Genomic DNA, 230,686 nt, shown 5'->3' with positions numbered 1-230,686 from the left:
AGAAAATTGGGAGAGGTTGAAATGTCCAGAAATGAAGAAATCAGTATCTTAAAGGAAATTGCTGAGTTATTGAATGAAGGGACAGATTCCAAGACCGTTTTAGCAGGGGTTTTAAGAAAACTTTTAAACCTGACTGGACTGCAAACCGGCTGGATTTTTTTAATCGATGAAAAAGGGGCACATCAGCTGGCTGTCAAAGAGTCACTCCCGGAAGTTTTAGCAGATAACGATTACCAAAGAATGTGTCAGGGCGATTGCTGGTGTGTGGGGCGATATAATAGCGGTAAATTGAATAAGGCGGTCAACATTATCGAATGTCAGCGAATTGAAAATGTAATTCTTGAAAAAGCCGGTGACACAGGCGGTTTGACTCATCATGCCACCGTCCCCTTAAGGGCTGGAAATGAGCGATTTGGATTATTAAATGTCGGATCTCCTAATAAAACTCACTTTCAAAGAGATGAACTTGCCTTACTTGAGGCTGTTGCCTTTCAAATCGGAACTGCACTAAAAAGAATAAAATTAACCCAAAGGGAACAAGCGACTGCATTGATCTCCGAGCGGAATCGACTTGCCAGAGATTTGCATGATTCCGTTAATCAATTACTTTTTTCGCTAAGCCTAACTGCTAGAGCGGGCAGAGAAATGACAGAAAACGAAGAGGTTAAACAAACCTTTTCCTATATTCAGGACCTCGCACAGGACGCGCTCGGGGAAATGAGGGCACTGATTTGGCAGTTAAAACCTCAAGGACTTGAAAATGGAATCGTTAGTGCATTAAGCAGCTATGCAGAGATGTTGGGTTTAACGATAGAAGCAAAATTAAGTGGAATCTCTAGTTTTCCTGAGAAAGTGGAAGAAGCACTGTGGAGAATTGGACAGGAAGCACTTGGCAATTGTAAAAAGCATTCTCAAACAACACATGTGTCGTTATTGTTAAATAGAAGCAGTGATTCTGTAACAATGAAAATTCAAGATCAGGGCTGTGGGTTCTATTATGATGAGAGTTTTGAACTGGCATCGTTCGGATTGAAAAATATGAAAGCACGAACAGAGGGCTTAAACGGGACGTTCCACATAAACAGTGAACCAGGAAAAGGTACAGAGATTCAAATACAAATTCCAATTTAGGGGGAGAACAATGGGGATTCGTATATTAATCACAGATGATCATCATGTTGTAAGACGTGGACTGGCTTTTTTTCTAAAAACACAAAAAGATATTGAAATTATCGGAGAAGCGGGAAATGGCAGAGAGGCGGTGGAACTAACACGAACGTTGAAACCTGACCTTGTTCTGATGGATCTCGTAATGCCGGAGATGGACGGTATACAGGCCACAAAAATAATAAAAACGGAAATGCCTGAAATAAAAATCTTGATGTTGACAAGTTTTTCTGATCAAGATCATGTCATTCCAGCGTTAGAAGCTGGTGCTTCAGGCTATCAGTTAAAAGACATTGAGCCTGATGAATTAATTGATTGTATTAGAAAAATCATGAGTGGTGAAAATCAGCTTCATCCCAAAGCCACCTCTCATCTGCTTGCAAACCTATCAAATAAAGAAAATAAAGAGAGAAATTTATTAGAACAGCTAACAAAAAGAGAGCTAGATGTTCTTAAGGAAATTGCCAAAGGAAAAAGTAATAAGGAAATCGCATCTACACTATTTATAACTGAAAAAACGGTGAAAACGCATGTATCCAATCTCCTGGCTAAACTAGAAGTAGCCGACCGTACGCAAGCAGCTCTTTTTGCAGTTAAGAATCAACTTGTCGAGTAACCAGCGACCAAATAAGGTCGCTATTTTAATTTAACAGAAAACTTTTTCTCTTTATCTTCACAACCTTCTTTTTCAAATCCTTTATATTTATATGTTAGAATGGAATACATGAAACACTGGGGGAGAGAAAGCGATTGTACGAATTTATTAAAGGCTCGCTTGAGTTTGTGTGTCCTGAATATATTGTGATTGAGAATAATGGGATTGGCTATCAAATTTCAACACCTAATCCGTTTATTTATTCTAGTAAAATGAATACTAATGTTACTGTCTTTACATATCATTATGTTCGTGAAGATTTAATCGCGTTATATGGCTTTGAAACAAGAGAAGAAAAAAAACTGTTTACGAAATTGTTGAATGTTTCAGGAATCGGACCTAAAGGTGCATTAGCGATTTTAGCATCTGGTGAGGTGCAGCAGGTTGTTTCAGCGATTGAAAATGAGGATGAAAGCTACCTAATCAAGTTCCCAGGGGTGGGCAAAAAAACGGCTAGACAAATGATTCTTGATTTAAAAGGAAAATTACAGGATATTGTTCCTGATTATTTTCCGAATTTATTTAACGCTGATACATTACCAATTACAGCACTGTCTACCAATCATGCTTTTGAAGAGGCAATTCTTGCATTAAAAGCTCTTGGCTATTCAGACAAAGAAGTGAAAAAGATTTCACCAGAGTTACGAAAAGAACAGCTGTCAACCGACCAATATATTAAAAAAGCCCTGCAGCGGCTTTTAAAATAAGGTGATTATTCATGGATGAGAGAATTATTTCTAGTGAAGCAGACCAGAGCGAAATCTCCTTAGAGCAAAGCCTCAGACCGCAAACGCTAAAACAATACATTGGTCAGGATCAAGTGAAAAAAAGTCTTGAGATTTTCATTGAAGCGGCAAGACTTCGCAAGGAAACATTGGACCATGTTCTTTTATATGGACCACCTGGGTTAGGAAAGACCACACTTGCTGTCATTATTGCCAATGAAATGGGTGTAAACATCCGTACCACCTCTGGTCCTGCTATTGAAAGACCGGGTGATTTAGCGGCAATTCTTACTGCACTTGAACCTGGTGACGTTTTATTTATTGATGAAATCCACCGGCTGCCTAGACAGATTGAAGAGGTTCTTTATCCGGCGATGGAGGATTTTTGTCTGGATATTGTTATTGGCAAAGGACCGAGTGCGCGTTCCGTGCGTCTGGACCTCCCGCCGTTTACGCTTGTTGGGGCAACGACGAGGGCAGGCTCTTTATCCGCTCCGCTTCGTGACAGATTTGGAGTTTTGAGTAGACTCGAGTATTATAAAGAAGACCAATTGAAAAATATCGTCCTCCGAACGGCAGATTTATTTGAAACAAAGATAGACGACCAATCTGCTGCTGAAATTGCCAGACGTGCTAGGGGAACCCCAAGGATCGCCAACCGTTTACTTCGCAGGGTAAGAGATTTTGCACAGGTAAAAGGTAATGGTGAAATTGATATAACTTTGGCTAGGGAGTCTTTGGAGCTCCTGCAGGTAGATAAACTTGGACTTGATCATATTGACCATAAGCTGTTAAAAGGAATTATTGAAAGATTCCGTGGCGGACCGGTGGGACTTGATACTATTGCGGCATCTATAGGAGAAGAATCAGAAACAATCGAAGATGTTTATGAACCGTATTTACTGCAAATTGGCTTTTTACAAAGAACACCAAGAGGAAGAGTGGTCACAGATTTAGTCTATCGCCACTTTGGCATGGAGCCGCCAAAACAGTAATTTATTGATAAGTAGGGATGTATTTTATGAAGGTAGATTTATTTGATTTTCATTTGCCTGAAGAGCTGATTGCTCAAGTTCCGCTTCAAAACCGGACGGATAGCAGATTAATGGTTGTGAATAAGGAAACAGGCGAATTAAAGCATGATATTTTTAAAAATATTAGTGAATACCTGCGTGAAGGGGATTGCCTTGTCTTAAACGATACAAAGGTACTTCCGGCACGCCTTTTTGGTGTGAAAAAGGATACAGGTGCGAAAATTGAAGTTTTACTATTGAAACAGCTGGAAGGCGATAAGTGGGAAACGCTTGTGAAGCCTGCAAAGCGTGTTAAAGAGGGAACTGAACTTGATTTTGGTGATGGACTGTTAACTGCAGTATGTACTGGAACCTCTGAGCATGGTGGAAGAGTATTGGAATTCAACTATGAGGGTATTTTTTATGAGCTGCTTGATCGATTAGGAGAAATGCCATTACCTCCTTATATTAAAGAGCAGCTTGACGACAGAGACAGGTATCAAACTGTATATGCCCGGGAGCCAGGATCAGCTGCAGCCCCAACCGCTGGGCTCCATTTTACGGAAGAGCTGCTGAATGAAGTTAGAGAAAAGGGTGTCCACGTAACGTTTATTACCCTTCATGTTGGGCTAGGAACGTTCAGGCCGGTTAGTGTGGATGATGTGTTAGAGCATGATATGCACGCGGAATTTTATATGATTACAGAAGGGACAGCCCGATTATTAAATGAAGTCCGACGTAATGGCGGCAGAATTATTACCGTTGGTACTACCTCAACTCGGACGCTTGAAACCATTGCTTCAGAGAACAATGGTACCTTCATTGAAAGCAGCGGCTGGACCAACATTTTCATTTATCCGGGTTACCAATTTAAGGCAATAGATGGAATGATTACGAACTTCCACCTGCCAAAATCCACTTTAATAATGCTTGTAAGTGCGTTAGCCGGAAGAGATAATATTTTGCATGCCTATAATACAGCTGTAAATGAGCGATATCGCTTTTTCAGCTTTGGGGACGCCATGCTCATCATCTAGGTTAATGTAACGGAAGGAGAAAGAGAATTTGACTGCGATTCGCTATGAATTTATAAAAACATGCAAACAAACAGGTGCCCGTTTAGGAAGAGTACATACGCCGCATGGCTCCTTTGACACACCTGCATTTATGCCGGTAGGAACTCTTGCTACTGTTAAAACGATGTCTCCTGAGGATTTAAAAGAGATGGGTGCTGGTATTATTTTAAGTAATACCTATCACTTATGGCTCCGTCCTGGAAATGAAATTATACGGGAGGCTGGCGGCCTGCATAAATTTATGAACTGGGACCGTGCTATTTTAACTGATTCTGGCGGGTTCCAGGTTTTCAGTTTGAGTGAGTTCCGTAAAATTGAGGAAGAGGGCGTTCATTTCCGTAACCATATGAGCGGTGAGAGATTATTTTTATCACCTGAAAAAGCAATGGAAATTCAAAATGACCTTGGCTCTGATATTATGATGGCATTTGATGAATGTCCACCATTCCCAGCAACATATGAATACATGCAAAAATCAGTAGAGAGAACTTCTCGTTGGGCAGAGCGTTGTTTAAATGCTCATCAAAGACCGAATGATCAAGGACTCTTTGGAATTGTTCAAGGTGGAGAGTATGAGGAGCTTCGGAAGCAGAGCGCCAAAGACTTAGTATCCCTTGATTTCCCTGGATATGCAGTGGGCGGACTTTCTGTGGGTGAGCCAAAGGACGTGATGAATCGCGTACTTGAATTCACCACACCATTATTACCGACAAACAAACCACGTTACCTGATGGGCGTTGGGTCACCGGATTCCTTAATTGATGGAGCGATTCGTGGGATTGATATGTTTGACTGCGTTCTGCCAACTCGAATTGCCAGAAATGGTACCTTGATGACCAGTACTGGTCGTCTCGTTGTGAAAAATGCGCAATTTGCTAAGGATTTCGGCCCGCTCGACCCAGATTGTGATTGCTACACATGCCGAAACTATAGCAGGGCATACATTCGTCACTTAATTAAATGTGATGAAACTTTTGGAATTAGATTAACTAGTTACCATAATCTCTATTTTCTGTTAAGATTAATGGAGAAGGTCAGACAAGCTATCCGTGAGGACCGGCTTGGTGATTTCCGAGAAGAGTTTTTTGAACGTTATGGTTTTAACAAACCGAACGCGAAAAATTTCTAATAGATGATTATTGAAAGGAGGGAAACAAATGCAAGGACTAGGTTCAATCATTCCATTAATATTAATGTTTGTATTATTTTATTTCCTACTAATTCGTCCGCAGCAAAAACGTACTAAAGCAGTTGCTCAAATGCAGAACGAATTGAAAAAAGGTGATAAAATTGTCACGATTGGCGGTTTACATGGATTTATCGATTCTATCGATGAAAACAAAGTCGTGATTAAATGTGGAGACGGCAGCCGTCTAACATATGACCGAAATGCAATTCGTGAAGTAACGGAATCTGCAAAAACTTCTACATCAGCTGAAGTTTCATTAGAAAAGTAAGAAAAAAGAAGGAAGCCAAAATACTCTGGCTTCCTTTTTCTATGCTGTTCTCGAATTGCTTGTTGCTATATTTACCCCTAGAATTCCACCCATCATGGCAATTAATGTATAGCAAACATGGTAAATGACTTGTTCAACGTCAAATAGACGATCGTAACCTAAATATTGCGATAAAAAGACAATCAGGCTATAAATTAAGCCAGTTAATCCCCCAATCAGCCAGCCCTTTTGTTTTCGCTTTCCACCGGATAAAAATCCTCCTCCAAACAGCCCAATAAAGGACACCGCTGTAATAACGTATTGAAGTGAGACTTCCCGTACAGAAGTGAATCTAAGAATTAATGCAAAAATCAAGCTGCTGACAATCGCAAATAAGAAGATGAAAATTAACCCGTACAAAATAGCTGTACCAAAGCTTTTTGATTCGATTTTACTCGCCCCCTTCAGTTTCACCCTAAGATAAACAGTTTCTTACCTAGTACAAGCATATTCCCCGTACGCCAAAAGTAGAATTAAATTTTTTACAGTTTTATTCTAAATTGGAATACAATTCCGTAATGATTTTGCCTTGTTTGCAAATAATAAATAGGGAAGAAAAAGGGGCGGAATGAAGTGGAAGTATATTTAACTATTGCCGTGCGTACAATACTTTTTTATGCATTAATCCTCTTAATATTTCGAGTAATGGGTAAAAGAGAAATTGGTGAATTAAGTATTCTTGACCTGGTAGTTTTTATCATGATTGGTGAATTGGCCGTTGCTTCCATCATCGAAATCACTAAACCTTGGATTTATACAGCACTTCCAATGGTATTTTTAATGATCATTCAATATTCTTTAGCTGTTGTATCATTAAAAAGTAAAAGATTCCGCGATCTTGTCGACGGGAAACCAACCATTATCATCAACAAGGGAAAAATTGATGAATCTGCAATGAGGAAGCAAAGATACAATTTTGATGATTTACTTACACAATTAAGGGAAAAGGATATCCGCAGTATTGCTGATGTTGAGTTTGCTATTTTGGAATCTTCGGGAAGCCTATCTGTCATTGAAAAAATGAGTAATCCTAATGGTGAACCGAAGGAAGGGGATATTACGATTCCATTAATTATTGATGGATCGATTGAGGAAGAAAATCTTAAGCGTATAAATAAAACCAATTTTTGGCTTCGTCAGGAATTAAAAAAATTAGGATACCGTGATTTACGGAAGATTTCATTTTGCAGTTATGAGAATGGTAAGTTTTTTGTCGACATAATGGATGAACAATAAGAAGACATGCAGGGCAAAACATGCGTGTCTTCTTATTGCTGTTAAACCGGGATTAGATTACGAATAATCGGTATCCTCTTGAGATCGTCTTTTTTAATTAAACCGCCGATTATTAGAAGAATAATGTAAGCAAGTGACATACCGCTGGCAGCGGACAAAACTCTAACCACTAAATGTTCACCTAGGAGAATATGCTCAAACAGCCAATAACCTAGGTAGGCAGAGATTGTCATGATGATGGCTCCTTTGACGTAATCCCGTATATAAAAACTAAACGATATTTTCTTCAATACGGTAGCAAAATGAAGTATGGTTACTAATACAAAACCAACGATGATTCCTAAGGCCACACCTGTAATACCAAAAGAAGGCTGTGAAGCAAGTAAGAAGATGACAGTTGTTTTTACAACGGCCCCAATTAAACTGTTTATCATGGCTGCTCTAGCCAAATTCAATGCCTGCAAAACAGCTTGGAGCGGACCTTGATAATAATAAAATAAAAAAAACGGAGCCATAAGACGAATAAAGTAGGCGCCTTTTGTGGAACCATACATGAGCTCCATTAGTGGATCTGCTAGAACATATAGAACAATAACGGATAAGCCTCCTGTTAAAAAGGCAAATCTTAATGCCTGCTGCAGCCGATGTTCTATCAATTTATGGTTCTTTTTTGAATTGGCTTCACTAATGGCAGGTACAAGAGATGTTGCTAGAGAATAAGTGATAAACGAAGGGAGCATTAATAAAGGCATCGCAAATCCTGTTAATGAACCGTATTGCTTCGTGGCTGCAACGGCGGCAACACCGGCAAGTGCTAAACTATGAGCAACTACAATAGGTTCGAAAAACCAGGATACCGACCCTATCATTCTGCTGCCCATTGTTGGTAAGGCGATTTCCATTAACTCTTTGAATGTCTTTTTCCCAGCATGAACAGATTTGAAAAAATTCTTCCTAACTCTAAAGCGTTTCTTTAATTTAAAGGTAGTCATTAAATAAAGTAAAGAAACAATTTCACCTATGATGGCCGCTACCATGGCCGCAGCTGCAGCATATTCAATACCATAAGGCAGGAAAGCTCTCGTCATAACGGCAATTAAAGTAATCCTCACCAGCTGTTCTAAAATTTGCGAAACAGCAGAAGGGCGCATGTTTTGTCTGCCCTGAAAATAACCTCTCAACACGGAAGAAACTGCAATAATAGGTACCACAGGTGCTATTGCGACTAAAGGATAATACGTTCTTGGATCGGTAAAGAGAGTGGTAGATAAAATAGGCGCTAACAAAATTAAAGCTGGGGTAAAAATCAATGATAACGAAATCGTTATTGCCAGAGAAACGACTAGAATTTTTTTAACTTCCTGATGGTTACCTTTTGCTTCAGCCTCGGCAATATTTTTTGATATGGCGACAGGCAGTCCCATTTGAGTTAAGGTCACAACAAGGATAAAGGTGGGATACGCCATCATATAGAGGCCGACACCTTCTTCACCAATACTTCTAGCTATGACAATTCTGTTAATAAATCCGAGTACCCTCGTAATTAATCCCGCTATTAATAGGATAAAGGTCCCTTTTAAAAACTTCGACATACTACTTCCCACCTTCTCAAAAAAGAAGAATTCATATACAATTAATCTATATGCATAAGGGTGGACAAAGCATGACAAGGTGTTTTGATTTTAAAGATAATGAAGAGGGATTTAGGGAGGCTACTCAGGTGGAGAAGAGTCATGCGTACAATCATTTTTTTAACGATGTAAAACCAGCATTAATCAGCAAATTGGAGGAATTTCGCTTACTTGGTTATCACGATGTATCAGATAGTGGACTTTGGGGATTTTTAACGAAAAAGAAATGGAAGAAGATCAAAGAGGATATAAGAATCTACGAGATTATTGATGATATCCTATCTGTAAAGGTCAGTGATTACATAAGCTTTACTACGATTGAGATTTATAAAAATAATGATTTTAATTTAGAAGATGAAGATGAATGGAAGGAATTACTAAAATAAATTGTTCTATTGTTTCTTTAGATAAAATTGACAGTATTTCTAAACTATCTCATAATAAAAGCATGATTTTTTTATATACAGGCTTTATGATTCAGTGCTTTGGCTAAGCCCTAAGGAGGACACAATACATAATGGTTAAGCGCAGTAGAATTATCGCCTTTCTGCTAGTAGTAATACTATTAGGAAGCACAATGGGAATTACCACTTCAGGTATTTTAAAGAACATTAAACTAGGTTTGGACCTTCAAGGCGGTTTCGAGGTTTTGTATGAGGTTTCTCCGGCGAAAAAGGGTCAAAAAATTGACAAAGACACCTTAGCCAGTACCGCTGAAGCCCTTGACAAGCGGATAAACGTTCTGGGGGTAAGCGAACCCAATATTCAAATTGAGGGAGAAAATCGGATTCGTGTTCAACTTGCAGGCGTAACCGATCAAAATGAAGCCCGGGAAATTTTGTCTACCCAAGCGAATCTTACTTTCCGTGACGCCAATGACCGCGTTATGATGGATGGTACCGATTTAGCTGAAGGCGGAGCAAAGCAGACTTTTGATGAAAATGGAGCGCCGAGTGTTTCATTAAAATTAAAGAGCGCTGAGAAGTTCAAAAATGTAACCGAAGAAATTGTCAAAATGGCTCCCAATAATGTGTTAGTCATTTGGCTTGATTTTGAGGAAGGAAAAGATTCCTTTAAGAATGAAATTACGAAAGAAAATCCGAAATTTTTATCAGCACCAACGGTTAAAGAGATTTTTAATCAAGATACAGTATCCATTGTAGGAAGTTTCACTGCAGAAGAAGCGCAAGAACTTTCTTCACTATTAAATGCCGGTGCACTTCCTGTAAAACTAAAAGAGGTATACTCTACTTCAGTTGGAGCTAAATTCGGTGAACAGGCATTAAATGAAACAATATTAGCAGGAATAATCGGGATTGCTATCATTTATTTATTCATGCTTGTTTACTATCGTTTTCCAGGGTTTATCGCTACCATTACTTTAACCGTTTATATCTATCTTGTTTTATTAATATTTGATTGGATGAATGGTGTTTTAACCTTACCGGGAATTGCCGCCCTTATTCTTGGGGTAGGTATGGCCGTTGATGCAAATATCATCACCTACGAACGAATTAGAGAAGAAATTAAGGTTGGTAAATCCATCAAATCAGCCTTCCAAGCTGGTAGTAAAGGTGCTTTTACCTCCATTCTTGACTCAAACTTAACAACGATTTTAACAGCAGCAGTTCTATTCTTCTATGGGACAAGCTCTATTAAAGGTTTTGCCACCATGCTATTGGTGAGTATTTTGTTAAGCTTTGTTACTGCTGTTTTTGGTTCGCGCCTATTATTAAGCTTATGGGTTAATAGCGGCTTCTTAAACAAAAAAGCCGGCTGGTTTGGTGTTAAAAAATCTGCTATTAAGGATATTGCTGAAAATTACGATACACTAGATTTGCCAACTAGATGGGATCGATTTGATTTTGTAAAGGTTAGAAAATTGTTCTTCATCCTTTCCGGGGTACTTATCACTCTAGGCTTGGTTCTAATCCTTATTTTCCGTCTAAATCTGTCCATCGATTTTTCAAATGGTACACGGGTTGAGGTATTATCTGACAAACCGTTGACTACAGAACGGGTTGAAGCTGCCTTTGACAAGCTTAATCTCGAAACAGATGACATTACGCTTTCGGGTGATAACAATGAAGTTGCTTCTGCTCGATTGAAAGACGTATTATCGAAGGATGAAATTGCTAATCTGAAATCATCATTCCATGATGAATTTGGCACTGACCCAAGTGTAAGCACTGTTTCTCCAACGGTCGGTAAAGAACTGGCAAAAAATGGAGTTATCGCTCTCGTTATTGCGTCAATCGGAATTATTATCTATGTAACAGTCCGTTTTGAATTTGCAATGGCAGTGGCGGCAATTGCTTCATTGCTTCACGATGCCTTCTTCATGGTTGCCTTTTTCAGTATTACACGCTTAGAAGTTGACCTAACCTTTATTGCTGCAGTCCTAACCATTGTAGGTTACTCAATCAATGATACGATTGTTACCTTCGATAGAATGCGTGAAAACTTGACGAAGAAGAAACGACTTAGAACTTTTGAAGATATTGCGGATGTAGTAAATGTAAGTGTTCGCCAAACATTAACTCGTTCTGTTAATACAGTCTTAACAGTACTAATAACCGTTGTTGCGATGATATTCTTTGGAAGTGAATCAATCCGAAACTTCAATATCGCATTACTAGTTGGATTAATCACAGGGGTATACTCATCTATCTTTATTGCAACCAACGTTTGGGTAGTTCTTAAAGCGAGAGAACTTAAGAAGAAGGGTACTATAAAGACAGTAAAAGAAAAAAGAAAATACTCTGATGAGCCTCAAGTATAAACAAATGTTAAAACCGCAGTCACTCTGCGGTTTTTTCTATTCCAGATTTACGTTGAAAGGACATGTTTACTCCTGTATAATAGATTAGTCTGAGGGGTGAACGCATGTTAAAGTCGAAAACTAGATGGGTTGTTCGTAAATCTGATCAACAACTAGTAGAAACTCTCGTAAACGAATTGAAAATTACACCACTTGTTGCGTCGCTGCTTATCAACCGCGGATTAAATACCGTTGATTCTGCACGGTATTTTTTATTTGGAAAAGAGCAATTTCATGATCCCTTTTTATTAAAAGGAATGGATATTGCTGTAAACAGAATTCGGGAAGCTATTGAACGCCAAGAACCTATATTAATATTTGGTGATTATGATGCAGATGGTGTGAGCAGTACAACCGTATTAATGCTCACCCTTAGAGATTTGGGGGCAAATGTCCAATTCTATATTCCGAATCGTTTTACGGAAGGTTACGGACCGAATGAAACAGCCTTTCGTCGTGCATCTGAAAATGGAATCAAGTTAATTATTACTGTAGATACAGGCATCTCGGCAATACACGAAGCAGCAGTTGCGAAAGAACTCGGTCTTGATTTAATTATTACAGACCACCATGAGCCTGGTCCCGTTTTACCTGAGGCATTGGCTATTATTCATCCAAAACTTCCGGATAGTGTCTACCCTTTTCGTGAGCTCGCTGGAGTAGGTGTGGCCTTTAAAGTAGCCCATGCGCTCTATGGTGAAGTTCCAGAGCAATTGCTAGAAATTGCTGTTATTGGCACCATTGCGGATTTAGTTTCGTTAAAAGATGAAAATCGCCTCATTGCCAAAAAAGGTTTGGAAAAACTTAAAGTTACCAAGAATAAAGGTCTAAAAGCGATATTAAAAGTTGCAGGTGCAGACCAGCAAAACATTAACGAGGAAACCATCGGCTTTTTACTGGCGCCAAGAATTAATGCTGTCGGCAGACTGGAAAATGCCGATATGGCTGTGGAACTTTTGCTTACGGATGATCCATTCGAAGCGGAAGCTTTAGCACAAGAAATGGATGAATTAAATAAGACGAGACAATCTATTGTCAATTCTATTACGACAGAAGCGATTGAAGAGGTTGAGAGAAATTATCCTATTGATTCAAATTCAGTACTTGTTATTGGTAAAGAAGGCTGGAATGCTGGTGTAATTGGCATCGTTGCGTCTAGATTAGTGGAAAAGTTTTACCGGCCGACAATCGTTTTAAGTTTTGACAAGGAAAAGGGCTTGGCAAAGGGGTCTGCTCGAAGTATTGCAGGTTTTGATTTGTTTAAAAATCTATCGGAATGCCGGGATATTTTGCCGCATTTTGGCGGCCATCCAATGGCAGCTGGAATGACATTAAAGCTAGAAGATGTTTCTGATCTCCGTCAAAGGTTAAATAATCTGGCGAATGAGCTGTTAACCAAAGATGATTTTATCCCCATTACAACACTTGACCATCAAATTAAGGTGGATGAAATCAATTTATCCGCACTGGGTGAACTAAATCTTCTTGCTCCATTTGGAATGGACAACCCTAAGCCAAAGGTGTTAATCAGTAATGTTCAAATATCGACAATGAGAAAAATTGGTTCAGAACAAAATCACTTGAAAGTAATGGTGCATGATAACGGTACGAATTTAGATGGAATCGGCTTTGGATTAGGACCGTTAGTTGACCATATTTCACCAGCTTCAAAAATTTCGATAATTGGTGAATTAGCAGTCAATGAGTGGAATAATATCCGTAAACCACAAATTTTTATCCAGGATGTTTCGGTTGAAACATGGCAATTATTTGATCATCGTGGGGTAAAGCGGATAAACTCAATGGTTAAAACGATTCCCAATGAAAAGCGAAACTATATTATCTTTAACAAAGAACAGCTTGATAAAATGGACCCTGCTTTGACGAGTGAGGTAATCTTTATTAAAGATGAAGCTGAGGCTAAAGGCTTCGACTCTCATCAGGCTAATGTGGTACTCGTTGACCTGCCGCCATCAAAGGAACTACTTCATCATCTATTTAAAGGGAAACGTCCTGCTCGAATCTATGCGTATTTTCATAAAGAAAACAGTGATTTTTTTAGTACCATTCCTACGAGAGACCACTTTAAATGGTTCTATGGATTTTTATTAAAAAAAGGTCCAATTGATATCGGTCGTTATGGGGATGATATTGCGAAGCACCGTGGCTGGTCAACGGAAACGATAACTTTCATGTCAAAAGTGTTTTCTGAATTAGATTTTGTTACAATAAACAATGGATTTATTACTTTGAATAAACAATCACAAAAGCGTGACCTTACTGATTCCATCACCTATCAAACGAAACAGGCTCAATATGAACTTGAAAGAGATTTATTATTTTCATCCTTTCAGCAATTAAAGAGCTGGTTTGACCAGGTTATAGAGGAATCAGTTACAATTGAGGAGGCAATTACCTAATGGATTTAAAGCAATTTATCGCAATCGTACCAGATTACCCAAAACCAGGAATTACATTTAAGGATATCACTCCATTAATGAACAACGGAGAAGCGTATAAGTATGCAACGGATCAAATTGTTTCTTATGCGAAAGATAAACAAATTGATTTAATTGTTGGTCCTGAGGCAAGAGGATTTATTATTGGCTGCCCAGTAGCCTATTCTCTTGGAATTGGCTTTGCTCCTGTTCGTAAGGAAGGTAAACTACCGCGTGAGACGGTTAAAGTAAGCTATGGATTAGAATATGGAAGTGATGTCCTTACGATTCATAAGGATGCCATACAACCAGGACAACGAGTTCTGATAACAGATGACTTATTAGCCACTGGCGGAACAATTGATGCAACGATTCAATTAGTTGAACAGCTTGGCGGAGTGGTTGCTGGAATTGCTTTTCTAGTTGAATTAACGTACCTTGAAGGACGTAAGAAACTCGAAGGCTACGACATCATGACATTGATGAATTATTAATAGTATTGAGGGCACTCGTAATTGAGTGCTCTCTTGTTATAAGAAGAGAGCTATTTTTTGAAAATGAATTAGCTATATTTCGACACTTTTTTCGCAAAAAACAGTATAATAATATCTATCCCTTTACATCTGAGCTTTTTTTTTCGATAATAGTAACATTCATTAGTAACTAGTTTAGATATAGATACATTTAATAATAAAAAAAATGAGACGAAAAATAAGGTGATCTTTTATGGCGAACGATCAAGTGTTAACCGCCGAACAAGTCATCGACAAGACGAGGGCCTATTTAAACGAAGAGCATTGTGAATTTGTAAAAAGAGCCTACGAATTCGCAAAACATTCTCATCGTGAACAATATAGAAAATCAGGAGAGCCTTACATTATTCATCCGATTCAAGTTGCTGGAATTCTGGCGGATTTGGAGATGGATCCTGCAACGGTTGCCGCTGGTTTTCTCCATGATGTCGTTGAAGACACGGATGTTACATTAAAGGACATCGAGACGGAATTTAATGACGAAGTGGCCATGCTTGTCGACGGGGTTACGAAATTAGGAAAAATTAAATATAAATCACACGAGGAACAGCAGGCAGAGAACCACAGAAAAATGTTCGTTGCTATGGCTCAGGATATCCGCGTTATTTTGATTAAGCTTGCCGATCGTTTGCATAATATGAGGACGCTTAAGCATCTTCCTGTTGAGAAGCAGCGCCGGATTTCAAACGAAACACTTGAAATCTTTGCACCTTTGGCCCATCGTCTTGGTATTTCTAAGATTAAGTGGGAGCTGGAAGATACTGCATTAAGATACTTAAACCCACAGCAATATTATCGTATTGTGAACCTGATGAAAAAGAAGCGTGCAGAACGGGAGCAATACTTAGTCGATGTAATGGACGAGGTTCGTGACAGAATGAAAGAAGTGTCCATTAATGCGGAACTTAATGGAAGACCTAAACATATCTATAGCATTTACCGAAAAATGGTGCAGCAAAATAAACAGTTTAGTGAAATCTATGATTTACTTGCCGTTCGAATAGTAGTAAATAGTATTAAGGATTGCTACGCTGTTCTAGGAATCATCCATACGTGCTGGAAGCCTATGCCAGGGCGTTTTAAGGACTATATTGCGATGCCTAAGCCGAATATGTATCAATCTCTTCATACAACGGTCATTGGTCCTAAGGGTGACCCGCTGGAGGTTCAAATTCGGACATCAGAAATGCACCGGATTGCAGAATTTGGTATTGCGGCCCATTGGGCGTATAAAGAAGGGAAAGCACTCGCTGATACAACTTCTTACGAACAAAAATTAACCTGGTTTAGAGAAATCCTGGAATTCCAAAATGATACTGCGAATGCAGAGGAGTTTATGGAATCACTAAAAATCGATTTATTCTCTGATATGGTTTTTGTGTTTACACCAAAAGGCGATGTTATTGAATTGCCGTCCGGTTCTGTTCCAATTGATTTTGCTTACCGAATTCATTCTGAAATCGGGAATAAAACAATTGGCGCGAAAGTAAACGGTAAAATGGTTACGCTGGATTATCGACTGAAGACTGGTGACATCATTGAAATTCTTACATCAAAGCATTCTTATGGTCCTAGTCAAGACTGGTTGAAGCTAGCCCAAACCTCACAGGCTAAGAACAAAATACGTGCCTTTTTTAAGAAACAGCGCCGTGATGAAAATGTCGATAAAGGCAGAGAGCTCGTAGAAAAAGAAATCCGTGCAATGGAATTTGATTTAAAAGAGATCTTAACGGCTGATAATTTGAAAAAGGTAGCTGAAAAGTTTAATTTTGCCAATGAAGACGATATGTATGCAGCGGTAGGCTATAATGGGGTAACGGCACTGCAGGTAGCCAATCGGTTAACCGAGAAATGGCGTAAAAAACGGGATCAAGAGCAATCCGCTACGATCACAAATGCTATTTCTGATATGAAGGCATTCCCTTCTACGAAAAAACGAGAGTCTGGTGTTCGTGTTGCCGGTATCGATAATTTATTAATCCGCTTATCTCGATGCTGTAATCCTGTCCCAGGTGATGAAATTGTTGGTTTTATTACAAAAGGACGCGGTGTTTCGGTTCACCGTGCTGATTGTACAAATATTGACTCAAATGATGCACAAACCAGGTTAATTCCTGTTGAGTGGGAATCCTCTTTAAATGACCGGAAAGAATATAATGTAGACATTGAGATTAGTGGTTACGACCGCCGTGGTTTACTAAATGAGGTTCTGCAGGCAGTAAATGAAACAAAAACCAATATTTCGGCTGTTTCTGGTCGATCTGATCGTAATAAAATGGCGACAATCATTATGTCTATTGCTATTCACAATGTGAGCCATTTACACAAAGTGGTTGATCGGATTAAACAGATACCAGATATTTATTCGGTTCGCCGGATTATGAATTAGGGAGTTTACTAAAAATGCGAGTTGTTGTACAGCGCAGTAAAAAGGCAAAGGTGACCGTTAACGAAGAAGTAACGGGACAAATTTCAAAAGGTCTGGTCCTTCTTGTAGGGGTAACACATCAGGATACAGAAGAAGACGCAGCTTTTTTAGCAGATAAAATAGCAAATCTACGGATATTTGAAGATGATGCTGGGAAGATGAATTTATCCTTATTAGATGTTGGCGGTGAAATTCTTTCTGTCTCTCAATTTACCTTGTATGGTGATTGCCGTAAAGGAAGAAGACCTAATTTTATGGAAGCTGCTAGACCAGAACAGGCAAACCAGCTTTATGAAGGATTCAATGGATTATTACGCGAAAAAGGTATCAAGGTTGAAACAGGTATCTTTGGGGCGATGATGGACGTCGAATTAATTAATGATGGTCCTGTTACACTAATTGTAGAGAGCAAAAGTTAAAAAATGCTTGGCACTTTTATAGCTGCCAAGCATTTTTTTGATCTAGCGCAAGCAGCCTAGGAAAAATTGAACTGCATTTTTCACTAGGGCTGAAGCTACTCTATTGTTCCTTAAAATAGCGGGCAAGTCCGTTATACAAACCTGTTGCTGCATTTTCTTGGAATTGCCCTGAAGTTAGGGTCATTTCCTCTGCTGAATTACTTAGGTACCCCAATTCCATGAGTACTGCTTGCCTTGTATTCTCGCGAATGACATGGTAGTCACCAGAACGGACACCGCGGCCTTTTAACCTGGTTTCTGCATTGGTTGAATTATAAACATATTCGGCGAGTCTCTTTTGATAATCATGATAGTAATAGCCTGTTGTCCCCCGGACGGATCGATCTAGATTACTATCATAATGCAGGCTAATAAACGCATCTGATTGATGAACACTTGCCATTCTTACTCGCGATGGCAGTGGAAGGTATGAATCGTTGCTTCTTGTAAGAAAAACATTGGCTCCAGCAGCTTTTAACTTATCCGATAGTAGCTTCGCAGTACGCAGTGTTAATTGTTTTTCAAGTGTTCCTCCTGCGCCAGTAGCCCCAGTATCAATTCCACCATGCCCAGGGTCAATCACAATGGTTCTGGAACTTAAATAAGCCTCTGCCCCTTGTTTATCAATTCCAGGTCCAGTTCCATTGGTTGTTACGAGCCAGCCTGCAATATATCCATTTGTTCCGTTCGGTAATGTAATTTCGTACCAATCATTTTCAACACTGCTTATTGGAAAGGACTCTCCTTCATTGGCACGTTGAAGCACATTTGATTGGACAGTAGGGTCTTTCCTAATATTTGTTCCATTATGTAGTATGGTAACTTTGCTGTCTTTAGCAAGTTGGGTAGTGTTTGCTTTATCCTTGTTGAAATACCAGCCTGCTGCCCAGCCTGTTTTTCCAGGTTTAAATTCAATTTTGTACCAATTATTTTTTTCTTCCAGAATGGTAAATTTCTGTCCCTGTGTAATGGATCCAATAATGTCCGAGTTTAAGGAAGAATCGCTGCGGACACTAAGTGTGCTAGCAGTTACTGTCCCCATTGTTTCATTAGTAGGATTGGTTTGCTTATTGTCGTTTCCGAATTGAACGTAATCAGCACTAACCCATGCCCTTTGGTTTTCGTACTTTATTTCTATCCAATTATTCTTTTTTGAATAAATCGTAATAGAAGTCCCTTTTGATAGTTTCCCGATCACCCGACCTGTAGAAGAAGGTTCATTTCGGACATTCAATGTATCTGTTACCTTACCTGCACCAATTGATTTATTATTATTTTCTTCTTTGGAAGTATTAGTAGACCTATTGTTGAAATCAAGATATTCTCGCGCAACCCAGCCTTCCCCGAAGCTTGCAGAGATTTTTACCCAGTTTTCATTATCATCTATAACGCTAACAGCTTGTCCTTTATTTAAATATCCGATGATACGGAAACTAGTTCCCGGTCCGGAACGGACACGTAATTGATTGGTGTTTGCTTCAGCAGTCGACTTATTTGAGTTGCTAGAACCAGTTGTCGTTGTTCCGTTTGTAGTTTTGGAGACAACCCAATTGGCTACCCAGCCTGTTTTCGTAGTGGAAATCTGAATTTGAATCCAATCGCCTTGCTCTTTTATAATAGTGAATTTTTCTCCCTTTTTTGCTTGTTTCACAAGCTGGTAGCTTAAGCCTGGGCCATTGCGGACATTAACCGTATTTTCTGCTATAGTGACCGTACCGTTTGCTGCCAAACTTATATCTAACGGAAGGAAAACTCCGAAGAAGACTGTGAAACATACTAACGAACGTATAAATCTCTTTAACATTCTCTCTCTCCCTTCACAATATCTTTCATTTTATCGTAAAAGGGCATGGAATTCATTCCTTAATTGTTAAATATCTACTATTTTGAAATTTTCTATCACATGTAAGTTTTTAGGATGGTTGGAAATAATAAGAACTATAGTGAGGATACGAGGTGATAGGTGATGAGATCGAGCGATAAAGCAAATAGCATCCAATCAATGGACAGCAGGCTGTTTGGTGTGGATTTTCATGATTTTATTCAAAGTGAGCAGCATAATACTACGTTTGAGCTTGCCTCCGAATTTGGACTTACGATCGGCGATGTTAGAAAGTTGAAAAAACATTTGGAAAGATCCTAAATCCTTCTTGACATTGGATTCAATGCTCCGTAATATTATATAAATAAAAACACATGGAAATAACCAATGATGGAGCATAGTAGTTAAGCTAAAACATGAAAAGAGAGGAAATGCCCTGGCTGAAAGCATTTCTACATGATTCTTAATGAATGAACACTCCGAAGGCTTCTCTCTGAAAAAGGTATTTCACCTTTAGTAGGAGAAGAACGTGAGCAGGCGTTAACTGTAAAAGAGGAAGTGCATGATCGTTTATGCCTTCAACTAGGGTGGCACCGCGGGATTATAACTCTCGTCCCTTGTATTTATACAAGGGACGGGAGTTTTTTTGTTTTTTATAGAAATTTTTTACATAAAACAGTAATGGTAAGGAGGAATTCTGCTATGTCGATTAGCATTCCAAGAGGCACGCAGGACATTCTGCCTGGAGAGGTAGAAAAATGGCAGCTGATTGAAGCAAAAGCGAGAGAGCTTTGTGAAAAATATCAATATCAAGAAATCCGCACTCCAATCTTCGAACAAACAGATTTATTTGCTCGTGGTGTCGGCGATACCACTGATATTGTCCAGAAGGAAATGTACACATTCGATGATCGTGGCGGCCGCAGCCTCACACTAAGACCAGAAGGTACGGCAGCCGTAGTAAGGTCGTTTGTTGAGAAAAAGATGTTTGGTTATCCAAATCAACCGGTTAAGCTTTATTATATGGGACCGATGTTCCGCTACGAACGTCCGCAAGCAGGACGTTTCCGTCAATTTGTTCAATTTGGCATCGAAGCATTGGGAAGTAACGACCCAGCAATTGATGCAGAGGTTATTTCTCTTGCAATGAACCTATACAAGGAAATGGGCTTGAAAAAGCTAAAGCTTGTAATCAATAGTCTTGGAGATAAGGAGTCTAGAACCGCTCACCGCAACGCTTTAGTCAATCATTTTCAGCCAAGAATCGGAGAGTTTTGTCAAGACTGCCAAAACCGTCTTGAAAAAAATCCATTGAGAATTCTCGATTGTAAGCAGGATCACAATCACGAATTAATGAAAACTGCGCCATCGATTATCGATTATCTAAATGATGATTCTAAGGCTTATTTTGAAAAATTACAGCAGTATTTAACACAGTTAGAAATTGAGTTTGTGGTCGATCCGAATCTAGTACGCGGGTTGGATTATTATAATCACACGGCTTTTGAAATTATGAGCGATGCCGAGGGCTTTGGAGCGATTACTACATTATGCGGCGGCGGTCGTTATAACGGTTTAGCCGAAGAAATGGGCGGCCCAGAAACTCCGGGAATTGGTTTTGCGATGAGTATTGAACGCTTTATTGCCGCACTCAAGGCTGAAGGAATTGAGCTCGAAATCAATCAAGGCATTGATTGTTATCTAGCTGCGTTAGGTGAGGAAGCAAAGGACTATACAGTAGGACTGCTTCAGAAACTTCGACTTGCTGGTGTTTCTTGTGAGCGAGACTATTTAAACCGAAAAATTAAAGCACAATTTAAAGCCGCTGACCGTCTAAACGCAAAATATGTTGCCGTTCTAGGTGACGAAGAGCTTGCGAATAATAAAATTAATCTAAAGAATATGGCTACTGGTGAGCAAGTGGAAATAGATTTAACACAGTTTGTAAAATATTTTCAAGAATTAAAGAGATAAAAGGAGAGGATCTTCATGTATGGGAGAACGTATTTTTGTGGCGATGTGCCAGAATCAGCCATTGGTGAAAAAGTAACACTGAAAGGCTGGGTTTCAAAACGCCGCGACCTAGGTGGATTAATTTTTATCGATCTCCGCGATCGTTCAGGTATTGTTCAAGTTGTTTTCAATCCGGATGTATCAAAAGAAGCATTGGAAATTGCTGAGAAGATTCGCAGTGAGTATGTACTGGATATTCAAGGAACGGTCATTAGCCGTGAGGCTGGAACGATCAATCCTAATTTAAAAACTGGGAAAATTGAAGTTCAAGCTGAAATGGTAACCATCATTAACGAAGCAAAAACGCCGCCATTTACGATAGCAGATAAAACCGACGTATCTGAAGATGTGCGCCTGAAATACCGTTATTTAGACTTCCGTCGTCCTGTGATTTTGGAAACATTAAAAATGCGGCACCAAGTAACGAAGCACATCAGAGATTTCCTTGATACTGAAGGATTTTTAGATATTGAAACACCAATCTTAACAAAAAGCACTCCAGAGGGAGCCCGTGACTATCTCGTACCTAGCCGTGTTCATCCTGGTGAGTTTTATGCCTTACCACAATCACCACAGTTGTTCAAGCAGCTGCTAATGCTTGGCGGGATTGAGCGTTACTATCAAATTGCCCGCTGTTTCCGTGATGAAGATTTACGGGCAGACCGTCAGCCTGAGTTTACACAGATCGATATTGAAACAAGCTTCCTTGGTCAAGAGGATATCCTGGGCTTAATGGAAAAAATGATGACTGGTTTGATGAAGGAAGTTAAAGGGGTAGATATTCCTGCACCATTTCCACGAATGACTTATGATGAGGCTATAAGCCGCTTTGGCTCGGATAAACCTGATACTCGTTTTGGACTTGAGCTGGTAGACCTTTCCGAAGTTGTTAAGGATTCAGGCTTTAAAGTCTTTGCTGCTGCAGTTGCGAATGGCGGTCAAGTAAAGGGTATTAACGTAAAAGGTGTTGCTGAAAAATATTCTCGTAAGGATATTGATGCGCTGACTGAATTTGTGGGAGTATATGGGGCAAAAGGTCTAGCGTGGCTGAAGGTAGACGCAGAGGGATTAAAAGGGCCGATTGCTAAATTCTTTGCAGACGCAGATGCTAATGCTTTAAGAACGGTATTAGATGCAAACGAAGGAGACCTTCTCCTATTTGTAGCCGACAAGAAAAATGTCGTTGCTGATGCCTTGGGAGCACTGCGTTTAAAGCTGGGTAAAGAATTAGGGCTAATCGATCAAAGTAAGTTTAATTTCCTATGGATTACCGATTGGCCATTGCTTGAATATGGTGAGGAAGAAGGCCGTTATTATGCGGCGCACCATCCGTTCACTATGCCGTTTAGAGAAGACCTGCCATACTTAGATACAGATCCTGCTAGAGTACGTGCACAGGCCTATGACCTTGTTCTAAATGGATATGAGCTCGGAGGAGGTTCATTAAGAATTTTTGAACGTTCTGTTCAAGAAAAAATGTTTAACGTGCTTGGATTCACACCTGAAGAAGCGCAAGAGCAATTTGGTTTCTTATTGAACGCTTTCGAATATGGTACACCGCCTCATGGTGGAATTGCTCTTGGTTTGGACCGTTTGGTCATGCTGCTTGCAGGAAGTTCCAATCTGCGTGATACCATTGCTTTTCCAAAAACGGCTAGTGCCAGCGATTTGTTGACAGACGCACCAGGTGCTGTTTCCGAAGCTCAATTAAAAGAACTTCATTTGTCACTAAATGTTAATAATAAAAGTTAGTAAAACGTTTTCATGAAACCTTGAATGGTCTATTACTTTATGGTATTATAAAATCAATCAAATAAGTGTCCTGAAATGTACGTTGTATTACCTAACTTTTGACCAACATTATTTCTTCGGGAGTCTGCGTTTTCAAGTTGCGTAAAAGCCTCAACCTATACGGTTAAAGGGACTTACATAAACTTGGAATAAGACACCCACCTGCTGATATGCGGGATCAAAAGAAGGAACTAAGCGCGACGGCACCATTGGGACCCTTATAAAAATAGTCTCCTGCATAAGCAGGGGGCTATTTTTATTTTGTGATACGAGGAATTCAACCTCACCTTTATTTGTTCAAGAAAAAAGGGCATTCAAAAACATTCATGAAGCCCAAAAAACAGTGCCATCAGAAAAGATGCGTCTCATAAAGCGATCATGAAGCCCAAAAAACAGTGCCATCAGAAAAGATGCGTCTCATAAAGCGATCATGAAGCCCAAAAATAATGTCATCAGGAAAAAATGGGTCTCATAAAGCGATCATGAAGCCCAAAAATAATGTCATCAGGAAAAAATGGATCTCATAAAGCAATCATGAAGCCCAAAAATAATGTCATCAGGAAAAAATGGATCTCATAAAGCAATCATGAAGCCTAAAAATAAGTGTTCTTAAGAAAAATGGGTCTCATAGAGCGATCATGAAGTCCAAAAATAATTGTAATCAAGAGAAATGGGCCTCATAAAACTTTCATGAAGCAAAATAGTCCCACATTAGCTCGATATTAATCCCTATAGAAATGCTTGAATTTATAGGGGAGTATGTTATATTTTTTTAGGGTAAATGATATTAGTAAGTCGAATTTATATATCTGGAGGATCCACATGCTGCATCAATTTTCTCGTAATGAACTTGCCATTGGCAAAGAAGGTCTAGATATTATGAAAAACAGTACCGTCGCTGTATTGGGAATTGGCGGTGTCGGCTCTTTTGCTGCTGAAGCACTTGCACGCTCTGGGGTTGGCCGGCTGATACTAGTCGATAAAGATACTGTTGATATTACAAATGTAAATCGTCAGCTCATCGCACTTCTTTCCACAGTAGGACAACCAAAAGCTGAACTCATGAAAGAACGAATTAAAGACATTAATCCGGATTGTGAAGTTATCGCTTTGAAGATGTTTTATACAGAAGAAACGTATGAACAATTCTTCAGCCATGGCTTGGATTTTGTCGTTGACGCTTCGGATACGATTATTTATAAAATTCATCTCATGAAAGAATGTCTAAAACGAAATATCCCGATTATCTCCAGCATGGGTGCGGCTAATAAAATGGACCCAACTCGCTTTAAGATTGCGGATATCTCAAAAACGCATACGGATCCAATTGCTAAAGTAATTCGTACGAAGCTGCGTAAAGAACGAATCCACAAGGGCATACCGGTGGTCTTTTCTGATGAAAGTCCGATTGTTATTCGTGAAGATGTCAAGAAAGAGGTTGGGAATGCGAACGCGCCAATTCGTAAAGCACAAATGCCTCCATCCTCTAATGCCTTTGTACCATCTGCTTGTGGAATAATCATGGCAAGTTATGTCGTAAGGCAATTGCTAGCAGATATCAAAATTACACGTGTAGCAGATGAAAAATAAGACTAAGCCCCGTACCTAAAGGTCGGGGTTTATTTTTTTGATAATAATGGGAAATTTTATCTATTATACGGTAAACTTGAAGGAGAGAGGGGGAAGTTTATTGGAATCCATTGTAGCCATAAAAGATGTTACCAAAGTGATTAAAGGAAGAACGATAATAGATAATATCAGCTTTGAGGTTAATAAAGGTGAAGTATTTGGTTTCCTAGGACCAAATGGGGCCGGTAAAACAACCACTATTCGAATGATTGTTGGTCTGATAGATATTACATCAGGGGATATCATGATAGGTGGGAAAAGTATAAAAACGAACTTTGAAGATGCGGTAAGACATGTGGGAGCCATCGTTGAGAATCCGGAAATGTACAAATTTCTAAGCGGCTATCAAAACCTCATCCACTATGCTCGCATGGTAAAAGGAGTTACAAAGGAAAAGATTGATGAGACAGTTAAACTTGTCGGATTATCAGACAGAATTCATGATAAAGTTAAAACTTACTCACTTGGGATGCGCCAGAGATTGGGATTGGCACAGTGCCTTTTACATGATCCTAGTGTATTGATCTTGGATGAACCGACAAACGGACTGGATCCTGCAGGAATAAGAGAGATTCGTGATTATATTCGGCTGCTGGCGAGGGAAAAAAATATGGCTGTCATTGTTTCAAGCCATATCCTTTCTGAAATGGAAATGATGTGTGACAGAATCGGAATCATTCAAAATGGACAGCTTATTGACGTCCAACTGGTACAAGAGTTTGTACACAGCAGCAGTGCTAGTTTTGAATTTGAGGTTATTCCCAGTGAAAAGGCAGTAACCCTTGTGAAGTCAAACTTTCCCGATATCCCTGTTACTTCTTCACGAAACGGCATAACGCTGGAGCTGACAAAAGAAGTTGTACCAGAATTGGTAAAAATGTTCGTTGAAGAGGATATCCAAGTGTTTGGAATTAAAGAAGTATCGAAAACTTTAGAAGACCGCTTCCTTGAAGTAACGGCAGATAAGGGGGGCAAAAGACCATGATTAATTTAATTCGTAATGAATGGATGAAAATTTTTAGAAGACCTGGAACTTATGTGATGATTGCTATTTTATTAGTCATTATCTCGGTCACGGGAATCTTTATGAAATATAATCTAATCGAAGAGGAACCAAATGTTACGGAAGAATGGAAACCGGTATTACAACAGGAAAATGAGGCATTGAAAAAGCAGCTAGAATCCAGTTCTATTAAAATGGAGCAGGAGTACTACAAAAAACAAATTGCGATTAATGAATACAGAATTGAGCATGATATCCCTTTTCGGGAAAAGTATAATGTCTGGTCATTTGTAAAAGACAATTCGGAGCTTATCTTATTAGCAGGATTGTTTACGATTGTGATTTCTGCAGGAATCGTAGCAAGTGAATTTAATTGGGGCACGATTAAGCTGCTGTTAATCCGTCCGATAAATCGAAGTAAGATATTATTGTCAAAGTATATTACTGTTTTGTTGTATGCTTTCTTAATGGTTGGAATTTTATTTGGATTTTCAGTCCTGCTTGGCGCAATCCTTTTTGGATTCCCTGAACAAGCACTTCCTTATTTAAATTATTTTAATGGCAAAGTAACGGAACAGCATATTGTTGTTCATTTAATTGTTTACTATGGATTAGGTTCAATTGAGATGATTATGCTTACAACAATGGCGTTCATGATTTCATCCGTCTTCCGAAACAGCTCTTTGGCAATCGGGTTATCTTTATTTCTAATGTTCACGGGTAGCCAATTCACGGCACTTCTGTCAATGAAGTTTGATTGGGCAAAATACATTTTATTTGCGAATACTAATTTAATGCAGTACATCGAGGGAACACCGCTCCTTGAAGGGATGACGATGACTTTCTCAATCATCATGCTGATTATCTATTTTGTGATTTTTCAATTTCTGGCATTCTATGTCTTTAAAAAGAGAGATGTTGCAGCATAAAAAGAAGACCTCTGGCGTCTTTACCAGAGGTTATTTTTTACGAATTAATTTTTCATAAACGGTTGCAAGTGCCTGCTCAAACTTTCCTGTTTTCTTAGGTTGATAATATTTCTTGTTCTTTAGTTTGTTAGGCAGATATTGCTGAGGCACCCAGCCGGATTCATAATCATGTGGATATAAGTATCCAATTCCTCTGCCTAGCTCTTGTGCTCCTTTATAATGAGCGTCACGCAAATGATCCGGTACTTCACCAATATTTCCTTTTTGAATATCTGAAATGGCTTCACTGATGGCTATTACTGCTGAGTTAGATTTCGGTGATAGACATAACTCAATGACTGCATTAGCTAAGGGAATTCTAGCTTCAGGAAACCCAATTCTCTCTGAAGTTTCTATAGCTGCTAGTGTACGTGCCCCAGCCTGTGGACTGGCTAGACCAACATCTTCATAGGCGATTACAAGCAGCCTTCTGCTAATACTTTGAAGATCACCTGCTTCAATTAATCTTCCAAGATAATGCAGGGCCGCATTCACGTCACTTCCACGAATTGACTTTTGAAACGCAGAAAGAACATCATAATGACCATCACCATCTTTATCCGAGCCATAACTTTTCTTTTGCATGCATTCTTCTGCCGTTTTAAGGTCGATATGGATAACTTCCTCTTCATCCGTGTCGGTTGAAAGGACGGCAAGCTCTAATGCGTTTAACGAGCTGCGGACATCTCCATTCGAGGCGCTTGCAAAATGAGTTAATGCGTCTTCAGTTATATCAATCTTTAGCTTTCCGAAACCACGTTCTTCGTCCTTAAGGGCTCGGAGTAATGCAAGTTTGATTTCTTCAGGAGTTAATGGTTTGAGCTCGAAAATTTGGCAGCGGCTGCGAATGGCAGGATTAATTGCGTGATATGGGTTACTCGTTGTGGCACCAATAAGGGTGATCATGCCATTTTCTAAAAAAGGTAATAGGAAATCCTGTTTTCCTTTATCTAGCCGATGGACTTCATCCAGGAGCAGAATTACTTTTCCGGACATTTTTGCTTCTGCTGCTACGATTTCCATGTCTTTTTTATTGTTAGTGACCGCGTTTAGTGTCCGGAAGGCATATTTGGTGCTGCCAGCGATGGCACTTGCAATCGAGGTTTTGCCTATACCTGGGGGTCCATATAAAATCATTGATGTCAGCTGTTTCGCTTTCACCATACGGGCAATAATATTATCATCGGCAACAAGGTGCTGCTGTCCAACGATCTCTTCAATTGTTCTAGGTCGCATTCGAAATGCCAGCGGCTTTTGCTGCATACTTCATCTCTCCAACTAAAATATAAAGTTCCATTTAACTCTACCATTTTCTCAGCAAAAAGCATATTAAAGTACAATATGATATAATTGCTAATGCCTATCAAATTACTTTGTATTTAAAAAGAAATTAAAATAATAGAGGTGTAAAATATGAGGATTTCAACAAAAGGCCGTTACGGATTAACAATAATGATTGAACTTGCTAAAAACCAAGGCGAAGGACCAACATCATTAAAAACAATTGCCCAAGCCAATAACTTATCTGAACATTATCTGGAACAGCTTATCGCTCCTTTAAGAAATGCTGGCTTAGTGAAAAGTATTCGTGGTGCATACGGTGGTTATATCTTAGCTGATGCTCCAACGAAAATTACTGCTGGTGACGTCATCCGCGTACTCGAAGGGCCGATTACACTTGTGGAAGGAATTGAAGAAGAAGAGCCAGCACAGCGCGAGCTTTGGATTCGTATTCGTGACGCAATTAAAAGTGTTCTCGACCATACTACCCTCGAAGATCTAGCAAGTCATAGCAACGATACAGAAACAGATGGTTATATGTTTTATATTTAATGTTAACAGTAGAATAGAGAATTTATTTTGATTGAAGGTGGAACGATGGAAAGAATCTATCTTGACCATGCTGCTACAACTCCTATGCACCCTCGGGTGATTGAAAAAATGATGGAAGTAATGAATAACAATTATGGTAACCCATCCAGCATACATTCGTTTGGACGGGAAGCACGGCACTATATTGATTTGGCACGAGAAACGTTGGCTCGGAGTATTGGCGCTAAGGAAAATGAAATTATTTTTACAAGCGGTGGTACAGAAGCTGATAATATGGCCTTATTTGGTGTTGCCGAAAGCTACCAGCATAAAGGTAAGCACATTATCACCACTCAAGTTGAACACCATGCTGTACTTCATGCCTGCCAACGTTTAGAAAAAATGGGCTTTGAGGTAACCTATCTACCTGTTGATGAAACAGGGGAAATATCACTTGATGACCTTATTTCGGCCTTAAGAGATGATACCATCCTTGTATCCGTTATGTATGGGAATAATGAAGTGGGAACACTTCAGCCGATAAAAGAAATTGGCGAGATACTTAAAGCTTATCAAGCGTTGTTTCATACAGATGCCGTCCAGGCATATGGAATGGAAGACATCAATGTCAATGAACTGAATGTTGACTTATTAGCTGTTTCCGCTCATAAAATAAACGGACCTAAAGGGACTGGTTTTCTTTATGTGCATGACAAGGTTAAATTGGTCCCTCGTGCTTTTGGTGGTGAGCAGGAACGGAAAAGACGGGCAGGTACGGAAAATGTTGCGGCCATTGTTGGGTTTCAAGAAGCTGTAAAAATAGCCTCTGAAGAACGTTTAGTGAAACGGGAAAAGTATCAAGGATTTAAGAAAATATTGATAGAAAAATTGGCTGCACATCCTATTGAGTTTTCCATAAACGGATTGCTTGATAAATCAATGCCTCATGTATTAAACTTAAGCTTTCCGGGAATAAACGTGGAAGCGATGTTAGTGAACCTTGATTTAGCTGGTATAGCTGTTTCAAGTGGTTCTGCCTGCACAGCGGGTTCGATTGAACCTTCACATGTCCTGGTTGCCATGTTTGGTAAAGAATCAGATCGGTTGATTAATTCTATCCGTTTCAGCTTTGGTTTTAACACGACAGAAGACCAAATCATCAAAACAGCTCAAGAAACGGCAAGAATTGTTTCTCGTCTGACAAAATAAATGCACGACATTTTTAAAGTAAAGAGAGGTGAGAACAATGGAAAAAAGAGAACCAAAGGATATTCGTGTCGTTGTTGGTATGTCAGGTGGCGTCGATTCCTCTGTCGCGGCGTTGTTGTTAAAACAGCAAGGCTATGATGTCATCGGTATCTTTATGAAAAACTGGGATGATACTGACGATACTGGATTTTGCACTGCGACTGAGGATTACAATGATGTCATACGTGTGTGTAATCAAATTGGTATTCCTTATTACGCTGTTAATTTTGAAAAGCAATATTGGGACAAGGTATTTACTTATTTTCTTGATGAATACAAGGCAGGCAGGACACCAAACCCTGATGTCATGTGTAATAAAGAAATTAAGTTTAAAGCTTTTCTTGAGCACGCAGTCAACTTAGGTGCAGATTACCTTGCAACAGGTCATTATGCGCAAGTGGAATATCGTGACGGAGAATACAAAATGCTGCGCGGTAAAGATGAAAATAAGGATCAGACCTATTTCTTAAATCAATTGTCCCAAGAACAGTTAAGTAAAGTTATGTTCCCAATTGGTAATTTAGAGAAACCGAAAGTACGTGAAATTGCTAAGGAAGCAAATCTAGCCACGGCTACAAAAAAAGATAGCACTGGGATTTGTTTTATCGGTGAACGTAACTTTAAAGAGTTCCTTGGTCAATACCTTCCAGCTCAGCCAGGAAACATGGAAACAATGGATGGAGAGGTAAAAGGAAGGCACGAGGGCTTGATGTACCATACTATCGGGCAGCGTCATGGTTTAGGAATTGGCGGCTCAGGTGAGCCATGGTTTGCGATTGGCAAGGATTTAAAGAGAAATATCCTTTATGTCGGACAAGGCTTTCATAATGAAAAGCTCTATTCGGACTCCATTATTGCTGATAACGTAAGCTGGGTATCCGATCGGGAAAAGCCTTCTGAGTTTACATGTACGGCAAAATTCAGGTACCGTCAAGAAGACAGCAAAGTGACGGTTCAGCTTATGGACGACAATAAAGTTAGAGTAATCTTTGATGAACCAATTCGTGCGGTAACCCCTGGTCAGGCAGTTGTATTTTACAATGGTGATGAATGCCTTGGCGGTGGTACGATCCATGAAGTTTATAAAGATGGCCAACGTTTGACATATGTTGGTTAAAATAACCCTGATTCCATCTGGAATCGGGGATTTTTTCTCAATTTATGATATTATTTATGACTGTTCCAAAGGTTTTGAACAATTTTAATGGGTTTTGTACATTTTTTGAGGTGTTTTGAACAAATTTTAAATGGTTTTGTACATTTTTTTATACCTTTTTTACATTTAGACAAATATTACCAAAAATTACGCAGGGATATGAGGCGTATTCACCACCAATAGTCACGAAAAATTTTCTAATATGATATACTCTCAAGTAGAACGGAGTGATAGTAACATGGATAAAAACCAATTAGGTGTTCAATACATGCAAGAAGGTAAATGGGAAGAGGCGGCGAAGATCTTTAATGAGATTATAGAAGAAAACCCGAATGATCCCATTGCATACATAAATTTTGGTAATGTGCTTTCCGCTGTCGGTGATGATGAGAAGGCATTGAAATTTTACCAAAAGGCAATTGAATTAGATGAAAACACTGCAGCTGCTTATTATAGTGCTGGTACGATTTATTTCAGCCTTGACCAATTTGATAAAGCTAAAAATATGTTTGAACAAGCAATGAAAAAAGGTCTACACACAAGTGATAATTATTTCATGCTAGGTTTAACCCTTGTACAGCTTGATCAAGGTAAATTTGCTCTGCCTTATTTACAAAGAAGTGTTGAACTCAATGAGGAAGATGCGGAAGCACGTTTTCAGTATGGATTATGTCTTGCACAGCTTGAATTAATTGATGAAGCGATTGTTCAATTTGAAAAATGTATCGAATTAGATGAGGAGCATACAGACGCCATGTATAATTTAGGCGTTTCATATGCATTTAAAGAAAAAGCAGATAAAGCATTAGAAATGTTCGATAAAGTACTTGAGATACAACCGGATCATTTGTTAGCAGGCCATGCAAAAAAATTGATTGAATCAGCAAAATAACCCCATCACAACAAATAGGAAGGAGGAAGCACCCGTGGACAAGCAAAGCTCGCTTGATTTATTTGCTGAGCAAGGGAAGTTCGTCAAAGGAAAACACCTAGTTACGATTTTTCATAATGAGCAGAATCTTTACACGGTATTAAGAATTCGTGTTGAAGAAACTAACCATGAATATGAAGACAAGGAAGCGGTGATCACAGGCTATTTTCCTAAAATTCATGAACATGAAACCTACATTTTCTTTGGTGATTTTAAGGACCACCCTAAGTTTGGCATGCAATTTCAAACCAAGCATTTTCGGAAAGACATACCTCAAACCAAGCAAGGTGTCGCTGCTTATTTATCTAGCGAGATGTTTAAAGGAATTGGAAAGAAAACAGCAGAAAAAATTGTAGAAACATTAGGAGAAAACGCGATTTCAAAAATTCTAAATCAACCCTCCTTACTTGATTCTGTCCCAAAGCTTCCTCCTGATAAAGCAAAAATGCTTTATGATACGTTGATGGAGCACCAGGGCCTTGAGCAGGTAATGGTCGCTTTAAATCAATATGGTTTTGGGCCGCAGCTATCAATGAGAATGTATCAAACCTATAAGGACGAAACCCTGGATATTATTCAAAAAAATCCCTATAAACTCGTAGAGGATATTGAGGGGATTGGTTTTGGCCGTGCCGATGAGCTGGGTTATCAACTTGGAATCCAAGGTAATCATCCGGATAGGATAAAAGCAGCCTGTCTTTATTCACTGGAAAATGAGAGCATGCAGACAGGGCATGTTTATGTACACGTAGAGGATATGCTAATACAGGTTAAAAACTTGTTAGAAGAAAATAAACGTGATCAAATTGAATTCACCGATATTTCCACAGAGATATTGAAACTAGAAGAAGAGGGAAAACTAGTTGGTGAGGAAAAGCGTGTCTATTTACCTTCTTTGTATTTTGCTGAAAAAGGCTTAGTCACAAGTATAAAAAAAATACTGGCACAAACCGAATATAAGGATCAATTTCCTGAATCGGAATTTTTGCTGGCATTAGGGAATCTTGAGGAGAGACTAAACGTACAATATGCTCCAACACAAAGGGAAGCGATACAAACAGCGTTGATGTCACCGATGTTAATTCTTACAGGTGGACCTGGAACAGGTAAAACAACGGTTATCAAAGGGATAGTTGAGCTCTATGCAGAATTGCATGGCTGTTCATTGGAGCCTAAGGATTATCATGCAAAGGGAGAACCTTTTCCTTTTTTACTAGCTGCCCCAACAGGGAGAGCCGCAAAAAGGATGAGTGAATCAACAGGCCTGCCGGCTGTAACGATACATCGCTTACTGGGCTATAATGGAACAGAAGCCTTTGATCATGATGATGCAAGTCCTCTAGAAGGAAAAATTCTTATTGTTGATGAAACATCCATGCTTGATATTTGGTTAGCAAATCAATTATTCAAAGCACTGCCAGAGAATATTCAAGTCATACTTGTAGGTGACGAGGATCAGCTGCCTTCTGTTGGACCTGGTCAGGTGCTGAAGGATTTACTGAAATCAGAGGTTGTTCCGACTGTTAGATTAACAGATATTTATCGCCAGGCTGAAGGATCATCTATTATTGAACTCGCACATGACATTAAAAAAGGGTTCTTACCTCCCAATGTTACCTTAAAGCAGCCTGACCGTTCATTTATCAAATGTTCGACACCTCAGATTCCTCAGGTGATTGAAAAAGTTGCGCTTAATGCGAAAAGTAAAGGGTATTCAGCAAAGGATATTCAAGTGCTGGCACCGATGTACAGAGGTCCTGCAGGTATTGATCGCTTAAACGTATTGTTACAGGAAATATTTAATCCTAACCCAGATGCTACTCGTAAGGAAATTACTTTTGGGGAAGTAAAATATCGTATTGGTGATAAAGTGCTCCAGCTTGTAAATCAGCCAGAAAGCAATGTTTTCAACGGCGATATTGGAGAAATTATTTCAATCATCTATGCAAAGGAAAATACAGAAAAACAGGATATGGTATACATTTCTTTTGAAGGCAATGAAGTCGAATATACACGGCAGGATTTGAATCAAATTACTCATGCCTATTGCTGTTCGGTACATAAATCGCAAGGCAGTGAGTTCCCAATCGTCATTCTCCCCATTACAAGAAGCTATTTTCGAATGTTAAGAAGAAACCTCATTTATACCGCTATCACAAGAAGTAAGCAATCGCTAATCTTGTGTGGAGAAGAGGAAGCACTAAGGATGGGTGTCGAAAGAGCGGATGAACAAAGTAGACAAACCACATTATCCCAAAAACTCCAAGAAATGATAACAGTCAAAGAACTTGCTGAAGAACCAGATCAGGAAGAAACAACATTATCAGCAGAGGAACTATTAATGCAAGTCAATCCAATGATTGGCATGGAAAACGTTTCACCTTATGATTTCATGGTAAATGACTAAAACTATAAATGTTCACAGGAGGTGGGGCACTCTGCGAACATTTGGTTTATTAAAAGGACAGCCGGTGTTTGAATCGAAAACGGGTTCGAAGATTGGCGAGGTTACAGACTTATGTATCTCAAATGATGGGATAGTTAAGGGCCTTTTGGTTAAAAAAGGCGTTTTCTTTAAACGATCCTATTTTCTTGACATTCAGGATGTACTATCGTTTGGCTGGGATGGGGTCATGATTGAAGAGAATGAATCTCTTGAAAGACTCAAAACAAATCCAGAATATACCCTTTTCCATCAGCACTCTCTAAATGGAAAAATGCTTATTTCAAATAGCGGAGAGTCACTCGGATTGTTAGAGGATGTATATTTTCATGAGGAATTGGGCACAATCGTAGGGTACGAAATTACGGATGGTTTCTTTTCAGATATAACGGAAGGGAAACAAATTATACAATCCGAGAAGCCCCCTGCGATCGGAAAGGATGCCATCATCGTAGACGTTAATCATACGTGAGGTGTTCTTTTTATGCTCAAGTGTCCCAATTGTCAGAGCAAGGATATCGGCAAAATCGGAATAAACCAATATTATTGCTGGAATTGTTTTATTGAATTGTCTCTCGCCAAAGGCATCATCAATACCCATCAAGTCGAAGAAGATGGTACACTCAGTTCCTTAGATGACTTGTTTGAAGAAGAAGAGCGTCGTTACACCATTTAAAGTGGCAACACTTAGTTACTGAAGGAAGACAGTTATCATGTTCGAAGCACTGTCAAACTACAGAAGAGGTGAGACGTATGAATAAAGTAATGACTTCCGTTGTTGCATTTGGAGTTGGAATGGCAGCCTATAATCTTGCACAAAGAAACAACATGATGTCTGGCCGTCAAATGAAACGAATGCAAAGAAAAGTAAAACGTGCTTTATTCTAATAGTAATCCCCCTCGTGATGAGGGGGATTTTTGCTTTATGTATAAATCCGGTATCTGACTCCAAAAATATAGTAGATAAGGGGGCATGCATCGGTGGACATTCGCGTTAAATGGTTTTATCGAATCGGTTTTTTGCTTCTTTTACTCATTGCTATTTATGTATTTTTAAAAATCCGTTTTTTCTGGCTGCCTATCGTTAGAGTGGTTTTTGTTATTATACTCCCTTTCTTTATAGGTGGTTTTATTACTTATTTGCTCCATCCTATCGTGGAAAAGCTGCATGAAAAGGGCCTGCACCGCGGGATAGCTATTTTCTTTATTTATTTTCTGTTTTTTGGCGGTATTGGTCTAGCTATATATAAAGGAATTCCCGCCTTTATTTCTCAAGTACGGGACCTGGCAGAAAGTGCTCCCATTTTAGCAGAGCAATACCGAAGCTGGATTAAGGACCTACAATCACATACACGTGAGTGGCCAGACGGACTTCAAGAGCGGATCAACGACGGTATCATCGGTTTTGAAAAGAAATTAGATTCTCTCCTAACTGTAATCGTTGATTCCTTATTAAACATTTTGAACTTTGCATTTGCGTTGATGATTATCCCTTTTATTGCTTTTTATATGTTGAAGGATTTCACCACCATAAAAAGAGCCGTTTGGTATATCACACCTAAACAATGGCGGAGAAAAGGAACGCATTTTCTTAAAGATATCGATGAATCGCTCGGGAGCTATATTAGGGGTCAGCTCCTCGTCTGTCTCATTATCGGAAGTCTTTCAACGATATTCTTTTGGATATTTCACTTAAAGTATCCCTTGCTTTTAGGATTGATTATTGGAGTCACAAATGTCATCCCTTATTTTGGTCCAATAATAGGTGCAGTTCCAGCTGTGTTTATTGCTGCAACAAGCTCGGTAAAGTTAGTGATTATTACAATTGCAATCGTTTTTGTATTGCAATTTTTGGAAGGCAATATCCTCTCCCCTTATATTGTTGGAAAGAGTCTTCATATGCACCCGCTAATGATTATGTTAGCGTTAACCTCAGGAGGGGAAATAGGGGGAATAATTGGAATGATTGTAGCAGTGCCCGTTCTAGTTGTCCTTAAAGTTAGCGTTCTTCACGCTAAAAACCATTTCGCACGCGGAAAACTGAAGGAACCTGCATCATAAAATAGGTATTAGATTGACAAACGTTTTTTGTGTAGCTATAATCCGGTTATAGAATATTTTGGATTAACATGTTGAAGGACCCTAGTATGTTGTAGTCCATCTCTAAGAGAGGAGCTTCCTTGGCTGCGAGAAGCTTTAGATGAAGGATAACAGAAGCTAGTCCGGAGTGCAGCTAACCACTGCCGTCATTGCCGCGTTAAGGCGTTATTTGAGAGGTGAACACGTGTTTTTTGTGTTCATAATCAGGGTGGTACCGCGAGTTAGCTCTCGTCCCTGTTAGGGATGAGGGCTTTTTTGTGTTCTTTTTTAATTTAAAAGGAGGGTAAAAATAATATGAAATACTTGACTGGTTCAGAAATTCGAAAAATGTATTTAGACTTTTTTCAGGAGAAGGGGCATGCTGTTGAACCAAGTGCGTCACTTGTTCCTCACGACGATCCATCATTATTGTGGATTAATAGTGGTGTTGCCACATTAAAAAAATACTTCGATGGACGCGTAATTCCTGATAATCCTAGAATTACAAATGCTCAAAAATCAATCCGTACCAACGATATTGAAAATGTTGGAAAAACAGCACGTCATCATACTTTTTTCGAAATGCTTGGGAACTTTTCGATTGGTGAGTATTTTAAAGAGGAAGCAATTGAATGGGCATGGGAATTTTTAACCGATAAAAAATGGATAGGCTGGGACCCAGAATTACTTTCTGTTACGATTCATCCTGAGGACCATGAAGCATTTGAGCTTTGGAATAAAAAGATTGGTATTCCAGAGGAAAGAATTATCCGCCTTGAAGGGAACTTCTGGGATATTGGTGAAGGACCAAGTGGACCAAATACTGAAATCTTCTATGATCGAGGTCCAGAGTATGGTGATGATCCGACAGATCCTGAATTATATCCAGGCGGTGAAAACGAACGTTATCTAGAAGTTTGGAATCTTGTTTTTTCACAGTTTAATCATAACCCGGACAATACCTACACTCCACTGCCAAAGAAGAATATTGATACAGGTATGGGATTAGAAAGAATGGCTTCCGTCGTTCAAAACGTACCAACTAACTTTGATACAGACTTGTTTATCCCAATTATCAGAGCTACAGAAGAAATTTCGGGTGTGAAATATGGTGTAGAAAAAGAAAAGGATACTGCATTTAAGGTCATTGCAGACCATATTCGTACGGTGGCATTTGCTGTTGGTGATGGTGCACTGCCTTCTAATGAAGGACGCGGGTATGTATTACGCCGTTTACTGCGCCGTGCGGTTCGGTACGCTAAGCAAATTAATATCAACCGCCCATTTATGTATGAACTAGTTCCTGTGGTGGGAGAAATCATGCATGATTTTTACCCAGAGGTAAAGGACAAAACTGAGTTTATTCAAAAAGTTATAAAAAATGAAGAGGAACGCTTCCACGAAACTTTACATGAAGGCTTATCCATACTAGGAAATGTCATCAAGAAAGAGAAGGAAAAAGGCAGTGATACAATTCCAGGAAGTGATGTTTTCCGTCTTTATGATACCTATGGTTTTCCTGTTGAACTAACAGAAGAATATGCAGAAGAAGAAGGCATGAAGGTTGATCATGCTGGGTTTGAAACAGAAATGGAATTACAGCGTGAGCGTGCTCGTTCTGCGCGTCAGGAAGTTGGCAGTATGCAGGTTCAAGGCGGTGTACTAGGCGATATTGTTGTAGAAAGTCAATTTGTTGGTTATGACCAGCTTGAAACAAGCTCGACAGTTGTTGCAATTGTTAAACATGGAGAATTAGTTGACGAAGCATTCAGTGGTGATGAAGTGCAGCTAATACTTGATGTCACTCCTTTCTACGCAGAAAGCGGCGGTCAAATTGCGGATCGCGGAATCATTCAAGCAGAAGGTGTTACCGTAAGCGTAAAGGATGTACAAAAGGCGCCAAACGGGCAAAATCTTCATAGAGCTATAGTGGAGTCAGGAATTCTTAAAACAGACGCAAAAGTGACTGCAAGTGTGCATCAAGATAATCGAGTACAAATTATCAAAAACCATACTGCTACACACCTGCTTCATCAAGCATTAAAGGATGTGCTTGGAACGCATGTAAACCAGGCAGGTTCACTGGTAGAACCAGATCGTCTTCGTTTTGACTTTTCACATTTTGGCCAAGTAAAGCCAGAGGAATTAGAGGAAATTGAAAAGATCGTGAACGAAAAAATCTGGAAGAATATCGAAGTGGATATTAGCTTAAAGCCAATTGCTGAGGCAAAATCAATGGGTGCAATGGCGCTTTTTGGTGAAAAATATGGCGATATCGTTCGAGTGGTTAAAGTAGGAGATTATAGCTTAGAACTATGCGGAGGTTGTCACGTACCAAATACATCTGTTATTGGGCTATTTAAAATAGTTTCTGAAGGCGGTATTGGTGCAGGTACAAGGAGAATTGAAGCAGTTACCGGCGAATCTGCTTATCAATTAATGAATGACCAGGTTACTTTATTAAAGGATGCAGCGGACAAGCTGAAAACTAACCCTAAAGAGGTAGTTAACCGGATAGAAGTCTTAATGACTGAAATTAAACAACTTCAGCGGGAAAACGAATCACTTGCAGCCAAGTTAGGAAATATTGAGGCGGGTAACCTTGTATCAAAAGCAAAGCAAATTGACGGTGTCACCGTATTAGCTGCAAAAGTTCAAGCTTCTGATATGAATAACTTACGAAATATGGCCGATGATCTGAAACAAAAAATCGGTTCGGCTATAATCCTGCTAGGAAGTGTAAATGAAGGGAAAGTTAATTTAATCGCAGCGGTGACGAAGGATTTAATTGACAAGGGATACCATGCTGGAAAATTAATCAAAGAAGTCGCAACAAGATGCGGTGGAGGAGGCGGAGGCCGTCCAGATATGGCCCAGGCTGGTGGTAAAGATCCTGAAAAACTCGACTCTGCCCTGCAATTCGTTGACGAATGGGTAAAATCAATTTGATAATGAGACAAAGTAGTGTAATATAAAGGTAACTAAACTAAAAAGTGGTATCAACTAGAAAATTTCAGTTATCTCCTCTATAAAAAAGCGAGGTGCATGTAATGAGCTCATTTGATAAAACGATGAGGTTTAATTTTCCTGAAGAGCCTTTTGAACATGACGTAAATGATGTTCTTTTTCAAGTTCATGAAGCCCTGCAAGAAAAAGGATATAATCCAATTAATCAAATCGTCGGATATTTACTTTCGGGTGACCCTGCTTATATTCCCCGTCATCGTGACGCACGGAATATCATTCGTAAACTCGAGCGGGATGAAATTATTGAGGAATTGGTTAAATCCTATTTAAAACAACGACGTGAGGGTTAAGAAATGCGAATTATGGGATTAGATGTTGGCTCTAAGACAGTCGGTATTGCCATCAGTGATGAACTTGGCTGGACTGCACAGGGCCTCAAAACCCTAAAAATTGACGAAGAAAAAAATAAGTTTGGTTTTGACGAAATTGGTCAATTAATAAAAGAGTATGGAATTAGTCAAGTTGTCATCGGTTTGCCAAAGAATATGAATGGCACGATTGGACCTCGAGGTGAAGCCAGCAAGCGGTACGCAGAGGAAATTGAAAACCAGTTTTCAGTTTCAACCATTTTATGGGACGAGCGTTTAACGACAATGGCAGCAGAGAGAGTCTTGCTTGAAGCGGATGTCAGCCGTAAAAAGCGAAAAAAGGTTATTGATAAAATGGCAGCTTCGATGATTCTACAAGGCTATCTGGATAGTAAAAATTAATGAGGTGACGTTATGGAACACGGAGAAAATCAAATTACAATTGTAGACGAAAAAGGTAACGAACAATTATGTGAAGTACTTTTTACATTTGAATCAGAGGATTTTGGCAAGTCCTATGTTTTGTTTCAACAAGTAGGCGGCGTAGAAGACGATGAAGAGGGTCCTGAGATTCATGCATATGCCTTCAATCCTAATGATGAAGACGGTGAAGGGGAATTAATTCCTATCGAAACCGAAGAAGAATGGGATATGGTAGAAGAAATGCTTAACACTTTTTTTGACGAACAAGAAGACGAAGAATAATTTCCAAAAAAGGCGATCCTACGAAGGGTCGCTTTTTTTGTCATATTGTGAATGCGCTTTCGCAGAAAAATTGACATTTTTCGCTATATATGCTGAAATAATATCTGATATGCTTTTTTAAAATACCGTAAAAAAAGAGTTTGAAAGATATATGTTTAACCGGCAAATGGGAGGGGCAATAAAATGTCATCAGAAGAGACACACTCGAAAAAAGAAGTCATTCGTAAGAAAATGCTTGAACACCAAAGCGAGGCAAGAATTGTTCGCAGAATCGTTTTAACCATTACGATTGTAACCCTTTTAGTATTGATCTTTATTGGCGGAGGGGGTTACCTCTACATCAAGTCTGCCCTTGAACCAGTTGACAAGGACAGTAAAGTTCAAAAAAAGGTAGAAATACCGATTGGCTCATCGGTTACGGGGATATCTGAAAAATTAGCAGAGAGTGGAATTATTAAAAATGCTAAAGTCTTTAAATATTATGTAAAGTTTAAAAATGAAGCAGGTTTTATGGCTGGGGAATATGAACTGAGTCCCTCAATGGAGATTCCCGAAATTATTAATCGGTTAAAAACAGGGAAAGTACTCCAACAGGCAGCGTTCCAGTTAACGATTCCAGAAGGTAAACAATTAAGAGAAATCGCCCAAATTATGGCGAAGGCTGTAAATAAACCTGAGGATGAAGTTTTTAATCAATTAAATGATCGTACATTCATCCAAACATTAATGGCAAAATATCCGGATCTACTAACAACAGATATCTTGAATCCAAATATAAAATATCCACTAGAGGGTTATTTGTTCCCAGCAACCTATCCTTTCTACAAACAGAATCCAACCATTGAAGAAATGGTTGTAACCATGCTGGATCAGACTCGAAAAGTGATAACACCATATTTGGCAGAATCTAGTGATGAAAAGATCACTGCACACCAGCTGCTAACCATGTCCTCGCTAATCGAGGAAGAAGCAACGGAAAAGGCTGACCGCAAAAAAATCTCAAGTGTTTTCTATAACCGGATCGAGCAAGGGATGCCTTTACAAACAGATCCAACTGTACTTTATGCACAAGGCAAACACAAAGAGAGAGTATTATACGAGGACTTAGAAGTAGATTCACCATATAATACCTACAAACATAAAGGACTCCCTCCAGGGCCAATAGCAAATGCAGGTAAAGATTCTCTTGATGCAGCAGTGAATCCAGCAGACACAAAACATTTATATTTCCTAGCCACAGCGGAAGGGGAAGTAATTTTTACAAATACTCTAGATGAACACAACGCAGCTAAAGCGGAGCATATTACCAACCAATAATTAACCAAATAACAAGGAGGAATAGTTTTCTTTCCTCCTTGTTTATGGTAAAATAGTTCAAGTGTTTTATGAGCAGATAATAGCGTTTCTATTGAACGCTATTTTTTCATGTCTAAAGAGCAGTCTTGTTGGCAAACAATGCTTTTTAAAGTATAGAGGCAGGTGATGGCAGTTTGTTGAATGATAAACTGCATTCTTATATTGAGGAACTAATTCCAGAGCGTGATCCATTGTTTATCGAAATGGAAGGCTACGCTAAAGAAAACAAAGTACCGATTATGGAGCTCGTGGGAATCGAAGCATTGCTGCAGCTTTTAAGAATTCAAGATTCAAAAAAAATTCTAGAGGTAGGTACTGCAATAGGATATTCGGCTTTGCGTATGGCTGAGGCACTGCCAAATGCGTCGATTGTTACGATAGAACGAGATTTAGAAAGAATTCAGGCAGCTGAAGAATATATGAGTCGTTCGAAGCATGGCGAACAGATTTTATTGATTAAAGGTGACGCCCTTGAAGTGGAGGAACTGGTAAAGGGACAAGCACCATACGATACCATTTTTGTAGATGCTGCAAAAGGTCAATATAAAAAATTCTTTGAAATGTATTCGAAATACTTAAGTGTTGATGGAGTCATCATTACGGATAATGTTTTATTTAAAGGTCTTGTAACAGAGGCAGAAATCGAATCAAAACGGATTCGGAATCTCGTTAGAAAAATTGATGATTTCAACCAATGGCTGATGAATCACCCTGATTATCACACTGTTATTCTTCCTGTTGGCGATGGAATCGCAATTAGTAAAAAGAAGAGGTGAAGCAAGTTGAAAAAAACGGAATTACTAGTAACGCCATTATCAGTGGATGATATTTTACCATTAGCTGAAGCTGGTGCTGATGCATTTGTGGTCGGTGAACAAAGATATGGATTGCGTTTAGCAGGTGAATTTAATCGCGAACAGGTAAAACAAGCAATAGACTTAGCACATGAACAAGGTAAAAAAGTATATGTCGCGGTTAATGCTATCTTTCATAATGAAAAGGTTGCTGAATTAGATGACTATATAAAATTTGTTGCTGAAGCAAATGCAGATGCGATTATTTTTGGTGACCCTGCTGTTCTAATGACCGCCCGTGAAGTGGCACCAAATATGAAACTTCATTGGAGTACGGAAACGCTTGGGACAAATTGGTTCTCATGTAACTATTGGGGCAAAAAGGGTGCGAAGAGAGCTGTTCTTGCCCGAGAGATTAATATGGATGCAATTGTCGAAATCAAAGAAAATGCTGAGGTTGAAATCGAAGTACAGGTTCATGGCATGAGCTGTATGTTTCAATCAAAGCGATCCCTGCTTGGTAACTATTATGAGTACCAAGGAAAAGTAATGGAAATTGAAAATCGTAGAATGGAAAAGAATATGTTCCTTCACGATAAAGAAAGAGAAAACAAGTATCCAATCTTTGAAGATGAGAATGGAACCCATATTATGAGCCCAAATGATATATGTATCATTGACGAGCTTCAAGAAATGTTAGAAGCTGGAGTAGATTGTTTTAAAATCGACGGTATCTTAAAGACATCTGATTATGTTATTGCGGTAACAAAGGCGTACCGCGAAGCTATTGACTTGTACTTCCAAGAACCAGATTTATACGAGGACAAAAAAGATGAGCTGTTAGAAGAGATTGAAGAAATTCAGCCAGCTAACCGCAAATTGGATACAGGATTCTTTTTTAAGGAAACAGTATATTAAAAGAAAAGCTGCAGCGCCTAGGCGCTGCAGCTAGACAAAAAGTAGGAGGAGTTCAATCGTGAATACAGTTACAAATAAAATTTCTGAAATCATCGATGGAAAACGTGTGATTGTGAAAAAGCCAGAACTCCTTGCGCCGGCAGGAAATCTTGAAAAATTAAAGATTGCTGTACAATACGGAGCTGATGCCGTGTTTATTGGCGGTCAGGAATATGGTTTACGTTCAAACGCTGATAACTTTACATTTGAGGAAATGAAAGAAGGCGTAGAATTCGCTAAAAAATATGGTGCGAAAATCTACGTAACAACAAATATCTTTGCTCATAATGAGAATATTGATGGATTAGAAAACTATATCCTTGGACTAAAAGGAACAGGAATTGCTGGGATTATCGTGGCAGATCCATTGATTATTGAAACTTGCCGCAGACTTGCTCCAGAAATTGAAATTCATATTAGCACGCAGCAATCAATTACAAACTGGAAAACAGCTCAGTTTTGGAAGGAAAGCGGTGCCGAACGTGTCGTGTTAGCACGTGAGGCAAGTGCAGAAGAAATTAGAGAAATGAAGGAAAAGGTCGATATTGAAATTGAGACCTTTATTCATGGTGCCATGTGTATCGCTTATTCTGGACGTTGTACATTAAGCAATCACATGACTGCAAGAGATTCTAACCGAGGCGGATGCTGTCAGTCGTGCCGCTGGGATTATGATTTATTTCAGCTGGAGGGCAGCACAACGGAAGTACCTCTTTTTAGTGAAAATGACGCTCCATTTGCAATGAGCCCGAAAGACCTTAATCTTATCCAAGCCATTCCTCAAATGATTGAGCTCGGAATCGATAGCTTGAAAATTGAAGGCCGTATGAAGTCGATTCACTATATTGCAACGGTTGTAAGTGTCTATCGCAAAGTAATTGAAGCTTATTGTGCAGACCCTGATAACTTCGTCATTAAACGTGAGTGGTTAGAAGAGCTAGATAAATGTGCGAACCGTGAAACGGCACCAGCATTTTTTGAAGGCATTCCGGGGTATAAAGAGCAAATGTTTGGTAATCATAGCAACAAGACAAAGTTTGAATTTGTCGGTCTTGTGTTGGATTACAATGAAGAAACACAAATGGTCACCCTTCAACAACGAAACCACTTTAAACCGGGTCAGGAAGTTGAGTTCTTCGGTCCGGAAATTCAAAACTTTAAACATGTGATTGATAAAATCTGGGATGAAAAAGGTAACGAACTGGATGCTGCTAGACATCCGCTTCAGATTGTACAATTCAAATTGGACAAACCGGTTTACCCTAACAACATGATGCGAAAGGAGAACTAGGTTGATGCGCAAACCGGTTGTTATTGGTGTTGCCGGAGGTTCCGGCTCAGGAAAAACGAGTGTTACTAAAGCTATATATGAAAGCTTTAAAGGTCACTCTATTACGATGATTCAACAAGACTTTTATTATAAAGACCAAAGTGATTTACCATTTGAGGAACGATTAAAAACGAATTATGATCATCCACTGGCATTTGACAATGATTTGCTCATCAAACATATTGAAAAACTATTACGATACGAGCCAATTGAAAAACCAGTGTATGATTATTCCATTCATACTCGTTCAAAAGAAGTTATTGCAGTTGAACCTAAAGATGTTATTATTTTAGAAGGTATACTTGTTCTTGAAGATGAGCGGCTGAGAAATTTGATGGACATCAAGTTATATGTTGATACTGATGCAGATATTCGAATTATCAGAAGGTTATCACGCGATATTAAAGAGCGTGGACGTACCTTGGACTCTGTTATTGAACAATATACAAATGTTGTCCGTCCTATGCACAACCAATTTATTGAGCCGACTAAGAGATATGCAGATGTGATTATCCCTGAAGGCGGGCAAAATCATGTGGCGATTGATTTAATGGTGACAAAAATTCAAACAATTCTTGAACAAAAGTCATTTTTATGAAACAATAGCGTAAAGATTAGTTTGAAATGAATCCATATTGGATGAATACAAGTTGCGCGCCCTTTTAAGAGGACACGCTCCTATGTATTTGTGTGATACCTACATATCATTAATAAACACAATCTATGGGGGATTGTGAAGACTAGAAGGAGTGAGAAGTTTTGGCAATAGAAAAAGTATTTCCAATGACACAGGCAGGTAAAGACAAACTAATTCAGGAGCTTGAACATTTAAAATCGGTTAAACGTAAGGAAGTTGTTGAAAGAATTAAAATTGCTAGAAGTTTCGGGGATTTATCTGAAAACTCCGAATATGATTCTGCAAAGGAAGAACAAGCATTTGTGGAAGGTCGTATTACAACGTTAGAAAATATGATCCGCAACGCTAAAATTATCGAAGAAGCCGACATGGCTAGTGATTCTGTTACTTTAGGAAGATCTGTAACATTTATAGAACTTCCTGATGGTGACGAAGAAACGTATACAATCGTTGGCAGTGCAGAGGCTGATCCGTTTGAAGGGAAAATTTCTAACGATTCTCCAATTGCAAGAAGCTTAATTGGTAAAAAGGTTGGCGATCAAGTATCTGTCCAAACACCAGGCGGCGAAATGAGCGTCAGAATTACTTCTATCAAGTAATCAAATTTTTATGAATATGTTTGAAATGGAAACACCTCGTCAAAACTTTTGACGAGGTGTTTTTTTATGATACGTAAACGGATTAAAGGTTTACTCATCTTGTGCATTGCAGGGCTGCTGGTTCTTTTAGCTCGATTAATTCAGATCCAGCTAGTCCAAACAGAAAGCTTTTCAACGCACAATGTCAACTTATTAGAAGAAAGCGTACAACAACGAACACAAGAATTAGTGATTGATAATGGCCGCGGTAATTTTCTTGATCGAAATGGAGATTTACTAACACATAAAAAAGTACCCGTTCTAGTTCTTTTTCCTTTTTTGAAAAATATGACTTGGGATGTTGAAGCTGTATCAGCGATATCTGGAATATCAAAAGAAAGTTTAAATAAGGCATTAGAAGACGCCAAAAAGCCGTTTGCTTATGGTGAACCTCAGCCTTTGGAGTTGACGCCCTCTCAAATGGAAAGAATCAACAAACTAGAGATTCCAGGTGTATTTGCGATTGAAAAGAAATTTGAACGTACTGTTATTCCTGCAGAGCAACTGATTGGTTTAACAGGAGAAAATGCAAAAGAATTAAAAAAACGTTACCCAAATAAGGAACTCTCTGAGAAAACCTTGATTGGTGTTTCTGGTCTTGAAGAGAGTTTTGATGAATTTTTGCTTCCTGAAGGAAAATCAAAACTTGTTTATCACGTTGATGGAGACGGAGCCCCGTTATTTGGAATTAATGTGAAATATGTGGATCCAGCTAATCCCTTTTATCCAGTAAATGTTAGAACAACCATGGATAAAAGTTTGCAACAAATGTCTGAGGAGCTAGTGGACAAGCATGGAATTAAAAAGGGCGGTTTGGTACTCCTCGATATTGAAAGTAATAGTATCCTAGCGTCTGTTTCGAGGCCAGCCATTAATCCAAAAGACCCTTATAGCGGCTCTGGAATTACAAATCGTATGTTAAAGCAAGAAATAATGGGCTCTATTTTTAAAACCGTGGTTGCGGCAGCGGCCATCGATCAAAACCTTGATGACCCAGCCAGGTTATATAATTGCAGTATAAAAATTAATGGGGAGCCTGAAACAAAATATAATTATGGTATGCTCTCTTTTACAGATAGTTTTGCGAGAAGCTGTAACCGAACTTTCGGTGAACTGGCGAGGGAACTTCAAAAGAAAGATAAAGATTTGTTGGAAGAATATGCTTCTAAACTGTCGTTAACAGGCACTGTTGGCTGGAAGGGTGAAGTCTATCATACCAATAATTTTAAACAGCTGGTTGATGAGGATAAAGGAAGAGTATTTTTAACAGAAGAGGCTAAAAAAGATCCTAACTTTGCTGCCATGTCAGGAATAGGCCAGCATGAGGTTCGTGCCACTCCAATAGCCGTGGCCAATATGATGGCCACGATTGCAAGAGGCGGTAAAAAGGAAATGGTCCGCACCGCTTCAAAAATTGAATATAAGAATGGTACGACAATGGTTAACTTTGATAAACAAGAGTTATCCGGAGATATTATTTCGCCGTATACAGCAATGAAACTGCAGAAATTGTTAAGAGAGGTTGTTGTGAATCCGAACGGGACAGGAAAGTGGTTTAAAGATCTTCCATATGAGGTTGCTGGAAAATCGGGTACAGCGGAGACGGGAAAATATCAGGGTGATAAGCAGCTGCATAATAAATGGTTTGCAGGTTATTTCCCATATCAAAACCCAAAATATGCGCTTGTTACTGTAAATTTGGATGTTCTTGATACAGAGGGAGGCGTCAATTTACTCTTTGCTGATATGGTTAAAATGTTACATGAACATGACAAAGAAGGACAAAAAGATTAACTTTAGGGAAAATCCTTCAAGTTATTTGCAATTCATGTTAGAATGTTCACAGCCATATTAATTGTTTAGCGGCGCTTCCGCTTTTCTATTTGGAGGGATTTTTGTAATGAGTAACGATTTCCAATCCGGCTCACGTTCCGGTTATCGGGCTAAAAGGAAGAAAACGAACCTGATCTTGAATAGTCTAATCGTTATTGTACTGGCACTCATATTTTTTGTAGCCTACACTATTTTTTTATCAGGTGACGATAAAGCGTCCCAAAATGAGGACCAAACAAAAACAGCAGCAAACGAAGCCTCAGAAAAAGAGGATAAAAATACTGAAGATAAAACAGCAGTAAAGGAATCCGAGAAGAACACTGATTCAGAGGAAGGTACTGATGAAGAAAGTGAAGAAGCCTCTTCACCTGAACAAGAGGATGATTCACAGGCCGTTATCACTGAGGGAGATGGTTCTTCTAACGTACTTAGAACCATCGAGAACCCAGCATGGAAGCCTGTAGGTACAGTACAAACGGGTGAACATGCGCCAGTGTATGATAGCTCGTCAGTTGATTGGCAGGAAATGCTAACGGCCATTTCTTATGCCACTGGTTTAGAAGAAAGCAATATGACTGTATATTGGTTAGGTCGCGATAAAACCTCAGGTAATGGTACGTTTAGTACTGTTGCGTCCAAAGACAAATCGCAAAAATACAACGTATACCTTGAATGGGTGGATGGCCAAGGCTGGAAACCTACAAAGGTCGAAGAACTTACTGCAATTCAATAGAATAGTAAAAATAGGGTGGGACTCCATCCTATTTTTTGCGTTTAAAGTGAACAACTGCGGTAAAGTATGTCTGACCCTTTTCATTAGCATACATTTGATGTGAGACTGAATGAACGCCTAAAAGAATCGCTTTGTTTTCCTCAATTTTTGCCTCGATTTTCTTTTCTAAAACTTTTAAATCCGTTGCGTCAAAAAATTCTACTTTATCATCAATGAAATCAATTTGAAAATTCATCATCGTATCATCCCTTCTATATCTACATTTTAGTAATTACCACCATTGTAATCAATGAATATTTCAATGAAAGTGGAAATTAAGATAACAAGTTTGTATTTAATTCATAGTATACATATAGGATTTATAAGAATGTTTGGAGGGTTGATCGATTGGGACTTGAATTTTTAGATGTCTTTGAACAATGGGCGGATTCATATGATGAAAGTGTTGGCGGAAATAATCGCGAATATAAAGCGGTTTTTACTGGGTATGAGCAAATATTAGAAGCTGTGACAGCACTTTCAAAGGGCCACGTCGTTGAGTTTGGTGTTGGAACGGGAAACTTGACAAAAAAACTGCTTGATTCGGGTTTAAAGGTAACTGGAATTGAGCCTTCCGTACCAATGAGGGGAATAGCCGAAGCAAAGCTCGGAACAAAAGCAAAAATACTCGATGGTGATTTTCTTCATTTTCCTGAAATAATAAATGTTGATACAATTGTCTCCACCTATGCATTCCATCATCTGACTGATGTGGAAAAGGATGAAGCAATTGCCAAATATGGAAAGCTGCTTTCAAAAGGTGGTAGAATAGTGTTTGCGGATACGATGTTTGAATCAGTGGAAGATTATAATAATGCAATCGTAAAAGCGAGAGAACAAGGCTTTCATAACCTGGCAAAAGATTTGGAAACAGAATATTATACCACCATCCCAATTTTAAAAAGTATTTTAGAAAATAGTGGTTTTACTGTTACTTTTAATCGCTGTAATCATTTTGTCTGGTTAATGAAAGGAGAAAAACGATAGAGAGAGGTTTGAATATGAAAATTGCCATCATCGGAGCAATGGAAGAAGAAGTAAAATTATTAAGAGATAATATTGAGGGGCAAACACAAGAAACCATAGCCGGATGCGAGTTTACTTTTGGACAAATGAACGGAGTAGAAGTGATTTTGCTGCGCTCCGGAATTGGGAAAGTAAATGCTGCAATGTCAACAACCATTTTACTTGAAAAATATAAGCCTGATTGTGTAATCAACACAGGCTCTGCTGGGGGATTCAATCCTGATTTAAATGTAGGTGACGCAGTAATATCAACTGAGGTTCGTCATCATGATGTGGATGTAACAGCCTTCGGTTATGAATATGGGCAGGTACCGCAGCTCCCGGCAGCTTTTTTGGCTGACGATAAATTAGTTGAAGTTGCTGTAAATGCAGCGAAAGAACTAGATAAATTTAAAGTCGTGAAAGGCTTAATCGTAACAGGAGACTCCTTCATGGAAGATCCAGAACGTGTTAAGTTTGTACAATCAAAGTTTGATAAATTACAGGCTGTTGAAATGGAAGCGGCTGCGATTGCACAAGTTGCACATCGTTTCGGAATTCCTTTCGTTATTATTCGTTCATTATCTGATATCGCTGGAAAGGAATCTGAAATCTCGTTTGATCAATTCATTGACCAAGCTGCAACCCATTCAGCTACGTTGGTCATGAAAATCGTCGCAGCTTTAAGATAGTCAGCCAGAAAGTGGTGGCGTGGCAGTGAGAGTTTACAAAAATGTACATGAATTGATTGGGCACACACCTATGGTGGAAATTACTCAGTTTTTACTGCCGAAAGGCGTGCGCATTTTTGCTAAGCTGGAATTCATGAATCCTTGCGGCAGTGTTAAGGATCGTCTTGGTGTAGAGCTTTTACGAGAGGCTTTTGAAAGTGGAAAGCTTCAAGCGGGGGGAACGGTGATAGAACCGACAGCCGGGAATACAGGGATAGGATTAGCGCTTGCCGCACTAAACAAAGGGGTACAGGTTATTTTATGTGTACCTGAAAAGTTCAGTATTGAAAAACAAGAATTAATGAAAGCTCTAGGAGCAAAAATTGTTCATACGCCAACTGAAAAGGGGATGAAGGGAGCAATCGCGAAAGCGGAGGAACTGCTTAAAGAAATCCCTGGATCTTATTGTCCGCAGCAATTTGGCAATCCAGCTAATCCTGAAACCTATTATAAAACACTAGGACCTGAGCTCTGGGAGCAAATGGATGGAAATATAAGTATATTTGTTGCTGGAGCTGGCACAGGCGGAACCTTTATGGGCACTGCGCGTTACTTAAAAGACCAGAATAAAGCCATAAAGACTGTTATTGTAGAACCAGAAGGCTCAATATTAAATGGCTGTGAATCAGGCCCTCATAAAACGGAGGGAATTGGTATGGAATTTCTACCTGATTATATGGATCCAGATTATTTTGATGCGATTCATACAATTCCTGATGAGGATGCATTTGGGTTTGTGAAAGAATTAGCAGCAAAGGAAGGTCTATTAGTTGGCAGTTCATCTGGAGCGGCATTTATGGCCGCCATGTTGGAAGCAGAAGGTGCCAAAGTCGGGACGAATATTGTCGTTATTTTTCCGGATGGAAGTGAACGCTATTTAAGTAAGAAGATTTATGAAGGGGGGATTTAGGTGAAAAGAAAAACAAAATTAATTCATGGCGGTATTAGTACCGACCCGGCAACAGGTGCAGTCTCTTTCCCCATTTATCAAGTAAGCACCTATAAGCAAGAAGGCGTTGGCGGCCACAAAGGCTATGAGTATTCAAGAACAGGTAATCCTACTCGATTTGCCCTTGAAGAGCTGATTAAGGATCTTGAGGGTGGTGAAGCGGGTTTTGCCTTTGGTTCAGGAATGGCCGCTATGACTGCTGTCATGATGCTCTTTAATAGTGGAGATCATGTGATTCTAACAGATGATGTGTATGGCGGCTCGTTTCGTGTTATGACGAAGGTATTAAACCGTTTAGGAATAGATTCAACTTTCGTTGATACCAGTAATCTAGAGGCTGTTATGAGTGCAATAAAACCAAATACCAAGGCGATCCATTTGGAAACACCAACAAATCCACTTTTAAAAATTACTGATATTGAACAAGTGGCGAAACTTGCCAAAGAATCTGGGCTGTTGACAATCGTTGATAATACCTTCTCGACGCCTTATTGGCAAAATCCAATTGAGCTTGGTGCTGATATTGTTCTTCATAGTGCAACAAAATATTTAGGAGGACACAGCGACGTTGTAGCGGGGTTAGCGGTGGTTAATAGTAAGAAGCTTGCTGAAGACCTTCATTTTGTCCAGAACTCAACTGGAGGCGTCCTAGGACCACAAGACTCATGGCTTTTAATTCGGGGTATTAAGACTCTAGGTATCCGGATGGAAGAAACCGAAAAGAATACGGCTTCTATTGTTGATTTCCTACAAGGACATCCTGCAGTCAAGAAAGTATATTACCCCGGGTTGGAAACACACCCCAATCATTCCATTGCAAAAAAACAGGTAAGAGGTTTTGGAGGAATGGTTTCATTTGATGTGGGAAGTGCAGAAAATGCAGATAAACTCCTAAGTAAGATTCATTATTTTACTTTGGCGGAAAGTCTAGGTGCGGTTGAAAGTCTTATTTCCGTACCAGCAAGAATGACTCATGCTTCCATTCCTATAGAACGACGAGCAGAATTAGGGATAACAGAAGGATTAGTGAGAATTTCAGTTGGTCTTGAAGATGTAGAGGATTTGATAGAAGATCTAAAACAGGCATTAGAATAATAGGAATCCAATCCGGCTTTTACGCCGGATCATTTTTATTCTGTTTTTCTAAAATTTACATCCACATTTAAGCTGTTTTTTGTGTTAAAGTAGCTTAGTAGATTTTAAGAAAAGCAGGTGACCTACAGTGGACAAACAGACAAAGAAGATTTACGAAAAAATGGTTGATTTTAGACAATTTGCTGTCGTATTACTCGCTGTCGGTGTATTTTTCTTTTTAGGTGTAATTATTCCGTCCGACACAAAGAGTGAGATGGATGTAAATATAATGATGATCGCTTCGATGTCCTTTTTAGCGGTTTCGATTTTACTTTTTATTCAATCGAAACAGTGCCAGATAAAACTTATGGATATGGAAGATGGTAACCAGCGATAAACGTTCCCTTATGAACGTTTATTTTTTTTGCAGGCAAATTAACTATTTTTAAAAAAAATTCAAAAAAGTGGTTTACAAAGGATATGTTGATGGATATAATTACCGTAGTTAGTAAAAAATTCCGAAGGAGGTCGAAGAAAATGATGATGAAGTTAAAAGCTGCAGTCACTAGCAATGTTACTTGGATTACAACTGCATATGTAAATAATTTGCATTCGACCAACGGGAATGGATTGCTTAACTAATTCTGGTTAACTATACATATCCATGCCGCAGGGAGAATCGCGCCCTGCGGTATTTTTGTGCCTAAAAACTGGCCGCAAGGGAGTAATTTCTTGCGGCCTTTTTGTGCTCATTAAATGGATATTATTAACAGATTTAGTTATAAAAGGAATAGAGGTGATAAGGATGACCCTAAATATATTTTTTATCTCAGTTACATTCAAAAGACACAAAGAAAGCCTACAGGAAGCGGAACGAAATGAAATGATTGAAAAACTTTATGAGCAAAACAAGGAACGTCAACTGTCAGTTTATCATTTACTATAAATTAACCCTCAAAAAAGGAAGTGTATCTAAATGACTCTTAATATTTTGTTTTTTTCAATTACAGTTAAGAAACGTAAAGAAAGTCTAGAAGAAGCGATACGAAATGAAACAGTTGAGCAGCTGTATGATCAGCACAAAGACCGTCAAGTTACAGCTTATCATTTAATGTAATAACCCTTTATGGGAGGTGATAGTCATGACCTTAAATATTTTATTTTTATCGATTACCATCAAAAAACGTAAGATGAGTATCGAAGAAGCGTCTCGTCAAGAACAAATCAAAAAAATATATGAAACAACAAAAGATCGTCAAATTTCTGTTCATCGCATTATGTATTAAGGCTTAACAATAATAAAAAGAAGGGTGGTTTTACAATGATTTATTTATTACAAGACCGTGGAGCAAGCTTATGGAGTATGAAGGATTCCACCTAGTTAGCCTATTTAAGGAGGTAGCTCAAAATGCCTGTACACAACTTTTTATTATTTCTTTTCTTAAAAACGAAAAAGAAATTCAAAAATGATAGATAAGAACTAAATTTTTTTGTTAACAAAATGTTCACATCCCCTGAAGGTAGATACCGTCAAAATATGATAAATTCGAAGTAGATAAAAGGGTCTATCTAAAGGGGTGGAGAAGATGTTCATGGTCGTAATGGCTTTGGTCATAACTGGGGCAATTAGCTGTGTAATATCAGCAGAACTAAGTGTAGAATAATGAGTCGGCATTGATCTTTTAAAGAGGTCAATGCTTTTTTTATATGTATGATAAAAGGCTTTATTTTCAAATAAATGTCTTGGACAGACACAATTGGACTGTTTCTAACATAGGAATTAGTTATAGGCAAAGCCCAAAAAAGCACGGGGGTGTATGTGCATGGCAGGCATTTTCACAGCACTTGGTTATCTCATTAAGGAATTTTTATTTCTTGTCTCTTATGTAAAAAACAATGCTTTTCCGCAGCCCCTTTCTGCTGCAGATGAGAGGAAATATTTACGGTTAATGGCGGAAGGGGACCCACATGCTCGTAATATGTTAATTGAACATAATTTGCGGCTTGTAGCTCATATCGTCAAAAAGTTTGAAAACACTGGGGAAGATTCAGAGGATTTGATTTCAATCGGAACCATTGGATTAATTAAAGCCATTGAGAGCTATTCAGAAGGCAAAGGAACAAAGCTTGCGACTTATGCAGCACGATGTATTGAAAACGAGATCCTCATGCACCTGCGAGCTCTAAAGAAAACTAAAAAGGATGTCTCGTTACATGATCCGATTGGACAGGATAAAGAAGGTAATGAAATTTCACTAATTGATGTACTGAAATCGGAATCAGAAGATGTGATTGATACCATCCAGTTAAACATGGAGCTAGAAAAAATTCGAAAATATATCGATGTCCTTGATAACAGAGAGAAGGAAGTAATCGTAGGTCGTTTTGGTCTTGACCTTCAAAAGGAAAAGACACAGCGAGAAATTGCGAAGGAATTGGGTATTTCTCGAAGCTATGTTTCGAGGATTGAAAAAAGAGCATTAATGAAGATGTTTCATGAATTTTATCGAGCTGAGAAAGAGCGTAAGAAGAAGAACTAAGTTGAGAGCCGGAGATTATTCCGGCTCTTTTTTCTCGTTAAAACGGCTTGTGCCTATACATGTCACAAAACCGGGACATAACCTATTATAAAAGGAAAAGGGGGTATTCATGTGTCATATGGTTATCAAAATTTTTGTTGCTGCCCAGCCCCTTATCCAGTTTATCCTGTTCCCTATACAACTGGTGGAGGAGGATGGTATGCACTCTTTATCGTTTTACTGATATTGGTGCTCATCTTCGGTGGCTGGTGGTACTATACAACCTGCTGTTAAGAATAAAGATGCTTGTGCACTCCTGGCACAAGCTATTTTTTGTTTAAAACGCTAATAATAGAATTATTCAAAAAATATATTATAATGAAAAAGTACATATTCAAGGGAGGAATAGGATGACAGCCACTACATATTCAGACGTTTGGAATCTTGAAGTATTTTTTAAAGGTGGAAGCGATTCAGCTGAACTGGCAGAACACTTAAAGGTAACAGGGGAATTAATTGACCTCTTTAAAACAAAAGTACATAACTGGAAACCGCTAAATTCAGCAGAGGATAGGGTTTATTTGAAGGAGCTTTTATCAGATTTTGAAACAGCTGGTAAAAAGCTTCGCCAAGCTGCGGCATTTGTAGGCTGCCTGCAAGCTCAAAATACAGAAGATAAAAAGGCATATGCTCTTGAAGCGACGGTAACAGGGCTTAGTGCTGCATTTCAATCTGCGCTTAGTGCATTTGATAATCTTTTATCATCCATCAATGATGAGGTATGGGCACAAGTGTTAGAAGATAAATACTTATCAGAGTTGACCTTTTCGCTGACAGAAAGACGCGAGAGGGCAAAAGAAAAGCTTTCAATTGAGGAAGAAGCATTAATCAGTGCATTAGGTGTCGATGGCTATCATAGCTGGGGCCAATTATATGATCTCATTGTTAGTAAAATAAAGGTTTCCGTTGAGGTAAATTGTGAGGTAAAACAACTTTCCGTAGGGCAGGCGGCCAATCGTTTTGCCAGTTCAAATCGGGCAGTACGCAAAGAAGTATTTAAGAGCTGGGAAAAGTCTTGGAATGAACAAGCGGATTATTTAGCAAAAACATTAAATCATTTATCAGGTTTCCGGTTAAATGTTTATCAAAAACGCGGCTGGGAAGACGTATTAAAAGAACCATTGAGTATTAACCGAATGAAAAAAGAAACATTAGAGACAATGTGGGCGGTAATATCTGAAAATAAGCAGCCGCTTGTAGAATATTTAAACCGTAAAGCTAAGCTTTTAGGTCTCGAAAAGTTAAGCTGGTTTGATTTAGATGCTCCATATGGAAAAACGGAGTCCAAGGTTTCTTACCAAGAGGGTGCAGAATTCATTGAACAAAACTTTGCTCTTTTCGGTGAAAAAATGGCTGCTTTTGCTAAGAAGGCGTTTGAAAATCAATGGATTGAAGCGGAGGATCGTCCGGGGAAAGCACCAGGCGGTTTCTGTACTGGGTTCCCTGAAAGTGAAGAATCGCGTATCTTCATGACTTATTCAGGTACTCCTTCGAATGTTTCTACACTGGCTCATGAGCTGGGTCATGGTTTCCATTCCTATGCGATGAAGGGTGTACATTATCTTAACCGTGGGTATGCCATGAATGTGGCCGAAACGGCATCGACCTTTGCGGAGATGATTGTTGCTGATGCGGCTGTAAAAAATGCCAAGGACGAAGAAGAGAAACTTGCTTTACTAGATGATAAAATCCAGAGAACGGTTGCTCTTTTAATGAACATCCATGCGCGCTTTTTATTTGAGACACGTTTTTATGAGGAAAGAAAGCGTGGTCCAGTGTCCGTTGAAACGTTAAACGTATTAATGGAGGATGCTCAGAAGGAAGCTTATTGTGATGCTTTAGACGAATATCATCCATTATTTTGGGCGTCCAAACTTCATTTCTTTATTACAGGCGTGCCGTTTTATAACTTCCCGTATACATTTGGTTATCTGTTTTCACTTGGAATCTATGCGCAGGCGCTTGAGGAAGGTACAGGATACGAAGAAAAGTATATTTCTTTATTAAGAGATACCGCTTCAATGACGGTTGAGGATTTGGCGGCTAAGCACTTACAAGTGGATTTAGTCCAAAAGGATTTCTGGGAAAAGGCAGTCAAAATCTGTATTGATGATATAGAGGAATTCCTTCAATTAACAGCAAATAAATAACATTTTAGCCCAGCAGATATCTGCTGGGCTTTGCTTGTATAACTCCAGCGCCTAGGGCGCTCCCGCTTTTCTTTTTTACATTTTCCTCAGTTTAAATGGACTAACCATTAGGAATGATAGAATGATGATAATGAATAAAAAGGTTTGAGCTGGGACGTAAGGGATAGCTAAAAAGCTTAAGGTGGCTAAACAGCCTGCAGCTGTGATTGGTAAACCAGTAAAATACCCGTTGCTTTCGGTAATATTGAAGCGTGCCAATCTGAAAGCACCGCAGCCGATATAGAAGACGGTAAAGAACGATCCAGGTCCGCCGAATTCATTTAAAATTCCTTGATATAGTAATAGTGCTGGTGCGACTCCAAATGATATAATATCACTCATGGAATCTAATTGTTTGCCTAGCTCTGACTCGATATTAAATTTTCTTGCCGCCATTCCATCAAAACGATCAGCTAAAGCAGCAATAAAAATTAGCAGCAAACTTAGTCGTAAATTTCCTTCCAGTGCAAAAATGATCGCAAAACCACCAAAGGATAAATTCGTTAAGGTAATAACATTCGCTGTTTGAGACTTCAGTTTCTTAATTGTCGAATCAAAAACGTCTAATAAAAACATTTAGCTCCACCACTCCTTCTCAACAAGTAGGAAGAGAACTTTATTTATTTTCCTAACTCTATTTATTTAATATTAAGCTTTTTTAGTCGTTTCGTAAAGAGTATTTTTACACTTTTTGGGGGTCATGTAATGTTAAAGCATGTATATCGTTTAATGATAGAACTAACAAATGGAAGATGGTCATCGTTCATTTTAAGGCGGTTTGCACGCTCGAGGGTTAGCAGATTTGTAGTTCCTTCCTTCGCGAAGATTTATAAATTAAATCAGAATGAAATGGAAAAAGCCCTCAATGAATATCCCACACTGCACGATTTATTTATCAGGACTTTAAAAAAGGAAGTAAGATTGGTTGATAAAAATGAAAATTCGGTAGTAAGTCCAGTGGATGCAGTAATAGAGGATGTCGGGTCCATAAATGAAACAAGTGAAATGCTCGTCAAGGGCAAGTCATATTCCATTCAAGAAATGCTTGGAAGCGAACATACTGTTACGAAATATTTAAATGGTACATATATGGTGCTCTATTTAAGTCCGAGTCATTACCATCGGATTCATAGTCCTGCAGATGGTGCAATCGTAAAACAGTGGGCGCTTGGCTCAAAGTCATACCCTGTTAATAAAATGGGTTTAAAGTATGGGGTCCGAACGTTAGCGAAAAACTATCGAATGATTACAGAAGTGAATACAGCAAGAGGGCATATTGCGATTGTGAAAGTAGGAGCCATGTTTGTAAACTCGATTGAAAAAACTCATCAAGGAATGCATCTGCAAAAAGGTGAGGAAATGGCGTACTTCAGTTTCGGTTCCACAGTCGTTTTGTTGTTTGAGAAGGGGATTTTCAAATTAGATTCCTCTATCCATACACCAAAGGATATTCGAATTGGTGAAAAAATTGGAGTCCTTGTAAATGAAAATAGCGGCGCTTATTAGTGCCGCACTTATAAAAAAGAAAAAGCCCTCAAGGGGCATTTATGGATTATCTTTTTATGAAGAAATTTTCATTTTGTTGAATAAGGATCGACGATGAATTTCTGTTTCTATTAGATGTATAAACTCGGGGCTTAGATTTAATTCTCTTGCTTTATAGTAGGATTCAATGAGTAATTCATCTGACAGTTTACGCAAACCAGAATGCACCTCCATAAGAAAAATAAATGGTACTAAAATGTATAATTGAAGCATAAAATGGTAGGTTCAATTGTTGTACCCTAAATCTACCAAATTAAATTCGATAGGACAACCTTTCCAATTATTCACAATTTACAGTGGATAACTTGTGACTAATTTGTTTATAAAGTATAAAAAAGTACTTGAAACAATGGGTATAATGTTAATAACTTTATCCACAGAAGGGAAAATGCTTTGATTTTGTCGAAAAATATTTATTATATTTCATATTTATAGTAAAAAGGCGACACATCTTTGTAAGAATGTCGAACTTTGACAAATAATAAAACCAAACAACGATAATAGTTTTATTTTGATACTACGGTTAAAATTGGTTATGATGGTACAGATAAACAGATGAATTAATGAGGTGTAAGCTTGGTGTTAAAAATTTTCTTACCTGATGAGCATGTAAAAAGCATTTTAGATATTAAACCTGAAGACCTGAAAGAAAGAGGGGTTAAGGGTATTATTACGGATTTAGATAATACGCTTGTGGAATGGGATCGACCGAATGCCACACCTGAACTCATTAAATGGTTTGAACAAATAAAAAAACATAATATACTCGTTACAATTGTTTCTAATAATAATGAAAACCGTGTGAAGGAATTCTCGGATCCATTACAAATTCCATTTATATTTCAAGCGCGGAAGCCCCTAGTGCGCGCGTTTAATAAGGCGCTTTCCCAAATGGGAATTAAGAAAGAGGAAACAGTTGTTATTGGGGATCAGTTATTAACGGATGTCTTAGGTGGAAATCGAAGCGGGTTTCATACAATTCTTGTTGTTCCGGTTGCGCAAACAGATGGATTTTTTACTAAATTCAACCGTTTTGCGGAGCGGAGAATTTTGAATTGGTTCAGAAGAAAAGGCATGATTCAATGGGAGGATTAAAGTGTGAGTGAACAAGAGCAATATTTATGTATGGGTTGCGGTGTTAAGGTCCAAACTGAAAACCCCGCGGAATTAGGATATGCGCCGTCATCAGCGCTCGAAAAGGATAGTATTATTTGTCAGCGCTGTTTTCGACTTAAACATTACAATGAGGTTCAGGATGTCAGTTTAACAGATGACGATTTCTTGAAAATTTTGAATGGCATTGGCCAAACAGATGCATTAATTGTTATGATTGTTGATATTTTCGACTTTAATGGCAGCTGGCTGCCAGGGTTACACCGATTTGTCGGCAATAACAAAATCGTCCTAGTTGGTAACAAGGTGGACCTATTACCTAAATCTGTGAAACATAACAAATTGATTCATTGGATGAAACAGGAATCAAAAGAGTTAGGACTACGACCTGAGGAAGTCTATTTAGTTAGTGCAGAGAAAGGCAAATATATCAAAGAAACAGCGGCGGCAATAGATGAAATGCGAAATGGAAAAGATGTCTATGTGGTAGGATGTACAAATGTAGGGAAATCTACATTTATAAATAGAATCATCAAAGAGGTTACTGGTGAAGGTGATATTATCACTACATCACATTTTCCTGGTACCACTTTAGACATCATTAAAATACCACTTGAGGATGGCAAAGCACTGATTGACTCACCTGGAATCATCAATCACCATCAGATGGCCCATTATGTTGATAAAAAGGATTTAAAAATTATTACTCCAAAAAAAGAGATAAAACCAAAGGTGTTTCAATTAAATGAAGGACAAACTCTGTTTTTTGGGGGATTAGCTCGATTTGACTTTATAAGTGGTGACAGGAATTCATTTGTTTGTCATGTTTCAAATGAAATTAATATTCATCGTACCAAAATAGAAAATGCCGATGAATTATATCGAAACCATGTTGGGGAACTGCTAGCTCCACCTCGAAAGGATGAATTAGATTCATTTCCTGAGCTTGTAAGACAAGAATTTACGATTAAGGAAGCGAAAACGGATGTTGTGTTTTCTGGACTTGGCTGGGTCACCGTTAACGAGCCGGGAGTAAAGGTTGCAGCATATGTACCAAAAGGTGTGCAAACCTTGACGCGAAAATCCTTAATCTAGTTAAGACATGGAAATGGGGGGATCCAGGTGAAGAAACTTTTTGCGGTTTTGGGGTATCCAATTGGTCATTCAATGTCACCAATTATGCTTAATGATGTATTATCCTATTATGAAATCGATGCCCATTATCATCCTTTTAAAGTAAGTCCAGAGGAATTAGAAATAGCTATTAGAGGGTTGAAGGCAATTGGGATTTCAGGATTTAACGTAACAATTCCACATAAAAGCGCGATTATCCCTTTTCTAGATAGTGTGGATGATTTGGCATTGAGTATTGGTGCAGTAAATACGGTGGTTAATGATAACGGGAAACTAGTCGGCTATAACACGGATGGATATGGATTTATTAAAGGTTTGGAACCATATATCTCATCCTTTTCAGACAAGAAGGTCTTAGTTATAGGGGCAGGAGGGGCTGCAAGGGCGATTTATTTTACGATGGCGAAAATGAAGCCTCTTGCACTTGATATTACCAATCGAACGGTCATAAAAGCGACAGAGTTAATCAAGGCATGCCCATTTGAATCGAATTCTAGAGCCTTATCTTTAGACGAGGCAGAGGTTCAACTGAATGAATATGATGTAGTAATTCAAACAACAATGATAGGCATGTACCCTAATGTGTTAGAAACACCCATTAGTCTAAAGAAATTAAATAACCAAGCATTGGTTTGTGATATTGTTTACAACCCACTAGAAACACAATTCTTAAAGGAAGCAAGGAAAAAGGGTGCAACCGTCCAAAATGGAGTTGAAATGTTCGTTTATCAAGGTGCTTTGGCATTTGAAAAATGGACAGGAATTTTCCCTGATGTAAAAAGAATGAGAGAAAATGTATTAAGACAGTTGGAGGCGTGAAATGTTAACAGGTAAACAGAAAAGATTTTTGAGGTCGAAAGCCCATCATTTAGATCCGATTTTTCAAGTAGGAAAAGGCGGAGTAAATGAAAATATGATTAAGCAAGTAGCCGACGCCTTAGAGGCGAGAGAACTTTTTAAAATAAGTGTTTTGCAAAATTGTGAAGAAGATAAAGATGTTGTGGCAGAGCAGCTTGCTAAAGGAACAGGTGCTGAAATCGTTCAAATTATTGGAAATACGATCGTACTTTATAAAGAGTCGGTAGAAAAGAAACAAATTTCACTTCCATAGTACAGGAGGTTTCGTCATGACAAAGGTTGGGATTTTGGGAGGGACCTTTGATCCGCCTCATTACGGACATTTGTTAATTGCTAATGAGGTACTCTCCAAACTTAATCTAGATGAGGTTTGGTTTATGCCAAACCAAGAGCCTCCTCATAAACAGAAATCGGAGTCAGTTGAGAATATAGACAGGCTGCAAATGCTTGAGCTTTCTATCAAGGGGAATTCATCCTTCCGAATTGAAAAAAATGAGTTGGAGAGATCAGGTCCATCGTTTACTGTCGATACTATGAAGATATTGAATGAACGATATCCAAATCATCAGTTTTACTTCATTATTGGTGCAGATATGATTGAATATTTGCCTAAATGGCATAAAATTGACGAATTAATTAAGCTTGTGAGATTTGTTGGTGTTGAAAGACCGGAGTATAGCATTAAAACCGATTATCCTATTATTTACGTGGATGTACCATCATTTGATGTTTCGTCAAGCATGATAAGAGAGAGAGTACAGCAAGGGATGACGGTACGTTATTTATTACCCGATCCTGTCATTGACTTTATTAGGGAGAATCATTTATATGGAACGTGAACAAGCATTAAAAATTGTAAAAGAACAGTTGACTGACCATAGATTTCAGCACACATTAGGTGTAATGGAAACTGCCATTTCTTTAGCGAAACAATATGGTGCTGATGAAAAAAAGGCAGAAACAGCTGCAATCTTTCATGACTATGCTAAATTTCGCTCTAAGGATGAAATGAGGCAAATTATTCTGAACCAAAATTTCCCTCAAGATTTACTCCATTATCATGCAGAATTATGGCATGCACCTGCAGGAGCCTACTTGGTGGAACTCGAAGCGGGAATAAAGGATAAGGAAGTGCTTGACGCGATCCGTTACCATACATCTGGAAGGCCAGGAATGACTCTGTTAGAAAAAATAATTTATTTAGCAGATTATATTGAACCAGGCCGACATTTTCCAGGAGTGGATGAGGTTAGAGCCTTAGCCAAAGAAAATTTGAATACCGCGTTAATACAAGCGGTTAAAAATACCATACTATTCTTAATGAAAAAGAATCAACCGGTTTATCCGGATAGCTTTAAAACATATAATGATCTCGTAATGAGACAGGAGGATTGATTAATGTCTAATCAAGAATTATTAAAAATTGCTGTAAAAGCTGCAGATGATAAAAGAGCTGAAGACATTTTAGCACTCAATATGCAGGGAATCTCGTTAATTGCCGATTATTTTATTATTTGTCACGGAAACTCCGACAAACAAGTTCAGGCGATTGCAAGAGAAATAAAAGAAAAAGCTGAAGAAAACGGATATAATGTGCGAAGAATGGAAGGCTTTGATGAAGCGACGTGGATTTTAATTGACCTTGGAGATGTGGTTGCCCATGTATTCCACCGTGATGAAAGAAGTTACTACAAATTAGAACGCTTATGGGGCGATGCGCCATTAGAGGATATTCATAGTGAGCTGACAACATGAGCTATGAGCAGTTTGCCTATCTATATGATGAGCTCATGCAAGATGCTCCATATGATGAATGGGTAAGATTTGTAAAAGAAAAAATGGACCAATATCAAGCAGGTGGTCAAAGTCTGCTTGATCTTGCCTGTGGTACTGGAGAGCTCTCCGTTCGTCTCGCCAAGGAGGGCTTTTCGGTTACAGGTGTAGACTTGTCCGCTGATATGCTCGCGGTTGCTCAGGCAAAAGCGCAGGAACAGGGTTTGCAAATTCCTTTTTTTGAACAGGACATGGCAAGTTTAGAAGGACACGAAGAATTTGATATTATCGGTATTTTTTGTGATTCATTAAATTATCTGCAATCTGATGACGATGTGATACATACGTTTAAAAGTAGCTATAATCACCTTAAGGATGGCGGCCTATTCTTCTTTGATGTCCATTCTATTTATAAAGTTTCCCAGGTATTTATTAACCAAAGCTTTACATTGGCAGAGGAACACTTGTCGTATATCTGGAACAGCTTTGCTGGAGATTTACCTAATAGTGTAGAACATGAATTAAGTTTTTTTGTATTAGATGAACACTCTGGCAAGTATGATCGCTTTGATGAACTTCATTTTCAAAGAACATACCCAGTTCGTCAGTATTCAGAATGGTTAGCACAAGCAGGTTTTGAATTGTTGGAAATCAGTGCAGATTTCGAGAATAAAGAACCACAGGAACAATCAGAAAGAATTTTTTTTGTTGCAACAAAAAAGCCATCTTATTAAAAAAAGATGGCTTTTTTTGAAACTTATAAAGGATTTTGTTATTTTTTAGCGAATTAATGCTTATAGAACTGTAAATTAACCTTCTCAAGGTCTTCATTAAATTTTGAATGTGTTGCTTGGAAAACATGTTCAAAGACCTCTCCAAGCTCTTCCTCCATTACTTTAATGCCCTCACCTGTGATGCCGCCCTTAACACAAACTTTTTCTTGTAATGAAGGTAATGTATAATGCCCTTGTTTAATTAACTCCCCGAGACCAACAATCATTTCACTCGCCATCACTGTCGCCGTCTCTTGATCAATCTCCGTTTCTTTTACAGCTGCGAGTATAAACCGTTGGAGCAGGTAACTGAAAAATGCTGGACCACAGCTGACAATATCAGATGCCACTCTTGTTATTTTCTCATCAATCGTTACTGGTACCGATATCTTCGCAAATAGACTCTCCACTTTTGTTTTCCAAATATCACTGCACTGATCACCAAACGTTATAAGTGAAACTCCCGCTAATGCACGGTTTGTTATGCTCGGAATAACCCTAATTACTGAACTAATGGTTTTAGCAGCAAGTTGATTTGTATCGATAGGGCTAGTGATCGATATGATGCATTTCTTATTATTCAAATGGGGATTAATCTCATCAAGAATTTTATATACATCCAAGGGTTTAACACAAATGAACACTAAATCGGATTGAGATGCGACTGCAGCTGCATTTTCCCCAACCCTAATACCCTTATATTTATCTTTAAGCAGCATCGCTTTTGTTTTTGTTCTATTTGTTATAACCATTGAAGAAGGGGAAACTGCTTTTCCATCGATCAAAGCCTCAATCAAAACTGTCCCCATATTACCGGTACCAATGACACCTATTTTCATTATTCCGACCCTCCTTCGCTGCAGATTCTCTAATAACAATATGAAAATTGATAGGGAAATATACCAACTGAAAGGATGGATTCATTATGAAGGATTGGATGTATGAGCATAAAATTTATCTTATTATCGCTGTCATCATAGCATTTGGGACCATTTATTATTTTTTAGAGGAAAGAAATTCATCCTCAGAAATTAATATGGAGCATATTGTCCCAGCAGAGATAAATGAAGAAAAGGAGATCTCTCAGCCGCCACAAAACCAAAAACAGGAACCTGAAAGCTTCATTGTAGATGTAAAGGGGCAGGTCAAAATGCCCGGTGTCTATTCATCTAGTCAGGAAGAAAGGGTAATAGATGTGGTTCAGCGTGCTGGAGGGTTAACGGATAATGCGGATGAAAGCAAGGTGAATCTTGCCGAGCATGTTCAGGATGCAATGGTGATTTACATTCCCGCAAAAGGAGAGGAAGGGAGTATCCCGCAGGGGTTAACTACTAATCCTTCTGACACTGGAGGAACTAAACAAGGGAAAATCAATCTAAATAAAGCAGATGAAAATGAATTGCAAAATCTGCCGGGGATTGGTCCTTCAAAGGCTGCTGCAATTATGGAATACAGGGATACAAATGGCCCATTTAAAAGTGTTGAAGATTTGAAAAATATAAGCGGAATCGGTGACAAAACATTTGATAAATTAAAAGATTTAATTTCAGTTCAATAAGGAAAACTTATTGACCTTTTAAAGTCTCCACTATTACACTTAAGGCAGAAATAAATCGAAATTTGGAGGAGTTGGGGAACATGGAGCGAATTTCTTGGGATCAATATTTTATGGCACAAAGCCATTTGCTTGCATTAAGAAGTACTTGTACAAGACTTACAGTGGGAGCGACGATTGTCAGAGATAAGCGAATTATTGCGGGTGGTTATAACGGTTCTATTGCTGGCGGAGACCATTGTATCGATAAAGGCTGTTATGTCATTGATAATCATTGCGTAAGGACGATTCATGCAGAAATGAATGCTCTGTTACAATGTGCCAAATTTGGTGTACCTACAGCTGAAGCTGAAATTTATGTAACTCATTTTCCATGTCTGCAGTGCTGCAAAGCAATTATCCAGGCTGGGATTAAAACAGTTTATTATGCAGAGGATTATAAGAATCACCCTCATGCAATGGAGTTATTTCAGCAAGCAAAAGTAAAGACTGAAAAGGTAGAATTAAAAGAATCTGTTATTGATTTACGCCAATTAAATCAATAGGCAAAAAGAATAGCGCCGGTCCCCCCGGCGTTAAATCCTGCCCTGAAAAATGGAGAACATTATGAATGGTAAATACTTTTATTTTGCGATTGCTTCAGTATTAGGTGTTTTAACTTCACTATTCTCTTTTCTTTTATTCCTTCTTTTAACCATCATTTACTTTTTTCTCCTTTACACATATAAGAGGTATAGCAGCTCTCAGTTATTATTCGTCATCTGTCTGTTCACTATTTTTTTTCTGACCAGTGAACATACCAAAGCAAATAATGAATCTAAACTGTCAGACAGCCTAACTGCCTTTCATCTACAATATACAGAGAACACAAAAGTTGATGGTGATTTGCTTCAAGTTACAGCACTAGATACAAAGTATAAAGAAAAGCTTTTAATACGCTATCAAATCAAATCAGAGGAAGAGAAAGAGATCATAAAAAACACCAACTTTTATGGTCGTCTTTGTCAAGTAACTGGACAAATGAAAGACCCTTCCTTCGCTAAAAATCCCAATGCTTTTAACTACCGTATATACTTAGCCAGTAAACAAGTTTATAAGATTATCGAATTAGGGGAGCACCCGCTTAAAAACTGTGCTGTAGTTAAATCATCGCCGTTAACTATGATTAAAGAGTTACGTTTTAAAGGTATTCACTACCTTGAAGAGCATTTCCCTCCAGAAATAGCTGCTCTTTCAGCAGCCTTAATTTTTGGAGATCGAAGTATGTTTGACCCTGAGGTGTTAATTGATTATCAAAAAACAGGCATTGTTCATTTGTTGGCCATCTCTGGCCAGCATGTTTCCTTATTAATCGGAATGGTCTTTTATTTAGGAATTAGAATTGGGTTTACGAAGCAGTTCATGATGAATTTTCTTCTCGTTATTTTACCGATTTATGCAATTTTAACCGGTGCTTCTCCATCCGTTATTCGAGCGGTGCTAATGATTTTCATTGTTTTATTTATTTTACGATGGAAGAAACAATTAAAATTGTCACCAATCGATGCCATTAGTCTTACGCTAATGATATATATATTTTTTTCTCCGCTAATTATCTTAGATGCAGGGTTTCAGTTATCATTCTCTGTTAGCTTTTCCATTATTATATCCACCTCCAGCATTTTGCCTCGGTATCAACAAATGATTTCGGCTATGGTGGCCATTTCCATCATTGCTCAACTTGCTGCGCTGCCGATTTTACTGTATCACTTTTTTGAAATTTCATTTATTAGCATTGCGACTAATCTTCTCTATATTCCACTCTTTTCGTTTGTTTTTCTTCCTGGTTTTTATCTTTTGTTTTTTATACAGATTATTTTTGGTGATACACCATCAATTCTTATAAATTTATTTATGAAAATCATTACTTTAGCAAATAGTCTAATCGAACAGCTTGCAAACTTATCTCTTGCTCAGCTGGTAACTGGAAGACCTAATTGGCTAATCTTTATATTTTATATTTTGATGATCTTGATTATTTTTTTAGTATGGGAGGCAGGTTTGCAGAAAAAAGGAAAACAAGTGATCATACTTTTAGCGCTTATCCTTTTTACATTTCAGAACGTTTGGAGTTGGGTAAATCCATTTGGGGAAGTTACCATGATTGATGTTGGTCAAGGAGATAGTATATTAATCCACTACCCATTTGGTCAGGGTACCTATTTAATTGATACTGGCGGAACCGTACAATTTGAGGAGGAAGAATGGAAAAAAGCTGCAAAACCATTTGAAGTTGGGAGAGATGTAGTGGTCCCATTTTTGAAGGGAAAGGGAATAAAGAAACTAGACAAACTAATCCTTACACATGGTGATAGTGATCATATTGGCGGGACTGTAGCTGTTTTGAAGGAAATAGAAGTAGAACAGATTATTATGCCGTCGGTTGCTGAACCTTCACAATCAGAATTAACCGTTATTCAGGAGGCGAATAAATTAGGTATTCAGGTGGTAAAGGTTGCTCGGGGAAGTCAATGGAAAAATGGAAAAAGCTTATTTTATGTTTTAAGTCCTGAAAAAAATTATCAGGGCGAGCGTAATAGTGGATCGATCGTCATTATTGCCAACATTGGAGGGCTCAAATGGTTTTTTGGAGGTGATCTCGATCAAGAGGGGGAAGATAGGATTATAAGGAAATACCTAAACTTGGATATTGATATTTTGAAGGTTGGTCACCATGGGAGTAAGACCTCAAGTGGTGAGAAATTTATCAATAGTATTACACCAACGATTTCCTTGATCTCTGTTGGTGAAAGAAACCGGTATGGTCATCCTGATAACGAGGTGTTAGAACAACTAGCAAAAACAACAATATACCGGACTGATCTGCATGGTGCAATTACGTATAGGTTTTACGGTGAGAGTGGAACCTTTTCTTCCTTTTTACATAATATAAAGCAATAGCTCATCACAAAACATAAAAGAGACTGCAAGATATGCAGCCTCCAAACATTCATTATGTAGCGTACATTAGGAACCGATAATTTTAATAACTGTTGCAATAATAAACATTGTAGCAAAAAAACCAAAAGAAACGATAAAGCCTACCCCAGAATCAATTGCGTCGTTGCGTTTACTTTGCACATTCTTTTCAAATTCATTCACAGTATACCCCTCCTATTTCACATAATAGTATAAGCTTTTTTATTTAAAAAATCCAGTATGCTTTCAATATCTACTTCCTGTATTGACAAGAGTTGACACAAATACTTTAATCCAAAACGGTGACACTAAATTTACACAAGGAACTCCGCCAAGCAATCAAATGATCCTAGGGCTTTGATTGCAGGCGTTCATTATAGATCGGGAATTGGCGCTTTTCCAGAAAAGCGTCATTTCCCTTTTAACACTTGTCAAATTGTCCAAGCTTCATTACGATAGATAATGGAATGTGAATCGAAGGGGAGCTTGGATAATGGTATTAGATATTTGGAAACAAATTAAACAACGGGAAATTGCTCCCATTTATTTATTATATGGTACAGAAGCATTTTTAATCAATGAAACAAAACAATTGCTGCTTAATCAAGTTTTAGACGAAGAGGAGAAAGACTTCAATTTCACTGCTTATGATTTAGATGAAACCCCTATTGAAGCGGCGTTAGAAGACGCCGAGACCTTCCCTTTTTTAGGTGAGAAGAAAGTGATTTTCTTACATAATCCTAAATTTTTAACGGCAGAAAAGACAAAAGATAAAATCGACCATAACCTCGCGCGGCTTGAAGCATATCTTAAAGATCCAGCACCCTACACTGTTTTGGTCATCTCAGCACCTTATGAGAAGCTGGATGAACGAAAAAAAGTGACCAAAGAATTAAAGAGATCTGCGGTTTTAGTGGAGTCTAAAAAATTAAATGAGCACGATTTAAAAAATTGGGTGAAAGAAAGAGCCACTATTAATGGCATTGTTTTTGACCCCGATGCGCTCGATTTGTTAATAACTTTGGTTGGAACCAATATGTTTATGATTAGCAGCGAGGTCGATAAATTAGCTTTATACGCTGCAGAAGAAAAACGAATTAATGCGGCAATAGTAGAAAAGTTAGTTTCGAGGTCGCTTGAACAAAATATTTTTACCTTGATTGAGAAGGTTGTACAACGAAAACCGGAGGCTGCCCTTAGAATTTATTATGATTTATTAAAGCAAAATGAGGAGCCTATAAAAATTTTAGCCTTGCTGGCAGGGCAGTTCAGGTTAATTTATCAAGTCAAAGAGCTCTCGCGCAGAGGATATGGGCAGCAGCAAATTGCGGGCTTTTTGAAAACTCATCCCTTTCGAGTAAAGCTTGCCGCTGGCCAAGCGAATCAGTTTACAGATGAAGAATTGACAAATCTTATGGCAATGCTTGCAAATGCAGATCACCAGATGAAAACTGGCGGGATGAATAAGTCATTACTAATTGAGATGTTACTTTTTAAAATAAAGCGCTAAGACACAAAAAAACGATTCCCTCAAAAGGAATCGTTTTTTTATGCGCTCTTTTATTATAGAGAGTTAGCTTTTTTAGCAAGACGTGATTTTTTACGAGCAGCAGCATTTTTATGGATAAGTCCTTTTGCAGCAGCCTTGTCTAGTTTGCTAGCAGCAGTTGAGAATGCTTCTTTAGCTGCAGGAGCGTCGTTAAGAGTAACAGCAGCTTCTGCTTTCTTAACAGCAGTACGCATTGCAGATTTAGCAGTTGTATTTTGAGCATTACGAGCTTCGCTTGTTTTTACACGCTTAATAGCAGATTTAATGTTAGGCATTACTTTCACCTCCTACAAAGAATCGAGACTATATGAACTCGACTTTACCTTCATTCACAATTATTCAGAACAAGTGATATTTTATCAAACCAAACCCTATATTGCAATACTTGATTTAATTACATCTAAGAAAAACCTGAATGTTTTAACCGAATAAGGGCAAAAATAGGAAATAGTTTCTAGTTTATAAAGCGGAAGCGACTCGCCCAGGGGCGACAGGCATAAGACGAGCCGGCGAGAAGGTTGTACTTTAACCTTCTTACTGGATTGTATGAAATGTGGAGGCGATTGCCCTGGGACGTGAGTCTAGACGACCCCTGCAAGAGGCGCTTTTTGCCTTCTTCAGGGGGTGGCTTATGACTCGAGTCCCAAGGAGCCACAACTAGACAAGCTTATGACCCCGAGCCCCTAGTCGCTGGAGCTAGATTGAGAAATTAATGATGGGAGCGATACAGAATGCAGGTAGAGAAGAACACGGACATTGATTTAAGCCAGTACTCGATTCGAACGGATTTAGCGATTGAAGCAAGAGAAATGGTCATTGCTGATAGGGAAGGATCAGTTCAACAGGGTGAGAACATTTCCCAAATTGAAGGAGTCATTATTAAAGAAAAGGATATAGATGATATAAAAATATCTTTGGTAGAGGTCACGGAAGCAGGTGGAAAACAACTGGGTAAAAAGCCGGGCCGCTATTTAACGGTTGAAGTACAAGGGATAAGACAGCAGGATACTCCTTTACAACAAAAGGTTGAGGAAATTTTTGCAAAAGAATTTTCTCACTTCCTAGAAGGAACTGGTATCAAAAAGGATGCCTCCTGTCTCGTGGTGGGTCTGGGAAATTGGAATGTTACTCCTGATGCCCTTGGTCCGATGGTCTGTGAAAACCTATTGATCACCAGGCACTTGTTCGAATTGCAGCCTGAACATGTAGAGGAAGGGTACCGTCCTGTTAGTTCGTTAGTTCCAGGAGTTATGGGGTTAACTGGAATTGAAACGAGCGATATCATCTTCGGTGTAGTTGAGAAAACCAAGCCTGATTTTGTCATCGCGATTGATGCATTAGCAGCGAGGTCCATTGAAAGGGTAAATTCTACCATTCAGATTTCTGATACAGGTATTCACCCAGGATCGGGTGTTGGAAATAAAAGAAAAGAATTAAGTAAGGAAACATTAGGAGTTCCAGTAATTGCTATTGGTGTTCCGACCGTTGTCGATGCGGTTTCCATTACAAGTGACACGATAGATTTTATCCTTAAGCACTTTGGAAAGGAACTTAAAGAAGGGAATCGACCTTCACGAGCACTGGCACCAGCGGGTATGACTTTTGGAAAACGAAAAAAGCTTACTGAAGAGGACCTTCCTGAAGAAAAGCACCGTCAGACCTTCCTTGGAATGATCGGTACATTGGAGGAAGAGGAAAAGCGTAAGTTGATTTATGAAGTACTCTCCCCTTTGGGACACAATTTGATGGTCACTCCAAAGGAAGTAGATGTATTTATTGAAGATATGGCCAATCTGATTGCCAGCGGGTTAAATGCCTCGCTCCACAGTAATATTGACCAAGGAAATGCCGGGTACTATACAAGATAATATTTAAGTGACCACCTCACAATTGCGAATTGTGGTTCTAGTAATTCTAGTAATGTCATAATTATTTACTAGAATCAAATTGAGAGGTGGAACCATGAAATCTACTAGGAATTCCGGATTATTTTTAACAGTGCAAGGGACGAATCTAATAAAAGTAACCTCTTTTATCTTATTGTTTATGCTACTGGTATTTTCAATTAGCGGGCTATTAACATCGTTAAAGCCCCAGTTTAGGCCTATGTCTAATTCTGTTAATACGGCGACTAATGAAGTAAATGGGAAAATGCTCTATCAGCTCATGGCTTGGGAGAATCATCATTTCTTATCCATTGAGGATGACTTAACAGCAAGTCCTAAGTTAACTAATTTAATCTTTAAGCTTTCGAGCAATATTAATTTAAATGATCCAAGGAGCCTTTTAGGCAGAGAACTTCCTGGTTTTGAACAGTTTGATGGAAAAATACTAGTTGCTGGTGAAGGTTCCAATTATACAAATATGCCGTTTGAATCCTCCCCCCCTTTAGAAATAATGAAAGCAGAAAGAGAAGCGTCACTGCAGAATATTGAAGGTATAGATAAAGGGAACGAGGATAATATTCCATCAAACCCTTCACTTACAACAGGTGATAAAAAGGTGGTACATCTTTACTTTACTCATAATCGTGAGTCATATCTTCCTTATTTACAAGGGGTGACCGACCCTAATCTTGCCTATCATTCACAATTGAATGTCACTAAAATTGGAGATCAGTTGAAAGCGGGATTAGAGGCTAGGGGCATTGGAACCTCCATTGATAAATCTGATATTATGGGAACTGTGAAAATGGCTAATACTTACCAGAAATCTGGTGAGTTAGTCCAAACAGCGATGGCTTCAAACCGTGAATTACAATATTTTATTGATATCCATAGGGACGCTCGACGTAAAGATAAAACAACAGTAATGATTAATGGACAGGCCTATGCACAGTTGGCTTTTGTTATTGGCGGGAAAAACCCAAATCATGAAAAAAATGAAAAGTTAGCACGTGATTTGCATAATCTGCTTGAAAAGAAATATAAGGGATTAAGCTGGGGAATTCACATGAACCAGGGTGCTGGACAAAACGGTGTCTATAATCAAAATTTGTCTGAGAATGTAATATTAGTGGAATTTGGCGGTGTAGATAATACATTTGAAGAGTTAAACCGTTCCGCAGATGCACTGGCAGATGTATTTAGTGAATACTTCTGGCAAGCAGAGAAAGTTAATTCCGATGGTGAGCAATCCACGGATAAACAATAGAAGTAAAGGAGCATGTCCTATGAAAATGTTCATGCTGAAATTTTTTTGTATTGTATCACTCATGTTTATTTCGGTGTTAGCCGGTATGCAATTAGCGAATGACGGTATTCATAAAATGAAGGGTTATGATGACCCAAACTTTCAAAATGCTGTGGCCTTAAATGACAATGGTGACCATGTTAAGGCAACATTCTTGGGAAATGACATCTCAAGTCATGACATCGATGAAAAGAAAAGGAAGCTTGAGGAGATAAGTGCCTTTAATCTTTTTTCTTCGATGGGAAAAAAGGTTTCAGAAGGTGTTTCTTCAGCCTCGGAAAAACTTATTAATCTTATTACCGAATAAATATTACCAGCGGTTCCTAAAAGGGATACCGCTATTTTTATGGAAAAATCACCCTCTTTTAGTTTTCATTGAATCTTATTTCCCGTACTGATATAATCAAAAATAGTGTACTTGTGCGAGTTATAGTAGGAGTGAAATAGATGAACAGAGAAGATAAACTAAAAAGACAATCAAAGATAAGAAATTTCTCGATTATTGCCCATATTGACCATGGGAAATCAACATTAGCTGACCGTATATTAGAAAAAACGAATGCATTAACTTCTCGTGAAATGAAGGATCAGCTTTTAGATTCGATGGATTTAGAAAGAGAACGCGGGATAACCATAAAGTTAAATGCTGTTCAATTAAAATACAAAGCAAAAGACGGTGAAGAGTATACCTTCCATCTCATCGATACACCAGGACACGTCGATTTTACCTATGAGGTTTCACGTTCCCTTGCTGCTTGTGAAGGTGCTGTTTTAGTTGTTGACGCAGCACAAGGTATTGAAGCGCAAACCTTAGCGAACGTTTATCTTGCACTAGACAATAACCTCGAAATTTTACCTGTTATCAATAAAATTGACTTACCTAGTGCTGAACCTGAAAGAGTACGTAACGAAATTGAAGAAGTTATTGGACTTGATGCCTCTGAAGCAGTATTAGCCTCGGCTAAAGCAGGTATTGGGATTGAAGATATCCTCGAACAGGTAGTGAAAAGTGTCCCTGCTCCAACTGGTGATCCTGATGCTCCATTAAAAGCATTGATTTTTGACTCCCTTTACGATGCCTATCGTGGTGTTGTGGCTTACATTCGAGTGGTCGAGGGCAGTGTAAAAGTAGGCGACAAAATAAAAATGATGGCAACAGGTGCTGAATTTGAAGTAAATGAAGTTGGGGTCTTTACTCCTAAATCTACACTTCTAAACGAGTTAACTGTTGGTGATGTTGGGTTCCTTTCAGCGTCAATTAAAAATGTTGGCGATACTCGTGTCGGTGATACGATTACGAATGCTAAAAACGGTGCATCCGAACCGCTCCCAGGTTACCGTAAATTAAACCCAATGGTGTATTGTGGCTTGTACCCAATCGATACAGCAAAATTTAATGATTTACGTGAAGCGCTGGAGAAACTGCAGTTAAATGATTCTGCGCTCCAATTTGAGCCTGAAACATCTCAAGCCTTAGGTTTTGGTTTCCGCTGTGGATTCTTAGGTCTTCTTCATATGGAGATTATTCAAGAGCGTATTGAGCGTGAATTTAAGATTGATTTGATTACGACGGCTCCGAGTGTTATCTATGATGTACACATGACAAATGGCACTCAAATAAAAGTGGATAACCCTTCAAATCTTCCGGATCCACAGAAAATTGACCATGTTGAAGAGCCGTACGTAAAAGCAACGATGATGGCTCCAAATGAATATGTCGGTGCGATTATGGAGCTGTGCCAGCAAAAGCGTGGTATGTTTATTAATATGGAATACCAAGGTGAAAACCGTGTAAGCATCATCTATGAAATTCCGTTAGCAGAAATTGTTTATGATTTCTTTGATCAACTTAAATCTAGCACCCGAGGCTATGCATCATTTGATTATGAGTTAATTGGATACAAACCGTCTAGCTTGGTTAAGATGGATATATTGTTAAACGCTGAAAAGGTGGATGCTTTAAGCTTTATCGTTCATAAAGATTTTGCCTATGAACGTGGCAAAGTCATTGTTGAGAAGCTAAAGGAATTAATCCCAAGGCAGCAATTCGAAGTTCCTGTCCAAGCCGCAATTGGTCAAAAAATTGTTGCTCGTTCAACCATTAAATCCATGGGTAAAAACGTATTGGCTAAATGTTATGGGGGAGATATCTCCCGTAAACGAAAGTTGCTTGAGAAACAAAAAGAAGGTAAAAAACGGATGAAACAGGTTGGTTCTGTTGAGGTCCCACAAGAAGCATTCATGGCCGTATTAAAAATGGACGACAACAATACAAAAAAATAAAAAACGAAACGGGAGGTTAGGATGAGTCTATTAAAAGGCAAAATCCAGCCTCTTTTCATTTCTAAATAAGAAGGTGAAAGTATGATTAACGCTGCCTATCTCCATATCCCCTTTTGTGAACATATTTGCCATTATTGCGATTTTAATAAATTTTTTCTAAAAGGGCAGCCGGTAGATGAATATTTACAGGCACTTGAGCAGGAAATGATTCTCACGTTACAAAAATATCCTACTAATGGACTGGAAACCATCTTTGTAGGCGGAGGAACTCCCACTTCTTTAAATGAAAAACAGCTAGACCGGTTTTGCGAAAGTATAACCAGAAACTTACCGATGGGCAACAAGGTTGAATTTACTTTCGAAGCAAATCCAGGTGATTTAACAAAAGGAAAGTTACAAATATTAAAAGATGCAGGTGTAAACCGACTCAGTCTCGGAGTTCAAACCTTTAATGATGAACTATTAAAGAGTATTGGCCGTGTACATCGTGCTAAGGATGTTTACCAAACTGTAGACAATGCCAAGTCTATTGGTTTCGAAAACATCAGCATTGATTTAATTTTCAGTCTGCCGACCCAAACCATTACTGATTTTAAGGAGTCATTGACTCAAGCTTTTACACTAGACATTCAACATTATTCGGCATATTCATTAATTATTGAACCTAAGACCGTTTTTTACAATCTAATGCAAAAAGGGAAACTTCCCACGCTAGGAGAAGATACAGAAGCAGCGATGTATGAACTCGTAATGGAGGAAATGGAACAGCACGGTTACAAACAGTATGAAATAAGTAATTTTTCAAAGCCTGGCTATGAAAGCAAACATAACCTAACATACTGGAATAACGATTACTATTATGGGTTTGGTGCAGGAGCTCACAGCTATGTGAATGGCTGGAGACGCTCCAATGCAGGACCATTGAAAAAATATATGGAACAACTTGCTGACGGAAATCTCCCAATCTTTGAAGAACATCAAACTTCAAAAGCAGAACAAATAGAAGAAGAAATGTTTTTAGGCCTGCGAAAAACAGATGGAGTATCTATACCCCATTTCATCGCAAAGTTTAATATGGGCCCACTGCAAATTTTTGAAAAAGAGATTTCAGACTTGATCGCTAAAAAATGGATAGAAGTGAAAGATGATAATATATTTTTAACAAAAACAGGGCGGCTGCTGGGTAATGAGGTTTTTCAATCATTTTTAGGAGTCACTAGCTAAAGCTTTTTACGGGTGACTTTGCAAATTCTTAGTATCAAATGATTGACACCATCCCCCTATTTTTGATAATTTATTAATAGAATTAGCACTCGACTTCGATGAGTGCTAACAGAGGTGATGAAAGGTGTTAACAGATCGTCAATTATTGATTCTTCAGGTTATTGTTGATGATTTTATTCGGTCTGCACAACCTGTCGGCTCAAGGAGTTTGTCGAAAAAAGAAGAAATTTCATTTAGTTCAGCAACAATTCGGAATGAAATGGCTGACCTTGAAGAGTTAGGCTATATAGAAAAAACGCATACTTCTTCTGGTCGTGTTCCTTCTGAAAAAGGCTATCGGTATTATGTAGACCATTTGCTGTCGCCACAAGCATTAAACAAGCAGGATATTTCGATTATTCAATCGATTTTTGCGGAAAGGATTTTTGAGTTTGAGAAAATCATTCAAAAATCAGCAAAAATCCTATCTGAGTTAACCAATTATACTTCTATCGTTTTAGGTCCTGCGGCCAGCTTTAATAAACTTAAACGGATACAGATCATTCCTTTAAACAAAGAGAGTGCAGTAGCGATTTTTGTAACCGATTCGGGCCATGTTGAAAACCGAACATTTTATTTGCCTCCATCCGTGGATGCGAGTGATTTGGAAAAGACAGTCAATATTCTAAATGAGCGTTTGACTGGGGTAGCACTTGAAGATTTAAATGATAAAATCTATAAGGAAGTAGCAATGTTATTAAGGCAGCATATTCGTAATTACGATTTAATGATGCATACTATTGCTGATTCACTAAAAATGCCTGTTAATGAAAAGCTCTTCTTTGGCGGAAAAACAAATATGTTAAGTCAGCCAGAGTTTCATGATATCAGTAAAATTCGTGATTTATTACAAATGATTGATCACGAAGAGTGGATTTATCCTTTAATTAAAAATGACTCTGCTGGTATTAATGTAAAAATCGGCAGAGAAAACAACAACAGTGCAATGGAAAATTGCAGCCTTATTACTGCAACCTATTCCGTTGGAGCTGAAAGTTTAGGTACCATTGCAATCCTTGGACCCACTAGAATGGAGTACTCACGTGTAATAAGCTTGCTGCAGTTTTTAAGTAACGATTTAACTTCAGTGTTAACGAAACTGTATCAAAAATATTAGCAGTGGAAATATTGAGTAAGGGTGAAATACTGCGTTTTTCAATTAAGTGAAAAGCTCTTTTTTCACCCCCGCCTTATCATGAAATTAACAACTACCATAAATGTTTAACAATCCTTTAAGGAGGTGAGTAAGTTGACAGAAGAAAAGAACAACACGCTTAATGAGGAAGTTGAATCTGAAACAGTTGAACTTACCAATGAAGAAGTTGAAACAGTTTTTGCTGAAGCAGAGGATTCCAAAGATGATTCAACAAATATAGACTATGCTGCTGAAATTCAAAACCTCACAAGTAAATTAGAAGAAGCTGATAATCGTTACCTGCGTCTTCAAGCAGATTTTGATAACTTTCGCCGTCGCACTCGATTAGATATTGAAGCGGGTGAAAAATATAAAGCACAAAAGTTAGTGACTGAATTGCTTCCGACTTTGGACAATTTCGAAAGAGCACTTCAAATAGAAGCTGATAATGATCAAACACGCTCCTTGCTACAAGGAATGGAAATGGTTTATCGTAGTTTAGTCGACGCCTTGAAAAAAGAAGGTGTTGAACCAATTGAAGCAGTTGGAAAAGAGTTTGATCCAAATTTCCACCAAGCAGTAATGCAAGGAGAAGATGAGAATTTTGGCTCTAATATCGTAAGCGCTGAATTCCAAAAAGGGTACATGTTAAAGGATCGAGTAATCCGCCCATCAATGGTTAAGGTAAATCAATAAACCTACATATTATTACCTAGGAGGAAAAGGGAAATGAGTAAAATTATCGGTATTGACCTTGGTACTACAAACTCATGTGTTGCAGTTCTTGAAGGCGGCGAACCAAAGGTTATTCCAAATCCAGAAGGAAACCGCACAACTCCATCTGTTGTCGCTTTTAAAAACGGCGAACGTCAAGTTGGGGAAGTTGCAAAGCGTCAAGCCATTACAAACATTAACACGTTAATGTCTATTAAACGACACATGGGTACTGACTATAAAGTTGAAGTAGAAGGAAAGAACTATACTCCACAAGAGGTATCTGCCATTATCCTTCAATATTTAAAATCTTATGCTGAAGATTATCTAGGAGAACCAGTTACTAAAGCTGTTATCACTGTACCAGCTTACTTTAATGACGCCGAGCGCCAAGCTACAAAAGATGCAGGTAGAATTGCTGGCTTAGAAGTTGAGCGTATTATCAATGAGCCAACTGCAGCAGCACTTGCTTATGGTTTAGATAAAACCGATCAAGACCAAACCATTCTTGTCTACGATCTTGGCGGCGGTACATTTGACGTTTCTATCCTTGAATTAGGAGATGGCGTATTTGAAGTTAAAGCCACTGCTGGTGATAACCGTCTTGGCGGAGATGACTTTGACCAAGTTATCATCGACTACTTAGTAGAGCAATTCAAAAAAGAAAATGGTATTGACCTTTCTCAAGACAAAATGGCATTACAGCGTTTAAAGGATGCTGCTGAAAAGGCGAAAAAGGATTTATCTGGAGTAGCTTCAACACAAATTTCTTTACCGTTTATCACTGCAGGTCCTGCTGGTCCACTTCACCTTGAAGTAACAATGACACGTGCTAAATTTGATGAATTATCTGCTCATCTTGTAGAACGTACAATGGGGCCAACTCGTCAAGCATTAAGCGATGCGGGACTATCTGCTTCACAGCTTGATAAGGTAATTTTAGTTGGTGGTTCAACACGTATTCCTGCTGTTCAAGAGGCGATTAAGAAAGCAACAGGCAAAGAGCCGCACCGCGGAGTAAACCCAGACGAAGTAGTAGCAATGGGTGCTGCTATTCAGGGTGGTGTAATCACTGGTGATGTTAAGGATGTAGTTTTACTTGACGTAACACCACTTTCACTTGGTATTGAAACAATGGGCGGTGTATTTACGAAGTTAATCGACCGAAATACAACAATTCCAACATCAAAATCACAAGTATTCTCAACTGCTGCAGATAACCAAACGGCTGTTGATATCCATGTTCTTCAAGGGGAACGTCCAATGGCAAATCTAAATAAAACATTGGGCCGCTTCCAATTATCTGATATTCCACCAGCACCACGTGGAATCCCACAAATTGAGGTAACATTTGATATCGATAAAAACGGTATCGTGAATGTACGTGCTAAAGATCTTGGTACGAATAAAGAACAGCAAATTACAATTAAATCTTCAACAGGTCTTTCCGATGAAGAAATTCAAAAAATGGTCAGAGAAGCTGAGGAAAACGCTGAAGCTGACAAACAGCGTAAAGAAGAAGTGGAACTTCGTAATGAAGCCGATCAGTTAGTTTTCACAACCGAAAAGACATTAAAAGATCTTGAAGGAAAAGTGGATGCTGCTGAGGTTGCAAATGCAAATGAAGCGAAGGATGCTTTAAAAGCTGCAATTGAGAGCAATGACTTAGCTGAAATTCGTGCTAAAAAAGACGCATTACAAGAAATCGTTCAAGCTTTAACTGTTAAGCTTTATGAACAAGCTGCTCAGGCAGCTCAAGGAGCACAAGGTGCAGAAGGCGGAGCGACAGGCCCTAAAGATGACAATGTAGTCGACGCTGAATTTGAAGAAATCAAGGAAGAAAAATAAATTTTCGATTAGCGAACCTATGGAAAAGTCAAAGTCAGCATCGGCTTTGACTTTTTCTTTGTAATTTGTGTTTTTATTGTGTTAGAATAATCTTTATGTGACAGATTCGGGAGTGGTAATCATGAGTAAACGAGATTACTATGAAGTGCTTGGAGTTAGTAAGAGCGCTTCTAAGGATGAGATAAAAAAAGCATATCGAAAGCTCTCTAAACAATATCATCCAGATATTAACAAAGAGGCTGATGCTGCAGATAAATTTAAAGAAATCGCTGAAGCTTATGAGGTTTTAAGCGATGATCAAAAAAAGGCACATTATGATCAATTTGGTCATACTGATCCAAACCAAGGCTTCGGTGGCGGCGCTGACTTTGGCGGTGGTTTCGGTGGTTTTGAAGATATTTTTAATACCTTTTTTGGCGGGGGTGGTTCGCGCCGACGTGATCCAAATGCCCCAAGACAAGGTGCAGACCTTCAATATACAATGACCATTTCTTTTGAAGAAGCAGCTTTCGGAAAAGAAACAGATATTGAAATCCCACGCGAAGAAACATGTGGTACATGTAACGGTTCTGGTGCTAAAAAGGGAACAAACCCAGAAACCTGTCAACACTGTCATGGAACAGGACAGTTAAATGTTGAGCAAAATACACCATTTGGCAGAGTGGTTAATCGCCGTACTTGTCATCATTGTAACGGCACAGGTAAAGAGATTAAACATAAATGTTCAACCTGTGGCGGATCTGGTAAAGTGAAAAAGCGGAAAAAGATTCATGTCAAAATCCCTGCAGGTATTGATGATGGTCAGCAGTTAAGGATTTCCGGTCAGGGTGAAGGCGGAATTAACGGAGGACCTTCTGGAGATTTATATATTGTTTTCCACGTTAGAGAACATGAGTTTTTTGAAAGAGATGGCGATGATGTTTATTGCGAAATGCCTATCACCTTTGTCCAAGCATCGCTTGGAGATGAGATCGAAGTCCCAACCCTGCATGGCAAAGTAAAAGTAAAGGTCCCATCTGGTACGCAGACAGGAACAAAATTCCGACTTAAAGGTAAAGGAATTCCGAATGTACGTGGATATGGAACCGGGGATCAGCACATAATTGTCCGAATTATTACTCCAACTAAGTTAACCGATAAACAAAAGCAACTTCTTCGTGAATTTGCTGAACTTAGTGGAAATTCACCAATTGGTGAACATGAAGAAGGTTTCTTCTCAAAAGTAAAACGAGCCTTTAAAGGCGAGTAAGGATTGGAGTTGGTAGAATGAAGTGGTCTGAACTTAGTATTCACACTACAAACGAAGCGATTGAACCAATATCGCATATTTTACATGAGGCCGGTGCTAGCGGTGTAGTTATTGAAGATCCTTTTGAACTAACAAAGGAGAGGCAAGATCAGTTCGGGGAAATCTACCAACTCAATCCTGATGATTACCCTGAAGAAGGAGTCATCGTTAAAGCCTATCTGCCTGTTAATAGCTTCTTAGGTGAAACGGTAGACGCAATAAAAGAATCAATCAATAACCTTATTATTCACAATATTGATATTGGAATAAATAAAGTTACTATTAGTGAAGTGAACGAGGAAGAATGGGCAACGGCATGGAAGAAATATTATCACCCTGTTAAAATTTCAGAGAAGTTTACGATTGTTCCTACATGGGAGATCTACACACCAGTCAGCAGTGATGAATTAATCATTGAATTGGATCCTGGGATGGCATTCGGAACAGGAACACATCCAACAACGGTTATGTGTATTCAAGCTTTAGAAAGAACAGTCCGGCCTGGTGACAGGGTAATTGATGTTGGAACTGGATCAGGTGTTCTAAGTATCGCTGCAGCTATGCTCGGTGCAGAAGATGTTCGTGCCTATGATTTAGATGAAGTTGCGGTAACATCAGCGCGACTAAACATAAAGCTTAATAAAGTGAGTGAAAAAGTAGCCACTTCGCAAAATAACCTTTTAGATGGCGTCGAAGAAAATTCAGCTGATGTGGTTGTGGCCAATATTTTAGCTGAAGTTATTTTACGTTTTACGGATGATGTAGCGCATGTTGTGAAACCTGGAGGAACTTTTATTGCCTCAGGAATTATTCAGCAGAAGAAAGATCAAGTAAAAGAAGGACTCATTCAGTCTGGATTTGAAATTACCGAAACCATCTTAATGGAAGATTGGGTTGCGATTATTGCTAAAAGGGTATAATGCTGTTGAAAGGGGATAAAACCCCTTTTTTCTATTTCTCTGCTTTAAATGTTACATTCATTGCAGTAAAATAAAGAGTAAAATGTTTTAGAGGGGTGCATCGTGTGCAACGGTACTTTGTTAAACAACGAGCAATTGATAATCGTTTTATGATTGATGGTGATGACCGTCATCACATTATTAAGGTAATGCGCATGGAAATAGGGGACAAAATCATCTGTGTTGATCCTGAAGGCCAAGCAGCAGTTTGCGAAATTGCAAAAATTACCGATGAACAAGTCGTTGCAGACGTTGTACAATGGAAAGATGAGAAGTCGGAGCTTCCTATTTTAATTTCGATTGCAAGCGGACTTCCAAAAGGGGACAAGCTTGAATGGATTATTCAAAAAGGTACTGAACTTGGTGCCCGCCAGTTTATTCCTTTTGCAGCTCGTCGTTCTGTCGTAAAATGGGATGATAAAAAGGCCGGTAAAAAAGTAGAGAGATGGCAAAAAATAGCCAAAGAAGCTGCGGAACAATCCCATCGTGGAATTGTACCTGAAATTATAAGTCCGATGGATTTTAAAGCGTTGATAGATAGAAGCAAAAATTTTCATTATAAATTAGTTGCTTTCGAGGAGGAAAGCAGGAGCGGTGAAACTTCTGTTTTTTCAGCAACATTACAAAAAATGAAACCTGGGGAATCACTGCTTATAGTTTTTGGTCCTGAGGGTGGGCTTGCAGACGAAGAGGTCCACGTACTACAGGAAAATGATTTTGCCCTGTGCGGCTTAGGTCCGCGTATTTTAAGAACGGAAACTGCGCCCTTATATGCTCTAGCGGCGATTTCCTACCATTTTGAATTAATGAGGAGATGAATAAAATGCCAACAGTCGCTTTTCATACACTAGGATGTAAGGTGAATCATTATGAGACTGAAGCAATCTGGCAATTGTTCAAGCAAGAAGGCTATGATCGAGTTGATTTCGAATCAATTTCCGATGTCTATATTATTAATACTTGTACGGTAACAAATACTGGCGATAAAAAAAGCCGGCAAGTGATTCGTCGGGCTGTCCGGAAAAATCCTGATGCCGTAATTTGTGTTACAGGCTGTTATGCTCAAACCTCACCAGCTGAGATTATGGCGATACCGGGTGTTGATATTGTAGTTGGAACCCAGGATCGTGTCAAAATGCTTGATTACATTGAACAGTATAAAACAGAACGTCAGCCAATAAATGGCGTAGGCAATATTATGAAAAATCGTGTTTACGAAGAGCTAGATGTTCCTGCGTTTACAGATCGGACACGTGCTTCATTGAAAATCCAAGAGGGTTGTAACAACTTCTGTACTTTCTGTATTATCCCTTGGGCACGTGGGTTAATGAGATCACGTGATCCTAAGGAAGTTATCCGCCAAGCACAGCAGCTTGTGGATGCAGGTTATAAAGAAATCGTTTTAACCGGGATTCACACAGGCGGCTATGGTGAAGATATGAAGAATTACAATTTAGCTTTGCTGCTCCGTGATTTAGAAGCGCAAGTTAAAGGTCTTGCAAGACTTCGAATTTCTTCTATTGAAGCAAGCCAAATTACCGATGAGGTAATTGAAGTGATTAAACACTCTAATATTATTGTTCGCCATTTGCATATCCCATTACAGTCTGGTTCTAACACCGTACTAAAAAGAATGCGTCGTAAGTATACAATGGAATTCTTTGGTGAAAGGTTAGACCGTCTAAAAGAAGTGCTTCCAGGACTTGCGGTTACATCAGATGTTATTGTCGGTTTTCCAGGTGAAACGGAAGAAGAATTTATGGAGACTTATAATTTTATCAAAGATCATAAATTCTCAGAACTGCATGTTTTCCCTTATTCTAAGCGTACAGGAACACCTGCTGCCCGTATGGAAGATCAGGTCGATGAAGAAATTAAAAATGAGCGTGTGCATCGCTTAATAACTCTATCTGATCAGTTAGCAAAGGAATATGCTTCTCAATTTGAAGATGACGTATTAGAAGTAATCCCAGAAGAAGAATTCAGAGACGGTATGTATGTAGGATATACAGATAATTATTTAAAAGTTTTGTTCCCTGCAACGGAAGAAATGATTGGTAAACTTGTTAAAGTGAAAATTACAAAAGCTGGTTATCCATACAACGATGGACAGTTTGTCCGAATTGTTGAAGAAGATATAAAAGCAGAAATATTTACAAAAGAAGAAGCTGCAATTTAGGGACCTAGTTTGGTCCTTTTTTTATTTGGATTTGGGTACTCTAATGTTAGTATCAAATTTCTTTTTACTTTAGGAGAAAAGGGGCAAGTAAAATGGCTACTACCAACGTTGCTTCAATGATAGACCATACATTGTTAAAAGCGGACGCAACCCGCCAGCAAATAAAAATCTTATGCCAAGAAGCGATAGAACATAAGTTTTTTTCAGTTTGTGTAAATCCAACGTGGGTAAGCACAGCTAGAGATTTACTTAGCGGCAGCGGCGTTAAGGTTTGTACGGTTATTGGATTTCCATTAGGCGCTACAACGCCGGAAACAAAGGCTTTTGAGACAAATAATGCGATAGAAAATGGCGCAGATGAAGTAGATATGGTTATCAATATTGGTGCTTTGAAGGATAAAAATGATGAGTTAGTTGAGAAAGATATTCGTGCAGTTGTGGAAGCTGCAAAGGGAAGAGCGTTAACAAAGGTTATTATTGAAACAAGCTTGCTTACAAGGGAAGAAAAGATTCGCGCCTGTGAGCTAGCTGTAAAGGCTGGAACAGACTTTGTAAAAACATCAACAGGATTCTCAACTGGCGGTGCTACTGTTGAGGATATTAAGCTGATGAGGGAAACTGTTGGACCTGATATTGGAGTAAAAGCTTCTGGTGGAGTACGTAATACCGAAGATACAGAAAAAATGATTGAAGCAGGAGCAACGAGAATTGGTGCAAGTGCGGGAGTAGCAATTCTTAAAGGATTAACATCTACTTCTGACTACTAAAAAAGACGGCCAAGGCCGTCTTTTATTCATATATTTGTTTTTCCACCGTGTATCTTCAAAATCATTTCACCAAATTTAGTTGCAAATGGCAAAACCATAATCGATGAAACCACATTAAATATTACACTTATGTGTGCTAATTGAATCATCTTTTCATCCGCTAATATATGGGCATTTTCAGATATATAAGGAATAAAGGGAGTGAAAATTAGAACGCCGGCAACATTCAGCCAAACGTGTGCAAAGGCAGCTAATCTCGATTCTTTCCCGCCTCCAATGGAAGCAATTAATGCTGTAATACATGTCCCAATATTGGCACCAAATACGATCGCAATCCCAGCATCGAGATGGAGAAGACCTGCAGTTAAAAAACCCATGGTGATTCCTGTCATAGCAGTACTTGACTGAATAACGGCAGTAATAATCGCTCCAGTTAAAATACTTAGTAAGATATTATCGTTAATAGAGAGGATAAAATTATTGATAAATGGGAGTGCAGTCAATGGCTGAGCTAGAAGTTCAAAGCCTTTCATTGCTGTAAAGACTGAGGCGATTCCAAAGGTGACCATTCCGATGCTTCTAATTTTTATTGGTTTAAAAAAGGTTAGTAATGCTCCAATAATAGCGAGTGGTACTAAAACCTTATCAAGATTAAAGGTAATTAGCTCCGTTTTAAAGGTGGTTCCAATATTTGTGCCTAAAATAATCCCGATCGATTGAGGAAAAGTCATGATTTTTGCTGAAATCAACCCAATCGTGATGACCATTACGGCTGAACTACTCTGTAATAGTGCAGTAACAAAGGTGCCTGTCACCATACCTTTTAGTGGTGTACTAGTTAATTTGGTCAGCCATCCTTTTAATTTATTCCCCGACAAATTAAATAGTCCAAACCTTATTATCGTCATGCCAAAGATAAATAATAAGATGAATAATATAAATAATAATATGTAAAGCATGTCTTCACCCCTCCCTTAATTGTATGCCTGAGGGAGTAGGACATGCCAGATTTATAGTGGGTTGTTCAAAAAATTGAGGATCTATGAATAAAAATATCAAAAGGTTGTTTCAACTCTATAAATACAGTTGACCTTGTTTCTATGATATATTATAATTGCAAGGTACATGGATTGAATGTAAGTGTGTTGTGTTTCGGAGGGAGGGAAAGAGAATGTCTAAAACCGTCGTTCGTAAAAACGAATCGCTTGAAGATGCTCTTCGTCGCTTCAAACGTACAGTATCAAAAACTGGTACTTTGCAAGAGGCAAGAAAGCGCGAATTCTACGAAAAGCCAAGTGTAAAGCGTAAGAAAAAGTCTGAAGCAGCAAGAAAACGTAAGTTCTAAGAGAGGGTGTAATTTATGAGTCTTCTCGAGCGTTTAAACAGTGACATGAAACAAGCGATGAAAAATAAGGAAAAAGACAAACTCACAACGATTCGGATGGTAAAAGCATCATTGCAAAATGAAGCAATTAAGCTTGGTACAAAAGAGCTTTCCGAAGAAACTGAGTTAACAATCCTTTCTCGCGAAGTAAAGCAACGCAAAGAATCCCTCCATGAATTTGATAAAGCAGGTCGTCAAGACCTTGTTGATAAATTGCGTGCAGAGTTGGCTATCGTCGAACTGTATTTACCGAAGCAGCTTTCCGAAGAAGAGTTGTCAGAAATTGTTAAAGAAACAATCTCTGAAGTCGGTGCAAAATCAAAAGCGGATATGGGAAAAGTGATGGCTGCGATTATGCCTAAAGTAAAAGGTAAAGCAGACGGTTCACTTGTAAATAAATTTGTACAACAACACCTTTCATAATTATTCTGACAACCAAAACCGCAAGCGTTTAGCTTGCGGTTTTTCATTGTTTTGGAAAATTTGAAACTTATTTGTCTTTAAAACGTATACATAGTGTCGACATGAAGGGAGGGGTAATTATGGTTGAGTTTCTAACAAACCCAATCGTTGTAACACTGCTATTAACGATTGCAGGAACAGCTATTGTTTATGAATTGTTTTCATCAAAGTTTGGAATATCAGGATTCATAGGTTTATTTGCACTACTTCTTTTCTTTTACGGACATTTTCAAGCAGGTCTTGCCGGTCTTGGAACAATTATGTTATTTGCGGTTGGGATCATGCTTATATTTTTAGAATTTTTTCTTCCAGGGGCCATTTCGGGCACACTAGGCTTGGCTGCATTAATTGCAAGTCTGTTTCTAGCTGGGGAAAATCCGCTGAATATGGGAATCTCTATTTTTATTGCAATTTGTATTTCGATTACTGTCCTGTTTTTTATGATAAAGGTCCTCCGCAAAAAAGTGGTTTTATTTAATCGAATGATTCTGTTTGATACTGCTAAAAAAGAAGATGGCTATGTATCTAACGTAAATCGAACAGATTTACTAGGTAAAGAAGGTATTGCATTGACAGTCTTAAGACCTTCGGGAACAGCAGTTTTTAATAATGAAAGAATCGATGTTGTAACTGAAGGCGATTTCATTGACCAAAATACTAAAATTACTGTAATAAAAGTCGAGGGTGTACGAATCGTGGTCAGAAAGGTAAATTAATTCGAAAGAGGAGGTAAGTGCGGTGGAATTAACAAGTGGAAGTTTATTTATGATTGGTATTATTGTGGTTGCGTTAATTTTTCTGGGAATATTATTATCATTTGTTCCAGTGATGCTTTGGGTGTCTGCCCTTGCTGCAGGGGTTCGAATCAGTATTTTTACATTAGTAGGGATGAGACTTAGACGGGTTACGCCGAGCAGAGTAGTCAATCCGCTTATTAAAGCGCATAAAGCTGGGTTAAACGTAACAACAAATCAGCTCGAAAGTCATTACCTGGCAGGTGGGAATGTAGATAGAGTGGTGAATGCTTTAATCGCTGCACATCGTGCAAACATTGAGTTATCATTCGAACGTTGTGCTGCAATTGACCTTGCAGGGCGTGATGTCCTAGAAGCTGTGCAGATGAGTGTAAATCCAAAAGTTATCGAAACCCCATTCATCGCGGGAGTTGCTATGAATGGTATTGAAGTAAAAGCAAAAGCGCGAATTACCGTTCGTGCAAATATCGACCGTCTTGTCGGAGGTGCGGGTGAAGATACCGTTGTAGCTCGTGTAGGTGAAGGTGTTATATCCACGATTGGCTCCTCACTTGACCATAGTAAGGTACTAGAGAGCCCTGAACTGATCTCACAAACTGTTCTAGCAAAAGGATTAGATTCTGGTACGGCTTTTGAAATACTATCGATTGATATTGCCGACGTTGATTTAGGAAGAAACATTGGTGCTGAACTGCAAACAGAGCAGGCAGAAGCTGATAAGAAAATTGCCCAGGCAAAAGCAGAAGAGCGCAGGGCGATGGCTGTAGCTACAGAACAGGAAATGAAGGCAAGGGTAGAGGAAATGAGAGCAAAAGTAGTAGAGGCGGAGGCGGAGGTGCCGCTGGCCATGGCAGAAGCATTAAAATCTGGTAATATCAGTGTGATGGAATATATGAATTATAAAAATATTTCGGCTGATACTGAGATGCGCGGATCTATCGGCAAGATGACAGGTGATAAAAAAGACGACCGCTAAACCGCCGATCCATTTTGATCAGAAGGAGGGTGGGACATGGAAACAATAATATTTTTAATTATCGCCGGAATTCTCTCATCGATCTTTGGAAGGGCCAAGGGTAAAAGTAATCCTGGACGAACAAAGCCCTTTACTGCAAAAGGGTTTACTGATATTCGTACCCAAGTTGAACAACAAATGAGGAATAGGTCGGCAAAACCTGGTCAAATCTCTGTAGGTCAGCCTGCAAAAACAGGTAATAATTTGCCGGGTATAGAGGGGAATTATCTAGAAATAAAGCAAAAGCATGTTGTTCCAATAAAACAAATGGAAATGCCGATTGAATCAACTTTACGAAAGGTTGAATCTTCGGATGTTTTACTTGAAAAACCCGATGAAAAAGCGATTATTAATGGGATTATATGGGCTGAAATCCTAGGCGAACCACGTGCTAAAAAACCATATTTTTCGAGAAACCGCTAAAGGAATAATTTCAAAATCCCCTGGTATAAAAGAAAAAGAAGTGCTAGAACCTCCTTTCATTTCATAATATGAGATGAAAGGGGGTTCTTTTTTTATGGCAAAAAAATGGGGCCTGCGTGTCCGGAACTGGATGGCACAAAAAATGGATCTTCCTCAAGATGTCATGATGGATTTGCCGCGAATCACAATGATTGGGCAAATCCATATTTACATTGAGAATCATAGAGGGTTGATCACCTTTACAGATAAAGAATTACGGTTGTTGTTAAAGCAGGGTCAATTACAAATAAGAGGAAAGTCTTTCGTAATCAAAACCATTTTACCTGAAGAAATTTTGCTTGAAGGAAAAATTGATCAGGTCCTATATATAAATGAAAATCCAGGAGGAACAAAATGAAAAACCAATGGATCGAATTCATATCTGGCAAGGTTACGGTTAAAGTATCAGGAAGAGGCATAGAAAGATTCATAAATGTCTTAATCAGAAACGGTCTGATTGTATGGAATGTAAAACGACATGGGACTGAAACGATAACCTTTACAATGAGACTACAGGATGCATTAAAAATTCGGCGATATGCAAGAGAAAGAGAATGCTCGATTACATTCTTAAAAAGGGCGGGTATGCCTTTTTTATTTAAACGCTTATTGAAAAATAGTGGCTTTGTTGGCGGGGCTATTCTCTTTTTACTATTGATTATGTTTTTATCGAATGTCATTTGGGGAATTGAAATAAAAGGAGCAAAGCCAGCTACAGAGTATCAGATTCGTAAAGAATTGGACAAGATGGGAGTGAAAATAGGAAAAGTCCAATTTTTTGTGGATAACGTAGAAGGAATACAAAGGAAATTGACAAATAATGTTGGTAACCTTACTTGGGTAGGTGTGGAGTTAAAAGGGACAACCTATCACCTTCAAGTGGTTGAGAAGAAAGAACCTGAAAAGCCAGAACAACTTGCTCCCCAAAACCTGGTTGCAAAAAAGAAAGCGGTCATTGACTCCATGTATGTTGAAACTGGACAAAAAATGGTCGATATACATGACCATGTAGAAGCTGGGCAATTGCTAGTATCCGGGATCATTGGAAAAGAAGGGCAAACACAGCAGGTTGCAGCCGTTGGAGAGGTTTGGGGAGAAACGTGGTATAAGAGCCATGTTGAATTGCCATTGACCACCAAATTCTTTGTATTCAATGGTCAGGAAAAGCAAAAGTTCTCTTTAATCTTAGGAAAGCTAGAAATCCCTATTTGGGGTTTCGGTAAACCCGAATTCAAGGAATTCGAATTGGACAAGAATATGAAGAAAATTCATTTCCTTAAATGGGAGCTGCCTATTTCGATTGGAAATGAAACATTGAGAGCGCGCGAAGAGACAATCAGAACGTATACGGAGAAAGAAGCAGAAAATAATGCACTTGAATTAGCAAAAGATAAAATAAAAAGTGGGTTGGATGAAGAAGCTATCATTAAAGACCAAAAAATTTTACACAAAGAGTTCAAAAATGGTAAAGTTATCCTAGATATCCATTTTAAGATAATCGAAAATATAGCGGTTGGACAACCAATACCTAAGGAGACTACTGAATGACAGTTAACTTAAAAACAATAAATGTACAACTTGAAAATCCAACAGAAGCGATAGCTCTCTTAGGCAACGCGGATTCAAATTTAAAGATAATTGAAGAAGAATTACAAGTATCCATCGTCACACGCGGTGAGTCAGTTAGCTTATCTGGTGATGAGGAAAGAGTAGTACTTGCCAGTCAAATTCTTGATAAGCTTATTTTTGTCATTAGAAAGGGTGTAACCATTAGCCAAAGAGATGTCCTGTCAGCGATACAAATGGCTCAAAAAGGTACGCTGGATTATTTTGATAATCTCTATGACGAGGAAATTGCTAAGAATGTAAAAGGAAAAGTTATTCGTATCAAGACGCTTGGACAAAGACAATATATAATGGCTATCAGACAAAATGATCTCGTATTTGGCATTGGTCCTGCAGGAACCGGAAAAACGTATTTAGCCGTGGTTATGGCGGTCAATGCGTTAAAGAATGGGCAAGTCAATAAGATCATTCTTACGCGACCTGCGGTGGAGGCTGGAGAAAGCCTTGGATTTTTACCAGGTGATCTAAAAGAAAAGGTTGATCCTTATTTACGCCCCTTATATGACGCCCTGAATGACATTCTCGGTGCAGAACATACACAAAGATTAATTGAACGTGGAACCATCGAAATCGCTCCTCTAGCCTACATGAGGGGGCGTACATTAGACGATGCCTTCGTGATATTAGATGAAGCTCAAAATACCACCCACGCCCAAATGAAGATGTTCTTAACACGTCTTGGCTTTGGTTCAAAAATGGTGATTACTGGTGACCAAACACAAATAGATTTACCAAAAGGGGCTAAGTCCGGATTAATCGCTGCCGAGAAAATCTTGTTGGGTGTCAATGGAATTTCCTTTGTTTTCTTAGAACAAAGTGACGTTGTTCGTCATCCTTTAGTAGGCAGAATCATTGAAGCATATGAAAAGAAACCATTGCAAACTTAAATCTTTGATTGGAGGGATAAACCTGTTTAGGGTTTATCCCTTTTGCCATATAATCATAACAATTGCTTTATAAATATCGCTCATCTTGTATTTGAGGATGAAACTTCAGGGAAAAACTGTTATCATTTTACATAAAGCGTGTTTACATACTAGATTAGGGTTATTTAGTTGCTTTGGGGGGAGTTAGTTGAAGAAAATACAGCAATACTTAATTCAAATAAAAAAGCTTCTAGATTATACCTTCTTCAGAATGTTACTTTTTGTTGTTTTAGGTGTAATCCTATTTATCTCTATGTATGGAAATGTAAAGCCTGAGAAACTTGATATAAGTCTTTTAACGGTAGCAGATAAAACCATTCGATCTCCAGCAACAGTTGAAGATAAAATCAGTACAGAAAAAAAACGACAAGAGGCATTGGATCAAGTTCAGGACGTCTATACATTGAAAAAGGAATATTCCACAAATCAAGTAGATTTAATTACCTCCATATTTGACTCAGCCTCGGAGGTAAATGATGAAATAGAAGATGAAACGAAAAAACAAGGTATACTTGATAAAGACCCTTTTGAAGTGATTGAACCAACTGTTGAAGAAAAAGTGACCATGTTAAAGGAGAAATTAACAGATCGTGTAATAAAGGATCTTTCAGAGCGTGTTTTTAATGCACTGGTACAAGCTAGCAACGATGAATTATCGATTGCAAAGGATCTAACGGTGACAGCCATAAATAATGTGATGAACAAACGAATTTCTGCGGATGACGTAGAAAATGCAAAAAAAAGTTTAGAGGAAGAATTAAAATTTACCACCTTAAATAATGACTTGAAAAATGCAGCGATAGAATTAGGCAGGTATGCTGTCATACAGAATGAATTTTATGACCCAGAGGCAACCGAAGAGCTGCGAAAGCAAGCAGCGGAATCAGTTGAACCGGTAAAAATCCTGCAAGGGCAAATTATTATTGAAGAGGGTAAATTAATTCGTCAGGAAGAATTTCGCCAGCTAGAACTAGTTGGTCTATTAGATAATAAGCAATCATACAAACCGTTCATTGGTTTAATGATTCTTATATCAATTATCCTAACCTCAATTTACTTTTATTTCTATCAATTAAAGGAACATCCAGAAAAAAGACAGACAAATCTTCTCTTGTTTGGGATTGTTTTTATTTTGACGTTTTTCATATTGAAACTTATCAGTATGCTGCAAATTTTTAACTATTCAGGTATTGGTTACTTATTCCCTGCTGCTATGGGTGGAATGCTAATCAAGATATTAATAGATGAGAAGTTAGCGATTCTCTCCTCCATTATCTTTTCGATTTTTGGAAGTATTTTATTCAATGAAGGGGTCTCTGGAACACTAAATTTTTCAGTAGGAATTTATATATTGTTTAGTGCGCTAGCAGGTGTGCTCTTTTTAAGCGGGCAGAATCAGCGCTCAAAAATCCTACAAGCTGGATCACTTGCAGCTGCTGTAAATCTATTCACCATTTGGGCACTAATGTTTTTGCCTAATGGACAATTTTCTGGTTTAGAAATTGGGTATTATATTTTAACAGCCATTTTTTCAGGAATAGGTTCAGCAGTCCTGACAATGGGATTATTACCGCTTTTTGAGACTAGCTTTGGTATTCTTTCAACTATGAAGTTAATTGAGCTTTCTAATCCAAATCATCCGCTTTTACGGAAAATATTAATGGAAGCACCTGGAACCTATCACCATAGTGTGATGGTGGCAAACTTAGCAGATGCGGCATGCGAAGCTATAGGAGCAAATGGTTTATTGGCCAGAGTAGGCTGTTATTATCATGATATCGGTAAAACAAAACGGCCAAACTTTTTTATAGAAAACCAGATGCACCATGACAATCCACATGATCGATTGCAACCGGATAAAAGTGCTAATATCATTATTTCACACGTGACAGATGGGTCAGCTATATTAAAAAAATACAATATGCCAAAAGAAATTATTCATATTGCTGAACAACATCATGGTACGACACTTTTGAAGTTTTTTTACCATAAAGCACTTCAAGATGGAGAAAAGGTAAATGAAGAGGATTACCGATATCCCGGACCAAAACCACAGACAAAAGAATCTGCTATTGTAGGCATTGCTGATAGTGTAGAAGCAGCGGTTAGATCTCTGAATCAGCCTACACCGGAAACCATCGAGTCGCTTGTTAAGAAGATTATTGCCGACCGGCTGCAGGATGGCCAACTAAATGAATGTGATTTAACATTGAAAGAATTAGAAACTGTATCCCACTCTTTTTGTGAAACCTTAAAGGGAATTTTTCACTCTAGAATTGAATATCCAGAAATGACAAAGAAGGCGGTTGAAGTATGAACAAATTGATGATTGATTTAGTAGATGAAACGGGTCAACTGTCAGACGAGCAGATGGAAGACATTGAAAAACTATTGAATTTTGCGGCTGAGAAAGAAAATGTCGAGGACAATAGTGAGGTTTCAGTTACATTTGTGTCTAATGAAAGAATTCACGAAATTAACCGTGAATATAGAGACAAGGACGCCCCTACGGATGTGATTTCATTCGCGATGGAAGAGCTTGGTGAAGGTGAAATCGAATTGATAGGGGCGGAGCTTCCTCGTGTCCTAGGAGATATCATCATCTCCATCCCAAAAGCTGAAGAGCAGGCCAAGGAATATGGACACTCCTTTATCCGTGAACTTGGGTTTTTATCTGTACACGGCTTTCTTCATCTTCTTGGTTATGACCATATGGAAAAGGAAGAGGAAGAAAAAATGTTCGCTCGACAGAAGGAAATCTTAGACGCTTATGGACTCTCGAGATAAGCATGTTCATTTATGGAAGTCCTTTTCTTTTGCCATAGCCGGTATTAAGACAGCTCTTTGGTCTGAGAGAAATATGCGTATCCATTTTTTTGTATCTTTAATCGCTATTGGCTTTTCCATTTTTTTTTCAATTAGTAAATGGGAATGGTTATTTGTTATTGTAGCTATAGGTGGAATCTTCTCGTTAGAAATGGTGAACACAGCAATTGAGCGTGTTGTTGATTTAGTGACCGAGGATTATCACCCACTTGCTAAACAAGCTAAAGACCTGGCAGCCGGAGCAGTGTTTATTTATGCTATTACAGCGGTTGTAATTGGAACCATCATCTTCTTACCGTATTTTTTTAGATGGCTAATTTGAAAAGGTATTGTGAATTAGGTAAAATAACTTATCAGCTTTGTACGAATTAGAAAAAGTTAGCTGACTTTTATGAAAATTCAAATTTTTATATTACTTTTTCGCTACAAGTGATGATTTTGTGACATTTTTAGGGTAAAATAAAGAAAGCGGCAGATCACTGCTGGAAGGGAAGAATGAACTTTGAACATCGAGAAATTAATCGAAGAATCAAAGAAAGCAAGAGAAAAAGCATATGTTCCTTATTCTAAATTTGGGGTAGGAGCAGCGTTATTAACAACAGATGGAAAAGTATATCATGGATGTAATATTGAAAATGCCGCTTATAGCATGTGCAATTGCGCTGAACGTACTGCATTGTTTAAAGCTTATTCAGAAGGTGATCGAGAATTCTCAATGCTTGCAGTTGTGGCTGATACTGATCGCCCTTGCTCGCCATGTGGAGCATGCCGACAGGTAATCTCGGAACTTTGTCACAAAGACATGAAGGTTGTGCTAACTAACCTAAAAGGTGACATTTTAGAAATTACGGTAGCAGAGTTACTTCCAGGTGCCTTTTCTCCGGAGGATTTAAATGCTGAGTAATGATAGTAAAGGTTATAAATCAGGTTTTATATCAATAATTGGACGTCCAAATGTAGGAAAGTCAACATTTCTTAACCGAGTTATTGGTCAGAAAATTGCCATTATGAGTGATAAACCGCAAACTACTCGTAATAAAATTCAGGGTGTATTGACGCTAGATGATACCCAAATGGTGTTTATTGACACACCAGGGATTCATAAGCCAAAACATAAACTAGGCGACTTTATGATGAAAGTTGCACAAAACACATTAAAAGAAGTTGATTTAATCCTATTTATGGTAAACGCTGAGGAAGGATTTGGGCGTGGGGAAGAATTTATTCTTGAAAAATTCGAAACCATTAACACACCGATCTTCCTTGTTATAAATAAAATTGATCAAATACACCCAGATGAATTACTTCCGTTAATTGAATCATATAAAGAAAAGTATCCTTTTAAGGAAATTGTTCCAATTTCAGCACTTGAAGGAAATAATGTGGAACGATTATTAGAACAAATTAAAGTTTATTTACCTGAGGGCCCTCAGTATTATCCGGCTGATCAAGTAACCGATCATCCAGAAAGATTTATTATCACAGAATTAATCCGAGAGAAAGCGCTGCACTTAACTCGTGAAGAAATTCCTCATTCCCTTGCTGTTGTTCTAGATAAAATGGAACGTCAACACGGTGGTAAGGATATTATTCATGTAATGGCTACTGTCATTGTGGAGAGAGATTCTCAAAAGGGCATTATTATTGGGAAACAAGGGAGCATGCTTAAGGAAATAGGAAAACGTGCCCGTGTAGATATTGAAAATCTTTTAGGGTCAAAAGTTTTCTTGGAGCTTTGGGTTAAAGTTCAAAAAGATTGGCGGAATAAAATGTCCCAGCTACGCGATTATGGCTTTAATGAAGATGAATATTAAAATTAAAACCCTAACTAGAATATTTAGTATTAATTAAAATTATGCATGGACAACATTAACAAATTTTTCGTCTTATGATTTTTGCTTGGGCAGGCTATGATAATTGTAAGGTTTGGGATTCTTAAAAAGGCTAGTCTAAACATGAAAGGTGGGGTTTTCGATGATGGATTTTACGTGGAAAGTATTCCTACAAACAGGTAATATTGACACTTATCTTCTCTATAAAGAGCTTGAGAAGGAAAACCAAGAAATACCCGGAAATCAGAATGAAGATCTAGCGCAATTGGATTTTCCCGTTTCATAAGTTTGTCTAATGTATCGGGATGGTGACGGAAATGCTCCAAAAGTGTGAAGGCATTGTCATTAGAACTACAGATTATGGTGAAACCAATAAAATCATCACGTTATACACAAGGGAATGGGGGAAGATCGGTGTTATGGCTAGAGGGGCAAAAAAGCCCAATAGCAGGCTTTCCTCCATTACCCAGCTTTTTACCCACGGTTACTTTCTAGTCCAAAGAGGAACTGGACTAGGCAGTGTACAGCAGGGAGAAATGATTACCAGCCTCCGCGGGATTAGTGAAGATATATTCCTAACCGCATATGCAAGTTATATTGTTGAATTGACTGATAAATGTACGGATGATAGAAAACCAAACCCATTTCATTTCGAACTTCTGTTTCAAACCCTTAATTATTTGAATGAAGGATATGATCCAGATATTCTGATGAATATCTATGAAATGAAAATGCTGAATGTATTGGGCTTACACCCAATTCTAAATCAATGTTCCGTTTGCGGCAGCACAGACGGACTTTTTTCTTTTTCCATTCGGGAAGGCGGGTTTATATGCCACCGATGTATCGAAAAAGATCCATACCATTATAAATTATCGCCATCATCTGTAAAATTATTACGTCTATTTTATTATTTTGATCTCGCGAGATTAGGAAACATCTCCGTAAAGCAAGAAACAAAGGATGAGTTGAAACAGGTTATCACAGCATACTACGAAGAATATTCCGGTCTTTATTTAAAAACAAAGAAATTTCTTCAATCAATGGAAAAATTTCGAAATCAAATATAGTTGACTTATTGACATTTATTTTAGATTTCGATATTATGTGTCTTAATAATAAATAGTTGCTATGATGGAAAAGAGTACTTAGCAATCTCTGTAAAAGCGAACCTAGGATGGTGTGAGCTAGGGTATAGGGACCTAAGGAAGGCGTTCTTGAGCATATCATGTGTGTAAAACACATAAAAGAGGCTGCTATAGACTGGCGGCAAATAGGGTGGAACCGCGGGTAACTCTCGTCCCTATGCTTATCATAAGCATAGAGGCGGGAGTTTTTTTATTTATCATTGGCTGTGTTGAAGCAAGTTTTAATTTTGGCACTCTGTTGAATGGAGCGGAAGGCACGAAGATCCTCGAAAATGCTATCGCATTTTCTTCGTGCGATGCTTATTCGAGGAAGCTTATTCAATGTCCTGCGGGAGGACGGGGCAGGGGAGACCCCGCAGGCGCTTCAGCGCCGAGGAGGCTCCCCGTACCGCCCTAAGGTGCGCGAAGTGCCTGGAGCTCTAATCAACAGAACATTGTTAACACAGCCTTTTTACCAAAATTGAAGAGGAGCTAATCAAAATGAAAGTATCAATGGAGCAAATTGTTTCTCACGCGAAACATAGAGGTTTTATTTTTCCAGGTTCAGAAATTTACGGTGGTCTGGCAAATACATGGGATTACGGTCCACTTGGAGTAGAATTTAAAAACAACATCAAACAAGCTTGGTGGAAAAAATTTGTCCAAGAGTCACCTTACAATGTCGGATTAGATGCAAGCATTTTAATGAACCCAAGAACGTGGGAAGCTTCAGGTCATATCGGTAACTTTAACGACCCAATGATTGATTGTAAGAACTGTAAAGCCAGACATCGTGCTGATAAGTTAATTGAAAATGCTCTTGATGAAAAGGGCATTGAGATGATCGTTGATGGACTTCCATTTGATAAAATGGAGGAGCTAGTAAAAGAACATAATATCGCTTGCCCGGATTGCGGCAGCCATGACTTTACCGGTATACGACAATTTAATTTAATGTTTAAGACTTTCCAAGGTGTAACAGAATCCAGCACAAATGAAATTTTCCTGCGACCTGAAACAGCGCAAGGGATATTTGTTAACTTTAAAAATGTCCAGCGTACAATGAGAAAGAAATTACCTTTTGGAATTGCCCAAATCGGAAAAAGCTTCCGGAACGAGATCACACCAGGAAACTTTACTTTCCGTACACGCGAATTTGAGCAAATGGAGCTTGAGTTTTTCTGTAAGCCTGGTGAAGAGTTAAAATGGTTTGATTATTGGAAGAACTTTGCTGAGCAATGGCTTCACTCATTAGGATTAAATGAAGAAAATTTAAGACTTCGAGACCATTCGGAGGATGAACTTTCCCATTATAGTAATGCTACAACTGATTTTGAATATAAATTCCCATTTGGCTGGGGAGAACTTTGGGGAGTAGCTTCAAGAACGGATTATGACCTGAAGCAGCATATGCAATTCTCTGGTGAGGACTTTAACTATATTGATCCAGAAACAAATGAAAGATATATTCCGTTCTGTATCGAACCATCTCTTGGTGCAGACCGAGTAACATTAGCATTTTTAATCGATGCCTATGATGAAGAACAGCTTGAAGATGGAACCTCTAGAACTGTTATGCACTTCCACCCTGCACTAGCACCATTTAAAGCAGCAGTTCTTCCGTTGTCTAAAAAACTTTCCGAGGAAGCAAAGGAAGTGTTCCAGACATTAGCTAAGCATTTCTCCGTAGACTATGATGAAGCAGGTTCAATTGGTAAACGTTACCGAAGACATGACGAAATTGGTACACCATTCTGTATCACCTATGATTTTGACTCGAAAGAAGACAATATGGTAACAATCAGAGACCGCGACACAATGGAACAAACGCGCGTACCAATCGCTGAATTAGTTACCTTTATTCAAGAAAAAATTATGTTTTAATCTGAATTTAGAGGGTGCGGTCCCTACCGTCCCTCTACATATTGGATTAAATGATGGTGGTGAGAAAAATAGAACTGACCAAACGCCAAGAAACGATCATTCAAATTGTGAAGGACAATGGACCGATTACAGGGGAGAACATTGCTGAACAGCTAAACTTAACTAGAGCAACCTTAAGACCTGATTTATCCATCCTTACAATGGCTGGGTATTTAGATGCAAGACCGCGAGTGGGGTATTTTTATACAGGAAAATCAGGAACTCAGCTTTTGACTGAAAATCTCCAGAAAATACGTGTGAGAGATTATAATTCAATCCCTGTTCTCGTAAAGGAAAATGTTTCGGTATATGATGCGATTTGTACAATGTTCCTTGAGGATGTGGGAACATTATTTGTAGTAGACCAAAACTCTCTTTTGGTGGGTGTGTTATCAAGGAAGGATCTTCTTAGAGCAAGTATTGGCAAACAAGAGCTTACCGCACTACCAATCAACATCATTATGACTAGAATGCCAAATATTACGATGTGTGAAATGGATGACAATTTAATCGATGTTGCAAAATTACTCATTGATAAACAAATTGATGCTTTACCTATCGTTAGGCCATCAGAAAATGGATATGAAGTAATTGGCAGAATTACGAAGACAAATATTACAAAAGCATTCGTGGCATTGGGTAATGGTTAATACATTCACATCTCAATATCTGAATGCATATAATAATAGATTTTCCAGAGGAGCTGTTGAGGAAGAATGATTACGCCTGTCATATATGTAGTTTCTGATTCAGTGGGGGAAACAGCTGAATTAGTTACAAAAGCAGCAATCAGCCAATTTAATGGGTCAGGAATGACATTGAAAAGATTCCCCTATGTTGAGGATAAGGAACATATTGATGAAGTAGTTTCACTTGTAACGATGGACCACGCTATGATCGCTTTTACGTTGGTCAAACCAGATATGCGTGCGTATATGAAGGAAAAGGCAGACGAAGCAGGAATATATGCCGTTGATTTAATAGGTCCGATTATGGACCAAATTCAAATCTTCAGCGGGAAAACTCCACTGTGTGAGCCAGGACTCGTAAGAAAACTGGATGAAGATTACTTTAAAAAAGTCGAAGCCATTGAGTTTGCTGTTAAATATGATGATGGACGCGACCCAAGAGGAATACTAAAAGCTGATATCGTTTTAATCGGCGTATCTAGAACGTCAAAAACTCCGTTGTCACAATATTTAGCTTTAAAACGTTTAAAAGTTGCGAATGTACCGCTTGTTCCAGAAGTTGACCCGCCTGAGGAACTGTATAAGGTTCCTGCAGAGAAGTGCTTTGGACTTAAAATCAGCCCGCAGAAACTAAATAATATTAGGCGGGAACGGTTAATCTCTTTAGGTCTAAATGATCAGGCCAGCTACGCAAATATTGAGAGAATTCGTGATGAATTAACCTTCTTTGAAAAGATAGTAAATAGAATTAATTGTCCTGTTATTGATGTAACCAATAAGGCCGTTGAAGAAACAGCGAATGTTATTCTAAATTACTTTCATAAAAGAAGGGCGTAACACATAATCTTAGATTATGTGTTTTTCATTTAACCATAAAAAACTATGGAAAAGTATAAAAGAATGTACTATAATAAAAAATTGTGATAAAAATGAATCTTTTAGGTTTAGACTTGCATGTATACGAATAAACTATTTATTGTTAGATGTCAAGGGAACCTACAGAAAAAAATTCGACATAAGTCTTTTTGGGCCTGCTCCTAAAAAGTTAGCATCTTAAAGAAGGAATATGCGGAATGATGTAGAATTAATACTTATACAAAAGGCATTCCAACTTTTTTAGATGCAGATTCATGCTCGGTTAAAGAGGAAATTGTCGAAATTGCTTCTACATTTTCCGTGAAAGTTCTTTTTATCGCTTCTTATGAACAATAAGACTACATATGGTAATGCAACATGGAAATATGTTGATTCCAGAAAAGAAGCAGCGGACTTATTCATCATGAATCATACTGCAAAGGGGGATATTACTGTTACACAGGATATTGAACTTACCTCCGTATCACTTCCTAAAGGAGTATGTACCACAACCATTCGGGATTGTATATGATGGATCGGGAATACAAACTGCTCTTGACTTGCGCTATCTATATGCTAAAGCAAGAAGAAGGGGTGTATATGGTAAAGGACCAAAGCCTTTCAATTCTGTTGATCGTTCAAAATTGTGAAGCAACTAACAGAAATTTTGTCGAAAAATGCAGGAATTTAGATTTCTTTGTAGAATAAGTACAATGGAGATGTTTTCATGGCAGAACGGATTGCCGAAGAAAAAATCAATCAAATTCGTCAGTCTGTTGATATAGTTGAACTTATTAGCGAATATATTCAACTGAAAAAACAAGGGCGAAATTACTTCGGATTATGTCCTTTCCATGGAGAAAACTCCCCATCATTTTCCGTTTCATCCGATAAACAAATTTATCATTGCTTTGGCTGTGGAGCGGGAGGAAATGTTTTCTCTTTTTTAATGGAGCTGGAAGGAATCTCATTTCTAGAAGCAGCCATTAAATTAGCTGAAAAGGCTAATATTGACTTACAAGTAAACTTCTCAGGAAATGGGAAGGGGAAGAGTGTTTCTCCGGAATTTCAGTCAATGCTTGACGCACATGAGCTTTTATCTAAATTTTACCATCACTTATTGGTAAATACAAAAGATGGGCAACATGCATTAGAGTATTTGCTGAAGAGAGGATTTACCCGAGAATCGATTGATAAATTTCAAATTGGTTATTCCTTAAATTCATGGGATTTTGTTTACAAATTTCTTACCAAAAGAGAATTTTCTCCTGAGTTAATGGAAAAAGCCGGCTTAATTATCAAACGAGAAAGAGATGGAACCTATTTTGATCGATTTCGAGATCGAATTATGTTTCCGATTTTTGACCGAAATGGAAACTGTATTGCTTTTTCAGGGAGATCTTTGGGGGCCGAGGAGCCCAAATATTTAAATAGTCCAGAAACAGCAATCTTTAATAAAAGCAAAATTTTATATAATTTTCATTTGGCCAAACCCAGTATTCGTAAATTACAGCAAGCAGTTCTTTTTGAAGGATTTGCAGATGTAATTGCTGCTGATAAGTCTGGTGTGGAGAACGGTATTGCAACAATGGGGACCTCCTTGACAGAAGAGCACATCACACTTATACGGCAAAATACCCAATCCATTATGATTTGTTTTGATTCAGACAAGGCAGGAATTGAAGCAGCTTATAGAGCTGGGAATATGCTTATGGACGCGGGTTGTACCATTAAAGTGGCTATGATGTCAGATGGGCTTGATCCAGATGAATATATAAAAAAAAATGGTCCAGAAAAGTTTCGGAACGAGGTCATAGGTGCAAGCCATACATGGATGGCATTTAAATTTCTTTACTTTCGAAGAGGAAAAAATCTTCAAATTGAAGGAGAACGGCTTGCTTATATCGAAACAATACTTAAAGAAATAAGTAAAATGACAAAAGCTGTTGAAAAAGATCATTATTTGCGTCAGCTTGCATCTGAATTTTCGATTTCGTTAGACGCGTTACAACAACAGCTAAAGCAGATTTTCTTTACAGAAAAAAGGAATTCAAGTGGTCAGAATCAGCAGCCAGTTAACAAGACCCGTGTATTGGTCAAACAGGAGAATAAATTAAAGCCTGCACATTATACGGCTGAAAGGCGATTAATTGCCCATATGTTAAAAGATCGGGATATAGCCTATAAGATTCAGGATTTATTGCAGGGCAACACGTTTAATACTGATGAACATCAGGCTATAATAACTTATCTAATTGGTTTTTACGAAGATCATATGAATCCTGACTCTAGTGCATTTTTAACCTATATTCAAGATGAAAATCTTAGAAGAATAGTCGCGGACATTGAAATGATGTCAATTAATGACGAGTTAAGTAATCAAGAATTAACTGATTATATCAAACAGGTGTTGAATTATCAAAAATTGTTAAAGATAAAAGAAAAAGAAGTGGAACTTAAAGAAGCAGAGCGAGAAAGTGATTATAGTAAAGCAGCTGCAATTGCTACTGAAATCAGTCAATTGCGGAAATCGCTATAGATTCCATCTTTAGTGTCTTTGATTCTGGAAGGAGGGGGACATATGGCTGAAAAATCAGCCCGTTCAAAAGAGGCCGAGAATGAATTGACCTTCGAACAAGTAAAAGATCAGTTAACGGTACTGGGTAAAAAAACCGGAGTCCTTGCCTACGATGATATTGCGGAAAGAATGGCAAATTTTGATTTAGAGTCCGATCAAATGGATGAATTTTATGAGTTCCTAGGTGATCAGGGAATCGAATTAGTAGGAGAAAGTGACGAAGAAGATCCAAACCCTAAGCAGTTAGCAAAAGGAGATGACGATGAGTTTGATCTAAATGATCTTAGCGTTCCTCCTGGTGTGAAGATAAACGATCCTGTTCGTATGTACTTAAAAGAAATTGGTCGAGTAGACCTGCTTTCTGCTGAAGAAGAAATAAAATTGGCCAACCGTATTGAGGAAGGCGACGAAGAAGCAAAACGACGCCTGGCAGAGGCTAACCTCCGTCTTGTTGTTAGTATTGCAAAACGATACGTTGGACGCGGTATGCTCTTTCTTGATTTGATTCAAGAAGGGAATATGGGACTAATCAAAGCAGTTGAAAAATTTGACTATCGCAAAGGATTTAAGTTCAGTACTTATGCTACTTGGTGGATACGCCAAGCCATCACGAGAGCGATTGCTGACCAAGCTAGAACGATCCGTATTCCTGTGCATATGGTTGAAACCATTAATAAGCTTATCCGTGTGCAGAGACAATTACTTCAGGACCTTGGCCGCGAACCAACTCCAGAAGAGATTGGCGAAGATATGGATCTAACTCCGGATAAGGTTAGGGAGATCTTGAAAATTGCGCAAGAACCTGTCTCTCTTGAAACACCTATCGGTGAAGAAGATGATTCACACCTCGGTGATTTCATAGAGGACCAAGATGCTACATCACCTTCAGAGCATGCTGCCTATGAGTTATTAAAAGAGCAGCTTGAAGATGTTCTTGATACCCTTACAGACAGGGAAGAAAACGTCCTTCGCTTACGCTTTGGGCTTGATGATGGTCGTACACGTACTCTTGAAGAGGTTGGAAAGGTATTTGGTGTAACCCGTGAACGTATTCGACAAATTGAAGCTAAGGCATTACGTAAATTAAGACATCCTAGTCGAAGCAAACGCCTAAAAGACTTCTTAGAATAGAACCTTAAAAAATAAATTATAGTTTACTTCTTGTAAAAAGAAGTAAACTATTTTTTTGTAATTTGGAAATGAAAGCACTTTCTATTTGCGCATTTGTATTTATTTTACTGAATTGTTTTACACTTTGCAAATAGGTAAAAGTAATCTTTTTGAATAAAATAGCAAATCACTTTTCTAATAATGATTAATCATCAACAATGCCCCAGAGCAGTATGTGTTGCTATTAAGAAAATCGTATTCAAAAATAACATTAATTGGTTGTGAATAGGTATATAGGGGAAAGATAAAAAGGCTGATTTTTTAAAAATATTAGCCATCGATTGTATTTTTTATTAATATTATCGTGACAAAATAAGTTTAGGGCTTTTCCTTCTGATGTTTTTAAAGTAAAATAGTAGTTGTTTGTAGATGAATATTTATTTAAGTGGTACGTACATAAGGGAGGTTATATGATGAATCGAAATCCGGTTATTCCTTACATCCTAATTTTTGTATTTGGAATCGGACTAATGTTCTTATTGTCTTTCAAAGGCCTCGGGGATATGGATGAGCTTGCCAACGAAAAGGAAGGCGGTACTGAGACGGAACAAGTAGCAAAAGCACCTGAAGAAATTTACACAGGTTCTTGTGTCGGCTGTCACGGTGATGCATATCAAGGGGGAATGGGTCCTGCTCTAAAAGGTGTTGGTGACAGGTTATCCAAAGATGAAATCAAAGAGACGATTACGAATGGTAGAGGAAATATGCCAGCTGGTTTGGTTAAACCCGAGGAAGCCGATGCAATGGCTGATTGGTTAGCAAATATTAAATAATGGTTTATTGAAAAGGTCCTTTGCTTCTGTAAAGGACTTTTTTTATACTGGAAGTATTATATAAAAAGTGGTGAATGATTTGAATACAGATAAATTATCAGTTCGGTTAGAAACGGTAGCAAAATATGTTCCCTTGGATTCAAGGATAGCGGATATTGGCTCTGATCATGCGTACCTGCCTAGTTACCTTGCTAAAAATGGACGAATATCTTACGGGATTGCAGGAGAAGTTGCAAAGGGGCCATATCAGTCTGCTGAAAAAAATGTGATGGCAGAAGGGCTTACTGAAGTGATATCGGTAAGAATGGGTGATGGGTTGGAGGTCATTCAGCCTGGAGAGGCAGATTGTATTACCATTGCCGGTATGGGCGGGAGTCTTATTGCATCTATTTTAGAAAATGGAAAAGAAAAATTAGCTTCTGTAAGGAGACTAGTGTTGCAGCCAAATATCAATGCAATTGCAATAAGGCAATGGCTAGTCGATAATGATTGGGAATTGATTGGAGAGGAAATCCTGGAAGAGGATAACAAAATATATGAAATATTGGTAGCTGAGAAAGGAGACCCTTTAAAGCCATATCGTGATGTACCAATTGAAACAGGTCTTTTAGTTGGTCCTTTTCTTCTTCAAGGAAAGGAACAGACTTTTAAGAAGAAATGGTTCTTAGAAATGAAGAATTGGAAAAGAATTTACGAACAGCTTGAAAGTGCAGCACCTTCTGTTGAAACAGAACAGAAAAAACAAGAGGTTGTCAAAAAAATTAGTCTTGTAGAGGAGGTATTGGATAATGAAGAAAGCCAATGGTCATCAAATCATTCAACTTTTTGAACAGTTTTCGCCCAAGGCACTTGCGATGGTAGATGATAAGATAGGTTTACAAATTGGGCGACTAAATAAGAAAATAGATAGAATTATGATTGCTCTTGATGTTCTTGAAGAAGTGATAGATGAAGCCATTGAAAGAAATGTACAGCTAATTATTGCCCATCATCCGCCAATCTTTCGGCCTCTTAAGAATGTCCTAACAGACACAGTACAGGGGAGAATGATTGAGAAATTGTTAAAGCATGATATAGCTGTCTATGCAGCCCATACCAACCTTGATGTGGCTACAGGCGGTGTAAATGATCTCCTAGCAAATGCACTTGGTTTGGAGAACCCTGAAGTGCTGGTACCTACTTACGAAACGAAGCTTAAGAAATTAGTTGTTTTTACACCAGTGAGTCATGCTGACGAGATTAGGAAGGTCCTAGGAGCTATTGGTGCGGGTTTTATTGGTAACTATAGCAATTGCTCATTTTCTACTGATGGAACAGGAAGGTTTTCACCAGGAGCTAACACCAATCCCTATATCGGACAGCAAGGTCATTTAGAAGCAGTTGAAGAAGTAAGAATCGAAACGATTGTACCTGAACATTTGGTAAAAAGGGCGATTAGCGCTATGATAAAGGCCCATCCATATGAAGAGGTTGCATATGATGTTTATCCTGTTGAAAATAAAGGTGAGATTCTTGGACTTGGCCGAATCGGGACGATTAAGGAAATGACACTCGCTGAATTTGCAGAGAGGGTAAAGCAAGCTTTGGAAGTCGATAAGGTTAGGGTGGTTGGCGATTTATCATCACGTGTCAAAAAAGTTGCCGTATTGGGCGGAGATGGAAATAAATATTTCATGAGTGCGAAGTTTAAAGGCGCAGATGTCTACATTACAGGTGATATTTATTATCATACAGCTCATGACGCGATGATGCAGGGATTAAACATGATAGATCCCGGACATAACGTCGAAAAAGTAATGAAAAAAGGACTTACGTCTATACTTTCAAAAATGTGCAAGGAATCTGGCTATGAAGTAGAAATCTTCCCTTCCGAAATAAACACAGATCCCTTTACGTTTGTATAAAAAAACCGGTCATGCGACCGGTTATTTTTTTACCTTTGGTAATATTTTGTTTAACGGTACATTTTTGCGACGTTCCCAAGTAGCTTCGTTGTTTGGATCAAATTGTTCCAAGAATGAAATCACTTCTTTGGTTATGGGTGTTGGAGTTGATGCGCCAGAGGTTACGGCAACATTTTTCGCGTCCTTGATCCAATCAATTTCTAACTCGGAGATATCAGCAATACGATATGCCTTTGTTCCTGCAATCTCTTCAGAAACCTGTGCCAGTCTATTAGAGTTATTGCTCATTGGATCACCAACAACGATGGTCACATCCGCTTCAGTCGCCTGACCAGCCACTGCTTCTTGACGGACTTGTGTGGCCATGCAGATTTCATTGTGAGCTTCAGCATGAGGGTATTTTTCCTGTACCTTTTTCATGGTATCGGCAACATCCCATTGGCTCATGGTTGTTTGATTTGTAACGATTAGTTTTTCACTTGTAATATTTAAGGCTTCCACATCACTTGGTGTTTCAACTAGGTGGACGGCACCTGGAGCCACACCTACTGCACCTTCAGGCTCTGGGTGACCTTTTTTACCGATATAAATAACCTGATATCCCAGTTTTGTTTTTTCCTCTATCAAATCATGTGTTTTGGTTACATCAGGACATGTTGCGTCAATCGTTACAAGGCCTTTCTTTTTGGCAAGCTCCCTGACTTCAGGCGAAATACCATGTGCTGTAAAAATGACAGTACCTGTATCTACTTTCTCTAAAATATCCTTGCGGTTTTTACCATCAAGCGTAATGATACCCTCTTCGGCAAAAGCATCGGTTACGTGTTTATTATGAACAATCATTCCTAAAATGTAGATAGGTCGTGGTAATGATTTGTCTAATGCAGCATTTCTTGCAACTACCATGGCGTCAACAACACCATAACAGTATCCACGTGGTGAAATCTTAATGATTTGCATATATAAAAGTCCTCCTAAGGAACATTTGACTTTGAATCTATGTAATTATTATATAAAACTAATAGAAATAATACAAAGATACATTTTTGGAAAGTGAGTCTTCCTATCCGAGTGTAAATATGGTTATGTGAGAGTAAATCTGGATATCCAAGAGTAAAATCTGGTTATGAGAGAGTAAATGGAGTTATGTGAGAGTAAATCGGGTTATCCGAGAGTAATTCCACCATTAGAAAAAGAGTGCTGTTTTTCAGCACCCCAAAACAAAATTAAATATATAGTTTTGGAATAGAAGGACCGTTGTGTTGTTTTCGCTCTACGACTTGCTCGTTTTCCAAATTCCTTTTCGTTTTCGGTTTTCGTTTTGGTTGTTCTTCTACTTTGACGGATTGCTCTTCCGTTATAGGGGTATCATCGCCCCCAGATTTTTCCTCAGTAGGTAGATCTTTAAATCCCTTATATAGTTTCCACATCATAGGGAGATTCTTTACGATTGGTCCGTATTGTTGAATCATTGGACCAAATGATTGGGCTGTCTTTAAAACCTGTTGCGTATTATTTATGAACCCTGTGAGACTGTCAGGATTGCTCAGGGTTTGAAGTATGGAGCCGACTCCTCTAGAACTATTTGAAACAGCACGGTTTGCAGTTTGCATACCTCTAGGACCGGTCAATTGATTGCCCTGCTTTTTTCCACCAAGTAATTTGGATAGTAATCCGCCGCCATTTCTTCTTCCTTGTCCTCTTCCCATCGTTTGTCCCCTCATAGGTCTGCCGCCGTTAAATTGGTGCTGGTATCCCATCATTCGTACATTGCCTCCATATGGATTTCTCATTTGTTGTTGACCCCCGAAAGCTCCGGGACCCATCATATATGGACCCATATGCCCTTGAATGGGAAATCTCTGTCTAGGCTGCTGCATCCGTTTGTCCTCCTCTAAAATAAAGCCTTATGCTTTAAGTTATGCAGTTTGGAGAATTTGGTTTAGGGATATACACAAGGATAAACTGTAAATTTTCATGATTAAAAGTTGTTTAAAGGTAAAAGATGATAATAACTGGTTATTTATATCAATCTTTACTATAATGATACGATGGACAGAAAAGTGGAAGCTCTTGCTAAGGTGAGAAACTTACTCCATAAACGGTAGATATTAATATATAAGGAGCAATAACATGAAGCAAAATCGTTTTGAACGTTTTAATTTTCAGCCTTTTATTATAGAAGCAGTTAAGGAACAAGGTTTTTTTGAACCAACTGAAATTCAAGAACGGATGATACCATTAGTTTTAAAAAATGAAAGTGCAATTGGTCAATCACAAACTGGAACAGGGAAAACACTTGCTTTTGTTTTGCCGATTTTAGAACGAATCAATCCAGAACGCCAGGAGGTACAAGCTGTCATCACTGCGCCCACAAGAGAGCTTGCTTCGCAAATCTATCATCAAATTTTAAAGGTGACAGAGCATTGCAGTCCTGATAAGGCAATCATGACTAGATGTTATATTGGTGGAACAGACAAGCAAAGGACCATTGATAAATTAAAGATACAGCCACATATTGTGGTAGGGACCCCAGGTAGAATAAAAGACCTGATGGTTGAACAAGCACTTTTTGTGCATACTTCAGAAGTTCTTGTCGTGGATGAAGCCGATATGATGCTTGATATGGGCTTTATTGAGGATTTGGATCAGGTAGCTGCGAAAATGCCTGAGAAATTGCAAATGCTAGTATTTTCAGCAACCATTCCAGAGAAACTTAAACCGTTTCTTAAAAAGTACATGGAAAATCCGAAAACGATTCACATTGATGCGAAAAGAAAAACGGCAGAAAATTTAACTCATTACCTCTTACCATCAAGACACCGAAATAAAAAGCAACTAGTTCATGATGCGCTTATTCAATACAACCCATATTTAGCAATTGTTTTTACTAATACAAAAAAAATGGCTGAAGAAGTGGCGAACTTTTTAATAAATAAAGGTCTTAAGGTTGCCCGCGTTCACGGAGATTTAAACCCCCGTGAGAGGAAAAAAATGATGAAGCAAATACAGGATTTAGAGTACCAATATATTGTTGCTACTGACCTGGCTTCAAGGGGAATTGATATTGAAGGAATCAGTCACGTTATTAACTATGAGTTACCTACAGATCTAGACTTTTATGTTCACCGCGTGGGTAGGACTGCGAGAGCTGGTAATACTGGAGTAGCTCTTACAATATATGATATATCTGACGAGGATGCATTGAACCGCCTTGAAAAAATGGGGATACAATTTAAGTACGTCGATCTTAAAAAAGAGGAATTTGTTGAATTAGAGGATCGAAATAAAAGAAAAACCCGTGTAAAGAAAGAGGACGAAGCAGAGAAGACGGCCAAAACTATGGTCAAAAAACCTCAAAAAGTAAAGCCGGGTTACAAAAAGAAAATGCAGTGGGAAATGGACAAGATTAAAAAACGTCAAAGAAAATTAAAGAAGAAGTAAAACGGGAAGGGAGAGAAGAGGTTTGTTGAAAATAGGTTCCCATGTTTCAATGAGCGGTAAAAAAATGTTATTGGCAGCTAGTGCGGAAGCTGTTTCGTATGGAGCAAATACCTTTATGATTTACACTGGCGCTCCACAAAACACGAGAAGGAAAAAGATTGAGGATTTGAATATTGAAGATGGTAGAAGGCATATGGAAGCCAATGGTATTTCTGAAATTGTTGTCCATGCTCCATACATTATCAATATCGGGAATACCACAAATCCTGACACGTTTGAACTAGGTGTAAGATTCTTACGTACAGAAATTGAAAGAACTGAGGCCATTGGTGCCAAACAAATTGTATTGCATCCTGGTGCACATGTAGGTGCTGGTACGGAAGCCGGTATAAAGAAAATCATTGAAGGCTTAAATGAAGTTTTAACCGGAAAAGAGCAGCTGCAAATAGCATTGGAAACGATGGCAGGCAAAGGTTCAGAATGTGGGAAGTCGTTTGAGGAATTGGCGATGATTATGGATGGCGTAAACTATAGTGACCGGCTCTCGGTATGTTTTGATACATGTCATACACATGATGCAGGATACAACATAGTCGAAGACTTTGATGGAGTGTTAAATGAATTTGATAAGATTATTGGTTTAGATAAATTAAAAGTTCTTCATATCAATGATAGTAAAAATGCTGTAGGTATGAGGAAAGACCGTCACCAAAATATCGGCTTTGGTCATATCGGCTTCAAAGCACTGAATTATATCGTTCACCATCCTCAGCTGAAGGATATCCCGAAAATTCTTGAGACACCATTCGTCGGTGAAGATAAAGATAATAAAAAACCGCCCTATGCATTCGAAATCGAAATGCTCCGTCAACAAAAGTTTGACGAAGACCTGCTGGATAAGATAATACAAGGGTAACAAAGAAGCTGTGCTTTGGGGCACAGCTTTTTTTAATCTGGCTGTGTTAAGCCAATTATTGATTTTGGCACTCTGTTGATTTGCGCGGAAGGCACGAAGACTCCTGCGGGAGGACGGGGGAGGGGAGACCCCACAGGCGCTTCAGCGCCGAGGAGGCTCCCCGCACCGCCCGCGGAAAAGCGAAGTGCCTGGAGCGCAAATCAACAGACCTAATAACACAGCCTGATTTTTACTTGGTAAATTGAACAAATAGTTTATTCACTTCTCTTGCCACTTCAGGACCTGCAATTTTTGCAATTTCTTTAATCAATGCCAACCTTTCACGGTCATCAAAAATATTCACATTTTTCCCTTTTAAGTACTGCGCAACCTTATATGCTTGCTGCTTATTTACTCCGATATTAAATTGTTGTGCATACTTGAATAGTTCATCACCAGTAATGGTATTAATCTTATGATTTATGACGGTTTCAAAAATCTTCACACTCATCACCCCTTCATCTACTGTATGAAGGGAGAAAATGGAGTGTTACAAAATGGGAAAGAGGAAATTAATTAGAATCCTGTAAAGGTAAAGACTTTACATTAGTAACTTCCTATTGTATACTACTTTAAGTTAAATCGGAATGATTCTTAAAATTAAGGTGTGAGTGTATGAAATCACAATCTATTATTGAAATAAAAAATCTTTCTTATCGATATGAAAAAGATACAGTCTTAGAAAACATTAACATCTCTGTTCCAAATGGTTCATTTTTGGCGATTGTTGGTCCAAATGGTTCTGGGAAGTCCACGCTGTTAAAACTGATTTTAGGACTATTAAAACCACAAAAGGGAGAAATCCATTTATTCGGACAAGACATAAGTAAATTCAAAGATTGGCAGCAAATCGGTTATGTATCGCAAAAGGCCAATTCATTTAATACCGGTTTCCCTGCCACAGTATTTGAGGTAGTTTCTAGTGGATTAACAAAGAAGCTTGGGTTGTTCCGCTTTTTTCAGAAAGAACATACACAAAAAGTCCATGAAGCATTAGAAGCTGTTGGTATGAGGAAGTTTAGTAATCGAAATATCGGTGAGTTGTCAGGGGGGCAGCAGCAAAGAGTATTTATTGCCCGTGCCCTTGTGAGTGAGCCCAAGTTGTTAATTCTTGACGAGCCAACGGTTGGGGTAGACGCTGAGAATGTAAACTCATTTTATCATATGCTCGCAGACTTAAATAGGCAGCGGGGGATTACACTCCTTTTAGTTACACATGACATTGGAACCATTTCAGATAAAGTGACCCATGTAGCTTGTCTAAACAAGCATTTACATTTTCATGGCGAAACGAGTGAATTTGAAAAGCATCGCAGTGAAGGGATGTCTGAATTTTATGGGACGGATGTCCATCTTCTTTCCCATCACCATGACCACGGAGGCGTTTATAAATGATTCAAGGAATTTTTCAATATGAATTTTTACAAAATGCCTTCCTGACAGGAATTTTGATAGGATTCCTTGCACCCCTTTTAGGTGTCTTCATCGTTGTGCGACGGCTTTCATTAATTGCGGATGCCCTAAGTCATGTCACATTGGCGGGAATTGCAGCCAGTCTATTACTTGAAAAATACTTTGTTGCATTAAGTGGCTTAAATCCGCTTTACTTAGGAATGGTCTTTTCAGTAGGGGGCTCACTGTTCATTGAAAAGTTACGGGGCGTTTACAAACATTACCAAGAGCTCGCTATCCCAATTATTTTATCAGGCGGCATAGGGCTGGGTGTCATCTTTATTTCCCTTGCTGATGGTTTCAATACGGATTTATATAGCTATTTATTTGGAAGTGTTTCTGCTGTAAGCCGTACAGATTTATGGGTTATTTTTGTAATCAGTATCGTCGTTGTGATCACGGTCATTTTATTATATAAAGAGCTATTTTTATTATCTTTTGATGAAGAGCACGCTAAAGCCTCTGGGATAGCTGCAAAAAGCATTCATTTTATCTTCATTATCATGGTGGCACTTGTCATTGCCGCTTCTATGCGAATTGTGGGAATCATGCTCGTTTCTTCATTAATGACGTTACCAGTGGCAGCAAGTATCCGCATTGCCAAAGGATTTAAACAAACAATCTTTTTATCGATTGTTTTTGGAGAAATAGCCGTTCTTGGAGGACTGTTCAGCTCTTATTATTTAGACCTTGCTCCTGGTGGAACGATTGTTATGATTGCAGTCGCTATTTTAGTATTTACCATCGTTTACAAAAAAATAATGATTAAAAATCACGTTTCACAAGGGGGTGCAGCAGGATGAATGTAAATGAAGCCATTCAATTCTTAAAAGAAAATGGATTTAAACAAACGGGAAAAAGAGAAGATATGCTTCAATTATTTGCGGACAACGATAAATATTTAACAGCGAAGGATGTCTTAGATGAATTGAAGGAAGACTATCCAGGGCTCAGCTTTGATACCATTTATCGGAATCTTTCTCTTTTTGTTAAAATGGGAATTCTTGAAATGACGGAACTATCTGGTGAAAAGCATTTTCGATTTTCCTGTTCACGCCACCAGCATCATCACCACTTTATATGTATGGATTGCGGTAAGACAAAAGAAATTGAAACTTGCCCAATGAACAGCTTAAGTGAGGATTTAAAAGGGTATGATATTTCTGGACACAAATTCGAAATTTATGGACGTTGTCCTGAATGTCATTAGAAAAGCTACAGCGCCTCGCACAGGGGCGACAGGCTAGGCGCTGTAGCTAGACAGACAAAATAAGAAAAGCATGGCTTTATAACAAAGCCATGCTTTTCTTACTTTTCTCAAGCCAATTTTTCACCCAATCATTAGCTTCATACCAATTATTAACTCGGATAACACCATTAGGAATCGGGTCTTGATTATAAGGCGTATTAAACAAAAGAACAGGGATGTTACACTCTTCATGAATCATGACTGCATTATCATGCTTATCCTCAAGAAAAACATCTACATTGTGATACTTAGCTGATGCAACCTTGTCATGTGAACCAATTAATTCAATATGGTGATAATACAACCCATTTTTTTTAAACCAGGTCTTTGTATTTTCCAAAAGTTCTGGACCACGTGCACTAATGAAAAATAAATCATGTTCTTTTTTCCATTTGTTTAGGATTTTTTCAGCACCCATAGCAAGTGGAGATTTTTCATACATAAGTGGTTCTTTTTCAATAAACCATTTAGAAAATTCTTCATCTGGAACGTTAACAACCTTATTTAAGTCATATTCAATAATATCGTCTAGGGTAAGGTTAAGCCCAAATTCTTCATTAATAAAGGGTATAAGTGCAGAAGGGCACGTTACGGTCCCATCAATATCAATTCCAAATCTTTTCCTCATATGTAGTCACCTTCAACTGCCAAGTTTTTTAACTTTATTTTACCATACTAAAATGATGAAAGTTACAAACAATAATTAATGCTCCTATTACTGAAAGTGAGGGATTCGGATGGAAGATAAAAAAGACACGAAAGTGGCTGGGTATCTCCCAAGTCCAAAATCTAACCAAAATAGTACAAATAGCTCTTCGGAATATAAAGAAGAAACAGCCACTGAAATTGCAGTGCCTGTAACCCGACCATCGTTCCAGGAAAAATCAAAGAATGGTTCAGGGGCCGGCACGGGTACTAATGCTGGTACAAACTCTTCAGAATATAAAGAAGAAACAGCTGCTGAAATTGCAGCGCCTGTTCCTATAACCCGACCATCGTCCCAGCAAAAATCAACGAATGCTTCAGGGGCTGGCACTAATGCTGGTACAGGAATGGGCTGGGCTGCTTTAGCGTTATCTATTTTATCACTGTTTGTAATGCCGATTCTTTTTGGTGCAGCAGGTATTGTGCTAGGATTCGTTGCCAGACGTCGAGGAGCCGAGGGGCTTGGCGCGTGGGCAATCGGGATAGGTGCCATTTCGATTATCGTCGGTATCTTTATCCTGCCGTTCTTTTAACAGCAGCTTGCAAATGTAGGGGCAAAAAGAAAAGTTATAGTGCCTAAGCGCTATAGGTTAGACTAAAAGAGAAACCCGGCAGCTTTGCCGGGTTTCTTAATGATTTTATTTGGTTACTTCTGCTTCCTCTAATGCCTTTTTCTGAAAATATTCCTCAGCAATTTGATCGATTTCTTTTTTCAATTCATCGACTAACTGGTCCTCCGGAACTTTACGAACGATTTCACCCTTACGGAATAGTAAGCCCTCACCACGTGCACCTGCTATACCAATGTCAGCTTCTCTGGCTTCACCAGGTCCGTTTACTGCACATCCTAAAACTGCTACTTTAATTGGCGCTTTTATTTTTGAAATATAATCTTCCACTTCATTGGCAATACTGATTAAATCAATTTCAATTCTGCCACAGGTTGGACACGAAATTAACGTTGCAGCATTCGATGAGAGACCGAATACTTTTAAAAGCTCTCTGGCAACTTTAACTTCTTCAACTGGGTCAGCACTTAAGGAAATACGGAGTGTATTACCAATACCTTTGCTAATAATTGCTCCTAGTCCTGCCGCGCTTTTTACAGTACCAGCAAATAAAGTACCTGATTCTGTAATACCTAAGTGCAGAGGATAATCGAATGCCTTTGAAGCTTTTTCATAAGCTTCAATTGCAAGGTTAACATCTGAAGCTTTCATGGAAACAATAATATCATGAAAATCCAGGTCTTCAAGGATTTTGATATGATGGAGAGCACTTTCGACCATTCCATCAGCAGTAGGATAACCGTATTTCTCGAGTATTCTTTTTTCGAGCGAGCCTGCATTTACACCAATGCGGATTGGAATTCCGCGTTTCTTGGCTGCATTCACAACTGCTTCTACTTTTTCTCTTTTTCCGATGTTTCCTGGATTAATCCGAATTTTATCGGCGCCGCCTTCAATGGCTTTAAGCGCCAATTTATAATCAAAATGAATATCAACTACTAAAGGAATATTAATTCTCTTTTTTATTTCAGGAATCGCATTTGCTGCTCTTTCGTCCGGGCAAGCAACACGGACAATCTGACAGCCAGCTTCTTCTAGACGTTTGATTTCAGCAACGGTTGCTTCCACATCATGTGTTTTAGTAGTGGTCATGCTTTGTATGAATAATTCGTTACTTCCGCCAATTGTTAAGTTACCAACCTTAACGGGACGGGTTTTCGTACGATGTGTAATTTCACTCAAGGAAATTCGCTCCTTCAAATTGGATTCGAATAATAGTTAGTTTAAACATGCACCTATTATTTTATCAGTCCTTTGCCAATCTTGACAAGACAGACGCTTTTGTCTCCCTATTTAGAGTAGTCAGGAAACTCATAAGTGGAGCCAATTTGAATCTTTTCTGGAGATAAACCAGGATTTAAGCTTTGAAAATCTTCAATGAGTTCATCAATTGATACAGGTAACGGCTTTTTTATATGATTTTCTACTATTGATATCAAGGTTTCACCGGGTTCCACTTCAGCTTCAAAAGAGTCCATTGAATTGTTAATGTTGGTCATTGTCGCAACCGTTGGCTCTGTTTTTTGGGTTTCCTCTTTCGGCAGAGTCCCTGCTGTTAAATCAATATATATTACATAAATAGTAAGAAGTCCAAATAAAAAAAGGCAAATTCTTTTCATGGGATAGGCCTCCAAAAGGGAATGTTTGTACATTCCTATGCTTGTCCACTTCTATATAGAACGAAAAAACGCACCTAAGGGGTGCGTTTAATTCTCAATATTTGTTTTTTCATTTGGAATTTCCTTTATGGCTAAAAATAAGATGATGATCTCAACAAACCAATTAATATAAAAGCTATTTGGTACAGGTGTATTAAGGGCGCTCATAATCGTAAAGAAAACCGTTGGCAGCGTTACACTATAGGCGCCCACTCTCCATAGGTGGCGATAACTAATACTTCTGCCAGCAAGATTTTTTAATAATAAACCAATCCAAGCTAGAATTGACACTTCGATGAAGCTTACGGCACTTGATACAAGAAACATAAAAATCGAAATTACAGGAATAATGATTCCCTTCATCCCATCAACGGTATCAACTATATCGATAAAATCTTCTTTCGTAAGTGTTAAACCTTCCATCATAGAGTAGGAATAGGAATCAATTCTTCCAGCTGCTGCGACGGTAATTTCGCTCTTCAGCAAAGCGATGGCATTTCCCTTGTCCTCCACATCCTCGTTTGTAATTACACCAGTTGGATCTACAATGATGGAGAAATCGCCTTTATCAATGGTTATAGGTACATCCGTCTCGGCAGAAAGGGTTCCATTTTCTATCGTAAAAGAGGGGATATCATCGTTTATGACTGATTTAGTACTTTCAATTCCCGCATTAAGCATTGTATTTAAGTAAAAAATCGCTGGCAAAATGGATAAGAAGGTAAGAAAAAACACATATAAAATGGTTTTTCCAATCCCTTGAAAACGGAATGAAGCAATATCCTTTGGAGAATAAATACTTTTATAAAATTGCTTGAAAATATTCATAATTACCACCTTAATAAAGTTTCACCCTTCTATTGTAGCTTTAGGAGCTGATATAAACAAGAATGATGAATTATGAAACTAATTGGAGAGATGTGCGTATAAGGTAAGAAGGTAAGAACTAAAACTTCAAAAGGATGGAGAAATCATGGAGATCGTTTATTGGTCAATCATTATAGTGCTTTTTATCATTGGGTTTGTCGGTCTGGTATATCCCATAATCCCAAGTGTTTTGTTTCTTTTAGCCGGATATATTCTATATGGTGTCTTTTTTTCATTTGAACCTTTCGGGTGGTTCTTTTGGGTGATTCAAAGTTTTTTTATTATCCTATTGTTTGTCGCAGATTATATTGCCAATATGATTGGGGTACAAAAATACGGTGGTTCAAAGGCTGGCGTATGGGGGAGTACAATAGGACTTTTAGTCGGGCCATTCATTATTCCGTTTCTGGGAATTCTTGTTGGGCCGTTTATTGGCGCTGTAGGAGCAGAGCTTCTGGTTAATAAGCGGGATTTCAAGAACAGTTTAAAAATCGGTTTTGGGTCTGTTGTAGGATTTATTAGCAGTGTCATAACGAAAGCAATCATCCAAACCCTCATGATTGTTTACTTCTTATTAGTTGTTTTTTAAATGGAAATAATCCTCCTCAGGTCATGAGGAGGATTATTTAATTTACGCCACAAATTTCATAGGGACAGTTTTGGCAGTCTACTACTTCTTTTAGATATCTGATATTCTTTAGCGTGAACTTTTGCTGATCATAGGAAATGATATCTTTTTCCCGCAATTCTTTTAAAGCACGTTGAATGACCTCTCTAGTTCCGAAGGTTAAATTGGCAAGTTCCTGATGTGTTAGTGGCAGGTCAATAAGAATACCATCCTCTGTCATCACACCATAGGTATTACAAAGACGAATGAGAATAGAATAGAGACCGCCTTTTTTTCCGTTCATGATAAGATCCTGGCATTTCATTTGTGCTTTTAGGTAGCTAGTGCTTAACCAGGATACAAAAGCATTCATAGCATCTGGATCATTCCTAATAAAATCCTCAAATTGCTCTTTTTTGATCGCAAGAATGTCGCTGTCTGACAGGGTCTTTGCATAAAACTGATAGTGAGGATTAGATTTAAATAGTTGATATTCAACAATCATTTCACTGCTATTTAATATTTTTAATATAAAATCCTTCCCGCTCATGTGTACTCTCCCTAATGCGACTGTTCCACTGAGCAATAGGTATGCATATTCAACCGAGTCCTTTTCCTGAAAAAGAACACTTCCTGCTTTTACTTTTATAATTTGTTCTGTTTTCTGAAAAAATTGTTCTAATAAACTATATATGGAAAAACTGCTTTTTAGCATATAACCATCTCCTTTATACCCTTCAATTTGATTTAATCATGTATTAACAATCTATCACCAGTCGAAACATGACAATTTATTGAAAACTATTAAAAATAATGAATAAAATTTTCCTTGGAAGGATATTGTATATTTGTTAGGAGCACTGAGCTTTTTATTTGAAAGAAAACACTTTCTTTGATAATCTTAAGCTACAAAGCTTTAGGAATATTCTAAAATTGTTTTGATTTTAGACATATCTTTAAGGCTAAAAAACTTTTGTATACATAGGAGGAAATACCATGGCATTTGAATTACCACAATTACCTTACGCTTATGATGCGCTAGAGCCTCACATTGACAAAGAAACAATGAATATTCACCACACAAAACATCACAATACTTACGTAACAAACTTAAATAATGCTCTACAAGGCAATGATGAATTATTAGCTAAATCAGTTGAAGAAGTTATTGCTAACCTAGATGCAGTTCCAGAAGCAGCACGAACTGCTGTACGTAATAATGGCGGCGGTCACGCTAACCACTCATTATTCTGGCAAATTCTTGCACCAAATGGCGGCGGTGCACCATCTGGTGAGCTAGCTGACGCAATTAACAATAAGTTTGGCAGCTTTGAAGGTTTTAAAGACGAGTTTGCAAAAGCAGCAACTACTCGTTTTGGATCAGGCTGGGCTTGGCTGTCTGTTAATAATGGTGAATTAGAAGTTTCAAGCACACCAAACCAAGACTCACCTTTAATGGAAGGTAAAACACCTATCCTTGGTCTTGATGTCTGGGAGCATGCTTATTACCTTAACTATCAAAACCGTCGTCCTGATTACATCTCTTCTTTCTGGAATGTTGTTAACTGGGATGAAGTTTCAAAACGTTACACTGCAGCGAAATAATAATAATTACATTAAAAGACAGCTGATTTTTTCAGCTGTCTTTTTATTTTTTCGTATAAAGGCTCCCTCCTTGTTAAAGAATAACCCTTATCACAAAGGGGAGTTACTATGGCGAAAAAATTTAAGTTTTTAGGTGACGTAGAATTAACAAAAGATTTATCCTTGCTGTTAATCATTGGTGGTTTATATTCTTTAAGTGTTTCACTATCAAATACTTTTGTGAATATTTATTTATGGAAACAAACGGGAGAATATTCAGACCTTGCGCTTTATAACCTTTCGATTGTTATTTTACAGCCCTTAACCTTCATCCTAGCAGGCAGATGGGCGAAAAAGATTGATCGCGTTAAGGTGTTACGAATTGGAGTCAGTTTTTTAGCGATATTTTATTTGATGGTTTTAATAACTGGTAAAAATGCTTCAACCTACTTATTACTTTTAGGAAGCCTGCTTGGAGTTGGATATGGATTTTATTGGCTGGCTTATAATGTTCTGACATTTGAAATAACTGAACCTGAAACAAGAGATTTTTTTAACGGCTTTTTAGGAATATTATCTTCAACAGGCGGGATGATTGGCCCTATTGCTGCTGGAATTATTATTACTCGTTTTGAAAAGTTTACGGGGTATTCGATTGTATTTGGAATATCACTTTCTCTCTTTGCACTTGCCGTATTCTTAAGTTTTTCATTAAAACCACGTCCTGCAAATGGCAAGTATGATTTTAGAAGGATATTAGCAGAAAGAAAGAAAAACGAAAACTGGCGGCTTATTACAAATGCGAATTTCTTTCAAGGACTTAGAGAAGGGACATTTTTATTTATTATCTCGGTACTGGTCTACATTTCCACTGGAAGTGAGCTTGCTCTAGGCACTTTCGGGTTGATTAACTCCGGAATTTCCTTCATTGCCTATTATGCTGCATCCCGGTTGATTAAAAAAAACAGGCGAAAAAAGGCAATACTTATTGGTGGTATTATCCTTTATATAGCTGTTTTGATTATCGTCTGGGATGTTAATTATGTTAAACTTTTAATTTACGCAGCGATGATTGCCATTGCTTATCCTATTTTGCTTGTACCATACATGTCCACTACATATGATGTGATTGGGTCTGCTTGGAAAGCGGCCGAAATGAGAATTGAGTATATAGTGGTCCGTGAAATCTATATTAATCTGGGGAGAATCGTTTCGATACTGTCCTTTCTAGCAGCAGTTACTTGGTTTAATGAAAAGCAAAGCATTCCAATTCTGCTATTATTTTTAGGTGCTGGACACTCGCTGATTTATTTGTTTGTAAGACGAGTCCAATTACCTGCGGCGTGACACGATGAGTAATACTTTTTACTCATCGTGTTTTTTTATTTGCATATTTTTTGAGTGTTTTGTTGGATGTTGTCAATTGGAAAGTCTTTTTCATAGAAAGTACGGCGGTTTTCCGCTAAAATAAGGCTTATCATGTCGAATTGACAAGGAAGTGAGAAACTTGGTTATTAAAAAGAAAAAGAAGCCGCATGTCAATTTTCGCCTGAACATGCTTTTCTTCGTTATATTTATGCTGTTTTCTGTTCTTATCCTGCGTTTAGGTTTAGTCCAAATTGTTTACGGAGAGGATTTTAAACGTGAAATCGAAAGAACGGAAGATATTACTGTTAACAACCCGGTGCCTCGGGGAAAAATGTTTGACCGGAACGGGAAAGTTATTGTAGATAATACACCGTTAAATGCGATCACCTATACAAAATTTCAGGATACAAGCCAAGAAGAAATGCTCAAAACCGCTGAAGTTTTGGCACAGCTGATTGATAAAGATATTTCAAAAATTCGTGAACGTGATAAACAGGATTTTTGGATATTAAAAAACCCTGAGAAAGCAAAAGAAAAAATTACAAAGAAAGAATGGGACTTATACGAACAAGAAGAACTAGATGATAAAGAAATTTATAATCTGCAGTTAAAAAGGATTAAAAAGGATGACCTAGCTAGTCTAACTACAGAAGATCTAGAAACACTTGCGATATTTAGGGAATTTAATAGTGGATATGCTCTAACGCAACAAATTGTAAAAAATGAAAATGTCACTCCTGAAGAGTTTGCTGTAGTTAGTGAAAACTTAGAAAGTCTGCCTGGAGTTGATACGACTACAGATTGGGAACGATATTATGCTTTCGGAAACACATTAAAAACCGTACTTGGTAATGTTACTTCTTCTGATGAAGGCTTACCTGAAGATAAACTAGAAGAATACCTTGCTCGTGATTATAGCCGAAATGACCGGGTCGGCAAAAGCTATATTGAGCTTCAATATGAAGATGTCCTGCATGGTCAAAAAGGTAAAGTGAAAAATGTTACCGACAAAGCGGGCAAAATCTTGTCCACTGAAGTGGTTTCCGAAGGACAGCGCGGAAAAGATCTTGTCCTAACAATTGATATGAATCTGCAGCTTGAAATTGAAAAAATCATTGAAGAAGAACTTTGGAATGCAAAGCAAAATTCTAAATCTGCTCTTTTAGACCGTGCTTTTGTTGTTCTAATGAACCCCCACACTGGTGAAATATTAACCATGGCGGGTAAACAAATTGCTAAAGATAATGAGACAAATAAACAAGAAATGCGTGACTTTGCTCTTGGAAACATCACCACTTCTTATAACGTTGGTTCCGTTGTTAAAGGCGCAACGATATTGACCGGTTATAATACCGGGGCAATCCAACCAGGATCGACCCAATATGACTCACCTTTATTGATAAAAAATACACCTCCAAAATCTTCTTGGAAGAACTTTGGAAGTATTAACGACCTTAGGGCCCTTCAGGTTTCATCAAACGTTTATATGTGGAAGACAGTAATTGAAATGGCAGGTGGACAATATGCACCGAATAAGCCACTTCCACTAGACGTAACTGCTTTTGACACGATGCGTCAATCATTCAGTCAATTTGGTCTAGGTACAAAAACCGGAATTGACCTTCCAAATGAGAGTACTGGTTATGCCGGACCGTTGAAGCAGCCTGGTTTGCTTCTTGACTTGGCGATAGGTCAGTATGATACCTATACAGTTATGCAATTAGCACAATATGTTTCAACGATTGCGAACGGCGGGTATCGAGTACAGCCTCATATAGTAAAGGAAATTCGTGAACCAGTCCTAGAGAATAACGAATTAGGTCCAATTGTTCAAGAAATTGAACCTACGATTTTAAATCGAATCGATGGTAAGGATGAATGGATTGATCGAGTACAGGAAGGCTTTAGAATGGTTATGCAAGTAGGCGATGGTACCGGTGTTAGTTCCTTTAAGGGTGTAGATTACAGTCCTGCAGGTAAAACAGGTACGGCTCAAGCGTTTTATGATGGCCCAGAGCGAAAGAAATTTGGGAAAATACCGCCTGAGGTAATGAATTTGAGTCTTATAAGTTATGCACCGTCTAATAATCCAGAGGTGGCAATGGCTGTTTTAGTTCCATGGGCATACCAAGGGAACAGTGGTCCAGCTACAGCCAATATTATTGGCAGAAGGGTTATGGATACCTATTTTAATCTAAAAAAACAAACTCAAACTGATGGTACAAATGTTGTTAATCAAAATGAAGGTACGACTGAAAATACCGATACACAACAAAATAATCAATAATTAATTTCCAAAACACCTGTCTTGAAACTCAAGACAGGTGTTTTTTGATAGTTTTTTTAATAATTGAATATGCTATCAGTAAAGTTGATTTTATTTATGATTTACAAAAGTCGAACATAGATTTACAAAACCTTTACAATTCATTAAAACAAGCTTTACAGAAGGAGTATATTATTAATCTTGTAAGGAAAACGAACAACGATTAAACAAACCAATTTTCTTAGGGGGAATTAAGTAATGAAAAGCTTTAAGAAATTAGCACTAACCGCAATGATGACTGGTGTGCTAGCTATTACAGCAGCTTGTGGTGCACAAGGAACTGAAGGCAACAAAGAACAAGCTGGCGAAGAAGTAAAGCAACTTCAAGGTGAAATTAAAATAGACGGTTCATCTACAGTTTTCCCAATTATGGAAGCAGTCGTTGAAGAATATGGCATGACACAGCCGAATGTTAAAGTTTCTGTTGGATCATCTGGAACTGGAGGCGGTTTTGAAGCTTTTATCGCAGGTGAAACTGAACTAAGCAATGCTTCACGTCCTATTAAAGATGAAGAAGCAACGGCACTTAAAGAAAAAGGTATTGATTATACTGAAGTACAATTAGCATATGATGGACTTTCAGTAGTCGTAAATAAAGACAATGATTGGGTAGAAAGCTTAACAATCGAAGACTTACAGAAAATTTGGATCGAAGATGGAACAACAAAAAAATGGTCTGATATCAATCCTGATTGGCCAGCTGAAGAAATTAAATTATACTCTCCTGGAACAGATTCAGGAACTTTCGATTACTTTGATGAAGTAATTCTTGATGGAAAACCGATTGTTGAAAAAGCAACTCTTTCTGAAGATGACAATACGCTAGTTCAAGGTGTTCAAGGTGATAAAAATGCTATTGGTTACTTTGGTTATGCTTACTATGCAGAAAACAAAGATACTTTAAAAATTGTTAAAATTGATGGCGGAGAAGGTCCTGTTGAGCCAACAAATGAAACAATTGAATCTGGAGAATATGCTCCACTATCACGTCCGTTATTCACTTATGTGAAGAACACTGCTATTAAAGATCAAGAAGAAGTGTATGATTTCGTTAAGTTCCTATTAGAAAATGCTGCGACATTATCTGAAGATGTCGGATATGTAAAATTACCTGAAGAAGAGTATACAAAGCAGCTCGATACTTTAGAAACACTTAAGTAAGATCTAGAATAATTTTATAGGTGAGAAGCGCGGTAAATGTGCTTCTCATCTTGTCATTGGAATGAAAGGGGTTTTCAATTTGGCAACTCAAAACACGAATTCCTTCTCGGTTCAGAAAATGATACAAGAGAAGAAAAAAAAGAAGAGTGCTGGTGGAATTACAGAAAAAATAATGCCATATATCTTATTCCTCACGGCAGCTGTCTCGGTTTTGACCACAATTGGTATTGTTCTTACGCTCATCTTTGAAACATTTCTATTTTTCGATGCTGTATCGATTAAGGAATTTTTCACAGCTAAAAAGTGGTATCCTTTTTCTGATACCAATGGATCATACGGTATACTGCCTTTAGTAATGGGAACTTTAAAGGTAACTGTAATTGCTGCTATTGTTGCTGTTCCAATCGGACTTGCTTCAGCCATTTATTTGAGTGAGTATGCATCAGATCGATCTCGCAGAATTATTAAACCGATATTAGAAGTGTTAGCTGGAATTCCAACGATTGTTTATGGATTTTTTGCGCTAACTTTTGTTACTCCTATTTTACGTGAAATCATTCCATCCCTTGAAATATTTAATGCTCTAAGTCCTGGTATTGTTATAGGAATCATGATTACACCAATGATAGCTTCTCTCTCAGAGGACGCGATGACTTCTGTTCCAAATGCTATGCGTGAAGGTGCACTAGCACTAGGATCTACTAAATTTGAAGTAGCTATAAAAGTCGTATTGCCAGCAGCGATTTCAGGGATTATTGCCTCTATCGTATTAGGTATCTCACGCGCAATCGGCGAAACGATGATTGTAGCAGTTGCTGGTGGTTCAACACCTAATCTTGAATGGAATTTGACAAGCTCTATTCAAACGATGACTGCATATATAGTCCAAGTCAGCCAAGGTGATGCTGGTTATGGTACGACGATATACTATAGTATTTATGCAGTTGGTATGACGTTATTTGTTTTTACATTGGTGATGAATTTATTAGCACAATATATCACCCGTCGTTTTAGGGAGGAATATTAATGAATTTAATTAATCATGAATCCGTTGTAAAACGGATGAAACCAAGATTATCTAAAAACTCAATTTCAAAATGGATATTTTTTGCCTTAACCATGTTTGTTTTATTAATATTAGGAGTATTATTATATCGGATATTCTCTCAAGGACTTGGCTATTTAGATTTGCAATTTTTGCAAAGTCTTCCTTCAAGGAAGCCTGAAAACGCTGGTGTTTATGCTGCGTTAATTGGAACAATTTGGCTTATGGCTGTAGTTGCACCTGTTTCATTACTGCTAGGTGTGGGTACTGCCATCTATCTCGAAGAATATGCAAAAGAGAATGCGATAACAAATTTTATTAAAGTTAATATCTCTAATCTAGCTGGTGTTCCTTCTATTGTTTTCGGATTACTTGGTTTAACAGTATTCGTTCGGGCATTAGCATTTGGGACAAGCGTTCTGGCTGCAGGCCTTACCATGAGCTTACTTGTTTTACCTGTCATTATTGTGGCTTCACAAGAAGCGATTCGCGCGGTGCCCAATCAATTAAGAGAGGCGTCATTTGGGCTGGGGGCTACTAAATGGCAGACAATTGTTCGTATTGTTCTTCCTGCTGCTATTCCAGGTATACTAACTGGCGGAATTTTGGCTCTTTCCCGTGCAATCGGAGAAACAGCGCCGCTTGTTGTCCTTGGTATGCCTTTGTTCCTTGCATTTTTACCAAAAACATTTTTTGATATGATTACCGTTCTGCCTTTACAAATTTACAATTGGACAGGTCGTCCTCAAGCAGAGTTTCATGCTTTAGCTGCAGCAGGTATTATCGTTTTACTTGTGATGTTAATTATCATGAATTCAATCGCTGTGTTAATTCGAAATAAATTCCAAAAAAGATATTAATGTTAGAAATAGGGAGGCAAACTATAATGGAGACATCAACAGCCACTGCAAAAATTGTCAATCTACAAGAAAAAAAAATTGTATATAAAACAAGTGACTTAGATTTATGGTATGGTGAAAATCAAGCGCTGAAGAAAATAAATCTAGATATTATGGAAAATGAAGTTACGGCAATAATCGGACCTTCAGGATGCGGAAAATCAACGTATATTAAGACATTAAATCGTATGATTGAACTAGTACCAGGTGTGAGAACCTCTGGGGAAATTCTTTATCGAGGGAGAAATATCCTCGATAAATCCTACCAAGTAGAAGAATTAAGAACTAAGGTTGGAATGGTGTTCCAAAAGCCGAATCCATTTCCAAAATCAATCTATGAAAATGTCGCTTATGGACCAAAAATACATGGTATCCGTGATAAAAAAATCTTAGATCAGATTGTTGAAAAGAGTTTACGAGGGGCTGCGATTTGGGATGAAGTAAAGGACCGTCTTAATCAAAATGCCTACGGACTATCTGGTGGCCAGCAACAGCGACTTTGTATTGCACGCTGTCTTGCGATTGAACCAGACGTAATCTTGATGGATGAGCCTACCTCTGCACTAGATCCAATCTCAACATTAAAGGTAGAAGAACTTGTACAGGAATTGAAGAAGGAATTTAGTATTATTATCGTTACTCATAACATGCAGCAGGCTGCACGTATATCTAAGAAAACTGCTTTCTTTTTAAATGGAGAAGTGATAGAATTTTCAGAAACTAATAAAATTTTCTCTACTCCTGAAGATAAGAGAACCGAGGACTATATTACAGGAAGATTTGGATGATGAGGTGAAATGATGAGTACTAGGTCAAAATTTGATAGTAAATTAACGGATTTAAAAGAAAAACTTTTAGAAATGGAAAGTTTAGCGGAGACTGCCGTTCGTGATTCACTAAGTGCCCTTATAAATCACGATATTGAAAAAGCTAATCGGGTTATTGATGGTGATGATAAAATAGACGACTTGGAACATGAAATTCATGATAGAGCATTGCTTTTGATTGCAAGAGAATCACCCGTCGCCAAAGATTTGAGAACACTAAATGTTGCTCTAAAGGTTTCATCAGAAGTGGAACGAATGGCTGATATGGCAGTTAATATAGCAAAAGCAGCGATCCATATTGGTCAAGAAAAGCACTTTAAAGAAATTCGTGACATTCCCAAAATGATGGACCATGCACTTGAAATGGTAACTATGTCTGTTAAGGCATATGTAGACGAAGATGTAATGCTGGCACAAAAATGTGCTGAAAAAGATGATGTTGTTGATAATATGTTCGGCAGTTTGGTACATGAACTAATCAGCATGGTCCCAGAGAATCCTAATGCAACGAACCAGATTATCCAACTGTCATTTGTTTGCCGGTTTATCGAAAGAATTGCTGACCATTCAACTAATATTGCAGAAAATGTCATTTACCTAGTAACTGGTAAACGTTTTGAACTAAATGAGTAAAAAATAATAATTCACCTTAGATGAGACTACATTATTTGTCTCATCTTTTTTTTATATCCTGAGAAAAATGTCACTTTTTGGAGTAACAAAATACGACAAAATACGTTTATTGTACAGTTCGCTTACCGATGTTACCATAAAGATTATCCATGAAAGAATATTTTGATTACTTTTGCATATATGTGTTTGCAGAATGGAGGAGAACAATGATTGAAGAAATTATAAAACTAAGAGAGGGTGGTTTATCGTTCCGAAAAATCGCCTCACAACTAAATACTACGGTTGGAAGAGTACAGTATAGATGGAATAAGTATGTTAACAGTCAAGAAAATCAAGTAGAAGAATATGTTGTGGAAGAGGAAAACCGAAAGGAAGACAACTTTTACGAACAGCCACCGATTGTTTATTCTCCGGCTAAAGGTGAACTTCAAGTCAAACTCGTTACCCCAAGTAAGGTCATCGTCTATTGGGAAGCATCGAAGATTCCCGAGAATGTCATTTCTTTATTTTATAACAAAAAAGTTGAGGAATTGGTCCATATCGTGAGACTTTATGATGTTACAGATATCATTTTCACGGGAACAAATGCACATCATTACTATGATATCGCGGTACCCTATCATAAGGGGCATTGGTTTATCAAAGGACTCACAGCAAATCGGAGTTATGTAGCCGAATTAGGTGTTAAACTTAAGGAAAATGATTTTTTTCCAGTCCTACGCTCAAATTCAGTTCAAACCCCGCCATTAGGAAATGTAAATGGAAGTGAAATTTTTAATAATTTAGTTCACAATCAACAAATTGATCAAAATTCCCCTAAATGGATTGATCATGTAAGTACCTATAGTTATTATGGAGAATCAAAAAATATGGAGCTGAACAAATGAGCGATAATTTAATTCCTGAAATGTCCCAGAAACATTCCTATGACTGGCAATTGAAAATACTAATGCTAACATGGGAATACCCTCCTAACGTTGTAGGCGGGCTCTCTAGGCATGTCTATGGTCTATCCGTTCATTTGGCTGAGCAAGGTCACGAGGTGCATGTGGTGACCGCTGGGAATGGCGCTCTCTCGACTTACGAGGTTATGAATGGTGTACATGTCCATCGAGTGACTCCACTCAACAACCATGACAATGATTTTCTCTCTTGGATTGCTGGTCTGAATCTAGCAATGAGTTTTAAAAGTGAAATAATAGCAGAAGATACAAAGTTTGATATCGTCCATGCTCATGATTGGCTAGTAGGAACTGCTGCAATTACGTTAAAAGAAGTCTTGTCGATTCCATTATTATCAACGATTCATGCGACTGAACATGGCAGGAATAATGGAATTTATACAGACATGCAGCGGTTCATCCATGAAAAAGAACTTCAGCTAATTACTGAATCAGATCAAGTAATTGTATGCAGCAATTATATGAGAGAAGAACTTTTAGCAAACTTCCATCTCTCAGACAAAAAAATGACCATTATTCCAAACGGTATCGAACAAAGTGATGTTGTCGTCGCCCCAAATGAAATTTACCCATTCATTAAGAATAGGAAGTATATTTTTTCAGTCGGCCGAATCGTAAAGGAAAAAGGGTTTGAGACTTTAATCGAAGCGGCACAAGCTGCAAAGGATAAGGGACAGGATATTTATTTTGTTATTGCTGGCAAAGGTCCTATGCTTGAAAGATATCGGAAGATGGTGACAGAAAAACAATTAGATCATCACATCGCTTTTATTGGCTATGTTACGGACGAGCAAAGGAATGCACTATTAGTCAATAGTGAATTTGCTGTGTTTCCTAGTTTATATGAGCCCTTTGGCATTGTGGCTCTAGAAGCAATGATTCTTGGCAAACCAACCATTGTTTCAGAAACCGGCGGACTAAAAGGTATTGTGATGGATAGGCAAACTGGCTTGCTAATGGTTCCAGGTGATCCGGATAGTCTCCTTCATAATATTGATTTCTTATTGCAAGATCCTCAAACAGCAAAAGATATAGGTATTAAAGGAATGAAAATAGTTAAGAGTTTATATGGATGGAAGCGAATTGCTTCTCAAACAGTTAATGTGATGGAAGATACTCTATTAAATAAGAGGGTAAATATGAGCGAAAAGGCGAGATAGACTCGATATTATAAATATCCGGGTTAGCGTAATTTCGGTGGAAAAATCACCTTTTAAAAAACAACTAGCATTTCCTTTTGAAAAATGATATTATAGAAAAGTCGTATGAACGAACTAGCTTAATCGTTTGGAGGGAAATTGACATGCGTGTAAATATTACGTTAGCTTGCACTGAGTGTGGAGATCGTAACTATATTTCAACAAAAAATAAACGTAACAACCCTGATCGTCTTGAGCTTAAGAAATATTGCCCAAGAGAAAAGCGTACAACAGCACACCGTGAAACAAAATAAGCAGTAGGGCTTCCTGCTGCTTTTTTTGTTGTAAAAAAATAAGGAGATCCTGATCTATATGTCTGAAAAAAAGCTTATTCGTAAAGAAATGAAAGAGCGACTAACGCTGCTTTCGAAACCTTATTATGAACATTATTCCACTAAAATTGCTAATACTCTCTATATTGATCCAGATTGGCTAAATGCCCAAGTAATTGGGATTACAATCTCGAAGGAACCTGAAGTCGATACATATCAAATAATCCGGAAAGCCTGGGAAGTAGGAAAAGAGGTTGTGATTCCAAAATGCAATCCAAATGACAAGACGTTAACTTTTCGAAAAATAACTGAATTTTCGCAACTTGAATCCGTTTTTTATGGATTACTCGAACCGATAATAGAAGAGACCATTGTGGTAGAGCCTGGGGATATCGATCTTTTATTTGTACCAGGTTTAGCCTATACAAGAGAGGGATTTCGGCTTGGTTTTGGCGGAGGGTACTATGATCGCTATTTAACAATGTATAACGGAAAAACACTCTCTCTTGCATTTCACTTCCAAGTTATTCCACAAGTTCCTATTGAAACACATGATATTCCAGTCTCGAAGATTATTACAAATGATGAGGTAATAAAAATAAAATGATTCAAACAATAATCATGATCTTAATTATCATTTTAGGTGGTTTTGTGGGTTATCGGGAGCGTTCATTAAGTAGTAATGGCGCCATTGCTGCAGTATTAGTAGGAGTAGCTGTTTTCTTCGGTTTTGGTGTAAAAGGGCTTCTTCTTCTTGGATTATTCTTTATAACATCCAGTCTATGGTCGAAATATAAAAGCTCAGCAAAAAAAGAAGTTGAAGAAAAATTAGCAAAGGGAGCAACTAGAGATTGGCGTCAGGTGCTAGCCAATGGTGGTTCTGCTGCATTAATCAGCATTATTTATTATTTTCAGCAAGACTTAGTTTGGCTGATTGGATTTATCGTTTGCCTAGCTAGTTCCAATTCAGATACATGGGCATCAGAAATTGGTACCTTAAGCAAGAGAAAACCCTTATACATACGTACCTTTAAGCCTACTGAAAAAGGAACATCAGGAGCAGTCAGTTCATTAGGGACTATTGCTGCAACTTTTGGTTCCATGCTAATTGCTTTTACGGGAGCTTGGCTTTTTGATTTACAAATATTCCATTTCTTCGTCATTTTTTTGTTCGGCTTTTTCGGTAATATCATTGATACTTTATTGGGTGCTTATTATCAACAGGTTTACATTTGCACTATTTGTGGAATTGAAACAGAGAAAAAAGTTCATTGCCAAACAACAGCCAACAGAATAAAAGGGCATCACTTGGTGGATAATGATATGGTAAATTTTTTGTCAGGGTCAATTGCAGCACTATTGGCAATGATGGTTATCTATTTTATAACAAACTAGTCTTCAAGGAGGACAAGGGTTTCTATCCTCCGTAAAAACTAATAAATAGTTGTGAATTATTGTACAATATTAGAGTACACAATATATTAATATAACCACTATGCCTAGAGGAGGAAATTTTATGGTAAAAGTAAATAGAGTTGTTCTGGTTGGAACTGGTTTTGTTGGTTCAAGCTACGCTTTTGCGCTATTAAACCAAGGAATAACAGAAGAATTAGTCCTAGTAGATTTAAATGAAGCTAAAGCTGAAGGGGATGCAATGGATTTAAATCATGGGTTGCCATTTGCCCCTTCCAGAACAAAAATTTGGTATGGAAGCTATGCAGATTGTGATCAAGCTGACCTCGTTGTCATTACGGCTGGAGCAAACCAAAAGCCTGGTGAAACGCGTCTTGACCTGGTAGAGAAGAACACAAATATTTTTAAAGGGATCGTTGAACAAATTATGGCAAGTGGTTTTGATGGAATTTTCCTTGTTGCGACCAATCCTGTTGATATTTTAACATATGCAGTATGGAAATTTTCTGGGCTTCCAAAGGAACGTGTAATTGGTTCGGGGACCATTTTAGATACAGCACGATTCCGCTTTTTATTGGGGCAGTATTATGACGTTGATACCCGTAACGTTCATGCCTATATTATTGGAGAGCATGGAGACACAGAACTTCCAGTATGGAGCCATGCAGATATCGCCGGAATGAAAATATCCGAATGGACAAGTAAGCATGAAACGAACCAAGAGGACCTTGATAATATATTTATCAATGTCCGAGATGCAGCGTATCACATTATTGAACGAAAAGGTGCCACCTATTATGGAATTGCAATGGGACTTGTGCGATTAACAAAAGCGATATTACGTGATGAAAATTCAGTGTTAACTGTTTCTGCCTATTTAGATGGGGAGTACGGTCATAATGATATCTATATTGGCGTACCAGCAGTGGTAAATCGCGGTGGAATCAGAGAGGTCGTTGAACTAGATCTGAATAAAAAAGAAAAGGAAAAATTCTCAAACTCCGTAAAAGTATTAAAGGAAACAATGGATCCTGTTTTAAATAAGTTCTAAAAAAGAGATGGATAATAATTGTCTTCCGCTCACAAACTATGGGTAGGAGGGATGATAATGTCTCGAATGTTGACATCCATTTTTATGATTGGGTCAATTGGCTATTTTGTATTCCGCTTCAGGTATCGAATTATTAATTTAATGCTAAGATCCGGCTGGATGCGCCGGATTGCCGTAGGCTCAATCATGAGCTTTCCAGGTGTGAAAAACAAAATGATGCAGACTGTATTTGGAGGACCAACTGAAAGACCATCTGAAAGGTGAAAACCACAGATGGTCTTTTGTTTTGTAATAAAAATGCCTATCATATCATCTTCTTTAGTCAGTATTAAGCTTGTTTTTCGTTTATAATGAAATAAATTAGTGAAAAATGGATACAAAATATAGTCGAAAGTAGTGGGGGTATTGAACAGTAGAGAAGATTACATCTATTGGAGATTAGCCTATTTCTTCATTTCGGAGCAAGGCTACCGTATCATTCAATTATTTGAAAATCAAAAAGAATTATGGCTGGAAAAAATTGAAAACAAAAAAGTTCCAATCGTTCGGTTATTACGGCAGGATTTAGATTGGAGCAGCTCCATGCAAAGAGATATAGAATTTACAGCCTCAAATGGTGAAAAAATTCGAAAACAGCTTGGGCATGGGGAGCTTTCAATTTTAAGTATTTATATTAGTAAATTTCCTCCTGTGGATGAGTACGAATATCGGTTGGAACGACCGTTTATTTTTCCTCGGGGTAACAAAACAAGTGTTAGTTCAGTACTAGTAACGAGTGATCAATATGAGTCAGGATTTAAATCATTATCAACTAGGCTAGAAAGGGAAGTTTACTTTCCCATACGTGAAGAGTATTCAGAAGAAGATGTCAATGCTCAAAAGAAAGCAACGTTAAATTTTGCGATACAGATGGCAAAAAAGGAAAAAGAAATATTTACGAACGGGAAGCCATTTTTTACATACTTTTTTATGATTATCCAGGTGGCCGTTTTTTTATTGTTAGAACTTCAAGGGGGGAGTACAAATACTTCCACACTCATTAAATTTGGGGCAAAATTTAATCCATATATATATGATGGAGAATGGTGGAGATTCATTACACCCATTTTCCTGCACATAGGCTTTTTACATATAGCCATGAACACCTTAGCACTTTATTTTTTAGGTCCAGCTGTAGAAAGAATCTTTGGAAGTGTTCGTTTTTTCCTTATCTATTTATTTGCCGGTATATCAGGGGTTATTGCTAGTTTTATTTTTAGCCCAAATATTTCTGCAGGAGCAAGCGGCGCAATTTTTGGCTGTTTTGGAGCATTGCTTTATTTTGCCCTTATTTATCCGAAACTTTTCTTTCGAACAATGGGATCAAGTGTCATAACTGTTCTTGTCTTTAACTTAATATTTGGTTTTACCGTCTCCATTGTAGACAACGCCGGACATCTAGGTGGATTAGCCGGTGGTTTCCTTGCAGCAGGAATACTGCATTTTCCTAAAAAGAAAAAGCCATTCTTGCAGCTTCTGTTTTTGTTGGTATCTGCAGCTATTCTTTACGGTTCTCTATTCTATGGTTTCCGACATTCTGCAACAGGTGGTAATGAAAGCTCCACTATGATGTTGGCTCAAGAATATATTAAGCAGGAGAATTATGAACAAGCATATGACGTATTAACGACTTACACAGAATCCAATAAACCATCTGCAGAGGTATATTTTGCGTTATCTTTTATTGAAATTAAGCTTGGTGATCTAAAGGAAGCGAAATCACATCTCCTTAAAGTGATAGAAATGGATCCAGATTTACCAGAAGCATACTACAATCTTGCATTAATTTATTTGGAGGAAAATGACATATCGAATGCAAGAGAAAATGCTGAAAAGGCAGCAGAAATAAAACCAAGTCAAAAGGAATACTCTGAATTGGCTGACGAACTTAATCGACTGCTCCCATCCTCTGCCGAAGGAGAATAGACTCCCCGGAAGCAGTTTCTGTTAAAACCAATAGATGAGTTTTATCTGTCGCAATTAAAATCAGCGGAAGGGTACTGCCTTTGGGATTTTCACTAGTACCGTCTGCTTTTTTTATACCTAAAATATAGTTTTTATATAAACCCTCCCAAAGATTACCTACAATGGCACCAGTCTCTGATTTTGTAAAACCTGGCAATACATCCTTTGCTAGTTGATTGAATTGGCTGAGGGGGAATGCATGATAGTTTACCAAATTTATTGCAAAATGGCGCAGTCCTTTGTTCCAGCTTAGCTGCAGCATTCTTTCGGTCTGTTGATCCAGTTGCTTTTTACTTTTTTCTTGATCTGGAGTATCTGTAATAAAGTAAATTTGATCAGAAGACGTTTCATGTGAGCTGAAAATTTTATCTTCTTTTTCATGAAGTTCCGCATGGTGAAAAGTAATCGCTTGTAAAAATGTACTTTTATCCAACTTGATTCTTCTCTCTTGCTCGAGTACAGCTGTATTTTGTTTCCAATTCCATAATGTCTCTAGTAGGCGGCCATTTGCATATAACAGAGCTGCATCCTGTCTTAAGTAAGCTTTACGATCGAGCGTAGAATGTTCTTTCCAAAGGATAGTATTGGCTTGGTTCATTACTGTAAGTTTCGTCTGTGCTGTTTTAAAGGTTACATTTGGGTCAATAGGGAAGTACGTAATACTTTCCTGTGCCTTCGGATTAGTATACTGATAGATGCCAAAAGCTAGAATAGTGAGTATTAATATTCCTAATACCAAATAGATTTTTTTCATCTGATCGCATCCTTCTTTTTTACTATTAATGGAGAATTACAGTTATATTATGTTATGGGAACAACTAGACGGACATGCTGGATTTTTTTATGAACATGGCTGCTTTATAAGAACGTCTTGAGGGTGGCAGGGGCTTACGGTATACTTTACATGTAATGTTTCTTAATCTTTAGGTAAGAGGGCTAAATGAAATGAAGTCGATTTATGATGTTCAACAATTATTAAAGCAATATGGAACGGTTATTTATATTGGTGATCGATTAGCTGACCTTGAATTAATGGAGTCAGAATTAAGTGATTTGTATCAAGCTAAGCTTATAGAACCAAGGGAATACTCGACTGCATTGTTAATTTTAAGACATGAAATAAGATTCTTAAGAGAAGAAGAAGAAAAAAGATAGGTGATAACAATGTCAAACCTGCACTTAAATGCAGGTTTTTGTTTTGCTCATTTTCAACCACCTTTTGTCATATGATTTCTATGATGGAAGGAGGGGGAAATATGGAGGTTAGAGTCCGGGAAGGTGATTCCTGCGCGTATTATGGTCGATTATTTCAGGTTCCACTTGAACTCATTGTCGAATCAAACGAGAACATAAATCAATCCGATTTGAAAACTGGTACAAAGATATTAATACCAGGCTATGTTTCCGTTCCATACACCATAAATGAAGAAGATACTTTATGGAAAATTGGAAAGGCAAAAAATTTATCCCTTGATGCAATAATGGTACTAAACCAAATGCAAAATCCCAATCAATTAGCACCAGGGGACACCCTATATTTACCTGAACGTATTACACAATATCATGTTAGTTCGAAACTGCCTTATGGTTCTGGGATCTTAACCAAGCAAATCAAGACACTAAAAAGGCTATACCCATTTATTAATGTAGATACAATCGGTACAAGTGTTTTAGGTAATCAAATTCAAGAAATCAGAATTGGAAAGGGCGCGAAAAAAGTTCATATGAACGCTTCTTTTCATGCCAATGAATGGATAACAACCATGGTTGTTATGAGCCTTGTTAATCAATACCTTATCTCTTTAACGAATCGAAGCCCGCTAAGAGGTATAAATACAATAAATTTATATAACGAAACAGAATTATCCATTGTTCCAATGGTAAATCCGGATGGGGTAGACCTAGTATTAAAAGGACCGCCAACAAATCTCCGCCAAGAGGTCATGGAGATCAATGATGGAAGTGATGAATTTGTTCATTGGAAGGCAAATATTAGAGGGGTTGACTTAAATAATCAATTCCCGGCAAATTGGGAAATTGAGCAGGAGAGAAAGATACCCAAATCACCTGCACCTAGAGATTATCCTGGCAGGTCTTCTTTATCAGAACCAGAAGCAAAAGCTATGGCTGATTTCATAAAGAACAATCAATTCGATCGAGTTCTTGCCTTTCATACTCAAGGAGAGGAGTTTTATTGGGGGTATGAAGGATTTGAACCACCTGAATCCGAAATCTTAGCAACAGAATTTGAACGAGTGAGTGGATATAAGGCGGTTCGAAATGTCGATAGTCATGCGGGATTTAAGGATTGGTATATTCAAGAATATAAACGCCCTGGATTTACAATTGAATTGGGAAGGGGAATAAATCCATTGCCTTTATCACAATTTCATGACATTCTTAAAAAGGTAGAGGGGATATTTCTTGCTTCACTTTATTTGTAAATACTTGTCTACACGGCTTGTAAAATGATTTCAATCGAATTAAAATAAATTGTTGTGTACGGTTTTGTTACTAAGAAAAAGTCGTAAATATGCGACTTTTTTCTTATTTATGGAATGTTCTGTAATTATTGAAACATTTCTGTAAAATAAACGTACTAATTAATGTGAAGAAAAAGGGAGGGAGGGGGAAAATGAGCCATTGCAAACGTAATATTATCATAAAATTTATTTATCAATTTTTATTTTTGCTCGTTTTTGCCTCTATTTTTAGTGCTTGTGCGAATCCACAAGATGCCAAGTCCAACCCTTCTGAAGAAAATGACAAGCAAAATGTCCCGCCATCTCAACCAAAAGAAACATGGAAACTTCCAATTAAAATACCTGAAGGAGAATTTTATAAAGTAGGGTGCTGGTATTCCGATCATCATTTACTTTACATTACAAATCTTGAACAATCATCGTCTGTTTATCTATATAATCTTCTAACAGGGAGTAGTGAATTATTTTATAAGAGTAAAGTGCCTATTGTCACTATTCAGGCAAGCCCATCAAAAAAGAATATACTAATTCAATCATCTCCTTCTACTTATGAAGGACAAGTTACCATTCTATCTCAAGAGGGCTCAGAAATCTTTAAACAATCTATCCCCTCATATGAATTAACTTTTGAATGGAACCCATTTAATGAGTCTGAGATTCTAATCTCATCTTTTAAAGAAGATTGGACATTTCAAATGCTGCTTTTAGACATTGAACAAAGGAAAACCAATGAACTTACACTTCCACAGCCATTTATTAAATGGATAGGAAAAGAAGAAGTTGCCTATCTCAATTGGAATGAAGAAAGCCCGTCTCTTTTTGCGCCACTGATGAAGAAAAATTTAAGTAATGAGAAAGAGGAAGAAATATTTACAGATGTGCTACAATTTGCAACTTACAATGATATTATAATGACCGTAACCGTCCAGGATGAACAACGGTTACAGGCTTCTTATACTTTTTATAATAAGGAGAAAAAGGAACTAAATTCTTTTTCCATTCCTCATCTATCCATCTTTTCTGGATGGTTGGTTCCTTACAATGACTTAAATGAAACTAAAGGGGAATTTATTACCCTTAAGCCAGTAAAAAGTACAGAAGCCGATGCTTACAGAGAAGGTTTTGAGCTTTTAAGCTTTGATATTGATAACGGCAGCAGTAAGGTCATTATGCAGAATCTAAAAAATGAACCCATTCTGCTATCTCCTTCGGGAGAAGCTGCACTATTTGGTAATCGTTTTGAGAAAATCATTAATCTCAAAACAAAAGAATTAATAGAGCTTGTAGAAAAATAAAAAGACTGCCGGCAGGCAGTCTTTCAATTTTTAAAAGTTTAGTGTGTACCAGTAGGAAATCCACTTTCAATAAGGGTCATGATGGCGAACCAGCCAAAAACAGCCAATGTGCCTACTGCAAAAAATGCTCCTAATAAATTTTTATTTTTTAGGGCAGTGAATGCACCATAAGCAGCAAGTAAAGCTACCAAAGAAAAAATAATAACTACTCCCATTAATAAAGCCCCCTTTATTAGATAATACTTGAGCTTAGCCCAACACATTTCTAAGAGTTATGTAAGAATATTATATACATTCGATTCTTATTTTATATTTTTTTTAAACATTTGTCGAGGGCTAAAAAGTTAGCAATGAAGCTTACATAGTGTAAAATAATAGTAATGTAAAAATAGTTGGAGGTATATCAGAAATGAAATGGTCTCAAATCCCGTTAGGAGTATTACAAACAAATTGTTACGTCGTTGAAAGTCCTGACAAAACCTGTTTGCTTTTTGATCCTGGGAGCGAAGGGAAAAAACTAATTAAGTGGTTATCAAAAAGAGAACTCAAACCAATTGCAATTTTTTTAACACATGCACATTTCGACCATATTGGAGCAGTTGATGAAATAAGAGATTATTTTAAAATTCCTGTTTATATTCACGAAGAGGAAGAAGATTGGCTCATCGATCCTTCATTAAATGGTTCGAAATTTTTTCAAATGCAGGAGTCAATCAAAATGAAAAAGGCCGATTACATCCTTAAAAAAGAGGAAACCATAACGATTGGTAATTTCAACTTCTCTATCCTTGAGACTCCAGGACATTCTCCAGGAAGTGTATCCTATTACTTTGAGACAGAGGGTTTTGTTGTATCAGGAGATGCTTTATTTAAGGGCAGCATTGGCAGAACAGACTTGCCTGGTGGTAACCATAAACTATTAATGAAAAGCATTCATGAAAAATTATTATTTTTACCTGAGGAAACAACTGTGTTATCAGGACATGGACCAATAACCACTATAGGGGAAGAGATGGATAGTAATCCGTTTTTAAATGGGTTTTAATATCAAAAGCGGGAGCGCCTAGGCGCGGGAGCTAGATGATGATTGTACATAGAAAAACCCTTCTCATGCGAGAAGGGTTTTTCTGGGGATGTTCTTTTCATATTAAAAATGGGAGAGGATATCGTTAAGCTACTAGAACTACAATATAATAAAGTTTACACTGTGTCAATGGTGTAAATTTATATGAAGGAGCTTTTATGATAACGTACTTAAAGAGTCTCATTTCAAACTCACCAAGGAACTTAATTTCCTATGCAGAATACATCGAAGCAGTTCTCTACCATCCGGAATATGGTTACTATATGAAAAGTAAACAGAAAATTGGAAGCCAAGGAGATTTTATCACTACCAGTAATATTTCCGATATTTATGGTCGAATCGTTGCTAAATGGTTTGCAAGTGTTTGTAAGAAGTATGATCTTGAACCTATTTTTTGCGAAATTGGCGCTGGCAATGGGCGTTTTGCCCATGCCTTTTTACAGGAATGGGAGCATTCCATCAAAGCTCCAATCAATTACATCATTGTAGAAAGCAGTCCGTATCATCTAAAATTACAAAATGACTTAATACCCCCTCACCATAATGTAATCCAAGTAAACAATCTGGATGAACTAGAGCCCTTCAAAGGGATGGTTTTTTCGAATGAATTATTCGATGCCTTGCCCGTTCATGTCATAGAGAAAGAGAACGGTCAATTGTACGAGGTTATGGTAGGAATAAAAAATGAAAACTTATACGAAGAGAAGGTTATATTAACGAATCCTGCTATTCACTCTTTTTTAGACGAAAGCATGCTGGAACTAAAAGATAAACAGCGTATAGAAGTGCCTTTATTAATGGAAAGGATGGTACGAGATATATCCAAGGTCTTAACGAAGGGACTTGTAGTGACAGCAGACTATGGTTATACCAATGAAGATTGGATGCACCCTTCACGAATGAAGGGAAGCTTAAGAGGATATTATCAGCATCAAATGATTGATGATGTTTTGGAGCATCCTGGAGAAATGGATATTACCACACACATCCATTTTGATTGGCTTATTCAAAAGGGTCAGCAAGCAGAGTTGGTATTTTATTCAAAGCTAAGGCAGGATGAGTTTTTATTAAAAGCAGGAATTCTAAAGGAATTAGAAAACCATTACGATCCCAATCCTTTTTCAGAGGTTGCTAAACGAAACCGTGCGATCAGGAGTTTAATTATGCCATCTGGAATAAGTTCTTTTTTTCATCTGATTATTCAGCAGAAAGGTATCGTTGATATTAATCCTTTTGACGATTAAAAAACACCGGAGACCAGCTCCGGTGTTTTTTATGTGTTGATATACTTCTTAATGTCCTCCAACTCCACCAAGCGGCATCATAAATGTTGTCCAATAAGTGAAGCCTGCGAAGAATACGGTCAAATATGCTCCGAAAACATACATATACATACGTTCGGAAAGTTTAAGATAGCTTAACAAAACAAAGAATCCAGTTTGGGCTAGGAAAAGTAATGCAGTTTTATTCATATCTCCTAGGTAGAACATTACGGTAAAAATACCCGTCCAGAAACCCAATACTCTGAACATGCGATCCATATGTATCCCTCCTTTTCCCCTACGGTACCATCATGCAATATTATAAAGAAAAGGAGTTCAAAAGTAAATAAAGATTCAAATTAGTTTGTTACAAGTGCCTGGTAAGAGCAAGTTTCACAACCTGAAATCATATTTTCCTTCTCAACTAACTCAACCGATTTAAATAAAGCTTCAAACATTCCTTTTAGGAATTCGTGATGCATAGCACAAACACTTTCATGTTCCTCTGCAACCTCTTTGAAAGGACAATTGTATATCTGGAAGTAGATTTTTGTATGATCTCCATTTACTTCAAATTCCGGATAGAACCCAGCTAGTGTGGCTGCGCTTTTTAATATGATCAACTTTTGATCAAAATCTATTTCTTCACCGAAGGATCTTTTTGCCATTTCTTGTTCAATTACTTCAGTGCCAAAGCGCTTCCCAGTTAAGTAAAGAGCTTGTTTACCTGCTTCTCCTAATGTAAGCATGGTAGAGATAGCTACTTTAGAAAGCAGCATATAATCCCGGAAAGGGAAATGTAATTGAATGACATCGTCTGATAAACGGTATAACCTGCTTGGCCTGCCGCCTTTACCAGTTTTTTTTGTTTCAGATGCTAGCATGTTAACATCTTCAAGCTTAGATAAATGTAATCTTGCAACGTTCGGATGGATATTAAAATTTTCTGCAACCTCTTGTACTGTCACTTCTTGATGACGTTTTGTGATGTATTGATAGATGTAGTACCTGGTTGGATCTGATAAAACATTTGTGATCTTTAATGTTTGTTCCATCTCTGTTCACCTCGAACCCCCATAATTTACCCCAATTATAATACAGTGATATAAACATGGGAATGAGGTTAACAATGTTAACACTATATGTTTAGAAAATGTTCACAATTACCAAATGATTGGATTGCCTGTATTATACAATTATTTCACAAAGTATATACGAGGTGTATGTCAAGAGTTGTTTTTCGGTAGATTTAGGAGTGAAAAACCAAAGAAATATTTTAAAAAAAGAAGAATCTTAAAGGAAAAGCTAGAATAGCGTCGAATTCCTACCAAGACAAAATAAAAGGTGGTGTTACTCATTGTAAGTGCAATCGAAATACTAGCCAATAGGATTATCACAGATGCTGCAAGAAACCAAGCGACAGATATTCACATTGTTCCCAGGAAAAAAGACACACTTATTCAAATCCGCTTAACGAACAAACTCATTCCCCGGTTATCACTTCCAAAAGATGAATGCGACAGGTTGATTTCTCATTTTAAATTTACTGCAAATATGGATATCGGTGAACGACGACGCCCTCAAAGCGGTTCGATTTTTTGTGAGGTGGACGGGAAATTAATGGGTCTTAGACTTTCAACCCTTCCATCTAACAATCGAGAAAGTCTTGTTATCAGACTGCTGCCTCAACAAGAACAAATACCCTTTCATCAGCTCTCACTTTTCCCTGGTATGACCAGAAAGCTACTCGCTCTCCTAAAACATGCACACGGATTAATTATCTTTACCGGACCAACCGGCTCAGGCAAAACCACAACCCTCTACTCCCTTTTAAATGAAACCGCCCATCTTTTTCATCGTAACGTGATTACACTTGAAGATCCCATCGAAAAAAACTATGATTCTGTTTTACAAATACAAGTAAATGAAAAAGCGGGTGTGACATACGCAGCCGGTTTAAAAGCAATTCTTCGTCATGACCCTGACATTATTATGGTGGGAGAAATCCGTGATGCGGAGACAGCTAAGATTGCAGTACGAGCTGCACTGACAGGGCACTTAGTGCTGTCGACAATGCATACAAGGGATGCAAAGGGAGCGGTATATCGTCTCCATGAGTTTGGTGTTAATTGGTTAGAGATAGAACAAACTCTAATTGCGGTAACAGCTCAGCGCTTAGTAGAGCTAACATGTCCGTTTTGCCAAGGAGAGTGTTCACCCTTCTGTTATTCATATGGAAGATGGAAAAGGGCCAGTGTTTTTGAACTGCTTTCAGGGAGAAACCTTAATGCAACTATGAAAGAGGCAAAGGGAGAAGGTGTTATTTCGCGTTACACGACAGTAAAGGAAGTAATAAAAAAAGGGATAGCTCTTGGGTATATCCAAGAATCTGAATATGATCGGTTGGTGTATAAGCATGAAGAGCCATAATTGGACCATTAATGAGCAGGCCAATTTATTAAAAAGGATTGGAGAATTATTGGAACGCGGTTACCCAATTGCAGAAGCAATCGAATCCCTGATCTTGCATTTACCAAAAAATCGGAAGGAGGAAATGTACAGATGTTTGGCTGATTTGAAAAATGGGATGTCCTTTCATGATGTTTTAAATAATATCGGGTTTCACAAGGATTTAACTGGTTATGTCTATTTTGCGGAACAGCATGGCAGCTTCGTGGAGGCACTCCTAGAAGGAAGCAATTTAGCCTTAGTTAAGGAGAATGATAGGAAAAAGCTTTTGAAACTATTACAGTATCCAGCTTTACTTACCTTTATTACAGGTTTTCTTTTTGTGTTTGTCCAAAAATTATTGCTGCCCAAATTTACAAGCCTCTTCCAATCTATGAGTCTTGAAGCGAATTTCTTTATGAAAGTACTTTATTACTTTGATCAATATTTTCCTCGCTTTATTGCGGGTTTAGTGCTCTTTTTGGCAGTTGGTTCAATTTATTACTTTTTTGTATTTCAAAAAGTCTCCATTCTCCGGCAAAGATCACTTCTAGTGAGAATCCCGATTATTGGAAGAATCCTTAAATTGTTGTTTACTCATTATTTTTCTGTACAACTCAGCTTTCTTTTAGCAGGGGGTATTTCCGTATTTGAAGCACTAAATTTATTTGAGAAGAATCACAGACAGCCATTTTATAGCCAATTGGGAATGGTGATTAAACAGAAGCTGTTTACGGGTGAAAAACTAGAGTCTATCCTGGCTTCCTTTCCATTCTTTGAAAAAGAATTCCCGATGATAATTAAACATGGTCAAGAGAATGGAAAATTGGAACAAGAATTACTCTTCTTCAGTAAGCACTGTATGGTGATTATGGAAGAAAGGATTGAAAAGAGTTTAAAAATGATTCAGCCATTGCTCTATCTTTTTATTGGGTTTCTGGTTGTATCAATGTATTTAGCAATATTATTACCGATGTTCCAGCTATTAGATGGAATATAGAAAAGCGGAAGCTTATTAGCAAAAAATATATTACATGGAGGATTTAAAGATGATGAAAAATGAAAAGGGTTTTACTCTTGTTGAAATGATGATTGTAATGCTGGTAATCTCAGTTTTATTGATTGTTACAATTCCAAATGTTGCAAAGCATAATACTAATATTAATACCAAAGGCTGTGAGGCTTATGTGAAAATGGTTCAAGCACAGGTGCAGTCTTATATAATGGAAAAGAATAAGGTGCCAACAATGGAAAATTTAATTACGGATGGATATCTAATTAAAGATACTGGTTGTCCAAATGGAACAAAAAATGTAACGATTGATTCAGAAGGTAAAGTAACGGCAGTGCCAACAACCTAATGCTCCTCAATCAAAAGGGATTTACATTAATAGAATCGTTGATTGTTCTCTCCATCTTTCTAATCATCTCCTCGATAACTGCCTTTAGCATAAAGCCACAATACTATTCAGCAACTGATAAGACGTTCATTTCCCAATTAAAAGCGGACTTATATTATGGTCAGCAATATGCTATTGCTAATCAAATGGAAGTGAAAGTTATCTTCTATGAACATGAGCACGTGTATCTCATCAGTACAGGCAATAAACAGCTAGTTGAAAGACACCATTCTCCAACGATTACTGTGACCCAAGGAACGATCCAATTAGTATTTAAATTTAACTCAAATGGTAATGTAGATAGATTCGGTACATTATATATTCGGACACAACAAAAAAACTACATATTAACTCTTTTGATTGGAAAGGGACGGTTTTATGTTATGGAAGAATGATGGATTCTTTTTACTAGAGCTCTTATTATCATTATCTGCATGGTTTATGATGAGCATGTTTTTTATGCCGTTATTAATGGAATTATCCCATCAGTCTCAACAGCTTGTGAGGGATAAAAAGGCTGTACAGTTTTTATTTGAAGAACTCCATTCAAATTTAACAGAAGATAGAACAAACTCAAATTACTCGATATATGATAATGGAACAGAATATAAGATTTATTGGATTCAATCGTCAGATATTGGACAAAAGGAGGTGTGTGTAAAAGTTGATAAAACTGCCTTCCTGCCAGAAACAGAGATTTGTAAAGTGCCAGAATGAAAAAGCCTTTACACTCATTGAAGTGCTTTTTGCCTTTTCAATTTTTATGACTATAGTATTCTTCATGGTCCCTGTGCTTCATATTGTGTTAGACAATAAGGATTCAAATGGAAGGCTTCAGGAAATGGAATGGGAAGTTTTTTGCAGCCAGATTAAAAAAGAAATTCGTATTAGCTCAAAGGCCGAGGTGGTATCAGGGAGGCTGGTGTTAACAAATAATAATGAGAGCATTAACTACGAGAAATATGGAAGTTACTTAAGAAGACGTGTGAATTCTTCGGGACACGAGACGTTACTGCAAAATGTATCCTCCGTCACTTTTAGCAGGATTAATAACTCCGTAAAAATTACCGTAAAAGATGTTTGGGGGAAAGAATACTATGTGGTAGTGCATTCCTATATTCAATGGTTTCCGGTCATATGAGAAATAACGAGCAAGGATTTACATACCCATTAACTTTAGCGGTGCTCATCCTTTTTCTTTTACTCTTTTCTTTTCGTGTAGAACAACTGTCAACCGAAAGGAAGTTGGCTCATGAAACTAGCTTAATTCTGCAAGAGGAATATTATTTTCATTCTTCGGTTAAAAAAGTGGAAGAAATGATACAATCGGGCGGTGTAATTCCATCCAGAGGTACCTTTACCTATTTAAATGGGAACATAGTATTTCAAGCGGATATTCCAATTGGAGCTATACAGAAAATCAACTTCACTCTTAGAATGAATACAGGTGAAACATTGGTGGGACGCGGTTTTTTCGATACTTCTTCAAAAAAAATGATAAAATGGGTCGAAATGAATTAAGAAAACCTGTTGTTTGAAAAATTAAAAAACGGACATACTTTTAGTGATGAATAAAGGCAGGTGTGTCCATGAAAACGAATGATTATGTAAAATATATGACTCAAACTCTTGTTAAATATGCGGACCAGCCAAAAGATGAAAGAAAACGGCTCCGGGAAGAACGAAAACAAACAAGAGCGTCTTTTTGGTATCGCTGGTTCGGGATTCTTCCCTATATATTTTATATCGAAGTGAAAAACAGAAGAAGAAAAGAGTAAAGAAGCAGATTCAAAATCTGCTTCTTTACTCTTTTACACAGCATTATCGGTTAAATAAAACAATCCGCCATTAATGAAAGAAATGTTTATTTTTGGTTCGTATTGGTCTTGCAGAGCTTTTTTCTCTGTTTCATAACTTTCATTCTCTTCTTCTGCATCCTCGTAAAAATGATCAAGAAGACGTAAATCTTGTTCCCAGCGTCTTCGAGCATCCTCTGCCCAAGTATGATCATCCTCATTAATTACAGCTTTCAGATAGTTTTCGATTCTCGACATTCCGCTTTTTGGCTTAACCAGCGGTGAAAGTGTAAACGAATAATCCGGTATTTTCGGTGTCAGTTGGACTTTCTGCAGTCGTTCATGAAAATCCTCAATCATTTGTCCATTAATGAGCTGCAAACCGATTGATTTATAAATATCCCTTTTCCGGTCACATTGATAAGAGATTTTAACATTCATACAAAGCCAAGGCATTAATGGAGTTTGCTGTTGACCATTACGATGATTCTCATAAAGCCTGATATAGCTAGCCAGCTTTTTGGTTGATTGAAAAATTTGGTGCAGGCGAGGAGAACCGAAATGAACGGTTTCTCCCTTAATATGTTCAGGTGCTATTTGTGGGTTCGTAATAAACGTAAGCTTCATCGGATTTGGTATCCCGCCCGTTTTTTCTAGGTAATGCCAATAAAAAGGTCGATTCATTAATTCCTTATCGAGTTCGATTGTTAATTGAACCGTTAAGTATCCTGGACCATTTTCTGTTATTTCACATTCATTAGCCTGAAAATAGCGTATCAGAAAGTTATGAATTTCCAGCTGCTGCATGTGAATCCTCCTTCTGCATATCTTTAGCTAAATCAATCATTGATGTAAGGTTTTCCATCTTAATCCGCATTTCTCCTTCAGAGCAGGATTGTCCAAAAATATCAATTAGATGATCTTCAATACTTCCAAAGTCTAACTTCGTTAAAATATCGTCTAAATCACCTATTACTTTTTCAAATAGTTCAATTTTTTCATATAAAAGCTTTAATATATGTTCTTCCACTGTGTTCTGGATAGCAAAATTGTAGATCATTACGTCCTTTTCTTGCCCAAGACGATGGATCCTCCCGATTCTTTGCTCCAATCTCATTGGATTCCACGGTAAATCGAAATTAATAATATGGTTACAGAATTGAAGGTTAATACCTTCACCACCAGCTTCAGTGGCAATAAGTACTTGTGCATGCTTTTGAAAAAGCTCGCGCATCCAATCTTTTTTACCCCGTTTAAAGCCCCCGCGGAACGGTACGGATGATATACCGTTTTGTTTTAAATACCATTGGAGGTACATTTGGGTGGCTCTGTATTCGGTGAAAATAATAACCTTATCATCTATTTTTTGTATCAATTCTAAAGCCTTCTCCGCTTTAGAGTTGCTTGGAACAGCCTCTACTTTTGAAATTAAATTTTGAATCTGATCTTCAAATTCCTTCGTAGGGTTTTCTTTTTTCTGAAGCATGTTTTTAAGCGTATAAAAAACCGCCTCTCTACTGCTGCAAGCTTCCCTTTGTAAGGTCATTACCGAGAATGCACTTGTTTGGACCCAATCACCTTCGCTCTTTAAATCAGTGATAGCTTGATACAATTCCTTTTCCTCGGGTGTAAATTCAATCGGAATCGTCTCAACATGTCTTTTAGTCCATTCAATACCTGTATCGGCACGTCTGTTTCGAATCATTACCTTATTAACGAGCTCTTTTAAATGCTCATTATCATTTAAGGAGCGTGCATCGCGTTTGTATTTATCGTAGAAGGCTGTTTCACTGCCTAAATGTCCAGGTTTTAATAGAGACACTAGGTTAAAGATTTCCCCAATTCGATTCTGAATGGGTGTAGCAGTTAAAAGCAGACAAAATTTCTTCTTCAGATTTTGAACAAACTCATAGTTTTTTGTCTTATTATTTTTAAGTTTGTGTGCTTCATCAATAATGATTAAATCGTAGTCCTGCCTATAGATAATATCCCGGTGTGGATCACGTTTTGCAGTATCAATTGACGATACAACAACATCGCATTGTTCCCATACATAACTTTTCCTTTGAGAAATCGCAGGTATAAAAAATTTACTATTCAATTCATAAGCCCATTGGGTTACTAACGAAGCTGGGACAAGAATGAGAACCTTTTTTACAAGACCACGAATCATGTATTCTTTTAAAATAAGACCAGCTTCTATCGTTTTTCCAAGCCCAACTTCATCAGCGAGAATGGCCTTTCCATTCATATTCTCAATAACTTGTTTTGCTGTTTCAAGTTGATGTGGAAGCGGCGTCAGATTAGGCAAATGATTAGGCGCTTGGAGGCCTTCAAATTCAGGGATAATAAGATGTTTTTCAACTCCGACTGCTAGTTTGAAAAGGTCCCAATTTCCCCATGGTCCATCGTTATCAATTCTATGTAAAAATTCATCCTGCCAGGAGGAATCAAATTCTATTTCAACAGTCATGGTTTCAGCTCCTTTATGCACAAAAATTTATTGCTCACCTTATGCTTTAATGGTAGGATGGTAATAGATTTGAATGTTTTAATTATTGCAATAAAATAAATTTTTTTCAGATGTATATTTTAGTATGACCCGAATGTGAAAATATTATAATGCGGATGATGACAAGGGGAGAGACTACAAATGTAGCGCCGAAGGAGCAAGCACAATGTGTGAATCTCTCAGGCAAAAGAACTCTTGTTTGACGCAGCTCTGGAGAGTGCTGACTAAATTGAGCAGCCACCAAAGGGGAAAGCCATCTAAGGTAAACTTTCAGGTGCAAGGACAGAGACCTTCTTTTTTATTAAAGGGAGGTTTCTGTCCTTTTTTGTTTTTTATGCGCTGAATTTATGGAACAACAAAGGAAAACATCTTTAGTTGAAGGGGGATTATTGATGACTGAATTAAAACGGACACCGCTATTTGAAGTGTATAAAGAATATGGTGGAAAAACGATTGACTTTGGAGGCTGGGAGCTGCCTGTTCAATTCTCAAGCATCAAGGAAGAACATGAGGCAGTCCGCACAAAAGCTGGTTTATTTGATGTTTCGCATATGGGGGAAATTGAAATAAAGGGACCAGACAGCCTAAACTATTTGCAAAAGATGTTAACAAACGACATTTCAAAAATTAAAAATGGCGGAGCACAATATAATGCCATGTGCTATGAAAATGGCGGCACTGTTGATGATCTTCTTGTTTATAAAATAGAAGACAATCATTATTTACTAGTTGTTAATGCTTCCAATATCGAAAAGGACTATAAATGGCTTAAGGACCATTTAGAGGGAAATGTTTCGATCGATAATTTGTCTGAAAAAATGGCTCAATTGGCGCTTCAAGGACCGCTGGCTGAAAAAGTACTTCAAAAGCTGGCAGGTGATACTGATCTAAGCACTATTGGTATCTTTAAGTTCCAACAGGAAGTAACGATTAATGGAAAAAACGCACTGGTCTCACGAACTGGTTATACAGGTGAGGATGGCTTTGAGATATATTGTGATGCGTCAGACGCAGTAGAACTTTGGAAGGCGATTTTATCAGCTGGGCAAGAGGAAGGGATCGTTCCTTGTGGTTTAGGCGCTAGGGATACTCTCAGATTTGAAGCAACTCTTGCGCTTTATGGCCAAGAATTGTCACCTGAAATCACTCCGCTTGAAGCTGGAATCGGCTTTGCAGTTAAGTTAAATAAAGAAGCCGATTTTATCGGTAAAGAAGTACTTAAACAGCAAAAGGAACAGGAAGCAACAAGAAAATTAGTTGGAATTGAAATGATTGACCGTGGAATACCGCGTCATGGCTACCCTGTCTATAAAGGTGAGGAACTAATTGGTGAAGTGACAACGGGAACGCAATCTCCATCCTTGAAAAAGAATATTGGACTTGTGCTAATTAAAAACCAATACGCCGGTCTTGAAACAGAAATTGAGGTTGAAATTCGCGGAAAACGCTTGAAGGCGAAAGTAGTACCAACACCTTTTTATAAACGACAAAAGTAAACACGAGGGGAGATTAGGTTTATGAAACATCGATATTTACCTATGACTGAAGCAGATAAAAAGGCAATGCTCGAAACAATTGGCGTTAACTCCGTTGATGAATTATTCAGCGATATTCCAGAAAAGGTTAGATTTAAAGGTGAATACAACATCAAAGCTGCAAAGTCTGAGACTTCTTTGATGAAAGAACTATTCCAAATAGCTTCTCGTAATGCCGATTTAAAAACAAATGTATCCTTTCTAGGAGCAGGAGTTTATGACCACTATATGCCGGTAATCGTTGACCATGTTATTTCTCGCTCTGAATTTTATACAGCTTATACACCATATCAACCTGAAATTTCTCAAGGTGAGCTCCAAGCGATTTTTGAGTTCCAGACGATGATTTGTGAGTTGACAGGTATGGATGTTGCGAACTCATCTATGTACGATGGCGGTACAGCTCTCGCTGAAGCTGCCATGTTAAGTGCAGGGCATACAAAACGGAAGAAAATCCTTGTTTCAAGTGCAGTTCACCCTGAATCAAAGGAAGTTCTTAAAACCTATGCAAAAGGTCAGTATATAGAAGTAATTGAAGTACCAGTTAATAATGGGATTACAGATATTGAAGCATTAAAAGGTTTGGCGAATGAAGAAATAGCAGCAGTTATCGTTCAATATCCGAACTTCTTCGGACGAATTGAGCCATTAAAAGAACTAGAAGAAATCGTTCACGCCAACAAGTCATTGTTTGTTGTTTCCTCAAACCCGCTTTCTCTTGGAGTATTAACACCTCCAGGTAAGTTTGGTGCTGACATTGTGATTGGTGACGCCCAGCCGTTTGGAATTCCTACTGCATTTGGAGGACCACATTGCGGTTATTTTGCAGTAACGAATAAGTTAATGCGTAAGGTACCTGGACGACTTGTCGGTCAGACTACAGATGATCAAGGACGCCGTGGATTTGTTTTAACACTACAGGCCCGTGAACAGCACATCCGTCGTGATAAAGCGACATCTAATATTTGTTCGAACCAGGCGTTAAATGCTTTGGCTGCGTCGGTTGCTATGACAGCCCTTGGTAAAAAGGGTGTACGTGAAATCGCAGCTGCTAACTTACAGAAGGCGCATTATGCAAAAAATGCATTTAAAGCTGCAGGCATTGAAGTTGTTTACGAAGGACACTCCTTCAATGAATTTGTTGTTAAATTAAACACACCAGTGAAAGAGATCAACCAAGCCTTGTTACAAAAAGGAATCATTGGCGGTTACGATTTAGGGCGTGACTATCCAGAACTTGCTAACCATATGCTGATTGCTGTAACAGAGCAAAGATCGAAGGAAGAAATCGATACTCTTGTGAAAGAAGTGGGGGATTTGCATGCATAACCAAGATCAGGCACTCATTTTTGAACTAAGTACACCAGGCAGAATTGGCTATAGCCTCCCGGAAATGGATGTTCCCGAATTAGACCTTGAAGGCCTTCTTCCTGAAGGATATTTACGCAGTGAGGAGCCAGGGCTTCCTGAGGTTTCTGAGCTTGATATTATGCGTCATTACACTGCGCTATCTAGAAGAAACCATGGGGTGGATTCAGGTTTCTACCCATTAGGCTCATGTACAATGAAATACAATCCAAAAATTAACGAAAATGTGGCCCGTTTTAACGGATTTGCTCATGTTCATCCACTTCAAGATGAAAGCTCTGTACAGGGTGCACTTGAACTGTTGTATGATTTGCAGGAGCATTTAATTGAGATTACAGGAATGGACGAAGTGACTTTACAGCCAGCTGCTGGTGCTCATGGTGAATGGACTGGATTGATGATGATTCGTGCTTACCATGAAGCAAATGGGGATTTGAAGCGTACAAAGGTTATCGTTCCGGATTCTGCACATGGAACAAACCCTGCTTCTGCAACCGTTGCTGGCCTAGAAACGATCACTGTAAAATCAAATGAGAATGGTCTTGTTGACCTTGACGATTTAAGAAGAGTAGTTGGGGAAGATACAGCTGCTTTAATGTTAACGAACCCAAATACCCTTGGACTTTTTGAGGAAAACATTGTAGAAATGGCTGAAATTGTTCATGCCGCTGGTGGTAAGCTTTATTACGATGGTGCAAACTTAAATGCGGTACTATCAAAAGCTAGACCAGGGGATATGGGATTTGATGTGGTTCACTTAAATCTTCATAAAACCTTTACGGGTCCACATGGTGGCGGAGGGCCAGGTTCAGGTCCTGTTGGTGTAAAAGCAGACCTTATTCCGTTTTTACCGAAACCTGTGATTACGAAGCGCGGTGAAGAGTTTGTATTTGATTATGATCGTCCGCAATCAATCGGGCGCGTGAAGCCTTACTATGGTAACTTTGGTATCAATGTTCGTGCCTACACTTACATTCGTTCAATGGGACCAGATGGCTTAAAAGCGGTAACTGAATATGCTGTATTAAATGCAAATTATATGATGAGAAGACTTGCTGAATATTATGATCTTCCATTTGATAAGCATTGCAAACATGAATTTGTTTTAAGCGGAAGAAGACAGAAGAAATTAGGTGTCCGTACTTTGGATATTGCAAAACGCCTGCTTGATTTTGGCTACCATCCGCCAACCATCTACTTCCCATTAAATGTTGAAGAATGTATTATGATTGAGCCAACTGAAACAGAATCAAAAGAAACGCTAGATTCATTCGTTGACATCATGATCCAAATTGCAAAAGAGGCTGAGGAGAATCCAGAAATCGTTCAAGAAGCGCCGCATACCACTGTAGTAGGCCGTATGGATGAAGCTACCGCTGCGCGTAAACCAATCTTAAAATACCAAAAGGCTTAAAGATTTTAGGTCAGATTCAGTTTGCTGAATCTGACCTTTTGGTTTTAGGGAAGTGGAATTGTGCCGAAAAATTACTGGGAACGGAAATAGAGGAACAATTTAGGGGGTATTGTTCCCGTAAATCATGGGGGGCGAAAAAAAGGGAACAATCAAGGGAGAATTGTGCCGGTAAATTACACAGGATGAAAATAAGGGAACAATCCAAGTGGTATTGTGCCCATAAATCACGAGGGATGGAATTAGGGGAACAATCAGATCAAAAAAAAGGACTTCCAATATGGAAAGTCCACAACATTTTATTTCTTTGTTTTTACTTTACCAGACCATTTTTTAAACCCGCCTTGAAGCTGGGTAAGATCCTTGTAACCTTTTCGGTGCAAGAATTGTGCGGCACGGGCGCTGCGCATGCCATTTTGGTCATATAAATAAACAGGTAAATCCGGACGAAGCTCCTTCATTCGCATTCTCATTTGTGACATTGGAATATTACGGGCTCCTAGTATATGACCTGCTTCGAATTCGTTCGGTTCACGAACATCGATTAATTGTGCTTTTCGATAACCGGCACGAAACTCCTCTTCCATTACCGTTTTAACAATCCTTTTTTGATAAAAATAGGTGAAAACGGAATAGGCCGCAACTGCCACGATGATGATAAGTAGGACATAAAGTGAATTCAATTTCGATTGCTCCTTTCAAGCATGGTACACTATGTTTTATTATATAAGCCAATCACGGAAAGATAAAGAATAAACGACAAAAAACTTCAAATTCATTATGCCTAAAACATCTGGTTTTGAATTCATTTCAGATTTTGGTAGACTAAAATAAGAGTAAACTACATAAAGATGAGGTTTTTATATGAACAAAGAGGTTTGGCGTTTTATAGATTCTGGAAATTGTTCTCCATCCTTTAACATGGCGTTGGACGAGGCATTACTTGATTGGCATAGTGAAGGGAAATTTCCGCCCGTTATCCGCTTCTACGGCTGGGATCCAGCGACTCTATCAATTGGATATTTCCAAAAGGTTGAAAAGGAAATCGACCTAGAGGCAGTAAAAGCCCATGGATTAGGGTTCGTTCGTAGACCAACAGGCGGCCGTGGCGTTCTCCACGAGCACGAACTTACATATAGTGTGATTGTTTCGGAAGATCACCCAGAAATGCCTAAAACGGTAACAGAGGCATATCGTGTTATATCAGAAGGAATTTTAAAAGGATTTCATCAGCTGGGATTAGAAGCTTATTTTGCGGTCCCTAGAACAGATGAGGAGCGAAGTGCACTGAAGAATCCTCGTTCAGCAGTATGTTTTGATGCACCTAGCTGGTATGAACTTGTGGTCGAAGGTCGTAAGGTAGCAGGAAGTGCACAAACCCGCCAAAAGGGAGTAATCCTTCAGCATGGTTCAATTTTATTGGATTTAGATGAGGATAAGCTGTTTAGTTTATTTAAATATCCTAGTGAGAGAGTAAAGGATAGGATGAAATCTGCTTTTAAAAATAAGGCAGTGGCAATTAATGAAATCAGTTCTAGAAGAATTACATTAGAAGAAGCAAAAGTAGCTTTCTATAAAGGCTTTGCAGAGGGACTAAATATTGAGCTACAACCCTATCAATTAACCGAAGAAGAACTTGCCTATGTCAATAAAATTGCTAAAGACCGATATGAAAGTGATGAGTGGAACTTCAAAAGATAGTTCATGAAGCCCAAAAAGGATAGTAAATGGAGAGAACGGTTCTTATGAAGGGTTCATGAAACCCAAAAACGATAGTAATCGGAGAGAACAGGTCTCATGAAAAGTTCATGAAGCCCCAAAAAGTTAGTAATAGGAGAAAACGGGCCTCATGAAGGGTTCATGAAGCCCAAACAGGTTAGTAATCGGAGAGAACGGGTCTCATGAAGGGTTCATGAAGCCCAAAAAGAACAGTGATCTTAGAAAATGGACCTTATGAAGGCTAATGTGGCCCAAAAATAAGATAAACCTGAGAAATTATGCCTCAGGAACCATACGCTTGAATGTTAACAAAAAAATATTAGCAAATAAAACTAGGCGGTCTCAATTGTATTGAGTCCGCCTAAGTTGTTATTGTTTAGTGACTTTCGCGATTTCTTTAACATACCTTTCATACCAGATTTTCCATTCCTCTTTACGTTCAATGGCCCTGCCATCCAATAATGCTTCGATGACATCTAAACATACATGCCAACCAGCAAGGTCTCTTGGGGTATGGTCAGTAATGGTTTTTATTTTTTCTATTAGGCGCAATACACATCCATTTGATTCTTCGGTTAATTCGAACCGAACGGTATCTACCCACCAGGAGAATTCCAAAACAGAATTTACTTTTAAGTCTAGGATAGAAAGTTCATCAAATGTTCCATCTCCCATATCAAATTTAATTACCCCGCCTTTACGAAGTTCGTCTATACGTAATTCTGAGAACCATTTTGGCAGTTTATCATTGTCCGTTAAATAAGACCATACCTCTTCAACTGAATGGTTAAGATGGCGTTCATATGTGGCAGTATAGCCGTTTTCAACTTTTTCAATATGTGCTATCATCTATTTTTTCCTCCTCTTGTTGGCTTATTAATTAAGTATACCTTTTTTAATATTCTTGATAATCAATATATCTCCTTTATAGCTTTTAATTTTCCTCTATTTAAAAATCGCAACCTGCGAAATTTGTTAAATTTTCCTGTATTTTGCCGAAATTTAAAAGATATCTTATCTATTCTCTAATTTCTAGTTTATTTTGAGTTTGACAAAGTTTATATTTTTTGCCTCAAATACAATATGTAGTGGTGTCGAAAATATTTTCGGTACTATATATTGATTTGTTGTATCTACCTATGTTAACTTATTTATATCGAGTCAGCTAGATATAGCATAACTTACTAGAATCTCATACAAGATATAGAATTTTTGAAGGAGTTGTTCTCATGTCTGTAGTTTTTAGACAAAAAATGAATATTGATTTTGAAAGGTTGAATGAGGATATCCACTTATTCCCCCAAGTGCACCCGGTTACCCCAGATATGAAAATCACTCATAAGGGTGTTTCACGATTGGTCATGTTGGACCGGTACACCTTCAAAGACACTGCAAAAATCACCCTAACGAATGGCGACTTTGTTGTTCTCACTATAAAAGAAGATCCAAAATTCCCAGCACGCGGTCTTGGATACATCATGGAGATTGATTGGGAGAGTAAAAAAGCAAAGGTTTTAGTAGAAGAGGAATTTAGAGCTGTCCTAGATGACCCTGAGGAATCGGCAACAGGATTGATTTGGCGCTCGCTAGATGTAATTGAGAAGCCTCTAGAATTGTTTTATGAGCAGATTGCCAAGAGAAATGCAACCGGTCTTGCTTCAGTTGAAGAAACAGAAGACAAGCGAATCGAGTGGTTTGAAAAGTTTTACAATGAGCTAGTATCAATGAATTTCATTCCAGCTGGTCGCGTCCTTTATGGGGCAGGAGCAGAAACAGATGTAACGTTCTTTAACTGTTATGTAATGCCTTTTGTTCCAGACTCACGTGAAGGGATCTCGGATCACCGTAAACAGGTTATGGAAATCATGAGCCGCGGTGGCGGTGTTGGAACAAATGGTTCAACATTAAGACCACGAAACACCTTGGCAAGAGGTGTAAATGGAAAATCATCTGGTTCGGTATCGTGGTTAGATGATATTGCGAAATTGACACATCTAGTAGAACAAGGTGGATCAAGACGTGGAGCTCAGATGATAATGCTGGCGGATTAAAAAGTGACAATAGATGCACTAGTCCGCGTCATTCAGAAAATGAATGACAAGAAAATCGGGTGAATTGCAGGAAAATCCTTAGAGACTTGCAAGCTACAACGTGACTGGAAACGGTGAGCGTGAATGCTTTAAAAATTGTAAGTATTGGACAATCTGCAGCCAAGCGTCATAGGGCAAAAGGTAATGGCGAAGGTTCAACGACTAGAGAGTGAGTCCCAACAATAAACTCTCATAAGCGCCCGGCCCCTAACAGTTTAAAGCTGAGGGTGATGATATAGTCTAGTCCGTCTGCCCAATATGGGGCAGAGTAATATCCTGAAAGGGACGGTATTATACGTGGCATCCAGACGTTATTGAATTTATTATTTCAAAAATGCAAAACCCTAGAATCTTAAGGTTTTTGATTGAAAATACAAATGATGAAACTATTAAGAAACATGCTAAGGACAAACTAAAATTAACACCGCTAACTGCCCAAGAGAGAGCAATGTATCAGGGAATTGTTAACTATAAACATATTCCAGGCTTAGGTGGCTTCGGTGAAGACATCATTGCAGAGGCTGAAGAAAAGCTTCAAACTGGTGGTAATTATACAGTTCATAATCCAGAATTCCTTACCGGTGCAAATATTTCTATCTGTTTAACAAAAGAATTCATGGAAGCTGTTGAAAATGATAGTGATTATGAGCTTCGTTTTCCATATGTTGAACATTATAGTAAAGAGGAAATGAAGATTTACAATGAAGAATGGCATAATGTTGGAGACGTTCGCGAATGGGAGAGACTCGGTCACAAAGTACGAGTTTACAAGAAGATCAAAGCAAAAGAGCTTTGGAACCTTATAAACATTTGTGCAACTTACTCTGCAGAGCCAGGAATATTCTTCATCGACAACGCCAACGACATGACCAATGCCAAAGCATATGGTCAACAAGTTGTAGCAACAAACCCTTGTGGGGAGCAACCTCTTGCACCATTTTCTGTTTGTAACCTTGCAGCTGTTAATCTTGCAGAAATGGCAGATAAGGAAACAAAAACAGTTGATTTTGAAAAGTTAAAGAAGACTGTAGCTGTAGGAGTTAGAATGCAAGATAACGTTATTAATGCTACACCATACTTCCTTGAAGAGAATAAGAAGCAGGCTCTTGGAGAGCGCCGTGTAGGACTTGGTGTAATGGGCTTGCATGATATGCTAATCTATTGTGAAACGGTTTATGGATCAGAAGAAGGTAATAAACTTGTTGATCAGATTTTTGAAGTAATTGCAACTACAGCGTATAAAACATCCGTGGAACTAGCCAAAGAAAAGGGAAGCTTCCCATTCTTAAACGGTGAAACACGCGAAGAAACCAACCGTTTGCGCCAAGCTTTTATTGATACAGGATACATGAAAAAAATGCCTGAAGATGTCCGTCAATCTATATTAGAAAATGGAATAAGAAATTCACATTTGCTAACTGTTGCTCCAACGGGTAAAGTAATTGCCCCCAGTGTTCGTAAGAGCGCTGCGTAAACTTAGCTATATGCGGGAAACCCTGGCGTATCTCTTACTACCTTTGTCTTGCCAACAAGTAATCGGGTAAAAATGTAAGAGTGTTGGCTTATCGCCTACCAGACAATCCGCAGGGAAGTCGTGGCTGACCCTTCAACGACTACATGCTGAGCAACCATAAAATTATGGTTGATGATATAGTCTGACCCATATGGCGACATATGGAGCGGGTACTAATATTCCCGCCCTCTATAAAAAAATATGGAGAGTAACAAAAGTGAGTACTGGAACAATGGTTGGTGTATCAACTGGATTAGAACCTTATTTCTCATTCTCTTATTTCCGAAGCGGTCGTTTAGGGAAATTTATCGAAGTGAAGGCTGATATCGTTCAAGAATACCTTGATAAACACCCTGAAGCAGATGCAGATAATCTTCCAAGCTGGTTTGTTGCAGCGATGGAGCTTGCTCCTGAAGCACATGCAGATGTTCAATGTGTAATCCAGCGTTGGATTGACAGTTCTATCAGTAAAACTGTAAATGCTCCACAAGGATATAGTGTTGAGCAAGTGGAAAAAGTGTATGAGCGTCTTTACAAAGGCGGAGCTAAGGGTGGTACAGTCTATGTAGATGGATCACGTGATTCACAAGTCCTTACCCTTAAAGCTGAAGAAAACGAGATCCCAACATTCACAGAAAAAACGAAACAGCACGTCGTACTTGTTGATACCATTAGTGACCTTCGTTCAACCGATGTAACGATTGGTTCTGAAGTTGGAAACACATGTCCAGTCTGCCGTAAAGGTAAAGTAAAGGAAATTGGCGGCTGTAATACATGTTCTAATTGTGGTACGCAGCTAAAGTGTGGTTTATAAAAATGTAAAATGAGGATGTCCTTAGGGCATCCTCATTTTTTTACACAATTAAACTAAGTAAGTACCCGCCAATAACCCCAATAACCACAATCACCCAAGGCGGTAGCTTCCAATAGGCTAGCATGCTAAACAATAGTGCCGCAAAGGCAAAATCTATAGGCGCTAAAATAGTACTAGTCCAAATTGGATCATAAAAAGCAGAAATCAGTATTCCTACAACTGCTGCATTGACACCCATTACTGCTCCTGATATATTAGGATTCCGATTTATACTGACCCAAAACGGTAATGTCCCTAACACCAATAAAAACGCAGGAAGAAAGATTGCAAAGGTTGCCAGTAATCCACCTGCCCATCCATCCACAACAGCACCTATATATGCAGCAAAGGTAAACAATGGTCCAGGTACCGCCTGTGCAGCTCCATATCCAGCTAGGAATGCTTCCTTATCGAGCCAGCCACTTGGAACAAACTCTCGTTCCAATAATGGTAAAACCACATGCCCGCCGCCAAACACTAACGAACCTGATCGATAAAAACTATCCAACATCGCTACCCAGCTAGAAGCAGTCAACTCTCTTAATATAGGGAGGACAATCAATAATCCAAAAAATAAACCTAAACATATAACCCCGAATCCTCGGGTAAGTGGGACTTGAATAACAGTGATGGAATCTTCCTTTTGCCCCTTATAGATAATAAAACCTGCAACAGCTGCGATTAAGATGACACTTACCTGTGTATATGCTGTTTGCCACAATAGGGTACAAATTAAAGCGAGTAAGGCAATAGCTTTTCGGGATAAATCAGGAGTTAACTTTTGTGCCATCCCCCATATCGCATGAGCCACAACGGCAACAGCTACAATTTTTAACCCGTGAATCCAGCCTGCATTTCCGATATCCATTCCTTTTAGTATAAGGGCAAAAAGAATCAGCATGACAACTGAAGGGGTTGTAAAGCCTACAAATGCTAAAATTCCACCTAACAAACCGCCGCGCATTACGCCTATTCCTATACCAACCTGGCTGCTGGCCGGACCAGGTAAAAACTGGCACAGAGCTACAAGATTCGCGTATGCTTGTTCATCAAGCCATTTTCTTCTTCGAACATACTCATCATGAAAATACCCTAAATGTGCGATGGGACCGCCAAATGAAGTTAATCCAAGTTTTGCTGAAACCATTAGGATTTCAAGAAGTAAAGAAAGTTTACTTTGTTTCATAAATCCCCCTTTTGAGCTACACGTGTATTAAAGATAAGTTTATCTGTTTGTTTTGAAATAATCATTTAAAATGGCACCATTAAATGTTAAAAATATGTAAATCCCTCTTTACATACTATACCGGGGTATAATATAATCTTTTCATCAGATAGTTAACAACATCTTCATGTTGGTTTTTCCAAAAGATAAATTAAGGTTTGTTAAGAACGTGCTTTAGATTGAGCACGCTCTCTTTTTCAAAAAAATATACCCTACATAGGTATTAAGGAGTGAGTTTTTATGAAAAAATGGACTATTTCTGCATTAGTTTACCTGTTTGTAATTGTAGGAGGATACTATGTTTATGCTTCTTTTACAGAACCAGAGTCTCATAATGATACAAATGCTCCACACAAACAAGAGGCAGAGTCCTCCCACGGTCAGGAGCATAAAGAAAATGGTAATAACCACGATGGTGAAAGTGAAGTCATTCCAAACATTCAAGTTGAAAATGGAGAATTGATCATTACGTTGAAGGATTTAGAAGGAAACCCTGTATCAGATTTAGAAGTGAATCACGAAAAATTGATGCATTTAATTGTTGTCAGTACGGATTTAAAAGAGTATCAACATTTACATCCTCAAACAAACGAGCCTGGAGTCTTCAAAGTAGCTCATTCATTACCAGCAGGGGAGTATAAAGCATTTGTTGATATTAAACCAACAGGCAAGGCATATGAAGTAGCCCCTATTTCATTCATGGTAGGAGAAAATCATACTGAACATGAAAAAGATTCGCTAACCGTTGACACCGAGTTAGCAAAGGAAGCTGGCGGCCATTCAGTTAAACTGTATCCAAGTTCATTAAAAGTAAATGAGGACATCCAACTTAAATTTGATTTAGCTGGAGATACCCCAGAACAGTATCTTGGAGCATTAGGACATGTCGTAATACTGGATGAAAGAGGAGAAAATTACGTTCACGTTCACCCACTTGAAGGAAATGAGCCTGTATTTGCTACAAAATTCTCAGAACCAGGGATATATAAGATTTGGGCAGAGTTTAAGTTTAACGGGCAAGTATTCGTTTATCCATACGTTGTAGAAATTAAATAGTCTATAGAAAGCACCGATACTTCACGGTGCTTTTGTAATGAAAATCGTCGCAAAAGTGTCAAAAACTCTTCATACGTTCAACATAATATCTCATTACAATTGTTATAGTATTAACTTAGTAAATAGTCAGTTTTTATCATCCATGAAAAATAAGGTGATGCTATGTACAATCTCATGAGTCAATTTAGTTCTTTTGTCAGCAAACCGTTTTTTATCATCGCCAATAACTTGGAGTCTTGGCCTATCATTTTTGCCCTGCTTTTAGGGATAGTGGGAGCTTTGGCACCATGTCAGCTAACCGGAAACATCAGTGCCTTAACACTGTATGGTAACCGCTCCTTTCAACAGAAAATTGTTTGGAAGGACGTAATTTTTTTCACATTAGGCAAAATAGCAGCCTTCTCATTGTTAGGTGGGTTGGTTTGGATATTAGGAAGAGAAATACAAGAAAACCTAATTTCCTATTTCCCTTGGATCCGTAAAATTATGGGCCCGCTGCTGATCATTGTAGGTTTGTATATGGTAGGATTGATAAAACTTCGAGGAACAATCAATTTATTTAAAGGATCTAAAGACTACAAACAGGAAACTCCATTTGGTTCATTTATGCTTGGTTTCAGTTTTTCGCTCGCCTTTTGTCCAACGATGTTTATTCTGTTTTTTGTTACTTTAATGCCGATTGTCTTGTCCAGTTCCTACGGCTTTATCCTGCCATCGATATTTGCTATTGGTACTGCACTCCCTTTAATCCTATTTATTTTGATTATTTGGTACTTAGGCGGGGGCGGATTACTAATGAAAAAGGGGAGAAAGATTGGAGCTTCCATTCAAAGAGTTTCGGGAGTATTGATCATCTTGTTAGGCATATTTGACTCTTTAACCTATTGGTCCTTGTAACATAACTCTTGGATAAAAAATATCCATTTATGAACAAAATGTGAAAGTTGAAAAAGAATCAATTAAACGATAAAAAATACTTTACATAGGGTAGGGGGGTATGGTTAAATATAGTTAAGAACCTTACCTCTTTTACAAGGTTAAAAAAAGTGTTAATTACGAAAGGGTGTATATAAATGGAAAAAGTTACTTTGAACGTACAAGGAATGTCTTGCGATCATTGTGTAAAAGCAGTTGAAGGCAGTGTTGGTGAACTAAATGGAGTAAGCACCGTAAAAGTTAATTTAAAAGCTAATACAGTTGACGTTGAATATAACAACCAAGAAGTGTCACTAGATAAAATTAAAGAAACAATTGATGATCAAGGTTACGATGTAGAATAAAAAATAGGAAAAGACACGTGCTACTGAAATAGCACGTTCTTTTTAAAATAAAATATACCCAAGCGGGGTATAAAGGGGTGACTTTTATGTCTCAAGCTTTAAAAGAAACCAATATACAAATCTCTGGAATGACCTGTGCTGCATGCGCCTTAAGGATTGAAAAGGGATTAAATAAATTAGAAGGTGTAGAAAACGCAACTGTAAATCTAGCCTTAGAAAAATCTGCTATTAAATACGATCCACAAAAATTAAAGGTCGAGGATATTGAAAAAAAGATAAGAGACCTTGGTTATGACGTGGTTACCGAAAAAGCGGAGTTTGATATTACTGGAATGACCTGTGCTGCGTGTTCAACAAGAATTGAAAAAGGCTTAAATAAACTAGATGGTGTTGTTAAGGCCAATGTGAATCTTGCGCTCGAAAAGGCGACCGTGGAATACAATGGGTCTGTTTTAACACCAGGTGACATTATTAACAAAGTTGAAAAGCTGGGATATGTAGCACATATAAAAGAAGACGTAAAGGAAACAACTGACCACCGTCAACAGGAAATTAAAAAGCAAACAGGCAAATTTATTTTTGCAGCGATTTTGTCCCTTCCTTTATTATGGGCCATGGTTGGACATTTTACATTTACATCGTTTATTTGGGTTCCGGAAGCGTTTATGAATCCATGGGTGCAGTTGGCATTAGCTACGCCTGTTCAATTTATTATTGGTTCCCAGTTTTACATCGGTGCCTATAAAGCGCTTAGAAATAAGAGTGCAAATATGGATGTACTGGTTGCTTTAGGTACATCCGCAGCTTATTTTTACAGTTTGTATTTATCAATCATGTCTCTTATGGAAGAAGCCCATGGAGTGGAGCTTTATTATGAAACAAGTTCCATTTTAATTACCTTAATTATTTTAGGGAAGCTTTTTGAAGCGAAAGCAAAAGGCCGGTCTTCAGAAGCAATCAAAAAATTAATGGGTCTTCAAGCTAAGAACGCCACAGTGGAAAGAAATGGGCAAGAATTAGAAATTCCGCTTGAGCAAGTAGTTGTTGGAGATATCCTCCTGATAAAGCCGGGTGAAAAAATTCCTGTAGACGGTAAAATTATTGAGGGAACTTCAGCCATCGATGAGTCTATGCTTACTGGAGAAAGTGTTCCTGTTGATAAGTCTGCAGGTGATGATGTAATTGGAGCGACACTTAACAAAAATGGTTTCTTAAAGGTTGAGGCAAAAAAAGTCGGCAGAGATACAGCACTAGCGCAAATTATCAAAGTGGTCGAAGAAGCACAAGGTTCTAAGGCACCAATCCAACGACTTGCCGATCAAATATCTGGTGTATTTGTACCCATCGTGGTGGGAATCGCCGTTCTTACTTTTATTATCTGGTTTGTGTGGGTTGCCCCAGGAAACTTTGGTGAGGCATTAGAAAAAATGATTGCTGTCCTTGTTATTGCTTGTCCATGTGCATTAGGATTAGCAACACCAACGTCGATTATGGCTGGATCGGGAAGGGCAGCAGAATTTGGGATTCTTTTTAAAGGTGGGGAGCATTTAGAAATGACCCATCGAATTACAACTGTTGTACTTGATAAAACAGGGACAGTAACAAATGGTACACCTGTTTTAACGGATGTAATTACAGACACAATGTTTAACGAGGAAGAAATATTATCAATGATAGGTTCTGCTGAAAAGCAATCGGAGCATCCCTTAGCACAAGCAATTTTCCTAGGGATAAAAGAAAAAGGAATTACTTTTAAAGAAGTTACTGATTTTGAAGCAATTCCTGGCTTTGGCATTAAAGCAATGGTCGATGGGAAAGAATTATTAGTTGGTACTAGAAAATTAATGAATAAATATCATGTGGACGCAGAAGCAGCATTCGGAAAAATGGATGAATTAGAAAGGGCAGGGAAGACGGCTATGCTTGCTGCAATCAACGGGCAATATGCAGGCACCGTTGCTGTCGCTGATACGATTAAGGATACCTCAAAGGGTGCGATTAACCGCCTTAAAACTATGGGGCTTAATGTCATTATGATTACAGGTGATAACCAGCAGACCGCTTTAGCAATTGCCAAAGAAGCTGGAATAGAACATGTCATTGCGGAAGTTCTTCCGGAGGGCAAGGCAGCTGAAATTAAGAAATTACAAGCCCAAGGAAAGAAAGTAGCGATGGTAGGTGATGGGATAAACGATGCCCCGGCGCTGGCGATTGCTGACATCGGGATGGCCATTGGAACCGGAACAGATGTGGCGATGGAAGCTGCAGATATCACCCTTATTCGCGGGGATCTAAATAGTATTGCAGATGCCATTTACATGAGTAAAAAGACAATTACGAATATAAAACAAAACCTTTTTTGGGCACTCGCCTATAATTCACTGGGAATACCATTCGCTGCACTTGGTTTCTTAGCACCTTGGCTCGCCGGGGCTGCGATGGCGTTCAGTTCTGTATCGGTTGTTCTTAATGCGTTACGATTACAAAAGGTAAAACTCTAGGTGTGGAACTTAATCTTAATACCAAAAGGCTGACACATAATTGTCAGCCTTTTTTACATTTATCACTATCTGTAAATATTATACTTAAATTACAAGGATTCTAATTTTATAAGCTGGGTGAAATAAGATGAATCATATTTTACTGATTGAAGACGAGCAAAGTGTATCAACCGTTATTAAAGGATATTTAGAAAAAGAAGGTTATAAAGTTTCTAGCGCAAAAAGCGGATTAAAAGGGCTGGATGTGTTTAATACAGCAGATTTTAAATTAATTATACTAGATTTGATGCTACCGGATATTAGCGGCGAAGAAGTTTGTAAAATAATCCGTCAAACATCGGATGTCCATATCTTTATGCTCACAGCAAAAGGATCATTAAATGACAAAATAGAAGGATTAAATATAGGTGCCGATGAATACTTAATAAAGCCATTTAGTCCAAGAGAACTAACTGCTAGAGTAAATGCTTTATTCAGGAGAATAGGTTCTAAATTTCCTTCATCAAAGGTTATTTATGATGATGGTTATTTATTAATTGATTGTGATAAAAGAGCAGTTCGCATACTAGAACAAGATATCCCGTTTACACCAAATGAGTTTGATATTATTTGTGCTCTCGTCACCGCAAAAGGGAATGTATTATCTAGAGAGCAATTGATAGATAAAATCTTTGGCGTTGATTTTAACGGGTACGATCGGACGATTGATGTCCATATAAAAAATATCCGTAAAAAGATTGAAAAAGACACAAAGAACCCTAAATATATTGTTACGGTAATGAAAGCAGGCTATAAATTTGGCGGTGAGAAGTAGGTGCAAACAATTAATAAAAGATTGAGTCTGTTGTTGGTCCTATCCACGGTGGCCGCTATCCTGCTAGTTACCGTTTTTGTTAATCTGACGGTTTCCAATAAATTTAACGAATACATGATTGATATTCAAAACAAGAGGTATGAAAGAATCGTTTCCTATTTTGAGGAAGCATATAAAAGGGAAGGGAAATGGTCCTCGGATACAGGGATTGAATTAATGCACGAGGCCTATATGGGGAATTATTGTTTGACCCTTTTAGATAGCAGTAAACAGGCAGTCTGGGGAATGGATCCAGATGACTTACAAACTCAAATCCATATCGGGGAAATGTCAGGACATGATAATGGCGTTTATACGACGAAAACATTTAAAATAAAAGCGAATGGTAAAATAGTTGGGTTTATTGATATCGGACAATATTCGTCAGTCCTTCTATCAGAGGAAGATTTAACCTTTAAATCTTCTATAAACAAAAGCATTATTGCTAGTGGTACCCTTGCGCTAATTATCATCATTAGCTTGAGTCTGTACTTCTCAAAGCAATTTTCTATTCCCATTCGAGCAGTAGCAAACATGTCTGTCCGCTTATCTCAAGGAAACTTTGATACCGTATCGAATATAAAAAGTAATATTACAGAGTTAGAGGATTTAAGGAAAAGTGTGAATATTCTTGCAGGTAAATTAAAACACCAGGACACTCTCAGAAAAAGGTTAGTATCAGATATTACGCATGAGATTAGAACTCCTTTAAATGTGATACAGAATAATCTTGAAGCGATGATTGATGGTGTATTACCTGTTACAAATGAGGGATTAAATTATTTAAATGAGGAAGTCATTCGTTTTGGAAAATTAATAAATGACTTAAATTTGTTAAAAGAGTTTGAATCTGAAGGTATCAAGATTAATTATGAATCTATATACCTTGATCATCTAATTTCAGAGATTTGTAAGGACTTCTATAGGGCTGCTGAAAATAAAAATTGTACGATTCAATTTGAAATCGCCCTGGACGAATACAAAATCAACGCGGATAAAGACAAAATGAAACAGGTGATTATAAACTTATTATCTAACGCACTTAAATTTTCAGATAGTAATAGGACGATTTTGATTAAACTTTATAAGGAAAAAAACACGATTATTATGGAAGTAATAGATGATGGGATTGGTATTAAGCAGGAAGATTTACCATTTATTTTTGAAAGGCTTTATAGAGGAGATAAGAGTAGAAGTCAAATTGAAGGAAATGGTATCGGTTTAACGATTGTTAAGAATATCCTTGAGCTTCATGATGCGTTGATTAAGGTAGAAAGTGAAGAGGGTGTAGGAACTACAGTGAAAGTCTATTTTAATACAACAAATTAACCCAAAACTCATCGCAGCACCCGCCATGAGTTTAAGCTCCGTATCAGTATTATTAAATGCATTAAGGTTAAAGGGCTTTATACCAGCTGGATAAATAAAAGAGTCTTGGTAATCAAACGATTACTAAGACTCTTCTTGTTGGTTATTGAATATATTTCGCTCTTACCTCTTCCAGGTCTACTGAATTTAGATCATCAACCACTTCAATAATTCCCAATAAATCTTTTTCATTTAGATAGATACCATACGAACCACTATTACTAATTGTAAATTCAATATTATTGACTCCTTTTGTCCCAGTAAAATCGGCAACAATCTGCATTGTTGATGAATTTAGGATCATAAAGTACCCTTCTGCATTATCAAAGGAAGATAGGTCTATGGCCATTTTTGAACTAATACCTTTATTAACCACCATAATAAGCGGCTCAAACTCATATCCGGTTCCTTTTATAGTAATTGTCTGCTCGTTAGCAGCCATTTCCGCTTTTTTAACTAATCGATCAGTCGCTGCCTTACTAAAATCGTCTCCGTAGATACTAGGCTGAGCAGGTTCCGCTGGAGGGGCAGTAACAGCAGAATCAACTCCATCTCTGTCACTGCTTGAAGCAGTGATAGCTTCTAGGTCATCTACAACTTTAATTACTCCACGCTTCATTCCCATCCAGCAGCTAAAATTCAGATCTTCACTACCTGGTGTGAATTCAATTAGATTATTTCCACTTTGTAGTTTCTGTTCAATATCCATTCCCGGCACTACAATCGTATTATTACAGCCAGTAATTTCTTCACCATTAATAACCCATTTAAGCGGCATTCCCTTTTGGACATAAAGAGTTTTTGGGGTATAGCCATAAACATTCGCAGTCATATTCAAGACTTGAACCCCATCTTTAATTGTTGCTTTTATCTCATCGGATGAGGAAGATGAGGCATTTGCATCACCGAAGGCTCCCGCGCTGGAAATTATAGCCATTGGACTAATATTCATGCCTGCCAGTGCAAGCCCTCTGTTACTCATAATAAGGCCGAGCATAATAATTAACACACCGCTGAACTTTAGTATTTTTTTTGTGTATCCTTTGGTCAACAACCCTGATAATGCGCCAAATGTCAGCATTAAAGGGACGGTTCCGATCGAAAACATAAACATAGATAAGGCACCAGCTGCAGCACTCCCTGTTCCTAAAGCAAATATTTGCATAGTTTGCAGAGGGCCACATGGCATTAATCCATTCAAAAGACCAACAAAAAATGGTGCTCTAGGTGTACTCATTGCTTTACAAGCCACATTTGGCATTTTAATTTGGAACTTTCTAAAGGCCTTAAAACCAGCCATATTAAAGCCCATCATAATCATGAAAACACCTGCAAATAACTGCAAACCTGCTTTTGCTGTTAGTGAAAGAGCGAAAACAGAACCGATGGCGCCTATAACCCCGCCTAGTACCGTATATGCGACCACTCTTCCTGCGTTATATAAAAGTGCTGGCTTTATTGCTTCAAACTTGTTCATGCTTTCTTTTCCAATACTTTGCGAAAGCATGATTCCACCGCACATACCTACACAATGGATAGATGTAATCACTCCAACTACAAATAATACAGCATATGAGGCATTATTAAGGTGTGATTCCATATCGTAATTCCCAGTATTGATTCCTAGTAATACAACGGCTGCAACTGCAATCATAATTCCAATAAACTTAAAGTCTTTAGGGCTTTCAGTGCTATAACCTACACTTTGAATGGCACTTTTTATTTTTTTTAAATCACATAAATGATCATTATATTCGATTTCGGCAAATTGACCGCTAAAACTAGCTTTTACATCGATGACACCATCTAATTTTTTTACTGTTCTTTCAACCCGCTTCTCGCAGGATGTACAGGTCATTTCATACACCTTTGTGCTTTCTATCTTTATGCTCATAAAGTATTCCTACCTTTACTTGTTAATAAAACCCACTAAATAATAGGTAAAGTATAGAGAATTTTTGTGTTGATGATATGAAGAAAGTGAGTACTAAAGTGAACAATTTGTAGACAAAATATAAACAAATCATGAACCACGTTAATATTTCAAAATTGCTCATACTATAAAAAACAAATTGAAAAGAGGAAAATAACTTGGAACCTTTTATGCCTCAATTAGTATACTTTGAACCTAGAGCATTAGAATACCCTCTTGGAAGAGAACTAAAAGAGAAGTTTGAAAAATTGAATCTTGAAATTCGTGAGACTACTTCACATAACCAGATACGTGATTTACCGGGTGATAATGAAAATCAAAAATACCGAAATGCAAAATCAACCCTTGTAGTCGGAATCAGAAAGACCTTAAAATTTGATACCTCTAAGCCTTCCGCAGAATATGCAATCCCTTTGGCTACTGGCTGTATGGGGCACTGCCATTATTGCTATCTGCAAACGACACTCGGCAGCAAACCTTATATCCGAACCTATGTAAACCTAGAGGATATCTTTGAACAAGCACAGAAATACATGGATGAGCGCAAGCCAGAAATCACACGGTTTGAAGCTGCTTGTACCTCGGACATCGTGGGTTTAGATCATTTAACACATTCACTAAAGAAGACAATCGAATTTATTGGACAATCGGAGTTTGGCTTGCTGAGGTTTGTAACAAAATTTCATCATGTCGATCATCTGCTGGATGCCAATCACAATGGGAGGACAAGATTCCGTTTTAGTGTTAATTCTCGGTATGTTATCAAGAATTTTGAGCCAGGTACTTCTTCTTTTGAAGATCGCCTGTCAGCTGCAAGGAAGGTTGCAAAGGCAAACTATCCTTTAGGGTTTATTGTCGCACCTATATATTTACATGAAGATTGGAAGGAAGGCTATCGTGAGCTTTTTGAACGTTTAAGTAATGAGCTTGTAGGCTTAGATATACCGGATATGACATTTGAACTTATCCAACACCGTTTTACTAAGCCAGCAAAGAACGTGATAGCAAAAAGGTATCCTAAAACCAAGCTTGAAATGGATGAGGAAAAGCGCAAATATAAATGGGGCCGCTATGGAATCGGCAAATATGTCTATCCAACAGAAGAGGCTAACGAATTAGAAACGACCATTCGCAGTTACATCAACGAATATTTTCCAAAAGCAATTGTTGAATATTTCACTTGAGAAATTTTTTGCTTGTACACCGTACTATTTTGATGACAAACCGCTTAAAGTGTAACAATGAGTACACCTTTAGGAGTGGCTGCCATGAAAATAGACGGTGTTTTTTCTGGAGGAGGCATTAAAGGTTTTGCCCTAATCGGGGCAATTCAAGAAATTGAAAAGAAAGGATTTCAATTCGAGCGTGTTGCTGGAACGAGTGCTGGATCGATTGTCGCGGCCTTAATTGCAGCAGGATATGGAAGTCATGAGATTGAACAAGTTCTTGATGACCTGGATTTAACAAAGTTCCTCGATGCACGAAAAATGATTATTCCTTTTCCGCTGGCTAAATGGCTTTTTGTTTATTGGAAGTTGGGTTTATATAAAGGGAATGAGCTTGAAAAGTGGATTGAAGAAAAGTTAGCAGCAAAAGGTGTAAGAACATTTTCGGATTTGCCGCCGCAGAACTTAAGAATAATTGCTTCCGACCTTTCCAATGGCAAGCTGATGGTCCTGCCAGATGATTTAGTTAGATATGGTATTCCGCCTGAGTCATTTTCAATCGCAAAAGCGGTAAGAATGAGCTGCAGTATTCCGTATTTTTTTGAGCCTGTTAAATTAAAATCAATGGATGGAGTAAACGTCATCGTTGATGGAGGAGTATTAAGCAATTTCCCAATGTGGCTTTTTGACCACGAAAATATACAAAAGGTACGACCTGTAATTGGAATTAAATTAAGTGCAGATGAATACGAGCATGAAAAACATAAAATCAAAAATGCAATTCAATTATTCGGTGCTTTGTTTGAAACGATGAAGGATGCACATGATTCACGTTATGTATCTAGAAAACATGCTAAAAACATCATTTTTGTTCCTTCTGAGGGGGCATTATCAATAGAGTTCCATCTGACAAATGAAAAGAAACAGGAATTGTTTGAATTAGGCAGGGAGGCGGCTAAGAAGTTCTTTAAGTCGTGGTGTTATTAGGTGTTATTAAAGGAAGAAAAATAAAAAATCGAGCGTTTATAATGACGCTCGATTTTTCTTTTTGCCCTTTTTGCCATCGATAACTGTTAAGTGAACAGGGGACTTCTTTTTTGTCTTGCTTTTCTTTAAAGAAGTAAGTGAACCAAAGGATGTACTTTTTGTAGACTGTTCTCCACCTTTAGTCTGCAATCGTTTTTTGGACTTCTTAGCTGCCTTTATAAAGGCCTGCTGCTCTTTATTCCTAGGATTTGATCTACGAATTAGTCTAAAAACAAAATAAATGGCTAAACCGACCAATGCGAACACTACGATATTCTTAAGAAAACCGATAGGATCACCTGCAAAAGCCCCGATAATGCCAATTATTCCCAAAACAATAACACTACCAACCAAAGGAACGGAAATCCGATTTTTCAAGAAAGCCACCTCCCTAAGAGCATCATAAGCATTTTCTTAATTTTTTAAACACACAAATAATAATGTTTTAGACATTTCTTCCATTTTTACAGTTATTTATCACTCTCCGTTAGTTCTTTAGGATTAAGACCGGAGATATATAGAAGATTCTGAACTTAATTTGAAAAATTTTATTGTACTTAATTTTATTCTACTTCAATCATGAAAAAACCTCTAGGAAGACATAATATTTCCAATTAAAAAGTTTTTCTATGCAAGTGGTTGGCAATTAAAGGGCATAATATGGTGGAATTCTGCTGGGTTAAGATTTTCAGTGAAGGCTGTGTTAAACAGGGCTGTTGATTTAGGCGCTACAATAACAGGTTCTAAAATGAATAGTATTCATCAACACACAGCCTATTTTAAAAACAGATTTTGAGGGGGTAGATTATTATGGCTAATGGACCAAAAAAATCAAATTATCCGAAACCTATGTCTTTTGCCGTATTAGTTTTCTGGACGGGATTATTTGGTGGTTTATTTTGGGGGACCATCGGTTTTTTAGCATACTACTTTAATTTTACTGAAATTCGTCCGAATGTAATATTAGGTCCTTGGGCGTTGGGCAACTGGAAAAACGAAATGCTGGGGACGGTTATTTCAATCATTTTACTTGGTATCCTTTCTGTTGGTGCAGCTTTTGTTTATGCCCTGGCACTAAAAAAATTTAATGGAATTTGGTTAGGCTTGGGATATGGGATTATACTCTTCTTACTGGTGTACTTAGTATTAAATCCAATTTTTCCAGGGATAAAGCCATTCTTAGACTTAAGTCGTAACACAGTTATTACCACTATTTGTTTATATCTGGTATATGGATTGTTTATTGGCTATTCGATTAACTATGAGTATGAAATCAATCATATGCAGGAAAACGAGACTGCCTCTTAACGCTTTATTAGTCTTTATAGACTTAGATGTGATAAAATAATTTTTGATATGGCTTCAATAGGGATTAAACTTATTACGGGATTACATACGGGAGAGTGGGACGATGGAAAAGATAGAGAAATTAAGATCAAGTTTTTCTTCACATGGAATTGATGGTTTTTTAATTACAAGTCAATTTAACCGTCGCTATATGACAAACTTTACTGGTTCGGCTGGGGTAGTACTCATAAGTGCATCCAAGGCGCAATTTATTACCGATTTTCGTTATGTGGAACAAGCTTCAAGCCAATGTGAAGGTTATGAAGTTGTCAAAATGACAGGGACGCTTGTGGAAGAAGTAGCGAAGCAGGCAAAAAACCTTGGTATTAAAAAGCTTGGGTTTGAAGAAGATCATTTAACATTTTCCACTTATAGAGCTTATGAAAAAGAACTCGAAGCAGAACTTGTTCCTATTTCAGGTGTTATAGAAAAATTACGCTTGATTAAGACAGGAGCAGAGATTAAGATATTAAAGGTGGCAGCAGATATCGCAGATGCTGCGTTTAAGCATATATTGGATTTTATTCAACCAGGAAAGACGGAGCTTGAAGTATCCAATGAATTAGAGTTCTTTATGAGAAAGGCAGGAGCAACTTCTTCTTCCTTCGATATCATTGTTGCCTCTGGGTACCGCTCTGCTCTCCCACATGGAGTTGCAAGCGATAAGGTGATTGAAAAAGGAGATTTTGTAACCTTAGACTTTGGTGCTTATTATGACGGCTATGTATCAGATATCACTAGAACAGTGGCAGTAGGTGAACCTGAGGCAAAGCTTAAGGAAATATATGACATCGTTCTAGAAGCCCAATTGAGGGGAATGGTAGGTATTAAACCCGGAATGACAGGAAAAGAAGCAGATGCACTAACAAGAGATTACATAACGGAAAAAGGTTATGGAGATTATTTTGGGCATTCTACCGGTCACGGAATTGGACTTGAGGTCCATGAAGGTCCGGCTCTTTCTTTCCGTTCGGATCTTGTTCTTGAACCAGGCATGATTGTAACGGTCGAGCCAGGTATCTACTTGCCAGGACTTGGCGGGGTTCGGATTGAAGATGATACTCTCATTACAAAGGACCATAACGAAGCTTTTACTCATTCTTCAAAAGAACTCATTATTTTGTAATAGACATAGGAGGATAAAACATGATTTCTGTTAATGATTTTAAAACAGGTCTAACAATTGAAGTGGATGGCGGGCTTTGGCGCGTTCTTGATTTCCAACACGTAAAACCAGGTAAAGGCGCTGCATTTGTTCGTTCAAAGCTTCGTAACCTTCGTAATGGAGCAATCCAAGAGAAAACATTCCGTGCTGGTGAAAAAGTTGAAAAAGCGCAAATTGATAACCGTAAAATGCAGTATCTATATGCCAGCGGAAATCAGCATGTTTTTATGGATATGGAATCTTATGAACAAGTAGAACTTCCTGCTAGCAATATCGAATATGAATTAAAGTTTTTAAAAGAAAATATGGAAGTTCATATCATGATGTTCGGTCATGAAACACTCGGTGTAGAATTGCCAAACACCGTTGTACTAGAAGTTACTGATACGGAGCCAGGGATAAAGGGCGATACATCTTCAGGTGGAACAAAATCTGCAACGCTTGAAACAGGACTTACTGTTCAAGTTCCTTTCTTCGTCAATCAAGGTGATAAATTAATCATTAATACGACAGAAGCTTCCTATGTTTCTCGTGCATAATTAGCTCAAAAAACTAAGGCCGATATATTCAGGCCTTAGTTTTTTTTATACTAAAAAAGATTATTACTTTCTCTATTGTGAAAACTTCACTAAATAGTAATATTTACTTTCAATTCAGGTTAATAGTTTTTGCTAAAATAAAAATAGAATTACATTCAATAAACAAAGGGGTGACACAGAAAGTGAAAAAATTTCTATCTCTATTGTTCCTTATTGCTGCGATAGCCGTATTTTTGGCAGCGTGCGGCAGTTCTAAAGATATAAATGTGACTTTAGATAAGAAGCATGAGCCATTTCCAGATTATGTTTTAAACTCTTCAGACTTAGTCCAGGAAACTTATGCTATGGTATCAAACTATCCGGAGGTTGTAGCAGGTGTTCCATGCTATTGCGGATGTTTTGCTTCAGATGGACACAAGAGCAATTTAGATTGTTTTATTGATCAATTTGGAGAAGATAATGCAGTGACCGGTTGGGATTCAATGGGCATAGCCTGAGACGTTTGTATCGATATCGCCCGGGAGGCGGTAGAAATGAATCTAGACGGTAAAAGCCCTAGTAAAATTTATGACTTAATCACTAAAAAATATCAAGATTATGGGGAACCAACTCCAACGCCGGAACCAAAGTAAGGGATAACCAATGAAAAAAATATTCTATAGCCTTTACGGTGTCATTATAATTGGGATAATTATCTGTATCATAAACAGTGGTATTTTTAACAGTAAAAATTCAAATGCAATTGCGGCAGGTGAGAAAGTTTATCAAAAGCAATGTCTGATTTGTCATGGAGAAAATGGCAAAGGTGAAGGTAAAAATGCTGGCACAGCTATCAATAATCAACGGTATTTAAATGCTGTAAGTAACAAAGACATTTATAATAGTGTTAAATTTGGCAGAGAAGGTACAGCTATGCCGAGCTATGGTCCGAGACTCTCAGAGGATGAATTAAACAATGTTGTTGCTTTTATAAGGAATTGGCAAACACAAGAGATAGAGTTTGATGTGCCTAAAAAAATTACTGGAGATCCTCTGAACGGTGAGAAACAATATAATATATCTTGTATTAACTGTCATGGAGATGCGGGTAGCGGCAAACCTAAAATGGGGACAGCTCTTTCTAATCCAGAATACCTGAAATACACCACTGACAAGCAAATTTGGATTGGTACTGCCTATGGGCGTGAGGATACCAGAATGGGACCATCTTTAAAGGGACTTGATGGGGTTCGTCAACTAAAGAAACAGGAAATCTCAGATATTGTTAGTTACATTCGATCGATAAAAGTAAAACAAAAATCACAAAATGATTACCTTGAACCTTGATTCCGATTATTGGGAATCAAGGTTTTTTTATATGAAAAATATTAACAAAACGTTCATTTTCAAACGAACTAGGTATATAGGATAAGGTTTATAGTACTAGTTAGGAAATGAAAAATAGGGAGCTAATTATTAGAGATAGGTAAATGTGAACATTCTGTGGGTAATTATTGACAAAACCGTAACGTTTTCTCTCCTTTTACAAAATGTTCAAATGTGAATCAACTATACATAGATGATTAATATTATATTTATTTCAAAGAGGGCTATAGTGAAAAATAGCGTTTTATAGGAGCTCAAGGAGGATTTGCATGCTTAAAAAAAAGTTGTTGGCTTTATTTGTAATTACATCATTTTTCTCTAGTTTTATTATTCCAAACGGATATGCTGAAACAACCTTTCAGCCAGAAAAGTTTCCCTATACTGAAATGCAAATTCAAGTTATGCCAGAGTTCGATTACCCAGAAGGCTGGGCAAAAGATACTCCGTCTTTACTTGTTGGGCAGTATGGAACTTTTACAAATAAGAGTGGACTGGATTTTAATGGAAAAGTTGAAATAGCGGTTCCAGCTAGTGAAAAAGGCTTCCAAGCATATCTAGTTGCAGAGTTTCCTGAAGACGATCAGCCAGAAGTGCAACGGCCATTTGATATTGATACACAAAAGGGAATCATTTCATGGAAGCCTTCAAAAGCAATTAAGAATAATGAGACCTATAGATTTGTAGTGGAGTACTATACCAGCGCAGTAGAAGTAAAGGATAAAAGAAGCTTTACATATGAATATAGCAACCCTACAGAGATTGGAATACTGGACGTAATCTTTTATGCCCCAATGGAGGCTAGTGAGATCACACTAGAGCCAAAGGCGCCAAATAATACACAAAGTGAATATGGTGAAGAGCTATTTTACTATCAATACAAAGATGTAAAAGCGGGTGAAAGCTATAAATATACTTTCTCCTATCAAAAAGATGATTTTAAATCGACTCTAGACGCTATCAATGAGAAACAACCGCCTAATGATGAAAACCACGCTAGTGTTAATGGTACTGCAACAGATCAAATTTCTGGTGGATCTGATGCATCTGGTGGCGACCGTCCTCTAATTGGAATGGGCGGTGCTATTGTAATAGGAATCGCTATTATCATTGCTGGTGTGTTTGTTTACTTAGGAATAAAGGGAAAATCACAGTCTGCATCCAAAACTTCAAGTTCTAAAGCAGCAAACCATCGTCCAAAAAAGCAACTAGTAAAAAAAGAGATGAAAACGATTAGTAATGACGATAAAAAGGAATTACGGAAGAAACTTCTAAATGGAAAAATTGATCAAGAAACATATGATGAGGAAATGAAAAAATTAATTTAATGGGGTGAATGGGATGAAAAAGAATACGATTGTTATGCTTGGTGGATTTATTATCGCCGGTGCTATTGTTTTCTTACTTATGGCTGCAACACCAGGATCAAGTGGGATTGAGTTAACTATGAATCAGCTTTTGGAGAATCAAGAAAAGCATAAAGATGATTTTGTAACAGTAGAAGGACTACTAATCGAAGAATCTATTAAATGGAACCAAGATAAAATTGAGTTGAAGTTTGATTTAAAAGATAACGAGGGTAACTTAATGCATGTTATTCATAATGGAACCAGACCAGATAACTTCTCTGAAGGTGTTATTGTTATCCTCCAAGGAGCACCTACTAAAAAAGATACATTTGTTGCTGAAACCGTTAAAACAAGATGTCCTTCCAAATATGAGGGTGAAGATATTGAAAACTATGACCCTGAAGCACATAAAAAATTATTAGATCAGCCACCAGCAGAAACCGATCAGGCAAAATAATAAGAAGGTGACGATATGTACTTATTTGCTAACGCAACAATATACGTAGGTTTAGCGCTTGCGATCTATTCACTCCTCATAATCACATTGGGGATTAGCACGAAGAATCAAAAATTAGTAAACAGTGGTAAAGGTGGAGTAATATCTATTTTAGTTTGTGCATCAATGGCTATGCTTTCTCTCTTCTACTTACTAACAACCTCTCAATTTCAATATGAATATGTTAGTGATTATACGAGCAGTGAACTGCCAATTATTTACAAGCTTACAGCACTTTGGGCAGGAAATTCTGGATCTTTGTTGCTATGGACTTTCTTTTTAGTTCTTTATACCGTAATGATCGCCTTCTCAAGAAAAATGAAAGGAAATCCAATGGTTCCGTATATTTCCGCTATTCTCTTAGGAAATATCGTTTTCTTCTTTTTAGTTCTTGGTTTTGTTGCTAAACCTTTCGTCCTCTTGGATCAAGTTCCAATTGAAGGTCATGGTTTAAATCCAATGCTGCAAAATCCAGGTATGATTATTCATCCTGTTACACTTTACCTGGGTTACGTAGGACTTGCTATTCCATTTGCGTTTGCAATGGCAGCACTAATCTTGAAAAACGTCGATGATTTTTGGATTAAGATGACTAGACGCTGGACAATAATAGCTTGGTTGTTTTTGAGCCTTGGAAATATATTTGGCGGGCAGTGGGCTTACACTGAACTTGGCTGGGGAGGTTACTGGGCGTGGGATCCAGTCGAGAATGCGTCCTTTATGCCTTGGTTAACAGCAACTGCGTTCTTACATTCAGTCATGATACAAGAACGGAAGAACATGTTGAAAATTTGGAACATAGGCTTAATCATCACTTCTTATGCCTTAACATTATTTGGTACATTTTTGGTCCGAAGTGGTGTTCTAACATCCGTCCACGCATTTGCAAATTCAAATCTAGGGTTATACTTTTTAATTTTCATGGGGATAGCGGTTATAGGTGCACTTTATGTGTTAATGAGCCGTTACAATTTGCTCAAACGAAGTGCTGGAGAGTTCAATTCCTATATATCAAAAGAAAGCAGCTTTTTAATTAATAACCTTTTGTTGGTAGGAGCAGCATTTGGTGTTTTCTGGGGAACAGTTTTCCCGCTAGTATCTGAAGCAGTAAGGGGTACGAAAGTTACAGTAGGTATGCCATTCTTTAACACCGTTCAAGCACCCATTCTACTTTCTATGATGTTTGTCATGGCTGTTTGTCCATTGCTGGCTTGGCAGAAGTCATCATTAAAAAATTTAAAGAAGAACTTTTTAATACCAGCAATCCTTGCGATAGTGGCAATGGCGTTAATGATTGTACTAGGTATTCAAAAGGCATGGGCCGTTATCGGCTTTGGTGTTATTGTTCTATTATTTATCACTCACTTCCTAGAGTTTTACCGTGGTGTCAAAGCTCGTAGAAAAATGACAAAAGAAAAAGTTTATCTTTCAATTTACCGATTAATGACAAAAAACCGACGTCGTTATGGTGGTTATATCGTCCATATCGGAATTGCGTTTATCGCAATGGGAATTATCGGTTCACAAAACTATGATGTTCAAACGATGAAAACTGTTAATTTAGGGGATTCCATTGAAGTGAAAGATTATCGTATTAATTACGAGCGTTTGGACCAAAAAAGAGAAGGCATTAATGATATCGTTTATGCGGAAATGACCGTTTTTAGAAATGGAAAACGAATCGGAAATATTCAGCCTGAAAAAGTGTTTTATGGAAACTGGGATCAACCTTCATCAGAAGTTGGGTTAATCTCATCATTAAAAGAAGACTTATACGTTGTTCTGAGTGATTGGGAAGATGATGGAAAAGCAACCTTTATTGTAAAGATAAACCCAATGATGACTTGGCTTTGGATTGGTTCATTCATGATTGTTATTGGATCACTTTTTGCAGTTTGGAATGGGAAATATCAAAATATTACTCCGAGGTATACAGGAGTACGCAAAGAGGTGTCTTAATATGAAAAGTAAAATTTATATTGGACTCCTTCTGATCGCTTTTATTTTTCACGCTTCTGTCTTCCAAGTACAAGCAAAAGAGTTTGACTACAAATCTAAGAAATTTGAAGCAGCAGCATCCCAATTTATGTGCACTTGCGGATGTGGGCAGGACCATTTTGAATGTGACCCTAAAACTTGTAATCTAACAGTTGGCTTTAAAGAAGACATCGTTGAGATGATGAACAAGGGGTGGGATAAGGATAAAATTCGTGAATACTACGTCAATATTTACGGTGAAGAAATATTAACCGCACCGGAAAAAAGCGGGTTTAGTTTAGTTGCTTGGGTAATGCCTTTCGCTGCATTAGGAATTGCAGGAGTGGCGATATTCTTTATCATTCGTAAATGGGTGAAGAAAAAAGGTATGGATGAACTAACCCCAGATAGCGAAGACCAAACAGATGAAGTGGAAGAGGAAATCCTATCATCTATGATTGATGAACAACGCAAAAAGTACCTTTAGGATGTGAACATGATGCAAGAAATCTCGATCGTTTCCATGATATTTACAGCAGCTCTTGTGCTCATTTGTTTATTTCTTGTTCTAGCACCCTTCTTTTCTTTGAATTCATATTTAAGTTTCGCAAACAAAGGTCAAGATTCCGCGACAAATAAAGAAGTACTATTATCCACTCTTAACGAACTAGAGTTTGAATACAAAATGGATAAAATCTCCCACGCGGATTACAAAAACCTAAAGAAACAATATGAAGCACAAGTTGTCAGCATTATGAAGGATGAAGAAGAGCAAATGACATCGCAGACAGTCGACAAAGATTTAATGGCTGAAATAGAAAGAGAAATTGAGGCTTCAATGAAGAGTTATCAAAATAAAAAGGGGGAAGGAAAGTGATTAAAAAAATCACCGTTTTCCTCCTCGGGCTGCTGCTGCTCATTCCAATCAATGGAATGGCGGCTGCAGAATCAGCGATATCTGTTGATATGCATTATCTCGTCGTTAGCCCTGCAGAAGATGGTTCTACCAATATGATGAATATGGTGAACTATACCAATACAACAGCAGAGGAGTATAAAGGTGACGGCATGGGTGAAGCAGTTTTGAATGTCACTATCCCGACAGGAGCAATAGGATTTACTTTTTTAGATAATAAAATGGCTCAAAAACAGGTTGAAACAGGTTTTATTACTTCCGATCCTATCCCAGCGAACCAGACAGTAGTTTTGCCATACAGCTATAGAATCGCAAAGGGTGAGGAAATTAGCCTAAGCTTTGATTATCCTGTTCAAATGATGCAAATTCTTGTCCCTGAAGGAATGGGAAGTATTGTATTTAAGAACGTTACCGCCACAAATCAAGGGCTATTCAAGATGGATGATCAAAATTATCAGGGATACAGCGTTGAAGGTATACAAGCAAAACAAGTCTTTACGATGATTTATGACCAAGATAAACAGCCAGCCGCAAGTGATGCTCAAGGTTCAACAGAACAAGGTGAAAGTAAATCAAGTGGAAATGTAACAAAAACAGCACCTGCTTTCCATAATCCTGGTCATCTTCGCATGTGGTCACAATCACCACTTCGCAGCTGGGATCCACATGTTTTCTTAATTGTCATGGGTGCGATTATTATTGCTGCAATTTCCTACTTTTCCTATTTTAGCATGAGGGCAAGGGCGGAAGAAAAGAGGCTTGGAGCTGATAAGGAAGAATCAGCATTTAAAAACCTAATGGCAAAGCAAAAAGCGATTATGGATAAAATCCTTGAATTAGAAGAAAACTTCGGTGATGGAAATATGTCAGAAGAGGATTATCAAGCTAAACTTGCTGCATATAAACAGCATTTAGTACAAGTAAAAATGAATTTACGCCATTTTGTAGAGTAGCAGTCGGAATGCGAGGGATACTTGATGATTGAAATAAAAAAACTTACAAAGCAAGCCGACAATAAATTAATACTAAGAGGTATTGACCTATCAATTACTCAAGGCGAAACAGTTGCTATACTTGGTCAAAATGGTGCAGGAAAAAGCACCCTGCTTAAAGTGTTGGCAACATTAATCAAGCCTACATCTGGCCTTGTGAAGATTAACGGATTGGATTTAAAAAAGGATCATATTGAAGTGAAAAAAATGTTCGGTTATTTACCGCATTCCAGCTTGTTATACGATCACAACACGCCATTAGAAAACCTAGTTTTCTTTGGAAACTTATATGGTGTCAAGGATGTTGAAAATAGAGCTAGAAAACTTGTGAATGACGTAGGTTTGTCATTCTTTATCAATGAACCTGTAAAGAATTTTTCACGCGGAATGATTCAAAGGATTGCGATTGCTAGAGCCATTATTCATGAACCGAAAATCATGCTGCTAGACGAACCACATACCGGTTTAGATCAAGGCGCCATTACCATTTTAAACAATGTTGTCCTTTCTATGAAAGAGAAAGGGTGTACCACATTAATGGTAACACATGATTTCAAGCAAGCTGCTGCAATATGTGACCGGATTATTATAGTGAAAAACGGTAAGATTGCTGATGATTTTAAAATAAATAGTCAATCACTAAGTTTAGTTTCTGAAAAATATCAGGTTTTAGTAGAGGGGGGTTCCTGATGTTAAGAGCAGCCCTTACTATAGCAAAAAAAGATATCTATTCAGAATTAAGAACAAAACAAGTTTTGGGGACGATGATTATTTTTGCTGGGTTAGTCATCCTCGTACTAAGCTTTGCTTTTGACCCAGCAAACAATACGACAAAAGCAGTTATTCCCGGTGCTGTCTGGATTATCATAGTCTTTTCAGGAATATTGGGTCTAAATCGCTCGTTGGTATCAGAGCAGCGAAATGAAACGATGCATGGTTTAATGGTTGCGCCTATGGATGCTTCTAGCATTTATTTAGGTAAATTCATGGCAAACTTCTCTATGATATTGATAGTAGAAATTGTATCCATTCCTTTTCTCTTTCTCTTATTTGATTTTAAAATCACCGGCAGTATTCTCTATTTCATATTAGTTTTGTTTGTCGGTAGTTTTGGATTCATTGCGATTGGAACTTTTCTGGCTGCACTTGCTTCCAATTCCAAGAGTAGTGAAATGTTATTACCGCTTTTGCTTTTCCCAATGACAAGTCCTGTCTTGATTGGTGTTACGCAAGCTACAAAAATTATACTAACGAATATGGAGAAATTATCGACTGCTCTATCCTGGATGCAATTGGTCGCAGCCTATGATGTCATTTTCTTTGTTCTTTGTTTTTTACTAATTGAGTATGTTCTGGAGGTTTAAGAGATGAGTATGAATCTTGAAAGAGAAAAGGCACCTCTGCCAATAGTAGATTTGGCCCCAGTGAAAAGTTCTATGCTTACCAAAATATTATATGGTGGTATGGTAGTTTCAATGTTAGCGGCATTCTACTTTATTTTCATGTATGCTGAGGTTGAAAAGACAATGGGTGCTGTACAAAAGATATTCTATATGCATGTTCCATCAGCATGGGTAGCATTTTTAGCATTCTTCGTAACCTTTGTCTTTAGTATTTTATTCTTAATAAAACGTAAAAGAGTTTATGACACATATGCCTATGTATCAGCAGAAATAGGGGTTGTATTTACTGCTATCGTACTAACAACCGGTCCAATTTGGGCGAAATCTTCATGGAATACATGGTGGGCATGGGAACCACGCTTAACTACAACATTAATTCTTTTCTTCCTTTTTATGGCCTATCTTATGGTTCGCCAGATGGATGGAGTTTGGGATAAAAAAGCAAGACTTGCTGCGGTATTTGGGATTATCGGGTTTGCAGATGTTCCCATTGTATTCTTCGCGATTCGCTGGTGGCAATCAAAATTCCATCCGATTGTTTTTGGGGATGGTCCTTCACAAGAAGGCGGTGGAATTGCACCTAGTATGCTTGTTGCATTGTTGGTTACGATTGCCGCATTCACTTTCCTATATGCATACATCCTTCATAAGGGAGTATCATTTGAAAATATGAAAATTAAAGTAGGTCACTACAAAGAAAAATTACGAGAAAAATTGGAAAACTAGGAGGAATTAATCATGGGGTTCATGTATGCTGCGTATTCAGTAGTTTGGGTAATTATTTTTGGTTATATGCTATTGATTGGAAAACGACATAACAGTCTTAAAAAGGATATCGAGTTTTTAAAACAATTAGATAGGTAGAAAAATGAAAAAGGCCTGTTTAAACAAAACAGGCCTTTTCTATAAAACTACTTATTGCTGTCAGGAGGTAGTAAAATGAGCAGACGAGTCATTAACTTACTCGTGTTGTTTCTTTTAATTGGAATGTTTGGCTTTTTTGGATATAGTTTAGCTAGCAAAGGTGACAATACCGATGTCGGGGATCAAGCCTATAATTTCGAACTGCCAAATTTAGATGGGACAAATACGAAGCTTTCTGATTACAAAGGTGAAATTGTTATTCTGAATTATTTTGCTTCATGGTGTAAACCATGTGTGGATGAAGCTCCAGAGCTTGAGGCATTTGCAAAGGAATATGGTGACCAATACCGATTAATCATGATTAACAAGGGTGAAACAAAGGACCGAGTTAAAAAGTTTCTAGAAAAATATAATACACCTGCTGTTTATGTATTTGACTATAATTCTAAAATAGCCAAAAAATATAATGTGACGGGACAGCCGGAAACATTTGTCATTGACCGAAATGGAGTCATAAGGGAGCATTATAATGGTCCTGTTACATCGCCACAATTATATGAAATGGTAAAGAAGTATGACCAATAACGGTAAAAAGGATTGAATCACTATTCGAGTGATTCAATCCTTTTTTTATCCACCAATTGGATGATAGTTATAATCTGCTGCAACACTTGCTTTAATAATCAGTTGACCTGGCTGAATCTGAGTTGAACTAACTCCTTTAGAGAACGCTATTTGTTGGAACTCTAAGGGCTGAATCATTTCGCCGCCTTCTGTAACAAGAATTGGAGTGGGATTGAGTGTCACTCGTAAGGTATTGGCGATGGTTTTCGCTTTATTGCCGGCATTGACTAAAGCGACGGTGAGTGCTTGTTGGTAATAAGATTCTTTGTACCTCGTTGTAAACTGAACATTCGCCACATAGTTAGCGCCGTTCTCGACAGCTGTATCTACCACTTTTCCAATATTGTTTAAATCTTCTATCTTCACCTTCAAAATATGGGTGATTTTATAACCCCGGAAAATTTGTGTTCCTTGATCATAGTCATATTCGGGTTCAATCCGGTAATCAAAGGTTTGTATCCGATCTCTTTCAATCCCCAATCTCATAAGAGAATCAATTACTTTCTTTGCAGTCATTGAATTCTGTTGTTGTACCCCAATTAATTCTTTACCCTCCGTAACTACACCCAGATTAACCGAAGCTGTGTCTGGCTGAACTGCGATTTCTCCTTCTCCCCTTACTTTAATCAAGTAGTTCCTTTGGCTCAGGATATTACTCTGTCCAGGTTTCTGACTATACATGTTTTTCCCACCCTTATTAATATTTCTTATATATAAAATACGTTTATCTAAATGGAGTATTCCTAGTTCTAGTAACTCTCATATAAAAATAGAATATAAGAGTATTTTAAAAGAATAGATTTTCAAAGTCATAATGCTTATCAAAGGGCATACATTTTAAATAATGAGACAAGCAACACAAGGAGGATGAAATGTGGAAACGATCCTAAAATTCTTGCCCAAAAACATTGCCGATCTAATCAGTAAAATCCCTCCTAATCAAAAAGCAGAATTGGAAGAAATCAGAATTCGCATCGGACGCCCTATAGAAATTACGATGAAGGGAGCTCCTAGATTCCTATCGTATATTATTCAGCAAGAAGATGCTTTCCATTTAATGAATAAAATCAGCCAATTCTCCATCTATACGCTTGAGGAAGAGCTTAAGCGAGGGTATATAACAGTTTCAGGAGGTCATCGAATTGGACTTGCAGGAAAGGTGATCCTTGAAGAGGGAAAGGTAAAAGCCATAAGGGATATTGCTTCTTTTAACATCCGGATTGCCAAGGAGAAGTTAGGAATAGCAGAGAAGATTATGCCCTATATATTTAAGGATTCCTGGATGCATACAATGATTGTTGGTCCTCCCCAAACAGGAAAAACAACGCTTTTACGGGATATCGCCAGAATTATCTCAACCGGAAACCAAGAAAAAGGTATGTACGCATATAAGGTAGGGATTGTGGATGAACGTTCCGAAATTGCTGGATGTGTAAATGGAATTCCTCAAATGTCATTCGGTCATCGTCTAGATGTGTTAGATGCCTGCCCGAAAGCAGAGGGAATGATGATGATGATTCGTTCCATGAGTCCAGAGGTATTGGTGGTGGATGAAATAGGTCGTATAGAGGATTCAGAGGCTATTCAAGAAGCTGTCCACGCGGGAATAAAATTAATTATGACTACACATGGGTCCAGCTTGGAGGAAGTAAAAAATAGACCATCATTAAGATCCATTTTCGACCAAAACATATTTCAACGATTTATTGTATTAAGTAGGTCTCAGGGCCCGGGAACTGTTACACATATTTTGGATGGAAGTGGAAAAGAACTGAGTCAAAAAGTGAGAGTGATGTAAATGGTTAAGTTAATTGGCGCCATTTTTATTATACTCGCCACCACTTGGACAGGCTTTGAAGCCGCCAAACATTTAAGCGAGCGACCGAGACAGCTTAGGCAGTTAAAATCTGCACTACAATCACTTGAAGCAGAAATTATGTATGGTCATACACCCTTGCATGAGGCTGCAAGGAGATTGGCCGCGCAACTATCAAAGCCATTGTCATCCTTCTTTGAAAACTTTGCAAAGAAATTGACTGACACTGAAACAACAGTAAAAGAAGCCTGGGAAGACAGCTTAAAGGAGGTTTGGAAACAAACAGCTTTTAAACAAGGTGAATTTGAAATCATGAAACAATTCGGGGAGACCCTGGGCAGGCATGATCGTATTTCCCAGCAAAAACATATTATGCTAACTCTTTCCCATCTTGAAAGAGAAGAAGCAGATGCTATTGAAAGCCAAGCAAAATACGAAAAAATGGTAAAGAGTTTAGGGTTCTTTTCAGGATTATTGTTGATTATTTTATTAATTTAGGAGGAAAAGCAATGGGCCTAGAAGTGGATATTATTTTTAAAATAGCAGGAGTGGGCATAGTGGTTGCGTTTTTGCATACCGTTCTTGATCAGGTTGGGAAAAAGGAATATGCCCAGTGGGTAACACTATTTGGCTTTATTTATATTTTGTTTCAAGTTGCCTCAATTGTTGATGATCTCTTCCAGAAAATAAAATCTGTCTTTTTGTTTCAATAGAAAGGAGGGCTTTGCCATTGAAATTATTAAAATAGTTGGCGTGGCTCTTGTCGCAACCTTCCTAGCATTAATAATAAAAGAGCAAAAACCTAATTTCGCTTTCCTCTTAATTGTATTTGTTGGCTGCAGCATTTTCCTGTTTTTAGTTGATAAAATTTATGAAATTATTCATATGCTTGAAAAACTTGCTGTGAATGCAAATGTAAATCTGATCTACGTTGAGACCATTCTAAAAATCATTGGAATCGCCTATATTGCTGAGTTTGCATCTCAAATTACCAAGGACGCTGGCCAGGGGGCAGTGGCTTCTAAAATAGAACTTGCTGGAAAGGTGTTAATTCTTGCCATGGCAATACCAATATTAACTGTGATGATTGAAACAATAATCAAGCTGATTCCAAGCTAGTCTTTTGAAAACAAGAGGTGAAAAATGATGAAGCAACGGCTGCAGTTTATTCCCATTATGATTCTATTATTTTTATTTTTTACTTCAACAAGTGTACAAGCTAACGAAGAAGCAAATGTTGAGAGCACACCTCTATCGCCACAGGAATTAGTGGATGCCCAGCTTGAAACAATGGATTTAACAGAACTTAAACAATATTGGGAGGATATACAAAATAAATATGGCGGCTTCCTCCCTGAAAGCCAGAAAGGCAGTCTGTACGATTTTGTCAAGGGAGACAAGCAATTCTCCTTCAAGGAATGGACCCATGGAATCATTAAATTTTTGTTTCATGAATTCGTCGTAAATGGAAAACTGCTTGGTTCTTTAATCCTTCTTACGATATTCAGTATGTTTCTTCAATCGATGCAAAATGCATTTGAGAGCAGTACGATCAGTAAAGTGGCGTATTCCATTGTCTATATGGTCCTAGTCATTATTGCCCTTAATAGTTTTCATATCGTCATAGAATACACCAATGAGGCAATAGGCAGTATGATTTCATTCGTGCTGGCACTGATTCCGCTTTTATTAGCCTTAATTGCTTCGTCTGGAGGAATAATCTCAGCCGCTTTCTTTCACCCGGTTATTTTGTTTTTAATGAATATCAGCGGAATGTTCATGCAATTTGTTATTCTCCCGCTTCTCTTTTTGGCCACGCTTTTAAGTATTGTCAGTACGATGTCCGACCAGTATAAGGTGACACAGCTGGCCCAGCTTTTAAGAAACTGGAGCATTGGCTTAATGGGACTTTTCTTGACGGTTTTTCTGGGAGTTATTTCGGTCCAGGGCGCTTCTACCGCCATAACAGATGGTGTGGCCATTCGTACAGCGAAATTCGTTACAGGTAACTTTATCCCTGTCATTGGCAGAATCTTCACTGACGCAGCAGATACAGTAGTTAGTGCTTCCGGATTATTGAAGAATTCAGTTGGTATTGCAGGAGTAGCCATTCTCCTCATTATCGTTGCTTTCCCTGCTTTTAAAATCCTGATGATTGCGTTTATCTATAAATTTGCAGCAGCGATATTACAGCCCTTAGGCGGGGGTCCAGTAATAAAATGCTTAGATATAATCAGCAAAAGTGTTATCTATGTTTTTGCTGCACTAGGTATTGTCTCTCTCATGTTCTTTTTAAGTATTACAGTAATTGTCGCAGCCGGGAATTTAACAATGATGATGAGATAGGGGAGAACGTTATGGAGTTTTTAATAGAATGGGTTACGAATATCATCCTATTTATTCTTTTAGCAACTGTTATTGACATGCTGCTGCCTAATACAGGTTTACAAAAATATACGAAAATGGTTACAGGACTCCTGCTTATTGCGATCATCCTTACACCAATTTTCAAGCTAATCTCTAAGGACTTTGAAACAGTGATGGCTCAAATTCCAACTTTTCAGGATTCTGGAGAAAAAAATATGGAAAATTTAATAGAAATGCAGAAAAAAGAAATACAAGCCTCCAATCATGCATATATTTTAGAAACAATGGCTGTCCAGCTTGAGGAGGGAGTAGAGGAGGAGTTGATGGAACAATTTGGTTTAGAAATTGCAAAAATAGAGCTAACAACCAAGAATGAGAGTCAAGAATCATTCCCTGACAACCTAGAAATGGTTACAGTGCACCTACAGCAGCCTGAAACATCCGTCACGACAGTTGAAGCCATACAACCAGTTAGTATTACTACAGATACACCTCTTCCATCTAAGGATCCAACAGAAGAATCCGAAAAAATCGCCGCATTTCTTTCGAAACAATGGAATGTAACCGAAAAAACAATTGATGTCTCGGTTGAAGGGGGGATGAATAAGTAGAATGGAAAATAATAAAGGACCATTTTCATGGTTGAAAAACATATTTGCTAAGGGTGAGACTTCCGATAAAAAGTCCGGGAAATATCAATATATGATTCTAGTACTATGCATTGGCGCGGCATTCATGATTGTCGGAAATGTAGTTTTCTCCGATAAATCAGCTCCACTTGATAGTAAGGCCGTAACCAGCACCCAAGCAGAAGCAACAGATGTTGAGGCATTTAGCCTTAAGAAGGACTCAAATAATAAAAGTATTGCTGGATATGAGGAAGAGTATGAGAAGCAGCTTAAGAAGGCACTAGAAGAAATGCTGGGTGTCGACGATGTAACGGTGGTAGTGAACATTGATTCAACTGACAAGAAGGTGCTTGAGAAAAATACTGTAACAAAATCCCAAACAACGGAAGAAAAAGACAACGAGGGTGGGGAACGAAAGGTACAGGATACCTCCACGGACGAACAATTAGTCATCATTCGTGAAGGAGAGAAAGAGGTACCCATTGTAGTTGAATATCAAAAACCAGCAATTCGTGGAGTGCTAGTGGTAGCGAAAGGTGCAGAAAATATTCAAGTTAAAAAATGGATTATCGAGGCAGTAACAAGGTCGCTTGATGTACCAAGTCATCGCGTTGCCGTAATGCCTAAAAAATAAAAGGAGGATTTTAAAAATGCTATTGAAAAAACAAACAGTTTGGTTATTAACAATGTTGAGTTTGGTGGTTGTATTATCCGTTTATTACATCACTTCACCTGAACAAAAAAGTAATGAACTTGCTGCAGTAAAACAAGAAGAGAAAGCAGATCAAAAGGAAAAAGAAACGAAAACTGATTCTGAAGCCAAAGAAGGCGACACTGTTATTTCACAAGTTGCAGGTGATGAAGAATTTGAAGCGCTTCGGTTAAAGCTTCAAGATGATCGCAGCGAATTAAAGGAACAATTAAACGCTGTAGTTGCCACGACTGATCTTCCTGCTGCTGAAAGAAGCGAAGCAGTGGACCAAATGAAAAAATTAAATGAAATTGCCCAAAAGGAAGAAATGCTTGAAACGTTAATTAAAGCAATGGATTATGAAGATGCACTTGTAAGAGCAGATGGTGCCACAGTAAAAATTATCGTAAAGTCTAAGAAAGAGTCTTCTAAATCAGAAGCAAATGCGATTATTCAAATGGTTAAGAAAGAAATTGGCGAAACTAACTTTGTTGCTGTTGAATTCCAGCCAACTAAATAAATAATCTTAAAGGAGAGCGCAGGCTTTCCTTTTTTTATTGTTCGTTAACAAGATTATTGAACTTTAATAAGGTATTAGCGTATAGTATTAGTAGTTAGTCTTAATTTTGCAGGACAAGGAGTGTTTAGATTGTTAAAAGTACAAGAAATTCGAGAATTAATTAAATTAGTTGACCAATCAAGTATTGATGAATTTGTATATGAGAACGAAGGTTCAAAAATTAAAATGAAAAAGCATACTGGAACATCAACTGTGACAACGGTACAGGTACCACAAGCAGCCGCGCAGGCAGTTCCGGTCGTACAGCAAGCAGCACCAGCTGCTGTTTCAAGTACAGCACCAGTACAAGAATTAAAGCAGGAAGAAGCAGTAACTGTAAAGCAGGCTGATACATCTAATTTACACAAAATTACTTCGCCAATGGTTGGAACTTTTTATGCCTCACCAACACCAGAAGCCGACGCATATGTTAAAGCTGGATCTGTAGTTTCGAAGGATTCGATCGTATGTATTGTGGAAGCGATGAAATTATTTAATGAGATTGAGGCAGAAGTAAATGGTGAAATTGTTGAAGTTCTTGCGAAGAATGGTCAATTAGTAGAATACGGACAGCCTTTATTTTTAGTGAAGCCGGAATAAGGGAGCGATAACTGGATGATAAAGAAACTGTTAATTGCAAATCGGGGAGAAATAGCGGTCAGAATAATTCGAGCTTGTCGAGAAATGGGAATTGAATCAGTTGCCGTTTTCTCCGAGGCAGACCGTGAAGCTCTGCATGTACAACTTGCAGATGAAGCCTATTGTATAGGACCGACATTATCAAAAGACAGCTATTTAAATGTTACTAATTTGATTAGTGTAGCGAAGCTGACTTCATGCGATGCGATACATCCTGGATATGGATTTCTAGCAGAAAATGCCGATTTCGCTGAACTATGCCGTGAATGTAATATCACTTTCGTAGGACCAAGCCCTGAAGCGATTACTAAAATGGGCACAAAGGATATTGCCAGAGAAACAATGAGAGAAGCTGGGGTACCGATTGTACCTGGGTCTACTGGGATCATTAATGATATCGATGAGGCGCTTGAGCTTGTTGAAAGGATCCAATATCCGGTAATTATTAAAGCGACTGCTGGCGGAGGCGGTAAAGGCATCCGTGTTGCAAAAAATGAGCAGGAACTAGTTAAGGGAATTAATATTACCCAGCAGGAGGCTCTGACTGCTTTTGGTAATCCAGGAGTATACATAGAAAAGTATATTGAGGATTTCCGTCATGTTGAAATACAAGTACTTGCAGATTCCTATGGAAACACGATCCACCTAGGAGAAAGAGACTGTTCGATTCAACGTAGACTTCAAAAGCTTTTAGAAGAAACACCTTCACCAGCTTTAGATGGAGAAATTCGTGCTGAAATGGGAAATGCAGCAGTAAAAGCCGCGAAAGCAGTTGATTATTCAGGTGCAGGAACGGTAGAATTTATATATGACTACCGCAATCGTAAATTTTATTTTATGGAAATGAACACAAGAATACAGGTGGAGCACCCAGTTACCGAAATGGTCACAGGTATTGATCTAATTAAGGAGCAAATCAGAGTGGCTTCTGGGGAAAGATTAACGATAACTCAACAGGATGTTACGTTTACGGGCTGGGCGATTGAGTGCCGAATCAATGCAGAAAACCCGGAAAAGAACTTCATGCCTTCAGCGGGGAAAATTAACATGTATTTGCCTCCTGGCGGCTTTGGTGTTCGTATTGATTCAGCGGCATATCCAGGGTATACGATTCCACCTTATTATGATTCCATGATTGCGAAAGTCATCACATATGGTAATAGCAGGGAAGAAGCAATCTCACGAATGAAACGTGCGTTAAGCGAATTTGTGATTGAGGGTATTCATACCACTATTCCTTTCCATTTAAAATTGCTTGAGCATGAAAATTTCGTAGAGGGTCAATTCAATACGAAGTTTCTTGAGTTACATGATGTGATGAAGTCTAGCTAAAATCTGGAGGTGTACTTTATGAGCGAGTATAATGTACTGGAAATGAGTCAAGGAAACAATGGGCATGGAAAAGTAGAAATTGCACCTGAAGTTATTGAAGTCATTGCAGGTATTGCTGCATCTGAGGTCGAAGGAGTAGCACAAATGCGTGGCAATTTTGCTACTGGCGTAGTAGAACGGTTAGGTAAGAAAAACCACGGCAAAGGTGTTAAGGTGGAACTTTCGGAAGAAGGGATTACCGTAGATGTATATTGCTTAATGAAATTTGGTGTATCCATTCCTTCAGTAGCAGGAAAAATACAAGATAACATTCGTCAAGCGTTGCTTAACATGACAGCTTTAGAAGCAGAGGCAGTAAACATACACGTAGTCGGCATCTCATTCGAAACCCAAAAACCAGAACCAGAAGTTGAAGAAGAAATTTAATTCATTGACCAAAGGAGATATCCTTTGGTTTTTTCTTTTTTACGGTTATTAGTATACTGGTTCTAGGTAAAAATAAGTTCTTACAGTGCGAATCAGTTTTAGTTATGCTATTATCTTTTTATGTACAAAACAACATCATGCAATGGTTGTATCAAATTCGACAAAAATTAATTACTATCTCTAAAGGAGTTAAATGTATAATGAAGAGAAGAACAGCAAGGGAAAAGGCGTTACAAGCTCTTTTTCAAATCGATGTAAGTAACACAGACCCATCTTCTGCAATTGAACATGTTTTGGAAGGTGAAGCTGGAGATGACTACCTAACAAAGCTAGTATTGGGAGTAGTCGAACAAAAGAATGAAATTGATCCATTTATTAAAGAAAATCTTGAAAAATGGACGATGGATCGTTTAGCAACGGTTGATAGGAATTTATTAAGGATTGCTATATATGAGTTACTATATTTCCGCAATGAAATTCCTGAAAATGTTATTTTAGATGAAGCGATAGAAATAGCAAAGATTTATGGGGATGAACAATCAAGCCGTTTTATTAATGGAGTCCTATCGAAAGTAAAAGAAAAACTATAATTAAGACATCTTAATCTGAATAAGGGGAGATACTCATGGCAGCAATTATTATTGATGGGAAAGAAATAGCAGCAAAGAAAAAAGTAGAAATTGCATCTGAGGTCCAAAAGCTGAAGGAGTTTGGGGTTACACCTGGACTTGCAGTTATTCTTGTTGGCAATAATCATGCATCGAGAACATATGTTACGAATAAAGAAAAAACTTGTCGAGAGCTAGGTATGCATTCCGTGTTGATTGAATTACCGGAAATGGCTACCCAGGAAGAACTACTAACAAAAATAGAGGAACTAAATGGAGATCCGGCTATCCATGGCATTTTGGTACAACTTCCACTTCCAAAGCATATCGATGAAACGAGAGTTATTGAATCCATATCTCCTTTAAAGGATGTAGACGGATTTCATCCGATAAATATTGGAAGAATGATGACGGGGCAAGATGCATTCTTACCGTGTACCCCTTACGGAATCATGGTCCTCTTAGAAGAAATGGGTATATCTGTTGCAGGTAAGCATGTTGTTGTGGTGGGGAGAAGTAATATTGTTGGAAAGCCTGTTGGTCAGTTGTTTCTCAATCAACATGCAACTGTAACCTATTGTCATTCAAAAACAGTCGATCTACAGCACCATACATCTCAAGCTGATATTCTCGTTGCTGCAGTAGGTGTAGCCAACTTTATTAATGCTGATCATGTAAAAGAAGGTGCAGTTGTCATCGATGTAGGTATTAACCGGAATGACGCAGGGAAGCTTTGCGGTGATGTTGCGTTTGATGAAGTAAGTCAGAAGGCAGGCTATATTACCCCTGTACCAAAAGGTGTAGGTCCCATGACGATTACTATGCTCATGTATAACACTCTTAAATCAGCTAAAAATACGTTGCGGTTCTAAAAAGGAGTTCCATATGCAGGAAAAAAAGTATTTATCTGTCCTCGCATTAACAAAATACATAAAAAGAAAATTTGATGCAGACCCTCACTTGCAGGATGTACATGTAAGAGGGGAAATTTCTAATTTCAAACAGCATTCAAGCGGACATATGTATTTTACCTTAAAGGATGAAAAAGCACGTATTCTTGCAGTGATGTTCTCAAGCCAATCACGTACTATGAAGTTTTTACCTGAAAACGGAATGAAGGTGGTTGTAAAAGGGGATGTCTCTGTCTATGAGCCAAGTGGTCAGTATCAAATGTATATTAAAGAGATGCAGCCTGATGGAATTGGGGAATTATTTTTAGCGTACGAGCAGTTAAGAAAAAGACTTGAAGCTGAAGGTCTATTCTCTATAGAGCAAAAAACGCCAATTCCGAGTTATCCGAAAACGGTAGGGGTTATAACATCACCAACAGGGGCAGCAATAAGGGATATTATTACCACTATTAAAAGGCGTTATCCGATTGCGAATATCCTTGTTTTACCAGCGCTTGTACAAGGCGAAAATGCTGCAGCATCGATTGCGCGCGCTATTGATAATGCAAACAAGATGAATGAGATAGATGTACTTATTGTAGGACGCGGAGGCGGCTCAATCGAAGAATTATGGGCATTCAATGAGGAAATAGTAGCTAGAGCCATTAATAAATCAGCTATCCCTATTATTTCTGCCGTCGGACATGAAACAGATTTTACGATTGCAGATTTTGTTGCAGACATGCGTGCTCCTACCCCAACTGCAGCAGCCGAACTGGCTGTTCCTCATATCGATGAATTAATGGAAAGACTGCTCCAACGGAAAACCAGGATGCTTCAATCTATGAACGGAAGATATCGATATGAAAAACAACGGTTAGAGCGTGCACAAAAGTCCTATGCATTTCGTTACCCACAGCGCCTTTATGAACAAAAGCTAGAACAGGTAGATAAATTAACAGAATCTCTTGTACGTGGTGCTGCTAGATTGACTGATTTAAAAAAGTCTAAGCATGAAACCATACATAACCGACTCATTCGTAACCATCCAAAAGTAGCATTACGAGATGCAGAGGTTAGATTTGAGCGTTCAAAAAAAGACATTCAACGTGCGATGGGACAAATCTTTTTGAAGAAACAAACAGAATTCGAAAGAATCCTCGCAACACTTCAAGCCTTGAGCCCGTTAAAAATAATGGAACGAGGATTCAGCCTCGTCTATTCTGAAGACAACGTATTAATAAAAAGTGTTAAACAAGTAAAAGAGAACGAACCACTTCAAATTCAATTAACAGATGGCAGCCTTCTCTGTAATGTACAGACCATAAAGGAGAGCGAGAACCGTGAGTAATGAACAAAAGATTTCCTTTGAGGAAGCAATGAATAAGCTGGAGCAAATTGTGGATAAGCTTGAAGAAGGGGATGTCCCACTCGAAGCGGCCATTGCCTTTTATAAAGAGGGCATGGAGCTGTCAAAGCTTTGTCATGATAAGTTAAAAAGTGTTGAAGAACAATTAACACAGATTATTACGGAGGACGGACGAAAACAAAACTTTACGATTGAAGAGGAGGAATAGGCTTTGACTACTAAAGTTCTAGATGCTTTTGCACAAGAACATAAACAACTGCTTGAATCAGAGCTTCGAACCTTGGTGGAAAAGCTGAATGCACCTTCTATTATTAAAGAAGCTATGTATTATTCTCTTGAAGCAGGCGGAAAGAGAATCCGTCCTCTACTCGTATTTGCCACGCTATCCGCTTTTGAGAAAGATCCCAAAATCGGTCTAATGGCGGCAGCTGCTATTGAAATGATTCATACCTATTCGTTAATCCATGATGATTTGCCAAGTATGGACAATGACGACCTAAGAAGAGGCAAGCCTACGAATCATAAGGTGTTCGGGGAGGCAGTCGCCATTTTAGCGGGAGATGCATTATTGACCTACAGTTTTCAAGTCATTGGCAAAACTCCTAATGAATTTGCTTCTTGTGAAACCAAACTCCAATTGGTTATGGAGATGGCTAAAGCTGCTGGGAGTGAAGGTATGGTGGGTGGTCAAGTGGCGGATATGGAAGGAGAGGGAAAAACTCTCACCATTGAAGAACTGGAGTATATCCATATACATAAAACAGGGAAGTTATTGAAATTCAGCGTCATAGCAGGTGCACTGTTAGGTGGAGCCAATCAAACTCAACTAGAAAACCTGTCAGCATTTGCCCATCATTTAGGACTTGCTTTTCAAATACAGGACGACATTCTCGACTTAGAAGGTAATCAGGAGTTATTAGGTAAACCTGTTGGAAGTGATTCCTCTAACGAGAAAAGCACCTATCCACAATTGTTGTCCATGGAGGGTGCCAAAAAAGCATTAAGACAGCAATTGGACTTGTCAAAACAACACTTAGAAAAGACTGGTCTTAACATTCAGTTACTCAAAGAAATTGCTGATCTTATAGCATCACGAGACCACTAAATAACAGGTATTTGAACAATAACGTAATTGTGTTATAATTGTTGTCAATGTAGAGAACGTTGTCAATGCCGTTACCACTTTTTTGTGATAGCGGCTATTTTTTACTAGGTGAATCGATAGAAAAAGTATGAAAGTGAGTGGTCCAAAAATGGATCTATTATCAATAAAAGACCCTTCCTTTTTAAAAGGGATGTCAAATCAAGAATTGGAGGTTTTGAGTCAAGAGATACGACAATTCTTGATTGAGAAACTGTCTGTTACTGGAGGCCATATTGGACCGAATTTAGGTGTAGTTGAATTAACCATTGCCTTACATAAATGTTTTGACAGCCCCAAAGATAAATTTATTTGGGATGTAGGACATCAATCCTATGTTCATAAAATTCTTACTGGCAGGGCTTGTGAATTTGATACATTGCGTCAATTCAAAGGACTTTGCGGCTTCCCAAAAAGGATTGAAAGCGAGCACGATGTTTGGGAAACCGGCCATAGCTCAACATCCCTTTCAGCGGCAATGGGGATGGTCATAGCTAGAGACCTGAAAAAAGAGAGTTCCTTTATTGTACCTATTATTGGCGATGGTGCGTTAACCGGAGGTATGGCGTTAGAAGCATTAAACCATATAGGTCATGAAAAAAAGAATATGATTGTTATTTTAAACGACAATGAAATGTCGATTGCACCAAATGTTGGTGCTCTTCATAATATTCTAGGCCAATTACGTACAGCCGGTAAATATCAATGGGTTAAAGACGAGCTAGAATTGTTATTGAAAAAGGTACCTGCTGTTGGAGGGAAACTGGCAGCAACGGCGGAACGTGTGAAAGACAGTCTTAAATATTTATTTGTATCCGGCATGTTTTTTGAGGAATTGGGTTTCACTTACTTAGGTCCTGTTGATGGACATGATTTTGAAGCTTTATTTGAAAATTTTAGGTATGCTAAAAAAACGGAAGGACCAGTCCTTCTTCATGTTATCACGAAGAAAGGGAAAGGTTTTCATCCTGCTGAAAGTGATACAAAAGGTACTTGGCATGGTACGGGACCTTATAAAATGGATACAGGTGCTTTTGTCAAACCAGATAAGGCACCGCCAGCTTGGAGCAGCCTAGTAAGTGAAACAGTTCGCAAGCTGGCTCGTGAAGATGAGCGTATTGTGGCGATAACGCCTGCTATGCCAGTTGGCTCAAAGCTTGAGGGGTTTGCAAGTGAGTTTCCAGAGAGAATGTATGATGTTGGGATTGCAGAACAGCATGCAGCTACAGTTGCTGCTGGATTGGCAACCCAAAATATGAAACCCTTTTTAGCGATTTATTCTACCTTTTTGCAACGAGCTTATGACCAGGTTGTTCATGATATATGCCGTCAAAATTTAAATGTTTTTATTGGAATCGATCGAGCTGGATTAGTAGGTGCAGATGGTGAAACACATCAGGGCGTATTTGATATTGCTTTTTTAAGACATGTCCCTAATATTATTTTAATGATGCCTAAGGATGAAAATGAAGGCCAGCATATGGTTTATACTGCGATGGCTTATGATGATGGTCCTATTGCGATGAGATTCCCAAGAGGGAATGGTTTGGGTGTACCAATGGATGAAACATTAAAGAGCATTCCAATTGGTACATGGGAGGTTCTGAAGGATGGCGAGGATGCGGCAATTTTAACTTTTGGTACAACAATAACGATGGCTCTTGAAGCGGCAGAAACGCTAGAGAAACAAGGGATTTCGGTAAAAGTAATAAACGCGCGTTTCATCAAGCCTTTGGATGAAAAGATGCTTAATGAGTTATTCTTAAATAATATCCCTATCCTAACCATTGAAGAGGCGGTCCTGCAGGGCGGCTTTGGAAGTTATGTCCTAGAACATGCACATGAAAAAGGATATTACCATCAAGCAATCGACCGGATGGGGATCCCTGACCAATTTATCGAACATGGTGATGTAGAGTCACTTTTAGAAGAAATTGGAATGACTACTGCAGAGGTTGTAAGAAGAATAACTATACTCGCACGAAAAAAACAACAAAGGGCATAACCTATGAAGAATAAAGAACGATTAGATGTTTTATTAGTTGAAAGAGGATTAGCAGAAACGAGAGAAAAAGCAAAACGTTCTATCATGGCCGGTCTTGTTTATACGAACGAAGAAAGGTTAGATAAGCCTGGTGAGAAAGTAAAAATAGATATCCCTCTAGCCATAAAGGGAAATGTTCTTCCTTACGTCAGCCGTGGTGGTCTTAAATTGGAAAAAGCATTAAAGATCTTTGATGTCACAGTTAAAGATAAGGTTATGCTCGATATAGGTGCCTCGACGGGTGGATTTACTGACTGCGCCCTGCAAAATGGAGCAAAAATGTCCTATGCTTTAGATGTCGGCTATAATCAACTTGCTTGGAAGCTGCGTCAGGATGAACGAGTAGTGGTAATGGAAAGAACCAACTTTCGATATGTAACACCTGCAGATTTAGCAGGTGAAATGCCTAATTTTGCAACGATAGATGTTTCTTTTATTTCATTAAAATTAATATTACCTGTATTAAAAACCTTACTTGTACCTGGAAGTGATATTGTGGCACTTGTTAAGCCGCAATTTGAAGCGGGTCGTGAGCAGGTTGGGAAAAAAGGTATTGTACGTGATGAAAAAGTCCATGTACAGGTTGTTAATAAAATTGTTGATTTTGCACTTGGACAAGGGTTTAATGCGATTAATTTATCCTTTTCTCCGATTACCGGTGGAGATGGAAATATAGAGTTTCTCCTCCACCTAAAATGGATGGGGGAGCAGGAAACCGGTCAAAATCAGTTGCCTGAACAGCCTGCACAAATTGTAAAAGATGCTCATTCGGAATTTAAATCTAAACAAGACGTGGAAGGATAAGCCTATGCTTTTCCTTCCTTTTTGGTTTGGATCTTTTTCATAGGCTGTGTTAAAGCAAATTGTTAATTTTGCACCCTGTTGATTGGAACGGAAGGCACGAAGACTCCTGCGGGAGTACGGGGCTGGGGAGACCCCGCAGGCGCTTAAGCGCCGAGGAGGCTCCCCGGCACGCCCGCGGAAAGCGAAGTGCCTCGGGACAGGCAAAGACCGCCTGTCCCTGCGATGATTATTCTAAGAAGCATTCCTTAGTGGAGTGGAAATCAACAGGTTATATTAACACAGCCTTTCGCAAAATATTAATTGTACTTCCTTAGCAAAATGGGCTAACATATGGGTATAAGCGACATTTTTGTACAAGATACGCAAATGTTTTAATAATTACGGGGTGAATCGATTGAATAAGGGTCAACGTCATATAAAGATTAGAGAAATTATCACTGCTAATGATATTGAAACACAAGATGAACTTGTTGATGAATTAAAAAGTGCAGGGTTTAATGTGACACAAGCAACAGTTTCTCGAGATATTAAGGAACTACATCTGGTTAAAGTTCCGTTATTAGATGGGAGATACAAATATAGCCTTCCGGCCGATCAACGTTTTAATCCATTGCAAAAATTAAAAAGATCATTGATGGATGCCTTTGTCCGCATAGATTCCGCAGGTCATTTATTAGTAATGAAATGTCTGCCTGGTAATGCTATGGCAATTGGTGCTTTATTAGATAACCTTGATTGGGAGGAAGTACTAGGAACCATCTGCGGCGATGATACGATATTAATCATTTGTCGTACACCAGAAGATACAGAGACAATAACAAACCGGTTCCTTGACATGCTTTAAAGGGGGAATATACCTTGTTATCAGAATTATCGATTAAGAACTTTGCTATCATTGAGGCCCTTTCCGTTTCTTTTGACAAAGGGCTGACCGTTTTAACAGGAGAAACAGGTGCAGGGAAATCCATTATTATTGACGCTATCCATCTGCTCGTAGGTGGCAGAGGTTCCGCTGAGTTTGTCAGACATGGAGAGGAAAAAGCCGAAATCGAAGGTCTTTTTCAAATTGATGAACACCATCCTTGTCATTCAAAGGCGCTTGAGTTTGGAATCGAAATTGAAGAAGGAATGGTTGTTTTACGGAGAGATATCTCTCGTTCAGGCAAAAGTGTCTGTAGAATCAATGGAAAGCTAGTGACGATATCGACTCTTCGTGAAGTAGGTTCCACACTAGTGGACATACATAGTCAGCACGAACACCAAGATTTAATGGATGAGAGCAGGCATTTACTATTGCTCGACCAATACGGGATTGAAGAAATTTCTCAGTCACAGGCAGAATATCAAGAAGTGTTTCACCGCTATGAACAAACGTCCCAGAAGCTTAAATCATTAAGTGAAAATGAGCAAAAGACAGCGCACCGACTGGATCTCATTCAATTTCAGTTTGATGAGATTCAAAATGCAAAATTAAAGATTAATGAAGATGAACAACTTTTCGAAGAAAAAAGAAAGCTTGCAAATTTTGAGCGAGTATTTGAGGCGATTCAATCCAGTTATAATGCTCTTACGGGAGAACAAAAGGGGCTGGATTGGATTAGTATGGTAATGGGGCACCTTGAAGATGCTGCTTCATTGGATTCCTCTTATAAAGAAATATATGAATCCGTTATGAACAGCTTTTATCAATTAGAAGATGCTTCTCGGACATTAAGGAATGATCTAGACGGATTAGAATATGATCCGCAGCGTTTAAATGAGATTGAAGAACGGTTAAATGAAATTAATCAATTGAAGCGGAAGTATGGAAAAACCATTGAAGAAATTTTAGAATACGCTGCAAAAATCGAAGAAGAAATCGAAACATTGCAGAATAAAGAAACTCATATAGGTCAATTAGAAAAACAATTAACATCCATTAAAAAGGACTTAATTCTTGAGGCTAAGCAGTTAACTGAACTCCGAAAACACTGGGCTGATAAGCTTACTAACTTAATACACAATGAGTTAAAAGAACTTTACATGGCGAAAACTGTATTCGAAATTCGATTTGAAACTATCTTACCCCATTTTTCTAAAAACGGAGTCGATCACGTGGAGTTCTATATTTCCACAAATCCTGGTGAACCATTAAAGCCATTATCAAAGATTGCCTCCGGCGGAGAGCTATCAAGAATTATGCTGGCACTAAAAAGTATTTTTTCAAAGCACCAAGGTGTTACCTCGATTATTTTTGACGAGGTGGATACAGGAGTCAGCGGCAGAGTGGCCCAGTCAATTGCTGAAAAAATATATAATGTAGCTGTTGATTCGCAAGTTTTATGTATTTCTCATTTACCACAAGTAGCGGCCATGGCAGATACTCATCTGTTTATTTCCAAGGTTACTGAAGGCGGCCGGACCAAAACTTCGGTCAGTCCACTTAGTGTGGAGGAGAAAATAAAGGAAATTGGCCGCATGATTTCAGGTGCTGAAATTACTGATTTAACTAAAAAACATGCCGAGGAATTGTTGTTTTTAGCTTCAGAAAATAAAAAAATTGAAAAGCTTCCCAATTAGGGGAGCTTTTTTATGTTGTATCAGGTTATAAATGGCGCAGATGCAGGCAAAATTAAAGATGTAGCCATTTCGATATAAGTGTGAAACAGAAGCGAGGAGAGTGAAGATTTTGAAGTTAGAAATAATTAGAAAGATCATTGGTGGAATTCTCCTTGTTTCATTAATCAGCGTTCTATTTTTTCAGCCATTTCAGCAGTACCTTGATATACCAAAGACCATTACAGTCTTTGAAGGACAAGATTATACTTTCCAAAAGGCTGTACCGGTATCAGCCTCATTAGTATCTCACAATCCAAATATCACACTTGAACAAGATCAAAGCAGCGTTTCCCTAACAGCCAGTGTAGACGGTAAAGATGAAATGTTACTGGAATTTGCAGGAATTCCGGTAAAAAAAGTCGATGTAAATGTCTTAAAGGATTTTAAAGTACAGCCAGGAGGACAGTCCATTGGTGTAAAATTAAACACGGTTGGCGTATTGGTCGTAGGTCACCATTTAGTTAATACCGAAGATGGAAAAAAATCACCTGGTGAAATTGCAGGAATAAAAATTGGTGATATCATTACCGAAATCAATGGAAACAAAATTGAAAAAATGACAGACGTAGCTCCTTTTGTACAAAATGCAGGGCAAAGCGGGCAGGCATTAGATATGGTTATAAGCAGGGAAAGTGGTAAGTTCACAACGAAGCTTACTCCGCTTAAAGATAAGGGCGAAAACTCCTATAAGCTTGGATTATATATTCGTGATTCAGCAGCAGGTATTGGAACCATGACTTTTGTTCATCCACAAACGAAAAAATATGGTGCTTTAGGACATGTTATTTCTGATATGGATACAAAGAAGCCAATAGTTGTAGAAGATGGTCAAATCGTTCGTTCAACTGTTACCTCGATTGAAAAAGGAAGTAATGGTGATCCTGGTGAAAAGCTTGCACGTTTCTCTTCAGATCGTGAAATTGTCGGAAATATCACAAAAAATAGCCCCTTTGGCATATTTGGGGTGTTAAATAGAGATTTAAAGAACGGAATTATGGATAAGCCAATGCCAATAGCCCTTTCTCACCAAGTAAAAGAGGGTCCGGCAAAAATTTTAACAGTTGTAAATGATGACAAGGTTGAAGAATTTGATATTGAAATTGTCAGCACTATCCCGCAGAAATTTCCAGCAACGAAAGGCATGGTATTAAAAGTTACCGACCCAAGGCTTCTAGAAAAAACGGGTGGAATCGTTCAAGGTATGAGCGGAAGTCCTATTATTCAGGATGGTAAGCTGATTGGTGCCGTAACACATGTCTTTGTCAATGATCCAACCTCCGGTTATGGAGTGCACATTGAATGGATGTTAAATGAAGCAGGAATTAACATATATGAAAAACCACAAGAAAAAGCAAGTTAAAACGAAAACGAAACTCCATTACAGCTAGACCATACTAAGAATAAAAACAAAATAGGCGATTCAGCCTATTTTGTTTTACATAAGATTATTCGACAAAAGAATGGAAGAATAAGGCATATATGCGAATTTAGTCGAAATTTAAAGGAAAATAAAGAAAAGATAAGATTTTATCACTATTTTAAGAAATATTAAAAAAACTAGAGGAATTTTAGTTGCATTGTCGAATTTCTAATTTAGAATAGAATTAAGACAATAAAAGATAAACGATAAAATAGAGATATGACCATTTGGATTTGAGGAGGAAATAAAGGTGAAAAAGATTAAAGTTTGTGTCGTTGACGACAATAGGGAATTAGTGGGGTTATTAGAGGACTATATTTCGTCCCAGGATGATATGGAGATTGCAGGTATTGCTCACAATGGTCAGGATTGTTTAGATATGCTTGAATCAACGGATACGGATGTACTCGTTTTAGATATTATTATGCCTCATCTTGATGGATTAGCCGTTCTAGAGCGCTTAAGAGAGTTGAAGAAAGGCGCTATTCCAAACGTTATTATGTTGACTGCATTTGGTCAAGAAGACGTTACGAAGAAGGCTGTAGAGCTTGGAGCGTCTTATTTTATTTTAAAGCCGTTTGATATGGAGAATTTAGGAAATCACATCCGTCAGGTGAGTGGTAAAAGCAGCCAGGTTAGCCGCAAGGTTCCTACCGGAAATTACCGGACACACACTGAACATAAACCAAGGAACTTAGATGCCAGCATTACAAGCATTATTCACGAGATTGGCGTTCCTGCTCATATTAAGGGATATTTATACTTACGTGAGGCTATTTCAATGGTATACAATGACATTGAATTACTGGGATCTATTACCAAGGTATTATACCCTGATATTGCAAAGAAATATAATACGACAGCCAGCCGTGTGGAACGTGCAATCCGACATGCTATTGAGGTTGCATGGAGCCGTGGAAACATTGATTCCATTTCCTCGTTATTTGGATACACCGTAAGCATGTCCAAAGCTAAACCAACAAACTCAGAGTTTATCGCTATGGTTGCGGATAAATTACGTTTAGAACATAAGGCCTCTTGAAAAGATCAATAATAAAAGTAAAAGCCTTCATTTCGGTATGAAGGCTTTTTTCATTAGATATAATGATTATTTATTTTCTTTTTCAAGTTCCATTAATTTTTGAATAAGTATATGCTGAGGCATGTGCATAAGCTTTTCTAACGGAACATTTAATTTTTCGGCAAGTTTAACAGCTGTTTCGGGCGATAATTGTAAAGGTTTCATTGTAAGAACTACCTCCATTCTTTAATTGGGAAGTGAATAAAATGACACAAATATTTGCTCATCGAGGTTATTCTGCACTTTTTGCAGAAAATACTATGAGTGCATTTATAGCTGCAGAAAAAGCAAATGCTGACGGTTTAGAGCTTGATGTCCAATTAACGAAAGACGGTGAAGTCGTGGTCATTCATGATGAAAAAGTTGATCGGACAACAAGTGGCACTGGCTTTGTTAAAGATTTACCTTTTAAAGAGATACGAAAGTTCAATGCCAATAAAAAAGGTGAGAAAAAGGAACCAATTCCATCCTTAATTGAGGTTCTTGAATGGATGCAATCCAATCAATTAGTTTGTAACATAGAGTTGAAAAATAATCTATTTCCTTATGAGGGATTGGAAGAAAAGGTCATTCAGCTAGTTCGAAAATATAACTTAAATGATCGAATTATTATTTCATCATTTAATCATTACAGTATTGTTTTAAGCTATCGGACAGCACCTGAAATCGAGACAGCACCGCTGTTCAATGAGCGAATTTATATGCCATGGATTTATGCACAGTCTATACGCGCAAAAGGAATTCACCCGAAGTTAGTGTCTGTATCTGATGAAATTATCAAGGGTTCAATGGAAAATGGTATAGCAGTAAGACCATATACTGTCAATAAAGAATCAGACATTAACAGGCTTTTAAGAATTAACTGTACAGCGATTATTACTGACGACCCTGTAAAGGCGTTAAAAATAAAGCAACAATTTGAAAAGAGACCGTAAAAGGCCTCTTTTATTTTTTTGTATTAGAAAACCTCGTTTGTACTTTATTTCTCTTTCTATCCCGATGAAAAATAAAGCCGGCAACGAATCCTAATCCACCAATGAATAATATCAGGCCTAATAGAAATTGAAGCCATAAGAAGGGGATTGGGCTTTGAAGAATCCCGAAAGTCATATCGCGCATTAATTTAATGCCATAACCAGCTAAAAAGCCTGGGATAACTAATATAAGTAGAGCAATAATCCGCCTCATAATTAAATCCTTCCAATTGTTTGATCAGTCATAAGAATTATACCTTCAAAAGAAATATTAGTACAAGGATATAATTTGTCAAGGCAAGTAAAAAAATATAGAATAGATAATGAAAAATATTGCATGTTTTCGATTATGTTGGTGTGAAAAAGTTTTCTTTTTCAAATATAATAAAGGGGCGAAAAAATGCAAAATGTGATGATTGTTGGTGCCGGTAAGGGTGGTACAGCGATCCTTAAATTACTCAACGAAACAGAAGTTTTAAACGTTCAGGTTGTGATTGATAGAAACCTTGATGCACCAGGGATTATGTTGGCACAAAGTGAAGGGATCACTACTGGGACAGACTGGAAGCCTTATATAAACGAGCAGATTGATATCATCATTGAGGTAACCGGGAATGAACATGTTTTTCAAGAGTTAAGGAGCATTAAGGACAAGAAAACGGTTCTAATTCCTGGCAGTGTTGCCTTTCTTCTAGCGAAGCTATTAGAAGAAAAGGAAGAGTTAATCGTTAAGCACCAGAATGCTTCCTATCAACAAGAACTAATCTTTAATGCAGCGAATGATGGGATGCTGGTAATAGATTCTACGGGGATAGTGATTCTATTTAATCGACGAGCGGAAGAAATGACCGGTGTAAAACGGGACCAAGCGATTGGGAAAAACGTTGTCGAAGTCATTCCTGAGAGTAGACTTCCATTAATTCTTGAAACGAGAAGAATAGAGAAAAATCAAGAAATGAATTTGGGGAACGGGCGGAAAATTATCACAACCCGCATTCCCATCATTGAAGAGAATGGAACTTTAATAGGTGCATTTGCAGTTTTTAAAGATATCACAGAGGTAGTGAACCTTGCGGAGGAAATTACCGATTTAAAAGAAATTCAAACCATGCTTCAGGCTATTATCCACTCCAGTGATGATGCGATTTCGGTAGTGGATGAAAACGGAAGGGGTCTTCTCATAAATCCGGCGTATACCCGTCTAACGGGTCTTACACAAGAACAAGTGATTGGTCACCCGGCAACAGCAGATATATCCGAAGGCGATAGTATGCATATGAAGGTTCTTCAAACAAGAAGAGCAGTCCGCGGGGTCCCGATGCGAGTAGGAGCTAATAAGCGGGAAGTCATTGTTAATGTCGCGCCGATTATTGTAAAAGGGAAACTAAAAGGCAGTGTTGGCGTTATTCATGATATGTCAGAAATTAAATCTTTAAACCGGGAATTGAATCGCGCACGACAAATCATCCGCACGCTTGAAGCGAAGTATACTTTTGAGGATATTATCGGCAGTTCTGAGGAAATGAAGCTTGCAATTGAGCAGGCGAAGCTGGGTGCTAAAACGCCGGCAACGGTCCTTTTACGAGGCGAATCTGGTACAGGGAAAGAATTGTTCGCCCATGCTATACATAATGCAAGTGATCGAAAATACAACAAATTTATACGTGTTAATTGTGCTGCCATATCAGAGACTCTTCTAGAAAGTGAATTATTTGGTTATGAAGAAGGGGCGTTCTCTGGGGCAAAAAGAGGGGGAAAAAGGGGCTTTTTCGAAGAAGCAAATAACGGAAGTATTTTCCTAGATGAAATAGGCGAACTTTCAGCTAATACTCAGGCGAAATTACTAAGAGTTTTGCAAGAAAATGAAATCATCCGAGTAGGAGGCACAAAACCCGTTCCGATAAATGTTAGAATCATTGCCGCAACCCATGTGAACCTTGAAAAAGGAATTGCAAAAGGTTCTTTTAGGGAAGACTTATACTATCGTCTAAATCGTATGCCAATACATATTCCGCCGCTTCGGAATCGAAAAGAAGAGATTCCTGTATTGTGTGAAAGGCTTATCCAAAAAATTAATCGCGATTACGGCAGAAATGTCGAGGGTGTTGCCCAGGCAGCACTTCTGAAATTAATCAATTATGATTGGCCGGGGAATGTACGGGAACTAGAGAATATTCTTGGCCGGGCAATGATTTTTATGAATTACAATGAAACATTCATTAACATACATCACCTTCCCGAATTAAGGCCTAAAAAGATGGGAACTGAACCACAAGTATCCGCCAATAGCGAACCAATCCAGCAGGATCGTTCCTTAACTGCAATGGTTGAAGATTATGAAACAGAAATTATCCAACAAACGCTTCAACGTTTTAATGGTAATAAGACGGCCGCTGCAAAAGCCCTTGGTTTGTCGGTTAGGAATCTTTATTATAAGTTAGAAAAATACAAACTTGAAAATAATAGCATGCAATAAATTTCATGGTATGAAAATAATTGCACTATCTAATCTGAGTTATAAAGCGTTTTCATAAGTTTTAACTTGGCACCGATATTGCATATTACATTTATGGAGTTGGAGTTGAAGATAGAAAGGGTTGATGACAACTTGTTGCTTGAATCACTAATAGACAAAGCAACCCAACTGGATAATATCACTGTAGCTGTTGCAATCGCAGAAGATGAAGAAGTCATAGAAGCGGTTATGGAGGCATTAAAGAGAAATCTTGCCAATTTTATATTATTTGGTGATAATGAAAAAATTAATACGATATTGAATGTGAGACACAAAGACCAACAAAAAAGTAATAAAAGTCTGACTGTTGTTCATGCTGATTCCAATACCATGGCCGCTGAACTGGCGGTAAGGGCTGTATCGACTAAGGAAGCAACTGTGCTAATGAAAGGGAATATCCCTACGAGCGTTCTTTTAAAAGCAGTATTAAATAAAGAATATGGTTTAAGAACAGGAAATATTCTATCACACGTAGCTGTGTTTGAGATTCCAGGTTACGACCGGTTTACCATCGTTACCGATGCAGGGATGAATATTGCTCCAGATTTAGAGGAAAAAGCGCAAATGATAAGAAATGCTGCAGCCATAGCAAGAGCGATTGGAATAGAATATCCTAAGGTTGCTCCTATAGCCGCCGTTGAAGTAGTGAATCCAGCCATGCAAGCGACTATTGATGGTGCTGCATTAACCGTTATGAATAAACGCGGGCAGATTACAGGCTGTATTGTAGATGGTCCATTAGCATTGGATAATGCCGTTTCTGCTTTAGCTGCCGAACACAAAGGTATTCAAAGTGAAGTAGCGGGAAGAGCTGATATTTTATTAGTTCCCGCCATTGAGGTTGGAAATGTCTTATATAAGTCATTAATTTATTTTGCAAAAGCAAAAGTAGGGGCTGTCATTGCCGGGGCGAAGGCTCCTATTGTATTGACCTCTAGAGCTGATTCAGCGGAAAGTAAGCTATATTCACTAGCACTCGCTATCTGCTCTGTTACCAAATAGATTTTTTAACTTAAGGGAGGATTTTTAACATGGAAATTTTCAAGTACTTAGAACAATACGATTACGAGCAAGTTGTTTTTTGCCAGGATAAACAATCTGGATTAAAAGCAATTATTGCTATACACGATACAACATTAGGTCCTGCCTTGGGCGGTACCCGTATGTGGACATATGAATCAGAAGAAGCAGCCATCATTGATGCATTACGATTAGCAAAAGGGATGACGTATAAAAACGCAGCAGCAGGGCTAAATCTAGGCGGTGGTAAAACTGTTATTATCGGTGACCCTCGTAAGGATAAAAATGAAGAAATGTTCCGTGCTTTCGGCCGCTATATTCAAGGGTTAAATGGAAGATATATTACTGCAGAAGATGTTGGAACAACGGTAGCAGATATGGATTTAATTCATGAAGAAACAGACTATGTCACTGGTATTTCACCAGCATTCGGTTCTTCTGGCAATCCTTCACCTGTAACTGCTTATGGTGTTTATCGCGGGATGAAAGCCGCTGCTAAAGCTGCTTTTGGTTCTGATTCTCTTGAAGGAAAAGTGATAGCAGTTCAAGGTGTTGGAAACGTTGCTTATAATCTTTGCCGTCATCTTCACGAAGAAGGTGCTCAATTAATCGTAACCGATATTAATAAAGAAGCTGTCCAGCGTGCAGTTGAAGAGTTTGGAGCACGTGCTGTAGATCCAAATGAAATCTATAGTGTGGAATGTGATATTTATGCTCCATGCGCTCTTGGTGCAACGGTTAATGACGATACCATTCCACAGTTAAAAGCAAAAGTAATTGCTGGAGCAGCCAATAACCAGTTAAAGGATACTCGTCATGGTGATCTCATTCATGAAATGGGTATTATTTATGCTCCTGACTATGTTATAAATGCTGGCGGCGTTATTAATGTAGCAGATGAGCTTTATGGCTATAACCGTGATCGTGCCTTGAAGAAAGTCGAGACCATCTATGCAAATATTGAAAAAGTTATTGAAATTTCTAAACGTGATGGTATTCCTACCTATTTAGCAGCCGATCGTATGGCAGAGGAAAGAATTGAAAGAATGCGTAATTCCCGCAGTCAATTCCTCCAAAATGGTCATCATATTTTAAGCCGTCGTTAAAAAAACGGAAAGGAAAGAGCGCTGAATAAAATAATTCAGCGTCTTTTCCCCTTTACTAAATGCCAAATGTAAAAAAATGGAGGTCTAATACGTTGCCTGATACTAAATATCGAATACTCGTCATCAATCCAGGTTCCACTTCTACTAAGATCGGGGTCTTCGATAATGAAATTTCCATTTTTGAAAAAACAATCCGTCATGATTCAGAAGTGATAAATTCATTTGATAATATTATTGATCAATATGAATTTAGAAAAACAACAATCCTGGAAACACTGGATAATGCCGGGATTAATATATCGAAGCTGAGTGCAGTTTGTGGACGCGGAGGTTTACTTCGTCCAATCGAAGGCGGCACCTATGCTGTCAATAACACGATGCTTGAGGATTTACGGACTGGTTTTGCTGGTCAGCATGCTTCAAATCTTGGTGGTATTATTGCCTTCGAAATTGCTTCTGGTTTAAATATTCCTTCCTTTATTGTCGATCCCGTTGTTGTGGATGAACTAGAACCCATTGCTAGAATTTCTGGTTTTTCCTTAATTGAGCGGGTAAGTATTTTTCATGCACTGAATCAAAAAGCTGTTGCACGAAGAGTGGCAAAAGAATTAGGAAAAAAATATACCGAATTAAATCTTATTGTTACCCATATGGGAGGCGGGATTACTGTTGGGGTCCATAAAGAAGGCAAAGTCATTGATGTAAACAATGGCCTCCATGGTGATGGGCCTTTTAGCCCAGAACGAGCAGGAACTGTCCCAGCAGGGGATTTAGTTGCGCTATGCTATTCAGGTCAGTACTACCGTGATGAAATAATGAAGAAACTTGTGGGTCAAGGGGGGCTTGTTGGTTACCTTGGAACCAACGATGCTGTCGAAGTTGAAAAACGAATTGAAGCTGGCGATGAAAAGGCGTCTCTGATTTACGAGGCAATGGCTTACCAAGTCGCAAAGGAAATAGGAGCAGCCAGTGCAGTATTAGCAGGAAAAGTGGATGCGATTGTGTTAACTGGCGGTCTCGCGTATAGTAAAGGATTTGTGAAATCCATCACCGATAGGATTAATTGGATCGCAGATACCATTGTCCATCCAGGTGAAAATGAACTTCAAGCATTAGCTGAAGGTGCACTAAGAGTTCTGCGTGGAGAGGAAAAGGTAAAAGAGTATCCTGGTACATTCAAAACAGCAAAAATATAACAATTTGGGGAGGAAATACAGTGTCACAAGAATACGATTTAGTCATTCTTGGCGGTGGAACCGGCGGTTATGTGGCTGCCATTCGTGCCTCTCAGCTTGGCTTAAAAACAGCAATAGTTGAAAAAGGAAAGCTTGGAGGAACATGCCTTCACAAAGGATGTATCCCAAGTAAAGCACTTCTCAGAAGTGCTGAGGTTTATGCGACAGCTAAGCATAGCGAAGATTTCGGTGTCATTACAAGTGAAGTTTCCTATAACTTCGGAAAAGTACAGGAAAGAAAAAATAAAATCATTGAACAGCTTCATAAAGGTGTTCAACATCTTATGAAGCAAGGGAAAATTGATGTGTATGAAGGACTGGGCAGGATATTAGGGCCATCGATTTTTTCACCAATGCCTGGAACGATATCGGTCGAAATGAATAATGGAGAAGAAAATGAAATGCTCATTCCAAAAAATGTTGTTATTGCAACAGGTTCGAGACCTAGAACCCTTCCTGGACTAGAAATTGATGGGGAATTAGTCATTACCTCTGACGAAGCACTAGAGCTAACAAACTTACCTTCTTCTATTATTATTGTCGGAGGCGGTGTTATTGGGATTGAATGGGCTTCTATGCTTTCAGATTTCGGGGTCGAAGTCACTGTTATTGAATACGCAGAACGCATTATTCCAACTGAAGACCAAGAAATCTCTAAAGAAATGCAGCGCCTGATGAAGAAAAAGGGAATTAAACTTGTAACCGGAGCAAAGGTCCTTCCAGAAACACTTGTAAAAGGTGATGGTGTTACGATTTCTGCAGAGGTAAAAGCGGGATTGAAAGAATTTAAGGCAGAAAAACTGCTTGTTTCGGTTGGACGTCAGGCCAATGTCGAGGGGATTGGTCTGGAAAATACAGAAATTCAGGTTGAAAAAGGGTTTATCGGAACGAATGAGTTTTACCAAACAAAAGAGTCTCATATATACGCAATCGGAGATGTGATTGGCGGCCTGCAGCTTGCACATGTCGCATCCCATGAGGGTATAATTGCAGTTGAGCATATTGCTAGAAAAGATCCTTCAGAGCTTAATTATAATCTAGTTTCTAGATGTATATATAGCAATCCCGAGGTATCTAGCGTTGGGATTACCGAGGAACAGGCGCGTGTTAAGGGTCATAAAGTAAAAGTGGGCAAATTTTCATTCCGTGCAATCGGGAAGGCTCTTGTATTTGGAGAATCAGATGGTTTTGTCAAGATTGTTGCTGATGAAGAGACCAATGATATTCTAGGGGTACATATGATTGGTCCTCATGTAACTGACATGATTACAGAGGCAGGATTGGCAATGGTATTGGATGCAACGCCATGGGAGATTGCTCATACGATCCATCCACATCCAACCCTATCAGAAGCGATTGGAGAAGCTGCACTAGCAGTTGATGGCAGAGCAATCCACTCATAATTATTTTAAAGTGAGCAAACGGGAGGTAAAAAATAAATGGCTGAAAATCGTCATCATGCATTAGGTTTAAGTGATGAAAAGGTTTTGGAAATGTATGAAACTATGCTTCTAGCCCGCCGGATTGATGAACGGATGTGGCTATTGAATCGTGCTGGTAAAATACCATTTGTTATTTCATGTCAAGGACAAGAAGCAGCACAAGTGGGTGCGGCATTTGCACTTGATAAGGAAAAAGATTATGTACTGCCATATTATCGCGATATGGGCGTAGTTTTAACATTTGGAATGACACCAAAAGAATTAATGCTCTCTGGTTTTGCTAAAGCGGAGGACCCAAATTCAGGCGGCCGGCAAATGCCTGGGCACTTTGGGCAAAAGAGAAATCGCATCGTTACGGGATCATCCCCTGTAACAACTCAGGTTCCACATGCTGTCGGTGTAGCGTTAGCGGGGAAAATGGAGAGGAAGGATCTCGTGACCTTCGTAACCTTCGGTGAGGGTTCCTCAAATCAGGGTGATTTCCATGAAGGAGCTAACTTCGCTGGAGTTCATAAACTGCCTGTCATTTTCATGTGTGAAAACAATAAATATGCGATATCTGTTCCGATTGAGAAACAATTAGGATGTGAAAAGGTATCTGATCGTGCAATTGGTTACGGTATGCCAGGCTTTACGGTTGATGGAAACGACCCATTAGAAGTATATAAAGTGGTGAAGGAAGCAGCAGAACGCAGTCGCCGCGGTGAAGGCCCTTCGCTAATAGAAACAGTCTCTTACAGACTGACACCACACTCTTCTGACGATGATGACCGTTCGTACCGCGCCCCTGATGAAGTGGCTAAAGCAAAAACAAAGGATCCAATTATTACTTTTGGTGCGTACTTAAAAGAAACAGGTGTAATGAATGATGAGTTGGAAAAAGAAATTAACGATCGTGTGATGAAACAAGTGAATGAAGCCACTGATTATGCTGAGAATGCACCGTATGCAGCACCTGAACACGCGTTGAAATACGTTTATGGTGATAAGTAAGGGGGATGTAACATGGCAGTAATTTCTTATATAGATGCGGTCACAATGGCCATTCGGGAAGAAATGGAACGTGATCCAAAGGTTTTTGTACTCGGTGAAGACGTAGGGGTTAAAGGAGGAGTCTTTAAAGCTACGCAGGGCTTATACGAACAATTTGGTGAAGAGCGTGTAATCGATACACCGCTTGCTGAATCCGCAATTGCCGGGGTAGGAATCGGTGCAGCGATGTACGGAATGAGACCAATTGCTGAAATGCAATTTGCTGATTTTATAATGCCTGCTGTAAATCAAATTATCTCAGAAGCGGCAAAAATTCGCTATCGTTCGAATAACGATTGGAGCTGTCCAATGGTTATTCGTGCTCCATATGGCGGCGGCGTACATGGAGCCCTTTATCATTCACAATCAGTTGAGGCGGTTTTTGCGAATACACCAGGATTGAAAATTGTAATGCCATCAACCCCTTATGATGTGAAGGGCTTATTAAAAGCAGCTATCCGTGATAATGATCCAGTGCTATTCTTTGAGCATAAGCGGGCATACCGGTTAATTAAAGGAGAAGTCCCAGCCGATGATTACACATTGCCAATTGGAAAAGCAGATGTGAAGCGTGAAGGTGAAGACATTACGGTTATTACTTATGGGCTTTGTGTTCATTTTGCCCTCCAGGCAGCTGAAAAATTAGCTAAGGATGGTATTTCTGCACATATCCTTGACCTAAGAACTGTATATCCGTTAGATAAAGAAGCAATCATTGAAGCTGCCTCTAAGACGGGTAAAGTGTTACTTGTTACCGAGGATAATAAAGAAGGCAGTATTATTAGTGAAGTTTCTGCCATTATTGCTGAAAATTGCTTATTTGAGCTAGATGCGCCAATTATGCGCCTGGCAGGACCGGATGTCCCGGCAATGCCATATGCACCAACAATGGAGAAGTTCTTTATGGTCAATCCAGACAAAGTTGAAAAAGCAATGCGCGAATTGGCAGAATACTAATAGGAGGTTGGAATCTTGGTAATTGAACAAATTAAAATGCCTCAGTTAGGGGAAAGTGTAACCGAAGGAACAATCTCAAAGTGGCTGGTTTCTGTCGGGGATAAAGTAAACAAATACGATCCATTAGCTGAAGTTATGACAGATAAAGTAAACGCAGAAGTTCCTTCTTCTTTCACAGGTACCATTAAAGAATTAGTTGCAGAAGATGGTGACACACTCGCGGTTGGAGAAATTATTTGTACCATAGAAATCGAGGGCAGTAATACTGAAGAAGTAAGTGGTAGTGAGCAAAAAACGGATGTGTCTGAAACAGTTGAGGTTCCCAATCATACAGATCAGGGTAACAAAGCCCGTTATTCACCTGCCGTTCTAAAGATTTCTCAAGAACATGGAATTGATTTAACACAGGTGACAGGCACCGGTGCAGGCGGCCGTATTACACGAAAAGATTTATTGAAATTAATTGAATCTGGTAATATCCCAACGGCGGGAGCAACGGCAGCAGCACCTAAAAAGGCTGAGGAGGCTCAACCTGCTGCAGTACAAGAAACTGTACCATCTGTTTCAACTCAGCCAGCTGCAGCTCCGAAGCAGCCAGTTCCTGCTCCGAGTATCCCTGTTGCAGCAGGCGATATCGAAATACCGGTAACAGGAATCCGTAAAGCAATTGCTGCGAATATGCTGCGCAGTAAGCATGAGGCACCGCATGCTTGGACCATGATAGAAGTGGACGCAACCAATCTTGTAGAATACCGCAATTCTTTAAAGGATGAGTTTAAGAAAAAAGAAGGTTTTAATTTAACATTCTTTGCATTCTTTGTTAAAGCTGTGGCACAAGCATTGAAGGAATATCCTCAAATTAATTCAATGTGGGCTGGTGATAAAATTATCCAAAAGAAAGACATCAATATATCGATTGCTGTAGCAACGGATGATGCCTTATATGTACCGGTTATTAAACATGCAGATGAGAAAACCATTAAGGGAATTGCCCGCGAAATTTCAGAGCTCGCTAGTAAAGTAAGGAATGGTAAACTTCGTTCTGAAGATATGCAGGGTGGAACCTTTACCGTAAATAATACTGGCTCATTCGGATCCGTTCAATCTGCCGGGATTATCAACTATCCCCAGGCAGCCATTCTACAGGTCGAATCAATTGTTAAGCGCCCTGTCGTGATGAATAATGGAATGATTGCCGTTCGCGATATGGTGAATCTATGTATGTCACTCGATCACAGAGTATTAGATGGACTTGTTTGCGGTCGATTCTTACAGCGAGTGAAAGAAATTCTTGAAAATACATCAAAATCTACTACATCAATATATTAGTAAATAACCGCCGCCGATTTGGCAGCGGTTATTTTTATTGCCTGATATGTCCATCTATCTTACAATAAAACTAAGTTAAATTTATTGAATATTAGTTTAATTATGAGTTCAAGGAAGGGGGATGCTGCGTTTGGATAAATTTCGGAATCAATCTTTTCCTTTAAAGACAGAGGAGGATTGGAAAGCAAAAGCAGAAGAATCTTTAAAGGGTAAAAGTATTGAAACATTAAAAAGCAGTACATATGAAAAAATAATTTTGAAACCGCTTTATTCTCGACAGGATGCTCAGAAAGAACCAGACTATCCAGGAGGATCAGATTTTCGCAGAGGCATTGATTCATTAGGATATGTAACAAATGATTGGAAGATAGCACAGCGAATTTCATATCAATCGGTTGCCGAATTAAAGGAAAAGCTCCAAGGGAGCATTGAAAAAGGACAAACCGCGCTCTCATTTGAAGTTTCAGAGGATCTTTTTGAATCAAAAGAAATGATATATGACATACTGGGAGATTTACCGTCTAAATTCCCGTTTGCCATTAATGGGAAAGGCCTACAATCAGCGTTTTTAGCAGCATTAACAGAACGTGAGACAAGCGCTAATCAAGTTAGCGGTTATGTTGGCAGCGACCCATTCTCTTTGTTTGTGGAGGAAGGATTCATCGCAGAAGAAGTTTTCAAGGTTTGGATGGATGATATAAAGCTTGCAAATGAAAAACTGCCAAATTTACGGACAGTTTTAATCAATACCTCTGCCTACCATCAAGGCGGTGCCAATGCTGTTCAAGAGTTGGGAATTGCAGCCGCCGCCGGTACATTCTATCTTCAGAGTCTATTAGATAGAGGTATGAAGTTAGAGGATGTTCTTAGAAGAATGATTTTTCAATTCTCAATTGGCAGCCATTTCTTTATGGAGCTAGCCAAACTACGTGCAGCACGTATTCTATGGAATAAGATTACGCAAGTTTATGGGGCAGATCCTAAGGACCGGGGAATGCTTATTACTGCAGAAACGTCTTCGTTCACAAAAACAGTTTATGACCCATATGTTAACATTCTTCGTGCTGGAAATGAAGGATTCGCAGCAGTAGTCGGAGGAGTCCAATATCTTCACATAACTCCGTTTGATGATATAACAGGTAGTTCACAGCTTTCAGAACGAATTGCAAGAAACACGCAAAACATTCTAAAGGAAGAAGCATATTTACAGAAAGTGGTCGACCCTGCCGGCGGCTCCTGGTACGTAGAAGCGTTGACAAAGGAGCTTGCAGAAAATGCATGGCAGTATTTTCAGCAGATTGAAGTAAAAGGCGGTTTGTTGGAAGTATTAAAATCGGGCTGGTTACAAGAAGAAATTACAGCTGTTCAGACCAAACGGGAACAGGATGTTTTTACAAGAAAACAAAGTATTGTTGGAACCAACATGTATGCAAATCTTGCTGAAGCAGCTGGTCCCGCTTCAGTACAGAGATATAATAACTATTTATATGGTGAGCGTTCTACTAGAATTAACATTAGGAAAATAAACAACGTGAGATTATCAGAACCATTTGAAAAACTGCGTAAACTAAGTGAAGAGATTAAAAATAAATCTGGTTCTAAACCAAATATCGGCATGATTTGCCTAGGCGAGTTAAAAAACTATAAACCTAGGTTAGATTTTATGAAAGGATTCGCAGCTGCTGGGGGGATTGAAGCGGTCGATAGTGGTTCTATTACCTCGCTGGAATCTGCCAAACAATTTATTTTAAGACAAGATACAAAATATTTTTGCTTTTGTGGAAGCAATAACCAATATGAATCATTTGGACACGAAATTCTATCAACACTTAATATAGAATTACCGGATTTAACTTTTTACTTAGCAGGTTTGCCAGAAAAAGACTTGCAAACAAAATGGGCAAGTGAAGGGATCAAGCAATTTATTCATATAAACAGTGACTGTTATGATATTCTTTCGAACATTCTTACAGAAATGGAGGTGGCACTAGATGAGCGTACAAAAGCCTGATTTCGAAAATATTTCCTTGTTTGCTGAACATGACTTCATTACGAAAGAACAATGGCAGCAACAGGTGAAAAACGAGATAGATACCTCCATTGATGATTTATTGTTTGAAACGAATGAACAAATTCAACTAAAACCACTCTATACATCTGATGACCGTGAAGGGATTCAGCATTTAGATGACCTGCCAGGGATTCCGCCATATACTCGTGGACCCTATCCAACCATGTATGTGAATCGTCCATGGACGGTAAGGCAATATGCAGGATTTTCGACGGCTGAGGAGAGCAATGCGTTCTATCGACGCAATCTGGCGATGGGTCAAAAAGGCTTGTCTGTTGCCTTTGATTTAGCGACACATCGCGGCTATGATTCTGACCACCCGCGTGTTGTTGGGGATGTCGGCAAGGCTGGGGTTGCTATCGATTCGATTCTTGATATGAAGACCCTTTTTGATGGGATCCCTTTGGATCAAATGTCAGTATCCATGACGATGAATGGTGCGGTTTTACCGATTCTTGCTTTTTTTATTGTTACAGCTGAGGAACAGGGAGTAACACAGGATAAGCTGTCCGGAACAATTCAAAATGATATTTTAAAAGAGTATATGGTCCGTAACACATATATTTATCCACCTGAGATGTCAATGAAAATTATCGCAGATATTTTTGAGTATACCTCAAAATATATGCCAAAGTTTAATAGTATCAGTATTTCTGGCTATCATATGCAGGAGGCGGGTGCGCCTGCTGACCTGGAATTAGCCTACACTCTTGCTGATGGGTTGGAGTATGTAAGGACAGGGCTGAAGGCTGGGATTGACATTGATAAATTTGCTCCAAGATTGTCCTTTTTCTGGGCAATAGGAATGAATTATTTTATGGAAGTGGCTAAAATGCGGGCTGCTCGTTTAATCTGGGCAAAAATGATGAAATCATTCGAGCCGAAAAATGAGAAATCAATGGCACTCAGAACTCATTCCCAAACATCAGGTTGGAGTTTGACGGAGCAAGACCCATTTAATAATGTCATTCGTACCTTACTTGAAGCACATGCTGCGGCAATGGGACATACGCAATCCCTCCATACCAATGCTTTGGACGAAGCGATTGCCCTCCCAACTGATTTCTCAGCTCGAATTGCCCGTAATACACAATTATTTTTACAAGAAGAAACGCGTATCACCAATGTAATTGATCCTTGGGCTGGATCTTATTATGTTGAAAAGCTGACACAAGAATTGGCAGAAAGAGCTTGGACGCATATTGAGGAAATTGAAAATCTAGGCGGTATGGCTAAAGCGATTGAGACAGGTCTTCCAAAAATGAGGATTGAAGAGGCTGCTGCAAGGAGACAAGCTCAAATCGACTCAGGAAAAGAAACGATAATTGGTGTAAATCGATATCGTCTAGAAAAGGAAGAAGCAATTGATATATTGGATATTGATAATACTGCAGTTCGGTTAAAACAACTAGAGAAATTAACTAGCTTAAAAGCAGGCCGTGATGACACAAAGGTGGCAGCAGCTCTAGCAGCTTTAACAAAGGGTGCTGAAACGGGTGAAGGCAACTTGTTAGAACTTGCAGTTCAAGCTGCAAGAGTTCGCGCCACCTTGGGTGAAATATCCGATGCGATTGAGAAGGTTTCAAGTAGACATAAAGCTGTGATACGTTCTATTAGCGGGGTGTATAGTAAGGCATTTTCAAACGAAGAGGAAATTACTGAAGTTAAAAAGATGACAGATGAATTCCTCGAGAATGAAGGCAGGAGACCAAGAATTCTAATTGCAAAAATGGGGCAGGATGGACATGACCGTGGTGCCAAGGTCATTGCCACCGCCTTCGCTGACCTAGGGTTTGATGTTGATATCGGTCCATTATTCCAGACCCCGGAAGAAACGGCCATGCAGGCAGTAGAAAACGATGTTCATGTTATCGGAATGAGCTCATTGGCCGCAGGTCACAAGACTTTATTGCCACAACTTGCGCTTGAGTTAAGAAAGCTCGGCCGTGAAGACATATTGATCGTCATTGGCGGTGTAATCCCAGCACAGGACTATCAATTCTTATATGACAATGGAGCAGCGGCTATTTTCGGACCAGGAACGATAATCCCAGTTGCTGCCCAAAAGGTGATAAAGGAAATTTATAAGCAGCTTGGCTATGAGGAAGTGGAAAAATAGATGTCTGAGGATCTGAAACCGGAGTGGAGCGACCCGAATGAACCGGATAAATTCTCAAGCGTAATTAAACGGGGTCTGGAGCTGGAAGGTCAGCCAGTCACCATTGAGAGAAGCACCGTCTTTCAGAAACGCAAGTCTATGGAACCAACGATTGAAGCATTAGTTGATGGGGTTCTCGCGAGAAATAGAGGCCAGCTCGCCCGCGCCATCACACTAGTTGAAAGTAATGCTGAACAACATTTTCATAAGGCACAAGAACTTCTCCAAAAGCTCCTGGCCCACAGTGGTAAAGCGATTAGAATTGGGATAACGGGTGTGCCTGGTGCTGGAAAAAGTACATTTATCGAAGCGTTTGGCACCTATCTATGCGACCTAGGTTTACGCGTGGCGGTGCTGGCGATCGATCCGAGTTCGAGTTTGTCGGGTGGAAGTATTCTTGGTGATAAAACGAGGATGGAGCAACTGTCGCGAAATCCAAGGGCTTTTATCCGGCCATCACCAACGGCTGGAAAGTTGGGTGGAGTCCATCGAAAAACGAGAGAAGCGATGTTAATTTGCGAAGCTGCTGGCTTTGATGTGATTTTGATTGAAACCGTCGGAGTGGGCCAAAGCGAAGTAATTATTAGAGACATGGTCGACTTTTTCATGCTCCTTGTCCTAACTGGTGCCGGTGATGAATTACAGGGTATGAAGAAAGGGATCATGGAGCTGGCCGACGCCGTCCTTGTTCATAAAGCAGATGGATCCAATAAAGAAAAAGCGGAGCAGACAAGAAAAGAGTATAGCCGTATCCTTCATTTCCTTCAACCAGCTACAAAGGGTTGGGCGTCCAAGGCTTATACCTGCTCTTCTATAACAGGCGAGGGTATTAAAGAGGTTTGGGATGTTATTAAGGATTTTGAGGAGAAAGGAAAATCTTCTGGGGTGTTTGCTGAGAGACGAAAAGGGCAGCAGCGTGATTGGATATATTCTCTCATAACCGATCAGCTGCACTACAGCTTCTTTCACCATCCGGAAGTTAAACTCAAATTACCTCAATTAGAAAATGAAGTAATGGCTGGAGAAAAAACGGCTGCAACCGCTGTGGATATACTCTTCCATACCTTTCTATCAAGTAAAAAGTAGTGGCCATTAATTTATTGAAAATCTTTCTCATTGAAAAAGTTCCTATAAATTTGAAAGAAACACATTGTTACTGTTATCATGTAGTTATATCGACTTAAATTAGGAGTGAACAGTATGAGCATGGATTTCAATTTTTTCATGAATGATGTTGTGACTCAAGCACGTAATGAGATCACAGCAGCTGGCTATAAAGAATTAAGAACACCAGAAGAGGTTGAAGAGGCGCTTGAACAAAAAGGAACAACCTTAGTGATGATTAACTCTGTATGTGGTTGTGCAGGCGGCATTGCACGTCCAGCAGCGGCCCATGCCCTTCATTATGATAAACGTCCTGACCACCTTGTTACGGTTTTTGCAGGCCAGGATAAAGAAGCGACCGAAAAAGCACGCAGCTATTTTACAGGTTATCCGCCATCCTCACCATCTTTTGCCTTATTGAAGGATGGAAAAATCGTTTCAATGGTTGAAAGACACCAAATTGAAGGCTACGATCCAGCTACAGTAGTAGCAAGACTGCAAAAAGAATTCGAAGAAAACTGCGAAGAACTATAAATAGTAATCAAATGGGCTAATCTCCTTAAGCGGAGGCTGGCTCTTTTTTTTATTTTAAAAAAGTAATAATAAAATTTTATAAATATACTTGCATAATTATTTTATCCTGTGTTAAAATTCATTACGTTGCATAAATATTAAACTTTAACTCTTTAAAGTTAGTGAATTATTATAATTAATTTTCAGAAAATTATAGGAGGAAAACAAATGAAGAAGATAATGGGTTTATTCTTAATAATGATTTTAGCTGTTGGTGTACTTGCAGCGTGTGGTGAAACCAAAGGTGATAATGCAGGTGCAGGTGACAAAAAGACACTAGTGATGGCAACTTCAGCCGATTATGCGCCGTTTGAATATATTGAATCAGATAAAAGTGACGAAATTATTGGCTTTGATGTTGATTTAGCTAACGCAATTGCTGGAAAACTTGGCTATGAAGTTGAAGTTAAGGATATGGATTTTGGCGGTTTGATTCAATCACTTAAATCTGGACAAGCAGACTTTGTATTAGCGGGAATGACTCCAACAGAAAAAAGAAAGAAAAATGTAGACTTCAGTGATATTTACTATACAGCACAGCACATGGTTATCTCGAAAAAAGATAGTGCAATTGCAACAGTAGAAGATTTAAAAGATAAAACAGTCGGTGTTCAGTTAGGTTCTATTCAAGAAGGTAAAGCAGAAGAAATTAATGAAACGGTAGCTATTACAGTAGAAAATCGTAACCGTATCCCAGAGCTTATTCAAGAACTGAAAGCCGGTCGTTTTGACGCTATCATTATTGAAGACACAGTGGCTAAAGGATATCTTGATAAAGAGACTGATTTAACTAACTTTACCCTCAGCGATGACCCAGAAGAAGCAGGATCTGCGATTGCTTTTCCAAAGGATAGCGAGCTAACAGAGAAATTTAACAAAGAGCTTCAAAAAATGAAAGAAAACGGTGAATTACAAGAGTTGATTGTTAAGTGGTTTGGTGGGGAAAACTAATTATACAACCAAGACGTTCAGAAAGTCTTCTGAACGTCTTACTAATTTTATTATTTAGAGAGGACGGCAGTTGAATGAACTTAGATTTCACGCAATTCATTCCTTCGATGCCATACATTTTAGAGGGAATACTTGTTACACTTAAAATTGTCATTCTGGCAGGGATATTAGGATTTATTTTAGGAATAATCCTTTCATTTTTTAAAATTAGTAAATTCAAATTTCTTGGCTGGTTTGCTGACATCTATACCTCGATTTTTCGTGGTACACCATTAGTTTTACAATTGATGTTAATTTATTATGGATCACCACAGTTAGTCGGGTATCAAATTGAACCATACACAGCTGCGATTTTATCTTTTGCTCTTAATTCTGGTGCTTACATATCTGAAATTATCAGAGCAGGTATTCAGGCGATTGATAAGGGACAGCAGGAAGCCGCAATGGCGCTGGGTGTGCCTTACACAAAAATGATGTGGGATATCATCCTTCCTCAAGCCCTTAAAAATATCCTTCCAGCATTAATGAATGAATTTATTACCTTAACCAAAGAATCTGCAATTGTTACCACAATCGGCGTAATGGATATTATGCGTCGTTCTTATCAGGTTGGGGCAGAAAACTATTCATTCTTCGAACCATTATTGATTGCTGGTCTAATCTATTACTTAATGGTCGTGACTTTGACCTTCCTAGGAAAAGCGGTTGAAAGGAGAATGAGACGCAGTGATTAAGGTAGAAAATTTGCACAAAAATTACGGTAAGCTTGAAGTTTTAAAGGGCATTACCACGGAAATTAAAGCTGGAGAAGTGGTTGCGATTATTGGACCTTCTGGTTCAGGAAAGTCAACCTTCCTGCGCTGCATGAACCTTCTTGAAAACCCGACTAGCGGAAAAATTCTCGTAGGGGACCAAGATGTAACCGATAAAAAGACGAATATCATGAAGGTGCGGCAGAATGTTGGTATGGTTTTTCAACATTTTCATTTATTCCCTCATAAAACGGTTTTGGAGAATCTTACCTATGCACCAATAAAGGTTAAAGGGCTATCAAAAGCAGATGCAGAAAAGATTGCTTTTGACTTGTTAGATAAAGTTGGATTAGCGGAAAAAGCCAAAGAATACCCGACGAGATTATCTGGCGGACAAAAGCAGCGGGTTGCCATCGCAAGGGCACTGGCAATGGAGCCGGAAGTTATGCTTTTTGATGAACCAACCTCTGCTCTTGACCCTGAAATGGTAAAGGAAGTATTAGAGGTTATGAAATCCCTCGCGCATACCGGGATGACAATGGCAATTGTCACGCACGAAATGGGCTTTGCTCGTGAGGTAGCTGACCGAGTATTGTTCCTTGATGGAGGAGTGCTGGTGGAAGATGCAGCGCCGCAAGAATTTTTCACAAATCCCAAGAGCCAGCGCGCACAAGATTTCTTGCAAAAAATGCTCTAAAAAGGATAAGCTAGAGATGGTCTATATAGGCCATCTTTTTTTATTATTTTAAGGGAGTTTTCTATGAAATTTCGAATTGGTTACAGAACATTGAAGACAGCCGCGGGCACGGCCATTTCCATTCTAATTGCCCAACAGCTCGGGCTAGATAACTTTGCATCTGCAGGAATTTTAACGATTCTTTGTATTCAAGTAACGAAAAGAAGATCATTACGAACAGCTTGGGACCGATTTTTAGCCTGTGTGTTGGTAATGCCCTTTTCTGCGCTGTTTTTTGAAGGAATTGCCTACCATCCAATCGTTATTGGAGTCATGCTGTTATTCTTTATCCCGACAGTGGTTATGCTTAAAGCTACGGATGGAGTCGTTACCAGCAGTGTTATTATCTTACATATCTATTTAGCTAACAAGATTACCATGGATCTCTTTATCAATGAGCTTGGTGTTATTATCACTGGTATTGGTGTAGCGTTGTTGATAAATGTCTATATGCCAAGCGTAGATCAAAAATTAAGGGATTATCAAAGTAGAATTGAAAGCAATTTTAAAGTTATATTTTGTGAAATGGTTAATTATCTGAGAACTGGTGAGAGTGACTGGTCTGGTCGAGAAATAACGGAAACAGCACAGGTGCTGGATGAGGCGAAATCAATTGCAATTCTAGATGTAGAAAATCACGTGTTAAGGGAAGATAATGACTATTTTTATTACTTTAGAATGAGAGAAAAACAATTTGAAATTCTAGAACGGGTTTTATCGATTGTTACTTCACTAACTGTGACGGTACCACAAGGTAAAATGATCGCAGAATTTCTTGAAGAATTGTCTGAAAACATAAAACCTGGTAACACAGCTCACATTTATCTTGGAAAGCTAAAAGAGATGAAAAAGGAATTCGAGGAAATGGAACTACCGAAAACCAGAGAAGAATTTGAAGTCCGTGCCGCACTTCTTCAATTAGTGAAAGAGATGAATGAATATCTAATTATTAAAAGTTCCTATAGAACATCAAAATGGAATAAATCAAGGAAATTAGAAGCAAACTAAGGAAAAAATGGCAGGTGGATTTTTATGATAAAGTTACTATCGCCAATCCTGTTTGCTTTTTTTATTTCACAACTTTGGCCTCTTGGTCCTAATCCTCTTCCTGGTGACCCTTTTGTTATCGTCAATAAAACAACAAATGAATTGGCATTGATTGATGACAACAAAGTCCAAACTGTTGTCAGTGTTGGTACGGGTAAGACGAAGGAGTTGACACCAGAAGGACTATTTACAATAACGGTAAAAGCAGAAGAACCCTATTATCGCCGTAAGGATATTCCTGGAGGAGACCCTAAAAACCCGCTTGGCTCTAGATGGATAGGTTTTGATGCCGAGGAGACAGATGGAAGAACATATGGAATTCATGGTACCAATCAGCCGGCCTCCATCGGAAAATATGTATCACAAGGGTGTATTCGTACACAGAATGAAGTCATTTCTTCCTTGTACCCATTAATTCCATTAGGTACAAAAATATTAGTCACTTCAACGAATAAATCTTTTCAGCAGATTGCAAAAGAACATGGAGCTATTCAATAAATATCAAAAGGGACTGTTATCCGAAACAGTCCCTTTGTCTATGTTTGTATTAGATAAATTGAGCGATCCCAATTAGGAGGGTTGAAGCTAACATAGCGATTAGCATTAAATATACAACTATTTTTCTTGCTTTTTTATTATTCAAAGTGGGTTCCCCCTTTATTTTAATAGCATTATTTATATTTTACAGGGAAAAGCCCAATTGAACAATGGTACAACATCTCATTTTGGGAAGGAATTATGAATTTTTTAGCGAATATGGTAATTGTCGAAACTATTTTAAATTATGAAAAATAGAGGGGTATAAATGATTAAAAAAGTGGATCACATTGGAATTGCTGTTCGATCACTCGAGACCTCCCTGCCTTTTTATACGGAGGTCCTGAAGCTCCCTTTAATTGGGATTGAAGAAGTCGAAAGTCAAAAAGTCAGAGTAGCATTTCTAAAAGCAGGGGAAACGAAACTAGAGCTTTTAGAACCTACAACACAGGATAGTAAAATAGCCCAATTTATTGAAAAACGTGGTGAGGGGATGCACCATATCGCTTTGGGTGTTAACTCTATTGAAGAAAGAATAATAGAGATGAAAGAAAAAGGGATTCGGATGATTGATGAGGAGCCAAGGATTGGTGCTGGAGGAGCACATATTGCTTTCATGCATCCCAAGTCGACATCGGGTGTACTGGTTGAGTTATGTGAAAAGAAGGGGTGAAGAGACCAATGATAGACATCTATGAAAAAATAAATGAATTATATGATAAACGCCGGGAAGTGGAGCTTGGAGGCGGTGATGAAAGAATTGAAAAACAGCATGAGAAAGGAAAATTAACTGCTAGAGAACGAATTGAGCTTCTAGTAGATAAAGGGTCATTTGTTGAATTAAGCCCATTTATTGAGCACAGGACGAATGATTTTGGTCTAGATGAACAGAAAGGTCCTGGAGATGGTGTTGTAACCGGATATGGAAAAGTAAATGGCCGGCCAATCTACTTATTTTCACAAGATTTTACCGTTTTTGGCGGGGCACTAGGGGAAATGCATGCAAAAAAAATCTCCAATGTAATGGATTTAGCAGCTAAAAATGGTACGCCGTTTGTCGGTTTAAATGATTCTGGGGGAGCACGAATTCAAGAAGGTGTTGTTTCACTAGACGGTTACGGTCATATCTTTTATCGAAATGCTATTTATTCCGGGGTAATTCCGCAAATTTCTGTAATTATGGGACCTTGTGCCGGTGGGGCTGTTTATTCACCTGCCATTACCGATTTTGTATTTATGGTTGAAAAAACAAGCCAAATGTTTATTACAGGTCCAAAGGTAATTGAAACGGTAACTGGTGAGAAGATATCTGCTGAAGACCTTGGCGGTGCTCATGTTCATAATAGTATTAGTGGAAATGCGCATTTTGAAGCTGCTTCCGAGCAGGAAGTATTGGAAGAGGTTCGAAGGCTTCTCAGCTATCTTCCACAAAATAATGAAGAAAAGCCTCCACGTCTTCCAGTAAATGAAGAAAATGATTACCGTCCAGACTTGACGGATGTTATTCCCTTCGACGCCATTCGTCCTTATGACGTTCGAAAAGTAATTGAACAAGTTGCGGATGCAGACTCTTTTATGGAAATTCAAAAAAACTTTGCAAAAAATATCGTCGTTGGCTTTGCG

At 38.3% G+C, this 230,686-nt stretch carries 240 protein-coding genes, 1 other RNA gene, 5 pseudogenes, 1 riboswitch and 3 other annotated features (1 of these 250 running past the window's edge); of the genes and pseudogenes, 212 read left to right on the top strand and 34 right to left on the bottom strand.

Annotated features, from left to right (window positions below; genetic code table 11):
* The first annotated feature begins 21 nt into the window (after window positions 1-21).
* From F4694_RS09235 to yajC, 7 genes are all read left to right on the top strand, one after another.
* Window positions 22-1,131 carry a GAF domain-containing sensor histidine kinase gene (locus tag F4694_RS09235; RefSeq protein ID WP_179597058.1) on the top strand — a complete coding sequence of 370 codons (1,110 nt, stop codon included), beginning with the start codon at window positions 22-24 and terminating at the stop codon, window positions 1,129-1,131.
* A 10-nt stretch (window positions 1,132-1,141) separates the two neighbouring features.
* On the top strand, window positions 1,142-1,783 hold the full coding sequence (locus F4694_RS09230; protein WP_218895572.1) for a response regulator: 642 nt from the start codon (window positions 1,142-1,144) through the stop codon (window positions 1,781-1,783).
* A gap of 134 nt (window positions 1,784-1,917) precedes the next feature.
* A complete protein-coding gene (gene ruvA / locus F4694_RS09225; RefSeq protein WP_179597055.1) occupies window positions 1,918-2,529 on the top strand; it encodes a Holliday junction branch migration protein RuvA in 612 nt (203 codons plus the stop codon).
* 11 nt (window positions 2,530-2,540) lie between these two features.
* On the top strand, window positions 2,541-3,542 hold the full coding sequence (gene ruvB / locus F4694_RS09220) for a Holliday junction branch migration DNA helicase RuvB (protein ID WP_179597053.1): 1,002 nt from the start codon (window positions 2,541-2,543) through the stop codon (window positions 3,540-3,542).
* 26 nt (window positions 3,543-3,568) lie between these two features.
* Window positions 3,569-4,597 carry a tRNA preQ1(34) S-adenosylmethionine ribosyltransferase-isomerase QueA gene (queA, locus tag F4694_RS09215; protein WP_179597051.1) on the top strand — a complete coding sequence of 343 codons (1,029 nt, stop codon included), beginning with the start codon at window positions 3,569-3,571 and terminating at the stop codon, window positions 4,595-4,597.
* Between the two features lie 28 nt (window positions 4,598-4,625).
* The gene (gene tgt, locus F4694_RS09210) at window positions 4,626-5,765 is read left to right on the top strand and encodes a tRNA guanosine(34) transglycosylase Tgt (RefSeq protein ID WP_179597049.1); all 1,140 of its coding nucleotides are present in this window, start codon (window positions 4,626-4,628) and stop codon (window positions 5,763-5,765) included.
* Window positions 5,766-5,793: 28 nt separating this feature from the next.
* Window positions 5,794-6,093, top strand: a complete 300-nt coding sequence (gene yajC, locus F4694_RS09205; protein WP_179597047.1) for a preprotein translocase subunit YajC — start codon at window positions 5,794-5,796, stop codon at window positions 6,091-6,093.
* 39 nt (window positions 6,094-6,132) lie between these two features.
* Here the strand turns inward: yajC and F4694_RS09200 are convergent, their stop codons facing one another.
* Window positions 6,133-6,546, bottom strand: a complete 414-nt coding sequence (locus F4694_RS09200) for a TIGR04086 family membrane protein (protein ID WP_307309502.1) — start codon at window positions 6,544-6,546, stop codon at window positions 6,133-6,135.
* 159 nt (window positions 6,547-6,705) lie between these two features.
* Here F4694_RS09200 and F4694_RS09195 point away from each other — a divergent pair, with 159 nt between their 5' ends.
* On the top strand, window positions 6,706-7,368 hold the full coding sequence (locus tag F4694_RS09195) for a DUF421 domain-containing protein (protein ID WP_179597045.1): 663 nt from the start codon (window positions 6,706-6,708) through the stop codon (window positions 7,366-7,368).
* 41 nt (window positions 7,369-7,409) lie between these two features.
* Here the strand turns inward: F4694_RS09195 and spoVB are convergent, their stop codons facing one another.
* Entirely contained in the window at window positions 7,410-8,960 is a 1,551-nt protein-coding gene (spoVB, locus tag F4694_RS09190; protein WP_179597043.1) for a stage V sporulation protein B, read from the bottom strand.
* Between the two features lie 71 nt (window positions 8,961-9,031).
* On the opposite strand from spoVB, the gene F4694_RS09185 reads away from it, so the two are divergent.
* The 6 genes from F4694_RS09185 to dtd all read left to right on the top strand — a co-directional run bounded on the left by F4694_RS09185 (window position 9,032) and on the right by dtd (window position 17,638).
* Window positions 9,032-9,385, top strand: coding sequence for a post-transcriptional regulator (locus F4694_RS09185; RefSeq protein WP_218895571.1), 354 nt, complete (start codon window positions 9,032-9,034; stop codon window positions 9,383-9,385).
* 131 nt (window positions 9,386-9,516) lie between these two features.
* Complete coding sequence (secDF, locus tag F4694_RS09180) at window positions 9,517-11,781, top strand: protein translocase subunit SecDF (protein WP_179597041.1); 2,265 nt, start codon at window positions 9,517-9,519, stop codon at window positions 11,779-11,781.
* Between the two features lie 104 nt (window positions 11,782-11,885).
* On the top strand, window positions 11,886-14,240 hold the full coding sequence (gene recJ / locus F4694_RS09175) for a single-stranded-DNA-specific exonuclease RecJ (RefSeq protein WP_179597039.1): 2,355 nt from the start codon (window positions 11,886-11,888) through the stop codon (window positions 14,238-14,240).
* A complete protein-coding gene (locus tag F4694_RS09170; RefSeq protein ID WP_179597037.1) occupies window positions 14,240-14,752 on the top strand; it encodes an adenine phosphoribosyltransferase in 513 nt (170 codons plus the stop codon). Before recJ ends, F4694_RS09170 begins: the two co-directional genes overlap by 1 nt.
* Before the next feature lie 232 nt (window positions 14,753-14,984).
* Window positions 14,985-17,180 (top strand): RelA/SpoT family protein, encoded by a 2,196-nt coding sequence (locus F4694_RS09165; RefSeq protein ID WP_179597035.1) that lies wholly within the window; start codon window positions 14,985-14,987, stop codon window positions 17,178-17,180.
* Window positions 17,181-17,194: 14 nt separating this feature from the next.
* Complete coding sequence (dtd, locus tag F4694_RS09160; protein WP_179597033.1) at window positions 17,195-17,638, top strand: D-aminoacyl-tRNA deacylase; 444 nt, start codon at window positions 17,195-17,197, stop codon at window positions 17,636-17,638.
* 100 nt (window positions 17,639-17,738) lie between these two features.
* Here the strand turns inward: dtd and F4694_RS09155 are convergent, their stop codons facing one another.
* The gene (locus F4694_RS09155) at window positions 17,739-19,481 is read right to left on the bottom strand and encodes an SH3 domain-containing protein (RefSeq protein WP_179597031.1); all 1,743 of its coding nucleotides are present in this window, start codon (window positions 19,479-19,481) and stop codon (window positions 17,739-17,741) included.
* Window positions 19,482-19,643: 162 nt separating this feature from the next.
* Here F4694_RS09155 and F4694_RS09150 point away from each other — a divergent pair, with 162 nt between their 5' ends.
* The 7 genes from F4694_RS09150 to F4694_RS09120 all read left to right on the top strand — a co-directional run bounded on the left by F4694_RS09150 (window position 19,644) and on the right by F4694_RS09120 (window position 26,864).
* Complete coding sequence (locus tag F4694_RS09150; protein ID WP_179597029.1) at window positions 19,644-19,820, top strand: hypothetical protein; 177 nt, start codon at window positions 19,644-19,646, stop codon at window positions 19,818-19,820.
* 57 nt (window positions 19,821-19,877) lie between these two features.
* Window positions 19,878-20,120 (top strand) — a binding site (T-box leader).
* Window positions 20,121-20,201: 81 nt separating this feature from the next.
* On the top strand, window positions 20,202-21,473 hold the full coding sequence (hisS, locus tag F4694_RS09145; RefSeq protein WP_179597027.1) for a histidine--tRNA ligase: 1,272 nt from the start codon (window positions 20,202-20,204) through the stop codon (window positions 21,471-21,473).
* 15 nt (window positions 21,474-21,488) lie between these two features.
* Complete coding sequence (gene aspS, locus F4694_RS09140) at window positions 21,489-23,264, top strand: aspartate--tRNA ligase (RefSeq protein WP_179597025.1); 1,776 nt, start codon at window positions 21,489-21,491, stop codon at window positions 23,262-23,264.
* 64 nt (window positions 23,265-23,328) lie between these two features.
* A non-coding RNA gene (gene ssrS / locus F4694_RS09135) (6S RNA) lies at window positions 23,329-23,523 on the top strand.
* Between the two features lie 602 nt (window positions 23,524-24,125).
* Window positions 24,126-24,893, top strand: coding sequence for a tRNA threonylcarbamoyladenosine dehydratase (locus F4694_RS09130; RefSeq protein ID WP_179597023.1), 768 nt, complete (start codon window positions 24,126-24,128; stop codon window positions 24,891-24,893).
* Window positions 24,894-24,993: 100 nt separating this feature from the next.
* Window positions 24,994-25,917, top strand: coding sequence for an ABC transporter ATP-binding protein (locus tag F4694_RS09125; RefSeq protein ID WP_179597021.1), 924 nt, complete (start codon window positions 24,994-24,996; stop codon window positions 25,915-25,917).
* Complete coding sequence (locus F4694_RS09120) at window positions 25,914-26,864, top strand: ABC transporter permease (RefSeq protein WP_179597019.1); 951 nt, start codon at window positions 25,914-25,916, stop codon at window positions 26,862-26,864. The genes F4694_RS09125 and F4694_RS09120 overlap by 4 nt, the downstream gene beginning before the upstream one ends.
* Window positions 26,865-26,894: 30 nt before the next feature.
* On the opposite strand, the gene F4694_RS09115 is transcribed toward F4694_RS09120, so the two are convergent.
* Window positions 26,895-28,166 (bottom strand): replication-associated recombination protein A, encoded by a 1,272-nt coding sequence (locus F4694_RS09115; RefSeq protein WP_179597017.1) that lies wholly within the window; start codon window positions 28,164-28,166, stop codon window positions 26,895-26,897.
* A 150-nt stretch (window positions 28,167-28,316) separates the two neighbouring features.
* On the opposite strand from F4694_RS09115, the gene cymR reads away from it, so the two are divergent.
* From cymR to F4694_RS09010, 21 genes are all read left to right on the top strand, one after another.
* Entirely contained in the window at window positions 28,317-28,736 is a 420-nt protein-coding gene (cymR, locus tag F4694_RS09110; RefSeq protein ID WP_179597015.1) for a cysteine metabolism transcriptional regulator CymR, read from the top strand.
* Window positions 28,737-28,781: 45 nt separating this feature from the next.
* Complete coding sequence (locus F4694_RS09105; protein ID WP_179597013.1) at window positions 28,782-29,924, top strand: cysteine desulfurase family protein; 1,143 nt, start codon at window positions 28,782-28,784, stop codon at window positions 29,922-29,924.
* A gap of 37 nt (window positions 29,925-29,961) precedes the next feature.
* On the top strand, window positions 29,962-31,080 hold the full coding sequence (gene mnmA / locus F4694_RS09100) for a tRNA 2-thiouridine(34) synthase MnmA (protein ID WP_179597010.1): 1,119 nt from the start codon (window positions 29,962-29,964) through the stop codon (window positions 31,078-31,080).
* A gap of 277 nt (window positions 31,081-31,357) precedes the next feature.
* Window positions 31,358-32,011, top strand: coding sequence for a tetratricopeptide repeat protein (locus F4694_RS09095; RefSeq protein ID WP_179597008.1), 654 nt, complete (start codon window positions 31,358-31,360; stop codon window positions 32,009-32,011).
* A 34-nt stretch (window positions 32,012-32,045) separates the two neighbouring features.
* Window positions 32,046-34,457 carry an SF1B family DNA helicase RecD2 gene (recD2, locus tag F4694_RS09090; RefSeq protein ID WP_179597006.1) on the top strand — a complete coding sequence of 804 codons (2,412 nt, stop codon included), beginning with the start codon at window positions 32,046-32,048 and terminating at the stop codon, window positions 34,455-34,457.
* A complete protein-coding gene (locus F4694_RS09085; protein ID WP_306458447.1) occupies window positions 34,450-34,965 on the top strand; it encodes a PRC-barrel domain-containing protein in 516 nt (171 codons plus the stop codon). The genes recD2 and F4694_RS09085 overlap by 8 nt, the downstream gene beginning before the upstream one ends.
* A gap of 12 nt (window positions 34,966-34,977) precedes the next feature.
* Window positions 34,978-35,169: a hypothetical protein gene (locus F4694_RS09080; protein ID WP_090758867.1), complete on the top strand. Its 192-nt coding sequence runs from the start codon at window positions 34,978-34,980 to the stop codon at window positions 35,167-35,169.
* A 77-nt stretch (window positions 35,170-35,246) separates the two neighbouring features.
* On the top strand, window positions 35,247-35,381 hold the full coding sequence (locus tag F4694_RS09075; protein ID WP_179597004.1) for a YrzQ family protein: 135 nt from the start codon (window positions 35,247-35,249) through the stop codon (window positions 35,379-35,381).
* Window positions 35,382-35,474: 93 nt separating this feature from the next.
* Entirely contained in the window at window positions 35,475-36,554 is a 1,080-nt protein-coding gene (locus F4694_RS09070) for an AI-2E family transporter (protein ID WP_179597002.1), read from the top strand.
* A 62-nt stretch (window positions 36,555-36,616) separates the two neighbouring features.
* Window positions 36,617-36,832, top strand: a binding site (T-box leader).
* Between the two features lie 55 nt (window positions 36,833-36,887).
* Window positions 36,888-39,521 (top strand): alanine--tRNA ligase, encoded by a 2,634-nt coding sequence (gene alaS / locus F4694_RS09065; protein WP_179597000.1) that lies wholly within the window; start codon window positions 36,888-36,890, stop codon window positions 39,519-39,521.
* A 101-nt stretch (window positions 39,522-39,622) separates the two neighbouring features.
* Entirely contained in the window at window positions 39,623-39,889 is a 267-nt protein-coding gene (locus F4694_RS09060; protein ID WP_063251385.1) for an IreB family regulatory phosphoprotein, read from the top strand.
* 3 nt (window positions 39,890-39,892) lie between these two features.
* Window positions 39,893-40,309 carry a Holliday junction resolvase RuvX gene (gene ruvX / locus F4694_RS09055; RefSeq protein WP_063251384.1) on the top strand — a complete coding sequence of 139 codons (417 nt, stop codon included), beginning with the start codon at window positions 39,893-39,895 and terminating at the stop codon, window positions 40,307-40,309.
* A 12-nt stretch (window positions 40,310-40,321) separates the two neighbouring features.
* On the top strand, window positions 40,322-40,612 hold the full coding sequence (locus F4694_RS09050) for a DUF1292 domain-containing protein (protein ID WP_045517819.1): 291 nt from the start codon (window positions 40,322-40,324) through the stop codon (window positions 40,610-40,612).
* 183 nt (window positions 40,613-40,795) lie between these two features.
* A complete protein-coding gene (gene mltG, locus F4694_RS09045; RefSeq protein ID WP_179596998.1) occupies window positions 40,796-41,929 on the top strand; it encodes an endolytic transglycosylase MltG in 1,134 nt (377 codons plus the stop codon).
* Between the two features lie 173 nt (window positions 41,930-42,102).
* Window positions 42,103-42,744 (top strand): O-methyltransferase, encoded by a 642-nt coding sequence (locus tag F4694_RS09040; protein ID WP_179596996.1) that lies wholly within the window; start codon window positions 42,103-42,105, stop codon window positions 42,742-42,744.
* Between the two features lie 6 nt (window positions 42,745-42,750).
* On the top strand, window positions 42,751-43,680 hold the full coding sequence (locus tag F4694_RS09035; RefSeq protein WP_179596995.1) for a peptidase U32 family protein: 930 nt from the start codon (window positions 42,751-42,753) through the stop codon (window positions 43,678-43,680).
* Window positions 43,681-43,738: 58 nt separating this feature from the next.
* A complete protein-coding gene (locus F4694_RS09030) occupies window positions 43,739-45,010 on the top strand; it encodes a peptidase U32 family protein (protein ID WP_179596993.1) in 1,272 nt (423 codons plus the stop codon).
* Between the two features lies 1 nt (window position 45,011).
* Complete coding sequence (gene udk / locus F4694_RS09025) at window positions 45,012-45,647, top strand: uridine kinase (protein ID WP_179596991.1); 636 nt, start codon at window positions 45,012-45,014, stop codon at window positions 45,645-45,647.
* A gap of 161 nt (window positions 45,648-45,808) precedes the next feature.
* The gene (greA, locus tag F4694_RS09020) at window positions 45,809-46,285 is read left to right on the top strand and encodes a transcription elongation factor GreA (protein ID WP_179596989.1); all 477 of its coding nucleotides are present in this window, start codon (window positions 45,809-45,811) and stop codon (window positions 46,283-46,285) included.
* 66 nt (window positions 46,286-46,351) lie between these two features.
* Window positions 46,352-48,118, top strand: coding sequence for a peptidoglycan D,D-transpeptidase FtsI family protein (locus F4694_RS09015; protein WP_179596987.1), 1,767 nt, complete (start codon window positions 46,352-46,354; stop codon window positions 48,116-48,118).
* A gap of 106 nt (window positions 48,119-48,224) precedes the next feature.
* Window positions 48,225-48,890 carry a YrrS family protein gene (locus F4694_RS09010; RefSeq protein ID WP_179596985.1) on the top strand — a complete coding sequence of 222 codons (666 nt, stop codon included), beginning with the start codon at window positions 48,225-48,227 and terminating at the stop codon, window positions 48,888-48,890.
* Window positions 48,891-48,918: 28 nt separating this feature from the next.
* Here the strand turns inward: F4694_RS09010 and F4694_RS09005 are convergent, their stop codons facing one another.
* Window positions 48,919-49,128: a DUF2536 family protein gene (locus F4694_RS09005; RefSeq protein WP_374757420.1), complete on the bottom strand. Its 210-nt coding sequence runs from the start codon at window positions 49,126-49,128 to the stop codon at window positions 48,919-48,921.
* A 149-nt stretch (window positions 49,129-49,277) separates the two neighbouring features.
* On the opposite strand from F4694_RS09005, the gene F4694_RS09000 reads away from it, so the two are divergent.
* The 11 genes from F4694_RS09000 to F4694_RS08950 all read left to right on the top strand — a co-directional run bounded on the left by F4694_RS09000 (window position 49,278) and on the right by F4694_RS08950 (window position 57,417).
* Complete coding sequence (locus tag F4694_RS09000; protein WP_179596983.1) at window positions 49,278-49,916, top strand: class I SAM-dependent DNA methyltransferase; 639 nt, start codon at window positions 49,278-49,280, stop codon at window positions 49,914-49,916.
* 14 nt (window positions 49,917-49,930) lie between these two features.
* Window positions 49,931-50,626 carry a 5'-methylthioadenosine/S-adenosylhomocysteine nucleosidase gene (mtnN, locus tag F4694_RS08995; protein WP_179596981.1) on the top strand — a complete coding sequence of 232 codons (696 nt, stop codon included), beginning with the start codon at window positions 49,931-49,933 and terminating at the stop codon, window positions 50,624-50,626.
* Between the two features lie 25 nt (window positions 50,627-50,651).
* Window positions 50,652-51,575, top strand: a complete 924-nt coding sequence (locus F4694_RS08990) for a PLP-dependent cysteine synthase family protein (RefSeq protein WP_179596979.1) — start codon at window positions 50,652-50,654, stop codon at window positions 51,573-51,575.
* Window positions 51,576-52,709, top strand: coding sequence for a bifunctional cystathionine gamma-lyase/homocysteine desulfhydrase (locus F4694_RS08985; RefSeq protein ID WP_179596977.1), 1,134 nt, complete (start codon window positions 51,576-51,578; stop codon window positions 52,707-52,709). It abuts the gene before it with no gap.
* Window positions 52,710-52,836: 127 nt separating this feature from the next.
* Entirely contained in the window at window positions 52,837-53,085 is a 249-nt protein-coding gene (locus F4694_RS08980) for a YrhC family protein (RefSeq protein ID WP_179596975.1), read from the top strand.
* 348 nt (window positions 53,086-53,433) lie between these two features.
* Window positions 53,434-53,634, top strand: coding sequence for a YrzI family small protein (locus tag F4694_RS32635; protein WP_218895569.1), 201 nt, complete (start codon window positions 53,434-53,436; stop codon window positions 53,632-53,634).
* Window positions 53,635-53,664: 30 nt separating this feature from the next.
* Window positions 53,665-53,805: a YrzI family small protein gene (locus tag F4694_RS08970; RefSeq protein ID WP_179596971.1), complete on the top strand. Its 141-nt coding sequence runs from the start codon at window positions 53,665-53,667 to the stop codon at window positions 53,803-53,805.
* Window positions 53,806-53,830: 25 nt separating this feature from the next.
* Window positions 53,831-53,974 (top strand): YrzI family small protein, encoded by a 144-nt coding sequence (locus F4694_RS08965; RefSeq protein WP_179596969.1) that lies wholly within the window; start codon window positions 53,831-53,833, stop codon window positions 53,972-53,974.
* A gap of 537 nt (window positions 53,975-54,511) precedes the next feature.
* On the top strand, window positions 54,512-55,228 hold the full coding sequence (gene sigK, locus F4694_RS08960; protein ID WP_179596951.1) for an RNA polymerase sporulation sigma factor SigK: 717 nt from the start codon (window positions 54,512-54,514) through the stop codon (window positions 55,226-55,228).
* Window positions 55,229-55,339: 111 nt separating this feature from the next.
* Window positions 55,340-55,501 (top strand): hypothetical protein, encoded by a 162-nt coding sequence (locus F4694_RS08955; RefSeq protein WP_179596949.1) that lies wholly within the window; start codon window positions 55,340-55,342, stop codon window positions 55,499-55,501.
* A gap of 116 nt (window positions 55,502-55,617) precedes the next feature.
* The gene (locus F4694_RS08950) at window positions 55,618-57,417 is read left to right on the top strand and encodes a M3 family oligoendopeptidase (protein ID WP_179596947.1); all 1,800 of its coding nucleotides are present in this window, start codon (window positions 55,618-55,620) and stop codon (window positions 57,415-57,417) included.
* A 75-nt stretch (window positions 57,418-57,492) separates the two neighbouring features.
* Here the strand turns inward: F4694_RS08950 and pssA are convergent, their stop codons facing one another.
* Window positions 57,493-58,032: a CDP-diacylglycerol--serine O-phosphatidyltransferase gene (gene pssA, locus F4694_RS08945; protein ID WP_179596945.1), complete on the bottom strand. Its 540-nt coding sequence runs from the start codon at window positions 58,030-58,032 to the stop codon at window positions 57,493-57,495.
* Window positions 58,033-58,161: 129 nt separating this feature from the next.
* Here pssA and F4694_RS08940 point away from each other — a divergent pair, with 129 nt between their 5' ends.
* Window positions 58,162-58,962, top strand: coding sequence for a phosphatidylserine decarboxylase (locus F4694_RS08940; RefSeq protein ID WP_179596943.1), 801 nt, complete (start codon window positions 58,162-58,164; stop codon window positions 58,960-58,962).
* A 54-nt stretch (window positions 58,963-59,016) separates the two neighbouring features.
* Here the strand turns inward: F4694_RS08940 and F4694_RS08935 are convergent, their stop codons facing one another.
* On the bottom strand, window positions 59,017-59,157 hold the full coding sequence (locus tag F4694_RS08935; RefSeq protein WP_045517793.1) for a sporulation histidine kinase inhibitor Sda: 141 nt from the start codon (window positions 59,155-59,157) through the stop codon (window positions 59,017-59,019).
* A gap of 423 nt (window positions 59,158-59,580) precedes the next feature.
* Between F4694_RS08935 and F4694_RS08930 the strand changes: the two genes are divergently transcribed.
* The 8 genes from F4694_RS08930 to F4694_RS08895 are packed head-to-tail and all read left to right on the top strand — an operon-like array spanning window position 59,581 to window position 64,613.
* On the top strand, window positions 59,581-60,096 hold the full coding sequence (locus F4694_RS08930; RefSeq protein WP_179596941.1) for a YqeG family HAD IIIA-type phosphatase: 516 nt from the start codon (window positions 59,581-59,583) through the stop codon (window positions 60,094-60,096).
* Window positions 60,097-60,126: 30 nt separating this feature from the next.
* Window positions 60,127-61,209 (top strand): ribosome biogenesis GTPase YqeH, encoded by a 1,083-nt coding sequence (yqeH, locus tag F4694_RS08925; RefSeq protein WP_218895590.1) that lies wholly within the window; start codon window positions 60,127-60,129, stop codon window positions 61,207-61,209.
* Window positions 61,210-61,236: 27 nt separating this feature from the next.
* Window positions 61,237-62,067 carry a shikimate dehydrogenase gene (gene aroE / locus F4694_RS08920; RefSeq protein WP_179596937.1) on the top strand — a complete coding sequence of 277 codons (831 nt, stop codon included), beginning with the start codon at window positions 61,237-61,239 and terminating at the stop codon, window positions 62,065-62,067.
* Window position 62,068: 1 nt separating this feature from the next.
* A complete protein-coding gene (gene yhbY / locus F4694_RS08915) occupies window positions 62,069-62,359 on the top strand; it encodes a ribosome assembly RNA-binding protein YhbY (protein ID WP_179596935.1) in 291 nt (96 codons plus the stop codon).
* A gap of 16 nt (window positions 62,360-62,375) precedes the next feature.
* Window positions 62,376-62,945: a nicotinate-nucleotide adenylyltransferase gene (locus tag F4694_RS08910; RefSeq protein WP_179596933.1), complete on the top strand. Its 570-nt coding sequence runs from the start codon at window positions 62,376-62,378 to the stop codon at window positions 62,943-62,945.
* Window positions 62,935-63,501, top strand: a complete 567-nt coding sequence (gene yqeK, locus F4694_RS08905) for a bis(5'-nucleosyl)-tetraphosphatase (symmetrical) YqeK (RefSeq protein WP_179596930.1) — start codon at window positions 62,935-62,937, stop codon at window positions 63,499-63,501. Before F4694_RS08910 ends, yqeK begins: the two co-directional genes overlap by 11 nt.
* Before the next feature lie 3 nt (window positions 63,502-63,504).
* Window positions 63,505-63,861 carry a ribosome silencing factor gene (gene rsfS, locus F4694_RS08900; protein WP_179596928.1) on the top strand — a complete coding sequence of 119 codons (357 nt, stop codon included), beginning with the start codon at window positions 63,505-63,507 and terminating at the stop codon, window positions 63,859-63,861.
* Window positions 63,858-64,613, top strand: coding sequence for a class I SAM-dependent DNA methyltransferase (locus F4694_RS08895; protein WP_179596926.1), 756 nt, complete (start codon window positions 63,858-63,860; stop codon window positions 64,611-64,613). Before rsfS ends, F4694_RS08895 begins: the two co-directional genes overlap by 4 nt.
* A gap of 53 nt (window positions 64,614-64,666) precedes the next feature.
* Here the strand turns inward: F4694_RS08895 and comER are convergent, their stop codons facing one another.
* Window positions 64,667-65,491, bottom strand: a complete 825-nt coding sequence (comER, locus tag F4694_RS08890) for a late competence protein ComER (protein WP_179596924.1) — start codon at window positions 65,489-65,491, stop codon at window positions 64,667-64,669.
* Window positions 65,492-65,577: 86 nt separating this feature from the next.
* On the opposite strand from comER, the gene F4694_RS08885 reads away from it, so the two are divergent.
* The 3 genes and pseudogenes from F4694_RS08885 to F4694_RS08875 all read left to right on the top strand — a co-directional run bounded on the left by F4694_RS08885 (window position 65,578) and on the right by F4694_RS08875 (window position 69,147).
* Window positions 65,578-66,210 (top strand): helix-hairpin-helix domain-containing protein, encoded by a 633-nt coding sequence (locus F4694_RS08885; RefSeq protein WP_179596922.1) that lies wholly within the window; start codon window positions 65,578-65,580, stop codon window positions 66,208-66,210.
* A gap of 80 nt (window positions 66,211-66,290) precedes the next feature.
* Window positions 66,291-66,737, top strand: a pseudogene (locus F4694_RS08880) (ComE operon protein 2); the annotation flags it as partial.
* 64 nt (window positions 66,738-66,801) lie between these two features.
* Complete coding sequence (locus tag F4694_RS08875; RefSeq protein WP_218895567.1) at window positions 66,802-69,147, top strand: DNA internalization-related competence protein ComEC/Rec2; 2,346 nt, start codon at window positions 66,802-66,804, stop codon at window positions 69,145-69,147.
* A 66-nt stretch (window positions 69,148-69,213) separates the two neighbouring features.
* On the opposite strand, the gene F4694_RS08870 is transcribed toward F4694_RS08875, so the two are convergent.
* A complete protein-coding gene (locus F4694_RS08870) occupies window positions 69,214-69,348 on the bottom strand; it encodes a YqzM family protein (protein WP_045517769.1) in 135 nt (44 codons plus the stop codon).
* A 310-nt stretch (window positions 69,349-69,658) separates the two neighbouring features.
* Here F4694_RS08870 and holA point away from each other — a divergent pair, with 310 nt between their 5' ends.
* Window positions 69,659-70,675, top strand: coding sequence for a DNA polymerase III subunit delta (gene holA / locus F4694_RS08865; protein ID WP_179596916.1), 1,017 nt, complete (start codon window positions 69,659-69,661; stop codon window positions 70,673-70,675).
* 53 nt (window positions 70,676-70,728) lie between these two features.
* Here holA and rpsT read toward each other — a convergent pair whose 3' ends face one another.
* Complete coding sequence (gene rpsT, locus F4694_RS08860; protein WP_179596913.1) at window positions 70,729-70,989, bottom strand: 30S ribosomal protein S20; 261 nt, start codon at window positions 70,987-70,989, stop codon at window positions 70,729-70,731.
* A 456-nt stretch (window positions 70,990-71,445) separates the two neighbouring features.
* Here rpsT and gpr point away from each other — a divergent pair, with 456 nt between their 5' ends.
* The 13 genes from gpr (at window position 71,446) to deoC (ending at window position 86,342) form a co-directional block, all read left to right on the top strand.
* Window positions 71,446-72,582, top strand: coding sequence for a GPR endopeptidase (gene gpr / locus F4694_RS08855; protein WP_179596911.1), 1,137 nt, complete (start codon window positions 71,446-71,448; stop codon window positions 72,580-72,582).
* Between the two features lie 94 nt (window positions 72,583-72,676).
* Window positions 72,677-73,867, top strand: a complete 1,191-nt coding sequence (gene spoIIP / locus F4694_RS08850) for a stage II sporulation protein P (RefSeq protein ID WP_179596909.1) — start codon at window positions 72,677-72,679, stop codon at window positions 73,865-73,867.
* Between the two features lie 31 nt (window positions 73,868-73,898).
* Window positions 73,899-74,213: a YqxA family protein gene (locus F4694_RS08845; RefSeq protein ID WP_257029178.1), complete on the top strand. Its 315-nt coding sequence runs from the start codon at window positions 73,899-73,901 to the stop codon at window positions 74,211-74,213.
* A gap of 140 nt (window positions 74,214-74,353) precedes the next feature.
* On the top strand, window positions 74,354-76,189 hold the full coding sequence (gene lepA / locus F4694_RS08840) for a translation elongation factor 4 (protein ID WP_179596905.1): 1,836 nt from the start codon (window positions 74,354-74,356) through the stop codon (window positions 76,187-76,189).
* 81 nt (window positions 76,190-76,270) lie between these two features.
* On the top strand, window positions 76,271-77,413 hold the full coding sequence (hemW, locus tag F4694_RS08835; RefSeq protein WP_179596903.1) for a radical SAM family heme chaperone HemW: 1,143 nt from the start codon (window positions 76,271-76,273) through the stop codon (window positions 77,411-77,413).
* A 124-nt stretch (window positions 77,414-77,537) separates the two neighbouring features.
* Window positions 77,538-78,569 carry a heat-inducible transcriptional repressor HrcA gene (gene hrcA / locus F4694_RS08830; protein ID WP_179596901.1) on the top strand — a complete coding sequence of 344 codons (1,032 nt, stop codon included), beginning with the start codon at window positions 77,538-77,540 and terminating at the stop codon, window positions 78,567-78,569.
* A gap of 132 nt (window positions 78,570-78,701) precedes the next feature.
* Window positions 78,702-79,283 (top strand): nucleotide exchange factor GrpE, encoded by a 582-nt coding sequence (gene grpE, locus F4694_RS08825; protein WP_179596899.1) that lies wholly within the window; start codon window positions 78,702-78,704, stop codon window positions 79,281-79,283.
* Window positions 79,284-79,316: 33 nt separating this feature from the next.
* Complete coding sequence (dnaK, locus tag F4694_RS08820; protein ID WP_179596897.1) at window positions 79,317-81,149, top strand: molecular chaperone DnaK; 1,833 nt, start codon at window positions 79,317-79,319, stop codon at window positions 81,147-81,149.
* A gap of 121 nt (window positions 81,150-81,270) precedes the next feature.
* Entirely contained in the window at window positions 81,271-82,398 is a 1,128-nt protein-coding gene (gene dnaJ / locus F4694_RS08815) for a molecular chaperone DnaJ (protein ID WP_179596895.1), read from the top strand.
* Between the two features lie 17 nt (window positions 82,399-82,415).
* The gene (gene prmA / locus F4694_RS08810) at window positions 82,416-83,357 is read left to right on the top strand and encodes a 50S ribosomal protein L11 methyltransferase (RefSeq protein WP_179596893.1); all 942 of its coding nucleotides are present in this window, start codon (window positions 82,416-82,418) and stop codon (window positions 83,355-83,357) included.
* Window positions 83,358-83,461: 104 nt separating this feature from the next.
* A complete protein-coding gene (locus tag F4694_RS08805) occupies window positions 83,462-84,214 on the top strand; it encodes a 16S rRNA (uracil(1498)-N(3))-methyltransferase (RefSeq protein ID WP_179596891.1) in 753 nt (250 codons plus the stop codon).
* Window positions 84,215-84,219: 5 nt separating this feature from the next.
* Window positions 84,220-85,575 carry a tRNA (N(6)-L-threonylcarbamoyladenosine(37)-C(2))-methylthiotransferase MtaB gene (gene mtaB / locus F4694_RS08800; protein ID WP_179596889.1) on the top strand — a complete coding sequence of 452 codons (1,356 nt, stop codon included), beginning with the start codon at window positions 84,220-84,222 and terminating at the stop codon, window positions 85,573-85,575.
* Window positions 85,576-85,667: 92 nt separating this feature from the next.
* Window positions 85,668-86,342, top strand: a complete 675-nt coding sequence (gene deoC / locus F4694_RS08795) for a deoxyribose-phosphate aldolase (RefSeq protein ID WP_179596887.1) — start codon at window positions 85,668-85,670, stop codon at window positions 86,340-86,342.
* Between the two features lie 26 nt (window positions 86,343-86,368).
* On the opposite strand, the gene F4694_RS08790 is transcribed toward deoC, so the two are convergent.
* A complete protein-coding gene (locus F4694_RS08790; protein WP_179596885.1) occupies window positions 86,369-87,301 on the bottom strand; it encodes a Na/Pi symporter in 933 nt (310 codons plus the stop codon).
* A gap of 212 nt (window positions 87,302-87,513) precedes the next feature.
* On the opposite strand from F4694_RS08790, the gene rpsU reads away from it, so the two are divergent.
* From rpsU to F4694_RS08670, 24 genes and pseudogenes are all read left to right on the top strand, one after another.
* The gene (gene rpsU, locus F4694_RS08785) at window positions 87,514-87,687 is read left to right on the top strand and encodes a 30S ribosomal protein S21 (RefSeq protein ID WP_007087607.1); all 174 of its coding nucleotides are present in this window, start codon (window positions 87,514-87,516) and stop codon (window positions 87,685-87,687) included.
* A 15-nt stretch (window positions 87,688-87,702) separates the two neighbouring features.
* The gene (locus F4694_RS08780; RefSeq protein ID WP_179596883.1) at window positions 87,703-88,149 is read left to right on the top strand and encodes a GatB/YqeY domain-containing protein; all 447 of its coding nucleotides are present in this window, start codon (window positions 87,703-87,705) and stop codon (window positions 88,147-88,149) included.
* A gap of 119 nt (window positions 88,150-88,268) precedes the next feature.
* A complete protein-coding gene (locus tag F4694_RS08775; protein WP_179596881.1) occupies window positions 88,269-88,904 on the top strand; it encodes an NfeD family protein in 636 nt (211 codons plus the stop codon).
* Between the two features lie 49 nt (window positions 88,905-88,953).
* A complete protein-coding gene (floA, locus tag F4694_RS08770; RefSeq protein ID WP_179597127.1) occupies window positions 88,954-89,919 on the top strand; it encodes a flotillin-like protein FloA in 966 nt (321 codons plus the stop codon).
* A 36-nt stretch (window positions 89,920-89,955) separates the two neighbouring features.
* Entirely contained in the window at window positions 89,956-90,381 is a 426-nt protein-coding gene (locus F4694_RS08765) for a hypothetical protein (protein ID WP_179596879.1), read from the top strand.
* A 94-nt stretch (window positions 90,382-90,475) separates the two neighbouring features.
* Window positions 90,476-90,778 (top strand): sporulation protein YqfC, encoded by a 303-nt coding sequence (gene yqfC / locus F4694_RS08760; RefSeq protein WP_179596877.1) that lies wholly within the window; start codon window positions 90,476-90,478, stop codon window positions 90,776-90,778.
* On the top strand, window positions 90,775-91,968 hold the full coding sequence (yqfD, locus tag F4694_RS08755) for a sporulation protein YqfD (RefSeq protein ID WP_179596875.1): 1,194 nt from the start codon (window positions 90,775-90,777) through the stop codon (window positions 91,966-91,968). The genes yqfC and yqfD overlap by 4 nt, the downstream gene beginning before the upstream one ends.
* Window positions 91,965-92,933 (top strand): PhoH family protein, encoded by a 969-nt coding sequence (locus tag F4694_RS08750; protein WP_179596873.1) that lies wholly within the window; start codon window positions 91,965-91,967, stop codon window positions 92,931-92,933. The genes yqfD and F4694_RS08750 overlap by 4 nt, the downstream gene beginning before the upstream one ends.
* A 187-nt stretch (window positions 92,934-93,120) precedes the next feature.
* Window positions 93,121-95,289: an HD family phosphohydrolase gene (locus F4694_RS08745; RefSeq protein WP_179596871.1), complete on the top strand. Its 2,169-nt coding sequence runs from the start codon at window positions 93,121-93,123 to the stop codon at window positions 95,287-95,289.
* Window positions 95,286-95,759 (top strand): rRNA maturation RNase YbeY, encoded by a 474-nt coding sequence (gene ybeY, locus F4694_RS08740; RefSeq protein WP_179596869.1) that lies wholly within the window; start codon window positions 95,286-95,288, stop codon window positions 95,757-95,759. The genes F4694_RS08745 and ybeY overlap by 4 nt, the downstream gene beginning before the upstream one ends.
* A complete protein-coding gene (locus F4694_RS08735; protein ID WP_179596867.1) occupies window positions 95,743-96,120 on the top strand; it encodes a diacylglycerol kinase family protein in 378 nt (125 codons plus the stop codon). The genes ybeY and F4694_RS08735 overlap by 17 nt, the downstream gene beginning before the upstream one ends.
* Window positions 96,121-96,300: 180 nt before the next feature.
* Entirely contained in the window at window positions 96,301-96,702 is a 402-nt protein-coding gene (locus F4694_RS08730) for a cytidine deaminase (protein WP_179596865.1), read from the top strand.
* Window positions 96,692-97,612, top strand: coding sequence for a GTPase Era (gene era, locus F4694_RS08725; RefSeq protein ID WP_218895566.1), 921 nt, complete (start codon window positions 96,692-96,694; stop codon window positions 97,610-97,612). Before F4694_RS08730 ends, era begins: the two co-directional genes overlap by 11 nt.
* A 160-nt stretch (window positions 97,613-97,772) precedes the next feature.
* On the top strand, window positions 97,773-97,916 hold the full coding sequence (locus F4694_RS08720; protein ID WP_179596863.1) for a YqzL family protein: 144 nt from the start codon (window positions 97,773-97,775) through the stop codon (window positions 97,914-97,916).
* 31 nt (window positions 97,917-97,947) lie between these two features.
* Entirely contained in the window at window positions 97,948-98,700 is a 753-nt protein-coding gene (gene recO, locus F4694_RS08715; RefSeq protein ID WP_179596861.1) for a DNA repair protein RecO, read from the top strand.
* 52 nt (window positions 98,701-98,752) lie between these two features.
* Window positions 98,753-98,938: a binding site (T-box leader), on the top strand.
* 320 nt (window positions 98,939-99,258) lie between these two features.
* The gene (locus F4694_RS08710; RefSeq protein ID WP_179596859.1) at window positions 99,259-100,641 is read left to right on the top strand and encodes a glycine--tRNA ligase; all 1,383 of its coding nucleotides are present in this window, start codon (window positions 99,259-99,261) and stop codon (window positions 100,639-100,641) included.
* Window positions 100,642-100,691: 50 nt separating this feature from the next.
* The gene (locus F4694_RS08705; RefSeq protein ID WP_374757419.1) at window positions 100,692-101,330 is read left to right on the top strand and encodes a helix-turn-helix transcriptional regulator; all 639 of its coding nucleotides are present in this window, start codon (window positions 100,692-100,694) and stop codon (window positions 101,328-101,330) included.
* Between the two features lie 66 nt (window positions 101,331-101,396).
* Window positions 101,397-102,206 (top strand): pyruvate, water dikinase regulatory protein, encoded by an 810-nt coding sequence (locus F4694_RS08700; RefSeq protein ID WP_179596857.1) that lies wholly within the window; start codon window positions 101,397-101,399, stop codon window positions 102,204-102,206.
* A gap of 364 nt (window positions 102,207-102,570) precedes the next feature.
* Window positions 102,571-102,874, top strand: a pseudogene (locus tag F4694_RS08695) (DUF188 domain-containing protein).
* Window positions 102,875-102,951: 77 nt separating this feature from the next.
* Window positions 102,952-104,763 (top strand): DNA primase, encoded by a 1,812-nt coding sequence (dnaG, locus tag F4694_RS08690; RefSeq protein WP_179596855.1) that lies wholly within the window; start codon window positions 102,952-102,954, stop codon window positions 104,761-104,763.
* Between the two features lie 42 nt (window positions 104,764-104,805).
* Window positions 104,806-105,933, top strand: coding sequence for an RNA polymerase sigma factor RpoD (gene rpoD, locus F4694_RS08685; RefSeq protein WP_034675043.1), 1,128 nt, complete (start codon window positions 104,806-104,808; stop codon window positions 105,931-105,933).
* A 452-nt stretch (window positions 105,934-106,385) separates the two neighbouring features.
* Window positions 106,386-106,745, top strand: a complete 360-nt coding sequence (cccA, locus tag F4694_RS08680; protein WP_179596853.1) for a cytochrome c550 — start codon at window positions 106,386-106,388, stop codon at window positions 106,743-106,745.
* Between the two features lie 79 nt (window positions 106,746-106,824).
* Window positions 106,825-107,574 (top strand): tRNA (adenine(22)-N(1))-methyltransferase, encoded by a 750-nt coding sequence (locus tag F4694_RS08675; RefSeq protein WP_179596851.1) that lies wholly within the window; start codon window positions 106,825-106,827, stop codon window positions 107,572-107,574.
* Entirely contained in the window at window positions 107,534-108,649 is a 1,116-nt protein-coding gene (locus F4694_RS08670; RefSeq protein ID WP_179596849.1) for a Nif3-like dinuclear metal center hexameric protein, read from the top strand. Before F4694_RS08675 ends, F4694_RS08670 begins: the two co-directional genes overlap by 41 nt.
* A 21-nt stretch (window positions 108,650-108,670) precedes the next feature.
* On the opposite strand, the gene F4694_RS08665 is transcribed toward F4694_RS08670, so the two are convergent.
* Complete coding sequence (locus F4694_RS08665; protein ID WP_179596847.1) at window positions 108,671-109,609, bottom strand: 4-hydroxy-3-methylbut-2-enyl diphosphate reductase; 939 nt, start codon at window positions 109,607-109,609, stop codon at window positions 108,671-108,673.
* 266 nt (window positions 109,610-109,875) lie between these two features.
* Window positions 109,876-110,529, bottom strand: coding sequence for a YqfQ family protein (locus tag F4694_RS08660; protein ID WP_257029177.1), 654 nt, complete (start codon window positions 110,527-110,529; stop codon window positions 109,876-109,878).
* Window positions 110,530-110,782: 253 nt separating this feature from the next.
* On the opposite strand from F4694_RS08660, the gene F4694_RS08655 reads away from it, so the two are divergent.
* Together F4694_RS08655 and F4694_RS08650 are read left to right on the top strand one after the other, a co-directional pair.
* On the top strand, window positions 110,783-112,093 hold the full coding sequence (locus F4694_RS08655) for a DEAD/DEAH box helicase (RefSeq protein WP_179596845.1): 1,311 nt from the start codon (window positions 110,783-110,785) through the stop codon (window positions 112,091-112,093).
* A gap of 22 nt (window positions 112,094-112,115) precedes the next feature.
* A complete protein-coding gene (locus F4694_RS08650) occupies window positions 112,116-113,009 on the top strand; it encodes a deoxyribonuclease IV (protein ID WP_179596843.1) in 894 nt (297 codons plus the stop codon).
* Window positions 113,010-113,238: 229 nt separating this feature from the next.
* On the opposite strand, the gene F4694_RS08645 is transcribed toward F4694_RS08650, so the two are convergent.
* On the bottom strand, window positions 113,239-113,493 hold the full coding sequence (locus F4694_RS08645; RefSeq protein ID WP_179596841.1) for a DUF2624 domain-containing protein: 255 nt from the start codon (window positions 113,491-113,493) through the stop codon (window positions 113,239-113,241).
* 170 nt (window positions 113,494-113,663) lie between these two features.
* On the opposite strand from F4694_RS08645, the gene F4694_RS08640 reads away from it, so the two are divergent.
* From F4694_RS08640 to F4694_RS08630, 3 genes are read left to right on the top strand one after another with little or no spacing between them, the layout of a single operon-like run.
* Window positions 113,664-114,443 carry a metal ABC transporter ATP-binding protein gene (locus F4694_RS08640; RefSeq protein WP_179596839.1) on the top strand — a complete coding sequence of 260 codons (780 nt, stop codon included), beginning with the start codon at window positions 113,664-113,666 and terminating at the stop codon, window positions 114,441-114,443.
* Entirely contained in the window at window positions 114,440-115,303 is an 864-nt protein-coding gene (locus F4694_RS08635) for a metal ABC transporter permease (RefSeq protein WP_179596837.1), read from the top strand. The genes F4694_RS08640 and F4694_RS08635 overlap by 4 nt, the downstream gene beginning before the upstream one ends.
* A complete protein-coding gene (locus F4694_RS08630) occupies window positions 115,300-115,710 on the top strand; it encodes a Fur family transcriptional regulator (RefSeq protein ID WP_179596835.1) in 411 nt (136 codons plus the stop codon). The genes F4694_RS08635 and F4694_RS08630 overlap by 4 nt, the downstream gene beginning before the upstream one ends.
* Before the next feature lie 76 nt (window positions 115,711-115,786).
* Here F4694_RS08630 and F4694_RS08625 read toward each other — a convergent pair whose 3' ends face one another.
* On the bottom strand, window positions 115,787-116,377 hold the full coding sequence (locus F4694_RS08625; RefSeq protein WP_179596833.1) for a hypothetical protein: 591 nt from the start codon (window positions 116,375-116,377) through the stop codon (window positions 115,787-115,789).
* A 109-nt stretch (window positions 116,378-116,486) separates the two neighbouring features.
* Between F4694_RS08625 and F4694_RS08620 the strand changes: the two genes are divergently transcribed.
* Window positions 116,487-116,987: a DUF4190 domain-containing protein gene (locus tag F4694_RS08620; RefSeq protein WP_257029176.1), complete on the top strand. Its 501-nt coding sequence runs from the start codon at window positions 116,487-116,489 to the stop codon at window positions 116,985-116,987.
* A gap of 105 nt (window positions 116,988-117,092) precedes the next feature.
* On the opposite strand, the gene ispG is transcribed toward F4694_RS08620, so the two are convergent.
* The 3 genes from ispG to F4694_RS08605 all read right to left on the bottom strand — a co-directional run bounded on the left by ispG (window position 117,093) and on the right by F4694_RS08605 (window position 119,509).
* A complete protein-coding gene (ispG, locus tag F4694_RS08615) occupies window positions 117,093-118,196 on the bottom strand; it encodes a flavodoxin-dependent (E)-4-hydroxy-3-methylbut-2-enyl-diphosphate synthase (protein ID WP_306073827.1) in 1,104 nt (367 codons plus the stop codon).
* A gap of 116 nt (window positions 118,197-118,312) precedes the next feature.
* Window positions 118,313-118,642: a LysM peptidoglycan-binding domain-containing protein gene (locus F4694_RS08610; RefSeq protein WP_179596831.1), complete on the bottom strand. Its 330-nt coding sequence runs from the start codon at window positions 118,640-118,642 to the stop codon at window positions 118,313-118,315.
* A gap of 87 nt (window positions 118,643-118,729) precedes the next feature.
* Entirely contained in the window at window positions 118,730-119,509 is a 780-nt protein-coding gene (locus F4694_RS08605; RefSeq protein WP_179596829.1) for a DUF1189 domain-containing protein, read from the bottom strand.
* 145 nt (window positions 119,510-119,654) lie between these two features.
* Here F4694_RS08605 and F4694_RS08600 point away from each other — a divergent pair, with 145 nt between their 5' ends.
* A complete protein-coding gene (locus F4694_RS08600) occupies window positions 119,655-120,137 on the top strand; it encodes a DUF456 domain-containing protein (RefSeq protein ID WP_179596827.1) in 483 nt (160 codons plus the stop codon).
* Between the two features lie 37 nt (window positions 120,138-120,174).
* On the opposite strand, the gene F4694_RS08595 is transcribed toward F4694_RS08600, so the two are convergent.
* Window positions 120,175-120,870, bottom strand: a complete 696-nt coding sequence (locus tag F4694_RS08595) for a Crp/Fnr family transcriptional regulator (RefSeq protein ID WP_179596825.1) — start codon at window positions 120,868-120,870, stop codon at window positions 120,175-120,177.
* Between the two features lie 281 nt (window positions 120,871-121,151).
* Here F4694_RS08595 and F4694_RS08590 point away from each other — a divergent pair, with 281 nt between their 5' ends.
* The 16 genes from F4694_RS08590 (at window position 121,152) to F4694_RS08515 (ending at window position 136,860) form a co-directional block, all read left to right on the top strand.
* Window positions 121,152-121,760: a superoxide dismutase gene (locus F4694_RS08590; RefSeq protein ID WP_179596823.1), complete on the top strand. Its 609-nt coding sequence runs from the start codon at window positions 121,152-121,154 to the stop codon at window positions 121,758-121,760.
* Window positions 121,761-121,868: 108 nt separating this feature from the next.
* Entirely contained in the window at window positions 121,869-123,086 is a 1,218-nt protein-coding gene (locus F4694_RS08585) for an MFS transporter (RefSeq protein WP_179596821.1), read from the top strand.
* Window positions 123,087-123,294: 208 nt separating this feature from the next.
* Window positions 123,295-125,394 (top strand): peptidoglycan D,D-transpeptidase FtsI family protein, encoded by a 2,100-nt coding sequence (locus tag F4694_RS08580; RefSeq protein WP_179597115.1) that lies wholly within the window; start codon window positions 123,295-123,297, stop codon window positions 125,392-125,394.
* Between the two features lie 237 nt (window positions 125,395-125,631).
* Window positions 125,632-126,594, top strand: a complete 963-nt coding sequence (locus F4694_RS08575; protein ID WP_179596819.1) for a PstS family phosphate ABC transporter substrate-binding protein — start codon at window positions 125,632-125,634, stop codon at window positions 126,592-126,594.
* Window positions 126,595-126,655: 61 nt separating this feature from the next.
* Complete coding sequence (pstC, locus tag F4694_RS08570; RefSeq protein ID WP_179596817.1) at window positions 126,656-127,621, top strand: phosphate ABC transporter permease subunit PstC; 966 nt, start codon at window positions 126,656-126,658, stop codon at window positions 127,619-127,621.
* Window positions 127,621-128,499, top strand: a complete 879-nt coding sequence (pstA, locus tag F4694_RS08565) for a phosphate ABC transporter permease PstA (protein ID WP_179596815.1) — start codon at window positions 127,621-127,623, stop codon at window positions 128,497-128,499. The genes pstC and pstA overlap by 1 nt, the downstream gene beginning before the upstream one ends.
* Before the next feature lie 26 nt (window positions 128,500-128,525).
* Window positions 128,526-129,326, top strand: a complete 801-nt coding sequence (gene pstB, locus F4694_RS08560; protein WP_179596813.1) for a phosphate ABC transporter ATP-binding protein PstB — start codon at window positions 128,526-128,528, stop codon at window positions 129,324-129,326.
* A 12-nt stretch (window positions 129,327-129,338) separates the two neighbouring features.
* Window positions 129,339-129,998, top strand: coding sequence for a phosphate signaling complex protein PhoU (phoU, locus tag F4694_RS08555; protein WP_179596811.1), 660 nt, complete (start codon window positions 129,339-129,341; stop codon window positions 129,996-129,998).
* A 206-nt stretch (window positions 129,999-130,204) separates the two neighbouring features.
* Window positions 130,205-130,885, top strand: coding sequence for a DUF4912 domain-containing protein (locus F4694_RS08550; protein ID WP_179596809.1), 681 nt, complete (start codon window positions 130,205-130,207; stop codon window positions 130,883-130,885).
* Window positions 130,882-132,120: a glycosyltransferase family 4 protein gene (locus F4694_RS08545; protein WP_179596807.1), complete on the top strand. Its 1,239-nt coding sequence runs from the start codon at window positions 130,882-130,884 to the stop codon at window positions 132,118-132,120. Before F4694_RS08550 ends, F4694_RS08545 begins: the two co-directional genes overlap by 4 nt.
* A gap of 143 nt (window positions 132,121-132,263) precedes the next feature.
* On the top strand, window positions 132,264-132,413 hold the full coding sequence (gene rpmG / locus F4694_RS08540) for a 50S ribosomal protein L33 (RefSeq protein WP_015594975.1): 150 nt from the start codon (window positions 132,264-132,266) through the stop codon (window positions 132,411-132,413).
* A 58-nt stretch (window positions 132,414-132,471) separates the two neighbouring features.
* The gene (locus F4694_RS08535) at window positions 132,472-133,038 is read left to right on the top strand and encodes a 5-formyltetrahydrofolate cyclo-ligase (protein ID WP_179596805.1); all 567 of its coding nucleotides are present in this window, start codon (window positions 132,472-132,474) and stop codon (window positions 133,036-133,038) included.
* Complete coding sequence (locus F4694_RS08530; protein WP_179596804.1) at window positions 133,035-133,826, top strand: DUF92 domain-containing protein; 792 nt, start codon at window positions 133,035-133,037, stop codon at window positions 133,824-133,826. Before F4694_RS08535 ends, F4694_RS08530 begins: the two co-directional genes overlap by 4 nt.
* Before the next feature lie 121 nt (window positions 133,827-133,947).
* Window positions 133,948-134,895 carry an L-lactate dehydrogenase gene (locus F4694_RS08525; RefSeq protein ID WP_179596802.1) on the top strand — a complete coding sequence of 316 codons (948 nt, stop codon included), beginning with the start codon at window positions 133,948-133,950 and terminating at the stop codon, window positions 134,893-134,895.
* A 57-nt stretch (window positions 134,896-134,952) separates the two neighbouring features.
* Window positions 134,953-135,159, top strand: coding sequence for a hypothetical protein (locus F4694_RS08520; RefSeq protein WP_179596800.1), 207 nt, complete (start codon window positions 134,953-134,955; stop codon window positions 135,157-135,159).
* Window positions 135,160-135,291: 132 nt separating this feature from the next.
* Entirely contained in the window at window positions 135,292-136,860 is a 1,569-nt protein-coding gene (locus F4694_RS08515; RefSeq protein WP_374757418.1) for a rhomboid family intramembrane serine protease, read from the top strand.
* Here F4694_RS08515 and F4694_RS08510 read toward each other — a convergent pair.
* Window positions 136,823-137,653: a hypothetical protein gene (locus F4694_RS08510; protein WP_179596796.1), complete on the bottom strand. Its 831-nt coding sequence runs from the start codon at window positions 137,651-137,653 to the stop codon at window positions 136,823-136,825. The two genes, F4694_RS08515 and F4694_RS08510, sit on opposite strands and share 38 nt — an antisense overlap.
* A 191-nt stretch (window positions 137,654-137,844) precedes the next feature.
* On the opposite strand from F4694_RS08510, the gene F4694_RS08505 reads away from it, so the two are divergent.
* The 3 genes from F4694_RS08505 (at window position 137,845) to F4694_RS08495 (ending at window position 140,677) form a co-directional block, all read left to right on the top strand.
* On the top strand, window positions 137,845-138,054 hold the full coding sequence (locus F4694_RS08505) for a YqgQ family protein (protein WP_179596794.1): 210 nt from the start codon (window positions 137,845-137,847) through the stop codon (window positions 138,052-138,054).
* A 101-nt stretch (window positions 138,055-138,155) separates the two neighbouring features.
* Complete coding sequence (locus F4694_RS08500; protein ID WP_179596792.1) at window positions 138,156-139,343, top strand: M14 family metallopeptidase; 1,188 nt, start codon at window positions 138,156-138,158, stop codon at window positions 139,341-139,343.
* A 191-nt stretch (window positions 139,344-139,534) separates the two neighbouring features.
* Entirely contained in the window at window positions 139,535-140,677 is a 1,143-nt protein-coding gene (locus tag F4694_RS08495) for a YqgU-like beta propeller domain-containing protein (protein ID WP_179596790.1), read from the top strand.
* 38 nt (window positions 140,678-140,715) lie between these two features.
* Here the strand turns inward: F4694_RS08495 and F4694_RS08490 are convergent, their stop codons facing one another.
* Window positions 140,716-140,892 carry a DUF2759 domain-containing protein gene (locus F4694_RS08490; RefSeq protein WP_179596788.1) on the bottom strand — a complete coding sequence of 59 codons (177 nt, stop codon included), beginning with the start codon at window positions 140,890-140,892 and terminating at the stop codon, window positions 140,716-140,718.
* A 194-nt stretch (window positions 140,893-141,086) separates the two neighbouring features.
* On the opposite strand from F4694_RS08490, the gene F4694_RS08485 reads away from it, so the two are divergent.
* Window positions 141,087-141,722: an MBL fold metallo-hydrolase gene (locus tag F4694_RS08485; RefSeq protein ID WP_179596786.1), complete on the top strand. Its 636-nt coding sequence runs from the start codon at window positions 141,087-141,089 to the stop codon at window positions 141,720-141,722.
* 197 nt (window positions 141,723-141,919) lie between these two features.
* Window positions 141,920-143,005, top strand: a complete 1,086-nt coding sequence (locus tag F4694_RS08480; protein WP_179596784.1) for a class I SAM-dependent methyltransferase — start codon at window positions 141,920-141,922, stop codon at window positions 143,003-143,005.
* Window positions 143,006-143,053: 48 nt separating this feature from the next.
* Here the strand turns inward: F4694_RS08480 and F4694_RS08475 are convergent, their stop codons facing one another.
* Both F4694_RS08475 and F4694_RS08470 read right to left on the bottom strand, forming a co-directional pair.
* Window positions 143,054-143,302 (bottom strand): DUF2626 domain-containing protein, encoded by a 249-nt coding sequence (locus F4694_RS08475; protein WP_179596782.1) that lies wholly within the window; start codon window positions 143,300-143,302, stop codon window positions 143,054-143,056.
* Between the two features lie 80 nt (window positions 143,303-143,382).
* The gene (locus F4694_RS08470) at window positions 143,383-144,078 is read right to left on the bottom strand and encodes a helix-turn-helix transcriptional regulator (RefSeq protein WP_179596780.1); all 696 of its coding nucleotides are present in this window, start codon (window positions 144,076-144,078) and stop codon (window positions 143,383-143,385) included.
* Between the two features lie 289 nt (window positions 144,079-144,367).
* On the opposite strand from F4694_RS08470, the gene comGA reads away from it, so the two are divergent.
* The 8 genes from comGA (at window position 144,368) to F4694_RS08430 (ending at window position 148,649) form a co-directional block, all read left to right on the top strand.
* Window positions 144,368-145,453, top strand: coding sequence for a competence type IV pilus ATPase ComGA (gene comGA, locus F4694_RS08465; protein ID WP_179596778.1), 1,086 nt, complete (start codon window positions 144,368-144,370; stop codon window positions 145,451-145,453).
* Window positions 145,440-146,471 carry a competence type IV pilus assembly protein ComGB gene (gene comGB / locus F4694_RS08460; protein ID WP_179596776.1) on the top strand — a complete coding sequence of 344 codons (1,032 nt, stop codon included), beginning with the start codon at window positions 145,440-145,442 and terminating at the stop codon, window positions 146,469-146,471. Before comGA ends, comGB begins: the two co-directional genes overlap by 14 nt.
* Window positions 146,472-146,523: 52 nt before the next feature.
* Entirely contained in the window at window positions 146,524-146,832 is a 309-nt protein-coding gene (comGC, locus tag F4694_RS08455) for a competence type IV pilus major pilin ComGC (RefSeq protein ID WP_179596774.1), read from the top strand.
* A complete protein-coding gene (comGD, locus tag F4694_RS08450; protein ID WP_179596773.1) occupies window positions 146,832-147,266 on the top strand; it encodes a competence type IV pilus minor pilin ComGD in 435 nt (144 codons plus the stop codon). The genes comGC and comGD overlap by 1 nt, the downstream gene beginning before the upstream one ends.
* The gene (locus F4694_RS08445; RefSeq protein ID WP_179596771.1) at window positions 147,250-147,588 is read left to right on the top strand and encodes a hypothetical protein; all 339 of its coding nucleotides are present in this window, start codon (window positions 147,250-147,252) and stop codon (window positions 147,586-147,588) included. The genes comGD and F4694_RS08445 overlap by 17 nt, the downstream gene beginning before the upstream one ends.
* Entirely contained in the window at window positions 147,536-148,012 is a 477-nt protein-coding gene (gene comGF / locus F4694_RS08440) for a competence type IV pilus minor pilin ComGF (protein WP_257029175.1), read from the top strand. Before F4694_RS08445 ends, comGF begins: the two co-directional genes overlap by 53 nt.
* Window positions 147,994-148,392, top strand: coding sequence for a competence type IV pilus minor pilin ComGG (gene comGG, locus F4694_RS08435; RefSeq protein ID WP_218895563.1), 399 nt, complete (start codon window positions 147,994-147,996; stop codon window positions 148,390-148,392). The genes comGF and comGG overlap by 19 nt, the downstream gene beginning before the upstream one ends.
* 68 nt (window positions 148,393-148,460) lie before the next feature.
* Window positions 148,461-148,649 carry a YqzE family protein gene (locus tag F4694_RS08430; protein WP_063251304.1) on the top strand — a complete coding sequence of 63 codons (189 nt, stop codon included), beginning with the start codon at window positions 148,461-148,463 and terminating at the stop codon, window positions 148,647-148,649.
* Between the two features lie 33 nt (window positions 148,650-148,682).
* Here the strand turns inward: F4694_RS08430 and F4694_RS08425 are convergent, their stop codons facing one another.
* Both F4694_RS08425 and F4694_RS08420 read right to left on the bottom strand, forming a co-directional pair.
* Window positions 148,683-149,474 carry a YqhG family protein gene (locus F4694_RS08425; protein ID WP_179596769.1) on the bottom strand — a complete coding sequence of 264 codons (792 nt, stop codon included), beginning with the start codon at window positions 149,472-149,474 and terminating at the stop codon, window positions 148,683-148,685.
* Window positions 149,452-151,140 carry a DEAD/DEAH box helicase gene (locus F4694_RS08420; RefSeq protein ID WP_179596768.1) on the bottom strand — a complete coding sequence of 563 codons (1,689 nt, stop codon included), beginning with the start codon at window positions 151,138-151,140 and terminating at the stop codon, window positions 149,452-149,454. Before F4694_RS08420 ends, F4694_RS08425 begins: the two co-directional genes overlap by 23 nt.
* Window positions 151,141-151,295: 155 nt before the next feature.
* Window positions 151,296-151,384: riboswitch (glycine riboswitch) on the top strand.
* A gap of 187 nt (window positions 151,385-151,571) precedes the next feature.
* On the opposite strand from F4694_RS08420, the gene gcvT reads away from it, so the two are divergent.
* From gcvT to gcvPB, 3 genes are read left to right on the top strand one after another with little or no spacing between them, the layout of a single operon-like run.
* Window positions 151,572-152,675 carry a glycine cleavage system aminomethyltransferase GcvT gene (gene gcvT, locus F4694_RS08415; protein WP_179596767.1) on the top strand — a complete coding sequence of 368 codons (1,104 nt, stop codon included), beginning with the start codon at window positions 151,572-151,574 and terminating at the stop codon, window positions 152,673-152,675.
* A gap of 21 nt (window positions 152,676-152,696) precedes the next feature.
* Window positions 152,697-154,043: an aminomethyl-transferring glycine dehydrogenase subunit GcvPA gene (gene gcvPA / locus F4694_RS08410; RefSeq protein ID WP_179596765.1), complete on the top strand. Its 1,347-nt coding sequence runs from the start codon at window positions 152,697-152,699 to the stop codon at window positions 154,041-154,043.
* A complete protein-coding gene (gcvPB, locus tag F4694_RS08405) occupies window positions 154,036-155,496 on the top strand; it encodes an aminomethyl-transferring glycine dehydrogenase subunit GcvPB (protein ID WP_179596763.1) in 1,461 nt (486 codons plus the stop codon). Before gcvPA ends, gcvPB begins: the two co-directional genes overlap by 8 nt.
* Before the next feature lie 296 nt (window positions 155,497-155,792).
* On the opposite strand, the gene F4694_RS08400 is transcribed toward gcvPB, so the two are convergent.
* Window positions 155,793-156,176 (bottom strand): rhodanese-like domain-containing protein, encoded by a 384-nt coding sequence (locus F4694_RS08400; RefSeq protein WP_179596761.1) that lies wholly within the window; start codon window positions 156,174-156,176, stop codon window positions 155,793-155,795.
* A 181-nt stretch (window positions 156,177-156,357) separates the two neighbouring features.
* Between F4694_RS08400 and F4694_RS08395 the strand changes: the two genes are divergently transcribed.
* The gene (locus tag F4694_RS08395) at window positions 156,358-157,194 is read left to right on the top strand and encodes a lipoate--protein ligase family protein (RefSeq protein WP_179596759.1); all 837 of its coding nucleotides are present in this window, start codon (window positions 156,358-156,360) and stop codon (window positions 157,192-157,194) included.
* A 387-nt stretch (window positions 157,195-157,581) separates the two neighbouring features.
* On the opposite strand, the gene F4694_RS08390 is transcribed toward F4694_RS08395, so the two are convergent.
* The gene (locus tag F4694_RS08390) at window positions 157,582-158,061 is read right to left on the bottom strand and encodes an SRPBCC family protein (protein ID WP_179596757.1); all 480 of its coding nucleotides are present in this window, start codon (window positions 158,059-158,061) and stop codon (window positions 157,582-157,584) included.
* 380 nt (window positions 158,062-158,441) lie between these two features.
* Between F4694_RS08390 and F4694_RS08385 the strand changes: the two are divergent.
* The 3 pseudogenes from F4694_RS08385 to F4694_RS08375 form a co-directional block, all read left to right on the top strand.
* Window positions 158,442-159,260 (top strand): annotated as a pseudogene (locus F4694_RS08385) (ribonucleotide reductase N-terminal alpha domain-containing protein); the annotation flags it as partial.
* 340 nt (window positions 159,261-159,600) lie between these two features.
* A pseudogene (locus tag F4694_RS08380) lies at window positions 159,601-160,737 on the top strand (vitamin B12-dependent ribonucleotide reductase); the annotation flags it as partial.
* Between the two features lie 298 nt (window positions 160,738-161,035).
* Window positions 161,036-161,629: pseudogene (locus tag F4694_RS08375) on the top strand (hypothetical protein); the annotation flags it as partial.
* 40 nt (window positions 161,630-161,669) lie between these two features.
* On the opposite strand, the gene chrA reads toward F4694_RS08375, so the two are convergent.
* Window positions 161,670-162,854 carry a chromate efflux transporter gene (gene chrA / locus F4694_RS08370; RefSeq protein ID WP_179596753.1) on the bottom strand — a complete coding sequence of 395 codons (1,185 nt, stop codon included), beginning with the start codon at window positions 162,852-162,854 and terminating at the stop codon, window positions 161,670-161,672.
* A 279-nt stretch (window positions 162,855-163,133) separates the two neighbouring features.
* Between chrA and F4694_RS08365 the strand changes: the two genes are divergently transcribed.
* From F4694_RS08365 to F4694_RS08340, 6 genes are all read left to right on the top strand, one after another.
* Window positions 163,134-163,949 (top strand): hypothetical protein, encoded by an 816-nt coding sequence (locus tag F4694_RS08365; protein ID WP_179596751.1) that lies wholly within the window; start codon window positions 163,134-163,136, stop codon window positions 163,947-163,949.
* A 162-nt stretch (window positions 163,950-164,111) separates the two neighbouring features.
* Window positions 164,112-164,846 carry an urease accessory protein UreH domain-containing protein gene (locus tag F4694_RS08360; RefSeq protein ID WP_179596749.1) on the top strand — a complete coding sequence of 245 codons (735 nt, stop codon included), beginning with the start codon at window positions 164,112-164,114 and terminating at the stop codon, window positions 164,844-164,846.
* Between the two features lie 176 nt (window positions 164,847-165,022).
* Window positions 165,023-165,229 (top strand): copper chaperone CopZ, encoded by a 207-nt coding sequence (gene copZ, locus F4694_RS08355; protein ID WP_179596746.1) that lies wholly within the window; start codon window positions 165,023-165,025, stop codon window positions 165,227-165,229.
* An 86-nt stretch (window positions 165,230-165,315) separates the two neighbouring features.
* Window positions 165,316-167,730 (top strand): heavy metal translocating P-type ATPase, encoded by a 2,415-nt coding sequence (locus F4694_RS08350; RefSeq protein ID WP_179596744.1) that lies wholly within the window; start codon window positions 165,316-165,318, stop codon window positions 167,728-167,730.
* Window positions 167,731-167,857: 127 nt separating this feature from the next.
* Window positions 167,858-168,544, top strand: coding sequence for a response regulator transcription factor (locus F4694_RS08345; RefSeq protein WP_179596742.1), 687 nt, complete (start codon window positions 167,858-167,860; stop codon window positions 168,542-168,544).
* The gene (locus F4694_RS08340) at window positions 168,545-169,912 is read left to right on the top strand and encodes a sensor histidine kinase (protein ID WP_179596740.1); all 1,368 of its coding nucleotides are present in this window, start codon (window positions 168,545-168,547) and stop codon (window positions 169,910-169,912) included.
* A gap of 142 nt (window positions 169,913-170,054) precedes the next feature.
* Here F4694_RS08340 and F4694_RS08335 read toward each other — a convergent pair whose 3' ends face one another.
* On the bottom strand, window positions 170,055-171,845 hold the full coding sequence (locus tag F4694_RS08335; RefSeq protein ID WP_179596738.1) for an urease accessory protein UreH domain-containing protein: 1,791 nt from the start codon (window positions 171,843-171,845) through the stop codon (window positions 170,055-170,057).
* A gap of 197 nt (window positions 171,846-172,042) precedes the next feature.
* Between F4694_RS08335 and splB the strand changes: the two genes are divergently transcribed.
* Together splB and F4694_RS08325 are read left to right on the top strand one after the other, a co-directional pair.
* Complete coding sequence (splB, locus tag F4694_RS08330; RefSeq protein ID WP_179596736.1) at window positions 172,043-173,068, top strand: spore photoproduct lyase; 1,026 nt, start codon at window positions 172,043-172,045, stop codon at window positions 173,066-173,068.
* A gap of 84 nt (window positions 173,069-173,152) precedes the next feature.
* Entirely contained in the window at window positions 173,153-174,037 is an 885-nt protein-coding gene (locus F4694_RS08325; RefSeq protein ID WP_179596734.1) for a patatin-like phospholipase family protein, read from the top strand.
* A 36-nt stretch (window positions 174,038-174,073) separates the two neighbouring features.
* Here F4694_RS08325 and F4694_RS08320 read toward each other — a convergent pair whose 3' ends face one another.
* Entirely contained in the window at window positions 174,074-174,463 is a 390-nt protein-coding gene (locus F4694_RS08320; RefSeq protein WP_308806322.1) for an SA1362 family protein, read from the bottom strand.
* A 423-nt stretch (window positions 174,464-174,886) separates the two neighbouring features.
* Here F4694_RS08320 and F4694_RS08315 point away from each other — a divergent pair, with 423 nt between their 5' ends.
* From F4694_RS08315 to F4694_RS08235, 16 genes are all read left to right on the top strand, one after another.
* Window positions 174,887-175,384 carry a YqhR family membrane protein gene (locus F4694_RS08315; RefSeq protein ID WP_179596730.1) on the top strand — a complete coding sequence of 166 codons (498 nt, stop codon included), beginning with the start codon at window positions 174,887-174,889 and terminating at the stop codon, window positions 175,382-175,384.
* A gap of 103 nt (window positions 175,385-175,487) precedes the next feature.
* Window positions 175,488-176,549, top strand: a complete 1,062-nt coding sequence (locus tag F4694_RS08310) for a M24 family metallopeptidase (RefSeq protein WP_179596728.1) — start codon at window positions 175,488-175,490, stop codon at window positions 176,547-176,549.
* Window positions 176,550-176,569: 20 nt separating this feature from the next.
* Window positions 176,570-177,127 carry an elongation factor P gene (efp, locus tag F4694_RS08305; protein WP_179596726.1) on the top strand — a complete coding sequence of 186 codons (558 nt, stop codon included), beginning with the start codon at window positions 176,570-176,572 and terminating at the stop codon, window positions 177,125-177,127.
* Window positions 177,128-177,309: 182 nt separating this feature from the next.
* On the top strand, window positions 177,310-177,759 hold the full coding sequence (locus tag F4694_RS32100) for a PCYCGC motif-containing (lipo)protein (protein ID WP_374757417.1): 450 nt from the start codon (window positions 177,310-177,312) through the stop codon (window positions 177,757-177,759).
* Window positions 177,760-177,769: 10 nt separating this feature from the next.
* Window positions 177,770-178,453 carry a cytochrome c gene (locus tag F4694_RS08290; protein WP_179596720.1) on the top strand — a complete coding sequence of 228 codons (684 nt, stop codon included), beginning with the start codon at window positions 177,770-177,772 and terminating at the stop codon, window positions 178,451-178,453.
* 308 nt (window positions 178,454-178,761) lie between these two features.
* Complete coding sequence (locus tag F4694_RS08285) at window positions 178,762-179,817, top strand: hypothetical protein (protein ID WP_179596718.1); 1,056 nt, start codon at window positions 178,762-178,764, stop codon at window positions 179,815-179,817.
* Window positions 179,818-179,830: 13 nt separating this feature from the next.
* Window positions 179,831-180,295, top strand: coding sequence for a cytochrome c maturation protein CcmE (locus tag F4694_RS08280; protein WP_179596716.1), 465 nt, complete (start codon window positions 179,831-179,833; stop codon window positions 180,293-180,295).
* Between the two features lie 15 nt (window positions 180,296-180,310).
* On the top strand, window positions 180,311-182,293 hold the full coding sequence (locus tag F4694_RS08275) for a heme lyase CcmF/NrfE family subunit (protein WP_179596714.1): 1,983 nt from the start codon (window positions 180,311-180,313) through the stop codon (window positions 182,291-182,293).
* A 1-nt stretch (window position 182,294) separates the two neighbouring features.
* Complete coding sequence (locus tag F4694_RS08270; protein ID WP_179596712.1) at window positions 182,295-182,798, top strand: cytochrome c-type biogenesis protein; 504 nt, start codon at window positions 182,295-182,297, stop codon at window positions 182,796-182,798.
* Window positions 182,799-182,807: 9 nt separating this feature from the next.
* Window positions 182,808-183,188: a hypothetical protein gene (locus F4694_RS08265; protein WP_257029174.1), complete on the top strand. Its 381-nt coding sequence runs from the start codon at window positions 182,808-182,810 to the stop codon at window positions 183,186-183,188.
* Window positions 183,185-184,180, top strand: coding sequence for a hypothetical protein (locus F4694_RS08260; RefSeq protein WP_179596710.1), 996 nt, complete (start codon window positions 183,185-183,187; stop codon window positions 184,178-184,180). Before F4694_RS08265 ends, F4694_RS08260 begins: the two co-directional genes overlap by 4 nt.
* Window positions 184,181-184,204: 24 nt before the next feature.
* The gene (locus F4694_RS08255; protein WP_179596708.1) at window positions 184,205-184,909 is read left to right on the top strand and encodes an ABC transporter ATP-binding protein; all 705 of its coding nucleotides are present in this window, start codon (window positions 184,205-184,207) and stop codon (window positions 184,907-184,909) included.
* Window positions 184,909-185,583 (top strand): heme exporter protein CcmB, encoded by a 675-nt coding sequence (locus tag F4694_RS08250; RefSeq protein WP_179596706.1) that lies wholly within the window; start codon window positions 184,909-184,911, stop codon window positions 185,581-185,583. The genes F4694_RS08255 and F4694_RS08250 overlap by 1 nt, the downstream gene beginning before the upstream one ends.
* Before the next feature lie 3 nt (window positions 185,584-185,586).
* Complete coding sequence (locus F4694_RS08245; RefSeq protein ID WP_179596704.1) at window positions 185,587-186,348, top strand: cytochrome c biogenesis protein; 762 nt, start codon at window positions 185,587-185,589, stop codon at window positions 186,346-186,348.
* Between the two features lie 12 nt (window positions 186,349-186,360).
* Window positions 186,361-186,486 carry a CcmD family protein gene (locus tag F4694_RS08240; RefSeq protein ID WP_082799345.1) on the top strand — a complete coding sequence of 42 codons (126 nt, stop codon included), beginning with the start codon at window positions 186,361-186,363 and terminating at the stop codon, window positions 186,484-186,486.
* A 75-nt stretch (window positions 186,487-186,561) separates the two neighbouring features.
* Window positions 186,562-187,071, top strand: coding sequence for a TlpA family protein disulfide reductase (locus F4694_RS08235; protein ID WP_179596702.1), 510 nt, complete (start codon window positions 186,562-186,564; stop codon window positions 187,069-187,071).
* 45 nt (window positions 187,072-187,116) lie between these two features.
* Here F4694_RS08235 and F4694_RS08230 read toward each other — a convergent pair whose 3' ends face one another.
* Window positions 187,117-187,791, bottom strand: coding sequence for an SIMPL domain-containing protein (locus F4694_RS08230; RefSeq protein ID WP_179596700.1), 675 nt, complete (start codon window positions 187,789-187,791; stop codon window positions 187,117-187,119).
* A 193-nt stretch (window positions 187,792-187,984) separates the two neighbouring features.
* Between F4694_RS08230 and spoIIIAA the strand changes: the two genes are divergently transcribed.
* The 22 genes from spoIIIAA to spo0A all read left to right on the top strand — a co-directional run bounded on the left by spoIIIAA (window position 187,985) and on the right by spo0A (window position 207,485).
* On the top strand, window positions 187,985-188,908 hold the full coding sequence (gene spoIIIAA, locus F4694_RS08225; protein ID WP_179596698.1) for a stage III sporulation protein AA: 924 nt from the start codon (window positions 187,985-187,987) through the stop codon (window positions 188,906-188,908).
* Window positions 188,909-189,424 carry a stage III sporulation protein SpoIIIAB gene (spoIIIAB, locus tag F4694_RS08220; RefSeq protein WP_179596696.1) on the top strand — a complete coding sequence of 172 codons (516 nt, stop codon included), beginning with the start codon at window positions 188,909-188,911 and terminating at the stop codon, window positions 189,422-189,424. It abuts the gene before it with no gap.
* Between the two features lie 11 nt (window positions 189,425-189,435).
* Window positions 189,436-189,639 (top strand): stage III sporulation protein AC, encoded by a 204-nt coding sequence (gene spoIIIAC / locus F4694_RS08215; RefSeq protein WP_007084610.1) that lies wholly within the window; start codon window positions 189,436-189,438, stop codon window positions 189,637-189,639.
* 16 nt (window positions 189,640-189,655) lie between these two features.
* The gene (gene spoIIIAD / locus F4694_RS08210) at window positions 189,656-190,045 is read left to right on the top strand and encodes a stage III sporulation protein AD (RefSeq protein ID WP_174524393.1); all 390 of its coding nucleotides are present in this window, start codon (window positions 189,656-189,658) and stop codon (window positions 190,043-190,045) included.
* A gap of 27 nt (window positions 190,046-190,072) precedes the next feature.
* Complete coding sequence (gene spoIIIAE, locus F4694_RS08205) at window positions 190,073-191,272, top strand: stage III sporulation protein AE (protein ID WP_179597111.1); 1,200 nt, start codon at window positions 190,073-190,075, stop codon at window positions 191,270-191,272.
* 11 nt (window positions 191,273-191,283) lie between these two features.
* The gene (gene spoIIIAF, locus F4694_RS08200) at window positions 191,284-191,904 is read left to right on the top strand and encodes a stage III sporulation protein AF (protein ID WP_179596694.1); all 621 of its coding nucleotides are present in this window, start codon (window positions 191,284-191,286) and stop codon (window positions 191,902-191,904) included.
* Between the two features lies 1 nt (window position 191,905).
* Entirely contained in the window at window positions 191,906-192,556 is a 651-nt protein-coding gene (gene spoIIIAG / locus F4694_RS08195) for a stage III sporulation protein AG (RefSeq protein WP_179596692.1), read from the top strand.
* A 16-nt stretch (window positions 192,557-192,572) separates the two neighbouring features.
* A complete protein-coding gene (locus F4694_RS08190) occupies window positions 192,573-193,133 on the top strand; it encodes a SpoIIIAH-like family protein (protein ID WP_179596690.1) in 561 nt (186 codons plus the stop codon).
* Window positions 193,134-193,262: 129 nt separating this feature from the next.
* The gene (gene accB / locus F4694_RS08185; RefSeq protein WP_179596688.1) at window positions 193,263-193,772 is read left to right on the top strand and encodes an acetyl-CoA carboxylase biotin carboxyl carrier protein; all 510 of its coding nucleotides are present in this window, start codon (window positions 193,263-193,265) and stop codon (window positions 193,770-193,772) included.
* Between the two features lie 15 nt (window positions 193,773-193,787).
* On the top strand, window positions 193,788-195,143 hold the full coding sequence (accC, locus tag F4694_RS08180; protein WP_179596686.1) for an acetyl-CoA carboxylase biotin carboxylase subunit: 1,356 nt from the start codon (window positions 193,788-193,790) through the stop codon (window positions 195,141-195,143).
* A gap of 18 nt (window positions 195,144-195,161) precedes the next feature.
* The gene (locus F4694_RS08175) at window positions 195,162-195,569 is read left to right on the top strand and encodes an Asp23/Gls24 family envelope stress response protein (protein ID WP_179596684.1); all 408 of its coding nucleotides are present in this window, start codon (window positions 195,162-195,164) and stop codon (window positions 195,567-195,569) included.
* 200 nt (window positions 195,570-195,769) lie between these two features.
* Complete coding sequence (nusB, locus tag F4694_RS08170) at window positions 195,770-196,159, top strand: transcription antitermination factor NusB (RefSeq protein ID WP_179596682.1); 390 nt, start codon at window positions 195,770-195,772, stop codon at window positions 196,157-196,159.
* A gap of 35 nt (window positions 196,160-196,194) precedes the next feature.
* Window positions 196,195-197,049 (top strand): bifunctional methylenetetrahydrofolate dehydrogenase/methenyltetrahydrofolate cyclohydrolase FolD, encoded by an 855-nt coding sequence (gene folD, locus F4694_RS08165; RefSeq protein ID WP_179596680.1) that lies wholly within the window; start codon window positions 196,195-196,197, stop codon window positions 197,047-197,049.
* Between the two features lie 13 nt (window positions 197,050-197,062).
* Entirely contained in the window at window positions 197,063-198,418 is a 1,356-nt protein-coding gene (xseA, locus tag F4694_RS08160; RefSeq protein ID WP_179596678.1) for an exodeoxyribonuclease VII large subunit, read from the top strand.
* Window positions 198,411-198,644 carry an exodeoxyribonuclease VII small subunit gene (locus tag F4694_RS08155; RefSeq protein WP_179596676.1) on the top strand — a complete coding sequence of 78 codons (234 nt, stop codon included), beginning with the start codon at window positions 198,411-198,413 and terminating at the stop codon, window positions 198,642-198,644. Before xseA ends, F4694_RS08155 begins: the two co-directional genes overlap by 8 nt.
* Window positions 198,645-198,647: 3 nt before the next feature.
* Window positions 198,648-199,541, top strand: a complete 894-nt coding sequence (locus tag F4694_RS08150; protein WP_179596674.1) for a polyprenyl synthetase family protein — start codon at window positions 198,648-198,650, stop codon at window positions 199,539-199,541.
* 148 nt (window positions 199,542-199,689) lie between these two features.
* The gene (gene dxs / locus F4694_RS08145) at window positions 199,690-201,582 is read left to right on the top strand and encodes a 1-deoxy-D-xylulose-5-phosphate synthase (RefSeq protein WP_179596672.1); all 1,893 of its coding nucleotides are present in this window, start codon (window positions 199,690-199,692) and stop codon (window positions 201,580-201,582) included.
* Window positions 201,583-201,585: 3 nt separating this feature from the next.
* Window positions 201,586-202,425, top strand: a complete 840-nt coding sequence (locus F4694_RS08140; RefSeq protein WP_179596670.1) for a TlyA family RNA methyltransferase — start codon at window positions 201,586-201,588, stop codon at window positions 202,423-202,425.
* Between the two features lie 394 nt (window positions 202,426-202,819).
* The gene (gene ahrC / locus F4694_RS08135) at window positions 202,820-203,269 is read left to right on the top strand and encodes a transcriptional regulator AhrC/ArgR (RefSeq protein WP_034673247.1); all 450 of its coding nucleotides are present in this window, start codon (window positions 202,820-202,822) and stop codon (window positions 203,267-203,269) included.
* A 14-nt stretch (window positions 203,270-203,283) separates the two neighbouring features.
* Window positions 203,284-204,984, top strand: coding sequence for a DNA repair protein RecN (gene recN, locus F4694_RS08130; RefSeq protein WP_179596669.1), 1,701 nt, complete (start codon window positions 203,284-203,286; stop codon window positions 204,982-204,984).
* A 100-nt stretch (window positions 204,985-205,084) separates the two neighbouring features.
* Entirely contained in the window at window positions 205,085-206,383 is a 1,299-nt protein-coding gene (gene spoIVB, locus F4694_RS08125) for a SpoIVB peptidase (RefSeq protein ID WP_374757416.1), read from the top strand.
* A gap of 310 nt (window positions 206,384-206,693) precedes the next feature.
* On the top strand, window positions 206,694-207,485 hold the full coding sequence (spo0A, locus tag F4694_RS08120) for a sporulation transcription factor Spo0A (protein ID WP_179596665.1): 792 nt from the start codon (window positions 206,694-206,696) through the stop codon (window positions 207,483-207,485).
* Window positions 207,486-207,551: 66 nt separating this feature from the next.
* Here spo0A and F4694_RS08115 read toward each other — a convergent pair whose 3' ends face one another.
* On the bottom strand, window positions 207,552-207,689 hold the full coding sequence (locus tag F4694_RS08115; protein ID WP_179596663.1) for a YycC family protein: 138 nt from the start codon (window positions 207,687-207,689) through the stop codon (window positions 207,552-207,554).
* A gap of 41 nt (window positions 207,690-207,730) precedes the next feature.
* Between F4694_RS08115 and F4694_RS08110 the strand changes: the two genes are divergently transcribed.
* On the top strand, window positions 207,731-208,459 hold the full coding sequence (locus F4694_RS08110) for a glycerophosphodiester phosphodiesterase (protein WP_179596662.1): 729 nt from the start codon (window positions 207,731-207,733) through the stop codon (window positions 208,457-208,459).
* A gap of 10 nt (window positions 208,460-208,469) precedes the next feature.
* Here F4694_RS08110 and F4694_RS08105 read toward each other — a convergent pair whose 3' ends face one another.
* Window positions 208,470-208,712: a DUF2627 domain-containing protein gene (locus F4694_RS08105; RefSeq protein WP_179596660.1), complete on the bottom strand. Its 243-nt coding sequence runs from the start codon at window positions 208,710-208,712 to the stop codon at window positions 208,470-208,472.
* 186 nt (window positions 208,713-208,898) lie between these two features.
* Here F4694_RS08105 and F4694_RS08100 point away from each other — a divergent pair, with 186 nt between their 5' ends.
* The 17 genes from F4694_RS08100 to F4694_RS08020 all read left to right on the top strand — a co-directional run bounded on the left by F4694_RS08100 (window position 208,899) and on the right by F4694_RS08020 (window position 229,024).
* Window positions 208,899-210,974, top strand: a complete 2,076-nt coding sequence (locus F4694_RS08100; RefSeq protein WP_179596658.1) for a sigma-54 interaction domain-containing protein — start codon at window positions 208,899-208,901, stop codon at window positions 210,972-210,974.
* A 93-nt stretch (window positions 210,975-211,067) separates the two neighbouring features.
* The gene (yqiS, locus tag F4694_RS08095) at window positions 211,068-212,015 is read left to right on the top strand and encodes a phosphate butyryltransferase (protein WP_179597109.1); all 948 of its coding nucleotides are present in this window, start codon (window positions 211,068-211,070) and stop codon (window positions 212,013-212,015) included.
* A gap of 29 nt (window positions 212,016-212,044) precedes the next feature.
* A complete protein-coding gene (gene bcd / locus F4694_RS08090; protein WP_179596656.1) occupies window positions 212,045-213,139 on the top strand; it encodes a branched-chain amino acid dehydrogenase in 1,095 nt (364 codons plus the stop codon).
* 59 nt (window positions 213,140-213,198) lie between these two features.
* Window positions 213,199-214,335: a butyrate kinase gene (gene buk, locus F4694_RS08085; protein WP_374757415.1), complete on the top strand. Its 1,137-nt coding sequence runs from the start codon at window positions 213,199-213,201 to the stop codon at window positions 214,333-214,335.
* 20 nt (window positions 214,336-214,355) lie between these two features.
* Entirely contained in the window at window positions 214,356-215,777 is a 1,422-nt protein-coding gene (gene lpdA / locus F4694_RS08080; RefSeq protein ID WP_179596652.1) for a dihydrolipoyl dehydrogenase, read from the top strand.
* 36 nt (window positions 215,778-215,813) lie between these two features.
* A complete protein-coding gene (locus F4694_RS08075) occupies window positions 215,814-216,809 on the top strand; it encodes a thiamine pyrophosphate-dependent dehydrogenase E1 component subunit alpha (protein ID WP_179596650.1) in 996 nt (331 codons plus the stop codon).
* A gap of 12 nt (window positions 216,810-216,821) precedes the next feature.
* Window positions 216,822-217,805: an alpha-ketoacid dehydrogenase subunit beta gene (locus F4694_RS08070; protein WP_179596648.1), complete on the top strand. Its 984-nt coding sequence runs from the start codon at window positions 216,822-216,824 to the stop codon at window positions 217,803-217,805.
* Window positions 217,806-217,820: 15 nt separating this feature from the next.
* On the top strand, window positions 217,821-219,134 hold the full coding sequence (locus F4694_RS08065) for a dihydrolipoamide acetyltransferase family protein (protein ID WP_179596646.1): 1,314 nt from the start codon (window positions 217,821-217,823) through the stop codon (window positions 219,132-219,134).
* A 121-nt stretch (window positions 219,135-219,255) separates the two neighbouring features.
* Complete coding sequence (locus tag F4694_RS08060) at window positions 219,256-221,145, top strand: methylmalonyl-CoA mutase subunit beta (RefSeq protein WP_374757414.1); 1,890 nt, start codon at window positions 219,256-219,258, stop codon at window positions 221,143-221,145.
* Entirely contained in the window at window positions 221,126-223,324 is a 2,199-nt protein-coding gene (scpA, locus tag F4694_RS08055) for a methylmalonyl-CoA mutase (RefSeq protein WP_179596642.1), read from the top strand. Before F4694_RS08060 ends, scpA begins: the two co-directional genes overlap by 20 nt.
* Window positions 223,325-224,449 carry a methylmalonyl Co-A mutase-associated GTPase MeaB gene (gene meaB / locus F4694_RS08050; RefSeq protein ID WP_179596640.1) on the top strand — a complete coding sequence of 375 codons (1,125 nt, stop codon included), beginning with the start codon at window positions 223,325-223,327 and terminating at the stop codon, window positions 224,447-224,449.
* 114 nt (window positions 224,450-224,563) lie between these two features.
* Window positions 224,564-225,001, top strand: a complete 438-nt coding sequence (locus tag F4694_RS08045) for a BrxA/BrxB family bacilliredoxin (RefSeq protein WP_179596638.1) — start codon at window positions 224,564-224,566, stop codon at window positions 224,999-225,001.
* Window positions 225,002-225,208: 207 nt separating this feature from the next.
* Window positions 225,209-225,991 carry a transporter substrate-binding domain-containing protein gene (locus F4694_RS08040; RefSeq protein ID WP_179596636.1) on the top strand — a complete coding sequence of 261 codons (783 nt, stop codon included), beginning with the start codon at window positions 225,209-225,211 and terminating at the stop codon, window positions 225,989-225,991.
* 74 nt (window positions 225,992-226,065) lie between these two features.
* Complete coding sequence (locus F4694_RS08035) at window positions 226,066-226,725, top strand: amino acid ABC transporter permease (RefSeq protein ID WP_179596634.1); 660 nt, start codon at window positions 226,066-226,068, stop codon at window positions 226,723-226,725.
* The gene (locus F4694_RS08030) at window positions 226,718-227,440 is read left to right on the top strand and encodes an amino acid ABC transporter ATP-binding protein (RefSeq protein WP_179596632.1); all 723 of its coding nucleotides are present in this window, start codon (window positions 226,718-226,720) and stop codon (window positions 227,438-227,440) included. The genes F4694_RS08035 and F4694_RS08030 overlap by 8 nt, the downstream gene beginning before the upstream one ends.
* A 63-nt stretch (window positions 227,441-227,503) precedes the next feature.
* Entirely contained in the window at window positions 227,504-228,487 is a 984-nt protein-coding gene (locus F4694_RS08025) for an aromatic acid exporter family protein (protein ID WP_179596630.1), read from the top strand.
* A 24-nt stretch (window positions 228,488-228,511) separates the two neighbouring features.
* Window positions 228,512-229,024: a L,D-transpeptidase gene (locus F4694_RS08020; RefSeq protein ID WP_179596628.1), complete on the top strand. Its 513-nt coding sequence runs from the start codon at window positions 228,512-228,514 to the stop codon at window positions 229,022-229,024.
* Window positions 229,025-229,073: 49 nt separating this feature from the next.
* Here F4694_RS08020 and prli42 read toward each other — a convergent pair whose 3' ends face one another.
* Entirely contained in the window at window positions 229,074-229,169 is a 96-nt protein-coding gene (gene prli42, locus F4694_RS08015; RefSeq protein WP_179596626.1) for a stressosome-associated protein Prli42, read from the bottom strand.
* A 162-nt stretch (window positions 229,170-229,331) separates the two neighbouring features.
* Here prli42 and mce point away from each other — a divergent pair, with 162 nt between their 5' ends.
* Together mce and F4694_RS08005 are read left to right on the top strand one after the other, a co-directional pair.
* Complete coding sequence (gene mce / locus F4694_RS08010) at window positions 229,332-229,736, top strand: methylmalonyl-CoA epimerase (protein WP_179596624.1); 405 nt, start codon at window positions 229,332-229,334, stop codon at window positions 229,734-229,736.
* An 8-nt stretch (window positions 229,737-229,744) separates the two neighbouring features.
* Window positions 229,745-230,686: the 5' portion of an acyl-CoA carboxylase subunit beta gene (locus tag F4694_RS08005; protein ID WP_179596622.1), read on the top strand. The gene runs 609 nt beyond the window's last position; 942 of the gene's 1,551 nt are visible here — the first part of the coding sequence; its start codon is at window positions 229,745-229,747; the stop codon falls past the right edge of the window.

Origin of the sequence: Neobacillus driksii (assembly GCF_013409995.1) — a bacterium.
Taxonomy (GTDB): domain Bacteria; phylum Bacillota; class Bacilli; order Bacillales; family Cytobacillaceae; genus Neobacillus; species Neobacillus driksii.
The sequence above is the reverse complement of the archived record's forward strand: the minus strand, read 5'-3'. Positions and strand labels throughout refer to the sequence as shown.

Excerpts from the sequence above, each read along its gene's own strand:
- F4694_RS09235 (WP_179597058.1), top strand. The coding sequence starts at position 22 with ATGTCCAGAAATGAAGAAATCAGTATCTTAAAGGAAATTGCTGAGTTA.
- F4694_RS09230 (WP_218895572.1), top strand. The coding sequence starts at position 1,142 with ATGGGGATTCGTATATTAATCACAGATGATCATCATGTTGTAAGACGT.
- ruvB (WP_179597053.1), top strand. The coding sequence starts at position 2,541 with ATGGATGAGAGAATTATTTCTAGTGAAGCAGACCAGAGCGAAATCTCC.
- queA (WP_179597051.1), top strand. The coding sequence starts at position 3,569 with ATGAAGGTAGATTTATTTGATTTTCATTTGCCTGAAGAGCTGATTGCT.
- yajC (WP_179597047.1), top strand. The coding sequence starts at position 5,794 with ATGCAAGGACTAGGTTCAATCATTCCATTAATATTAATGTTTGTATTA.
- spoVB (WP_179597043.1), bottom strand. The coding sequence starts at position 8,960 with ATGTCGAAGTTTTTAAAAGGGACCTTTATCCTATTAATAGCGGGATTA.
- F4694_RS09185 (WP_218895571.1), top strand. The coding sequence starts at position 9,032 with ATGACAAGGTGTTTTGATTTTAAAGATAATGAAGAGGGATTTAGGGAG.
- secDF (WP_179597041.1), top strand. The coding sequence starts at position 9,517 with ATGGTTAAGCGCAGTAGAATTATCGCCTTTCTGCTAGTAGTAATACTA.
- recJ (WP_179597039.1), top strand. The coding sequence starts at position 11,886 with ATGTTAAAGTCGAAAACTAGATGGGTTGTTCGTAAATCTGATCAACAA.
- F4694_RS09170 (WP_179597037.1), top strand. The coding sequence starts at position 14,240 with ATGGATTTAAAGCAATTTATCGCAATCGTACCAGATTACCCAAAACCA.
- F4694_RS09165 (WP_179597035.1), top strand. The coding sequence starts at position 14,985 with ATGGCGAACGATCAAGTGTTAACCGCCGAACAAGTCATCGACAAGACG.
- dtd (WP_179597033.1), top strand. The coding sequence starts at position 17,195 with ATGCGAGTTGTTGTACAGCGCAGTAAAAAGGCAAAGGTGACCGTTAAC.
- F4694_RS09155 (WP_179597031.1), bottom strand. The coding sequence starts at position 19,481 with ATGTTAAAGAGATTTATACGTTCGTTAGTATGTTTCACAGTCTTCTTC.
- F4694_RS09150 (WP_179597029.1), top strand. The coding sequence starts at position 19,644 with ATGAGATCGAGCGATAAAGCAAATAGCATCCAATCAATGGACAGCAGG.
- hisS (WP_179597027.1), top strand. The coding sequence starts at position 20,202 with ATGTCGATTAGCATTCCAAGAGGCACGCAGGACATTCTGCCTGGAGAG.
- aspS (WP_179597025.1), top strand. The coding sequence starts at position 21,489 with ATGTATGGGAGAACGTATTTTTGTGGCGATGTGCCAGAATCAGCCATT.
- F4694_RS09130 (WP_179597023.1), top strand. The coding sequence starts at position 24,126 with ATGCTGCATCAATTTTCTCGTAATGAACTTGCCATTGGCAAAGAAGGT.
- F4694_RS09120 (WP_179597019.1), top strand. The coding sequence starts at position 25,914 with ATGATTAATTTAATTCGTAATGAATGGATGAAAATTTTTAGAAGACCT.
- F4694_RS09115 (WP_179597017.1), bottom strand. The coding sequence starts at position 28,166 with ATGCAGCAAAAGCCGCTGGCATTTCGAATGCGACCTAGAACAATTGAA.
- cymR (WP_179597015.1), top strand. The coding sequence starts at position 28,317 with ATGAGGATTTCAACAAAAGGCCGTTACGGATTAACAATAATGATTGAA.
- F4694_RS09105 (WP_179597013.1), top strand. The coding sequence starts at position 28,782 with ATGGAAAGAATCTATCTTGACCATGCTGCTACAACTCCTATGCACCCT.
- mnmA (WP_179597010.1), top strand. The coding sequence starts at position 29,962 with ATGGAAAAAAGAGAACCAAAGGATATTCGTGTCGTTGTTGGTATGTCA.
- F4694_RS09095 (WP_179597008.1), top strand. The coding sequence starts at position 31,358 with ATGGATAAAAACCAATTAGGTGTTCAATACATGCAAGAAGGTAAATGG.
- F4694_RS09085 (WP_306458447.1), top strand. The coding sequence starts at position 34,450 with ATGACTAAAACTATAAATGTTCACAGGAGGTGGGGCACTCTGCGAACA.
- F4694_RS09080 (WP_090758867.1), top strand. The coding sequence starts at position 34,978 with ATGCTCAAGTGTCCCAATTGTCAGAGCAAGGATATCGGCAAAATCGGA.
- F4694_RS09075 (WP_179597004.1), top strand. The coding sequence starts at position 35,247 with ATGAATAAAGTAATGACTTCCGTTGTTGCATTTGGAGTTGGAATGGCA.
- alaS (WP_179597000.1), top strand. The coding sequence starts at position 36,888 with ATGAAATACTTGACTGGTTCAGAAATTCGAAAAATGTATTTAGACTTT.
- F4694_RS09060 (WP_063251385.1), top strand. The coding sequence starts at position 39,623 with ATGAGCTCATTTGATAAAACGATGAGGTTTAATTTTCCTGAAGAGCCT.
- ruvX (WP_063251384.1), top strand. The coding sequence starts at position 39,893 with ATGCGAATTATGGGATTAGATGTTGGCTCTAAGACAGTCGGTATTGCC.
- F4694_RS09050 (WP_045517819.1), top strand. The coding sequence starts at position 40,322 with ATGGAACACGGAGAAAATCAAATTACAATTGTAGACGAAAAAGGTAAC.
- mltG (WP_179596998.1), top strand. The coding sequence starts at position 40,796 with ATGTCATCAGAAGAGACACACTCGAAAAAAGAAGTCATTCGTAAGAAA.
- F4694_RS09015 (WP_179596987.1), top strand. The coding sequence starts at position 46,352 with ATGATACGTAAACGGATTAAAGGTTTACTCATCTTGTGCATTGCAGGG.
- F4694_RS09010 (WP_179596985.1), top strand. The coding sequence starts at position 48,225 with ATGAGTAACGATTTCCAATCCGGCTCACGTTCCGGTTATCGGGCTAAA.
- F4694_RS09005 (WP_374757420.1), bottom strand. The coding sequence starts at position 49,128 with ATGATGAATTTTCAAATTGATTTCATTGATGATAAAGTAGAATTTTTT.
- mtnN (WP_179596981.1), top strand. The coding sequence starts at position 49,931 with ATGAAAATTGCCATCATCGGAGCAATGGAAGAAGAAGTAAAATTATTA.
- F4694_RS08970 (WP_179596971.1), top strand. The coding sequence starts at position 53,665 with ATGACTCTTAATATTTTGTTTTTTTCAATTACAGTTAAGAAACGTAAA.
- F4694_RS08965 (WP_179596969.1), top strand. The coding sequence starts at position 53,831 with ATGACCTTAAATATTTTATTTTTATCGATTACCATCAAAAAACGTAAG.
- sigK (WP_179596951.1), top strand. The coding sequence starts at position 54,512 with ATGGCAGGCATTTTCACAGCACTTGGTTATCTCATTAAGGAATTTTTA.
- F4694_RS08950 (WP_179596947.1), top strand. The coding sequence starts at position 55,618 with ATGACAGCCACTACATATTCAGACGTTTGGAATCTTGAAGTATTTTTT.
- pssA (WP_179596945.1), bottom strand. The coding sequence starts at position 58,032 with ATGTTTTTATTAGACGTTTTTGATTCGACAATTAAGAAACTGAAGTCT.
- F4694_RS08940 (WP_179596943.1), top strand. The coding sequence starts at position 58,162 with ATGTTAAAGCATGTATATCGTTTAATGATAGAACTAACAAATGGAAGA.
- yqeH (WP_218895590.1), top strand. The coding sequence starts at position 60,127 with ATGGGTTGCGGTGTTAAGGTCCAAACTGAAAACCCCGCGGAATTAGGA.
- yhbY (WP_179596935.1), top strand. The coding sequence starts at position 62,069 with ATGTTAACAGGTAAACAGAAAAGATTTTTGAGGTCGAAAGCCCATCAT.
- F4694_RS08910 (WP_179596933.1), top strand. The coding sequence starts at position 62,376 with ATGACAAAGGTTGGGATTTTGGGAGGGACCTTTGATCCGCCTCATTAC.
- yqeK (WP_179596930.1), top strand. The coding sequence starts at position 62,935 with ATGGAACGTGAACAAGCATTAAAAATTGTAAAAGAACAGTTGACTGAC.
- rsfS (WP_179596928.1), top strand. The coding sequence starts at position 63,505 with ATGTCTAATCAAGAATTATTAAAAATTGCTGTAAAAGCTGCAGATGAT.
- F4694_RS08895 (WP_179596926.1), top strand. The coding sequence starts at position 63,858 with ATGAGCTATGAGCAGTTTGCCTATCTATATGATGAGCTCATGCAAGAT.
- comER (WP_179596924.1), bottom strand. The coding sequence starts at position 65,491 with ATGAAAATAGGTGTCATTGGTACCGGTAATATGGGGACAGTTTTGATT.
- F4694_RS08885 (WP_179596922.1), top strand. The coding sequence starts at position 65,578 with ATGAAGGATTGGATGTATGAGCATAAAATTTATCTTATTATCGCTGTC.
- F4694_RS08875 (WP_218895567.1), top strand. The coding sequence starts at position 66,802 with ATGGAGAACATTATGAATGGTAAATACTTTTATTTTGCGATTGCTTCA.
- holA (WP_179596916.1), top strand. The coding sequence starts at position 69,659 with ATGGTATTAGATATTTGGAAACAAATTAAACAACGGGAAATTGCTCCC.
- rpsT (WP_179596913.1), bottom strand. The coding sequence starts at position 70,989 with ATGCCTAACATTAAATCTGCTATTAAGCGTGTAAAAACAAGCGAAGCT.
- gpr (WP_179596911.1), top strand. The coding sequence starts at position 71,446 with ATGCAGGTAGAGAAGAACACGGACATTGATTTAAGCCAGTACTCGATT.
- spoIIP (WP_179596909.1), top strand. The coding sequence starts at position 72,677 with ATGAAATCTACTAGGAATTCCGGATTATTTTTAACAGTGCAAGGGACG.
- F4694_RS08845 (WP_257029178.1), top strand. The coding sequence starts at position 73,899 with ATGCTGAAATTTTTTTGTATTGTATCACTCATGTTTATTTCGGTGTTA.
- lepA (WP_179596905.1), top strand. The coding sequence starts at position 74,354 with ATGAACAGAGAAGATAAACTAAAAAGACAATCAAAGATAAGAAATTTC.
- hemW (WP_179596903.1), top strand. The coding sequence starts at position 76,271 with ATGATTAACGCTGCCTATCTCCATATCCCCTTTTGTGAACATATTTGC.
- dnaK (WP_179596897.1), top strand. The coding sequence starts at position 79,317 with ATGAGTAAAATTATCGGTATTGACCTTGGTACTACAAACTCATGTGTT.
- dnaJ (WP_179596895.1), top strand. The coding sequence starts at position 81,271 with ATGAGTAAACGAGATTACTATGAAGTGCTTGGAGTTAGTAAGAGCGCT.
- prmA (WP_179596893.1), top strand. The coding sequence starts at position 82,416 with ATGAAGTGGTCTGAACTTAGTATTCACACTACAAACGAAGCGATTGAA.
- mtaB (WP_179596889.1), top strand. The coding sequence starts at position 84,220 with ATGCCAACAGTCGCTTTTCATACACTAGGATGTAAGGTGAATCATTAT.
- deoC (WP_179596887.1), top strand. The coding sequence starts at position 85,668 with ATGGCTACTACCAACGTTGCTTCAATGATAGACCATACATTGTTAAAA.
- F4694_RS08790 (WP_179596885.1), bottom strand. The coding sequence starts at position 87,301 with ATGCTTTACATATTATTATTTATATTATTCATCTTATTATTTATCTTT.
- rpsU (WP_007087607.1), top strand. The coding sequence starts at position 87,514 with ATGTCTAAAACCGTCGTTCGTAAAAACGAATCGCTTGAAGATGCTCTT.
- F4694_RS08780 (WP_179596883.1), top strand. The coding sequence starts at position 87,703 with ATGAGTCTTCTCGAGCGTTTAAACAGTGACATGAAACAAGCGATGAAA.
- F4694_RS08775 (WP_179596881.1), top strand. The coding sequence starts at position 88,269 with ATGGTTGAGTTTCTAACAAACCCAATCGTTGTAACACTGCTATTAACG.
- floA (WP_179597127.1), top strand. The coding sequence starts at position 88,954 with ATGATTGGTATTATTGTGGTTGCGTTAATTTTTCTGGGAATATTATTA.
- F4694_RS08765 (WP_179596879.1), top strand. The coding sequence starts at position 89,956 with ATGGAAACAATAATATTTTTAATTATCGCCGGAATTCTCTCATCGATC.
- yqfC (WP_179596877.1), top strand. The coding sequence starts at position 90,476 with ATGGCAAAAAAATGGGGCCTGCGTGTCCGGAACTGGATGGCACAAAAA.
- yqfD (WP_179596875.1), top strand. The coding sequence starts at position 90,775 with ATGAAAAACCAATGGATCGAATTCATATCTGGCAAGGTTACGGTTAAA.
- F4694_RS08750 (WP_179596873.1), top strand. The coding sequence starts at position 91,965 with ATGACAGTTAACTTAAAAACAATAAATGTACAACTTGAAAATCCAACA.
- ybeY (WP_179596869.1), top strand. The coding sequence starts at position 95,286 with ATGAACAAATTGATGATTGATTTAGTAGATGAAACGGGTCAACTGTCA.
- F4694_RS08735 (WP_179596867.1), top strand. The coding sequence starts at position 95,743 with ATGGACTCTCGAGATAAGCATGTTCATTTATGGAAGTCCTTTTCTTTT.
- era (WP_218895566.1), top strand. The coding sequence starts at position 96,692 with ATGCTGAGTAATGATAGTAAAGGTTATAAATCAGGTTTTATATCAATA.
- F4694_RS08720 (WP_179596863.1), top strand. The coding sequence starts at position 97,773 with ATGATGGATTTTACGTGGAAAGTATTCCTACAAACAGGTAATATTGAC.
- recO (WP_179596861.1), top strand. The coding sequence starts at position 97,948 with ATGCTCCAAAAGTGTGAAGGCATTGTCATTAGAACTACAGATTATGGT.
- F4694_RS08710 (WP_179596859.1), top strand. The coding sequence starts at position 99,259 with ATGAAAGTATCAATGGAGCAAATTGTTTCTCACGCGAAACATAGAGGT.
- F4694_RS08705 (WP_374757419.1), top strand. The coding sequence starts at position 100,692 with ATGATGGTGGTGAGAAAAATAGAACTGACCAAACGCCAAGAAACGATC.
- F4694_RS08700 (WP_179596857.1), top strand. The coding sequence starts at position 101,397 with ATGATTACGCCTGTCATATATGTAGTTTCTGATTCAGTGGGGGAAACA.
- dnaG (WP_179596855.1), top strand. The coding sequence starts at position 102,952 with ATGGCAGAACGGATTGCCGAAGAAAAAATCAATCAAATTCGTCAGTCT.
- rpoD (WP_034675043.1), top strand. The coding sequence starts at position 104,806 with ATGGCTGAAAAATCAGCCCGTTCAAAAGAGGCCGAGAATGAATTGACC.
- cccA (WP_179596853.1), top strand. The coding sequence starts at position 106,386 with ATGAATCGAAATCCGGTTATTCCTTACATCCTAATTTTTGTATTTGGA.
- F4694_RS08670 (WP_179596849.1), top strand. The coding sequence starts at position 107,534 with ATGAAGAAAGCCAATGGTCATCAAATCATTCAACTTTTTGAACAGTTT.
- F4694_RS08665 (WP_179596847.1), bottom strand. The coding sequence starts at position 109,609 with ATGCAAATCATTAAGATTTCACCACGTGGATACTGTTATGGTGTTGTT.
- F4694_RS08660 (WP_257029177.1), bottom strand. The coding sequence starts at position 110,529 with ATGCAGCAGCCTAGACAGAGATTTCCCATTCAAGGGCATATGGGTCCA.
- F4694_RS08655 (WP_179596845.1), top strand. The coding sequence starts at position 110,783 with ATGAAGCAAAATCGTTTTGAACGTTTTAATTTTCAGCCTTTTATTATA.
- F4694_RS08640 (WP_179596839.1), top strand. The coding sequence starts at position 113,664 with ATGAAATCACAATCTATTATTGAAATAAAAAATCTTTCTTATCGATAT.
- F4694_RS08635 (WP_179596837.1), top strand. The coding sequence starts at position 114,440 with ATGATTCAAGGAATTTTTCAATATGAATTTTTACAAAATGCCTTCCTG.
- F4694_RS08630 (WP_179596835.1), top strand. The coding sequence starts at position 115,300 with ATGAATGTAAATGAAGCCATTCAATTCTTAAAAGAAAATGGATTTAAA.
- F4694_RS08625 (WP_179596833.1), bottom strand. The coding sequence starts at position 116,377 with ATGAGGAAAAGATTTGGAATTGATATTGATGGGACCGTAACGTGCCCT.
- F4694_RS08620 (WP_257029176.1), top strand. The coding sequence starts at position 116,487 with ATGGAAGATAAAAAAGACACGAAAGTGGCTGGGTATCTCCCAAGTCCA.
- F4694_RS08610 (WP_179596831.1), bottom strand. The coding sequence starts at position 118,642 with ATGAAAAGAATTTGCCTTTTTTTATTTGGACTTCTTACTATTTATGTA.
- F4694_RS08605 (WP_179596829.1), bottom strand. The coding sequence starts at position 119,509 with ATGAATATTTTCAAGCAATTTTATAAAAGTATTTATTCTCCAAAGGAT.
- F4694_RS08600 (WP_179596827.1), top strand. The coding sequence starts at position 119,655 with ATGGAGATCGTTTATTGGTCAATCATTATAGTGCTTTTTATCATTGGG.
- F4694_RS08595 (WP_179596825.1), bottom strand. The coding sequence starts at position 120,870 with ATGCTAAAAAGCAGTTTTTCCATATATAGTTTATTAGAACAATTTTTT.
- F4694_RS08590 (WP_179596823.1), top strand. The coding sequence starts at position 121,152 with ATGGCATTTGAATTACCACAATTACCTTACGCTTATGATGCGCTAGAG.
- F4694_RS08585 (WP_179596821.1), top strand. The coding sequence starts at position 121,869 with ATGGCGAAAAAATTTAAGTTTTTAGGTGACGTAGAATTAACAAAAGAT.
- F4694_RS08580 (WP_179597115.1), top strand. The coding sequence starts at position 123,295 with ATGCTTTTCTTCGTTATATTTATGCTGTTTTCTGTTCTTATCCTGCGT.
- F4694_RS08575 (WP_179596819.1), top strand. The coding sequence starts at position 125,632 with ATGAAAAGCTTTAAGAAATTAGCACTAACCGCAATGATGACTGGTGTG.
- pstC (WP_179596817.1), top strand. The coding sequence starts at position 126,656 with ATGAAAGGGGTTTTCAATTTGGCAACTCAAAACACGAATTCCTTCTCG.
- pstA (WP_179596815.1), top strand. The coding sequence starts at position 127,621 with ATGAATTTAATTAATCATGAATCCGTTGTAAAACGGATGAAACCAAGA.
- pstB (WP_179596813.1), top strand. The coding sequence starts at position 128,526 with ATGGAGACATCAACAGCCACTGCAAAAATTGTCAATCTACAAGAAAAA.
- phoU (WP_179596811.1), top strand. The coding sequence starts at position 129,339 with ATGAGTACTAGGTCAAAATTTGATAGTAAATTAACGGATTTAAAAGAA.
- F4694_RS08550 (WP_179596809.1), top strand. The coding sequence starts at position 130,205 with ATGATTGAAGAAATTATAAAACTAAGAGAGGGTGGTTTATCGTTCCGA.
- F4694_RS08545 (WP_179596807.1), top strand. The coding sequence starts at position 130,882 with ATGAGCGATAATTTAATTCCTGAAATGTCCCAGAAACATTCCTATGAC.
- rpmG (WP_015594975.1), top strand. The coding sequence starts at position 132,264 with ATGCGTGTAAATATTACGTTAGCTTGCACTGAGTGTGGAGATCGTAAC.
- F4694_RS08535 (WP_179596805.1), top strand. The coding sequence starts at position 132,472 with ATGTCTGAAAAAAAGCTTATTCGTAAAGAAATGAAAGAGCGACTAACG.
- F4694_RS08530 (WP_179596804.1), top strand. The coding sequence starts at position 133,035 with ATGATTCAAACAATAATCATGATCTTAATTATCATTTTAGGTGGTTTT.
- F4694_RS08525 (WP_179596802.1), top strand. The coding sequence starts at position 133,948 with ATGGTAAAAGTAAATAGAGTTGTTCTGGTTGGAACTGGTTTTGTTGGT.
- F4694_RS08520 (WP_179596800.1), top strand. The coding sequence starts at position 134,953 with ATGTCTCGAATGTTGACATCCATTTTTATGATTGGGTCAATTGGCTAT.
- F4694_RS08510 (WP_179596796.1), bottom strand. The coding sequence starts at position 137,653 with ATGAAAAAAATCTATTTGGTATTAGGAATATTAATACTCACTATTCTA.
- F4694_RS08505 (WP_179596794.1), top strand. The coding sequence starts at position 137,845 with ATGAAGTCGATTTATGATGTTCAACAATTATTAAAGCAATATGGAACG.
- F4694_RS08500 (WP_179596792.1), top strand. The coding sequence starts at position 138,156 with ATGGAGGTTAGAGTCCGGGAAGGTGATTCCTGCGCGTATTATGGTCGA.
- F4694_RS08495 (WP_179596790.1), top strand. The coding sequence starts at position 139,535 with ATGAGCCATTGCAAACGTAATATTATCATAAAATTTATTTATCAATTT.
- F4694_RS08490 (WP_179596788.1), bottom strand. The coding sequence starts at position 140,892 with ATGGGAGTAGTTATTATTTTTTCTTTGGTAGCTTTACTTGCTGCTTAT.
- F4694_RS08485 (WP_179596786.1), top strand. The coding sequence starts at position 141,087 with ATGAAATGGTCTCAAATCCCGTTAGGAGTATTACAAACAAATTGTTAC.
- F4694_RS08480 (WP_179596784.1), top strand. The coding sequence starts at position 141,920 with ATGATAACGTACTTAAAGAGTCTCATTTCAAACTCACCAAGGAACTTA.
- F4694_RS08475 (WP_179596782.1), bottom strand. The coding sequence starts at position 143,302 with ATGGATCGCATGTTCAGAGTATTGGGTTTCTGGACGGGTATTTTTACC.
- F4694_RS08470 (WP_179596780.1), bottom strand. The coding sequence starts at position 144,078 with ATGGAACAAACATTAAAGATCACAAATGTTTTATCAGATCCAACCAGG.
- comGB (WP_179596776.1), top strand. The coding sequence starts at position 145,440 with ATGAAGAGCCATAATTGGACCATTAATGAGCAGGCCAATTTATTAAAA.
- comGC (WP_179596774.1), top strand. The coding sequence starts at position 146,524 with ATGAAAAATGAAAAGGGTTTTACTCTTGTTGAAATGATGATTGTAATG.
- comGD (WP_179596773.1), top strand. The coding sequence starts at position 146,832 with ATGCTCCTCAATCAAAAGGGATTTACATTAATAGAATCGTTGATTGTT.
- F4694_RS08445 (WP_179596771.1), top strand. The coding sequence starts at position 147,250 with ATGTTATGGAAGAATGATGGATTCTTTTTACTAGAGCTCTTATTATCA.
- comGG (WP_218895563.1), top strand. The coding sequence starts at position 147,994 with ATGGTTTCCGGTCATATGAGAAATAACGAGCAAGGATTTACATACCCA.
- F4694_RS08430 (WP_063251304.1), top strand. The coding sequence starts at position 148,461 with ATGAAAACGAATGATTATGTAAAATATATGACTCAAACTCTTGTTAAA.
- F4694_RS08425 (WP_179596769.1), bottom strand. The coding sequence starts at position 149,474 with ATGCAGCAGCTGGAAATTCATAACTTTCTGATACGCTATTTTCAGGCT.
- F4694_RS08420 (WP_179596768.1), bottom strand. The coding sequence starts at position 151,140 with ATGACTGTTGAAATAGAATTTGATTCCTCCTGGCAGGATGAATTTTTA.
- gcvT (WP_179596767.1), top strand. The coding sequence starts at position 151,572 with ATGACTGAATTAAAACGGACACCGCTATTTGAAGTGTATAAAGAATAT.
- gcvPA (WP_179596765.1), top strand. The coding sequence starts at position 152,697 with ATGAAACATCGATATTTACCTATGACTGAAGCAGATAAAAAGGCAATG.
- gcvPB (WP_179596763.1), top strand. The coding sequence starts at position 154,036 with ATGCATAACCAAGATCAGGCACTCATTTTTGAACTAAGTACACCAGGC.
- F4694_RS08395 (WP_179596759.1), top strand. The coding sequence starts at position 156,358 with ATGAACAAAGAGGTTTGGCGTTTTATAGATTCTGGAAATTGTTCTCCA.
- F4694_RS08390 (WP_179596757.1), bottom strand. The coding sequence starts at position 158,061 with ATGATAGCACATATTGAAAAAGTTGAAAACGGCTATACTGCCACATAT.
- chrA (WP_179596753.1), bottom strand. The coding sequence starts at position 162,854 with ATGAAACAAAGTAAACTTTCTTTACTTCTTGAAATCCTAATGGTTTCA.
- F4694_RS08365 (WP_179596751.1), top strand. The coding sequence starts at position 163,134 with ATGAAAAAATGGACTATTTCTGCATTAGTTTACCTGTTTGTAATTGTA.
- F4694_RS08360 (WP_179596749.1), top strand. The coding sequence starts at position 164,112 with ATGTACAATCTCATGAGTCAATTTAGTTCTTTTGTCAGCAAACCGTTT.
- copZ (WP_179596746.1), top strand. The coding sequence starts at position 165,023 with ATGGAAAAAGTTACTTTGAACGTACAAGGAATGTCTTGCGATCATTGT.
- F4694_RS08350 (WP_179596744.1), top strand. The coding sequence starts at position 165,316 with ATGTCTCAAGCTTTAAAAGAAACCAATATACAAATCTCTGGAATGACC.
- F4694_RS08345 (WP_179596742.1), top strand. The coding sequence starts at position 167,858 with ATGAATCATATTTTACTGATTGAAGACGAGCAAAGTGTATCAACCGTT.
- F4694_RS08335 (WP_179596738.1), bottom strand. The coding sequence starts at position 171,845 with ATGAGCATAAAGATAGAAAGCACAAAGGTGTATGAAATGACCTGTACA.
- F4694_RS08325 (WP_179596734.1), top strand. The coding sequence starts at position 173,153 with ATGAAAATAGACGGTGTTTTTTCTGGAGGAGGCATTAAAGGTTTTGCC.
- F4694_RS08315 (WP_179596730.1), top strand. The coding sequence starts at position 174,887 with ATGGCTAATGGACCAAAAAAATCAAATTATCCGAAACCTATGTCTTTT.
- F4694_RS08310 (WP_179596728.1), top strand. The coding sequence starts at position 175,488 with ATGGAAAAGATAGAGAAATTAAGATCAAGTTTTTCTTCACATGGAATT.
- efp (WP_179596726.1), top strand. The coding sequence starts at position 176,570 with ATGATTTCTGTTAATGATTTTAAAACAGGTCTAACAATTGAAGTGGAT.
- F4694_RS08290 (WP_179596720.1), top strand. The coding sequence starts at position 177,770 with ATGAAAAAAATATTCTATAGCCTTTACGGTGTCATTATAATTGGGATA.
- F4694_RS08285 (WP_179596718.1), top strand. The coding sequence starts at position 178,762 with ATGCTTAAAAAAAAGTTGTTGGCTTTATTTGTAATTACATCATTTTTC.
- F4694_RS08280 (WP_179596716.1), top strand. The coding sequence starts at position 179,831 with ATGAAAAAGAATACGATTGTTATGCTTGGTGGATTTATTATCGCCGGT.
- F4694_RS08275 (WP_179596714.1), top strand. The coding sequence starts at position 180,311 with ATGTACTTATTTGCTAACGCAACAATATACGTAGGTTTAGCGCTTGCG.
- F4694_RS08270 (WP_179596712.1), top strand. The coding sequence starts at position 182,295 with ATGAAAAGTAAAATTTATATTGGACTCCTTCTGATCGCTTTTATTTTT.
- F4694_RS08265 (WP_257029174.1), top strand. The coding sequence starts at position 182,808 with ATGATGCAAGAAATCTCGATCGTTTCCATGATATTTACAGCAGCTCTT.
- F4694_RS08255 (WP_179596708.1), top strand. The coding sequence starts at position 184,205 with ATGATTGAAATAAAAAAACTTACAAAGCAAGCCGACAATAAATTAATA.
- F4694_RS08250 (WP_179596706.1), top strand. The coding sequence starts at position 184,909 with ATGTTAAGAGCAGCCCTTACTATAGCAAAAAAAGATATCTATTCAGAA.
- F4694_RS08245 (WP_179596704.1), top strand. The coding sequence starts at position 185,587 with ATGAGTATGAATCTTGAAAGAGAAAAGGCACCTCTGCCAATAGTAGAT.
- F4694_RS08240 (WP_082799345.1), top strand. The coding sequence starts at position 186,361 with ATGGGGTTCATGTATGCTGCGTATTCAGTAGTTTGGGTAATTATTTTT.
- F4694_RS08235 (WP_179596702.1), top strand. The coding sequence starts at position 186,562 with ATGAGCAGACGAGTCATTAACTTACTCGTGTTGTTTCTTTTAATTGGA.
- F4694_RS08230 (WP_179596700.1), bottom strand. The coding sequence starts at position 187,791 with ATGTATAGTCAGAAACCTGGACAGAGTAATATCCTGAGCCAAAGGAAC.
- spoIIIAB (WP_179596696.1), top strand. The coding sequence starts at position 188,909 with ATGGTTAAGTTAATTGGCGCCATTTTTATTATACTCGCCACCACTTGG.
- spoIIIAC (WP_007084610.1), top strand. The coding sequence starts at position 189,436 with ATGGGCCTAGAAGTGGATATTATTTTTAAAATAGCAGGAGTGGGCATA.
- spoIIIAE (WP_179597111.1), top strand. The coding sequence starts at position 190,073 with ATGAAGCAACGGCTGCAGTTTATTCCCATTATGATTCTATTATTTTTA.
- spoIIIAF (WP_179596694.1), top strand. The coding sequence starts at position 191,284 with ATGGAGTTTTTAATAGAATGGGTTACGAATATCATCCTATTTATTCTT.
- spoIIIAG (WP_179596692.1), top strand. The coding sequence starts at position 191,906 with ATGGAAAATAATAAAGGACCATTTTCATGGTTGAAAAACATATTTGCT.
- F4694_RS08190 (WP_179596690.1), top strand. The coding sequence starts at position 192,573 with ATGCTATTGAAAAAACAAACAGTTTGGTTATTAACAATGTTGAGTTTG.
- accC (WP_179596686.1), top strand. The coding sequence starts at position 193,788 with ATGATAAAGAAACTGTTAATTGCAAATCGGGGAGAAATAGCGGTCAGA.
- F4694_RS08175 (WP_179596684.1), top strand. The coding sequence starts at position 195,162 with ATGAGCGAGTATAATGTACTGGAAATGAGTCAAGGAAACAATGGGCAT.
- nusB (WP_179596682.1), top strand. The coding sequence starts at position 195,770 with ATGAAGAGAAGAACAGCAAGGGAAAAGGCGTTACAAGCTCTTTTTCAA.
- folD (WP_179596680.1), top strand. The coding sequence starts at position 196,195 with ATGGCAGCAATTATTATTGATGGGAAAGAAATAGCAGCAAAGAAAAAA.
- xseA (WP_179596678.1), top strand. The coding sequence starts at position 197,063 with ATGCAGGAAAAAAAGTATTTATCTGTCCTCGCATTAACAAAATACATA.
- dxs (WP_179596672.1), top strand. The coding sequence starts at position 199,690 with ATGGATCTATTATCAATAAAAGACCCTTCCTTTTTAAAAGGGATGTCA.
- F4694_RS08140 (WP_179596670.1), top strand. The coding sequence starts at position 201,586 with ATGAAGAATAAAGAACGATTAGATGTTTTATTAGTTGAAAGAGGATTA.
- F4694_RS08115 (WP_179596663.1), bottom strand. The coding sequence starts at position 207,689 with ATGAAACCTTTACAATTATCGCCCGAAACAGCTGTTAAACTTGCCGAA.
- F4694_RS08110 (WP_179596662.1), top strand. The coding sequence starts at position 207,731 with ATGACACAAATATTTGCTCATCGAGGTTATTCTGCACTTTTTGCAGAA.
- F4694_RS08105 (WP_179596660.1), bottom strand. The coding sequence starts at position 208,712 with ATGAGGCGGATTATTGCTCTACTTATATTAGTTATCCCAGGCTTTTTA.
- F4694_RS08100 (WP_179596658.1), top strand. The coding sequence starts at position 208,899 with ATGCAAAATGTGATGATTGTTGGTGCCGGTAAGGGTGGTACAGCGATC.
- yqiS (WP_179597109.1), top strand. The coding sequence starts at position 211,068 with ATGGAGTTGGAGTTGAAGATAGAAAGGGTTGATGACAACTTGTTGCTT.
- bcd (WP_179596656.1), top strand. The coding sequence starts at position 212,045 with ATGGAAATTTTCAAGTACTTAGAACAATACGATTACGAGCAAGTTGTT.
- buk (WP_374757415.1), top strand. The coding sequence starts at position 213,199 with ATGCCAAATGTAAAAAAATGGAGGTCTAATACGTTGCCTGATACTAAA.
- F4694_RS08075 (WP_179596650.1), top strand. The coding sequence starts at position 215,814 with ATGGCTGAAAATCGTCATCATGCATTAGGTTTAAGTGATGAAAAGGTT.
- F4694_RS08070 (WP_179596648.1), top strand. The coding sequence starts at position 216,822 with ATGGCAGTAATTTCTTATATAGATGCGGTCACAATGGCCATTCGGGAA.
- F4694_RS08060 (WP_374757414.1), top strand. The coding sequence starts at position 219,256 with ATGCTGCGTTTGGATAAATTTCGGAATCAATCTTTTCCTTTAAAGACA.
- scpA (WP_179596642.1), top strand. The coding sequence starts at position 221,126 with ATGAGCGTACAAAAGCCTGATTTCGAAAATATTTCCTTGTTTGCTGAA.
- meaB (WP_179596640.1), top strand. The coding sequence starts at position 223,325 with ATGTCTGAGGATCTGAAACCGGAGTGGAGCGACCCGAATGAACCGGAT.
- F4694_RS08045 (WP_179596638.1), top strand. The coding sequence starts at position 224,564 with ATGAGCATGGATTTCAATTTTTTCATGAATGATGTTGTGACTCAAGCA.
- F4694_RS08040 (WP_179596636.1), top strand. The coding sequence starts at position 225,209 with ATGAAGAAGATAATGGGTTTATTCTTAATAATGATTTTAGCTGTTGGT.
- F4694_RS08035 (WP_179596634.1), top strand. The coding sequence starts at position 226,066 with ATGAACTTAGATTTCACGCAATTCATTCCTTCGATGCCATACATTTTA.
- F4694_RS08025 (WP_179596630.1), top strand. The coding sequence starts at position 227,504 with ATGAAATTTCGAATTGGTTACAGAACATTGAAGACAGCCGCGGGCACG.
- F4694_RS08020 (WP_179596628.1), top strand. The coding sequence starts at position 228,512 with ATGATAAAGTTACTATCGCCAATCCTGTTTGCTTTTTTTATTTCACAA.
- mce (WP_179596624.1), top strand. The coding sequence starts at position 229,332 with ATGATTAAAAAAGTGGATCACATTGGAATTGCTGTTCGATCACTCGAG.